At 47.8% G+C, this 204,128-nt stretch carries 220 protein-coding genes, 1 tRNA gene and 8 pseudogenes; 166 read left to right on the top strand and 63 right to left on the bottom strand.

All coding sequences use genetic code 11. From position 1 onward, the window contains the following. From DWY93_RS17460 to DWY93_RS06840, 5 genes are all read left to right on the top strand, one after another. A partial coding sequence (locus tag DWY93_RS17460; RefSeq protein WP_242990554.1) for a transposase occupies nucleotides 1-162 on the top strand: 162 nt, incomplete at its 5' end. Nucleotides 163-355: 193 nt separating this feature from the next. After that, nucleotides 356-586, top strand: coding sequence for a hypothetical protein (locus DWY93_RS16945; protein ID WP_133304029.1), 231 nt, complete (start codon nucleotides 356-358; stop codon nucleotides 584-586). A gap of 39 nt (nucleotides 587-625) precedes the next feature. Next, a complete protein-coding gene (locus tag DWY93_RS06850; RefSeq protein WP_117472059.1) occupies nucleotides 626-1,537 on the top strand; it encodes a DNA/RNA non-specific endonuclease in 912 nt (303 codons plus the stop codon). Nucleotides 1,538-1,709: 172 nt separating this feature from the next. After that, complete coding sequence (locus DWY93_RS06845; protein ID WP_015552777.1) at nucleotides 1,710-2,000, top strand: DUF4491 family protein; 291 nt, start codon at nucleotides 1,710-1,712, stop codon at nucleotides 1,998-2,000. Nucleotides 2,001-2,024: 24 nt separating this feature from the next. Next, on the top strand, nucleotides 2,025-2,297 hold the full coding sequence (locus DWY93_RS06840) for a hypothetical protein (protein ID WP_015552776.1): 273 nt from the start codon (nucleotides 2,025-2,027) through the stop codon (nucleotides 2,295-2,297). A gap of 10 nt (nucleotides 2,298-2,307) precedes the next feature. On the opposite strand, the gene DWY93_RS06835 is transcribed toward DWY93_RS06840, so the two are convergent. Then, nucleotides 2,308-4,017, bottom strand: coding sequence for an acyl-CoA dehydratase activase (locus DWY93_RS06835; protein ID WP_015552775.1), 1,710 nt, complete (start codon nucleotides 4,015-4,017; stop codon nucleotides 2,308-2,310). After that, entirely contained in the window at nucleotides 4,014-5,309 is a 1,296-nt protein-coding gene (locus tag DWY93_RS06830) for a 2-hydroxyacyl-CoA dehydratase family protein (RefSeq protein WP_242990549.1), read from the bottom strand. Before DWY93_RS06830 ends, DWY93_RS06835 begins: the two co-directional genes overlap by 4 nt. Before the next feature lie 247 nt (nucleotides 5,310-5,556). Here DWY93_RS06830 and DWY93_RS06825 point away from each other — a divergent pair, with 247 nt between their 5' ends. From DWY93_RS06825 to DWY93_RS06775, 12 genes are all read left to right on the top strand, one after another. Continuing rightward, nucleotides 5,557-5,952: a tyrosine-type recombinase/integrase gene (locus tag DWY93_RS06825; RefSeq protein WP_242990548.1), complete on the top strand. Its 396-nt coding sequence runs from the start codon at nucleotides 5,557-5,559 to the stop codon at nucleotides 5,950-5,952. A gap of 24 nt (nucleotides 5,953-5,976) precedes the next feature. Beyond that, nucleotides 5,977-6,162 carry a hypothetical protein gene (locus DWY93_RS17455; RefSeq protein ID WP_015552772.1) on the top strand — a complete coding sequence of 62 codons (186 nt, stop codon included), beginning with the start codon at nucleotides 5,977-5,979 and terminating at the stop codon, nucleotides 6,160-6,162. A gap of 312 nt (nucleotides 6,163-6,474) precedes the next feature. Further along, on the top strand, nucleotides 6,475-8,034 hold the full coding sequence (cls, locus tag DWY93_RS06820; RefSeq protein ID WP_117471132.1) for a cardiolipin synthase: 1,560 nt from the start codon (nucleotides 6,475-6,477) through the stop codon (nucleotides 8,032-8,034). 172 nt (nucleotides 8,035-8,206) lie between these two features. Further along, nucleotides 8,207-9,640, top strand: a complete 1,434-nt coding sequence (locus DWY93_RS06815) for a phospholipase D family protein (RefSeq protein ID WP_117471133.1) — start codon at nucleotides 8,207-8,209, stop codon at nucleotides 9,638-9,640. Beyond that, entirely contained in the window at nucleotides 9,619-10,329 is a 711-nt protein-coding gene (locus tag DWY93_RS06810; RefSeq protein ID WP_117471134.1) for a response regulator transcription factor, read from the top strand. Before DWY93_RS06815 ends, DWY93_RS06810 begins: the two co-directional genes overlap by 22 nt. After that, entirely contained in the window at nucleotides 10,329-11,372 is a 1,044-nt protein-coding gene (locus DWY93_RS06805; protein ID WP_117472055.1) for a HAMP domain-containing sensor histidine kinase, read from the top strand. The genes DWY93_RS06810 and DWY93_RS06805 overlap by 1 nt, the downstream gene beginning before the upstream one ends. Before the next feature lie 31 nt (nucleotides 11,373-11,403). Further along, on the top strand, nucleotides 11,404-12,468 hold the full coding sequence (locus DWY93_RS06800; protein WP_015552768.1) for an FUSC family protein: 1,065 nt from the start codon (nucleotides 11,404-11,406) through the stop codon (nucleotides 12,466-12,468). Nucleotides 12,469-12,819: 351 nt separating this feature from the next. Beyond that, nucleotides 12,820-13,200, top strand: coding sequence for a CD1107 family mobile element protein (locus tag DWY93_RS06795; RefSeq protein ID WP_242990547.1), 381 nt, complete (start codon nucleotides 12,820-12,822; stop codon nucleotides 13,198-13,200). Between the two features lie 234 nt (nucleotides 13,201-13,434). Further along, entirely contained in the window at nucleotides 13,435-14,475 is a 1,041-nt protein-coding gene (locus DWY93_RS06790; protein ID WP_117472050.1) for a Fic family protein, read from the top strand. A gap of 277 nt (nucleotides 14,476-14,752) precedes the next feature. Beyond that, the gene (locus tag DWY93_RS06785) at nucleotides 14,753-15,343 is read left to right on the top strand and encodes a hypothetical protein (protein ID WP_020989788.1); all 591 of its coding nucleotides are present in this window, start codon (nucleotides 14,753-14,755) and stop codon (nucleotides 15,341-15,343) included. Nucleotides 15,344-15,491: 148 nt separating this feature from the next. Continuing rightward, nucleotides 15,492-15,776: a hypothetical protein gene (locus DWY93_RS06780; RefSeq protein WP_015552800.1), complete on the top strand. Its 285-nt coding sequence runs from the start codon at nucleotides 15,492-15,494 to the stop codon at nucleotides 15,774-15,776. Between the two features lie 62 nt (nucleotides 15,777-15,838). Then, complete coding sequence (locus DWY93_RS06775; protein WP_015552801.1) at nucleotides 15,839-17,251, top strand: relaxase/mobilization nuclease domain-containing protein; 1,413 nt, start codon at nucleotides 15,839-15,841, stop codon at nucleotides 17,249-17,251. A gap of 297 nt (nucleotides 17,252-17,548) precedes the next feature. On the opposite strand, the gene DWY93_RS06765 is transcribed toward DWY93_RS06775, so the two are convergent. The 7 genes and pseudogenes from DWY93_RS06765 to DWY93_RS06740 form a co-directional block, all read right to left on the bottom strand. Further along, on the bottom strand, nucleotides 17,549-17,764 hold the full coding sequence (locus DWY93_RS06765; RefSeq protein WP_015552802.1) for a DUF6132 family protein: 216 nt from the start codon (nucleotides 17,762-17,764) through the stop codon (nucleotides 17,549-17,551). A 1-nt stretch (nucleotide 17,765) separates the two neighbouring features. Further along, a complete protein-coding gene (trxB, locus tag DWY93_RS06760) occupies nucleotides 17,766-18,671 on the bottom strand; it encodes a thioredoxin-disulfide reductase (RefSeq protein WP_242990553.1) in 906 nt (301 codons plus the stop codon). 63 nt (nucleotides 18,672-18,734) lie between these two features. Continuing rightward, a pseudogene (locus DWY93_RS17450) lies at nucleotides 18,735-19,031 on the bottom strand (thioredoxin family protein); the annotation flags it as partial. 98 nt (nucleotides 19,032-19,129) lie between these two features. Then, nucleotides 19,130-19,435: a hypothetical protein gene (locus tag DWY93_RS06755; RefSeq protein WP_117472046.1), complete on the bottom strand. Its 306-nt coding sequence runs from the start codon at nucleotides 19,433-19,435 to the stop codon at nucleotides 19,130-19,132. A gap of 2 nt (nucleotides 19,436-19,437) precedes the next feature. Beyond that, nucleotides 19,438-20,388 (bottom strand): hypothetical protein, encoded by a 951-nt coding sequence (locus tag DWY93_RS06750; RefSeq protein ID WP_117472044.1) that lies wholly within the window; start codon nucleotides 20,386-20,388, stop codon nucleotides 19,438-19,440. Between the two features lie 54 nt (nucleotides 20,389-20,442). Then, nucleotides 20,443-20,616 (bottom strand): desulfoferrodoxin family protein, encoded by a 174-nt coding sequence (locus tag DWY93_RS06745; RefSeq protein ID WP_117472042.1) that lies wholly within the window; start codon nucleotides 20,614-20,616, stop codon nucleotides 20,443-20,445. Next, nucleotides 20,547-20,903, bottom strand: a complete 357-nt coding sequence (locus DWY93_RS06740) for a DUF134 domain-containing protein (RefSeq protein ID WP_242990546.1) — start codon at nucleotides 20,901-20,903, stop codon at nucleotides 20,547-20,549. Before DWY93_RS06740 ends, DWY93_RS06745 begins: the two co-directional genes overlap by 70 nt. 82 nt (nucleotides 20,904-20,985) lie before the next feature. On the opposite strand from DWY93_RS06740, the gene DWY93_RS06735 reads away from it, so the two are divergent. Beyond that, complete coding sequence (locus tag DWY93_RS06735; protein ID WP_117472038.1) at nucleotides 20,986-21,645, top strand: Crp/Fnr family transcriptional regulator; 660 nt, start codon at nucleotides 20,986-20,988, stop codon at nucleotides 21,643-21,645. Nucleotides 21,646-21,750: 105 nt separating this feature from the next. Here the strand turns inward: DWY93_RS06735 and DWY93_RS06730 are convergent, their stop codons facing one another. The 5 genes from DWY93_RS06730 to DWY93_RS06710 all read right to left on the bottom strand — a co-directional run bounded on the left by DWY93_RS06730 (nucleotide 21,751) and on the right by DWY93_RS06710 (nucleotide 25,350). After that, nucleotides 21,751-23,442 carry an FAD-dependent oxidoreductase gene (locus tag DWY93_RS06730; protein WP_117472036.1) on the bottom strand — a complete coding sequence of 564 codons (1,692 nt, stop codon included), beginning with the start codon at nucleotides 23,440-23,442 and terminating at the stop codon, nucleotides 21,751-21,753. 1 nt (nucleotide 23,443) lies between these two features. Continuing rightward, on the bottom strand, nucleotides 23,444-23,764 hold the full coding sequence (locus DWY93_RS06725; protein WP_117472034.1) for a rhodanese-like domain-containing protein: 321 nt from the start codon (nucleotides 23,762-23,764) through the stop codon (nucleotides 23,444-23,446). 12 nt (nucleotides 23,765-23,776) lie between these two features. Continuing rightward, on the bottom strand, nucleotides 23,777-24,082 hold the full coding sequence (gene trxA, locus DWY93_RS06720) for a thioredoxin (RefSeq protein WP_117472032.1): 306 nt from the start codon (nucleotides 24,080-24,082) through the stop codon (nucleotides 23,777-23,779). A 71-nt stretch (nucleotides 24,083-24,153) separates the two neighbouring features. Further along, nucleotides 24,154-24,543 carry a rhodanese-like domain-containing protein gene (locus DWY93_RS06715; protein ID WP_117471148.1) on the bottom strand — a complete coding sequence of 130 codons (390 nt, stop codon included), beginning with the start codon at nucleotides 24,541-24,543 and terminating at the stop codon, nucleotides 24,154-24,156. A 60-nt stretch (nucleotides 24,544-24,603) separates the two neighbouring features. Then, nucleotides 24,604-25,350, bottom strand: coding sequence for a 3-oxoacyl-ACP reductase family protein (locus tag DWY93_RS06710; RefSeq protein ID WP_117471149.1), 747 nt, complete (start codon nucleotides 25,348-25,350; stop codon nucleotides 24,604-24,606). 523 nt (nucleotides 25,351-25,873) lie between these two features. Between DWY93_RS06710 and DWY93_RS06700 the strand changes: the two genes are divergently transcribed. The 11 genes and pseudogenes from DWY93_RS06700 to DWY93_RS06645 all read left to right on the top strand — a co-directional run bounded on the left by DWY93_RS06700 (nucleotide 25,874) and on the right by DWY93_RS06645 (nucleotide 31,745). Continuing rightward, the gene (locus DWY93_RS06700; RefSeq protein WP_015552814.1) at nucleotides 25,874-26,080 is read left to right on the top strand and encodes a hypothetical protein; all 207 of its coding nucleotides are present in this window, start codon (nucleotides 25,874-25,876) and stop codon (nucleotides 26,078-26,080) included. Nucleotides 26,081-26,268: 188 nt separating this feature from the next. Then, nucleotides 26,269-27,465, top strand: coding sequence for an ATP-binding protein (locus tag DWY93_RS06695; protein WP_117472074.1), 1,197 nt, complete (start codon nucleotides 26,269-26,271; stop codon nucleotides 27,463-27,465). Nucleotides 27,466-27,496: 31 nt separating this feature from the next. After that, nucleotides 27,497-27,640, top strand: a pseudogene (locus DWY93_RS17445) (ArsC family transcriptional regulator); the annotation flags it as partial. A gap of 11 nt (nucleotides 27,641-27,651) precedes the next feature. Further along, nucleotides 27,652-27,882, top strand: a pseudogene (locus tag DWY93_RS06685) (peptide deformylase); the annotation flags it as partial. A gap of 286 nt (nucleotides 27,883-28,168) precedes the next feature. Then, nucleotides 28,169-28,942, top strand: a complete 774-nt coding sequence (locus DWY93_RS06675) for a NifB/NifX family molybdenum-iron cluster-binding protein (protein ID WP_117472030.1) — start codon at nucleotides 28,169-28,171, stop codon at nucleotides 28,940-28,942. 265 nt (nucleotides 28,943-29,207) lie between these two features. Continuing rightward, nucleotides 29,208-29,417 (top strand): DUF6219 family protein, encoded by a 210-nt coding sequence (locus tag DWY93_RS17440; protein WP_015552817.1) that lies wholly within the window; start codon nucleotides 29,208-29,210, stop codon nucleotides 29,415-29,417. A 3-nt stretch (nucleotides 29,418-29,420) separates the two neighbouring features. After that, nucleotides 29,421-29,876, top strand: a complete 456-nt coding sequence (gene bcp / locus DWY93_RS06665) for a thioredoxin-dependent thiol peroxidase (RefSeq protein ID WP_015552818.1) — start codon at nucleotides 29,421-29,423, stop codon at nucleotides 29,874-29,876. Next, a complete protein-coding gene (gene yaaA / locus DWY93_RS06660) occupies nucleotides 29,876-30,625 on the top strand; it encodes a peroxide stress protein YaaA (protein WP_117472028.1) in 750 nt (249 codons plus the stop codon). Before bcp ends, yaaA begins: the two co-directional genes overlap by 1 nt. 280 nt (nucleotides 30,626-30,905) lie before the next feature. Further along, entirely contained in the window at nucleotides 30,906-31,094 is a 189-nt protein-coding gene (locus tag DWY93_RS17435) for a hypothetical protein (RefSeq protein WP_278286474.1), read from the top strand. Nucleotides 31,095-31,121: 27 nt separating this feature from the next. Then, nucleotides 31,122-31,496, top strand: a complete 375-nt coding sequence (locus DWY93_RS06650) for a desulfoferrodoxin family protein (protein ID WP_117472026.1) — start codon at nucleotides 31,122-31,124, stop codon at nucleotides 31,494-31,496. Nucleotides 31,497-31,586: 90 nt separating this feature from the next. Continuing rightward, nucleotides 31,587-31,745, top strand: coding sequence for a rubredoxin (locus DWY93_RS06645; RefSeq protein WP_117472024.1), 159 nt, complete (start codon nucleotides 31,587-31,589; stop codon nucleotides 31,743-31,745). 441 nt (nucleotides 31,746-32,186) lie between these two features. Here the strand turns inward: DWY93_RS06645 and DWY93_RS06635 are convergent, their stop codons facing one another. Further along, nucleotides 32,187-32,684 (bottom strand): transposase, encoded by a 498-nt coding sequence (locus tag DWY93_RS06635; RefSeq protein ID WP_278286473.1) that lies wholly within the window; start codon nucleotides 32,682-32,684, stop codon nucleotides 32,187-32,189. Between the two features lie 311 nt (nucleotides 32,685-32,995). On the opposite strand from DWY93_RS06635, the pseudogene DWY93_RS17860 reads away from it, so the two are divergent. The 3 genes and pseudogenes from DWY93_RS17860 to DWY93_RS06625 all read left to right on the top strand — a co-directional run. Further along, nucleotides 32,996-33,106 (top strand): annotated as a pseudogene (locus tag DWY93_RS17860) (FUSC family protein); the annotation flags it as partial. A 96-nt stretch (nucleotides 33,107-33,202) separates the two neighbouring features. Beyond that, nucleotides 33,203-33,793, top strand: a complete 591-nt coding sequence (locus DWY93_RS06630) for a nitroreductase family protein (RefSeq protein WP_117471021.1) — start codon at nucleotides 33,203-33,205, stop codon at nucleotides 33,791-33,793. Between the two features lie 132 nt (nucleotides 33,794-33,925). Further along, complete coding sequence (locus tag DWY93_RS06625; RefSeq protein WP_117471020.1) at nucleotides 33,926-34,297, top strand: class I SAM-dependent methyltransferase; 372 nt, start codon at nucleotides 33,926-33,928, stop codon at nucleotides 34,295-34,297. 117 nt (nucleotides 34,298-34,414) lie between these two features. Here the strand turns inward: DWY93_RS06625 and DWY93_RS06620 are convergent, their stop codons facing one another. Next, the gene (locus DWY93_RS06620; protein WP_117471019.1) at nucleotides 34,415-35,338 is read right to left on the bottom strand and encodes a LysR family transcriptional regulator; all 924 of its coding nucleotides are present in this window, start codon (nucleotides 35,336-35,338) and stop codon (nucleotides 34,415-34,417) included. Between the two features lie 173 nt (nucleotides 35,339-35,511). Here DWY93_RS06620 and DWY93_RS06615 point away from each other — a divergent pair, with 173 nt between their 5' ends. From DWY93_RS06615 to DWY93_RS06580, 8 genes are all read left to right on the top strand, one after another. Then, nucleotides 35,512-36,345 (top strand): ABC transporter permease, encoded by an 834-nt coding sequence (locus DWY93_RS06615; RefSeq protein WP_015552826.1) that lies wholly within the window; start codon nucleotides 35,512-35,514, stop codon nucleotides 36,343-36,345. Next, nucleotides 36,338-37,120, top strand: a complete 783-nt coding sequence (locus tag DWY93_RS06610) for an ABC transporter permease (protein ID WP_117471018.1) — start codon at nucleotides 36,338-36,340, stop codon at nucleotides 37,118-37,120. Before DWY93_RS06615 ends, DWY93_RS06610 begins: the two co-directional genes overlap by 8 nt. 13 nt (nucleotides 37,121-37,133) lie before the next feature. Next, nucleotides 37,134-38,174, top strand: a complete 1,041-nt coding sequence (locus tag DWY93_RS06605) for an ABC transporter ATP-binding protein (RefSeq protein WP_015552828.1) — start codon at nucleotides 37,134-37,136, stop codon at nucleotides 38,172-38,174. A gap of 91 nt (nucleotides 38,175-38,265) precedes the next feature. Next, nucleotides 38,266-39,378 (top strand): ABC transporter substrate-binding protein, encoded by a 1,113-nt coding sequence (locus DWY93_RS06600; RefSeq protein WP_117471017.1) that lies wholly within the window; start codon nucleotides 38,266-38,268, stop codon nucleotides 39,376-39,378. A gap of 17 nt (nucleotides 39,379-39,395) precedes the next feature. After that, nucleotides 39,396-41,114, top strand: coding sequence for an adenine deaminase C-terminal domain-containing protein (locus DWY93_RS06595; RefSeq protein WP_117471016.1), 1,719 nt, complete (start codon nucleotides 39,396-39,398; stop codon nucleotides 41,112-41,114). Between the two features lie 81 nt (nucleotides 41,115-41,195). Continuing rightward, nucleotides 41,196-42,551, top strand: coding sequence for an amidohydrolase (locus tag DWY93_RS06590; protein ID WP_117471024.1), 1,356 nt, complete (start codon nucleotides 41,196-41,198; stop codon nucleotides 42,549-42,551). Between the two features lie 158 nt (nucleotides 42,552-42,709). Further along, the gene (locus tag DWY93_RS17425; protein WP_242990545.1) at nucleotides 42,710-44,248 is read left to right on the top strand and encodes an SEC-C domain-containing protein; all 1,539 of its coding nucleotides are present in this window, start codon (nucleotides 42,710-42,712) and stop codon (nucleotides 44,246-44,248) included. A 5-nt stretch (nucleotides 44,249-44,253) separates the two neighbouring features. Then, nucleotides 44,254-47,589, top strand: coding sequence for an SNF2-related protein (locus DWY93_RS06580; RefSeq protein ID WP_147324192.1), 3,336 nt, complete (start codon nucleotides 44,254-44,256; stop codon nucleotides 47,587-47,589). A 440-nt stretch (nucleotides 47,590-48,029) separates the two neighbouring features. Here DWY93_RS06580 and DWY93_RS06575 read toward each other — a convergent pair. Beyond that, nucleotides 48,030-49,002 (bottom strand): annotated as a pseudogene (locus DWY93_RS06575) (guanosine polyphosphate pyrophosphohydrolase). A 245-nt stretch (nucleotides 49,003-49,247) separates the two neighbouring features. Between DWY93_RS06575 and DWY93_RS06570 the strand changes: the two are divergent. From DWY93_RS06570 to DWY93_RS06540, 7 genes are all read left to right on the top strand, one after another. Next, nucleotides 49,248-50,156 carry a LysR family transcriptional regulator gene (locus DWY93_RS06570; RefSeq protein WP_117566527.1) on the top strand — a complete coding sequence of 303 codons (909 nt, stop codon included), beginning with the start codon at nucleotides 49,248-49,250 and terminating at the stop codon, nucleotides 50,154-50,156. A gap of 379 nt (nucleotides 50,157-50,535) precedes the next feature. Further along, the gene (gene nikA, locus DWY93_RS06565) at nucleotides 50,536-52,170 is read left to right on the top strand and encodes a nickel ABC transporter substrate-binding protein (RefSeq protein ID WP_117471013.1); all 1,635 of its coding nucleotides are present in this window, start codon (nucleotides 50,536-50,538) and stop codon (nucleotides 52,168-52,170) included. 190 nt (nucleotides 52,171-52,360) lie between these two features. Beyond that, on the top strand, nucleotides 52,361-53,302 hold the full coding sequence (gene opp1B, locus DWY93_RS06560; protein WP_117471012.1) for a nickel/cobalt ABC transporter permease: 942 nt from the start codon (nucleotides 52,361-52,363) through the stop codon (nucleotides 53,300-53,302). Continuing rightward, nucleotides 53,302-54,126 (top strand): nickel/cobalt ABC transporter permease, encoded by an 825-nt coding sequence (gene opp1C / locus DWY93_RS06555; protein WP_117471011.1) that lies wholly within the window; start codon nucleotides 53,302-53,304, stop codon nucleotides 54,124-54,126. Before opp1B ends, opp1C begins: the two co-directional genes overlap by 1 nt. Next, nucleotides 54,123-54,956 carry an ABC transporter ATP-binding protein gene (locus DWY93_RS06550; protein WP_117471010.1) on the top strand — a complete coding sequence of 278 codons (834 nt, stop codon included), beginning with the start codon at nucleotides 54,123-54,125 and terminating at the stop codon, nucleotides 54,954-54,956. Before opp1C ends, DWY93_RS06550 begins: the two co-directional genes overlap by 4 nt. Beyond that, on the top strand, nucleotides 54,953-55,780 hold the full coding sequence (locus DWY93_RS06545) for a dipeptide/oligopeptide/nickel ABC transporter ATP-binding protein (protein WP_117471009.1): 828 nt from the start codon (nucleotides 54,953-54,955) through the stop codon (nucleotides 55,778-55,780). The genes DWY93_RS06550 and DWY93_RS06545 overlap by 4 nt, the downstream gene beginning before the upstream one ends. A gap of 65 nt (nucleotides 55,781-55,845) precedes the next feature. After that, a complete protein-coding gene (locus DWY93_RS06540) occupies nucleotides 55,846-56,796 on the top strand; it encodes a M14 family metallopeptidase (RefSeq protein WP_117471008.1) in 951 nt (316 codons plus the stop codon). 157 nt (nucleotides 56,797-56,953) lie between these two features. On the opposite strand, the gene DWY93_RS06535 is transcribed toward DWY93_RS06540, so the two are convergent. After that, nucleotides 56,954-57,601, bottom strand: a complete 648-nt coding sequence (locus tag DWY93_RS06535; protein ID WP_117471007.1) for a TrkA family potassium uptake protein — start codon at nucleotides 57,599-57,601, stop codon at nucleotides 56,954-56,956. 26 nt (nucleotides 57,602-57,627) lie between these two features. Further along, complete coding sequence (locus DWY93_RS06530; RefSeq protein ID WP_117471006.1) at nucleotides 57,628-58,965, bottom strand: potassium transporter TrkG; 1,338 nt, start codon at nucleotides 58,963-58,965, stop codon at nucleotides 57,628-57,630. Nucleotides 58,966-59,392: 427 nt separating this feature from the next. Here DWY93_RS06530 and hcp point away from each other — a divergent pair, with 427 nt between their 5' ends. Then, nucleotides 59,393-61,030 (top strand): hydroxylamine reductase, encoded by a 1,638-nt coding sequence (gene hcp, locus DWY93_RS06525; protein ID WP_117471005.1) that lies wholly within the window; start codon nucleotides 59,393-59,395, stop codon nucleotides 61,028-61,030. Nucleotides 61,031-61,156: 126 nt separating this feature from the next. Here hcp and DWY93_RS06520 read toward each other — a convergent pair whose 3' ends face one another. Beyond that, nucleotides 61,157-61,561, bottom strand: coding sequence for a VOC family protein (locus tag DWY93_RS06520; protein ID WP_147324191.1), 405 nt, complete (start codon nucleotides 61,559-61,561; stop codon nucleotides 61,157-61,159). 253 nt (nucleotides 61,562-61,814) lie between these two features. On the opposite strand from DWY93_RS06520, the gene DWY93_RS06515 reads away from it, so the two are divergent. Then, nucleotides 61,815-62,789: a 3'-5' exonuclease gene (locus DWY93_RS06515; RefSeq protein ID WP_117471003.1), complete on the top strand. Its 975-nt coding sequence runs from the start codon at nucleotides 61,815-61,817 to the stop codon at nucleotides 62,787-62,789. Nucleotides 62,790-62,924: 135 nt separating this feature from the next. Here DWY93_RS06515 and DWY93_RS06510 read toward each other — a convergent pair whose 3' ends face one another. The 11 genes from DWY93_RS06510 to DWY93_RS06460 form a co-directional block, all read right to left on the bottom strand. Further along, nucleotides 62,925-64,469: a D-alanyl-D-alanine carboxypeptidase family protein gene (locus tag DWY93_RS06510; RefSeq protein WP_117471002.1), complete on the bottom strand. Its 1,545-nt coding sequence runs from the start codon at nucleotides 64,467-64,469 to the stop codon at nucleotides 62,925-62,927. Nucleotides 64,470-64,672: 203 nt separating this feature from the next. Continuing rightward, nucleotides 64,673-65,392: a TIGR01906 family membrane protein gene (locus DWY93_RS06505; RefSeq protein ID WP_117471001.1), complete on the bottom strand. Its 720-nt coding sequence runs from the start codon at nucleotides 65,390-65,392 to the stop codon at nucleotides 64,673-64,675. After that, nucleotides 65,389-66,009, bottom strand: a complete 621-nt coding sequence (locus DWY93_RS06500; protein WP_117471000.1) for a V-type ATP synthase subunit D — start codon at nucleotides 66,007-66,009, stop codon at nucleotides 65,389-65,391. Before DWY93_RS06500 ends, DWY93_RS06505 begins: the two co-directional genes overlap by 4 nt. Before the next feature lie 12 nt (nucleotides 66,010-66,021). Next, on the bottom strand, nucleotides 66,022-67,419 hold the full coding sequence (locus DWY93_RS06495; protein WP_015552849.1) for a V-type ATP synthase subunit B: 1,398 nt from the start codon (nucleotides 67,417-67,419) through the stop codon (nucleotides 66,022-66,024). 14 nt (nucleotides 67,420-67,433) lie between these two features. Continuing rightward, a complete protein-coding gene (locus tag DWY93_RS06490; RefSeq protein ID WP_117470999.1) occupies nucleotides 67,434-69,200 on the bottom strand; it encodes a V-type ATP synthase subunit A in 1,767 nt (588 codons plus the stop codon). A gap of 87 nt (nucleotides 69,201-69,287) precedes the next feature. Beyond that, nucleotides 69,288-69,941, bottom strand: a complete 654-nt coding sequence (locus DWY93_RS06485; protein ID WP_021904020.1) for a V-type ATP synthase subunit E — start codon at nucleotides 69,939-69,941, stop codon at nucleotides 69,288-69,290. Between the two features lies 1 nt (nucleotide 69,942). Further along, nucleotides 69,943-70,251 carry a V-type ATP synthase subunit F gene (locus DWY93_RS06480; protein ID WP_117470998.1) on the bottom strand — a complete coding sequence of 103 codons (309 nt, stop codon included), beginning with the start codon at nucleotides 70,249-70,251 and terminating at the stop codon, nucleotides 69,943-69,945. A gap of 45 nt (nucleotides 70,252-70,296) precedes the next feature. Further along, complete coding sequence (locus DWY93_RS06475) at nucleotides 70,297-70,728, bottom strand: ATP synthase subunit C (RefSeq protein ID WP_015552854.1); 432 nt, start codon at nucleotides 70,726-70,728, stop codon at nucleotides 70,297-70,299. 180 nt (nucleotides 70,729-70,908) lie between these two features. After that, complete coding sequence (locus DWY93_RS06470) at nucleotides 70,909-72,837, bottom strand: V-type ATPase 116kDa subunit family protein (protein ID WP_117470997.1); 1,929 nt, start codon at nucleotides 72,835-72,837, stop codon at nucleotides 70,909-70,911. Between the two features lie 17 nt (nucleotides 72,838-72,854). Continuing rightward, entirely contained in the window at nucleotides 72,855-73,910 is a 1,056-nt protein-coding gene (locus tag DWY93_RS06465; RefSeq protein ID WP_117470996.1) for a V-type ATPase subunit, read from the bottom strand. Nucleotides 73,911-73,913: 3 nt separating this feature from the next. Continuing rightward, entirely contained in the window at nucleotides 73,914-74,225 is a 312-nt protein-coding gene (locus DWY93_RS06460) for a hypothetical protein (protein WP_117470995.1), read from the bottom strand. Between the two features lie 274 nt (nucleotides 74,226-74,499). Between DWY93_RS06460 and DWY93_RS06455 the strand changes: the two genes are divergently transcribed. After that, nucleotides 74,500-75,414, top strand: coding sequence for a LysR family transcriptional regulator (locus tag DWY93_RS06455; RefSeq protein ID WP_117470994.1), 915 nt, complete (start codon nucleotides 74,500-74,502; stop codon nucleotides 75,412-75,414). Between the two features lie 116 nt (nucleotides 75,415-75,530). Here DWY93_RS06455 and DWY93_RS06450 read toward each other — a convergent pair whose 3' ends face one another. After that, nucleotides 75,531-76,340, bottom strand: a complete 810-nt coding sequence (locus DWY93_RS06450; RefSeq protein WP_015552858.1) for an SH3 domain-containing protein — start codon at nucleotides 76,338-76,340, stop codon at nucleotides 75,531-75,533. 333 nt (nucleotides 76,341-76,673) lie between these two features. Between DWY93_RS06450 and trmB the strand changes: the two genes are divergently transcribed. The 5 genes from trmB (at nucleotide 76,674) to DWY93_RS06430 (ending at nucleotide 79,413) form a co-directional block, all read left to right on the top strand. Continuing rightward, entirely contained in the window at nucleotides 76,674-77,318 is a 645-nt protein-coding gene (trmB, locus tag DWY93_RS06445; protein WP_117470993.1) for a tRNA (guanosine(46)-N7)-methyltransferase TrmB, read from the top strand. Nucleotides 77,319-77,365: 47 nt separating this feature from the next. After that, nucleotides 77,366-77,503 carry a hypothetical protein gene (locus tag DWY93_RS17140; RefSeq protein WP_165859928.1) on the top strand — a complete coding sequence of 46 codons (138 nt, stop codon included), beginning with the start codon at nucleotides 77,366-77,368 and terminating at the stop codon, nucleotides 77,501-77,503. Nucleotides 77,504-77,600: 97 nt separating this feature from the next. Continuing rightward, nucleotides 77,601-77,918 (top strand): thioredoxin, encoded by a 318-nt coding sequence (gene trxA / locus DWY93_RS06440; RefSeq protein WP_117470992.1) that lies wholly within the window; start codon nucleotides 77,601-77,603, stop codon nucleotides 77,916-77,918. Nucleotides 77,919-78,111: 193 nt separating this feature from the next. After that, a tRNA-Lys gene (locus DWY93_RS06435) sits at nucleotides 78,112-78,184 on the top strand. Nucleotides 78,185-78,444: 260 nt separating this feature from the next. Next, nucleotides 78,445-79,413: a P1 family peptidase gene (locus tag DWY93_RS06430; RefSeq protein ID WP_117471182.1), complete on the top strand. Its 969-nt coding sequence runs from the start codon at nucleotides 78,445-78,447 to the stop codon at nucleotides 79,411-79,413. 67 nt (nucleotides 79,414-79,480) lie between these two features. On the opposite strand, the gene DWY93_RS06425 is transcribed toward DWY93_RS06430, so the two are convergent. Continuing rightward, nucleotides 79,481-80,656: an amidohydrolase gene (locus DWY93_RS06425; RefSeq protein ID WP_117471183.1), complete on the bottom strand. Its 1,176-nt coding sequence runs from the start codon at nucleotides 80,654-80,656 to the stop codon at nucleotides 79,481-79,483. Between the two features lie 60 nt (nucleotides 80,657-80,716). Then, a complete protein-coding gene (locus tag DWY93_RS06420; RefSeq protein ID WP_158553035.1) occupies nucleotides 80,717-81,931 on the bottom strand; it encodes a metallophosphoesterase in 1,215 nt (404 codons plus the stop codon). 121 nt (nucleotides 81,932-82,052) lie between these two features. On the opposite strand from DWY93_RS06420, the gene DWY93_RS06415 reads away from it, so the two are divergent. Further along, complete coding sequence (locus DWY93_RS06415; RefSeq protein WP_021904031.1) at nucleotides 82,053-82,307, top strand: hypothetical protein; 255 nt, start codon at nucleotides 82,053-82,055, stop codon at nucleotides 82,305-82,307. Between the two features lie 170 nt (nucleotides 82,308-82,477). On the opposite strand, the gene larE is transcribed toward DWY93_RS06415, so the two are convergent. Next, nucleotides 82,478-83,308, bottom strand: a complete 831-nt coding sequence (gene larE / locus DWY93_RS06410) for an ATP-dependent sacrificial sulfur transferase LarE (protein WP_117471185.1) — start codon at nucleotides 83,306-83,308, stop codon at nucleotides 82,478-82,480. Nucleotides 83,309-83,641: 333 nt separating this feature from the next. On the opposite strand from larE, the gene DWY93_RS06405 reads away from it, so the two are divergent. From DWY93_RS06405 to DWY93_RS06395, 3 genes are read left to right on the top strand one after another with little or no spacing between them, the layout of a single operon-like run. After that, nucleotides 83,642-84,808 (top strand): M20 family metallopeptidase, encoded by a 1,167-nt coding sequence (locus tag DWY93_RS06405; RefSeq protein WP_117471186.1) that lies wholly within the window; start codon nucleotides 83,642-83,644, stop codon nucleotides 84,806-84,808. Nucleotides 84,809-84,813: 5 nt separating this feature from the next. Then, complete coding sequence (locus DWY93_RS06400) at nucleotides 84,814-86,169, top strand: MATE family efflux transporter (RefSeq protein WP_117471200.1); 1,356 nt, start codon at nucleotides 84,814-84,816, stop codon at nucleotides 86,167-86,169. 48 nt (nucleotides 86,170-86,217) lie between these two features. Beyond that, nucleotides 86,218-87,342, top strand: a complete 1,125-nt coding sequence (locus DWY93_RS06395) for a M20 family metallopeptidase (RefSeq protein WP_117471187.1) — start codon at nucleotides 86,218-86,220, stop codon at nucleotides 87,340-87,342. 79 nt (nucleotides 87,343-87,421) lie between these two features. Here DWY93_RS06395 and DWY93_RS06390 read toward each other — a convergent pair whose 3' ends face one another. Both DWY93_RS06390 and DWY93_RS06385 read right to left on the bottom strand, forming a co-directional pair. Next, entirely contained in the window at nucleotides 87,422-89,716 is a 2,295-nt protein-coding gene (locus DWY93_RS06390) for a HAMP domain-containing sensor histidine kinase (RefSeq protein ID WP_117471188.1), read from the bottom strand. Nucleotides 89,717-89,727: 11 nt separating this feature from the next. Next, nucleotides 89,728-90,423 carry a response regulator transcription factor gene (locus DWY93_RS06385; RefSeq protein WP_015552872.1) on the bottom strand — a complete coding sequence of 232 codons (696 nt, stop codon included), beginning with the start codon at nucleotides 90,421-90,423 and terminating at the stop codon, nucleotides 89,728-89,730. Between the two features lie 613 nt (nucleotides 90,424-91,036). On the opposite strand from DWY93_RS06385, the gene DWY93_RS06380 reads away from it, so the two are divergent. The 6 genes from DWY93_RS06380 to DWY93_RS06355 all read left to right on the top strand — a co-directional run bounded on the left by DWY93_RS06380 (nucleotide 91,037) and on the right by DWY93_RS06355 (nucleotide 97,394). Next, a complete protein-coding gene (locus DWY93_RS06380; protein ID WP_117471189.1) occupies nucleotides 91,037-91,606 on the top strand; it encodes a glycerol-3-phosphate responsive antiterminator in 570 nt (189 codons plus the stop codon). 88 nt (nucleotides 91,607-91,694) lie between these two features. After that, nucleotides 91,695-93,191 carry a glycerol kinase GlpK gene (gene glpK, locus DWY93_RS06375; RefSeq protein WP_015552873.1) on the top strand — a complete coding sequence of 499 codons (1,497 nt, stop codon included), beginning with the start codon at nucleotides 91,695-91,697 and terminating at the stop codon, nucleotides 93,189-93,191. A gap of 188 nt (nucleotides 93,192-93,379) precedes the next feature. Next, complete coding sequence (locus DWY93_RS06370; protein ID WP_015552874.1) at nucleotides 93,380-94,093, top strand: MIP/aquaporin family protein; 714 nt, start codon at nucleotides 93,380-93,382, stop codon at nucleotides 94,091-94,093. 215 nt (nucleotides 94,094-94,308) lie between these two features. Further along, nucleotides 94,309-95,745: an NAD(P)/FAD-dependent oxidoreductase gene (locus DWY93_RS06365; RefSeq protein ID WP_117471190.1), complete on the top strand. Its 1,437-nt coding sequence runs from the start codon at nucleotides 94,309-94,311 to the stop codon at nucleotides 95,743-95,745. A 17-nt stretch (nucleotides 95,746-95,762) separates the two neighbouring features. Beyond that, nucleotides 95,763-97,031, top strand: a complete 1,269-nt coding sequence (locus DWY93_RS06360) for an FAD-dependent oxidoreductase (protein WP_117472020.1) — start codon at nucleotides 95,763-95,765, stop codon at nucleotides 97,029-97,031. Between the two features lie 3 nt (nucleotides 97,032-97,034). Beyond that, nucleotides 97,035-97,394, top strand: a complete 360-nt coding sequence (locus DWY93_RS06355; protein WP_117471192.1) for a DUF1667 domain-containing protein — start codon at nucleotides 97,035-97,037, stop codon at nucleotides 97,392-97,394. Nucleotides 97,395-97,639: 245 nt separating this feature from the next. On the opposite strand, the gene glgB is transcribed toward DWY93_RS06355, so the two are convergent. The 4 genes from glgB to DWY93_RS06335 all read right to left on the bottom strand — a co-directional run bounded on the left by glgB (nucleotide 97,640) and on the right by DWY93_RS06335 (nucleotide 101,669). After that, nucleotides 97,640-99,577 carry a 1,4-alpha-glucan branching protein GlgB gene (glgB, locus tag DWY93_RS06350; RefSeq protein WP_117471193.1) on the bottom strand — a complete coding sequence of 646 codons (1,938 nt, stop codon included), beginning with the start codon at nucleotides 99,575-99,577 and terminating at the stop codon, nucleotides 97,640-97,642. 3 nt (nucleotides 99,578-99,580) lie between these two features. Beyond that, nucleotides 99,581-100,918 carry an alpha-amylase family glycosyl hydrolase gene (locus DWY93_RS06345; protein WP_117471194.1) on the bottom strand — a complete coding sequence of 446 codons (1,338 nt, stop codon included), beginning with the start codon at nucleotides 100,916-100,918 and terminating at the stop codon, nucleotides 99,581-99,583. 5 nt (nucleotides 100,919-100,923) lie between these two features. Further along, complete coding sequence (locus tag DWY93_RS06340) at nucleotides 100,924-101,154, bottom strand: YaaL family protein (protein ID WP_117471201.1); 231 nt, start codon at nucleotides 101,152-101,154, stop codon at nucleotides 100,924-100,926. 179 nt (nucleotides 101,155-101,333) lie between these two features. Continuing rightward, a complete protein-coding gene (locus DWY93_RS06335) occupies nucleotides 101,334-101,669 on the bottom strand; it encodes a metalloregulator ArsR/SmtB family transcription factor (RefSeq protein WP_015552883.1) in 336 nt (111 codons plus the stop codon). Nucleotides 101,670-102,232: 563 nt separating this feature from the next. On the opposite strand from DWY93_RS06335, the gene DWY93_RS06330 reads away from it, so the two are divergent. The 90 genes and pseudogenes from DWY93_RS06330 to DWY93_RS05885 all read left to right on the top strand — a co-directional run bounded on the left by DWY93_RS06330 (nucleotide 102,233) and on the right by DWY93_RS05885 (nucleotide 176,205). After that, nucleotides 102,233-102,616: a hypothetical protein gene (locus DWY93_RS06330; protein WP_117471195.1), complete on the top strand. Its 384-nt coding sequence runs from the start codon at nucleotides 102,233-102,235 to the stop codon at nucleotides 102,614-102,616. A gap of 94 nt (nucleotides 102,617-102,710) precedes the next feature. Continuing rightward, nucleotides 102,711-103,727: a ParA family protein gene (locus DWY93_RS06325; protein ID WP_117471196.1), complete on the top strand. Its 1,017-nt coding sequence runs from the start codon at nucleotides 102,711-102,713 to the stop codon at nucleotides 103,725-103,727. Nucleotides 103,728-103,777: 50 nt separating this feature from the next. Next, nucleotides 103,778-104,953, top strand: coding sequence for a CpaF family protein (locus DWY93_RS06320; RefSeq protein WP_117471202.1), 1,176 nt, complete (start codon nucleotides 103,778-103,780; stop codon nucleotides 104,951-104,953). After that, the gene (locus tag DWY93_RS06315; protein WP_242990544.1) at nucleotides 104,934-105,680 is read left to right on the top strand and encodes a type II secretion system F family protein; all 747 of its coding nucleotides are present in this window, start codon (nucleotides 104,934-104,936) and stop codon (nucleotides 105,678-105,680) included. Before DWY93_RS06320 ends, DWY93_RS06315 begins: the two co-directional genes overlap by 20 nt. Then, the gene (locus tag DWY93_RS06310) at nucleotides 105,677-106,903 is read left to right on the top strand and encodes an immunoglobulin-like domain-containing protein (protein WP_117471197.1); all 1,227 of its coding nucleotides are present in this window, start codon (nucleotides 105,677-105,679) and stop codon (nucleotides 106,901-106,903) included. The genes DWY93_RS06315 and DWY93_RS06310 overlap by 4 nt, the downstream gene beginning before the upstream one ends. A gap of 677 nt (nucleotides 106,904-107,580) precedes the next feature. After that, on the top strand, nucleotides 107,581-108,975 hold the full coding sequence (locus DWY93_RS06300) for a metallophosphoesterase (RefSeq protein WP_117472016.1): 1,395 nt from the start codon (nucleotides 107,581-107,583) through the stop codon (nucleotides 108,973-108,975). Beyond that, nucleotides 108,975-109,223 (top strand): hypothetical protein, encoded by a 249-nt coding sequence (locus tag DWY93_RS06295; protein WP_117472014.1) that lies wholly within the window; start codon nucleotides 108,975-108,977, stop codon nucleotides 109,221-109,223. Before DWY93_RS06300 ends, DWY93_RS06295 begins: the two co-directional genes overlap by 1 nt. Nucleotide 109,224: 1 nt before the next feature. Beyond that, nucleotides 109,225-110,967, top strand: coding sequence for a DUF2326 domain-containing protein (locus tag DWY93_RS06290; RefSeq protein ID WP_117472011.1), 1,743 nt, complete (start codon nucleotides 109,225-109,227; stop codon nucleotides 110,965-110,967). 572 nt (nucleotides 110,968-111,539) lie between these two features. Further along, nucleotides 111,540-111,902, top strand: coding sequence for a hypothetical protein (locus DWY93_RS17420; RefSeq protein ID WP_242990543.1), 363 nt, complete (start codon nucleotides 111,540-111,542; stop codon nucleotides 111,900-111,902). Continuing rightward, on the top strand, nucleotides 111,871-112,434 hold the full coding sequence (locus tag DWY93_RS06280; RefSeq protein ID WP_117472007.1) for a hypothetical protein: 564 nt from the start codon (nucleotides 111,871-111,873) through the stop codon (nucleotides 112,432-112,434). The genes DWY93_RS17420 and DWY93_RS06280 overlap by 32 nt, the downstream gene beginning before the upstream one ends. Nucleotides 112,435-112,572: 138 nt before the next feature. Continuing rightward, nucleotides 112,573-113,565: a DUF5688 family protein gene (locus DWY93_RS06275; RefSeq protein ID WP_117472005.1), complete on the top strand. Its 993-nt coding sequence runs from the start codon at nucleotides 112,573-112,575 to the stop codon at nucleotides 113,563-113,565. A 50-nt stretch (nucleotides 113,566-113,615) separates the two neighbouring features. Continuing rightward, on the top strand, nucleotides 113,616-114,596 hold the full coding sequence (locus DWY93_RS06270) for a DNA adenine methylase (protein ID WP_081034906.1): 981 nt from the start codon (nucleotides 113,616-113,618) through the stop codon (nucleotides 114,594-114,596). Further along, nucleotides 114,593-114,853 carry a hypothetical protein gene (locus DWY93_RS06265; protein ID WP_008400407.1) on the top strand — a complete coding sequence of 87 codons (261 nt, stop codon included), beginning with the start codon at nucleotides 114,593-114,595 and terminating at the stop codon, nucleotides 114,851-114,853. Before DWY93_RS06270 ends, DWY93_RS06265 begins: the two co-directional genes overlap by 4 nt. Then, entirely contained in the window at nucleotides 114,850-115,128 is a 279-nt protein-coding gene (locus DWY93_RS06260; protein WP_002593826.1) for a hypothetical protein, read from the top strand. The genes DWY93_RS06265 and DWY93_RS06260 overlap by 4 nt, the downstream gene beginning before the upstream one ends. 4 nt (nucleotides 115,129-115,132) lie before the next feature. Next, complete coding sequence (locus DWY93_RS06255; protein ID WP_055650597.1) at nucleotides 115,133-115,693, top strand: hypothetical protein; 561 nt, start codon at nucleotides 115,133-115,135, stop codon at nucleotides 115,691-115,693. 16 nt (nucleotides 115,694-115,709) lie between these two features. Then, on the top strand, nucleotides 115,710-116,270 hold the full coding sequence (locus DWY93_RS06250; RefSeq protein ID WP_002593824.1) for a YodL domain-containing protein: 561 nt from the start codon (nucleotides 115,710-115,712) through the stop codon (nucleotides 116,268-116,270). 87 nt (nucleotides 116,271-116,357) lie between these two features. After that, complete coding sequence (locus DWY93_RS06245; protein WP_002593823.1) at nucleotides 116,358-116,684, top strand: SpoVG family protein; 327 nt, start codon at nucleotides 116,358-116,360, stop codon at nucleotides 116,682-116,684. A 90-nt stretch (nucleotides 116,685-116,774) separates the two neighbouring features. Then, a complete protein-coding gene (locus tag DWY93_RS06240) occupies nucleotides 116,775-116,972 on the top strand; it encodes a DUF6133 family protein (protein WP_347465781.1) in 198 nt (65 codons plus the stop codon). Then, nucleotides 116,956-117,432, top strand: a complete 477-nt coding sequence (locus DWY93_RS06235; RefSeq protein ID WP_242866159.1) for an A24 family peptidase — start codon at nucleotides 116,956-116,958, stop codon at nucleotides 117,430-117,432. Before DWY93_RS06240 ends, DWY93_RS06235 begins: the two co-directional genes overlap by 17 nt. A gap of 149 nt (nucleotides 117,433-117,581) precedes the next feature. Further along, nucleotides 117,582-118,442 carry a Flp pilus assembly protein CpaB gene (gene cpaB / locus DWY93_RS06230; RefSeq protein WP_117472002.1) on the top strand — a complete coding sequence of 287 codons (861 nt, stop codon included), beginning with the start codon at nucleotides 117,582-117,584 and terminating at the stop codon, nucleotides 118,440-118,442. Between the two features lie 3 nt (nucleotides 118,443-118,445). Continuing rightward, on the top strand, nucleotides 118,446-119,258 hold the full coding sequence (locus DWY93_RS06225; RefSeq protein WP_055650600.1) for an AAA family ATPase: 813 nt from the start codon (nucleotides 118,446-118,448) through the stop codon (nucleotides 119,256-119,258). Nucleotides 119,259-119,452: 194 nt separating this feature from the next. Next, complete coding sequence (locus DWY93_RS06220; RefSeq protein WP_347465779.1) at nucleotides 119,453-120,898, top strand: ATPase, T2SS/T4P/T4SS family; 1,446 nt, start codon at nucleotides 119,453-119,455, stop codon at nucleotides 120,896-120,898. Beyond that, a complete protein-coding gene (locus DWY93_RS06215) occupies nucleotides 120,895-121,824 on the top strand; it encodes a hypothetical protein (RefSeq protein ID WP_117471998.1) in 930 nt (309 codons plus the stop codon). The genes DWY93_RS06220 and DWY93_RS06215 overlap by 4 nt, the downstream gene beginning before the upstream one ends. A gap of 2 nt (nucleotides 121,825-121,826) precedes the next feature. After that, nucleotides 121,827-122,699 (top strand): hypothetical protein, encoded by an 873-nt coding sequence (locus DWY93_RS06210; protein WP_002593816.1) that lies wholly within the window; start codon nucleotides 121,827-121,829, stop codon nucleotides 122,697-122,699. 17 nt (nucleotides 122,700-122,716) lie between these two features. Beyond that, nucleotides 122,717-123,127 (top strand): DUF4320 family protein, encoded by a 411-nt coding sequence (locus DWY93_RS06205; protein WP_117471996.1) that lies wholly within the window; start codon nucleotides 122,717-122,719, stop codon nucleotides 123,125-123,127. 22 nt (nucleotides 123,128-123,149) lie between these two features. Beyond that, a complete protein-coding gene (locus DWY93_RS06200; protein WP_117471994.1) occupies nucleotides 123,150-123,695 on the top strand; it encodes a hypothetical protein in 546 nt (181 codons plus the stop codon). Nucleotides 123,696-123,776: 81 nt separating this feature from the next. Then, nucleotides 123,777-124,385 carry a DUF6550 family protein gene (locus DWY93_RS06195; protein ID WP_055650603.1) on the top strand — a complete coding sequence of 203 codons (609 nt, stop codon included), beginning with the start codon at nucleotides 123,777-123,779 and terminating at the stop codon, nucleotides 124,383-124,385. A 96-nt stretch (nucleotides 124,386-124,481) separates the two neighbouring features. Next, nucleotides 124,482-126,185 (top strand): hypothetical protein, encoded by a 1,704-nt coding sequence (locus DWY93_RS06190; protein ID WP_117471992.1) that lies wholly within the window; start codon nucleotides 124,482-124,484, stop codon nucleotides 126,183-126,185. Nucleotides 126,186-126,193: 8 nt separating this feature from the next. Next, nucleotides 126,194-126,664 (top strand): hypothetical protein, encoded by a 471-nt coding sequence (locus DWY93_RS06185; protein ID WP_117471990.1) that lies wholly within the window; start codon nucleotides 126,194-126,196, stop codon nucleotides 126,662-126,664. 16 nt (nucleotides 126,665-126,680) lie between these two features. Beyond that, nucleotides 126,681-127,013 carry a DUF3852 domain-containing protein gene (locus tag DWY93_RS06180; RefSeq protein WP_117471988.1) on the top strand — a complete coding sequence of 111 codons (333 nt, stop codon included), beginning with the start codon at nucleotides 126,681-126,683 and terminating at the stop codon, nucleotides 127,011-127,013. Between the two features lie 10 nt (nucleotides 127,014-127,023). Further along, a pseudogene (locus DWY93_RS17415) lies at nucleotides 127,024-127,269 on the top strand (DUF4259 domain-containing protein); the annotation flags it as partial. A 183-nt stretch (nucleotides 127,270-127,452) separates the two neighbouring features. Beyond that, a complete protein-coding gene (locus DWY93_RS17410) occupies nucleotides 127,453-128,043 on the top strand; it encodes a hypothetical protein (RefSeq protein ID WP_242990555.1) in 591 nt (196 codons plus the stop codon). Between the two features lie 17 nt (nucleotides 128,044-128,060). Further along, a complete protein-coding gene (locus DWY93_RS06170) occupies nucleotides 128,061-128,963 on the top strand; it encodes a conjugal transfer protein TrbL family protein (protein ID WP_117471984.1) in 903 nt (300 codons plus the stop codon). 15 nt (nucleotides 128,964-128,978) lie between these two features. Next, a complete protein-coding gene (locus DWY93_RS06165) occupies nucleotides 128,979-129,353 on the top strand; it encodes a DUF4406 domain-containing protein (RefSeq protein WP_117471981.1) in 375 nt (124 codons plus the stop codon). After that, on the top strand, nucleotides 129,350-131,074 hold the full coding sequence (dcm, locus tag DWY93_RS06160; RefSeq protein ID WP_181968502.1) for a DNA (cytosine-5-)-methyltransferase: 1,725 nt from the start codon (nucleotides 129,350-129,352) through the stop codon (nucleotides 131,072-131,074). The genes DWY93_RS06165 and dcm overlap by 4 nt, the downstream gene beginning before the upstream one ends. 110 nt (nucleotides 131,075-131,184) lie before the next feature. After that, entirely contained in the window at nucleotides 131,185-131,442 is a 258-nt protein-coding gene (locus DWY93_RS06155; RefSeq protein WP_117471979.1) for a 4-oxalocrotonate tautomerase, read from the top strand. Between the two features lie 161 nt (nucleotides 131,443-131,603). Continuing rightward, nucleotides 131,604-131,864 (top strand): hypothetical protein, encoded by a 261-nt coding sequence (locus DWY93_RS17405; RefSeq protein ID WP_117471977.1) that lies wholly within the window; start codon nucleotides 131,604-131,606, stop codon nucleotides 131,862-131,864. Next, a complete protein-coding gene (locus DWY93_RS06145; RefSeq protein ID WP_002593804.1) occupies nucleotides 131,861-132,460 on the top strand; it encodes a hypothetical protein in 600 nt (199 codons plus the stop codon). Before DWY93_RS17405 ends, DWY93_RS06145 begins: the two co-directional genes overlap by 4 nt. An 83-nt stretch (nucleotides 132,461-132,543) precedes the next feature. Continuing rightward, complete coding sequence (locus tag DWY93_RS06140) at nucleotides 132,544-134,307, top strand: DUF87 domain-containing protein (protein ID WP_242990552.1); 1,764 nt, start codon at nucleotides 132,544-132,546, stop codon at nucleotides 134,305-134,307. Between the two features lie 15 nt (nucleotides 134,308-134,322). Next, nucleotides 134,323-135,366, top strand: a complete 1,044-nt coding sequence (locus tag DWY93_RS06135) for an amidoligase family protein (protein WP_117471972.1) — start codon at nucleotides 134,323-134,325, stop codon at nucleotides 135,364-135,366. Between the two features lie 14 nt (nucleotides 135,367-135,380). Continuing rightward, nucleotides 135,381-135,902, top strand: coding sequence for a gamma-glutamylcyclotransferase family protein (locus DWY93_RS06130; RefSeq protein WP_117471970.1), 522 nt, complete (start codon nucleotides 135,381-135,383; stop codon nucleotides 135,900-135,902). 74 nt (nucleotides 135,903-135,976) lie between these two features. Continuing rightward, nucleotides 135,977-136,981 (top strand): C40 family peptidase, encoded by a 1,005-nt coding sequence (locus tag DWY93_RS06125; protein ID WP_333523632.1) that lies wholly within the window; start codon nucleotides 135,977-135,979, stop codon nucleotides 136,979-136,981. A 113-nt stretch (nucleotides 136,982-137,094) separates the two neighbouring features. Then, the gene (locus tag DWY93_RS06120) at nucleotides 137,095-137,373 is read left to right on the top strand and encodes a hypothetical protein (protein ID WP_002593799.1); all 279 of its coding nucleotides are present in this window, start codon (nucleotides 137,095-137,097) and stop codon (nucleotides 137,371-137,373) included. A gap of 69 nt (nucleotides 137,374-137,442) precedes the next feature. Next, nucleotides 137,443-137,706, top strand: coding sequence for a DUF6103 family protein (locus DWY93_RS06115; RefSeq protein ID WP_055650613.1), 264 nt, complete (start codon nucleotides 137,443-137,445; stop codon nucleotides 137,704-137,706). Nucleotides 137,707-138,113: 407 nt separating this feature from the next. After that, nucleotides 138,114-138,527: a hypothetical protein gene (locus tag DWY93_RS06110; protein WP_117471965.1), complete on the top strand. Its 414-nt coding sequence runs from the start codon at nucleotides 138,114-138,116 to the stop codon at nucleotides 138,525-138,527. A 155-nt stretch (nucleotides 138,528-138,682) separates the two neighbouring features. Next, nucleotides 138,683-139,102: a nuclear transport factor 2 family protein gene (locus DWY93_RS06105; protein ID WP_117471963.1), complete on the top strand. Its 420-nt coding sequence runs from the start codon at nucleotides 138,683-138,685 to the stop codon at nucleotides 139,100-139,102. 195 nt (nucleotides 139,103-139,297) lie between these two features. Next, nucleotides 139,298-139,714: a YjdF family protein gene (locus tag DWY93_RS06100; RefSeq protein WP_117471961.1), complete on the top strand. Its 417-nt coding sequence runs from the start codon at nucleotides 139,298-139,300 to the stop codon at nucleotides 139,712-139,714. 43 nt (nucleotides 139,715-139,757) lie between these two features. Continuing rightward, nucleotides 139,758-140,078 (top strand): TfoX/Sxy family protein, encoded by a 321-nt coding sequence (locus DWY93_RS06095; protein ID WP_117471959.1) that lies wholly within the window; start codon nucleotides 139,758-139,760, stop codon nucleotides 140,076-140,078. 24 nt (nucleotides 140,079-140,102) lie between these two features. Then, nucleotides 140,103-140,702, top strand: a complete 600-nt coding sequence (locus DWY93_RS06090) for an alpha/beta hydrolase (RefSeq protein ID WP_117471957.1) — start codon at nucleotides 140,103-140,105, stop codon at nucleotides 140,700-140,702. A 110-nt stretch (nucleotides 140,703-140,812) separates the two neighbouring features. Continuing rightward, on the top strand, nucleotides 140,813-143,689 hold the full coding sequence (gene mobP3, locus DWY93_RS06085; protein ID WP_117471955.1) for a MobP3 family relaxase: 2,877 nt from the start codon (nucleotides 140,813-140,815) through the stop codon (nucleotides 143,687-143,689). Nucleotides 143,690-143,754: 65 nt separating this feature from the next. Then, nucleotides 143,755-144,642 carry a DUF3991 and toprim domain-containing protein gene (locus DWY93_RS06080; RefSeq protein WP_242990542.1) on the top strand — a complete coding sequence of 296 codons (888 nt, stop codon included), beginning with the start codon at nucleotides 143,755-143,757 and terminating at the stop codon, nucleotides 144,640-144,642. A gap of 54 nt (nucleotides 144,643-144,696) precedes the next feature. Then, complete coding sequence (locus tag DWY93_RS06075; RefSeq protein WP_117471952.1) at nucleotides 144,697-146,475, top strand: VirD4-like conjugal transfer protein, CD1115 family; 1,779 nt, start codon at nucleotides 144,697-144,699, stop codon at nucleotides 146,473-146,475. Nucleotides 146,476-146,490: 15 nt separating this feature from the next. Beyond that, on the top strand, nucleotides 146,491-146,754 hold the full coding sequence (locus tag DWY93_RS06070) for a helix-turn-helix domain-containing protein (protein WP_002593789.1): 264 nt from the start codon (nucleotides 146,491-146,493) through the stop codon (nucleotides 146,752-146,754). Between the two features lie 268 nt (nucleotides 146,755-147,022). Next, nucleotides 147,023-147,193, top strand: coding sequence for a hypothetical protein (locus tag DWY93_RS17135; RefSeq protein WP_181968292.1), 171 nt, complete (start codon nucleotides 147,023-147,025; stop codon nucleotides 147,191-147,193). Between the two features lie 15 nt (nucleotides 147,194-147,208). Further along, nucleotides 147,209-148,324: a hypothetical protein gene (locus DWY93_RS06060; protein WP_117471948.1), complete on the top strand. Its 1,116-nt coding sequence runs from the start codon at nucleotides 147,209-147,211 to the stop codon at nucleotides 148,322-148,324. Between the two features lie 13 nt (nucleotides 148,325-148,337). Beyond that, nucleotides 148,338-149,180, top strand: coding sequence for a DUF2262 domain-containing protein (locus DWY93_RS06055; RefSeq protein ID WP_117471946.1), 843 nt, complete (start codon nucleotides 148,338-148,340; stop codon nucleotides 149,178-149,180). A gap of 31 nt (nucleotides 149,181-149,211) precedes the next feature. Continuing rightward, a complete protein-coding gene (locus DWY93_RS06050; protein WP_117471944.1) occupies nucleotides 149,212-149,490 on the top strand; it encodes a hypothetical protein in 279 nt (92 codons plus the stop codon). A 21-nt stretch (nucleotides 149,491-149,511) separates the two neighbouring features. Continuing rightward, complete coding sequence (locus tag DWY93_RS06045; protein WP_117471942.1) at nucleotides 149,512-150,021, top strand: hypothetical protein; 510 nt, start codon at nucleotides 149,512-149,514, stop codon at nucleotides 150,019-150,021. Further along, nucleotides 150,018-150,251 carry an immunity 17 family protein gene (locus tag DWY93_RS06040; RefSeq protein ID WP_117471940.1) on the top strand — a complete coding sequence of 78 codons (234 nt, stop codon included), beginning with the start codon at nucleotides 150,018-150,020 and terminating at the stop codon, nucleotides 150,249-150,251. Before DWY93_RS06045 ends, DWY93_RS06040 begins: the two co-directional genes overlap by 4 nt. Nucleotides 150,252-150,264: 13 nt before the next feature. Further along, a complete protein-coding gene (locus DWY93_RS06035) occupies nucleotides 150,265-150,465 on the top strand; it encodes a hypothetical protein (RefSeq protein WP_117471938.1) in 201 nt (66 codons plus the stop codon). Nucleotides 150,466-150,505: 40 nt separating this feature from the next. Beyond that, nucleotides 150,506-151,093, top strand: coding sequence for a hypothetical protein (locus tag DWY93_RS06030; protein WP_117471936.1), 588 nt, complete (start codon nucleotides 150,506-150,508; stop codon nucleotides 151,091-151,093). A 10-nt stretch (nucleotides 151,094-151,103) separates the two neighbouring features. Continuing rightward, nucleotides 151,104-152,246 (top strand): hypothetical protein, encoded by a 1,143-nt coding sequence (locus DWY93_RS06025; protein WP_117471934.1) that lies wholly within the window; start codon nucleotides 151,104-151,106, stop codon nucleotides 152,244-152,246. A 31-nt stretch (nucleotides 152,247-152,277) separates the two neighbouring features. Continuing rightward, on the top strand, nucleotides 152,278-153,357 hold the full coding sequence (locus tag DWY93_RS06020) for an ankyrin repeat domain-containing protein (RefSeq protein WP_117471932.1): 1,080 nt from the start codon (nucleotides 152,278-152,280) through the stop codon (nucleotides 153,355-153,357). Between the two features lie 84 nt (nucleotides 153,358-153,441). Beyond that, on the top strand, nucleotides 153,442-153,945 hold the full coding sequence (locus tag DWY93_RS06015) for a DUF2004 domain-containing protein (RefSeq protein WP_117471930.1): 504 nt from the start codon (nucleotides 153,442-153,444) through the stop codon (nucleotides 153,943-153,945). Further along, a complete protein-coding gene (locus tag DWY93_RS17855) occupies nucleotides 153,935-154,534 on the top strand; it encodes a hypothetical protein (RefSeq protein WP_117471928.1) in 600 nt (199 codons plus the stop codon). Before DWY93_RS06015 ends, DWY93_RS17855 begins: the two co-directional genes overlap by 11 nt. 22 nt (nucleotides 154,535-154,556) lie before the next feature. Further along, complete coding sequence (locus DWY93_RS06005; RefSeq protein ID WP_117471926.1) at nucleotides 154,557-155,111, top strand: SUKH-3 domain-containing protein; 555 nt, start codon at nucleotides 154,557-154,559, stop codon at nucleotides 155,109-155,111. Between the two features lie 23 nt (nucleotides 155,112-155,134). Then, a pseudogene (locus DWY93_RS06000) lies at nucleotides 155,135-155,983 on the top strand (YwqG family protein). Next, on the top strand, nucleotides 155,949-156,983 hold the full coding sequence (locus DWY93_RS05995) for a DKNYY domain-containing protein (protein ID WP_242990540.1): 1,035 nt from the start codon (nucleotides 155,949-155,951) through the stop codon (nucleotides 156,981-156,983). The pseudogene DWY93_RS06000 and the gene DWY93_RS05995 overlap by 35 nt, the downstream one beginning before the upstream one ends. Before the next feature lie 25 nt (nucleotides 156,984-157,008). Next, entirely contained in the window at nucleotides 157,009-157,548 is a 540-nt protein-coding gene (locus DWY93_RS05990; protein WP_117471922.1) for a hypothetical protein, read from the top strand. 16 nt (nucleotides 157,549-157,564) lie between these two features. After that, a complete protein-coding gene (locus DWY93_RS05985) occupies nucleotides 157,565-157,891 on the top strand; it encodes a DUF5713 family protein (protein ID WP_117471920.1) in 327 nt (108 codons plus the stop codon). 5 nt (nucleotides 157,892-157,896) lie between these two features. Beyond that, on the top strand, nucleotides 157,897-158,244 hold the full coding sequence (locus DWY93_RS05980; RefSeq protein ID WP_117471918.1) for a DUF6572 domain-containing protein: 348 nt from the start codon (nucleotides 157,897-157,899) through the stop codon (nucleotides 158,242-158,244). Nucleotides 158,245-158,247: 3 nt separating this feature from the next. Next, entirely contained in the window at nucleotides 158,248-159,012 is a 765-nt protein-coding gene (locus tag DWY93_RS05975; RefSeq protein WP_117471916.1) for a DUF4241 domain-containing protein, read from the top strand. Between the two features lie 11 nt (nucleotides 159,013-159,023). Further along, nucleotides 159,024-159,983 carry an NTF2 fold immunity protein gene (locus tag DWY93_RS05970; RefSeq protein ID WP_117471914.1) on the top strand — a complete coding sequence of 320 codons (960 nt, stop codon included), beginning with the start codon at nucleotides 159,024-159,026 and terminating at the stop codon, nucleotides 159,981-159,983. 8 nt (nucleotides 159,984-159,991) lie between these two features. After that, the gene (locus DWY93_RS05965) at nucleotides 159,992-160,228 is read left to right on the top strand and encodes a hypothetical protein (RefSeq protein WP_117471912.1); all 237 of its coding nucleotides are present in this window, start codon (nucleotides 159,992-159,994) and stop codon (nucleotides 160,226-160,228) included. 17 nt (nucleotides 160,229-160,245) lie between these two features. Next, a complete protein-coding gene (locus DWY93_RS05960; RefSeq protein ID WP_117471910.1) occupies nucleotides 160,246-160,836 on the top strand; it encodes a hypothetical protein in 591 nt (196 codons plus the stop codon). Between the two features lie 11 nt (nucleotides 160,837-160,847). After that, the gene (locus DWY93_RS05955; RefSeq protein WP_181968291.1) at nucleotides 160,848-161,093 is read left to right on the top strand and encodes a hypothetical protein; all 246 of its coding nucleotides are present in this window, start codon (nucleotides 160,848-160,850) and stop codon (nucleotides 161,091-161,093) included. Between the two features lie 10 nt (nucleotides 161,094-161,103). Next, a complete protein-coding gene (locus DWY93_RS05950) occupies nucleotides 161,104-161,547 on the top strand; it encodes an Imm51 family immunity protein (RefSeq protein ID WP_117471906.1) in 444 nt (147 codons plus the stop codon). Continuing rightward, on the top strand, nucleotides 161,537-161,866 hold the full coding sequence (locus DWY93_RS05945) for a hypothetical protein (RefSeq protein ID WP_117471904.1): 330 nt from the start codon (nucleotides 161,537-161,539) through the stop codon (nucleotides 161,864-161,866). The genes DWY93_RS05950 and DWY93_RS05945 overlap by 11 nt, the downstream gene beginning before the upstream one ends. 18 nt (nucleotides 161,867-161,884) lie before the next feature. Next, nucleotides 161,885-162,181 carry a hypothetical protein gene (locus DWY93_RS05940; protein ID WP_117471902.1) on the top strand — a complete coding sequence of 99 codons (297 nt, stop codon included), beginning with the start codon at nucleotides 161,885-161,887 and terminating at the stop codon, nucleotides 162,179-162,181. 16 nt (nucleotides 162,182-162,197) lie between these two features. Next, entirely contained in the window at nucleotides 162,198-162,884 is a 687-nt protein-coding gene (locus DWY93_RS05935) for a hypothetical protein (protein WP_242990539.1), read from the top strand. 14 nt (nucleotides 162,885-162,898) lie between these two features. Beyond that, the gene (locus DWY93_RS05930; RefSeq protein ID WP_117471900.1) at nucleotides 162,899-163,309 is read left to right on the top strand and encodes a hypothetical protein; all 411 of its coding nucleotides are present in this window, start codon (nucleotides 162,899-162,901) and stop codon (nucleotides 163,307-163,309) included. 8 nt (nucleotides 163,310-163,317) lie between these two features. After that, nucleotides 163,318-163,617: a hypothetical protein gene (locus DWY93_RS05925; RefSeq protein ID WP_242990538.1), complete on the top strand. Its 300-nt coding sequence runs from the start codon at nucleotides 163,318-163,320 to the stop codon at nucleotides 163,615-163,617. Between the two features lie 9 nt (nucleotides 163,618-163,626). Next, complete coding sequence (locus tag DWY93_RS17130; RefSeq protein ID WP_181968290.1) at nucleotides 163,627-165,267, top strand: hypothetical protein; 1,641 nt, start codon at nucleotides 163,627-163,629, stop codon at nucleotides 165,265-165,267. A gap of 42 nt (nucleotides 165,268-165,309) precedes the next feature. Beyond that, nucleotides 165,310-172,008, top strand: a complete 6,699-nt coding sequence (locus DWY93_RS05915) for a DUF2185 domain-containing protein (protein WP_117471899.1) — start codon at nucleotides 165,310-165,312, stop codon at nucleotides 172,006-172,008. Nucleotides 172,009-172,023: 15 nt separating this feature from the next. Then, on the top strand, nucleotides 172,024-172,887 hold the full coding sequence (locus DWY93_RS05910; RefSeq protein WP_117471898.1) for a CbrC family protein: 864 nt from the start codon (nucleotides 172,024-172,026) through the stop codon (nucleotides 172,885-172,887). Between the two features lie 28 nt (nucleotides 172,888-172,915). Further along, the gene (locus tag DWY93_RS05905) at nucleotides 172,916-173,194 is read left to right on the top strand and encodes a hypothetical protein (protein WP_117472068.1); all 279 of its coding nucleotides are present in this window, start codon (nucleotides 172,916-172,918) and stop codon (nucleotides 173,192-173,194) included. After that, nucleotides 173,191-174,351 (top strand): hypothetical protein, encoded by a 1,161-nt coding sequence (locus DWY93_RS05900; protein WP_117471897.1) that lies wholly within the window; start codon nucleotides 173,191-173,193, stop codon nucleotides 174,349-174,351. The genes DWY93_RS05905 and DWY93_RS05900 overlap by 4 nt, the downstream gene beginning before the upstream one ends. Continuing rightward, nucleotides 174,290-174,514, top strand: a pseudogene (locus tag DWY93_RS17850) (hypothetical protein); the annotation flags it as partial. The gene DWY93_RS05900 and the pseudogene DWY93_RS17850, both read left to right, overlap by 62 nt. A 20-nt stretch (nucleotides 174,515-174,534) precedes the next feature. After that, nucleotides 174,535-175,314 carry a hypothetical protein gene (locus DWY93_RS05890; protein ID WP_117471896.1) on the top strand — a complete coding sequence of 260 codons (780 nt, stop codon included), beginning with the start codon at nucleotides 174,535-174,537 and terminating at the stop codon, nucleotides 175,312-175,314. Nucleotides 175,315-175,326: 12 nt separating this feature from the next. Next, the gene (locus tag DWY93_RS05885; RefSeq protein WP_117471894.1) at nucleotides 175,327-176,205 is read left to right on the top strand and encodes a DUF4261 domain-containing protein; all 879 of its coding nucleotides are present in this window, start codon (nucleotides 175,327-175,329) and stop codon (nucleotides 176,203-176,205) included. Nucleotides 176,206-176,448: 243 nt separating this feature from the next. Here the strand turns inward: DWY93_RS05885 and DWY93_RS05875 are convergent, their stop codons facing one another. From DWY93_RS05875 to DWY93_RS05865, 3 genes are read right to left on the bottom strand one after another with little or no spacing between them, the layout of a single operon-like run. Continuing rightward, on the bottom strand, nucleotides 176,449-177,033 hold the full coding sequence (locus tag DWY93_RS05875; RefSeq protein WP_117471890.1) for a hypothetical protein: 585 nt from the start codon (nucleotides 177,031-177,033) through the stop codon (nucleotides 176,449-176,451). An 11-nt stretch (nucleotides 177,034-177,044) separates the two neighbouring features. Further along, the gene (locus DWY93_RS05870; protein WP_117471888.1) at nucleotides 177,045-177,566 is read right to left on the bottom strand and encodes an ImmA/IrrE family metallo-endopeptidase; all 522 of its coding nucleotides are present in this window, start codon (nucleotides 177,564-177,566) and stop codon (nucleotides 177,045-177,047) included. Between the two features lie 38 nt (nucleotides 177,567-177,604). Then, nucleotides 177,605-178,042 carry a helix-turn-helix transcriptional regulator gene (locus tag DWY93_RS05865; RefSeq protein WP_117471886.1) on the bottom strand — a complete coding sequence of 146 codons (438 nt, stop codon included), beginning with the start codon at nucleotides 178,040-178,042 and terminating at the stop codon, nucleotides 177,605-177,607. A gap of 198 nt (nucleotides 178,043-178,240) precedes the next feature. Here DWY93_RS05865 and dinB point away from each other — a divergent pair, with 198 nt between their 5' ends. The 10 genes from dinB to DWY93_RS05815 all read left to right on the top strand — a co-directional run bounded on the left by dinB (nucleotide 178,241) and on the right by DWY93_RS05815 (nucleotide 185,474). Further along, on the top strand, nucleotides 178,241-179,479 hold the full coding sequence (gene dinB / locus DWY93_RS05860) for a DNA polymerase IV (protein WP_117471884.1): 1,239 nt from the start codon (nucleotides 178,241-178,243) through the stop codon (nucleotides 179,477-179,479). A gap of 14 nt (nucleotides 179,480-179,493) precedes the next feature. Then, nucleotides 179,494-180,036, top strand: coding sequence for a hypothetical protein (locus tag DWY93_RS05855; protein WP_002593748.1), 543 nt, complete (start codon nucleotides 179,494-179,496; stop codon nucleotides 180,034-180,036). A 15-nt stretch (nucleotides 180,037-180,051) separates the two neighbouring features. Then, the gene (locus tag DWY93_RS05850; RefSeq protein WP_002593747.1) at nucleotides 180,052-180,255 is read left to right on the top strand and encodes a hypothetical protein; all 204 of its coding nucleotides are present in this window, start codon (nucleotides 180,052-180,054) and stop codon (nucleotides 180,253-180,255) included. Between the two features lie 318 nt (nucleotides 180,256-180,573). Continuing rightward, complete coding sequence (locus DWY93_RS05845; protein ID WP_002593746.1) at nucleotides 180,574-181,017, top strand: sigma-70 family RNA polymerase sigma factor; 444 nt, start codon at nucleotides 180,574-180,576, stop codon at nucleotides 181,015-181,017. Between the two features lie 635 nt (nucleotides 181,018-181,652). Next, nucleotides 181,653-181,907, top strand: coding sequence for a hypothetical protein (locus DWY93_RS05840; protein WP_242990537.1), 255 nt, complete (start codon nucleotides 181,653-181,655; stop codon nucleotides 181,905-181,907). A 52-nt stretch (nucleotides 181,908-181,959) separates the two neighbouring features. Continuing rightward, nucleotides 181,960-182,313: a type II toxin-antitoxin system PemK/MazF family toxin gene (locus DWY93_RS05835; RefSeq protein WP_038292372.1), complete on the top strand. Its 354-nt coding sequence runs from the start codon at nucleotides 181,960-181,962 to the stop codon at nucleotides 182,311-182,313. A 31-nt stretch (nucleotides 182,314-182,344) separates the two neighbouring features. Continuing rightward, nucleotides 182,345-182,692 carry a recombinase family protein gene (locus DWY93_RS05830; RefSeq protein ID WP_117471880.1) on the top strand — a complete coding sequence of 116 codons (348 nt, stop codon included), beginning with the start codon at nucleotides 182,345-182,347 and terminating at the stop codon, nucleotides 182,690-182,692. Between the two features lie 20 nt (nucleotides 182,693-182,712). Then, on the top strand, nucleotides 182,713-183,108 hold the full coding sequence (locus DWY93_RS05825; RefSeq protein WP_117471878.1) for a hypothetical protein: 396 nt from the start codon (nucleotides 182,713-182,715) through the stop codon (nucleotides 183,106-183,108). A gap of 240 nt (nucleotides 183,109-183,348) precedes the next feature. Continuing rightward, nucleotides 183,349-184,467, top strand: a complete 1,119-nt coding sequence (locus tag DWY93_RS05820) for a tyrosine-type recombinase/integrase (protein WP_117471876.1) — start codon at nucleotides 183,349-183,351, stop codon at nucleotides 184,465-184,467. A gap of 17 nt (nucleotides 184,468-184,484) precedes the next feature. Further along, entirely contained in the window at nucleotides 184,485-185,474 is a 990-nt protein-coding gene (locus DWY93_RS05815; protein ID WP_242990536.1) for a hypothetical protein, read from the top strand. 31 nt (nucleotides 185,475-185,505) lie between these two features. Here the strand turns inward: DWY93_RS05815 and DWY93_RS05810 are convergent, their stop codons facing one another. The 8 genes from DWY93_RS05810 to DWY93_RS05780 all read right to left on the bottom strand — a co-directional run bounded on the left by DWY93_RS05810 (nucleotide 185,506) and on the right by DWY93_RS05780 (nucleotide 194,296). Next, the gene (locus tag DWY93_RS05810) at nucleotides 185,506-187,014 is read right to left on the bottom strand and encodes a recombinase family protein (RefSeq protein ID WP_005927564.1); all 1,509 of its coding nucleotides are present in this window, start codon (nucleotides 187,012-187,014) and stop codon (nucleotides 185,506-185,508) included. A gap of 89 nt (nucleotides 187,015-187,103) precedes the next feature. Next, nucleotides 187,104-187,280 carry a hypothetical protein gene (locus tag DWY93_RS17125; RefSeq protein ID WP_181968501.1) on the bottom strand — a complete coding sequence of 59 codons (177 nt, stop codon included), beginning with the start codon at nucleotides 187,278-187,280 and terminating at the stop codon, nucleotides 187,104-187,106. Between the two features lie 133 nt (nucleotides 187,281-187,413). Further along, entirely contained in the window at nucleotides 187,414-187,617 is a 204-nt protein-coding gene (locus DWY93_RS05805; protein ID WP_238078031.1) for a hypothetical protein, read from the bottom strand. A gap of 507 nt (nucleotides 187,618-188,124) precedes the next feature. Beyond that, nucleotides 188,125-188,547, bottom strand: a complete 423-nt coding sequence (locus DWY93_RS05800) for a sigma factor-like helix-turn-helix DNA-binding protein (RefSeq protein ID WP_181968500.1) — start codon at nucleotides 188,545-188,547, stop codon at nucleotides 188,125-188,127. Nucleotides 188,548-189,217: 670 nt separating this feature from the next. Then, on the bottom strand, nucleotides 189,218-191,710 hold the full coding sequence (locus DWY93_RS05795) for an ABC transporter permease (RefSeq protein WP_117471872.1): 2,493 nt from the start codon (nucleotides 191,708-191,710) through the stop codon (nucleotides 189,218-189,220). Between the two features lie 17 nt (nucleotides 191,711-191,727). Further along, complete coding sequence (locus DWY93_RS05790; RefSeq protein WP_117471870.1) at nucleotides 191,728-192,393, bottom strand: ABC transporter ATP-binding protein; 666 nt, start codon at nucleotides 192,391-192,393, stop codon at nucleotides 191,728-191,730. 182 nt (nucleotides 192,394-192,575) lie between these two features. Beyond that, nucleotides 192,576-193,607, bottom strand: a complete 1,032-nt coding sequence (locus tag DWY93_RS05785) for a HAMP domain-containing sensor histidine kinase (protein WP_055192238.1) — start codon at nucleotides 193,605-193,607, stop codon at nucleotides 192,576-192,578. Continuing rightward, nucleotides 193,604-194,296, bottom strand: a complete 693-nt coding sequence (locus tag DWY93_RS05780; RefSeq protein WP_007890426.1) for a response regulator transcription factor — start codon at nucleotides 194,294-194,296, stop codon at nucleotides 193,604-193,606. The genes DWY93_RS05785 and DWY93_RS05780 overlap by 4 nt, the downstream gene beginning before the upstream one ends. 222 nt (nucleotides 194,297-194,518) lie before the next feature. Between DWY93_RS05780 and DWY93_RS05775 the strand changes: the two genes are divergently transcribed. After that, nucleotides 194,519-194,884, top strand: a complete 366-nt coding sequence (locus DWY93_RS05775; protein WP_005927604.1) for a helix-turn-helix transcriptional regulator — start codon at nucleotides 194,519-194,521, stop codon at nucleotides 194,882-194,884. Between the two features lie 169 nt (nucleotides 194,885-195,053). Here DWY93_RS05775 and DWY93_RS05770 read toward each other — a convergent pair whose 3' ends face one another. The 11 genes from DWY93_RS05770 to DWY93_RS05715 form a co-directional block, all read right to left on the bottom strand. Then, nucleotides 195,054-196,469, bottom strand: coding sequence for a relaxase/mobilization nuclease domain-containing protein (locus tag DWY93_RS05770; RefSeq protein WP_117471869.1), 1,416 nt, complete (start codon nucleotides 196,467-196,469; stop codon nucleotides 195,054-195,056). Between the two features lie 79 nt (nucleotides 196,470-196,548). After that, entirely contained in the window at nucleotides 196,549-196,839 is a 291-nt protein-coding gene (locus tag DWY93_RS05765; RefSeq protein ID WP_005927606.1) for a CD1845 family protein, read from the bottom strand. A 175-nt stretch (nucleotides 196,840-197,014) separates the two neighbouring features. Continuing rightward, a complete protein-coding gene (gene mobC, locus DWY93_RS05760; protein ID WP_012741672.1) occupies nucleotides 197,015-197,356 on the bottom strand; it encodes a plasmid mobilization relaxosome protein MobC in 342 nt (113 codons plus the stop codon). Then, nucleotides 197,356-197,538: a DUF4316 domain-containing protein gene (locus DWY93_RS05755; protein ID WP_117471868.1), complete on the bottom strand. Its 183-nt coding sequence runs from the start codon at nucleotides 197,536-197,538 to the stop codon at nucleotides 197,356-197,358. The genes mobC and DWY93_RS05755 overlap by 1 nt, the downstream gene beginning before the upstream one ends. 12 nt (nucleotides 197,539-197,550) lie before the next feature. Further along, nucleotides 197,551-198,141 carry a hypothetical protein gene (locus DWY93_RS05750; protein WP_199574569.1) on the bottom strand — a complete coding sequence of 197 codons (591 nt, stop codon included), beginning with the start codon at nucleotides 198,139-198,141 and terminating at the stop codon, nucleotides 197,551-197,553. Nucleotides 198,142-198,273: 132 nt separating this feature from the next. Then, nucleotides 198,274-198,675, bottom strand: coding sequence for a cysteine-rich VLP protein (locus DWY93_RS05745; protein ID WP_055650129.1), 402 nt, complete (start codon nucleotides 198,673-198,675; stop codon nucleotides 198,274-198,276). After that, the gene (locus tag DWY93_RS05740) at nucleotides 198,676-198,873 is read right to left on the bottom strand and encodes a hypothetical protein (protein ID WP_117471866.1); all 198 of its coding nucleotides are present in this window, start codon (nucleotides 198,871-198,873) and stop codon (nucleotides 198,676-198,678) included. Next, a complete protein-coding gene (locus DWY93_RS05735; RefSeq protein WP_117471865.1) occupies nucleotides 198,870-199,517 on the bottom strand; it encodes a DUF4366 domain-containing protein in 648 nt (215 codons plus the stop codon). Before DWY93_RS05735 ends, DWY93_RS05740 begins: the two co-directional genes overlap by 4 nt. Further along, the gene (locus DWY93_RS05730; RefSeq protein ID WP_005927622.1) at nucleotides 199,504-199,770 is read right to left on the bottom strand and encodes a DUF4315 family protein; all 267 of its coding nucleotides are present in this window, start codon (nucleotides 199,768-199,770) and stop codon (nucleotides 199,504-199,506) included. The genes DWY93_RS05735 and DWY93_RS05730 overlap by 14 nt, the downstream gene beginning before the upstream one ends. Nucleotides 199,771-199,792: 22 nt before the next feature. Further along, nucleotides 199,793-201,460, bottom strand: a complete 1,668-nt coding sequence (locus DWY93_RS05725; protein ID WP_117471864.1) for a CD1108 family mobile element protein — start codon at nucleotides 201,458-201,460, stop codon at nucleotides 199,793-199,795. 279 nt (nucleotides 201,461-201,739) lie between these two features. After that, the gene (locus tag DWY93_RS05715; RefSeq protein WP_117472063.1) at nucleotides 201,740-204,007 is read right to left on the bottom strand and encodes a VirB4-like conjugal transfer ATPase, CD1110 family; all 2,268 of its coding nucleotides are present in this window, start codon (nucleotides 204,005-204,007) and stop codon (nucleotides 201,740-201,742) included. Nucleotides 204,008-204,128: the final 121 nt, after the last annotated feature.

Below are 204,128 nucleotides of genomic sequence, written 5' to 3'. Positions count from 1 at the left end.
CAACGCATTGATACCGTCCGTTTAAAACTGCTGAAGATTGCTGCAAAAGTAGTTCATTCAGCAAGATATATCACATTCAAGCTGTGTAGCAGCTGCCCTTATAAAAATGAATTCTATGAGACACTTTCAAATATTGGTAAGCTGAATGTACAGCTGGAATAGTAACTATTAACGAACCTTGACAGCTTAATAACCGCTCAGAACTCTGCCACAGGGATTTTATACCCTTTTTGGAGATTGGTTGAGCGATGTTTAGGCTACATGGGTCAATTTTGGGATTCATGGTACAGTTACCAGTTCAGATACTGCTCCGTGAATAATTCAGGATAAATATAAAAAGATGGGATGAAGGATAGTGATTGATTTAATTCGTAAAAGATGTGTAGCAATAGACAGTGTAATCAAAGACTTAAATATGGAATACCATGCAATTAAAAGTAAAGTATTAAGAGAAGAATATAAAAAGTGGAAAAAAGAACTTACAAGAGAAGAAGTTAAGGAAATACGAAAATATAGGATAATGATAAGAGGAACTCTTTGCGGGGATCCTCTTTTTTCTTTCAGGAATTGGAAAACTGTAGTATAATGAAAGAAATTCGGTTTATTATCAGCGGTAGCATTAAGTATGTCTGCTTGCGGGCAGGCGGCAAAGCAGGAACCGATTGTTTCTGCATCAACAGAGTTACATCAGGTTGATCTTGTTTCGGCCGGTACATTGGTATTTGATTTGGCTTCTGTTTCGGCTTATTCTGGGCAACCGTATGCCATAGTAAATGATAACAAGCCGTATTTCACAGACGCTGATCTGACGGCAGTTTCTTTTGAAACATATAGTGACCTGGATTCACTGGGTAGATGTGGTGTAGCCTATGCATCAGTTGGAAAAGATCTGATGCCGACAGAAGAGCGCGGCTCTATTGGGCAGGTAAAGCCATCTGGTTGGCATACGATCAAATATGACAATGTGGATGGCAAATATTTATATAATCGCTGCCATTTGATCGGTTATCAGCTTACTGCAGAAAATGCAAACGAGAAGAACTTAATCACTGGGACCAGATATCTGAATGTTCAGGGAATGCTGCCGTTTGAGAATATGGCAGCGGACTATGTAAAAGAAACTGGAAATCATGTGCTGTATCGGGTGACTCCGGTTTTTGAAGGCAGTAATCTCGTAGCATCCGGCGTACTAATGGAAGCGGAATCCGTAGAAGACAAAGGCGAAGGTATTTTGTGCTGCGTTTACGTTTATAATGTTCAGCCGGGAATTAACATCAATTATGCAACGGGTGACAGCTCGGCTTCTGGAACAAACCAGACGGCAGTAACAGAGCAGGCCACACAGGCTGTTAAGCAGGCAGCTTCTCAGCAGACCAGCACGGAATCCTATATCCTCAATACCAATACAAAGAAATTTCATCGGTCGTCCTGTTCATCGGTCAAACAGATGAAGGAGAGCAATAAAAAATCCTCATCAGAGAGTAGGGATGCGCTGATTGCTGCAGGTTATGATCCGTGTAAAAAATGCAATCCGTAAAAATGTGTCAGATATTAAAAAAATATGGAAGAGGAAGGTTGTAGTTCTATATTGCAATAATTCTTCTTTGCGCATATTGGATATGCTGTTGAGGGCGACTGTTGCACGCAGAAGATAAGTTGCGCCGGTCTGCGATAATGTGCTGTTTGTATAAGGAAAAGGACAAGGAGTTATGATGAATTTTAGTGGGATATTGATTGGTGTGCTTACCTTTTTTCTGATTGGATTGTTCCATCCTATTGTTATATATGCGGAGTATTACTTTGGAAGCCGCTGTTGGCCGGTATTTTTGCTGGTGGGCATTTTGTGTATGATTCTATCCGTAAGAATGCAGGAAATACTTTGGTCGGTTTCTCTGGGTGTTTTGGGCGTCAGTTGCTTTTGGAGCATTAAGGAATTGAAAGAACAGGAAAAAAGAGTGGCAAAAGGATGGTTCCCGAAGCGGAAGGTGGATAAGCACTAAAGAAGAAAGCGGGGAGATGAGAAGATGGCGGTATGGAGATTACAGGTGAATACTGGAGGAGCGAACGTTGCGGATTGCTTGCAAAACCATGTTGCAGCACTTTGGGCTGGCAAGGTACTTGCTTACTTAATGGGAAATTACTATGACTCGAAAGCCACCTACGAAAAACTCTTTGATTGGACCGATGAACACAAGTTTAAAACCGGCAAATACTCTCATAAAGAGGCTGTGATCGACGAATTGGCCACAGCCTCTCCCAGTGAATATCTGACGAAAATATCGATACAAGTGTTTTAACCCTGCCGCTTCATCGCGTTTCCTCCGCACTGCCTTTACATTTCTCATAAGCAAATAGCGCCGCTCCCAGCGCACCGCAGAGCTGCGCCTCATCACAGATATAAAGTTTAGCACCAAGCTTCTCTTCCAATGCCTGGATGATACCCCGGTTCTTCGCCACACCGCCGGTCATCATATATTCGCCTGGATGATCCTTTCCAAGGCGGGCTGCCAACGCGCCGACTTTTGAGGCAACTGACACATTTAAACCGTGGATAATATCTGCCACATCCTTATTCTGTGCCACCAGCGACACGACCTCCGACTCTGCAAACACCGTACACATGCTGGAAATCACGATATTATGCTTCCATTCCAGCCCTTTCACACTCATTTCCTCCAGGGAAAGTCCCAGCGTTTTCGCCATCATTTCCAGAAAACGTCCCGTTCCGGCGGCACATTTGTCATTCATCAGGAAATTTTTCACGGCTCCCTGCCCGTCGATGCTGATCGCCTTGATATCCTGCCCGCCAATGTCGATGATAGTGCGGACATTCGGATTCAGATAATTTGCGCCCTTGGCATGGCAGGTAATCTCCGTGATGCTGTCATCCCCGCTGTCAATGTAGGATCGTCCATATCCGGTCGTATCGATCCGCACGATCTCCTCTTTCTTAATTCCCGCTTTCTCAATCGCCAGATCCAGACTCTTCTCGGCGCTCATCATCGCACCGCCGCCGGTCGGAATAATCATCGTCGATTTAATTTTTCCATCCTGATCCAGTATGACCACATCAGTACTTGTCGAACCGCTGTCGATTCCCGCTACATAAAAAATGCCCGACTCCATCTTCTTTCTTGCCTCCTCACTGATACCTTTTCCCGGATCCATATCCTCTGATCCCTCGATCGTCTCCTCAAATGCCTGAATGCGCGTCAAAAGCTGCCCCGCGCTCTGGCTCGTAAAATCAGTCTCAATCTTAAGGAGCGGAACCTTGATATCCCGCTTGATACTCGCATACTCAAATCCATAATAATCACAGAACTTGATCGTGTGATAAATAATTCCCTTTAAATTCGGATCCAGATACAGACGGTTTCTGCGGATCGAACGGTTCATGCGGAAACACGGCATCTGTCCCAGCAGGACGTCCGCGTAAGAAAGAAACAGCTCCTCTTCCTCCATATTCCACATTTCATCCTGTACGACCGACAGTTTCCGACCACCCGTACAGGTCAGATTTTCCACATCCATCTGGATATTGTCCCGGATCATATCCTCCAGAATGCCGCTGACCCGCACGCCCAGCACACCAATGTACGGCTCCGTGTTCATTTCCGGCGTAATAAAGGACTTGATAAAAGCGCGTTTATCAAACACTTTCCCGGAATATGCCTCATATGCCTTTTTAAGCCTCCGGATCGTGCCCGCAAATTTCACTTTTTCACATTCATTATCATCATGCGGCAGATCCAGCATATATAAAAACTTACATTTTCCCGTGCTCTCCACGATATCGTAAACGCGCCGCATCGAATCGCAGCAGTTTACCAGCACCAGCTGTTCAACCTTTCCTTCCAGCACTGCCTGAATGACCGATTTTCCAAAGCCGCACAGATTTGCATGTGCAATTTGATCCGACTGTTCGAAATTTTCCGGCATTTCCTCCAAAACAGAACATTCTTCTCCAAACCCCCGGAACAGCTCGATCGGGGTGTACTTACAGACGTAATAAATCATGCGTGTTTCTCCTCCTTGCCCTTTTCCAGCATTTCCACAAACGCCTGAAGCCGCGTCGATACCTGACCGTCGCTGGTATTGGCGGGGTTGCAGCCGTCACCGTCGAGAATCATCGTCGGAAGTCCTGTCTTTTCTAAGGACTGCTTAATCAGGCTGGATGCACCGATCGTTCCCTTACAGCCCCAGTGGGCAAATAAAACAGCACCATCCGATTCCGTGATTCTGGCAAGCCGTTCCGCTTCCTCAATTCTCTGTTTCACACTGCCATTGTAAATGCAGTAGACCATTTTCTCTGCCATCGCCTCATACGGGTCTTCCGCATGCATCTCCTGAAAACCATCTGCGATGAAATCACAAGCGCGGATGTGCATTTTCTTACTATAATTAAAAATATCCTTAACCGGCTCCTGTAAAAATGGCATGATGTGCATCCAGATTACCGAAAGACCATCTCCCCTCGGTGACATCCGCACATCGCGCAGAAGTTTTTCCGTATAGGTAACCGCCGTCTCTGAGCCAGCCATCAGATGGCACATAAAAAGCGCATACAATTCATTCGTCAGAGAGGTCACCGGGTCATGCGCACACCGCAGGGCAAGCTGTTTTTTATAATTCGCTGCCGCTTTCCGGCTGTTATCTACCGCACTCCGCACTGTTTCCTCCGAAATCCGTCTGTCCGTCGTCTCCTCCAGAAACCGTTTCAATTTCCGCAGCTGATCCGCCACATACAGAACCGATTCCCGGTTTTTCTCATACGGAACATCAATATAAAAGCCTGGACATTCAAATTTATCCTTTAAATACGGAAACGTCATCATATTTCCATCACACGCAAGGTTCGTATAAATCATGCAGTTCGGTTTTGGCAGAATCCCCGTCAGCGCCGCCCCCAGAAACACCCTGTGGTACGAACACATCGTCTCCGGAAATCCTTCTTCCTCCGTTTTCCGAAGAAACGTCTGCTCACACTTCGTTCCCGCCATAAAACAGGACATCGCCTCCACTGAGTACGGCGTCAGCCCTGCCGCCATCACCAGCTCTCCCGGCACAAATATGCTGACCATCGCCGCATTCTCCGGTTCCGACAGCGACTGAATGATATTTTTCATAACCACCCGCGCCACATACTGTCCCGACGACGGCAGCTCCCGATCCGGCAAAAACTGAAGCTTCTTTTCCTGCAGGCGGTATCCTGCAAGAAGCAGCCGACGCGCTTTTTCCGGATCCTTAAGCGCCTGGCTGCTCACTCTATTTCCAAATTTTTCAATTACATCCATTGTTCTTTCTTCCATTCTTTTAAGTTCATTTTTCTGTCATATCGCCCTGATGCAGATGGATATGGTTCCGCGCCTTTGCAGGCAAACGGACATTCTTTATTATAGTCAGTGGGATGGGAATTGTAAATGAAAAGTCTAATCCCCCAGCTATGCTGGGGAGAATGGAATAAGTGGAGACGGTGAGGACAACAAAATAAAGCCTCCTGTGATATGATGAGAATGGTGTCGCAAGCCAAACTCAAAATCAAAGGAGGCGGTCCAAATGGACAATAGAAGTTTATCACATACCCGATGGAAATGCCAGTATCACATAGTATTTATACCGAAATACAGAAAAAGATTTGTGGCACAGATCCTGGTCGATATCAAAAAGGAACAGAATGAATTAAAGGATATTCTTGGCAGTGAGTATCAGGATTATAATCTGGTCATGGCTACGACCTTTGGTCTTCCGATCGAAGACAGCTATCTGCGTGATCAGATGCAGAAGGTTATTGATGAACAGGGACTGCCGGATGTGGTTTTTCATAGTCTCCGACATACAAGTGTCACATATAAGCTGAAGCTCAGTGGAGGAGACATTAAAGCGGTTCAGGGCGATTCCGGACATGCACAGGCGGACATGGTAACAGAGGCATATGGCCATATCATTGACTAGGACAGGCAAAAGAATGCACAGAGGATGGAGGATGCGTTTTATAACAGGGAAAATCTTAATCCGCAGATGAAGGGTGCAGATGCTGGTCAGACAGCAAACACGGTGGCTGTTCCGGAAGGTGTGGATGCGGACCTTTTGATGAAGGTTCTGGGAAATCCGGAGATGGCGGCGTTGCTGACGAGTCTGGCGAAGAGCTTGAAAGCTGAATAAAAATATAATAATGGAAATAGAACAGAGTCTACTGGAATTAGGAGAAATCCAGATGTGGGTGGACTTTTTTTGATGGAAAATAATGTACATAAGATATATTTAAAGTTATAATTAAGGTAAATACCTTTTGTATGTAGTGTTAGGTCAATTTTATATTAAAAATGCTGGAATATACCCAGAAAATAATGTAGTCCTTGAAAGTATGATTATATGTGAATTTGAAACAAAACAATAGAAGGGGAACGAATCAATTATCAAAATAAATAGTATTTTGAATATAGAGCTGACGTAGAAAGAAGAGGTGGAATACATATGAAGCAAGATACCTTAGAAGGAAAAGCAAAAACAAAAAATGGAATAAAACGATTGTGCTTTTCCATAATCTGCATTCTTCTGGAAGTGATTTTTATTATTACTATCGTAACACGCTTGAATGAATATGCAGAAATCATAAATTTATTTACCAGAATTTTAAGTGGAATCTTAGTTTTGAGATTGTATGCGTCAGATAAGACATCTTCTATGAAAATGCCTTGGGTCATTTTAATTCTGATTTTCCCAATTATGGGTGTAGGCCTGTATTTATTGATTGGCTTGAATGGTGGCACGCATAAAATGCGTGAGCGATATGCAGAAATTGATAGCAAATTGTTACCAATGCTTCCAGACAATCAAGAGTGTTTAAGCAGAATAAAAGAAAAGATTCCGAAAGCAGGAAATATTGCAAGTTACATACAAAGAAATTCGCGGTATCCAATCTATCAGAATACGGATATCAAGTATTTTGATGAAGCAGTGAAGGGATTAGAGGCACAGCTTGAAGAACTTGCGAAAGCACAAAAGTTTATCTTCATGGAATATCATGCGATAGAAGATGCTGAAGCTTGGCATAAGATTCAAGATGTTCTGGAAGAGAGAGTAAAAGCCGGTGTGGAAGTCAGGGTATTCTATGATGATATGGGGTCTATAGGTTTTATTAACACAGATTTTGTAAAAAAGATGGAGAGTATAGGAATTCATTGTCGTGTATTCAATCCATTTGTGCCAGGCTTAAATCTATTTTTGAACAATCGTGATCACAGAAAAATAACAGTAATTGATGGAAAAGTTGGATTTACAGGTGGATATAATCTTGCAAATGAATACTTTAATTATACGCATCCGTATGGGCAGTGGAAAGATACCGGTATTCGTTTAGAAGGAGATGCTGTTCAGTCGCTTACAGTGACATTTTTAGAAATGTGGAATGCTGTTAGTGAAAAAGCTACGAATGATACTGATTTTAGTAAATACATTATTCATTACGATTATAAAGCACAGCAAACAGGTTTTGTTCAGCCTTATGCAGACAGTCCTATGGATAATGAGCAGGTCGGAGAAGAAGTTTATATCAGTATGATAAATAAGGCCGAAAATTACTGTTGGTTTATGACACCATATCTAATTATAACAGACGAAATGACACATGCGTTATGTCTGGCTGCTAAGCGAGGGGTAGACGTAAGAATTATCACACCAGGAATTCCTGATAAAAAATTCATTTATAATATAACTCGCTCTTTTTATCATGGATTGGTTAAACATGGAGTGCGAGTTTATGAATGGACACCAGGATTTTGCCATGCGAAAATGAGTATAGTGGATAACTGTATGGCAACCTGTGGAACAATCAATTTGGATTATAGAAGCTTATATCATCATTTTGAAAACGGCTGTTTCATGGCAGATTGTCAGGCAGTTGTGGAAATTAAAAATGATCTGATAAGAACGATGGGAGAATGTCGTGATGTAACAGATCAATATTGTACTGGGCGCAGTGCATATTTGCGACTGGGACAATTATTTATGAGATTATTTGCTGGATTGTTATAAGAATTTAGTGAAACGACCTTTCAAAAAATAGTTGATTTTGAGAGGTCGTTTTTGTTATGTCTGATTGCCGGTACAGGAAATTTACATGGATAAAATTAATTCTGTTGAGGCAAAATTGAGGTTGGCTTTGTATTGTATAGACATAAGATGAAAAAAAGTCAGGTGATGTGCGATGGGAAAACGTAAGATATGTAAAATTGTTTTTGTTATACTGTCAATTTTTTTATGTGTGGCTTTTTATGAATTATTTGGAATCTGTATTGCATATAAAAAACAGCCGGAAGTGTCTAATACCATTAAAAAAGAAACACAAAATGATTCGTGGAACGAACGCAGCGAGAATATGGAACGAGCAGTGATCATAGAAAAAAATCCAGAAGCACTTTTACAAAGAGTGCGTTTGATCCGAAATGCAAAAGAAGACATTATTCTTTCTACTTTTGCATTTCAATCAGATGAAAGTGGAAAATTGATCTTAGGAGCACTGCATGATGCGGCAGACAGAGGTGTGCATGTTCGTCTGTTAGTAGATGGAATGGAGAGCTGGGTTGATATGGAAGGCAATCCGTATTTCTATGGATTATCTTCCCATGAGAATGTTGAAATTAAACTGTATAATAAGGCCAATCCGTTGAAACCATGGAAGATGATGGGGAGAATGCATGATAAATATTTGATTGCAGATGGTAAGACATATATTCTTGGTGGAAGAAATACATACAATTATTTCCTGGGTGATTTTCTGGGACATAAGAACTATGATAGAGATATGTTAGTGGTTTGCGATGAACCTGAGAAAGAAAATTCAGTTAACCAGTTGTTAGAGTATTTTGAAACAATATGGGAACAAGAAGACAGTGGTTATTTTCATGACAATAAAAAACTGGCAAATAGAAAATCTGTAAAGAACGCAGTTTTAGAGCTGCAGAACGGCTATCAGAAATATTTTGAAGAGAATAAGGAAAGAATCTGCGATACCGATTACACGGACGAAACTTTTGAGACAGAAAAGATTGCATTAGTGTCAAATCCTATCCACACAGGTCCCAAGGAACCAGTAGTCTGGTATCAACTGGGAGAACTAATGAAAAATGCAAAAGAGCGCGTGAAAATTCATACACCATATATTATCTGCAATGATATGATGTATAATACATGGAAAGAGATTGCGGAGAGAGTTCCGGATTTTTCTATCATGACCAATTCGGTTGCCAACAATGGAAATCCGTTTGGTTCTGCTGATTATGCGAGAAACAGAAACAGAATTTTAAATACAGGAATTGATATCTGGGAGTATGAAGGCGGCTATTCTTACCACGGAAAAAGCATCCTGATTGATGATGATCTATCCGTAATCGGTTCCTTTAACATGGATATGAGAAGCACGTATCTGGATACGGAACTGATGCTTGTAATACGTAGCAAAGAGATTAATAAACAGTTGGAAGAAGGCATGATGGAATATGAAAGAGTGTCCCGACAGGTATTGGAAGATGGAACCTATCGTGATCCGTATCATGTAGAGCCAATTGAATTGACAAAGAAGCGTCAGAGAAACGTACTTTTGGTACAGCATCTGCTTGGATGGGCAAGGTATCTGTTTTAATAAGGAGGAAGGAAAACGTGTTTCAAATATTGATTGTAGAAGATGATAAAGAATTAAGCCAGCTATTCCAAAAAGTGCTTGAGAAGAATGGATATCAGGTCAAAAGTGCATCGGATGGAGCACTGGCATTAGAAATATTGGATAAAGAGTATATTGATCTGATCATTTCCGATATTATGATGCCGGTTATGGATGGTTATGAACTGGTGTCGGAACTCCGTTCAGCAGGATATCAGATGCCGGTACTTATGATCACTGCGAAAGGTTCCTTTGATGATATGCGCCAGGGATTTCTTTCGGGAAGTGACGATTATATGGTAAAACCGGTAAATGTGAATGAGATGGTTTTAAGAGTCGGAGCACTGCTTCGCCGTGCACAGATACTGAATGAACACAAAATTGTGATCGGTTCAACAGAGTTTGATTATGATGCAATGACGGTTACAACTGATAAGGAAAGTCTTGTTTTGCCTAAAAAAGAATTCCTGCTTTTATATAAGCTTGCAGCTTCGCCAGGCAGAACATTTACAAAACAACAGTTGATGGATGAAGTATGGGGATACGAGACGGAGGCAGACCCACATACGATAGAGGTACATATAGGAAGAATCAGGGAGCGTTTGAAAGATAACCCCGATTTTGAAATCGTAACAATGCGTGGAATTGGATACAAGGTGGTGAAAAAATAATGGAACAAAAGAAAGAAAAAGGATTGCGGATCCGATCCTGTCTGACTGGTGCAATCTGGCTGGCACTTGTATTTTCAACAGTCATATCTGCGTTATTATTTGCTTTTTTGAATCATTTTTTTAATCTGCCTGGTAGCATACCTGTGCTTGGCTGGCTTTTGATTTTTAATACATTGATTGCAGGGCTGATTACTTCCTTTATCAATGCAAGGTTGCTGGAACCAATTACCAGACTCAGTAAAGCAATGAAGGAAGTTTCGCAGGGAGATTTTGAACAGCACTTGGAAACGAACAGCCGTATCGCAGAAGTTGGAGAATCTTACCAGAGTTTTAATGTGATGACAAAAGAGCTTCGAGCAACAGAAGTACTGCAGATGGATTTTGTCTCCAATGTTTCTCATGAGTTTAAGACCCCGATCAATGCCATTGAAGGGTATACAATGCTTCTTCAGGGAGAAGAACTGTCTCAGGAGCAAGAGGAATATGTAGAAAAAATCCTGTTTAATACCCAGAGGCTTTCCGGATTGGTTGGAAATATTTTGCTGTTATCCAAGTTAGAGAATCAGAACATACCAATGAAAAAAACAGAATATCGTTTGGATGAACAGATCCGTCAGGCATTTCTCTCCCTGGAGACAAAATGGACAGAAAAAGAAATTGGTTTCCAGGTAGAGCTGGAGGAAGTTAAATATACTGGGAATGAAGGACTTTTTATGCATATATGGATAAATCTTTTAGATAATGCGATTAAGTTCAGTCCTGCAAAGGGGACAATTATGATGTTTCTGAAGCAGGAAAAGGATTCTGTAATGTTTATTCTGGAAGATGAAGGACCGGGAATAGAGGATGATGTGAAAACCAGAATATTTGATAAATTTTATCAGGCAGACGGTTCTCACAAAGCAGAAGGAAATGGTCTCGGCCTTGCACTTGTGAAACGGATCGTAGATAGTGCTGGCGGGACAATCAAGGCAGAAAACCGGGAATATGGTGGATGCAGATTTGTTGTAGAGCTTCCAATACAGAAAGATGAGGCCATATAAGTTTAAGAAAAACAGATAGAGGAGGAATTACATGACATTTTATCAGGAATTGCAGTTAAATCAGGCAGGTTCTAAAAATCTGTTGAAAAAGAGTGAAACAGTGAAAGAAAAATCATATCATATACTGGTATATTTGGTAAAGATAGCTGTTACAATGGCATTTTGTTTTTTATTTGTTACTATTTTCAGTATCTTATTTGGAAATGAGAATAGTATTGTGGGTGTAGTAGTTTTATTATGCCTTATGGTATTTCGGAATGCGGATCTGGGGATCCACACCGGACAATCTACGATGCTTTTGGCTTTGTTCTTTGTAATTATGACTGTATGTCCGCATTTAGCAAACCAGCTTTCACCGGTACTTGGAATGCTGTTAAACATTGCTGCAATGGCAGTGCTGATTCTGTTCGGATGTCATAACCCATTCATGTTTAACCAATCCACATTGGTTCTTGGTTATCTGTTATTGTATGGATATGATGTAACAGGAAAAAGTTATCAGATGCGATTAACCGGAATGGCATTAGGTGCAGCACTTACCTGCTTCGTATTTTATCGAAATCATAAAAACAGAACGTATAAAAGAAATTTGAATGATTTGGTACAGGAATTTGATATATCTTCTTCCAGAACAAAGTGGCAGTTATGTCAGATCATATGCGTACCGGCAGTACTCTGCATTGCGGAACTCTGCAATATGCCACGGGCAATGTGGGCTGGAATTGCGGCAATGTCAGCAATCTTACCATTTATGGAGGACATGCAATACAGAGTCCGCAAAAGGATTGTCGGAAATATTGCAGGTGTAATATGCTTTACAGTACTATATTTTCTGCTTCCGTCATCCATCTATACATACATAGGAATCCTTGGCGGAATTGGTGTAGGACTTTCTGCAAAATATGGCTGGCAGGCAGTATTTAACACATTTGGTGCTTTAGCCATTGCTACAGAGAGTTATGGACTAAAAGGAGCAGTTGGTCTTAGAGTGATTCAGAATGTTTTTGGCGTTGTATTTGCATTAATATTTTGTTCTATGTTTTATTGGCTTATGTCGAAAAAAAAGGAAACAGTGGTAACCGTGGCTGCAAAATAACGTGGGTTAGAAAGAAAAAAGGTTAATCCGGAGATGGCAGCTTTGCTGACGAGTCTGGCAAAGAGTATAAAGATGTAAGGGAAAATGTAAGATCTGTTGGCTTTGGGAAGAATCCTAAGGGTGACAGATCTTTTTTTATGTTTTATTCTGATTTGGATATACTAACCATAGTGCTAAAATTACATTGCCAGATCGTGAAAACAGGATATAGAATATAATTAACAAAAATAACCATATAGGTTATAAATATTTAGGGGAAAGGAATGAGGTTTATGTTATATGAATTTTTGAAAGACAATTATAAGGAAGCAGAGACTGTATTCTTTTCTGATATAGTGATTAAGGGAAATCGTGCATTTTCTGAATCAGGTGGATGAAGCTGACCTGCTCAAGCTGATGGACGAGGAAGAAGTTGCAGAGTTCACCAAGCCGATTGAGGAAACAAAGCCGGAAGTGGTTGAAACAGTTCCTGAAATTACAGAACCGGCGCCGGAGGAAAAGCCAAAATCCACGAATATGCTCCCAGCGATTCTTACTCTGATTGTGCTTGCCTGTGGTGGTGGATTCTTCGTATTTAAGAAAGTCCAGGAAAAGAAGAAGGAACAGGAAGCGGCAAAGCCTGCCCCGGATGCTGATTATGTGGACGATGACGAGGACTATGGGTACGATCCGGAGTTTGAGGACGATGATGCAGATAGCTCCGTCGATGAAGATGATAATGAACCTGTGTAAACAGGATAGGCTTGATGCCTGGGGCAATCTTCGGATTGCCTTTACATAGCATCTGCTTTCAAAAAATAAAATATTTTGTGTTTTTGAAAGCGACCTCTTGAATATTCTGTGTGGTAGGTGTGCATACTATTATTTCAGTCATAGTGACCGGAAAATTTATCTGCCGCATCCCATTGAAATCTCCGTCATTTTAGAGTAAAATGAGGCAGATAATTCTGAAATGAGGTAGATAACATGAGAGCTTTTGATTATATAAAAGAGCCAGAAAAGTTGCTTACTCCTGAAATTGTACAGATGATTGGAAAAATTCATGAGCACAAAGGTAAGCAAGAGCTATTTTTGGAAGCTAATATTGATGAATTGAAAACCCTTCTTGAAGTCGCTTTGATTCAAAGTACAGGTGCTTCTAACCGTATTGAGGGTATTTATACAACAGATAAGAGATTGGAAGAATTGGTCAGCCAAAAGGCAGAACCAAGAAACCGATCTGAGCAGGAAATCTCAGGTTACCGAGAGGTGCTTTCTACAATCCACGAAAGCTATGAGTATATTGTGCCCAGACCTAATATTATTTTGCAGCTTCATCGTGATTTGTATTCCTATGCCGGTTCCGGTGGAGAATATAAAAATACTGATAATGTAATTGCAGAAACAGATGCAGAAGGTCACCAGAAAGCAAGGTTTATTCCGGTTCCTGCCTTTCAGACTGCGGAAGCTATGGATGAATTGTGCAGACAGTTTTTAGAAGCATGGAATACTGATAAAATTGATAGATTACTTTTGATACCTATGTTTATTCTGGATTTCCTCTGTATCCACCCTTTCAATGACGGAAATGGACGCATGAGCCGTTTACTGTCGCTTCTTTTGTACTATAAGGCAGGATATATTGTAGGAAAATATGTCAGCATGGAAATGTTGATTGAAAAAACAAAGGAAACTTACTATGAAGCATTGCAGGCAAGTTCGACAGGATGGCATGAAAATGAGAACAGCTATGAGCCTTTTGTTAAGTATTATCTGGGTATCATGTTGAAAGCATATAATGAATTTGAAAGCCGTGTAGAACATTTAAAGAACCGCACTCTTTCTAAGCCCGAAAGAATTAAAGCGATGATTGATCAGAAAGTTGGTAAAATCACAAAGAAAGAAATTATGGATGCTCACCCTGATATAAGCAAAACCACGGTGGAACGCACTCTGGCAGATTTAGTTAAGAGTGAGTACATTGCGAAGGTCGGTTCAGGTCCGGCTACAGGATATGTAAAAATCTAAGTCATAAATTATTTATCTACCTCATTTCATATACAGATGAGGTAGATATTTTTACGATGACGGAGATTATAAAACAGAAAATTGTGTCAGGTTGCAAAAATTCTTTCCGAACTTTTTACATAGCAGTCATGCATTACGGTGTGTGGCTGTTGTTTTTATAGAGTAATCTTTAGGAACCCTTCGGGTTGCCCTTGCGTACATTGATTCTCAAAAACCGATGTGATATAATTTGTAGCATAGACAAAGTGACAAATCGGAATTTTGTGGAGGCACCTCAATGGAAACGATTTACGAAAAGTATATGGCACTTCCCATAGATAAGGGACTTTTATGTTTAGAATATGGAGATATTGCAGAGCCGTATTTTTGCTATCCCGTCAACGCAAAGCCAATCGGATTTGAAGGATGTATTCTGTATTGCTTTTTGCCGGAATATGGAGAAATGGTATTTGCCTGCAATCCAGAAAGTTGTGTAGACCAAAATGTATATCCATTAGCGGCAAATTTTGAAGATTTTATCCGTTTAATCTTGGCTTGTGGTACTGCTAACCCATTGGAGCAAATCGTTTGGATGGATAAAAATAAATTTGAAGAACACATGGCAAACGAAGAAAAAATACTGACCGATGAGCAGAGGACAGCGGCACAACAGCTACAGCGGGCATTAAGTTTGTTACCAATAGAAAATCCGTTTGAATATGTCAAATCCATTCAAAAAGATTTTGATGGTAGTAAAATACAATACAGTGATGAATACTATGAAGTTACCGGCATAGAGAACCCTAAAGGAACTAACACCCAAGATAAGCATTTAGTTGAATTTGAACCTGTCGTTTTTGAATTTAACCGCAAACAAGATAGCGACTAACAACTTCAAGTTTGACGAACAAAATCTGAAAACATTAGGGCGCAGAGGAGATAGAATCCTTTGCGTCCTTTTTTTACATAAGGGTTGACATCGTTGCCTTATTGCAAATACCCTTGTACAATGTAGTTAGAAGAAAGGGGTTGAGCCTATGAAGCTGGTATTGAAGATATTGGCACTGCCGGTGCTGTTCGTTGTAAAATTGATTTGTATTCTTGGAAATCTGCTTACAAACATTGTGTCCTATGTAATTGGTTTATTGCTTTTGGTTATTGGCGGCTCTGCGATTTACTGCGTTGTAAAAGCTTTGTGGCAGTCCCTGGCTATCCTTGTGGTTCTTGGAATTGCGACAATAGCGGCGGTGTTCCTGCTCGTCTGGGTTGTTATGAAAGTCGAGAATATAAGAGATAGTTTGGGCGCATTTATCAGGTCATAAGATAATATCAGAGAAAAGTCACCGATCAGTGGCTTTTTCTTTTTGGGAAGGAAGTGATGAGAATGGCGGCAACAAGATTGATTGCACTCCATATAAATAAGGGAAAGACGGTCGCTCAATGTCTGGCTGACCGAACAAACTACTCACAAAACGCAGCGAAAACCAACGATGGCGAATTTATCAGCTCCTATGAGTGTGATCCAAAGACAGCAGATGAAGAATTTCTGCTTTCCAAACGGCAGTATCAGCATATTACCGGCAGACAGCAGAAGAACAATATCATCGCATACCAGATACGCCAGTCCTTTAAGCTGGGAGAAATCACTCCGGAAGAAGCGAACCAGGTCGGCTATGAAACAGCGATGCGATGGACAAAGGGCAAACACGCTTTCATCGTTGCGACCCACATCGACAAATCCCATATTCACAACCATATCATTTATAATTCGACCTCGCTGGATTCCACACAGAAATTCAAAAACTTCTTCCTTTCCGGCCTGGCAGTTCAAAAACTCAGCGATATGGTTTGCCTGGAACACGGGTTGTCTATCATTACACCGAAGCCGTATCGAGAGCGCCAGAAAAGAACCGTTTATCCCAAGAAGCGTACCCAGCGTGACGAATTATGTGATGCGATTGATGCGGTGCTGAAGCAGAAACCAAAGAGCTTTGATGGCTTTGTTCAGGCTCTGGCTGATATGGGATTTGAGTTCAAGGATGGAAAGCAGCCTGCGTTCAAGGGCAAGAATCAGAAGCGTTTCATTCGGCTACGTTCTCTGGGCGAAGGATATAGCAAAGAGGAAATTCAAGCTGTTATCTCCGGTAAGAACCTGGACAAATCAAAAGGCAGTTCTGCTAAGGCTCCTGCCCCGAAGCAGTTCCAAATGCTGATTGATATTCAGGCAAAGATGGCCGAGGGTAAGACGGCCGGTTATGAAAAGTGGGCGAAGAAGTTCAACCGAAAAGAAGCTGCCCGAACCGTCATCCTTTTGAAAGAAAAAGGCTTAGGCAACTACGACGATCTGACCGATCATATTGAAAATCTGTCTGCCCGGTTCGATGCGCTTTCTGATTCTATCAAGACCGCAGAGAAACGAATGGTTGAGGTTCAGACATTGCAGCAGCACATCAAAAATTATCGCAGCACAAGGCAAATCTATATCGAGTACCGTAAGTCTGGATATAGCAAAAAGTTCTTTGAGGAACACCGTCAGGAAATCACAATTCATAAAGCGGCGAAGCAAGCCTTTGACGAATTGCAGATTACAAAGCTCCCGTCCATGCAATCATTGTATGAGGAGTTTCATCAGCTGGCAGTCCAGAAGAAGAAAGATTATGCGGAGTACCGTCAGATCAGAAAAGAGAAAGAAGAACTGCTGATTGCCAAGCGGACGGTTGAAACGATTCTGAATATCGACAGACAGAAAGAGCAGGAAAAAGAACAAGAGAAAGAGGAAAAGAAGAACTTCCGTTAAAGCAAAAAGCCACGGTCTGCACTCCTCCAAAGGGTGCGGATCGTGGCTACTTTTTTGTATTTTACTTTGATATAATATGCTGATTATCGCCTGTCGGAAATAATCATGTCAATTCCTCGCTGCAGGGTTTCTGCGCCCATTGCTACAAAAATTACGGTAAATCCACTAACAAATCCCAATGCGCCCAACAAAGTCTTTTTGTGGTGTGTTGCCCACCGCCTGCAAAATAGGAGGTATAGATGGGCAGCATAGGAAGCAGTCAGGGCGATATGAAGGTGATGATTCCCTCCAGGAAGGCTACTGCATATTGCATGAACCGCTGCACCCCTTTCCGAACACACCTGACAACAGCCAACCGATAAAGCCCATATAGGCCATCGTGATAAAAGGGTTAGAAGTTAGCGGACAAGCTCCTGTGGAGCATCCCACAAAGTAGTAATATGCAAGGCCGACCAGAGCGCCGCCTGCGGTAAATAGAATTGGCTTCAGCCATTTTTTAATATTTTCTTTCATCTCATATTCCTCCTGCTAAATATTCCTCTGCATAGTGAACAGCGGTTGCCCCATCGGCTACAGCAGTCACGACCTGCCGCAATGCCTTTGTGCGGACATCACCAACGGCGAATACACCGGGGATGTTGGTGCAGGTACTCTCATCTGCGATAATGTATCCAGCCGGATCAATCGTAATCTGATCTTTCACCAATTCGGTGGAAGGTTTTCTTCCGACGCTGACAAACACACCGTCGCAAGCAAGCGTGCTTTCCTCTCCGGTTTTCACATTCCGAGTTCGGATACCGGTCAGCTTTTCGTTATGGAGCAGTGTGACGATCTCACTGTCCCAGAAGAATTCTATATTTTCCGTTTTCATCAAAGGCTCATGGTAGATCTTTGTTGCTTTTAAGGTATCTCTCCGGTGAACGACGATGACTTTTTTGCAGATACGGGAGAGGATAAGGGCATCCGCCGCAGCGGTATTGCCACCTCCTGCGATGACAACCGTTTTGTTCCGATAGAACATTCCGTCACAGGCTGCGCAGTAGTGGACACCTTTACCGATTAACTCCTGTTCACCATCAACACCCAGCTCTCTGGGGCCAGCTCCGGTAGCGAGCACAATGGTCTTTGCGTACATAGGACCTTCGCTGGTCACCGCTTTCTTTATAAAACCGGACAGTTCCAGGGACAGCACCTCAGTCAGCTTGGTTTCCACTCCAAATCGTTCCGTTCCTCGCTTCATCTTTTCTCCCAAGGAGAAGCCGTCGATACCATCCTCGAAGCCGGGATAGTTGTCGATTTGCTCGGTCAGAGCCATCTGCCCACCAGCGGACAACTTCTCTAAAACCACGGTGTTCATACCTGCTCTGGCGGCATAAAGGGCTGCGGTATAGCCGCCGGGACCGCCTCCTACCACGATCATGTCGTAAATATGCTGCACAGTAGTTGCTTCCTGCGTCTGGTGCTGTAAAGTTTCTTCAATGAACGCCACCAACTGCGCCCTGGATTCCGGAGCGACGATAGAGCCAAGAGCCTGTCCGCTGTGATAGATCAGCAGAGTAGGGACAACTTCTATAGCTTCGGCCTCAGCCAATTCCGGCTCATCATCAATGTTAACCGCAGTGAATACCAGCGTATCCTTATATTCCTCAGCCACGCTTTCCAATGCCGGAGCCAGACGGCGGCAATATACGCACCAAGGGGCTGAAAATTCCACCAGAACAGTTTTTCCGCTATGCACCATTTCTTCAAATTGATTTCTATTAATATTGATAACTGCCATATTGCCAGCTCCTTTCCTTTGTTTGATTATAGTATAGCCAATCTAAAATAATAGTTCGGTGATAATATCACATAAAATAGTGCGACATTGCTGCCGCACTAAACTTTTTCGTTATTAAGTAACTCGAGGATATGTTCACTGGAACGGATGATTTGAGACTGTTTATCTTTTATGGATGTTTTTCTTGTCTCCTCCAGCGAGAGAGAAGCATATAAATGAACCGTGTTTGCTTCCTGCCGGAGAGAATCGTTATACTGTTCAGCAGCAAGGTCTTGCTTCTCAAGTATACTAATTTTACTCTGGAGATCACTAATCTGCTGTTGAAGTGATATCACTTTTTTCTTTTGGACATAGAGGGAATAAGCAAGAAGCAACAGGATGAGTGAAAAGATAATAATAATCATTCCTAGTTCTTATCCTCCTTTGTCAAAAGATAAGCCTTAAGTGCATTACGGAGAGTTTCCGGCAGAACAGGCAAGGGCAAGACAGTCAATTTACCCGCATTCTTTTCAATCGCTATTTCTGATTCCGGTTGATTGGACAGAAGAATCACGGGTGTTCTTTTATCTGCCCTCCATGGCTGATCTGGCTGTTTTGTCATAGGTTCTGTAACAATCCAAAGCATAGGCTTTTTCTTGCCAAGTTCTTTTCTTGCAGCTTCCGGGGTTTCAAATACAAGGATATGTTTGGATAAGTTTTGAAGTACCAGTCTCAGTCCGTTTCCATAGGCTGAATCACTGCACATAATGGCAATCGTAGCATTTGATTTCTCATCTTGTGATGCCTTTATAAAATCCAGAACAGGCGTATTATAAAGGTTGAAATCTTTCTCTGTATATACTGCTTCATAATAAGCTCTGACCGCTCGGCACATTCTTCGGCAAAACTGTTCAATATCAATACGGATGTCCGTGAGGCTGTTGGCAGAACTTATTCTATCCAGTTGGCAAACTGAGGTTCCGCAATTCACACCCAAGTGAAAACGAATCGAGGTATTGTCCTCAGTATTTGCAAAGCCTTTGTTCTGGTGCAGGTATTCGCATCGAAGCTGCCAGCATCGTTCTCCGCAGATATAGGGAGAGATATCCTGCGCAGAGACTTTAAAGAAAGGTGCTGCGTATGTATTAAACCAACGAATATATTGATTTCCTACATCACGGGTTGGTCTCTGATTTCTGTCCAGAACAGCACGTCCATCCCGATAACGCTTTACAATTTCTGGGAAAGCAATGCCGCCGCAAATATCAGGCAAAGTCAGCGCCAATGCCAAAGCAGATTGCCAGCGTCCATCCTCAATGTTCAGTTCTACTTCCTCTATGCGATGTAAAAAGGTAAAGCTGGCATTGTCTTGACTCATAGGTATCCTCCTGTAAAAAAAACGCCTGCCGGAAACCGACAGGCGGCATACTTTTTACACTTCAGTCATCCACAGGCCGTGGAGATTGCAATAGGCGTAAACCGCAACAGCTTTATCATCTCCCAAGCAGAAGGTGACATTGGGTTTGTCATCGGGTTTCAGAGCCTTGCGCTGTCCACCGTTTTCGGTCTGGACATAGACCCACTCGATGAAGTGTTTCGAAAGCATCGGATGGATTTTTTACGGGTATCTGCATAAATCTGCTGAACCGTTGTTCTGGCAATACGCATATATTCTCCGCATTGCTCCTGAGAAAAACCTTCACGGTCAATCAGGCGAATGGCTTCATACTCATCCACATTCAGGACAATGGGAGTCAGTTCCTCGCCGCCACGAACCGGAACAAAACCATCATTATCTGGCAGACAACATACTTTTCTACATTTTCTCGGTCTTGGCATTGATTCACCTCCATATTGTTTGCAGCATATGCCATTTATACGACCATTGTACATCCCCCTTTTCCTATATGTCAACGGAATTATTGACATATGCCATAAATTATTTTATACTATGTGTATTCAAGGAGGTGTACCCATGGATTTTTCATCCTATTTTCCAATTTGGAACAAACTGACACCGACCCAGCAGCAGATTTTGGAGCGAAATGCAGTTTTACGAAAAGTGGACAAAGGGACTGTGATTCACAACGGAACTATGGAGTGTACCGGTCTTCTGCTGGTAAGAAGCGGACAGCTTCGTGCCTATATTATTTCCGATGAAGGACGGGAGATTAGCCTCTATCGTTTGTTTGGTCGGGATATTTGCCTGTTTTCCGCCTCCTGTATGATGAACAGCATTCAGTTTGAGATTACCATTGAGGCGCAGAAGGATACCACGATGTGGGTTATTTCTGCTGACACATATGGACGCTTAATGAAAGAGTCTGCTGTGGTAGCTAATTTTACCAACGAAATTATGGCTACCCGTTTTTCTGAGGTTATGTGGCTCATGAAGCAGATCATGTGGAAAAGCTTTGATAAAAGGCTGGCAGGATTTCTGCTGGAAGAATGCAGATTAGAGGGAACAAACATCCTCAAGATTACCCATGAAACCATTGCGGGCCACATGGGTACCGCCCGTGAGGTAGTCACTCGAATGCTTCGCTATTTTCAGAACGAGGGTATGGTCAAGCTGACTCGTGGAACAGTGGAGGTTACAGACGAAGCTGCATTGGAGGAACTGCAAAATGCCTAAGCAACAGCTAACCCTGCTGATTATCGCCTTGGCTGTGCTTGGAATTATCATTTACTAAAGGATAACCCCTTCTCATTTCCTGTGAAATCTGAGAAGGAGTTATTGTTATTTGTCCATACCGCAGGCGGTGGCGGATTCAATGAGGCAGCGATCATTGAATACAGCATCATAGAACCGGAAGCCGCCGGAGAAGTTATAGCAGTCAAATCCGTTTCCGGTCAGGATGCGACAGGCAATGTAGCTGCGCAGGCCGCTCTGGCAGATGACGTAGACAGGCGTACGCTTGTCCAGCTCATCCAACCGCTCCCGCAGCTCGTCCACTGGGATATTTAAGAAACCGTCAATGTGTCCGTGGGTGAATTCTTCCACAGTGCGGGTGTCCAACAGAGTTACACTTCCGTCACGAGGAAGTTTATCTGTATCTTCCAGATACCACTGCTTCAGAATACCCTTTGCGATATTCTCAATCATAAAGCCAGCCATATTTACCGGGTCTTTCGCAGAGGAGTAAGGCGGTGCGTAGGCCAGATCCAGATCCTTCAGCTCTGGGGCTTTCATTCCTGCGCGAATAGCGGTAGCCAGTACATCAATGCGCTTATCCACACCTTCGTAACCTACGAGCTGAGCACCCAGCAGGCGATAAGTTTCTTTTTCAAAAACCACTTTCATGGTCATGACTTTCCCGTCGGGGTAGTAACCTGCATGGCTCATTGGCGACAGGATAACCGTATCAACATCCAGTCCTGCTTTTCTGGCGTTGGTCTCATTTACGCCGGTAGTGGCGGCAGTCATGCCAAAGACCTTGATGACAGAGCTTCCCTGGGAGCCGGTATAATGGCTGTCTCCACCACAGATGTTGTCCGCAGCGATTCGTCCCTGTTTGTTAGCAGGGCCCGCCAAAGAAATCAGAGCATCCTGCCCTGTGACAAAGTGCTTCACCTGCACCGCATCACCCACAGCATAGATGTCTGAAATGGAGGTTTCCATCCGGTCATTGACCACAATACTTCCCTTAATGCCCAGTTCTAACCCGGCATCTTTTGCAAGGGTGGTTTCGGGAGAAACACCAATGGCCAGGATTACCATATCCGCATGGAGAGGCTGTTCGTCTTTCAGTAGCACATCCACGCCGCCGCTCACTTCCGCAACCCCTTCCACGGTATGACCCAGTGCCAGCTTAACACCGTGCTTGCGCATTTCATTGTGTATAAAAGCAGCTATATCGGAATCAAAGGGATTCATAAGCTGTTTTGGACGCTGGACAATGGTGATCTCCATTCCCAGTTCACGCAGGTTTTCTGCCAGCTCCAACCCAATGAAGCCACCACCTGCCAGTACGGCAGACTTAGGATGGTTTATATTGATGTAATCTTTGATGCGGAAGGTGTCCTCCACGGTGCGCAGGGTGAACAGTTTATCAAGACCTAAGCCGGGAAGCCTGGGTTGGGTAGGCTTGGCACCGGGAGAAAGAATCAGCTTGTCATAGCTTTCCTCGAATTCCTCTCCGGTTTGCAGATTCTTGACGGAAACGGTCTTTTTGTCAGGATGGATAGCCGTGACCTCATGGCGTACCTTCATGTTCACACGGAACCGGGAGAAGAAGCTCTCCGGTGTCTGGAGGGTCAGATCTTCCGGATCGGTAATTACATCTCCGATATAGTAAGGCAGACCGCAGTTGGCATAGGAGATATACCCCGAGCGCTCAAAAACTACGATTTCTGCCTGCTCATTTAGTCTGCGAATACGGGCGGCAGCAGTAGCACCGCCTGCCACACCACCTACAATAACAACTTTCATATCAGCGTTCCACCTTTCCTGCATAAGCGGAAATTCCGCCTATGTTTTTCACATTGGTATAACCCATCTGCTGCAAAATAGCAGCTGCCTGACGGCTTCTTGCGCCGCTGAGACAATGAACAAAAATGGGGGTAGCTTTATTGTCAATCACGCCAGCCACTTTGTTAATGGACTGCAAAGGAATATTTTTACTGCCGGGGATATGCCCCTGCCGGTATTCGTCAGGGGTGCGAACATCCAGCAGGACTGCGCCATCCGTAACGCTATATTCTTTGACACCCTGATTGATGTCAGGGCCTTTCAGGAAATCGAAGAATCCCATCTTTGCACCTCCTTACAGCATGGCGAGAATCTGAGCCTTAGGTCTGGCACCGGTGGCCTGATTTACGACTTTGCCGTTCTTCATAACCACCAGAGTGGGAATGCTCATCACACCAAACTGCATAGCCAGTTCCTGTTCCTCATCCACATTAATTTTAACAACCTTGATATCGGAGCGCTCCTCGGCAATTTTCTCTACCAGAGGAACTACCATGCGGCAAGGACCACACCAGGGAGCCCAAAAATCCATCAGGACGGGCTTGTCCGAGTTCAAAACCTCTTGATTGAAATTGTTTTTATTTACATTGATAGCAGACATATTTAAGTCCTCCTGTTTTCTTTTTTATGGCTTTAGTATATCCAGTAGTCGTTGCTTTTTCCGTGATTTTGTCACTTATCGCCGGCGACGGTTTCACCGGGCCAACTATTAATACCGCCGATTTCAACGATATTGGTGTAGCCCAGTTTTACCAGCTTTTCAGAGGCCTGCTTACTCCGATTACCGCTGCGGCAGTATACCAGAATCAACTGATCTTTATCCGGCAGCTCCGGAATGTCCTCTGTGCCGATGGATTCGTTGGCAATATTAATCGCACCTGGAATATGCTTTTCACTATATTCCTCAGCAGTCCGTACATCGAGGATGATGTATTCGGTTTCCTCCTCCATCATCGTGACAGCTTCCTCCATGGAAATCTGTCGATAGGTAGTTTCAGATGACTGGGCTCCACAACCTGTTAAAAGTAGAAGCATCATTAAAATGGGAATAAATCTTTTCATGTATAGACCTCCATATTTTGAAGATAGGGCAGCCGTTTCCAGCTGCCCTGTTTCCGATTTTTATGTTCTTGCCATACCGTCTACGCTGAGTACAACACCTGTGATATAGGATGCTTCATCAGATGCCAGGAATACAAATGCATTGGCAATATCCTCCGGCTGACCCAGGCGGCGCAGGGGAATCTGATTGATGAGCGGATCAATTACCTCCTTGGGAACAGCCTTCATCATATCGGTCAAGGTAATCCCGGGAGCGACTGCATTCACTCGAATACCCTTCGGACCCAATTCCCGGGCAAGGGAAACCGTCAGGCCATTGACAGCAAATTTGGATGTGGGATATGCAAAGCCACTAGGCTGGCCGTAAATGCTAACCATTGAGGAGGTGGAGAGAATAACACCGTGACCTTTTGCAATCATGCACTCACTGGCGGCTTTTGTAGCATTGAACACGCCTTTTACATTCAGATCCATAACCTTGTCAAAGGTTTCCTCCGTATACTCGGTAAAGGGAGTGCTTTCGGATATACCGGCATTGTTCACCAGAATATCAATGCAACCGTATTTTGAGGCAGCTTCTCGGAAAGCATTGCGGACAGATTCCAAATTGGACAGGTTAGGACTGATTCCCGCAACTGTTGCATCAGGGTACTTTTCTTTCAGCTGCGCAACCGCTTTGTCAGCAGAACCTTGCGAGCTTGCGGTCAAGATTACCGTAGCCCCTTCCTTCAAAAATTTCTCTACGGTAGCGTAGCCAATGCCACGGCTGCCTCCGGTGATGATTGCAACTTTATCTTTCAGCCTCATAAGAATACCTCCTTGTATTTTGTATTTGTAGTATAACCTGTTTCGGAGGAACTCTCCGTGATAAAATCACATTTTTCCAAGAAGGAATGATAGAAAAATCATGCCCATGAATAAATAAAAAAGTCACAGTCACGCTCCGATTTGAACGCAGATAAGCATTCCCCCACTTCAAGTGTGTGGGGCACTAAGCGGTGAGTGAGTGGGATGCTTATGTCAGTGGGTGTTGAAAGCTCCCACTGACAGATCGCGAAGCGACTGCGTTCATGAGCAAGTAGCGAAGCGGATTGCGAATGTCCGCTTTACTTAAGTCAGGGGATTCGCAGCCAGATATTTTTTGCCACTTTCGTAAAAAATATCGAAACACACATAAAAACAACTGCTGTGAAAAGGCTTTAAATCAGTTGATTCATCAACAAGTCTATCATTTATAAAGTTGTAAAGTGGTGAAATGGTGGAAAGTCTTGTGTATCCAGCTGCTTCAGCAGCATATCCAAAATCAATTGGCTTCTGGCAGGCAATGTTAATGATCCAGGCTTTTTCTTCGTCTGTAATCTCAGCATTCCTGCCACGACCAGGGGAATTCCAGGAAAAGAAGAAGGAACAGGAAGCGGCAAAGCCTGATCCGGATGCTGATTATGTGGACGATGACGAGGACTATGGCCACAGTGAGGAATACGAGGACGATGATGTAGGCTTCATCGCTGATGATGAGGACAACGAACCCGTATAACAAAGAACAGGCATAATGCCTGGGGCAATCTTCGGATTGCCTTTACATAGTATCTGCTTTCAAAAATTAAAATATTTTATGTTTTTGAAAGCGATCTCTTGCATATACTATTAGCAGACGGTATAATAAGTACATCGAAGCAGTTTCAAAAAAATAAAAATCTTCGACTTTTGAAAGCGGGTGACGATATGAAAACAATTACAAGAGCAAAGTATCTCGACAGAATCATTGAACTGAATGGTACTCCTGACATCAAGATCATCACGGGCATTCGTCGATCCGGTAAGTCCAAGCTGATGCAGGCGTATATTGAGTATCTGAAAAGTAATTTTGAAAACATCAATATTATCTTTATTGACTTCATGGATTTGGCGTATGAAGAAATCAAGGAATACCATGCCTTACACGCCTATGTGGAAGAACATTATCAGGAAGGTAAAACGAACTACCTGTTTGTAGACGAGGTTCAGATGTGTCCCAAGTTTGAGTTGGCAATCAATAGCCTGTACTCTAAGGGAAAATACGACATCTATGTAACCGGCTCCAATGCTTTCCTGTTGAGTGCGGATCTGGCAACTCTATTTACCGGACGATATATTGAAATTCATGTGTTTCCTTTCAGCTTCCAGGAATATTGCCAGTATTATGATGATGTTAGTGATAAAGATAAGCTCTTTGATGATTACGCTATCAAGGGCGGTTTAGCAGGTTCTTACGCTTACAGAACCGAAAAAGACAGAACAAACTATATCAAAGAGGTCTACGAAACGATTGTTACAAGGGATTTGGTGCAGAAATATGCACTCCCGGACACGTTGGTTTTACAACGTCTGAGCGAGTTTCTTATGGATAATATCAGCAACCTGACTTCTCCTAATAAGGTCAGTCAGCTGCTGACAGCAAATGAGACTCCAACCAATCATGTAACCGTCGGCAAGTACATTAAGTATTTGTGCAATGCTTTTGTATTTTATGATATTAAGAGATACGACATCCGAGGCAAGAAATACCTTGAAAGCTCTGAAAAGTTCTATCTTTGTGACAGTGGTATTCGATATGCAATACTGGGAAGCAGAAATATGGATTACGGCAGAGTATATGAAAACATCGTTTGCATCGAGCTTCTTCGCCGTGGATACGATGTCTATGTCGGCAAGCTCTATCAAAAGGAGATCGACTTTGTTGCTCAGAGAGGCAGCGAGAAGATTTATATTCAGGTCAGCGACAACATTTCCGGACAGGAAACATTTGAGAGAGAATGCTCTCCTCTGCTTCAGATCCGAGATGCTTATCCGAAAATGATTATTGCCAGAACCAAGCATCCAAAATATAGTTATGAAGGAATCGAAATCCACGACATAGCCGATTGGTTGCTACAAGAATAAACAAGGCGAAATATATCTCTTTTATCATTCCCTTGCCCTTATAAAGTATATTGCAGCTGATGATAAGCTTGACAAGGTTCTTGAAAATCCGAAGGTGATTAAGACACCAGTGGTTAGAAATGGTAAGCAATCAACCCTGGGTTATCTGCCGGATGTTTGGAAAAACTGGAATTAGAGGATAAGAATATGGTGAAAAAAATTATGCGGGACCCATTGTTTCTCGCTCAGAAATCTACAGATGCAACGGAGGCAGACCAACAGGTAATTACAGATCTGCTTGATACATTAAGGGCAAATCTGGATCATTGTGTTGGAATGGCAGCCAATATGATTGGTGTAAAGAAAAATATCATTGTGGTGGCAGCAGGCCCATTTCAATTTGCTATGGTAAATCCAGTTATTACAAAGAAGACCGGAGCATTTATTATAAAGGTTTCCACCACCGGAATGCTGGTTCCCTTAAAAGCGGATTTGCGGTTTCCTATTTCCGGACAGTAGGGACACGGAACCCTGATTATTTAGTTAGTGCCGGAGCATCGTCCTTGCATGAAGCCATCAAACTATTCTGGACCTTCCGTGTTCCGTGGGATGGACATACACTGCAGGAACAGTAGCTGATTGTAAAAGGCATATGTCAAAAAACGTTATTGACATATGCCTTTTATAGAGCTAATATATAAGAAAAGCGAGAAAGGAGCAGTTTATGCCGAGACCAGTAAAATGCAGGAAAGTCTGCCATTTCCCGAATGTTTTAGAATTCTTTCCGGCAGATGATACTGAGAAAAAAGTACCCATTGTTCTGACGGTAGATGAGTACGAGACAATTCGTCTTTTGGACAAGAAAGGTTATAGTCAGGAGCAGTGTGCAGCATCTATGCAAGTCGCAAGAACAACGGTTCAACGGATTTACGAGATTGCCAGGAAGAAAATAGCAGATGCACTCATAGATGGACATCCGCTCAGAATCGAGGGCGGGGATTTTAGGATCTGTGATGGTCAGAGCAGCAACTGTAGCCTTGGAGGCTGTTACAAGCAGGAGATTTATCAAAAATATGCAGTGAAAAAAGGAGAAGATATCATGAGAATAGCAGTAACATATGAAGATGGACAGATTTTCCAGCACTTTGGACACACAGAGACATTTAAGATCTACGATGTAGAGGAAGGAAAAGTGGTACATTCAGAAGTAGTAGATACGAATGGAAGCGGACATGGTGCATTGGCAGGAGTTCTTAATGCATTAAATGCCGATGTTTTGATCTGCGGCGGAATCGGAGGAGGAGCCCAGACCGCGTTAGCGGCAGCAGGCATTAAGCTTTTTGGCGGAGTTTCAGGAGATGCAGATAAAGCAGTAGAAGCTTTTATCAATGATACACTTGATTATAATCCAGATGTGAAGTGTTCTCACCATGAGCACAGCCACGGAGAGGGACATACATGTGGTGAGCATGGATGTGGAAGCCATAGCTGTCATTAAGAAGAATAGAAAAAAATAATCATACGAAAGGATGCGTCAAGGTAATGGAAGAATTATCGTGATACATCCTTTTGTATTATTTGATAAGATGGCAGATTACATTTTCAATATGGCAATTAAAACCTGTGAATGCGATATCGATCTCTATATGGATTGAGTATTTAGCTTTTCTTGCTTGTAGAAAGTGATGAACGGAAGGTATAATATTGTTAATGATCCAGAGATATTTATTTTGGAAACAGCTTAATCAATTTGGAGGTATAGAATGAAAGCACATAAGTATTGGTCATTCGGAGCGTTAATTACTATGATTGGAACTTTTTATACTGGATATAAAGGATCTAAATCAAGTCATAGGTATTTTGCGTGCAGCACTCTTATATGTATGATTATGTCCATATACACTGGACATAAAATGATTTCAGGTAATAAGAGAACAAGAAAACAGGTGGAAAATACAGAAGCGGAGGAATAGTAAATGTTAGAAATAGGAACCAAAGCACCGGATTTTGAATTGCCGGATCAGAATGGGGAAATGCATAAATTAAGTGATTATGCAGGAAAAAAGGTAATTTTATATTTTTACCCAAAGGATAACACGGCAGGCTGTACAAAGCAGGCATGTGGTTTTTCCGAGCGTTATCCTCAATTCACCGAGAAAGGAGCAGTTGTTCTTGGAGTGAGCAAGGATTCTGTAGCCTCTCACAAGAAATTTGAAGAAAAATATGGATTGGCATTTACACTTTTGGCAGATCCAGAGCGTAAGGTGATCGAAGTATATGATGTATGGAAAGAAAAGAAAAATTACGGAAAGGTTTCTATGGGTGTAGTAAGAACTACGTATCTTATTGATGAGCAAGGGATTATTATCAAAGCCAATGATAAAGTAAAGGCGGCAGATGATCCTGAAAACATGCTTAAGGAATTAAATTGATGAAGATTATATTGTCACCTGCAAAAAAGATGATTGCAGATACTGATAACATAGCACCGGTTGAACTGCCTGCCTTTATTGATAAGACAGCAGAGATATTGGGCTGGATGAAAAGCAAATCAAAAGAGGAACTGAAAGCTATCTGGAAATGTAATGACAAGATTGCAGAGCAGAACTTTAACAGATTGGAAACTATGGATCTTTATAACAGACTTACTCCGGCTGTTTTGGCATATGAAGGAATTGCATTTCAATATATGGCACCAGCTGTATTTGAAATCCAGCAGTTTGAGTATCTGCAAAATCATTTAAGAATCTTGTCTGCGTTTTATGGCATTTTAAAACCAATGGATGGTGTGACTCCTTATCGTCTTGAAATGCAGGCAAAGGTTGGAATTGGAGATGCAAAAAATCTGTATGAGTACTGGGGAGAATTGTTATACCGCTCAGTAATCGATGACAGTAGGATTATCATTAATCTTGCATCAAAAGAATACTCAAAATGTATAGAAAAGTATCTGACATCACAGGACAGATATATTACGATTGTATTTTGTGAGTTATCCGGAGATAAATTGGTAACAAAAGGTACCTATGCCAAGATGGCTCGTGGTGAAACAGTCAGATTCATAGCGGAAAATAATATTGAAAATCCGGTGGAGATTCAGAAATTTGACAGACTCGGATATTCGTTTAGGTCTGATTTATCTTCAGATTCAGAATATGTATTTGAACGCAAAATAAAATAGTTATTCAGGAAAAAGATGCTCAGTTTGGCACTTTTTATAATAATGAGAATTATTACTATTTTTATTGACAACAGGATGATAGTGGTATATAATCCTTATTAAGAACTAATCCTAATAAGGAGGACGAATGACAAGTAGGAGAAATACCATTTAAAAAGATCTCGTAAGAAATACCGTATACGAAATGAGAAGACACGTTACGGCAAATGAAGTTACATATTATGGAATGGCAATGTCTGTAAAAAGAATCTGTGAAGTAATTATGAGAAATTAAAAATCAATACTTCCGGTATCGCACATAATTCATGGCGTATATGATATTGACGGAGTATCGTTAAGTATGCCAGTTATTGTAGGCGTTGATGGTATTGAGTCTAATATACCTATTAATTTAAGTGGTGAGGAAGCATTAAAGCTTAAGAAATCTGCAGATTCTTTGAAAAAGATTATAGAGACAATTGAACTATAAATTATACACATGGAAGGAGATAAAAGCATGGAAGTAAAGTATTATATATGTAAGCATTGTGGAAACATTATTGAAAAGGTAAAGGATAAAGGTGTTCCTGTAACTTGTTGCGGAGAACCTATGCAGGAATTAAAAGCCGGAGTGACAGATGCGGCTGTTGAGAAGCATGTGCCTGTATATACAGTGGAAGGCAATTATGTTCATGTCGTGGTCGGAGAAACAAAACATCCAATGCTTGAAGAACATTTCATTGAGTGGATTACATTAAATACCAATCAGGGAATATACAGAAAACAGTTAAATCCAGGGCAGGAGCCGATAGCAGATTTTTGTCTTTGCGATGGTGAACAGGTAGAAGAAGTATATGCATATTGTAACCTGCATGGATTATGGAAATGCTAAAAGCATTTATACATATTAAGATTTAAGAACAACACAAATATAACCGTAATATAGGCTGTGTATTAATGTATTTACAAGGAGGAACAACAAATGAAATATGTATGTGATGTTTGCGGATGGGAATACGATGAGGAGAAGGGATATCCAGAAGGTGGTATTGCACCTGGTACAAAGTGGGAGGATATTCCGGAAGATTTTGAATGTCCGTTATGTTCTGTAGGCAAAGACCAGTTTTCAAAGGCTGAATAAAAATGAAAGCAGGACTAATGGATGTATGAAATGAAACCAGAATATTATATTGGAATAAATATGATAGAATTGACATAATATTGGAAAATCTTCGTGATTATACAGTAAAACACTTTACTGATGAAGAGCAGTATATGGAATCTATTAATTATAAGAAGTTATTTACACAGAAAGTTCAACATCTGAAATTTATACACAAACTTGATGAATTTATAGAACATCATAATGATGAGATAGAAGATCAAGATGAACAGATTATGGTTATATGTGTAGAGTCTGCGGAGAGACTATGAGAAAATCTCTATAAATTAGATTCTTCTATGATAATGAAGGGTGAGAAGCTTACAAATCAGGCTTTTCACCCTTGTTTTATATATAACAGTTACTGCTAGGCATGTCAAGAGCAGGCGGCTGGCCGCCTGTCTTAGATTATGTTTTTACTTATTCTGGAAGTCGTCCTTCGTACATGATACTCAACTCCCCATAGACCTGGCCCCAGTCCCGGATGGTAGTTGTCCATTTCTTAGTAGCCTCGAAAGTGGCCAGATATAAGGCTTTTAACAGCGCTGTATCACTTGGAAATACGCTTCTCTGACGATTCAGTTTCCGGTATGTGGAGTTCAGTGATTCTATCGCATTTGTTGTATAAATGACCTTCCGGACAGTGGTTGAAAACTTAAAAATTGGAGAAACAGCATCCCTGTTGTCCTTCCAGCGTTTCATGGAATTCGGATATTTCGGACTCCATTTTTCTGTCACACGGTCTAAAGCAGCCTGAGCATTCTGCTCATCAGCAGCCTGATAGATGGTTTTTAAATCTGAGAAGATAGGGGAATGTGCAGCATGTTTCCGTATTACTCCCATTTTGTTACCAATTACTATCCTTTTGCTACCATTCTGCCTCTTTTTTTCAGAATTGACCTGTGCTAATATTATCATAGACAGATGCGACATGCGCTACAAACTTACATTTCATTTGTTTCTCTTTTGCAAAAGAATACGGACAAAATATAAAACGTCTGCTCATTGCCGGAATGGTGATGAGTATGGCGTTTTTTTGATGCCGAAAACCGGGTGACGACCTGAAAAGAAACACAAAATGATTCGTGGAATGAACGCAGCGAGAATACGGAACGGGCAGTGATCATAGAACAAAATCCAGAAGCGCTTTTATAAAGAGCGCGTGAAAATTCATACACCATATATTATCTGCAATGATATAATGTATAATACATGGGAGAATATTGCAGAGAGTGATTCAGAATGTTTTCGGCGTTGTATTTGCATTTGTATTTTGTGCTATGTTTTATTTGTTTACGTCGAACAAAAAGGAAACCGGGGTGACCGCAGATGCAGAGTGAGGTGGATTGGAAAGAAAGTAAGTGGTACACGATGTCTGGTGGTCAGAAATGTATTGACTGGAAAAAACATTGAAGTCAAAATTTACGGAGAAGACTATGATACGAGAAATTGAGAACAGAAGAAGTATAAGAAAATATAGATCCGATGAGATTGACAGGAAGCTGATCGAAGAGATCATATATAGTGCTACTCTTGCGCCATCAGCCAAAAACCGGCAGCCATGGAAATTTATCGTATATCAGGGAGAAGCGAAAGATAAACTGGTTGAGGTTATGCGCCATGGTATAAATTCAGAAAAAATCACACATGAACTTATGCCGGAATGGGCATTTGCAATCCCCGATGCTGAAAATACAGTCAGAATCATGCAGGAGGCGCCGTGCCTTATAGCAGTGCTTAATACAAATCAATATACACCATTTGCAAGCATCGAGAGAGAAAAACGGATCGTAGAAATTTGCGATTCGCTGTCGATTGGTGCGGCTGTTGAGAATATGATATTGACAGCGACCGGATATGGATTAGGTACATTATGGATTGCCAATACCTGCTTTGCCTATAATGAGCTGATAGAATTTATCGGAACAGACAACCAGCTGACAGGAATTGTTGCTGTTGGAACTGCAAATGAAGCTCCGCCGAAAAGGCCACGAAAAGCATTAAGAGATGTTGTCGAGTATAGATAAAGAAATCTTAGAGAGATTTTAAACTGCCAAACAACGAAGAGATAAAATTCATATTGGAGATGATCAGCTTTGAAGAAAGCATATGAGCAGGAAATAGAAATGTGAACCCGGGTTTTTGAGGAATGTATACCGGTGGATCTGAGAAATCTGGATTTAAAGATGGAACCCATGTCGTTTGATGGAGTGATCCTGTCCAATGTTCTGGATGTAATGCCGAAGGACATATCAACAACCGTGATCGATGATCTGGAACGGGTGCTGAAGCCCGGCGGATATTGGTTTATTAAGATGAATCCGTACTATTCAAAAGAAGAGCTTGAAAGCTTTGAATATAAAAATGCGGGTAATAATATTTATGAAAAAGATCATATTATGAGATTAAGACAGGCAACTACAAACTATTGGAAAGAAAAATTTGCACGTTTTGGGAAAGAGATCATATATTTGGAATTCGAATACCCGTGGCAGGAGGGAATGAACCGTCTGTTTGTTTACCAGAGCTAAAGGTGCCAGAAGATTCGCAGCAAGAAGCCGGATACTGAAAGAGATTGTCCGGCTTCTTTTACGAGGTGCGCCAGACGGCGCACTTTGCAGATGGATATAAATTTCTGGGAGAACGTTTTATTTCTCACGGCAATATTCCCGGATCATTTCCAGAAAATCCCTCGCATGCTGCGGCAGATACCGGTTTTTCCGATAGGCGGCGATGGTAGTTGTGAGAGCCGGTTTATGGCCGACGGAAAAGCAGAGGGCGCGGTTTCCAGTGTACTGGTTTTCATGGTGGAAATAGCTCTCCGGAGCGAAGGCAGCGCCGACGCCGTCCATGGCCAGATGGATCGACATAGAGGAGTTTCTCGTGTGGAGAGAGACCGGTGGATTGATGTTATACTCTTGAAAGAGATCCAGAGCGATGCCGCCGGTGTTCTGGTCCGGGTAGAGGAGAATGAAGTTTTCCTCTTTTAATAGGGAAAGATCTAACCACGGGTAGCGGAAGCCGGGGCGTGTGATGGCTTTTGCGGCGAGAGGATGGTTTTCATGCAGGACCAGAACAATCTCCTCAGAGCGCAGGATCTGGTAGTCCATGGTCTCGGGAAATTCATGGATATTGTAAAGAGTCAGGTCGATGGATGAGGTCTCCAGACTATTCTCCGCAATGAAATTTACTGCTTCCATGATATTTAAGGTCACATAGGGGTATCGTTTATGAAACGGCGCTAACATTGGTTCGATCAGCGTGCTGCCCATCATGATCGGCACGGCGATGTTTAAGCGGCCGCGCTGGCGGTGAGCGATATCGTCGTATTCCTGCATCCACTCATCACCGCAGGCAACGATCTGTTCGGCGTAGTGAAGGTAGCGTTCACCCATGTAGGTCGGGTAGTAGCGGTTTTCGTGGCGGCTGAACAGCGGAGCGCCGAGACGTTCTTCCAGGTTCTTTAAGTACTTGCTCAGGGACGGCTGGGAGATATAAAGGGATTCGGCGGCTTTTCCGATACTCTGGTGGCGGGCGATCGCCAGGATATAGCGTGCTTCTTTTAATTCCATACAGGCCTCCTCATAGCTTTACTGCATAAAAATTATAGATAATATGTATTTGACGTATAGTATATCACTTTTTATAATGAATGTAAAATATAAGTGTAATTGATGAAAAAACAAATATTTATAAGGAATACTAATTGAAATTCATTACGCACAGTTAAGAAAGGGGCAAACCAATGAAAAAGAGCAGTGCATGGTGCATGCTGGTTCCGGGACTGGTGATCTTATTTCTGTTCCTGATGATCCCGCTGCTTCGCGTTCTGGTTCCAAGCGTGTTTACGGGAGATTACCCGTTCAGCGCATACGTGGACTTTTTTAAGGACGAGTATTACAGAAAGATCTTTTTGAGAACCGTGAAGATCGCGGTCATCACCACCTTTGTCTGTATGGTGGGCGGTATCCCGACGGCGTATTTCATCAGCCGCTGTGATAAGAAATGGAGAGGACTTCTCCTCTCTGCATCGATCTTCCCGATGATGACGAACTCCGTTATCCGAAGCTTTGCATGGATCAATATTCTCGGCAGCAATGGGATCATCAACAAGGCCATGATCGCTATGGGACTGATCGAGAAACCGATGAAGCTTTTATACACCGACTTTTCTATCATCATTGGTTCTGTCTACCTGTTCCTTCCGTTAATGATCGTGACAGTTGCCGGTGTTATGGAAAATATTGACGATGACATGATGGAGGCGGCACAGAGCCTCGGAGCTTCAAGGACGGAAGCGTTCATGAAAGTCATTTTCCCGATGAGTCTTCCTGGAATCATCGTCGGCGGTATTCTGGTATTTACCGGAACCCTGACAGCTTACACGACGCCGCAGTTATTAGGAGGCAACAGCAACATGGTTATGGCGACATTGATCTACCAGAGAGCGATGTCCGTCAGTGACTGGACCGGCGCGTCCGTGATCGCCCTCATCATGATCGTTGTAACCCTGGTTGTGATCAAAGGATTTAACGCTCTGGCCGCACGGCTGGACCGCAGAGGTGAAGATTATGCGTAAAAATAAACTGCTGACCATCTGGGCAGCGATCGTATTTGCATTTTTAATGATCCCGTTACTGATCATCACCGTAACGGCATTCGGCGGCGGAAGCGCCATCACATTCCCAATCGAGTCCTTCTCGACGAAATGGTTCGCGAACGTGTTCGCGTTAAAGTCTTTCCGCAAATCATTCCTGACCAGCCTTGAGGTCGCGCTCCTCGCGACATGCATCTCTCTTCTGGTCGGAATCCCGGCAGCTTACGCACTTGCGAGAGCCGGATTAAAGGGAAAACAGCTGTTAAAGTCCATTTTCCTTTCCCCGACGATCGTTCCGGGAATCGTAATCGGCTTTATCATGTACCAGTGCCTGATCCTGACACTCCGGATCCCGGTATTTGCAGGACTTTTAGCAGGACATTTCATGGTCACACTGCCGTATGTGATCCGCGTAGTCGGCTCCGCAATGGAACAGTTCGACTTTTCCATCGAGGAGGCGGCATGGAGCCTCGGATGTCCGAAGGGAGCGGCGTTTTTCAAAGTCGTTCTCCCGAACGTGACTTCCGGAATCTCTTCCGCGTTCATGTTGGCGTTCATCAATTCCTTCAACAACATTCCGGTGTCCATGTTCTTATCCGGACCGGGCGTTTCGACATTCCCGTCGACACTGATGAACTATATTGAATACAACTATGATCCGACCGTATCGGCGGTTTCCGTACTTTTAATGGCAGCTACCGTGATCATCATGGTGATCGTAGACCGCACACTGGGTATCGCAGCCCTGGCGAAATAAGGAGAATATGACCATGGCTTTTATGAGTTTAAATGGAATCGATGTTAGTTACGATAAAAAGAAACAGATCTTAAAGGGATTAAATCTTGAGGTCGAGGAAGGTGAGCTCGTTTCCCTTCTCGGACCGAGCGGATGCGGTAAATCCACAACGCTGCGCGTGGTTGCCGGCTTTATCGACCCGCAGGGCGGCACCTTCACACTGGACGGTGAGGACATGACAAAGGTTCCGGTCCACAAGCGCCAGTTCGGTCTGGTATTCCAGAGCTACGCTCTGTTCCCGCATCTGAGTGTTTACGACAACGTGGCATTCGGACTCAGAACGAGAAAGATGGACAAGGACGTGATCGATAAGAAGGTCAAAGAGATCCTTGAGGTCTGCGGTCTGACCGAGCTTGCAGACCGTTTCCCGAAGCAGATGTCCGGCGGACAGCGCCAGAGAGTTGCTCTCGCGCGAGCGCTTGTCATTGAGCCGAAGTTACTGCTCTTAGATGAGCCGTTATCCAACCTTGACGCGAAATTAAGACTTTCCATGCGTGTTGAGATCAAACGTCTTCAGAAACGCCTTGGAATCACGACATTATTTGTCACCCATGACCAGGAGGAATGTTTCTCCATCTCCGATAAAGTTGCCGTTATGAACGGCGGCGTGATCGAGCAGTTCGACACACCGGAGAACATCTACAAGAGACCGGCGACCGAGTTCGTCGCAAGATTCATCGGTTTCGAGAACTTCCTGGAGCTTGCGAAAAAGCAGGACGGCGTCTACACAGCGCCGGACGGAAGTGAGTTCTTAACTTCCATGGATCTTGACTGTGAAAACTTTGCAGGAACGATCCGGCCGGACGATATCTGCCTGGCGGATGAGATCCAGACAGAGAATGTTTTAAGCGGAACGATCGGCGTCCGCACCTTCCTCGGAAAGAGCTACCAGTACGAGGTCGAGACTTCAGCCGGAGTCTTAAAGGTCAATATGGGTACCGACCATGTTTACAAAGAGGGCGAAAAGATCCGCCTGTATCTCCCGAAGGACAAGCTGATCCTGGTGAGAAAATAAAAATTTAACTTAGTGAACCATCGCGCGGGCAGAGATCCTGTCAACGCGAAGAAATATTATCTCAAAAAGAGAGAAAGAGGAAAAAAAAATCATGAAGAAAACAGCAGCAGTTGTACTTTGCGCAGCAATGATGCTTACCGCTTGCGGCGGCGCATCCACAACAGAGACCACAGCAGCAGGAAGCCAGGCAGCAGGTTCTGAGACCACAGCTTCCGCAGAAGAGACAAAGACAGCTTCCGGAGACGCACAGAAGCTCGTATTATCCACATACGGCCTCAGCGAAGACATTTCCGAAGAGGAAGTTTACACACCGTTTGAGAACGAGTTCAACTGTGAGATCGTTACTGAGACAGGCGGCACAAACGACCGTTATACAAAATTATCCGCTGACCCGAACTCCACGATCGATGTGATCGAGCTCTCCCAGGCTATGACAGCAAAGGGCGCTGACGAGGGACTTTTCGATACGATCGATTTAAGCAAGATCCCGAACGCTGAGAAGTTAATTCCGGCTGCAAAGGAGATTGCAGAGGCAGGACAGGGTGTTCCGTACACTATCAACAGCATCGGTATCATCTACAACCCGGAGCTTACAGGATTTGAGCTCACAAGCTTTGACGACCTTTGGGACGAGCGCCTTGCAGGCATGGTTTCCATCCCGGAGATCACAACAACATTCGGACCGGCTATGGTTTACGTTGCAAGCGACCACGCAGGCGTTGACGTAACAACAGACAACGGCGAGGCTGCTTTCAAGGCACTTGCTGACTTAAAGCCGAACCTTGTTAAGACTTACACAAAGTCTTCCGACCTGATCAACATGTTCACATCCGGTGAGGTTGCAGCAGCAGTTGTCGGTGACTTCGGCGTTCCGACGATCGTAGCCGCTAACCCGACACTTGTTTACGTTACACCGGACGGAGCTTACGCAAACTTCAACACCATCAACGTGACAAAGAACTGTGCGAACAAGGAGCTTGCTTACGAGTACATCAACTACCGCATCAGCGAAGAGCTCCAGACAAAGACAGGTAAGGCATTAAACGAAGCTCCGACCAACATGGATGTTACATTCACTGAGGAAGAGTCCCAGAACATGACTTACGGCGATGCAGCTGAGAAGGTTAAAGTTGTTGACTACGCTTTCGTAAACCCGATCTTAAATAACTGGATCGATCAGTGGAACAGAACCATCAATAACTAATCAACGAGGAATTTTATATGAAACCCGATTTCATTCTGAAAAATGTCATGGTCTATCAGACCTTCAGACAGTGTTTTGAAAAGCGGGATGTGGCAGTTGCAGGGGAAAAGTTTTATTGCGTTTCCCCTGCAATTTCATATCCGGGAGTGCGGGAGATCGATGGCAAAGGCAGATACATGCTGCCTGGTCTTGTGGATATCCATATGCACATCGAGAGCTCGATGACATATCCGGGCGAGTTTTCAAGGATCACGCTTCCATATGGAGTAACAACGGTGGTTGCCGATGCCCACGAGATGGCGAACGTGTTCGGCATGGACGGCATCCGGGCTTTTATGGCACAGAAGACGAAGCAGGATATCTTCTGGGCGATCCCGTCCAGTGTACCGGCGACAAATGAGAAGTTAGAGACAGCCGGGGCGTCACTTGGTGTAAAGGAAATTTCTGAGATGGCATCCTTAGATGGAGTTCTCTGCCTTGGGGAGATCATGAACTATAAGGATCTCTCAGCAGAAGGCGCGAGCCGGACGAGGGACCTTATCGATGTGTGCCGGAACGCGGGAAAGAATCTCCGAATCGAGGGGCACTGCCCGGGACTTACGGGGGCGGATCTTAACCGCTTTATCTATGAAGGTGTTGACGCGGACCACACCCAGCAGACTCCACAGTCAGTGATGGAGAAGTCGGAGCTTGGGATGTTTCTGGAGCTGCAGTTCAAATCCCTGACGCCGGAGGTCGTGAAGACCGTCTGCGACAATGAACTCTATGAGAATGTGGCACTGGTGACGGATGACACGATGGCAGATAAGCTTTTGACCGGACATCTCAATAAGATTATCGAGACGGCTGTGAGGGCGGGGATGCCGATGGAGAAAGCGATCTACTGCGCGACCTGGACACCGTCGCGGCGGATGCATCTGGATGACAGAGGGATGATCGCGCCGGGAAAGATCGCAGACTTTATGCTGCTTGACAGTCTGGACGGGATCGAGCCGGTGGTGGTTTATAAGAAGGGCGAGTGTGTGTACTGCAAGGACGAGGAGGCGTGCGGTGCGGCAGAAGCTGCGGCATGCAGTTTCCCTGATCCGTTCTACCACACGATCAACTGCCGTCCGGCGGAGATCTCCGACTTTGTGTTAAAGGCGGAAGATCCAGACGCGAAATGGGCGGAAGTCAATGTCATGAAGATCGGCACCTTCGGAACGGCTACCACGCCGGTGAAGCGCAGAGTCGAGGTGAAGGACGGTGTGCTTGACTGGAAGTCGGCGGGACTTTCCCTTGCAGTCGTTTTCGAGCGGTACGGCAAGAATGGAAATGTCGGATATGGTCTTGTGGAAGGAGCGCTGACGAAACCGGGTGCTGTGGCCACCACGTGGTCCCACGACAGCCATAACCTGTTTGTCCTGGGAACAGATGAGAACGATATGAAACTGGCCCAGAAGCGCGTCCTGGAGCTCCAGGGGGCATATGTGGTATTCGCCGGAGGAAAGTCCCTGGCGGAGGCGAGACTTACAATCGGCGGCATCGTTTCGGATCAGCCGATCGAGGTCCTCGGGCAGGAACTGAAAGAAGTCCGGGCGGCGATGGAAGGTCTCGGATATGTGAACAACAACGTGATCATGTCCATGTCCACGCTTTGTCTGCCGGTTTCACCGAAGTTAAAGCTCACGGATCACGGGCTTTTGACGGTGCCGGGGCAGGAACATGTGCCGTTGGTTGAGAAGTACGGGAAGTAGTTTTACGGCCGCCGCCGGTTTTCTCCCCGGATAGTGGAAGAGCCGGATCAGATCGAAATTATGAAGGATGAAATTAGAACGATGAAGAAGATTATCAAAAACGGCATTGTTGTGACGATGAACGCGGCAGGTGATGTCTGGGATCATGGTTATGTAATGTTTGAGGATACGAAGATCCTGGCAGCAGGTCCGGAAGATGAGCTTGAAAAAACGCTTCAGGAGCTTACTGCGCAGGGGATCTTAAAAGCTGGCGAGACCTTCGAGGAGATCGACGCGAAGCGCGCTATCGTGATCCCAGGCCTCGTAAACACCCATTGCCACCTCGGCATGATCCCGTTCCGCGGTCTCGGGGACGACTGCAAGGACCGCCTGCGGGTGTTCCTGCTCCCGATGGAGAACCAGGCTATGGACGCGGAGATGGCCAGGCTTTCCACGAGATACGCCATCGGCGAGCTGCTGCTTTCCGGCGTGACGACAGTGCTTGACATGTACTATTTCGAGGAAGTCGTGGCGAAGGTCATGGACGAGATGGGGATCCGCGGAATCGCCGGGGAGACGGTGATGGAAAAGGATTCCTGTGACAGTAAGAACGCGGATGAGGCCATCAGGCGGGGAATCGCCCTGATCGAAGCATACAAAGATCACCCGCGCGTTTCCGGAGCGATCACGCCCCACGGAACGACGACCTGCAGCCCGGAGACCTTAAAGAGGGCCTATGAGGAGGATGTAAAGGCGGGAACTGTATTTACGCTCCATGTGGCGGAGATGGACTACGAGATGACCCAGTTAAGGGAACAGTATAACATGACGCCCATCGAGTTTATGGAGCATATCGGAGTCCTCGGACCGAATACGCTGGCGGCCCACAGCATCCGCACGACGGAACATGATGTGGAGATCCTAGCGAAGCATGGCGCGTCCGTGGCCCACTGCATCGCCTCCAACACGAAGGCCGCAAAGGGCGTAGCCCCGGTGTCACTGATGCATAAGCACGGCATGTCCGTCGGCTTCGGCACCGACGGTCCGGCGAGCGGAAATACGTTAGACCTGTTCATCCAGATGCGGATGTGTGAGAACTTCCACAAAAATGAGCTCCGTGACCGCAGCGCATTTCCGGCAAAGGAGGTGGTCTCCATGGCGACCATCGAGGGAGCAAGAGCGTTAGGACTCGGTGACATCACCGGTTCCATCGAGCCCGGAAAACAGGCGGATCTCGTCCTCGTAGAGACCGACTCCCCGAATATGTTTCCGGTATACGACCCGTATTCGGCACTTGTGTACAGCGCGATTGCATCGAATGTGAGAGATGTTTATGTTGCGGGTGAGTGCCTCGTAAAAGAAAAGAAGCTTGTCCGTGAGGACTTCGCGAAGATCAGGAATGACCTTCGGGAGAAGATGGAGCGGACGGCGTTTAAGGATATGAAGAATCTGGTGTAGAAGACAAATATCTTGACGGAAACTGTAAAAGTACATATAATTCTGAATATAGGACAAGGAGATAGCTTGAGGAAGAGTTATCTCCTTTTTTTAAAATTTAGAGAGAAAAATACACAGACAGAGGTGCCTGTCAGGCAGCTGGGAGAAAAATAATGAGGATGTTCAGGATAAAAATGACGGCGGCGAGGACAAACCCACAGCAGATCCGTGAGGTGCGGATCGATTCGGAAAAAACGGTGGGAGAACTTCTGGAACTTGTCCGTATTGTATATGAATATGGGGATGTAAGAGGAAGTCTGTTAAATGAGGCGGGAGCCAGCCAGTCCCCGGAGACAAAGCTTAAGGACCGGATCCACGTCAGAGATCTCCTGACCGTAAATTATACGGACAAATCGATCACACCGATTTATCTGGAAGTCCTTGAGGAGTTTGATGGATCCGGGGAGACAGCCCCGATTCTCGAAAGATACAGGACAATTCCAAGGCGGACAAGAAAGACGGCATTTGGTTATCCTGCGTTTGCGCCTGAAGAGGCGGAGCACTTTCAAAAATATCTGAATAAGGAGATCAGTAAGGTATTCGCCCCGGAACTTGTGGTGCCGGACTTTGCCTGGGAAATTGCGACACCGTGGCAATCATTGCTGGATTCCGGCACGGCTGCGGATCTGAAAATATTAATAAAAGAAAACAAGCTTCCTGTCAATGTCTACCTGAGAAAAGCTGAGCTGGAAAAGGGAATCATAAAAGAAGCCGGAAAATCAGATTTCTGGGAAAATATCATGCAGACAATGGGAATCACTGAGTATTTTCGGGTCAAAGAGCTCTGCATTCAGGGCAGTAAATTTGTAAATGGAGACGCGGTGGATACAACATTCCCGGTTTTAAGCAGGAACCGTCTTGTTGATGAGAATTACTGGTATCGCACGATACTGGCAAAAGAATTCATGGAATTTTTTGAAAACTGGCTGGGGAGCGGAAAAGAAAGAGAATACATAAAGGACCATGCGGAGCAGACCTGCTTTTTGGCAGCATGCAGGCTTTACGGCTTTGCGGACCGGGAGCTGGTGACTGAATTTTATAAGATCATGTGTCCGGAGCAAAATGCGGCAGAGCGGGTAGGAACTTTCTGGAAACAGGCGATGCAGTGCGCACTCCAGTATAATATCAAAAAGATAGTGGGGATGGAAGTCTACTATGATTCGCAGAGTGTTTCCTCCAATTCTGTAAAGCTGTTATATCGGTCATTTCTTACGTCAGACCGGTTCCATTATGTTCCGACAAAGGCGGAGATCGAGGATATCGCAATTTCCGGCATCGGTTTTTCAGAAAAAGACAGGGAAGCGCTGATAGACATGATGGAGAGAAAATACCGCTGTGAGAGAACGAACGGAAGATTTATAGTTGGGGAACTTGAAAAAGCGATACATACAGGAATTCCGGTGGGAGAGCTTACCGGATATCTTCAGAAGGTATTATTATCGGGCAGAAGATCCTCATACCTTGGCGATATCATGGAGATTCTTGAACGTGCGCAGCGGACGGTGAGGAAAATACCACTGGGAGGATATACGGAGACGGAGATCAACCGTGCGGTGACAAAGAAAAAAGTAGTACGGGTCGAAAAGAAGATATATCCGAATGACCCGTGTCCGTGCGGTTCCGGAAAGAAATACAAGAATTGCTGTGGAAGAAGGTGAGAGGCGTGGGGACAAAGAATGAGATAGTTTACGATCTCAGACATTTTGAGAGAGATTTCAATGGGACAGAGCAGGTCAATGGTCTGGAGCTGGCTCTGGCGGAGCCTAAAAAAGATATCAGGATTAAGATGCTGGCAAACGAGCAGAGGGAGGCTGGGATTCCTTATGTGTCAGGGGATAAGATCTTTTCACTGAGGGCAGTCTGGAAGAATGATTCCAATACGCAGAGCGCGTTATGCAACGTGTACGTGGACGAAACACACGGGGAATGGATCTCGGCAAACTGCAGCTGCTCAGAATTTAATAGGAACAGATATTGCTGCCATCATGTCACCGCGCTTCTCTCCCAATATCTGATGGATCATTGGGGAACGGAAATTTTCCGGGGAACAAAAATCGAAAAGAAGCTGGCGGAGCAGGCCGGAGTACCGGATCCATTTGTTCCGGGAGTTCTGAGAAAAACGGATCAGGATCTTCTTGAAATGTTGAACATGCCCCAGGTCGGGAATATGGATCCGCTGGCGGAACTTGCGACAAACACGGAACTTCATATGGAATGCCATCTGGCGAAAGAAAAGGGTGGTGTCTCCCTGGAGCTGAAGATCGGAAGTAAGAGAAGGTATGTGGTAAAAAGCATGCTGGAATTGTTTAGATCCTGCGATGAGGGAAGAGTGTACCAGATCGGAAAGACAGACTGTCTTTCATCGCTTGACCAGTTTGACATGGATGGGCGGAGAGCGATGGAGCTTCTGCTGGGACAGTACCGTCATAAAAAGAGCACACCATATTTCTCAACTATGTTTCTGCGCACGAGTGGCAGTTACAATGAGAGATATGTTTATCTGGAAGGACGCGATCTTGACGCATGGATGGAAAATGTGGGAGAGATTCCATGCTATGTCGGAGATGATCAGGTAAGAATCAGACTTGATGGTGCGGGACCGGAGATTTCCATGGAGAGGCAGCCATATGGAATGCTTTTAAAGACGAAAAGCTTTTTTATCCTTGCTAAGACGGAAGACTGGATCTATTTTCAGACAGGAGACCGGGTCAGCCGTACCAGGAATCAGCAGGGTGGACGTCTGGGAGAAATTTTGGAGTTATTGTCTGGAAAGTCGGAATTTTATATCAGAAATAAAGAACTCCCCCTGTTTTTTGGGCAGGTGCTTCCGGCAATCGAGGATCAGACAGAGATCCAGACAACGGGATTTGCGCTGGATGAGTATCGTCCGGAGATCCCGAAAGTATCGATCTATCTTGATATCTCTCAGGATGAGATCATCTCCTGCCAGGTAAAATGCAGGTATGACAGAAGCGGGAAAGAATATCTTCTTTATGATGAGACAGACCGTTCCGTGAGAAACAACGGATTTGAGGAAGAGTTGCGGAGAGTGACCGGAAAATATTTCAATGCCTATGATGAGACCAACAAGTCAATGTGCCTCTCCGGCGGTCCGGAGGAGCTGTATCATTTTCTGACAGAGAGTGTGACGGAGTTAGGAAAATCCGGGGAAGTATTTATTTCGGACGCGCTTCAGAAACTGAAGGTGCGGAAGCTGCCATCGGTGGATATCGGAATCCGCATGGATACAGGTCTTCTTTATATGTCGATTCAGGCGCCGGATATGACAAAGGATGAGCTTGCGGAGATCCTGTCGTTATATTCAAATAAAAAGAAATTTTTCCGCCTGAAAAATGGCAGCTTTATGACAACAGATCCGGAAAAACAGAAGGAGTGGGCGGTTCTTGCTGAGACCTTTTTACAGTATGGAAAGAAAGATCCGGCGAGTATGGAGATTCCGGCGTTCCGGGCACTTTATCTGGACGAGATGCTGAAGAACCGGGATGGGATTATCCTTGAGGAGAATCGGAAGTACAAAGAGCTGCTCTTTAATATGGATACAGCAAAAGAGGCAAATGATGAGGTCCCGGAATCCTTGAGGGGAATCCTGCGCCCGTATCAGGCGGATGGATTCCGGTGGATGAAGACGTTAAAACGATGCGGCTTCTGCGGAATCCTTGCGGATGACATGGGACTTGGAAAGACTCTTCAGATGCTGACGTTCCTGCTATCTGAGAAAGAGGAAGGAAAGACAGGAGATGAACTGCGGACGTTGATCGTTACTCCGGCTTCTCTTGTATACAACTGGAAAAAAGAGATCGGCCAGTTTGTGCCGGAGCTTTCCTGCAAGGTGATTACAGGAAATGCGGCAGAGCGGCAGGAAATGATCCAGAATGAGGAAGATAGGGATATATGGATCACATCCTATGACCTTCTGAAACGCGATATTGCATGCTACGAGAATATCCGGTTCGCAAATCAGGTGATCGATGAAGCGCAGTACATCAAAAACCATGGTACCCAGGCGGCAAAGAGTGTGCGTCTGATCCAGAGTGGATTCCGGATGGCGCTGACGGGAACTCCGATGGAAAACCGTCTCAGTGAGCTTTGGAGTATTTTCGATTTCCTGATGCCAGGCTTCCTTTATGGATACCAAGGCTTCCGGGAGAAATTTGAAGAAGCGATCATGAATGACAGAGATGAAGAAGTGAGTGCGAGATTGCGCAGCATGGTACATCCGTTTATTCTTCGCCGACTGAAAAAGGATGTGCTCACGGAGCTTCCGGACAAGATTGAAAAGACGGTAACGATTGAGCTTGAAGGAGAGCAGAGAAAGCTGTATGACGCATACGCAAAGCGGCTGAAACTGTATCTGGAAAAGCAGAGCAAAGAGGAATTTAAACAGAGCAAGCTGGAAGTATTGAAGGAACTCACAAGACTGCGCCAGCTTTGCTGCGGTCCGGAGTTATTTCTGGAAAACTATCACGGTGAAAACGCGAAGATGGATGCCTGTGTGGAACTTGTGAGACAGGCAGTCGACGGTGGACATAAGGTGCTTCTGTTCTCCCAGTTTACGAGTGTGTTGGATGAAATTGAAAAGGCGCTTGCGAAAGAGAAAATCGAGGATCACCGAATTGATGGAAGCGTGTCGAAGGAGCAGAGGATCCGGCTTGTGGATTCCTTTGAGACGGACGATGTTCCTGTGTTCTGTATTTCCTTGAAAGCTGGTGGTACAGGACTGAACCTGACGGCGGCAGATATCGTGATCCACTACGATCCATGGTGGAATGTTGCTGCGCAGAATCAGGCAACAGACCGTGCGCACCGGATCGGTCAGAGGAACACGGTGACGGTCTATGACCTGATCGCGGAGAACACGATCGAGGAGCAGATTAAAAAGCTTCAGGAGAGCAAGAGTGCTCTTGCGGAGGAGATCTTGTCTGGAGAAGGAATCCAGAGTATTGTACTGGATCGGGATGAGATTTTGAAGATGCTGTAAAAGTGTATTGCCGCTTCAGATAAGCTGGGGTAGTGCATTCAGAAGAAGTAAAGGTCACTTGGCCCCCTTTGATCGGTGGGAGTCATGTGACCTTTGTCTTATTCACGGAATTTTCTACGATAAACTTGATTGAGTAATGTGGTGAGAAAATTCCTTTTCGATATCTTTTTGGTAGACGGGATGAAGCGCGGATTCCACCAGAATAAAGTTTAAGATCCATTGGATCATGTAGCAGAAGCAGTTCCTCTGCGAAAAAAAGCAAATCCAAATATTACTTCGGAACCTAAATATATGGCAGAACCGGAGAAATATCAATGATAGTTCAGAAAGTGAAATAACGTGAGGATAGAAATAAAAAGATCCTGCCCCATAGTAAGACAGGATCTTCGGCGATACTCCTGCAGGAGTACAAAATTGTTTATATGATCAGTGATTGAGGGTTAATCCACCAGCTCATTCTGATGTCTCGACAAATGCTCATAGGGCAGGATCAGGCGTCCGCGGTAGAGGCCGCAGCCATCGTTTACGAGGTCATTATTGATGGCGGAGAACATGTTTACGTCGAGGTCGGCGAGGTTTAAGGTTACGAGGCGGCGGCAGCGCTCGTAGGCTTCATCAAAGTAGACGCATTCGCCCACAGGGATCTCGTCGCGGCGGGCGCTTCTCGTAGCTTAAGTGGTTGGCGACACCGATCTCCGCAATATCGTCCATGTGCTTGGTGCGGAGCTGGACTTCCATATAGCTGCGGGAGCTGTTGTCGTAGAAGGTGATGTGGAGTGACTGGTAGTCCTCAGAAGTATTTCCACAGATATAGTCGCGGTAGTAAGGCTTCACATCATCGTTTAATAACGGCGAGGTGCTTTTCTTCACACCGTAGGCCAGTTCCGCGGTAAATCCCCGCTCTTCGAGAAAGCCCGGAAGTTCGTTGGCGATCTGGTAGAGGTATCGGAGGTCAGCTTCTTCCTGAGATTCATCAGGTTTCAGGTAGCATTTCGGCAGAGAAGTCACGATCCGGTATGCGATCAGATCCCGAAAACAGCTGAGGCGCTGCTTGAGTTCGGAAATCGACGGGTAGGCCTTATTTTCCATATAGTAATCATAGATATATTCGACGATGTAGCCGTTGAACTTTGCCTCCGCGCGGATCAGGGATTTGATGCGCCCTTTGAAGTTAAAGGCCAAAAGCGGATATTCCTTTGCCATATGGATATAAAATTCCCGGATCTTCTGGGACTGGGCAGTAAGGAAATCATTGTGCTCGAGCAGCTCCCGGATCTGGAGCAGAAAGTTCGCATGCATCAGGTCGATCTCATTGCCGGTGCATTTTGCCTCTTTCTTCAGGTCCTGGCTGTAGTTTTTTAAAATTTTGAACATGGTATCGCCGGAATAAAGATAATCATTTAATGTAACCATGGCTGTCACTCCTCTGTCGTAGATAATTATATTTTATCAAAATCAGCGGCATTATCAAGAAAAATGTAACGATGTTTTCCGATGGTCGAGACATGGATCGGCAAAACAGAAATGGAAAAAGAGCTTGCCGCACGAGTTAGTTTATGCTAACATATCACACAGACAACTGTGCTGCAGCATGTACTTGTGAATGGAAAGGAAAAGGTAACCGTGAAGGTACTGAATGGTTACAGGAAAATAATAAAATGGAGATCAAACAACTGGAATATTTTGCGGCGGCGGTGGAGTATGGGAGCCTGAACCGCGCGGCAGAGAAATTATATACAACACAGCCGAATGTGAGCCGCGTGTTAAACAGTCTGGAAAAAGAGCTGCATGTGACGCTTCTGGAGAGAAGCAACAAGGGAATCAAGATGACACCACAGGGGGAAGAACTCTATGGTCATGCGATGAGCATCTTAAAACACTCCAATGTCATCCGTTCGATGTCGGAGCGGCCGAACGGGAGAAGATTTTCGGTGTCCGGTTACAGGAGTGGCCTGCTCACAAAACTGATGGTGCAGCTGTATCAGGGCGGTAGAGAGCAGATAAAATATGAATACCGGGAAGGAACTGTGGAGGAGATCACAGATAACGTGGCGGCAAGGATCTCAGAGATCGGGATCGTCTATTTCGCGGAGGCGCAGATGCCGTGCTTTCAGCATATCATGTGGCATAAAAAACTGGAATTCTATAAGCTGGCGCTTAGGGGGATTTGTGTCTATGTTGGGGAAAATCATCCGCTATATGAACGGGAATCCATTCGCTTTCCTGAACTGAAGGGGATGAAATTTGTGACGGAGACGGAAGATTTCTTTGCCATGGAACATCATATCGAGAGGATCAGCGTCGGTGCGTTCATCTCGGAACAGCATATGAATGACAGGTTTTATACAAACAGCGATTACATGATCAATAACCTGCTTTTGCATTCTGACGTGTGCTGCCTGGGGATCGATATTGTCCCGGCAGGTTACCGGAAATACGGAATCAAAGCACTTAAAATCGAGGACTGTGAGCCATTCCTGGCATTCGGGTTTGTGGCGGCGGAGAATGCCTCGCTGTCTGCGGAGGCAGAGCAGTATCTGGGGAAATTGAAGACATATTTACAGTGATGATGTTAGTCAGTAACGGTTCAGCAGGCCTGCGTATTTGAACTCTAAAATCCTGTTGACGGAACCGATCTGGAATGGATATCCGCAAGGATGCGCAGTGATTCTGTGAAGAATAAATCAGTTTACGCTGACCAGAATCACGCGCCAGACCTCATGGACGTTCGACTTGAAATGAAAAGCGTATAGCAGATGGTATTTATATGAGTGATATCATATAAAAAATCCTCATTGCTATACGCTTTTGTTATAACTAATCCCCCATGAAATGGCATTGGTAAGTTTGGACTAACCATGGTATAGTAATTCCTGCGAAAAACAGACACAAGCGGGGATTGCAAAAATGTAAAGATCCCCCACACATACTCAAGAGGAGGACAACATGAAAAAAAGAGTACTTAGCCTGTGCCTGGCAGGTCTTATGGCGGCATCTTTGACAGGATGCGGCGGAGCAGGAAACGCAGCAGAGACAACGGCAGCAGCAGGAGCAGAGAACAGTGCCGCAGCATCGGAAGCCGGTTCTTCTGAAGCAAAAGAAGAACTTGTATTTGTAAACTATCGCGACATCCGCGACTTAAATCCGCATCTCTATGCAGGAGAAATGTATGCCCAGGAGATGCTTTATGAGACACTTGTAAACATTACGGCAGATGGATATGAGGGATGCCTGGCGGAGTCCTGGGACATCAGTGATGATGGAAAGACCTATACATTCCACATTCGTGACGGCGTGAAATTCTCCGACGGGGAAGTTTGCGACGCAAACGCGATCAAGGCAAACTTTGACGCGATCATTGAGAACAAGGACCGTCATACATGGCTGGAGATGATGAATCTTCTCGTGGGCGTATCGGCACCGGATGATAAGACCTTCGTGATCGAACTCTCCGAGCCTTACTACCCGCTTTTAACAGAGCTTGGTGTTACGAGACCGTTTGCCATGATCTCTCCGAAGGCGATGAAGGATGGAAGCACAAAGGACGGAGTCAACGCGTATATCGGAACAGGTCCGTATGTCCTGACTGATTTTGTGACAGACGAATATGCCGTTTTTGAGGCAAATGAAAATTACTGGGGTGAACAGCCGAAGATCAAAAAGATCACAGTTAAGGTGATCCCGGATAACCAGACGAGAATCCTTGCGCTGGAGAAAGGCGAGATCGACATGATTTTCGGTAAAAACATGATCGACGCGGACGCTATCAACCAGTACACAGGAAACGATAAATTTACAGTATCCCTTTCTGACCCGACATCTACCCGTCAGATCGTATTAAACACGACAAGAGATGTCCTTGCGGATAAGGAAGTCCGCCAGGCGCTTCAGCACGCGACCAACAAGCAGGCAATTTCCGACGGCATCTTCTATGGACTTGAGCAGCCGGCAGACACTCTGTTTGCGAAGACAGTTCCGTACTGCGATATCGACCTTGAGCCGTACGCATACGATGTGGAGCTTGCCCAGAGTATGTTAGACGAAGCCGGATGGGTCGTTGGAGCGGACAAGATCCGTGAAAGAGACGGTCAGAAGTTAAACATCGATCTTCTTTACAACAGTGACAGCGTAACAGAGAAAGCGATCGCTGAGTATCTGCAGAGTGAATACCAGAAGATCGGAATTTCCTTAAATATCCACGGAGAGGAAGAACAGTCCTATCGCGACAATATGAAAGCCGGTAACTTCGACATGGTATTCAATATCTGCTGGGGTACGCCGTATGATCCACAGTCTTCCCTGGCAGCGATGCGCGCACCGGTTTACGGTGACTATGCAGCGCAGCTCGGACTTGAAGATAAGGCGGATATCGACCAGGCGATCACGGATATTCTTGTATCCACCGACGAGACAAAACGCCAGGGACTCTACACATTTGTCCTGACAAGACTCCATGAGGACGCGGTATACATTCCGCTCACATATGAGTGCAATAAGGCGATCTACCGTTCGGATCTTCAGGGCTTCCATTTCACACAGACCCAGTACGAAGTTCCGTTTGCGGATTTCTATTTTGAGTAAAAATTCAAGTCGAACGTCCGTGAGACTTGGCGCGTGATTCCGGTCAGCGCAAGCTGACATATTCTTTACAGAATCACTGCGCATCCTCGCGGAGCGTTTATCTCAGTCGGAGACTGAGATAAAGCCCGATCTGACAGGCCGTCCATCCGGGCGGCTTGTTGTTGTGCGTATGTACGGAAAGGAGAATTTCATGAAACAGTACGTCATTAAGCGGATCCTGTCAGCGATCCCTCTTCTGATCGTGATTTCATTTGTTTGCTTTGTATTTATTAACCTGATCCCGTCGGATCCGGCGGAGGTAGCGCTGCGTGTCCGCCAGGTGCCCATCATAACAGAAGAGGCCATCGCGGAAGTCCGTGCAGAGCTGGGACTTGATAAGCCATATCTTGTGCGGTACTTTTCCTGGCTTGCGGATTGCCTGCAGGGAGATTTTGGGATCAGTTATGTAAATCCGAAAAGAACTGTGGCGGGTGAACTGGCAAGATGTATGCCTGCGACACTCCAGTTGGCGGGCGTTTCTTTCGTGATGGTGATCCTTTTAAGTCTGCCGATCGGCTTTCTCTGCGCTGTCTATAAAGATGGATGGTTCGATAAGATCATGAGAGCCATCGTCTTTATGACAACGGCGATGCCGGCATACTGGGTGGGACTACTTCTCATGTGGCTTGTATCCATCAGGCTGGATCTTCTTCCGACAAGCGGAAACGGAACATGGAAACATCTGATCCTCCCGGCATTCACGGTGTCACTCAGCTATATTTCTACCTATATCCGTCTGATCCGCAACAACATGCTGGAAAATATGAAGCAGGATTATGTCCTTTACGCGAATGTCAGGGGGCTGCCCCAGAAGCTGATCCTTGTAAAACATATCCTGAAAAACTCCATGCACACCTGTATCGTTGCAGTCGGAATGAGCATTCCGCAGCTGATCTCAGGAACGATCGTGGTGGAAAATGTGTTTGCATGGCCTGGACTCGGGACGCTCTGCATCAGTTCTATTTTTAACCGGGATTATCCGGTGATCCAGACATACGTGCTTCTGATCGGAGTCCTGTTTGTCGTTTTCAATCTGTTATTCGATATTTTACAGACGGTATCAGACCCGCGTATGAGAAGGGAGGAACATTAATGCTTCAGCGCTTTTTACATAACAGGACTGCAATGTTCACTGTGGCGATCGTTCTCCTCACAGCGCTCGTGGGGATCTTCGCCCCGTTTATTGCGCCGAACGATCCGTATGAAACGGACATCCTCAACAAATTTGCCGGATTTTCGGCTGAATATCCGCTTGGAACGGACAATCTTGGCCGCTGTATTCTTTCGAGAATGATCTATGGGATCCGCCCGACACTGGGGCTGGCAGTCCTGACGATGCTTGGAACCATCGGTCTTGGAGCTCTTATGGGACTTTTGGCGGGATATTTCCGCGGAATCCCGGAGGAGATCATCATGCGGACGGTCGACGTTATGCTCTCCTTCCCAAGTCAGATTATGGTATTTGCGGTGGTTGCGCTTCTCGGCATCAATGTCCAGAACGTGATCCTGGCGAATGTGTTCATCAAGTGGGCTTGGTATGCACGAATGATCCGGACCGGAGTCATGCAGCACAGAGACCGCAATTTCGTCCAGTTTTCCAGATGCGTGGGAACTCCGGAGAGATTTATCCTGTTCCGCCATCTGGTGCCGTCCATCGCGGCGGACCTCGCGGTTCTCGCGTCACTCGATGTGGGCTGGGCGATCATCAATATCTCCACGCTTTCATTCCTGGGACTCGGTGTTCAGGCACCGACACCGGAGTGGGGAGCAATGTTAAATGAGGCAAAAAATGTCCTCACCAGCAATCCGACCCAGATGATCGTGCCGGGTGTCGCGATCGTGATCCTGGTATCTGCCTTCAACTTGATGGGAGACGCGCTGAGGGATGTTCTTGATCCGAAGGAGGTGAATGTATGAGCACAGTGATACGGGCGGAAGACTTGTGCGTAACGTTAAAAATTCCGCGCAGACCGGAAAAAGAGCTTGTCCGCCATGTAAACTTTGAGGTTCAGCGAGGGGAATGCCTTGGAATCCTGGGAGAATCGGGAAGCGGAAAAAGCATGAGCATCAAGGCGATGCTGGGACTTCTCGATAAGAATTTCTCCGTCTCCGGTCATGCCTGGTTTGGGGAAAAGGATCTCTTAAAGGAAAGTGGGGAGTCCATGAGAAAGATCCGTGGGAGTGAGATCGCTGTCGTCCTACAGAACCCGATGACGTGTTTTGACCCACTCTACCGAATCGGAAGCCAGATCGGGGAGACATTTGCGACACACACGGACTGGAATGCGAACGAGATCCGAGAGAAGTCACTGGAGACACTGGAACGCATGCGGATCCGCAATCCGGAGGAGACGCTTCAGAAATACCCGCATCAGCTCTCCGGCGGCATGCTGCAGAGGATCATGATCGGGATCGCGATGGCATTAAAACCGGCACTTCTGATCGCGGATGAACCGACAACGGCCATCGATTCGATCACCCAGTATGAGATCCTGGAAGAATTTGTCCGGATCAAGAAAGAGCATGATACGGCAATGATCTTTATCACCCACGATCTCGGTGCGATCTCTAAGGTTGCGGACGACCTTGTGGTCATGAACAGCGGAACGATCGCGGACCGGGGAAGCTTTTCCCATATCCTGCATCATGCGTCAGATCCATATACGAGACTTCTGGTGGAAAAACGGTCGGCGGTCATGAAAAAATACAGGGAAAGCATTGGGCATGAGAATGGAGGTGCGGCATGATCCGGATGAGAGATATCTGCGTCAGCTTTCGCAGTGAGCGGCAGGAAAAGATCTTTGGTGTCAGCAGGACACAGGTACTGTTTAATGTGTCACTCTCGATCCCCAAAGGAAGCTGCCTTGGAATCTTAGGTGAATCCGGAAGTGGAAAATCGACGCTTGGACGGGTGATCTGCGGTCTGTTAAAGCCGGACAGCGGGGAATACCTGCTGGAAGGGAAAAATGTGTATGCGTCACGAGATGGAAAGAAGAATCTTCAGAACATGCTCAGCGTTGTATTCCAGGATTATACGACATCTGCAAATCCGCGGTTCAGGATCCGGGATATTCTGGCGGAAGGAATTCGGGTGAAGGAACGGAAGAACGGAAAAAAAACGGACCGGAGCGCGGAATACTGCAGACTTTTGGAGTTAGTCGGCCTGGATGAGACGTTTCTCGACCGTTTTCCGCATGAGCTTTCGGGTGGACAGCTTCAGCGTGTCTGCATCGCCCGTGCCGTGGCGTGTGAGCCGGAGTTTATCCTGTTTGATGAGGCGATCTCTTCCCTCGACGCGCACACGCAGGTGCAGGTGATGGATCTCTTAAAGGAGCTGAAGGAGAAGCTGGGGCTGACGTATGTGTTTATCACCCACGACCTTACATCAGTCACATATCTCTGCGACGAAGTCATGTTCTTATATAAAGGACGGATCACGGAACATATCCCGGTATCCCGGATCGCGCAGACTACGGATGTGTATGCGCGAAAGCTGCTGGATTCCATTATTGAGTTTGATGAAGAGTACGATGATGAAATGGACGTAAAAGAAAGTGAAGAAAGTGCATAGTAGCTGTGAGTGCATTGAACAGTTACAGTGCACGACAGAAAATATGCTCAGGAGGTGGCAGAAATATGCTGGAGATCGGAATGATCTGTGCAGAAGCAGGAGAAAAGAAGACTGGGTGGCTGGAAATAGAAGGCGGCGGACAGAAACTTCCGCTAACACTTATCTGCGGGGCAAAGGAAGGACCTACGATGATGATATCAGCGGGAGTCCATGGAGCGGAATATATCGGCGTGCAGGCGCTTTCCGAGCTTTCCAGAGAGCTTGATCCCAAGGATACTGCGGGGAATGTGATCTGCCTTCATGTGGCAAATCCTTCAGCATTCCGGGATTATGTGCGCTTTTTCGTGCCTGAAGATGGAAAAAATCTGAACCGGGTATTTCCGGGGAAAAAGGATGGAACATTGTCGGAGCGGATCGCGTGGACGATCACGGAAAAACTCCAGTCAAAGGCGGACTACTATATCGATCTTCATGCGGGGGATACCAGTGAAGAGGTTATGCCGTTTGTCTATTATAATGTGGCAGCAGGAGAAAAGATCGCCAGGGTGTCTGCGAACATGGCAATGGCAGCGGATATGGAAGTGCGTGCCAGCTCCACAGCGACCACCGGCGCGTATAGCAGCGCTTGCCAAAGAGGTCTTCCTGCGATCCTCATGGAGCGCGGAGGCGGCGGAAAATTTACGGACAGCGAAGTTCAGGCATATAAGCGGGATGTGAAGAATATTATGATCCGCATGGGACTTCTTTCCGGTGAAGAGGTTCATACAGTGCAGCAGAAAAATGTGACCAGAGCAGAGTATCTGGAGGCAGAGACAGATGGATTGTGGTATCCGGTATTTTCCGCAGGAGATACGTTCGCGGGAGGTGCGGTTCTGGGAACGGTGAGAGATATCTGGGGAAACCTTTTACGGGAGTATCGGGCAGACTATCCGGGAATCGTTCTGTACCAGACGGTAGGTCTTGGCGTGAAGACAGGGGATCCGCTGATCGCTTATGGGGAATATGTGGATAGATAAATAACAGATGTGAAATAAAAATGTCAATAAAAAGCCATTTTATGGGAAAGTCCTGGAATTCAGGAGATATCCATAAAATGGCTTTTTATGCTGCCATGCATACAAAAGAAGCTGCAGGCGGCAGGTTTCGCAGGCGCGCACTGGAGCAAACAGGATATTAAATCTTAAAGCATTTCTGCAGATCGCGATACTGTCCGAGAACCAGAATCGTATCGCCTTCTTCAAAGCTGGTTTCCGGCTTGACGGAGAAATCCAGGGTGCCGTTTCGACGGACGGCAATGATGTTGATGCCGTATTTTTTCCGGATATCGATCTCACCTACGCTCATGCCAACCCATCGTTCCGGAAGATCAACCTCATAGATATCGTAGTCGCCTTCCAGATTGACGAAATCAAGAATGTGGTCGGAGCTGAAGCGGATCGCTGTCCATTTCGCAAGCTGCTGTTCCGGGTAGACGACCTGATCGGCACCGTTTCGCAGAAGAAATTTCTGGTGAACGTCACTGGAAGCGCGGGAGACAACGAGCTTTGCTCCGAGCTCCTTTAAGAGAGAGGTCGTTTCAAGGGAACTCTGGAAATTATCGCCGATCGCGACGATGCAGGCATCAAAATTGCGGATTCCCAGAGAGGAAAGGAAGGACTCATTTGTACTGTCACCGATCTGTGCTTCCGTCACGTAGGGAAGGACTGCGTTGACACGTTCTTCCGTACTGTCAATGGCCATAACCTGGTGTCCGAGGTTGTGAAGATGCATGGCAACATGTTTTCCAAAACGGCCGAGACCGATCAAAAGAATTGATTTCATAATTTTCTCCTTAAATATATTATCTATTATCCGACGGAAATTTTTTCCTGCGGGAATTTTCCGCACCGGATCCTGTAACCGGACATGGTCGCGTAGATGATCGTGAGCCCGCCAACACGGCCGATGAACATAAATGTGATCAGGATCAGCTTCGATGGAACGGAAAGTGTCGGGGTGATCCCGAAGCTCAAGCCTACCGTAGCGAGGGCGGAAATCGCCTCAAACAGACACGGTATAAGAGGCAGGCTTTCCAGAATGCTGAGCGTCATGGCACACAGGATACCGAGGCTTGTATACATGAAAAGGATCGCGATCGCTGTGGCGACAATATCGGGGATAATGCGCCGTTTAAACATTTCCGGGCTGTCCTTTCTGGCAAAGACAGCAGTCGCACAGGAGATCAGAACGGCCAGAGTGGTCGTCTTGATTCCGCCGGCGGTGGATCCCGGGCTTCCTCCGACCAGCATGAGAAGAATCATAAGAAACTGGCCGGATTCCCGCATGGAGGAAAGATCCGCTGTATTAAAACCGGCAGTTCGCGTTGTCACCGACTGGAATAAGGATACAAGGATCCGTTTTCCGGCCGGGATATCCTGAAATTCCAGAAAAAAGAAGAGGATAGCCGGGATAAAGATCAGTGCCAGCGAGTAGGAGAGGATGACCTTACTCTGCATCCGGTATCGGGAAATATGGTGCCGGTTTCTGTAAATATCATCCCAGGTCAGGAAACCGATTCCGCCGATCACGATAAGCAGGATGATCACGAGATTGATCAGCGGGTCATATGCGTAGGATGTCAGGGAGGAATATGCTCCCCGGACACCAAGCAGATCGATTCCGGCATTGCAGAATGCGGATACGGAGTGGAATAAAGACATCCAGAGTCCCCGGAAAAGACCAAAATCGCGGCAGAATACAGGTGCCATCAGGAGAGCGCCGATCAGTTCGATACCGAGAGTGACTCTTACAATAAAACCGGTCAGGCGGACAACTCCTCTGAGCTGAGGGGCAGCGACCGATTCTGCCATGATACTCCGCTGGGAAAGACCGATCTTCTTTCCGGAGAGGATCGTAAAGGAAGCGGAGATCGTCACAACGCCGAGACCGCCGGTCTGGATCAGAAGCAGAATTACGGCATGTCCAAAGGAAGACCAGTAGGTTCCGGTGTCACAGACCACAAGACCGGTCACGCAGACGGAGGTGACGGAGGTAAACAGGGCGTTTACAAATGGAGTCCAGCTTCCGTCCGCGGAGGATACCGGCAGCATCAGGATGCCGGCGCCGAGCAAGATCACGAAGGCAAAGCCTAAAACAATGATCTGAAATGAATTTAACCGCCTGAAAGCGGAAAGAATACGAAACATAATCTGAATCCTTTCATAAAGCATTTGTTCCATTATAAACGTTTATGGATGTAAAGAAAAGCGAAATTTATGGATTTTAAAGTCCTGAAAATTCCTGATTCGCACAGGAAATTATAAAGAGCGGCTGGATCCGTTCTGGTCTGCGAAAAGTGTGAGAGGTGGACATGTGGAAATTATTTCCAGGTGGTCTGTTTAAAAATGTTGTAATTACAACATACGAAAGCTGATTTCGCGGATATAATGTGTACATGGTTCGGCGGTGCCGGACAGGGAAACATGATGACTTATCGGTTATGGCTGCCGCAGGGACGGCAGGCGTGTCAGGATAATTTGAGATCGGCAAAACTGCGAAGACAGTGTTGGCTGCTTGTATGGGCTGCCTGGAGTCACGCGGGAAGAGTCGGGGAAATATATGGAGGTATATGAAATGGATCAAAAAATGTTCTGTTATCAGTGTGAGCAGACCGCAGGCTGCGCGGGATGTACCGGGAGCACGGGTGTCTGCGGAAAGACGGCGGAGACAGCAAGGCTGCAGGACCAGCTTGTAGGTGCGATGATCGGGCTTGCGAGAGCGGCAGAAGGCGTGGAATGTCCGGGAGATCGAGTGTACCGCACGGTGATCGAGGGGCTTTTTACGACACTTACGAATGTAAGCTTTGATGATGACGCGATCCGGGCGCAGATTGAGAAGACGCACAGGGAGAAGGAGCGGCTGCTCGCAGCGCCGGTGAAGAAAAGTGCAGGACCGCGCGAAAAGGCAGCGGGAGAGTCGGGTGCGGCAGCAAGTGTGCAAGATACGGATGATTATAATCTCGGTCTGCTGTGGGACATGGACCCTGATATCCGCTCCCTGAAATCCCTGATCCTGTTCGGATTAAAGGGTATGGCGGCGTACGCGTACCATGCGCTGATGCTGGGGGCATCTGATGAGACGGTAAACCAGTTCTTCTTAACGGGGCTCCGGGAGATCGCAAAAGACGGTACCGTCGAAAGCCTGCTCCCGACGGTCCTGAAGGTCGGCGAGGTGAACCTCACCTGCATGGCGATGCTGGACGCAGCAAACACGGGAACTTACGGGACTCCGATCCCGGTCAGCGTACCGCTTGTAGTAGAAAGAGGACCGTTTATCGTTGTGACGGGACATGACCTCAAGGACCTGGAGCTTCTCTTAAAGCAGACAGAGGGAAAAGGCGTTAACATCTACACCCACGGCGAGATGTTGCCGGCCCACGCTTACCCGGAGCTCAGAAAGTATCCGCAGTTAAAGGGCAATTTCGGAACTGCATGGCAGAATCAGCAGAAGGAATTTGCGGATATCCCGGCTCCGATCCTCTTTACCACAAACTGTCTGATGCCGCCGAAGAAATCCTACGCGGACCGCGTGTTCACGACGGAGGTCGTAGCATATCCGGGAATGGTTCATATTGATGATGAGAAAGACTTTACCCCGGTGATCGAGAAGGCGCTGGAACTCGGCGGATATCAGGAAGACCGCCAGTTTACGGGAATCAACGGCGGAACTCAGGTCATGACAGGATTCGGACATGGAACGATCCTTTCCATGGCTGATCAGGTCATCGACGCGGTAAAATCCGGCGCGATCAGACATTTCTTCCTCGTTGCGGGCTGCGATGGCGCGAAGCCGGGAAGAAACTACTATACGGATTTTGTAAAGCAGACTCCGGCGGACAGCCTTGTCCTGACGTTAGCATGCGGAAAGTTCCGCTTTAACGATCTGGACCTTGGAAATATCGGCGGTCTCCCACGGATCATGGACATGGGCCAGTGCAACGATGCCTATGGTGCCATCAAGGTGGCTATGGCGCTGGCTGAGGCGTTTGGGTGCGGGGTGAACGAGCTTCCGCTGTCCTTCGTGCTCTCCTGGTATGAGCAGAAGGCAGTGTGTATTCTCCTGACACTCCTGCATCTTGGGATCAGGAATATCCGCCTCGGCCCGTCCTTACCGGCGTTCCTCTCCCCGAATATCCTGAATTTCCTTGTGGAGAACTACGGAATCGGTCCGGTGACGACACCGGAGGAGGATTTGAAGGCGTTATTGGGATAAGATAAAAAGCCCCCGGATAGGGAATGTGCCAGCGGTCAGTTGACCAGCTGCGGTAGTTCCTTATCCGGGGACTTTACTTATGTACTTAAATTACAGTGATCCGCATGATCTGCGGTCAACCGAATTTTACAGATGCTGTAAAAGCTCCAGCTGTTCTCCGTTCGGTCCGATAAAAAATGCGTTGCGGATGCCGCCGAAGATCGGGAGGTCAGCTGCCTTGTCGACACCGCCCCGGAAGTTTGTGATCCCGGCTGCCTTTAAGTCTGCGATGGCAGCGTCGATGTCATTGACTTCGATTGCGATGTGCGGGAAGAGACCGCCCAGGGCGGTCACATCAGTGCCGTCATGTGGCTCGATGATCTCGAGGTCAAAGCCCGGCATGCTGACGATCTTGATGTGGTTAGTTCCAAGCGGCTTCTGGACATCAGCCTGTCCAGTGACCTTTCCACCGAGACATTCGTAGAATTTTATGGATGTTTCAAGATCCTTTGTGAAAAGCGCGATATGCGCAAGTCCTGTGATGTGTTTCATGATAAGAATCCTTTCCGCGTTCCAGCGCAGCAAATCTCCAGATAAAAGCACCAGATCAGAAGCAGATGGTCTTACCTGAGTGATCCTACAGAGGCGGAAACGCTGTTGCTGTAGTTTTTCTATCTCAAACTATGCTTATTATAGGATTATTTGAAACAGAGTGCAAGAAAAAAGTAAGCGACTGATCCCTGCCCGTGTACAGCAACAATTTTCTCAGTGACGGGCAGAAAAAACTGTGCTATACTCTTGTATTATGAAAAATTTTATTGTATTTGATTTGGAATGGAACCAGAACCCGGGCGGTAAAGAAGCGTCTGTGGAGCGGCTTCCTTTTGAGATCTTTGAGATCGGAGCAGTAAAACTGAATGAAGAGCGTGAGAAGGTCGCGGAGTTTCACCGGATCATCCGTCCCTGCGTGTACCGCCAGATGCACCGGATCATCTCTGAGGTGACCCATGTTTCCATCGAAGAGTTAGAGCGGGATGGAGAGCCGTTTGCGGCGGTAATGGAGGATTTCCTTAAATGGTGTGGAGAGGACTGCATATTCTGCACCTGGGGAAGTATGGACCTTACGGAACTGCAGAGGAACATGGTCTATCATGGGATGACGATCCCGTTCCCGAAACCGTTCCTTTTTTATGATGTCCAGAAACTGTACAGCCTGTGTTATCAGGACGGAAAGGCGAGAATTTCGTTGGATGAGGCGGTGGAGTCCTTTGCACTTGACGTGGACGCGCCGTTCCATAGGGCGCTTGGCGACGCAGAGTATACGGGACGTGTGATGCGGGCCATGGATTTTGAGTCTGTGAAGGACTATGTGTCCGTGGACTACTATATGCCGCCGGAGAGAGAGGATGAGGAGTTCACGCTGCGTTTCCCGGAGTACACGAAGTTTGTGTCCCGGATGTTTGAGACAAAGGAAGAGGCGATGGAGGAGAAGCGGGTGACAGATGTTGTCTGCACGAAGTGCCGCCGGATGTTGAGGAAAAAGATCCGCTGGTTTTCCTCGGGGCAGCGCTATTACCTCTGCCTTGCGACATGCCCGGAACACGGTATGATGAAAGGAAAAATCCGGATGAAAAAGTCGGAGGACGGCAGAGTTTTTGCCGTAAAGACGGTAAAACCGGTGGATGAGGAAGGTGCAGAAGCTGTTTTCCTGAAAAAAGAGGAGGCCCGGATCCGCCGTGCGGAGAAAAGCAGGCAGAAGAAACTCCATGGAGTGGAATAGAGGCGGCAGCCCGGAAGATACGGCAGCAATTGAGCACTTTGCTCCTGAAAAAACGGATGTGAAAAGATAGAAAAAGAGCAGAGGTATTGCTTCAAAAAGCATACATCTGCTCTTTTAGTTTACATAAAATAAAACTTATCGTCTCCGAAAATGATCTCTGAGCCGCTCCCGGAATCCCGGCTGCTTAATCCCGGACTTGGATCTTAAGTGCTTTTCCATGATCATATCAAATTCTGTGGAAGAATATCCCCATTCCTTTAAACGTTTTTCGCGCCGCTGATGACGGAGAAAACGCTCGTTCTGGGCTTTGTTTTCCTGATAGATCATGATTCCGGAGACGGCGCCGCCGATGGCTCCGATGACAGCGGCAGCGATCAGGACTTTCTTAACAATGCCGAAAGCAGGAGAGGAGGTCCAGGATGTCTTATTGCTGCCCGTTTTTTTAGAGGAAGGTTCGGTTTCCTTGTCAGGTGCCTTAGAAGGAATGGTTTCAGCCACAGTCTCAGTCTCCGCGGTATCCGTGCTCTGATTCACTGCTCCGGGCACATATCCCTGTGTCACAGTCGCCTCCAGATAAGCCTGTCCCACAAGCTTATCCCCATAGCGGTAATCGATCCGTGCAATCGCCCCATCCGGTGCATCGTCAGTCAGGTCGTAGTCCAGTGTGGAAGTCACATCGGAGAAGCTCCCATCCGCAGGTAAAGTCACCGCGCTGTTTTTATTTACCGTGAGTCTTGTAGCACTCCCGGAAAAGATCCCGGAGATCGTCAGATCATCAGCCACCTTGCTGTAAGTGCTGTCCTGATCCGCAACCGGAACGGACTTGAAATTTTTAAATCCATAGTCAAACAGTGCTTTTGTGTCGGAATAATGGGTCTGGTGACCATTGAGAACGACAGCTATGAGCTTCATTCCATCGCGCTCCGCGCATGTCACCAATGTATTTCCCGCGAGCAGGGTGTAACCGGTCTTTCCGCCGATGGCACCGTCGTAATAAAGGGAATCATTCCGCCGCAGCATTCTGTGGTGGGCGTAGTAGCGCCAGCCATCCGGGTACTGCTTTAATTTCCCCGCAGGAACGTCATAGTATGTTGTGGAATCAACCTCTACAAATGTCGGATTATTAAATGCCGCCTTCGCGATCAGAGCCATGTCATAAGCGGATACATAGTGATTCGGATTATTCAGACCGCTCGGGTTTGCGAAATGGGAGTCCGTACATCCAAGCTCCGCCGCCTTCTCATTCATCTTCTCCGCAAAAGCATCAATACTGCCTGCGCAGTGTTCGGCCAGAGCGTTTGCAACCTCATTCGCGGACTGTAAAAGCAGGGCATAAAGACAGTCCCGGACACTTAACGTATCTCCGGCGCGGGCCCCCAGAATGGAGGAGTTCGGCTCAAGAGAGTTCACCGCTGTATTGGAGAACGTCACGGTCTCATCAAGCCCACAGTTTTCAATCACGATCAGTGCCGTCAGGATCTTTGTGATACTTGCCGGATAATACGGTTCATGGCTGTTCTTCTCGAACAAAACCGCTCCCGAATTGATGTCCATTAGGATCCCGCCGTCCGCCGAGATCGAGATCTCCGACGGCCACTCAGCCGCCGCATATGCCGTCTGTCCCGGACAAAAACCGAGGATCAGCGTCAGACAGAGAAAAATACTTAAAATTCGTTTCATGGAACTCCTTGAAAAAATTGCCGCTATGTTTACCCGACGTGGCGGCTGTTTTGATGTCTCAAATCCCATCGGCACAGCCGATCAGGAATGGATTTTTGCCTGTAATTGTGAAGGATTGAACGATCACAGTACTCGTACTATGGATTATAGCAGTTTGAAGACAGGGCTGCAACCGATAAATGATATAAAAAGAGCCGACAGATCTATCTGCCGGCTCTTTTATATAATACCAGATTTCCAACAAAAAACATCCCAACGATCACCGCAAACACCAGCGCGATCCGCGCGGCGGTATCGAAGAAGAAACCTTCCGGAACGATGTTGATGAGCATGTCGGTGCGTGGATCGAGGACCCACAGATCATTGTTGAAAAAGATTTTGTGGAAAACAATGAAATATTTTGAGAAGTCTGTGGATATAATGCCGATCAGGGCCAGTGCTACGGCAAAGACCGCGCCGGTGCCGATACAGAGGGATTTCGGGATCAGGCGCTTTAACGCCTCTGTCCGCTCCGCACTCTTACGTCCCCAGAAATAAGCCAGGGCCGCGAAGCATAGGGTGATCAGGATCCCGATCCGGCGAAGCCACAGGCCGCCGATGAAGAGTCCCCGCACGTCCTCCATGTGGGCAATCTCCCGGTCATTAAAAAATTCCCGGTATTCCCCGCCCATGGTGGTGTATACGTGAAGATCCTCGCGCTTTCCGCGAAGAAACGCCATCATCTGGTCGGTGACGTCAAGAAGATCGTCCATGGTCATCTCAGGAAGATCATTCAGAACCTGATATTTCGTGTATTCCTTCTCATAATATCCCGGCGTCCAGTAGGCGACCGCCTCAACGGACGTGATAAGGAACGCGATGATCAGCCAGAACGCGGTGAAGATCCCGGCGGCGTAGGTAATGGTCTTTGCTGTTTTTGTCATTTCGTGGTACTCCGTTTGATTACTTTTAGTCTTGTGAACTCTTCGCGGTCCTTTTCCTCCAGGGCGTTGGTGATGTCCTTCACAAGTGCCTGGTATGACGGGATCGTGATGTTTTTCAATGCATTGGCCCGCTTCTGGGTCTTCTTAATGCTCTCGGCAAGACGGTAGGCGGATGTCTCCACGGTTGCGAGGTCTGCGGTCAGTTCCTTCACGCGCTCGAAGGCGATTCGTGCCTCGTCCAGCGAATCGCTGGTGCTGTAAAACGAATAAGGCGGTTTTTCATCTTTTGACGGTGTATACTCGACAAGCGGGATCTCCGTTCCCATGATGCTGCGCGCCTTGATCCGGATATCATCCGTGACGGGAAGTGAACCTGCGATCTCCTCCACATAGTGGATTCCCATCTCGATATTGGCCTTCTGGAGTGCCTTGTAGGCGGCGGTAAAAGTGGAATCGATCTCGGACTGGATCGCTTTTGCCTGATCGATCAGGCCCATAAGTTCCCGCAGCAAGATGTTCCTCTTTTTATCCATCAGTCCGTACCCCTGAGTCGCAAGGGCGAGGGAGTTTTTCGCAAGGATCAGATTTCCCTTGGTGGGGAATGTGTTCGGATTCATGAGATCCCCTCCTTATGAAGCGTCTGAAGCGGCGTCTGCAGGTTTATAATACTTGTCTAAGATCTTCGTGTCAATACGGTCGAGCTCTTCTCTCGGAAGAAGTCCTAAAAGCTCCCAGCCGATGTTTAAGGTGTCGATGATGGTACGGTTGTCATGGATATCCTGTCCGATGAACCGTTTTTCAAATTCCCGGCCGAATTCCAGATATTTTTTATCGATCGGGGAGAGCTCATCTTCACCGATAACAGATGCGAGGGCTCTCGCGTCGCCCACCTTTGCGTAGCAGGAAAACAGCTGGTTTGCCACATCCTGATGATCTTCACGGGTAAATCCCTCACCGATGCCGTCCTTCATAAGACGGGACAGGGACGGAAGCACGCTGATCGGCGGGTAGATGGACTGACCGTTTAAGCTGCGGTCCAGAACGATCTGACCTTCTGTGATGTAACCGGTAAGGTCCGGGATCGGGTGGGTGATATCATCGTTCGGCATGGTAAGGATCGGGATCTGTGTGACAGATCCGTTGACTCCGGCGACGATTCCGGCGCGCTCATAGAGAGATGCCAGATCACTGTATAAGTATCCCGGATATCCCTTACGGGACGGGATCTCGCCCTTTGAGGAGGAGACCTCACGCAGCGCCTCAGCGTAGGAGGTCATATCCGTCAGGATGACCAGGATATGCATGCCCTTTTCAAATGCGAGGTATTCGGCAACTGTGAGGGCAACCTTCGGTGTGATCAGACGCTCGACGACCGGATCGTTTGCCAGATTGATAAACATGGCAACATGGTCCAGAACGCCGCTCTCGCGGAAGGTACGTTCAAAGTATTCGGCAACATCGTACTTGACGCCCATAGCTGCGAATACGACGGCGAATTTTTCATCGGAATTGTCTCCCAGAGAGGACTGCATGACGATCTGCGCTGCCAGCTGGTCGTGGGGAAGTCCGTTTCCGGAGAAGATCGGGAGCTTCTGTCCGCGGATCAGGGTCATCAGGCCATCGATGGCGGAGATACCGGTACGGATATAGTTTCGCGGATATTCACGGGCTACCGGGTTTAACGGCTTTCCGTTTACATCCAGTTTTTTATCAGCTAAGATCGGTCCCAGACCGTCGATGGGATTTCCAAGACCGTCAAAGGTACGGCCTAACATATCGGCGGAGACGCCGATCTCCATTGGATGTCCGGTGAGACGGGTATGAGTGTTTTTCAATGCCATGTTTCCGGTGCTCTCAAACACCTGGATCACGGCTTTATCCTCGTACGCCTCGATAATGCGTCCGAGCTTCTTTTCTTTTCCGTCGACGGTCATTTCCACGATTTCATCATAAGATGCCCCGGAAACGCCTTCGAGGACGGCAAGAGGGCCATTTAAGGAACTAAGGCCAAGATATTCGACTGCCATTGTGATCTGCCTCCTTATGCGTTGCGCTCGATGACGGAATTGTAGAAGTCATCGATCTGCTTCTTATAGTCGTCAAACATGTCGAGACGGTCATTCGGGACGTCATATTTGATGGCAATGATCTTCTCAAAGATCTTTTCTTCTTTGAGGACGGATACCGGCATGCCCATGGCAACGAGGGCACGGGATTTTTTATAGAGATAAAGGATGATCTCCATCATCTTAAACTGCTTTTTCAGCGGAACGCAGGTATCTTCCTTATGGAAAGCGTTCTGCTGAAGGAAACCGAGACGGATAACCTTGGCGATCTCGAGGACGAGCTTCTGGTCATCAGGGAGAACATCGGATCCGATCAGTTTTACGATCTCCATCAGGCTGCTTTCCTGATTCAGGATCGTGACGAGCTGGTTACGGTAATTGACAAAGTTTTTATCCACATGCTCAGAGTACCAGGAAGAAAGATCCGTGAGGTATTCCGAGTAGCTGGTCAGCCACTGGATCGCCGGGAAGTGTCTCGCGTAGGCGAGGTTCTTATCAAGTCCCCAGAAGCAGCGGACGAAACGCTTGGTGTTCTGTGTGACTGGCTCGGAGAAATCGCCGCCCTGAGGGGATACGGCTCCGATGATGGATACGGAACCTTCCGTTCCGTTTAAGTTCTGGACCATTCCGGCACGCTCATAGAACTGGGACAGCCGGGATGCCAGATAAGCCGGGAAACCTTCCTCGGCCGGCATTTCCTCCAGACGGCCGGAGAGCTCGCGGAGCGCCTCAGCCCAACGGGAGGTGGAGTCTGCCATGATCGCTACGTTGTATCCCATGTCGCGGTAGTATTCTGCAAGTGTCAGGCCGGAGTAAAGACTCGCCTCACGGGCGGCAACCGGCATGTTGGAGGTATTGGCGATCAACGTAGTCCGCTCCATCAGTGGGTTTCCACTCTTCGGGTCGATCAGCTCGCTGAATTCCTCCAGAACCTGTGTCATTTCATTTCCACGCTCGCCGCAGCCGATGTAGATGATGATATCGGCATCGGACCACTTGGCGATCTGGTGCTGGGTCATGGTCTTTCCGGTACCGAATCCGCCCGGGATCGCCGCCGTGCCGCCCTTTGCGAGCGGGAACAGGGTGTCAAGGATACGCTGTCCTGTGATCAGCGGTTTGGATGCCGGATAGCGCTTTACGGTCGGACGCGGGATGCGGATCGGCCATTTCTGTGTCATAGTGATCGCTTTTTCCGTTCCGTCCTTTGTCATGATCGTGAGCAGTGTATCATTGATCGTATATTCACCGTCGGAGACAACGGAGAGGACATCGCCCTCCAGATCCGGCGGGATCATGACTTTATGGGTAATGGCTCTCGTCTCCGGGACCTCCGCGATGATGGTGCCGCCGTAGACATGATCACCGCGCTTTACGGTCATGTGGGTCTGCCATTTCTTTTCTGTATCAAGGGATGTTACATGAACACCGCGGTCAATATAATAGCCGCTTGATTTTTTGATAGCGGCTAACGGACGTTCGATTCCATCAAAAATATTTGTGATAATGCCGGGGGCAAGTGTGACGGAGACAGGAGCTCCTGTTCCTGTGACCGGCTCTCCGGGCTTCAGACCTGTGGTCTCCTCATAGACCTCGATCGTTGTGCGTTCGGAGGTCAGTCCGATGACCTCGCCGACGAGGTTTGCCTCTCCGACGTAGACCATCTCATTCATCTGAAAACCGGAATCACCGGCAATATAGACGATCGGGCCGTTGATTCCGTAAATTGTGCCTTTTGCAGCCATGTTGATTTCCTCCAAAAATGTTATAAAAAGTAACTGTCCGGCAGGTCTGCGCGTGTACCGCGCTGCCCGCGGAAACGTATCGCACAGTTACAGTGAGAACTGGAAGTCCTGTTCAGCTTCTTTGAGCTTCGTCTCAAAGGAGTTATCGATCAGGATATTTTTCGAGGCGATGACGGCCCGCGTGCCGCCGAGAAACGGGTACTGGCTGACGCGGATGTCGCAGTCGGTCCTTAAGGATAAAAGATTCTGCTTTTCCTTGTCGGACGGGTCGATATAGATATGGATCTCACTGGATCCTGCAAATGCTTTTTCTTTTTTGATCTGCGCCTCTAAGAGTGCGTCATATTTCGGGGTCTCCATGAACCGCGCCAGTTTGTCGCGAAGCTCAGAGAAGACTTTTCCGCGGAGTTCCTCATCTTTTCTGCTGTAGGAACGGCGGATCTCGATCTGGCCTAAGGACAGGTTTTTGTTGGTCTCCCGTGCGATCCTCTCTTTTTCGGCAGCGATCTGCAATGCTGCCTGCTTTCTGGCGTTTTCTTTATGCTCATTCAGGATCTTTTCCTCATAAGCGGTATAATCAGAGACTGCCTGCTCGTATTTCTTTAATGCGTCGCCTGTGCAGATGTCTTCAAAATGCTGTAATTTTTCTTCGGTTGTCAAAGCAGCCACCTCCTTGATTCCAATATCGATCTGCAGCGGTTCCGGATCGCTGTCGCCTGCGGACGGAACCGCTGTGTGCATACTATAACTTTAGTCCGATCGCGTCATTTACATATGCCGTGATGAAATCGGGCCGCCGTCCTGTTCCGTGGCGGTCCGGGATTTCGATGAGAAGCGGCTTTTTATGTTCTGTGCGTACCGTCTTAACCAGCTCCGGATACTTCTTTCCGAGGGCTTCGGTGAGCAGGATGATCCCGATATTTTTGTCTTTTAACACTTCGTTCAACGCCTTTTCCAGCGTTCCTTTTTCATTTGCGATCACACCGTCCACGCCCGCCAGCCGCATGCCGGTCAGCGTGTCGGTATTATCGCTGATCAAATACATTCTCATAGCCGGTCTCCATTCCTGGTAATAGTTCAGCCATGTTGTCAGGCATTAAAGTTTACCGATGATCATGAAGGAGATGATAAGTCCGTACAGGCAGACACCTTCGGCAAGACCTACGAAGATAAGAGATTTACCAAGAATGGAGGAATCCTCACTGATAGCGCCAAGTGCTGCGGATGCTGCCGCGGAAACGGCAACGCCGCCGCCGATACAGGAAAGTCCGGTGGAAAGAGCAGCTGCGATGTAGCCCATACCGGTGGAGATGCCGCCAGCTGCAGCTGTGGACTCGGCTGCGAATGCAGTGCCGCCAAAGAGTACGCAGACGGCGAAGAGCATGGTTCCGAAGAACATTACGGTGTTGGCTGCGAGGGCTGTTTTATAGCGTCCTTTTGTCTTTTCACCTGCGGCGAAAGCTCCGAAGGGGACAGCAATGCTGAAGATAAGTGCAACGGTTAAAAGAAGTTTTACTGCGATTGTCATGACGATGACCTCCTAAAATCTGTATTTTACCATTTATTGTAACGATTCAGTGCCTTCATAGTTACACGCAAAAATCCATTCCAGATCAGCTTCGCTGATGGGATTTTTGCCTTCCAGCCTATGTTTTATTACGGTCAGCGCAGCAAGCGCGCAGACCTACTGAACAGTTACCATTTATTCTTATTTCTCGTAGAACGGTTTAAATTCCCGGCCGCTTCCTTTATAGAACCGGCTGAACAGCTCGTAGTACTCGAGACGGAGTACCTGGATCCCGACGATCAGGCCCTCCATGCCGCACACGAACAGGTTTCCGAGAACAATGACCGGTATGGACGGTGCTCCGGTTTCTGCGCCTGCGAGCATTAAAACAACCTGCATCATGGCTGCATGGCTGACGGCGAAGGCGCCCACACGGACGAAGGAAAGCGTGTTGGAGAAGTAGCTTAAGAGTACTTCAAACAGCTCGAAAAATCCCTGTGTGATGAACATTCCCACGCCACCGGAGATCTTCTCAGATTTCTTTTCCAGAACTGCTGTGAGCGGTTCCTTAAAGAACATCACGAGAAGCGGCAGGACGAACATGATGATCAGGACCGCTGCAGCCGGAAGCGTATGTCCGCTCATGAACATTACGATGGTGGCTGCAAGACTGAAATAAAAGACGAAGCCTGCGAGACCGTTTGTATCGAACCAGGTCTTTTCGGTGTCATGGTTCTTAAAGCTCGTAATCATGTTTAAGATCATCGTAAAGAGGATGACTCCCATGCCGAGAGCAATGGCAACGACGAACACGGTGTTCAGACGACCCACAAACGGAAGATCCGTCATGGCTTCGGTCGGCTTTAACCACAGCGCCGGAATCACATCTTCAAATCCGAAGACGCTTCCGAAGAGGCATCCGAAGATCGTTGAGAAGAATCCGCAGCAGGAGATAATGGCTGCCAGATCGATCTTTTTGAACTTATAGAGCAGGAAACCGCCGATCAGAAGGACAAGGCCCTGTCCGGCATCTCCGAACATGAAGCCGAAGAAGATGGAGTAGGTGATGGCGATCAGAAGCGTCGGATCAAACTCGTCGTAGGACGGAAGTCCGTACATCTTTACGAACATCTCAAACGGCCGCAGCAGCGGAATGTTTTTTAACTTGGTGGGCGGAATGCTGGTCACGTGCTCTTTGCTGTCCTCTAAGACGAAGAATGTGTCCGCGTCCTTTGCGAGGTCCCTGTGGAGAGCTTCCGCGTCCTCTTTTGTCATCCAGCCGCAGAGAATGTAGAACGGATGATCCTTATCATGAGTGCATGCCGCATACTTTCTCACATTGAAGTTTGCTTCATAGGATTTCAGCACCTGGCTGGCATCCCGGAGACTGGTCTGTCTCGTCAGCAGGTACCCGGAATCTTTTGCGTCCAGGGCCTGTTCCTTTGCTTTCAGATTTGCAAGCTCGTTTTCCAGACGTTCGACCTCGGTCTTCGGGGTTCCGGCGTACTCATCCGGGAGATAGATCCTCTCGAACTGCAGGGACGAGAAGACGGTGTCGATCCGGTCGGAGGTGATATCCGGTGTGAAGTAGAGCAAAGAAATATAGTGGTCTGATTCGTGGCATTTGAACAGGATCGTCTCATCCGAGCGGTCGGCGAATGCCTGAAGCTGCGGGAAGCTTTCTTTTCTGATACGTCCGAACCGGTACTTGATGTGCTTCAGCTTCAGAATTGCCGGAATATCGAAGTCCAGTTCCACATACAGGCGTACCTGCTCCAACAGGGAAGAGACTTCTTTTTCTTTTGCCTTTAAGGACTCCCGCTCCTCATCGGAGGCGGCGAGCTCCGTATCCATGTCATTTACAAGTGTGATGGCGTTCTCCACAGGCATTGTTCCGGTGGAAATCTCCTGCTGTTTTGCGCCGGGACAGGAAGCGAGAAGTTTCTGCGCTTTCTGAAGCGGTTCCCGGTATGGATTGGTTCCGGGATATGGTTCTAATTTTGATGCGGATCTTAATTCGGTCAGCGCGTTTTCCAGCTGGATCTCATAGTGGGAGAGATACTGGTTGACCATTCGGTCCAGATCGTTCTTTGGCCCGGAGATGCTGACGAATTTCATTTTTTCGATCACAGAGCATACCCCCTTTTCTAACTTTCTGCCAGGCAGGTGAGAATTTCTGAACTGCCAAGGCTGTAACGGATCCCCTCAACGGTGGTGATGATTTTTCTGATCTCTTCTTCCTTAAAATAGAAGTAGCTGTTTAACGCAGCCGCGGAATACGGATCATTCCGTCCGGATTTGCTGTACACAGCATCCAGAAGCGCCCGGAACAGGGAATGCAGTTCCGGATTCTCCTGCTGTTCGCCGGATGCCCGAAAGATCCGGTTTCCGTAGCGGGTCCCCTTTAGGATCCGGTCGAATTCCTCTATAGACGGCGCTTCGGCAAGCTCTCTTGCCTGAGACTTTTTTAAACGGTGCCATACGGGGATCAGAAGCTCCATAATGGCATCGGCAGATAATTTGTAGTGGCGTTTCGCTCTTGCAAGCCATTCAATATTTAAAAGATCGATCTTTTCACCGGCACAGTCGGCGATGGCCTCCCGGTCGTCTTTTGAAAGCTGGTCTTTTAAACTTTTCCAGAAACGGATGAAGTACAGGATGTCCAGAGCAGATTCGAACTCAGACAGGGAAGTGATGCCCTGATCCCTTAAGTCCTTTAACGGACCATAATAAGGGGTGTTCTGAATGCTGTCCAGATATTCGTCCAGATCTTTTGAATCAGTCAGGGCGGTGAAATCCAGGTGGGAGTGCTTTCGGAAGAAGGGCTCAAAGCTCTTAAAGTTCAAATCTGAGCGTTTTCCGGAAACCGCGTCCCTCAGACACCGTTTCATGACATCGATCTCGAAATGGAGAAAGTAGAGATCCAGAAATTTTCTCTGGGTTCCGTTTGCGAATCGGAACAGCCTTGAGAAATCACCGTAGAGGGAGTGCCACAAAAGCTCTTCGATCTTACTTCTGTGGAGTTCCTCATTTTCGACACCGGAAAAAACATCCCTGTAGGCGGGAGAACTTTTCAGGTATTCGACGGCAGCCGGTACATTCTCCATGCCCGCGAGGACCGAGAACTCATCATCCGTGAGGAAATGCCCGCGCATCGCGGCAAGCTTGGCAGCGATCGCACTGTAAGTGATGAGACTTCCCATAGATCACACCTCGGTCATAGAACGGAAGAGGGAGTCCACATACCAGGAATGCTTTTCTTCGTAATGCTGTTCCAGGCGGGCGATCTGGTCACCGGCGGCGGTTTTCTGCCTGTTAAGCTCCGCGGCGGCTTCTGCCTCCATTTTCTGGCGCATGGACTGGATCTCCAGTTCGGTTTCATGATTCAGCTCCTCGTCAAACTGTTTCGTCTTTGCCTCATATTCTGCTGCAAGAGTTTTTTTCTTGTCAGCAGCGCCGTCTAAGATCGCAACAGTCTTTTCTTCAATCTGGGAGAGCTGATTGATGATATTGTTCATTGATTTGTCTCCTTTCTGAGAAGGATTTTCCCTCATCCGGGGGGATGGGGCCAGAAACCTCGGAGTTTTATGCGGTAAAATTCAAGTCAGGTTTTCCTGGGTGTCTGACCCCGGTAACATTATAATATAGCTTGAAAATCAGGAATTTCAAATATATAATAATTATGCTGTTATAACATGAATGTTATAATAATCGGAAAATGCTATAAATGAACGAAAAATTAGCACAAAATTAACATGATCGTTAAGGCGCGAAAGAAAAAGGGGGAATGATATGGAAATCCAGCAGTTTCGGTATTTTTTGGCGGCAGCGCGGTATGAAAATCTGACAAAAGCGGCAGAAGATCTGCATATCGCCCAGCCGGCATTGTCCCAGTCCATCAAGCGTCTGGAGACGGAGCTCGGCGTAAGCCTTTTTGACCGGAAAAATCACCGGATCGAGCTCAACGAACAGGGGAAACTCCTGAAAAAACGCCTGATCCCGATTCTGGAATCCATCGATAATCTAAAGGATGAGCTCTGGGAGTCGGTTTATTCATCGGAGCGCACGATCTATTTAAATTTCCTGTCCGCGTCGAACCTCATTACGAACAGTATTATTTCCTATCGGGCCCTGAAACCGGATGTCCAGTTTCAGGTATCCCAGCTTGAGATGACGGAGAGCTGTGATATCCATATCGAATCAAGGATCGCTATATCTGTGACGCCTCCGCATCCGCAGGAACTTCCAGATGGCGTGGTAAGACGGGAATATCTGAGGGAGGAGATTTTTCTGGCAGTACCGCCGGATTCAAAGTTTGCGAAACATAAGACCGTCGATCTGCGGGAAGTGAAGGAAGAAAATTTCATCCGTCTCGGAAACGGCTGGCAGCTCCGCGGGATCTGCGATGATTTCTGCCGGAGAGCGGGGATCCGCCCTCAGGCGGTGTTTGAGAGCAACAGTCCGGAGTCGGTGCGCAACCTGATCGCGGCAGGGCTTGGAATCGGCTTCTGGCCGGAAAAAGCCTGGGGTGGAAAGCCGGGGCATGGTGTTGTCCTGATCCCGATCCGTTACCCGAACTGCAGGCGTGACCTGGTGGTCACGGTGTTTGAGCAGGCAGGAAATAAGCCGGTGGTGGATGAGTTTGTGAATTATTTCTGTAAGTATTTTGAGAAAGACCCGTCGGGGATGGGAGATGTGACGGTGTAAGAATGTAGTATAAATGAAAAAAGAACTCTGAAGTCAGCAATAGGGCGGGATCCATCGGAATCCCGCCCTAAATATTGGCTTTAGAGCTTTTTTGAATTTGATATTCCAATAAGTTATTACTCCGCTGTTAGAAATTCCTTCGCGACATAGGCTTCCTGTCCGTTGTACTTGATGACGGCCCAGGTATCGTCGTGGTCGCGGAGATATTCAACGGATGCGCCCGGGTCCAGTTTTCCGATGCGGTCCGCGTCGGTGGACGGTTCTTTGCGGACGTTCAAGGTCGTTGTTGTCTTGTAGGAGGAGCCGGAAGCTGTGCTCTCCGGTTCAGTCTCCGGGGCTGTGGTCTCTGCTGTTTCCGTTGTGATCACTGGTGCGGAGGTCTCCTCTGTAGCCGGTTTCTTCGGCGTGAGGACACGGATCAGGACGATCAGGATGATCACGAGGACGATCGGAACCACAAATTTTAAAAGATCAGCCGGCTGCATGCCGCTTCCGGACTGCCGGGAACCGGCGCTGCGGTTTCTGGACTGCTGGGGACGGCTACCGGCCGGGCGTCTTCCGCGGGGGGCTTTCCCGTTGTCTGCAAAGGAGTAGATCTCCTGGGACAGCACGTGGTAGGCCTGGTTTGCATTGTAGGCACCGTTATCGCCGTTTTTTGCGGCTTTTGTGCCGATGTCGTAGATCTGTAAGTAGTGCTCGGCGGTGGATTTTGAGATCCAGCCGTTGTTGTAGAGCTCGTGGATCATAGAGTCCATGGAGCCTTCCATGATCCCCGCCTGTTCACATTGGAGCTTAACCATGTATTCCACGGTCTGTTTTGCTTTGATCATGGACTGGTTGTATTGTTTTTGTCCCATGAGACGCTCGGTCTCCTGAACATTCTGACGGATCTTATCCCATCCGTTAGGAATGTCGTTTCTTGCCATATAAATCCCTCCGTTTTATGTATTTTAACGGCGCGTGAAGGTGAAAATCCGGTGCCGGTGAAGGTGCCGGATACTCACAGATGCCGTTTTCTTCTATGTAATGCTGTGCGCCTGATGAAACGATCACAGACACGAAAAGAGCGATTTTGTCAGCCATTATCTTTATTATACTGGAACAGTGGGAAAATTGCACGAAAAATTTTTGGACAATTTAAGAATTTTCTGTTTCCAAAAGATATATTGAAAGAAAAATTCTGCGCGTCACTGTTACCTTGCAAAATAAGGCTTTCAATGATAAAATGAGACACAAGCAATATCAGGAGGAAATACATTATGAGATTACGCCATATCAAAGGCGCGGAAGAAGAGATTGCTGAGAGCCCATATGTGGTCCAGGATCCGCAGTCACTGAAGGGAAGGTGGCATGAATTTTTTGGAAACGATAATCCGATCCGCATTGAGGTCGGAATGGGAAAAGGAAAATTCATCATGGAGCTTGCCCAGATGAACCCGGATATCAATTACGTGGGAATCGAGCGTTACTCCAGCGTTCTGCTTCGCGGACTTCAGAAGCGCGCGGAGCTGGAGCTTTCTAATATTTATTTTATGAGGATCGATGCCTTAGAGCTTACGGAGGTGTTCGCGGATAATGAGGTGGAGCGGATCTACTTAAATTTCTCGGATCCGTGGCCGAAGGACCGCCATGCGAAGCGCCGCCTGACATCAGACCGTTTCCTTGCCGTGTATGATAAGATTTTACAGCCGGACGGAATTATCGAGTTTAAGACCGACAATCAGGACCTGTTCCGCTATTCTTTAGAATCCATTCCGGAGGCAGGCTGGCAGGTGACATCCCATACATTTGATCTTCACCACAGCGATATGGCCGAGGGAAATGTTATGACAGAGTACGAGACGAAGTTCTCCGCGGAGGGCAAGCCGATCTGTAAGCTGACCGCCCGCCGTGATAAGTCATAAATATCTGCATATAATAGACGTGAAATGACGGAAAGGCCGTGTGCCGGATGAGTATGTGGGCATGCGTAAAGCGGTGGCTCTCACAGGCAACCTGCGACAAGATGGAACTGAATCGGAAAATTATCCGGATCAGGAAATGTTTTGACGAGGCAAATGATGTTGTCTGCGGCAGAAAGAAAAAATAAGCGCGGCAGAGAGGTTTTCTGTGACCGCCGGAGCGGTAAGCGAATGCGGTGGAAAAGCTTTGAATGCAGCAGGATATTAATGGAAGGAGAAAATAATATGGAAACAGTATTTACAAGCGCAAATTTTGATGCTGATGTTCTGGGCTCAGAGATCCCGGTAGTTGTGGATTTCTTTGCGACATGGTGCGGCCCGTGCCGTATGATGGCTCCGGTGATCGAAGAGCTCGCTGAGGAGTACGACGGAAAAGTAAAGATCGGCAAACTCGATGTAGACGAGAACAGTGATATTGCTGCCCGCTACGGAGTTATGTCTATCCCGACGATCATTCTTTTCAAGGATGGAGAAATTTTTTCCAAGAGCGTTGGACTTCAGGATAAAGAAGTTCTGGAAAATGCGATCAAAGAGATGTTGTAAGAAACAGGGACAAAAAAGCCGGCAAACCCGCATGTTTGCTGGCTTTTTTAATCGTTTCATTTGTACCTGTTTTTTGAAAAACAAAAAAATTAAAAAAATTTCAAAAAAGGTGTTGACTTTTTTCTTGGTTTATCCTATAATACAAAACGTGCCACGGATGAGGCAAACAAAACAAAGAAAAACAACAAACCAAGCACCTTTAGCTCAGCTGGTAGAGCAGTAGACTCTTAATCTATTTGTCCAGGGTTCGAATCCCTGAAGGTGCACGAAGAAAAGCACTGTTTTAGCGGATGATAAGCCGCCGGGACGGTGTTTTTTGTTACACTGATATCGAATCATTCAATAATCATATCATTCGTTCAAATACTTGTTACCCGTTATATATTCCCGATTTTATGATTTTAATTTAATTTAAAAATGTGATATACTATATAAATAGAAGAAGTGTATGAAAAATTTACCAACAGGATCCTCATTTAGGGGATCCTGTTTCGGAATCACAGGTAATTAAAGGGAGATTAAAAGGATGAAAGAAATCAAGATCACAGAGATCGAAAACATCAGGATCGGCAGCGCAGAGAATAAAGAAGCGGGGACCGGGTGTACGGTTATTATCTGCGAGCGGGGCGCGGCAGCTGGGCTGGATGTCCGCGGGGGCGGCCCGGCCTCCAGGGAATCGGAGCTTTTAAAGCCCATGGCGGCAGCTGACGTGATCCAGGCAGTTTTACTCAGCGGCGGCAGCGCGTTCGGTCTGGACGCGGCTGGGGGCGTTATGGAGTATCTGGAAGAGCGCGGGATCGGCTTTGATGTGGGAATCACGAAGGTGCCGCTTGTATGCGAGTCCTGCCTGTTTGACCTGATGGTCGGGGATTTTAAGACGAGACCGGATAAGGCCATGGGATACGCGGCGTGTGAGGGCGCGGAGAAGAATAATTATCAGGATGGAAACTTCGGCGCTGGAACAGGCGCGTCCGTCGGAAAGCTGGGGGACAAGTCTCTCTGCATGAAGGGCGGAATCGGAAGCTATGCGGTGCAGATTGGGGATCTGAAGGTCGGCGCAATCGTTGCGGTGAATGCGAGAGGCGATATCTATGACTGGAAGGACGGAAAGAAGGTCGCCGGTCTTTTAAATGCGGACAGGAAGACATTTGCGGACACAGAAGAAGCCGTTTATAAGAGCTATGAAGTGATCAAGAACAAGTTCACCGGCGCGACAGAGAATACGACCATCGGTGCGGTAATTACGAACGCGGCATTCCCGAAGAGCAGCCTCTGCAAGATCGCCGGGATGGCTCACGATGGCTATGCGCGGGCGATCCGTCCTGTTCATACCTCTTCCGACGGAGACAGCATCTACGCGCTGTCTGTGGGCGATGTGAAGGCAGATCAGGATATGGTCGGAACCCTCGGTGCCCAGGTTATGGCGGAGGCGATCCTGAGGGCTGTGAGGAGCGCGGAGTCGGCCTACGGACTTGTTGGAGCGAAGGATTTGTAAAAAAGAGTGAAAAAGAGCGGCTGCCCGGCAAAGCTTTGCCGATATGACAGCCGCTTTTTCTATACGGTTACATCTGTCCTGTCACGCGCAGGTACAGACCAAGCTCCATCTCAAGCGCCTCTGAAATTCCGCGCTCATCTAATTGGAAATGGCAGTTATGGTGCGGGGAAGAGGTAATCGGGCGTTCGGGATCAGCCATTCCGATCTGAAAGTAGGCACCCGGCTTCTCAAGAAGATAGTAGGCAAAATCCTCACCGCCAAGGGCATCCGGGCGCTCGTAGACGGTATATCCGAGGTCTCTTGTGACACTGCGGACCGTTTCGATCTCCTCCGGCACGTTGATGGCTGCCGGATAGCCCAGAGTCGTGGTCACATCGCAGGTGAGGCCGAATCCGGCGCAGATCCCCCTGCTGATGGAGTGAATGGAGTCAAAGACTTTGTCGATCAGGTCATTGTTTAAAGTGCGGACATTGCCGCCGAGAGTCACAGTGTCCGTGATGATATTCGGATACTGGCCGCCATTTATATAGGAAACCGTAAGAACACCGCCTTCCAGCGGATTCTTTTTCTCAGCCAGGATCTGGTTTAAAGCAGATCCGACCATGCAGGCCACGGGGACCGGGTTCAAGGCATTCTGCGGATAACCGCCATGACCGCCCTTTCCATGGATCTTCACTTCATAAATACCGATCGCTGCGGAATACGCCCGGGGAGTCACGGCGATGGTGCCGAGCGGAAACGCGGAAGCACAGTGGAAACCATAGATGAGATCGACATCCTTCATGACACCTTCCTCGCAGAGCGCCTTAGCGCCTCCCGGGAGCTTTTCCTCGGCTGCCTGAAAGATTAGCTTCACAGTTCCACGGACAAGCTCCGGATGGGCTGTGAGGACCTTTGCGAAGGTTAAAAGGACTGCGGTATGGATATCGTGTCCACAGGCATGCATAACGCCGGGAACCTCGGACTTAAATGGGAGATCATTTTCTTCCTCCACCGGGAGTGCGTCGATGTCCGCGCGGAACGCGATGCATGGACCGGTTTTTTCGCCTTTTATGACAGCGACCGTGCTGGTTCCGGAGATCCCTTCCATCAGCGGGACGCCCAGGGCATTCAGGGTGCTGCGGATGTAAGCGGCAGTGTCTGTCTCCTGAAAGGAGAGCTCCGGGTGTCGGTGCAGGTAACGGCGTGTTTCGATCAGTTCTTTTTCATAAGGGCTTGTGATGGACTTGACAAATTCTTTCATATAAAACCTCCGTTTTTCTCGTTTATACTATTTATAGGAACAACTTATTGGAACAACAGCTTATTGGTCTGTGGCTGGATCAAACGACACATTTGCGATCACGACTTCATTGTTAGTCCCGACCCGCATCGCCGGTCCCCAGACACCGGCACCGGAGGTGACAATAGACGTCATAGCCCCCTTTTTCAGGACTCCGCAGGCGTTTTCCCAGAGAAAATGGACCACAAGGTTTGCCGGAAACATCTGACCGTCATGGGTGTGGCCGGAGAGGTCCAGATCGACACCGGCATCGGAGGCTTCTGACAATTCTCCCGGCTGGTGATCCATGACGATGATGGGAAGTGAGGGATCGAGAGGTTCGGTGATCTCAGCAAAGGTTTTCCGCGGGAGCTGTTCTTTTTTTGCCATATCCTTATCCCGGCGGCCGACAAGATAGAATGCATTATTGATGCAGACGGTCTCGTCCTCCAGCATCGTGATACCGGCGTGGTGCAGAAATTCCGTAAACCGCCCGTCCCGGACGATCGTTTCCTTCTGTGGAAATGTGAATCCGGCGAGGATCTTCTCGCTTACGTCATGGTTGCCCCAGCAGGCGTATGTGCCGTACCGGCTCTTGATATCGGATAGAATGTCAGCCACCTCATCCGGGTCCTTGATCGCGTTGTAATCATTGTCGAAGAGATCTCCGGCAATGCAGACGAGATCGACATTTTGGGAGTTAATGGTGTCTACGATCTTTCTTACATGGGACTTCGTGGAGTTGTATCCAAGGTGAAGATCCGCGATCAGGGCGATCTTAAGTCCCGGAAGAGAAGAACTCTTTTCGATGACGACCGGATCCTGCCGCACATAGACCCGTCTTGCATGCAGGACACCGTAAATGCTGACCATAAGGATCAGGCCAATGGCAAAGCCGCCAAAGATCACTAGATTTTTCGGCATGGTATGCAGCATGGCCGGGTACCGGTATTTCATAAAGAAGGAATGGCCGGTGACACGGCGGATCACGTCGAAGGTGATGATAAAAAGCAGGATATATTCCAGAGTGCCGAGCCAGTAGTTGCTGATCACCCGGAGAAAATGGTGAAGTGGTTCTTTTGTGATCAGAAATCCGGTCAGCGGGCTGACGGCAAAAAATAGATAGAGGACTGTGACAGGGATCCTGAAAAACAGTGAATGAAGCGCCGGGGAGCAGGAATCCGCCCAGGCGTAGAGCCATAAAAGAATGTATGCCTGAAATAACAGGTAGACCGGAGATAAAAATACAGCTAACATGAGATACTCCTGATGCTTCGTGGACAGGAATGGTGTATAATGATTCCTGTACGGTGGTTTATGGTGTAAGTATAGCGAACACTTTAACAATTTGCAATGGAAAAGAAGAAAAGAGGTTGTTATGATCGATCTGACAGGAATGATCTCCATTCCATATTTAAAGAAGACAACATTTACCGGAAGTGAAAAGGGAACGAATTTTATGATCCGGAAGATCAGCGGAGAGGAAGGCGAGCCGGATAAGATCCAGGCGATCACCTGGCCGGGGCCGTTTATTTTTTCTGTGACGGAAGATGAAAAAAAGACGTATCAGGAATTTGAGTTCAGCGAGGACGGGATCAAAGCGGCAGTAGCCTGGCTGAATGAGGTGACATAGAGAGGAATCCTGTATACAAAAAGGCCCGGAAGTTTTCGGGGTGAAAATATTTTAAGAACGAGTATGACCGGTGAAGTTAAGCCGGTTATACTCGTTCCCTGTTTTATAGACTTTAGCCGATCTGCGTATACAGAGCATTAGATCTGATGTACAGATGTGGGAGACGTTCCCTACATCGACGGTGTTCTCGCCACAAGATCCAGTGTCACATCCGTAAATCTCTGCTTTAAGAGCGCGCAGATCTCCTTCCGCTGCTCCATAAGCTTCGGGATCATGTCCTCGGTGAGCTGGAGTTTTGCGCACCACGGCGCATCGGCCTTTGGGTCTGCGGCAGCGGGATCCGGGTACACGCGGACGCGGAAATCGCGGAATCCAAGGTCGGAGAGGGATTTCTCCGCCCATTCCACATCCCTTAATACAGAAGCTTCGATGGAAATTCCCGACGGAACTCTCGTCGCAAGACAGGCGTAGGCGGGCTTGTTCCATGTAAATAATCCGGCATTTCGGGAATATTCCCGGAGTGCCGTTTTTGTTATTCCGGAAAGGCGCAGCGGGGACAGTACCTTCATTTCTTTTAAAGCGCGCATGCCCGGGCGGTCACCGGCGTCATCGGAGGCGTTCGTTCCGTCCATGATCTCGGTAAAGCCGTCCTCCTTTGCGGCTTTCAGGATTCCGCCGAATACCTGATTCTTGCAGTAGTAGCAGCGGTCTTTCGGATTGCTCTTTACGACTTTATCCGTCAGCACATCAAAGGGCAGGACCGTCATGTCCGCGTGTAATGATTCAGCGAGAAGCTTCGCGTCATCTAACTCAAATTGCGGCTGGAACGGAGTGGAGACATAGTAAGCATGTACATTTGCTCCGCAGGCCTTTGCGGCATAGAGAAGATAAGAGGAATCCGTTCCGCCGGAAAAAGCAAGAGCGATGGTAGAATGCTCCGCAAAAAATTCCCGGAGTGCGGCCGGAACGCAGTCTATGGAAACGTTGATCGTGTTGTTCATAAGGAATTCTCCGTCCTTTCATATTCTCAAGTTGAACGTCCGTGAGACTTGCCGCGTGATTCTGGTCAGAGAAGCTGACATATTTCTATCAAAATCACTGCGCATCCTCGCGGAGCGTTTATCTTAGCAGTCTCGTACGGGCGGCCATATCTTCATAGTAAAATGGTAGGTTTAATTTACTCATTATAATTCGCAGAGACGTAGAAGTCAAGCTTGTAACCGGGAAGGTGTTACCGTCAGGCGGAATTCCCGATTTTTATAGATTTTCAGTATTTTCATTTCAGTATGTTTGTTATATCATAGATGAATAAAATGGCAAGGAGGATGCAGGCTATGGAAGACAGAGGACTAATCGTGAAGACATCCGCGTATATAGACCGTCACAGGGACGAGATGCTGTCGCTATGGGAAAAGATCGTTTCTATCGAAAGCGGAACCCCGGATAAAGAGGGCGTTGACCGGGTAGGTGCGGTCTTAAAGGATGAACTGGAAAGTGCCGGAGTGGAGACAGCTGTGATCCCGATGGAACGTTTCGGAAACCTCCTGGCAGGTGTATGGAATAAAGAGGCAGCAGGCCAGCCCATCGTCCTGATCGGACACATGGACACGGTATTTGCGAAAGGCACGTTAGAGAAAAATCCGTTCCGCATCGATGAGAACGGAAATGCCCACGGACCGGGAGTTCTGGATATGAAGGCGGGACTTGTGATCGTTGTCTACGTTTTAAAGGCGCTCCATGAGTACGGATATGGGAAACGCCCGATCCGCGTTGTCTTTGCGGGAGATGAGGAGAACGGACACCGTCAGACAAATGCGGAGTCAGAGATCCGGAAACTCTGCGCGGGATGCGCGGCGGCATTCAACTTTGAGACGGGATTTATCGATGACGGACTCGTTGTTGGAAGAAAAGGTTCCTGCCGTGTGACACTCACCGTTCACGGAGTCGCGGCCCACGCTGGAAATGATCCGCAGCGCGGAAGAAACGCGATTTTGGAGATGGCGCATAAGATCATCGAGATCCAGAAGCTTCATGACTTTGAACATGGACTTTTTGTGAATGTAGGTGTGATTCAGGGCGGAACGGTTGCAAACGCAGTGGCTGCGTCCTGTGAGGTTGGAATCGACATCCGCTACGACAGCTTTGAACGCCTTGAGGAAACACTTCAGGCGATCAAAAAGATTGCGGAGACGAGAACTGTCCCGGATACGACGGCAGATGTGACCTGGACGAAGCCGAGCACGGTAATGCCGGTATCGGAGAAAAATCTGGAACTTTTCCGCCATGTCCAGAAGACGGCAGACATGATCGGTTACGGAAAGCTGCAGACAAAGAAAGTTGGCGGCTGGTCCGATTCCTGCCTGGCTGCGGCGGAAGGCGTTCCGGTAGTTTGCGCCATGGGCGTCAAGGGCGCGAACAATCATTCAATGGAGGAGTATGCGGTAGCTGAGACACTGTTTTCCAGAGCGAAACTGGCGTTGGCTTCCATCATTACGTTTTGACAGACATGAAAGAGACAAGAAAAAAATATGACATGCTGACGGACAATCCGGGAAAATCCCTGCTTTTCTTCGTGCTTCCGATGATACTCGGAAATCTTTTTCAGCAGTTTTACAACATCACGGACTCAGTAGTGGTAGGAAAATTCGTCGGGGAACAGGCGTTAGCGGCGGTTGGCGCATCCTATGCGATCACGAACGTCTTTATTGCCATCGCCATCGGCGGCGGAATCGGAAGCTCCGTGGTGATCTCCCAGTTTCTGGGAGCGGGAAAACTCGCGAAGATGAAGACGGCAGTCTACACAACGATGTTCAATTTCCTTGGGATTGCGGCGTTTCTGGCAGCAGTGGGGCTCCTGTTCAACAATCGGATCCTGAATCTCGTCAACGTACCGGAGGATATTTTCTCGGATGCGGCGCTGTATCTGGCGATCTACTTTCTCGGACTGCCGTTCCTGTTCATGTATAACGTTCAGGCATCGATCTTCAACGCACTGGGAGATTCAAAGAAGCCGCTGTACCTTTTGATCTTTTCTTCCCTGTTAAACATCGTGCTGGACATGATCCTCGTGATCATTTTCAAGCAGGGTGTCCGTGGCGTTGCGTTGGCGACATTGATCGCACAGGGAATCTCGGCGGTGATCTCGTTCCTGCTTCTGATGCGCAAGCTAAAGGGGTATCCTGCCGAGGAACCGGTGCGTCTCTACAGCGGAGAGATGGCGGTCTCCATGGTGAAGATCGCCGTTCCGTCCACACTGCAGCAGTCCATCGTCCATATCGGAATCCTGCTGGTCCAGTCTGTGATCAACAGCTTCGGCTCCACGGCGATCGCCGGATACTCCGCGGGAATGCGGATCGAGTCCTTAAGCATCGTGCCAATGCTCGCCATGGGAAATGCCATGTCAACCTTCACAGCCCAGAATATGGGGGCCGGAAAGATCGACCGGGTGAAGGAAGGTTACCGGATGTGCTATGTGATCGTCCTGACGGCGGGTGCGGTGCTCTGCGTGATGTACCAGCTGGCAGGAGGCGCATTCGTGTCCCTGTTCCTTGACAGCGGCAGCAGTGAAGCATATTCGGTGGGACTCAGTTATGTGAAGTTCTTATCGTTTTTCTACTCGTTTATCGGCCTCAAGGCGTCCACGGACGGTCTGCTGCGCGGCGCAGGTGATGTGACGGCATTTACGGTGGCAAACCTCGTGAATCTCGCGATCCGTGTCAGCGTGACGAACCTGTTTGCACCGATTTATGGAATCCAGGTAGCATGGATGGCGGTTCCCCTTGGCTGGGCTGCGAATTATGTGATCTCGTTTGGATGGTATCTGACAGGAAAATGGAAGAAGGTCCGCGTGATAAAGAAGTAAGATATAGATAGGTATACAGTATCAATTACAGAAGAAAGGACAGAAATCATGGAACAGAAAATACTTGCTTACTTAAAAGAACATGAGACGGAGATCTTTGAGGACTTAAAATCTCTGGTCCTGACAGAGGCCAGCACTTCAGATATTGAGGCTCTGGCAAAGGTGCGGGAAAAGCTGGTCATGCTGATCAAGGAGCGCACAGGAGAGGACTGCTTTGTCTACGAGGCGGAGAACGGACACTGTCCGGTGCGGTTCCAGTATGGAAAGGGTACGGAGAAGATCCTGTTTATCGGTCATTATGACACCGTACATCTCATCGGTGCGCTGAAGTATTATACAGAAGGAAATGGGCTCCACGGGCCGGGTGTTTATGACATGAAAGGCGGACTTATTTCCGCGATCTGGACTGTAAAGGCATATAAGGATCTTGGGATCGATCCGGGAAAGAGGCTGGAATTCATCTTTAACGGTGACGAGGAGACCGGAAGTGCTGAGTCTACCGATATCATTTGTGAGCTTGCGAAGGACGCGAAGGCGGCGCTTGTCTGCGAGCCGTGTACAGCGAACGGAGATTTAAAGACAGGAAGAAAAGGTCTTGTCCGCTTTACCGTAAGGATCCACGGAAAGGCATCCCATGCGGGAAATGCCCATAAAGAGGGGATCAACGCCATCGAGGAGCTGGCGCATGAGATCCTTGCGATCCAGAAACTGACAGATTACGAGGCTGGAACTACCGTCAATGTGGGCGTTTGCAGTGGCGGTACAAAACCGAACGTTGTCCCGGCCGAGGCAGAGATCGAGATCGACTGCCGCGTAAAGACAGCCGCCGAGGGAGACAGGGTCCGCAAGGCGATCAACGAGATCAGGACGACGGTTCCGGGAACCACAAGGGAAGTCATCGAACGTGACAGCAAGATGCCGATGGAGGAGACGGAGGCGAACATGGCGCTCTTCGAGAAGGCGAAGATCTGCGGCGAGAAGGTCGGGCTTAAGTTTTCCCATCAGTTTGTGGGCGGCGGCAGCGATGGAAACGAGGTATCTGCTATGGGTATCCCGACCCTTGACGGTCTCGGCGCAGCCGGTGACGGGGCCCACTCCGCAAACGAGTACATCCTGATCGACCAGTATATTCCGAGGATCGCGATGCTGGCTTCGTTTGTGCTGACGATCTGAGAGATTTCAATATATAAGATATAAACAGAGAGCGTATTGCCTAAAAAAGGTGGTACGCTCTCTGTTTATAAGAAGCTATTTAGTTTTTGATCGGAAACGTGATCTGCGCCTTAAACAGGTCGCCATCGATGATCAGCTCGAACTTTCCGCCCTGAAGAGTTGTCAGGTCTTTCGCGATGGAAAGTCCAAGTCCGCTTCCCTCCGTGGTTCGGGAAACGTCACCGCGGACGAATCGCTCGGTGAGCTCATCCGGGCTGATGTTTAACGGGTTTGCGGACACATTCTTGATCGTGAACACAACGTCGGCGCCATGGTCTTCGATCGTGACGTAGACGCGGGTTCCCTCTAACGCGTACTTGAAAGCGTTATTATAGAGGTTTTCAAGGACACGCCATAGCCTTCGTCCGTCTGCCTCGATCATGATGACCTCGTTCGGAAGTGTGTTGACGATCTCCAGATGGCGGATCGCGTATTTTTCCTCAAATTCTCCGGTCGTCTGCTGGACAAGTTCCACGAAATCGATATTTGTGATCTCCAGCTTGATATTTCCGGAGCTTGCGCGGGAAGCTTCCACAAGATCCTCGGTCAGTGTCTTTAACCTCTGGGATTTCTGATCCAGAACCTCCAGATATTTCTGAACCGTCGGGTCTTCAATGTGCTGGCGCTTGATGAGATCCACATAGTTGATGATGGAGGTCAACGGTGTCTTGATATCGTGGGACACGTTCGTGATCAGGTCGGCCTTCAGGCGTTCGCTCTTTACCTGTTCGGCAAGAGCTGTCTCCAGACCGTCACTGATACGGTTCAGTCCTTCGGCGAGTTCCGCCTCCAGACTCGAGAAATCATTGACATCCACCTTGTAGCTCGTCTCCCCGGAGGCGAGTTTTTCGATGGCGGCATGGATCTTGTCAGTCTGGTCCGCATTCCGGTAGATAAAGTAGAATACCAGAAGGTTTCCGGCGATCCAGGCGATCATCACGAAGATGAACGGCATGAACTGGAAAACGGAATTTTCATGATGGAAGATCATGAATGCCCCCACGGTGATCATGAATACGTTGTATGCAAGATACAGCACAAAGCCTATTGTGATCCGGTAGCGGAACGTGCTCTCGGAGAGTGTTTCTGTAAGATCATGTAGAAAGCTGTTCTTCCAGAGTGTCTCCGCCTTGTATCTGCGGATCAGGCTGAAGAAGGTCAGGATGACGCAGAAATACAGGTATCCGAAGGCCACCAGCAGGTTCGCGCGGTCCCAGTAATCTGATGTCACTACCAGGTGCAGGAGCTTTGATGTCACCGGCGCCATGATGTGGATGCAGAGGTAGGACACGAATGCCATCAGGAGCAGCATGAAATCCGTTTTTGTCCGGTCAAACGGGTAAAGCGTGATGGTCCGGTCAGAGATCGACGCATGTCCGGACAGGAACAGAAGGAACGCGAAGGTCACGAGGGAACCGGCAAGTCCCGCGATCGTAATATAAAGTCCGTTGGAGAAATTCACGCGGGACTTATTATAGGCGGTATATGCCTGAGCATAGTCATCGTTCGCCTTATAGGATGTGTCGAGACCGATGACCACATAGTAGCTGTTGCCGTTGTACGGGTTATTTTTCGACATCAGCGCCGGGATACTCGGAAAGTTGGATTCGAAGTTCGTCCGGACCGCAAGGTCGTTGGAGTCTCCGGAATAGTAGATATATCTTCCCATGGCCATAATGTCATCGTTGGACATCTCCGGCGCGTTGGTATGGATCTCATAGATCGCATTATTTTTTGAGTAGTACGCCACGCGGAAATAGAGATTCGTAAAGTCGCTCATGAGTCTCGAATAGATCGAGTAGTAGGAAGAGAAACGCCTTAAGATCTCATATATCAGATCCGGCATCGTCGAGAAAGACTGATCCGGGCTCGTTAAGTCTTCCTCAGACTGGTAGCAGCGGTAGCGGACATAGACCTGTTCCTGATCTTCCTCGGAGAGCGTCTCCGGACCGCCCTTTAACGCGTAATTGTCGGACTCGTCCATGTAGTAGCCCAGGGATTTTCCGTACTGGATAATATCGTCCAGAGTATAGGATTTCTCACCGCCAGGTCCCGTGGTGACTTCCAGAACGATCTTGGAGTAGTCGACCTCGCCGTTGGATTCAAAAATATCCTGATACTGGACATAATCAAAGATATTTGTGATATCCGCCTGAACCTTTTTGCTGAAATCCGGGGACTGTTCGAAGGTCTCCGTTTTGATCCAGTCCAGACCGCGCCCGTAGTTGCTGTTTAAATACATGAACCCGATCCCCACGAGTGTCACGCAGGCAAAGAGAAAGTGAAGGAAGCCGACGAGACGCTTGAAGAATGAGTTTGTCTTTTTTTCTGCCATCTGGACTCTCCTTACTGTTTCTCGATCTTATAGCCGACGCCCCAGACTACCTTTAAGTAGCGGGGTTCTTTCGGGTTGATCTCGATCTTCTCGCGGATGTGGCGGATGTGGACCGCAACGGTATTATCCGCGCCAATTGCGTCTTCATTCCAGATTTTTTCATAAATTTGATCAATAGAGAAAACTTTCCCCGCGTTCTTTACGAGAAGAAGCAGGATGTTGTATTCGATCGGTGTCAGCTTGATCGGCTCTCCGTCGACGGTAACTTCCTTGTTCTCATCGTTGATCATCAGTCCACCGCACTTGTAGACCTGGGAGCTGCCCTGCTGGTTCAAATTGCCGAGCTGGGTGTAGCGGCGGAGCTGGGATTTCACGCGGGCTACGAGTTCTAATGGGTTAAACGGCTTTGTAATGTAGTCGTCAGCGCCGATGTTTAACCCTAAGATCTTATCGGTATCCTCGGATTTCGCGGAGAGGATGATGATCGGGATACTGCTGGTTTCGCGGACCTTAAGTGTGGTGCGGATCCCGTCGAGACCCGGCATCATGACATCCACGATCATTAAGTTTACTTCATTCTTCTCCAGAAGCTCCAGCGCTTCGTAGCCGTCGTAGGCCTTAATTACATTGAAACCTTCGCCGGTCAGATAAATATTGATCGCTTCTACGATCTGTTTGTCGTCATCGCAGACGAGAATGGTTGGCATAATCGATTCCTCCTCATATCAAACATAATAAAAGATGAAAAATCGTAACTGACCATGTTTCCAGTTACGAAAAAATCAAATCAAAGAAAAAATACATCATAATCCAGTATAGCATAAAAATGACGCAAAAACATAAGGAACGTTCTTAAATTTTTATGTAGAGATGTAAAGGAGTGTTACAGTACACGGATACTCCATGCCCGCGCACTGTAACAGGATTTTGCCGATGCTTCGCATTCCGAATCGGCAAAATCCGCGGCCATAACGGTATCATACGGAATTTTCAGTTCAGAAAAGCTTTTGATACAACGCGGCGATTTGATGCAGTGACATAGGTAAAAAAATACGAACGTAAAAATTTGTGTATAATGTTGTGAAATAGAAGAATAAATAATTGCACAAGAGGTTAAAACAATAAAAAAATATATAAAACTTTGTGAGAATTGTACAAAATATATATTTTAATGTGAAATGGTTGATAATAATTGTGCAATGTGCTATGATTGAATTAACTTAAAAAAGAAGCCGTGATAGGAGAGCAAAATGTAATCAGCTAACGATTAGCTGTTGCTTGGTGCGCTCCTTTTCTTTTTGAGAAATGGAGAAAAGTTTAGTGAAACATTATTTTTATCAGGCACTGGAAGAAAACCCGATCATCGCAGCGATCAAAAACATGGATGATCTGGAGCTTTGCTGTTCGCTGGAAGAGATCCGCGTGGTATTTGTCCTGTTCGGCGATATCTGTACGATCCGGACGATCGTAAAACGTTTAAAGGACGCCGGGAAGATCGTGATCGTGCATGTAGACCTGATCGTGGGTTTAAGCAGCAAGGAGATCGTGGTGGACTTCATTAAAATGTCGACAGAGGCAGATGGGATCATTAGTACAAAGGTCCCACTGATCAGAAGGGGAAATGAACTGAATTTCATAACGGTCCAGAGGTGCTTTTTACTGGATTCCATGGCGTATGAAAATTTAAGACAGCAGCAGCATCAGGTGAAGCCGGATTATATCGAGGTTCTTCCGGGAATCATGCCGCAGGTCATCTCAAAGATGTGTAAGGTGTCGAAAGCGCCGATCATCGCGGGTGGACTGATCTCCGAGAAAGAATCCGTTATGAGCGCCCTCTCAGCGGGAGCGATGGCAGTTTCATCTACGAATCATGAAGTCTGGAAGCTGTGAATAGAATGATAACACAAGCTGTTTCAATGCCGGGAAAAGGGCAGTTGAGATAAAGCATGGGAAAAACTATATTGAAGGAGGAATTGGTATGGCAAAGTATGTAATGGCACTCGACGCGGGGACAACCAGCAACAGGTGTATCCTGTTCAACGAAAAAGGTGAGATGTGCAGTGTAGCGCAGAGAGAGTTTACCCAGTACTTCCCGAAGCCGGGCTGGGTAGAGCACGATGCAGACGAGATCTGGGCAAGTATGCTGGGGGTTGCTGTAGAGGCAATGAATATGATCGGTGCCACCGCGTCGGATATCGCGGCCATCGGTATCACGAACCAGCGTGAAACAACGATCGTCTGGGATAAGAATACCGGAGAGCCGATCCATCACGCGATCGTCTGGCAGTGCCGCAGAACATCGGAATACTGCGACACCTTAAAGGAAAAAGGCCTGACTGACAAGTTCAGGGAGAAAACGGGTCTCGTGATTGATGCGTACTTCTCAGGAACAAAGGTAAAATGGCTGCTTGACAATGTGCCGGGCGCAAGGGAAAGAGCAGAGAAGGGCGAGCTGTTATTCGGTACAGTCGAGACATGGCTGATCTGGAAACTCACAAAGGGAGCGGTCCATGTTACAGACTACTCCAACGCGTCCCGTACAATGCTCTTCAATATCAATACTTTGCAGTGGGACGATGAGATCTTAGCGGAACTCGATATCCCGAAGTGCATTCTCCCGGAGCCGAAGCCGTCAAGCTGCATTTACGGTGAGACAGACCCGTCTTACCTCGGCGGACCGATCCCGATCGCAGGTGCTGCCGGCGACCAGCAGTCCGCACTGTTCGGACAGACCTGCTTTACTCCTGGTGAGGCAAAGAATACATACGGAACAGGCTGCTTCATGCTGATGAACACAGGTGAAAAGCCGATCTTCTCGAAGAATGGCCTTGTCACAACGATCGCATGGGGATTAGACGGCAAAGTCAATTACGCTCTCGAAGGTTCCATCTTCGTTGCAGGCGCTGCGATTCAGTGGCTCCGAGATGAACTGAGGATCATCGACTCCGCACCGGATTCCGAGTACATGGCAAAGAAAGTAAAAGATACGAACGGCTGCTATGTTGTACCGGCATTCACAGGTCTCGGAGCTCCGCACTGGGATCAGTACGCGCGCGGAACGATCGTAGGAATCACCCGTGGTGTCAATAAGTACCACATTATCCGTGCGACTCTGGAATCTCTCGCATACCAGGTAAATGACGTTCTGGAAGCGATGAAGGCAGATTCCGGTATCGAGCTTGCGGCTCTTAAGGTTGACGGCGGCGCAAGTGCCAACGACTTCTTAATGCAGACACAGGCCGATATCATCAACGCACCGGTGAACCGTCCGCAGTGTGTAGAGACAACCGCTATGGGTGCCGCTTATCTTGCAGGTCTCGCAGTTGGTTACTGGAGCAGCAAGGAAGACGTTATCAAGAACTGGGCGATCGATAAGACCTTTGAGCCGAAGATCGAGGCTGCTGAGAGAGAGAAAAGGATCAAGGGATGGAATAAGGCTGTGAAATACGCTTACGGCTGGGCAAAAGAAGATTAAACCAGATATTAAATGAGGAAAAGGTTTTGGGTAAGACGTGCGGCTTGTAAAAAATGGACTTGAATGGGAATCATTACCCGAAGTTGCGGGAACAAATCAGAAAGTTTTGAAAAAGCAGAAAACTGTCTCCGGCTTTTGAGGGGAACGAAAGCCGGAGATGCCTAAAACAACAAAAAGGGGGATTTTCTATGCTGCCTTATATTGCAGAGTTTCTTGGAACCATGATGCTTATCATCCTCGGTGATGGTGTTGTTGCAAACGTAAACCTCAACAAGTCCGGAATGAAAGGTGCAGGAGCTGTCCAGATCACACTGGCATGGGGCCTTGCGGTTCTGGTACCGGCATTTATCTTCGGAGAAGCTTCCGGCGCGTCCTTCAACCCGGCGCTCACGATCGCACTGGCAGTAGAGGGAAGCTTCGCATGGTCTATGGTGCCCGGATATGTGATCGCACAGCTGGCAGGTGCATTTGTCGGCGCATCGATCGTTTACCTGCTCTTCAAGGGACAGTTTGACGCTACAGAAGATCCGGGAACAAAGCTTGGCGTATTCTGTACAGGTCCATCGATCCCGAACACTGGATTAAACATTTTAAGCGAAGCAGTCGGTACATTTATCCTCGTTTTCGCGATCAAAGGTATCGGCAATGTAACAGGACTTTCCACAGGTGTTGATAAACTCTTCGTATTCGGAATCATCGTTTCCGTAGGTATGTCCCTCGGCGGACTTACCGGTTATGCGATCAACCCGGCAAGAGACTTAGGACCTCGTCTTGCACATGCAGTCCTTCCGATCAAGGACAAAGGCGATTCCAACTTCTCTTACGGTCTCGTAGTTCCGATCGTTGGACCGATCATCGGCGCAATCGTGGCGGTTCTCCTTTATGGAGCGATCCCGTGGTAGGATAAAATAACAGAGGGCTGTGCCCGGTGCAGTACAGCTTGACAATCAGATAATTATGGCATGAGATGAGAGAGCCTGACAGGATAACCGCATAAGGGTATGCGTTTACTTGGCGGGCTCTTTTTTCTCAAGGACGGATGCCGCCGGCTCCCCAAGGTTGTGGGATATGGCGGAAAACTTCTAAAAGAGACAGGATGTAAAGGAGTGAACGGTAAATGTATGATGTGATCATAATCGGAGCAGGCGTAGCCGGATCGGCATCTGCGAGGGAATTGTCGCGGTATCAGGCAAAGATCTGTGTGCTGGAGAAAGAAGAGGACGTGTGCTGTGGCACTTCCAAGGCAAACAGCGCCATCGTCCATGCGGGCTATGACGCGGCGGAAGGTTCCCTGATGGCGAAACTCAATGTGCGCGGAAACGAGATGATGGAACAGATGTCGAAAGACCTGGATTTCCCATTCAAAAGAAATGGTTCGCTGGTAGTATGTCTGCATAAGGACGAGATGTCAGGTCTCGAAACTCTCTATAAAAGGGGAATTGCAAATGGAGTACCGGATCTTCGGATCTTAAACAGGGAAGAACTCCGGGCGATGGAGCCGAATATTTCCGATGAGGCATGTGCAGCTCTCTACGCACCCACGGGCGGAATCGTATGTCCGTTTAACTTAAATATAGCCATGGCGGAGAATGCCAACGCGAACGGCGTGGAATTCTATTTTGATACGGAGGTCACCGACTTAAGACCGGTGGAAGACGGCTGGGAGATCCGGACAAGCAAGGGCACGTATAAGACGCGGTATGTCGTGAACGCGGCGGGTGTCTACGCAGACAAATTCCACAACATGGTAAGCAAAAAGAAGATCCATATCACCCCAAGACGTGGAGATTACTGTCTGCTCGATAAAACTGCCGGAAATCATGTGAGCCATACGGTGTTTGCTCTTCCCGGAAAATACGGAAAAGGCGTTCTTGTGACTCCGACGGTCCACGGAAATCTGTTGGTGGGACCGACAGCAATCGATATTGAGAATAAAGAGGGAACCAATACTACGAGAGAGGGCTTAAATGAAGTTATCACAAAGGCAGAGATGAATGTGAAGAACATTCCGATGCGTCAGGTGATCACTTCCTTCGCCGGACTCCGTGCCCATGAGGACGGACATGAATTCCTGATCGGTGAGCTGGAGGACGCGAAAGGCTTTATCGACTGTGCAGGAATCGAGTCTCCGGGCCTGACAAGCTCCCCTGCGATCGGCGAGATGGTGGCGGATATCCTGAAAGAGAAGATGGATCTCAAGAAAAAAGAGAACTTCATCGCGACGAGAAAAGGTGTTCTGAATCCGAATACTTTAAGTAAGGAAGAACGAATCCAGTTAATTAAGGAAAAACCAGAGTACGGAAATATTATCTGCCGATGCGAGATGATCACGGAAGGCGAGATCATCGATGCGATCCGAAGACCTTTAGGTGCAAAATCCTTAGACGGAGTAAAACGCAGAACGAGAGCCGGAATGGGGCGTTGCCAGGCAGGATTCTGTTCCCCGAGAACTATGGAGATCCTTGCGAGAGAATGCCATAAGAGCATGTTTGAGATCACAAAATCCGGCGGAAACTCGCAGATCGTCAAGGGAATCAATAAGGATTCGTTATAAAAGGGAGGCGTCAGAGCATGAAATCGTATGATATTGTGATCATCGGAGGCGGACCGGCGGGTCTTGCCGCTGCAGTTTCCGCGAAAAAAAACGGAATCGAGAGTATTCTGATCCTGGAACGTGACAGGGAGTTAGGCGGAATTTTAAACCAGTGCATTCATAACGGCTTTGGACTCCACACCTTCAAGGAAGAACTCACGGGTCCGGAGTACGCGGGACGGTTTATTAAACAGGCAGAAGAATTAAATATCGAGTATAAACTGAACACTATGGTTATGGATATCAGTGAGGAGAAGATCGTGACGGCCATGAACCGGGAGGAAGGTCTCTTTGAGATCCGGGCGAAGGCAGTGATCCTCGCAATGGGATGCAGAGAGCGGTCGAGAGGCGCTTTAAATATTCCCGGATATCGACCGGCGGGAATCTTCTCTGCAGGTACGGCCCAGAGACTTGTAAACATTGAGGGATATATGCCGGGACGCGAAGTCGTGATCTTAGGTTCCGGAGATATTGGACTCATCATGGCGAGACGTATGACACTTGAAGGCGCGGAAGTCAAGGTCGTTGCGGAATTGATGCCTTATTCCGGCGGATTAAAGAGAAATATCGTCCAGTGTCTCGATGATTATGGAATCCCGTTAAAGTTGAGCCACACCGTTGTGGACATCAAGGGAAAAGAGAGACTGGAAGGAATTACACTGGCCCAGGTAGACGGAAAAGGAAAGCCGATTCCCGGAACGGAAGAGGAATACAGCTGTGATACGCTGCTTCTCTCCGTCGGACTGATCCCGGAGAATGAGATATCCAGAGGAATGGGCGTGGACATGAACCCGGTGACATCCGGACCGAAGGTCAATGAGAGTCTTGAAACAAATATTGAAGGTGTTTTCGCCTGCGGAAATGTACTTCATGTCCACGATCTCGTGGATTTTGTATCTGAGGAAGCTGCGATCGCCGGAAAGAACGCGGCGGCCTACGTGAAACAGGGCGAGAACCGTCCGTCCGGCGGACATGAGATCGTCCTAAATCCGATCGAAGGCGTGCGATACACAGTTCCGGGAACCATCGATCCGGCGAGAATGGATGAGGAGCTGACCGTCCGTTTCCGCGTGGGCGGTGTTTATAAGAACTGCTATGTGAGCGCGTATTTCGGTGACGAGCGTGTGATCCACAGAAAACGTCCGGTCGTGGCACCGGGGGAGATGGAGGAACTGAAACTCAAAAAGGCAGACCTTTTGAAATATCCGGATCTTGAGATGATCACGGTCAAAATCGAGGAGGCATAGACGATGGAGGAAAGAAGATTAACATGTATCGGCTGTCCGATGGGCTGTCCTCTTGTCGTAACGATGGACGGCGGTGATGTCGTAAGCGTGACGGGAAATACCTGCAAGCGCGGCGAGATCTATGGACGGAAAGAAGTGACAAACCCGACAAGGATCGTGACTTCCACAGTGCGGGTATCCGGCGGAAGTATCGACATGGTGTCGGTGAAGACGAAGGAAGATATTCCGAAGGGAAAGATCTTTGACTGTGTGAAAGCGTTAAAGACAGTCGAGGTTGCTGCCCCGGTGCATATCGGGGATGTGATCATGAAGGACGTTGCCGGAACGGGAGTTGATGTTGTGGCGACGAAGAATGTGGTGTAAGAGAAAATAAAGGTCAGTAAATGCAAGAAATATAGGTGATGATTAGGGTGCTGTCCGCTTACCGTTTCTGAGTAGAATGGGAGGCGGGCAGTGCCTTTTTATTTGGGAAATTGCAACAAAGCTGCATGCGTCAAAATTTCCTGAAATATGTATCTGGGTGTGCTGCTTGTGAAAATCAGAACATCCGTCCTGAATCTGTTTTTAGTGGATCCAGGACGGATATGTTACTTGCAAAACATATATTTTTAGTTGAATTTAAAGATCGCAGCCCCGTATGCCGGCAGCGGATACGCAAAGGAGTATGGCTGGCCATCGCACTCGCGCTTCTTGGAGCGGGCGGAGAACGCATGCTCGCCGCGCTTGTAGAGCCCATGCCCGGAATCCAGAATCAGGGAGTAGGTTCCGGATTTCGGAACGCCTACCCGGTAATCATCACGGGCAACAGGCGTGAAGTTGATGACAAATAAGAGGTTCTTTTTGCCCGTCTCGTCACGGCGGATAAAGCTGAAGATGCTGCGGTCACCGTCGTTGGCGTTGATCCACTGGAAACCGTTCCAGTCGGAATCCAGCTGCCACAGTGCCGGATATTTCTGGTATACATGCAGCAGGTCGCTGTAATATTTCTGCAGGTCTTTGTGAAGAGGCTCGTCGGCGAGATACCAGTCGAGGGAAACTTTCTCATCCCACTCATGATACTGACCGAAATCCTGGCCCATAAACAGGAGCTTCTTTCCCGGATGCCCCATCATGAAGGTGTATCCGGCTTTCAGGTTCGCAAACTTGTCGCCATTTAAGCCCGGCATTTTGTTGATCATAGAACACTTCAGGTGAACGACCTCGTCGTGGGACAGCGTCAGGATATAATTCTCACTGGTGGCGTAGGTGATGCCGAATGTCATCTTATTGTGGTTGAATTTTCTGAAATATGGATCCAGTTTCATGTACTCCAGGAAATCATGCATCCAGCCCATGTTCCACTTGAAGGTGAAGCCGAGACCTCCCTCTTCCGGCGGTTTTGTGACACCCGGCCATGCGGTGGACTCCTCGGCGATCATCATGGCACCGGTGAGATGCCCGGTGAGTACGCTGTTTAAGTGGCGGAAGAACTCGATAGCCTCGAGGTTCTTGTTTTCACCGTACTTATTCGGAACCCAGTTTCCGTCGCTGCGGCCGTAATCCAGATACAGCATGGACGCAACGGCATCTACGCGGAGACCGTCAACGTGGAAGTTCTCTACCCAGTAGAGGGCGTTAGCGATCAAGAAGTTTTTGACCTCATTTTTGCTGTAATCGAAGACCTTTGTGCCCCAGTCCGGGTGCTCGCCCTTTCGCGGATCTGCGTATTCATAGAGCGGCTGACCGTCGAAGTCGGCAAGTCCGTGGGCATCCTTCGGGAAGTGGGCCGGAACCCAGTCAAGGATGATACCGATCCCTTTTTTGTGGAGGTAGTTCACAAAGTACATGAACTCTTTTGGAGTGCCGTAACGGGAAGTCGGCGCGTAGTAGCCGGTAACCTGATAGCCCCAGGAACCGTCGTATGGATGTTCCGCAATTCCCATGAGTTCTACGTGGGTGTAGCCCATCTTCTTTACATAATCAGCCAGCTCGTGGGCAGCTTCCATATATGTATAGTAACCTTCCTTCTGTGGACGGTCTTTCTTGCGCCAGGAACCGAGATGGACCTCGTAGATTGCCATCGGGGATTTCACAGGATCAGCTTTTTTTCTTGTCTCCATCCAGGCTGCGTCATCCCATTTGAAGCCGTTAATGTCTTCTGTGATAGAAGCGGTTCCCGGACGGAATTCCGCATGGACCGCATACGGGTCAGCCTTGAACAGGATCATTCCCTCCTGTGTGGTGATCGCGAATTTATAGAGTTCTCCGAGACCGACGCCGGGAATAAACGCCTCGTAGATTCCGGAGTCAGCTAACGGGGACATCGGTGCGGCGTCCGGATCCCAGCCGTTGAAATCGCCCACAACACCGACGGCCTTTGCGTGGGGAGCCCAGACGGCAAAATACATTCCGGCTTTCCCCTTATAAGTCTTTGGATGTGCACCAAGTTTTTCGAAGATTTTATAATGGGTCCCCTGTCCGAAGAGATACCGGTCCAGTTCGGTGATGAAACCGAGACCGATCTCCTTTGTTTTGGCAGGAGCTGTGGTTTTCTTTGTTCTTGTCATCACTTAAACCTCCTGAAGTTTAAAGATCGCGCCGCCGTTTGCCGGGAGCGTGACGGAAAGTCTGCCGTTTTCGAGGGAGAATGGGATCTCTCCGGGCAGCAGGGATACAACATCTGAGGCTGCGCATGGCAGCGGGATCGAGATGGATGCCGGCTGTTCATCATTATTGACAGCGGAGATCACGGTTCCATGTTCCCCGGACCGGCTGAAAGCATACTGGCGGTTCGTGAGGAGAAGTTCCTTGTAGGAGCCGTTGTGAAACGCGTCATTTTCTGTGTGGATTTTTCCGAGTGCCGCGATGTGGGACGCGAGCTCCGGAGCTTTTCCAAGCATGTCAGACAGGTTGAGTGCCGGGCGAAGGACCTCATCGGATGTTCTGGAACGCTTTCCTTCAATTCCCCACTCGCTTCCATAATAGACAGAAGGAATTCCGGGGAGAGTGAAGAGAAGCTGGTACACCGGAAACAGGTTTGCCAGGTTGTTTAATTTACTTGCGATCCGGTCCTCGTCGTGGTTGTCCACAAAGGTGTAAAGCGATCTTCCCACCGCCTCCAGACGTCGCACATTGTGGGCAATCTCAAAGTAGTTGTGGTCATTGTGACCGGAGTAGAGCGCCTTGTGAAGCTCATAGTTTGTCACGGAATGCAACATTTCCGGGTTCACCCAGCGGTTATATTCGCCGTGGATCACCTCGCCCATGAGCCAGAAATCAGGTTTCATGGCGGAGGTCTTTTCCCGGAGCTCTTTCATGAACCCGAAATCCAGGACGTTCGCGCAGTCCAGGCGGATCCCGTCGATATTGAAGTTGTCGACCCAGAACTGGATCGAGTCAAACAGATACTGGCGGACCTCCGGGTTCCAGAGATTTAAGCAGGGGAGCTCGAAATGTCCCTGCCAGGCCTCGTAGCCGAATGGGTCACCCAAAGGGCTTCCCCAGCCGAAGTTTACGCCGCGGTACCAGTCCTTATACGGGGAAGCTTCCCGCTTTTCGCGGATATCCTGGAAAGCGAAAAACTCACGTCCGGTATGGTTGAAGACGCCGTCCACCACAACGCGGATTCCGTTTTCATGGCAGAGGCGCACAAAACGGGCAAAATCTTCGTTGGAACCAAGTCTGCGGTCCACGAGACGGAAATCTTTTGTATCGTAGCCGTGGGTGCAGGACTCAAAGAGCGGTCCGATGTAGATCGCGGAGCCATTTAAGTCGCTGATATGCGGGATCCAGGACTCAAGCTCCGTGAGCCGGTGGGCGGTCTCTGTGAGCGTGTTTGTTTTTTCTGCCCCCAAAAGTCCAAGGGGATAAATATGGTAAAAGACAGCCTGTTCGTACCAGGTATGCATGGTTATCAGACCTCCTGAAGCTCCCGTTTTTTCAGGCGGCGGAGAAGAAACTGATACCGGAGCTGCGCGGCGTTCAGCTCATAGATATAGCAGTCGACTAAGGTCGGGTCAACGACCTGTTCGAACTGGTTCTGGGCGGATAAGATCGCCGTTTTGCTGAGCTCGATCTGGCGCTTCAGTTCATTTGTTTCCCGGCGGTAAGCCTGTTTGGAAGCATTTTTTTTCGAAAAAAACATAAATATCATACCCCAATTCCTTTACGGATAGTGCCAACAGCAGTCTGTTTCAGGCGGCCGAAGGCTGTTTTGCCGAATTTTGTTCACAGATAGGCTTTGCCGGATCGCGGCGCGTCTGTCTGTGGAGAAAACCAGAAGTTTCTGTAATTGGTAGTATGAGGATCATTCACCCGGAATATTCAGGATTCCGGATATTTTTCAAGCTCTTCTTTCAGACGACCGAGCTTGTCGATGGCGCTTTTGTTTGTGAGATAATAATAATTGCACACGCCTTTTCTTAAAACATCGATCAGGCCGGTATCTTTTAAAATCTTTAAATGGTGAGAAACAGCTGGACGGGAGAGACTTGTCCGGTCCGTGATCTCGTTGACATTTAAGCCGGGGATCCGTCCTTCACCAGTGGTCTGTGTCTCAAAGAGACACTGCAGGATCGTCAGTCTTGTTCGGTCACCGAGCGCAATAAATAAAGGAATGCACTCTTCAAAGATATCGCCCAGAAGATTTTCTGAGATCATGAATTCTCTCCTTTCCGGAATGTTTTGGTTTAAAAATTTAAACTTAATTGCATTTTACCATTTTTCCTGAATTGCGTCAATGAATTGTTCAACATTTCTGGAAAATGATGGGTGACATAATATTTTTTGGTAAAATTTGACGAAAAATGGCACCTTGATTTTACGAAACTGAAATTGACTTTCGGCCAAAATTCAGAGATAATAGGGGCACATTCAGAAATGAGTTCTTCATTTCTAGATAGCAGATGTATGACCGGCAGCTTCGCCGGATGCCCGGATTCAGGGCATGAAATCCGTTTAACGTATTGATTTTTGAATTGCAGTAACTGGGAAAAGGCTCTTTTTTGATCCTTTCGGGAGAATTCTGTTCTCCGGGGAAGGTGATTGGAAAAGATGGCTGTGCGGGAGGTGATCTTATCGTGGTATTGTTTGCAGTTTTGCTGTCCGCAGCGGTGACAGACTGAAAGAAAGGAAAGATCTTTCACATTCAGATCATAGCAGGGATCGCGGCTGGAATAGTCCTTGCTTTTGTAGAAAGCAACAAGTCGTCGGGGGCGCAGCCTTTGGTGACTCTGGCGTTTATCGAGGTTGGATCATTTATCCTGCGGTTTGTGGGGACATGCGCGGTCTTTTACCCGTTTTTCCTGTGCCGGACCATCGGCGCGGGGGATATCAAGCTTATGGGAGTAGTCACTGGATTTCTGGGAGTCTGGGATGGCGTGCTTGTAATTGGTCTTGGAATGGTCTTTGCTGCTGTAGCGGCGTCTTACCGGATGATCAAACAGGGAACTTTCTGGTATCGCATGGAGCGGGCCGCCAGATTTGCGGTGGAGACGGGAATGAAAGGGCGGCTCACGGAATATCCGGGGTATTTTGAGAAAGAAGGTCTTTTACGGCTGGGGCCGTATCTGTTTGCGGGATACTGTCTGTTTATGCTGATCCAGTAAAGAGACGGGAACGCATATCTTACAGGACTGCGTAGCGGTCTGATCAAATGTATGCCGGAGTCTGATTCCGGCGGGGGAAAGGAAATGAGAAGACATGAAAAAGATGATGGCGGTTTATGACGCGGATACCAGGTATGCGGAACGGTTGTCTGATTATGTAAACCGAAAGGAAAAGGGAGTTTTTATTGCCCAGGTGTTTACTTCAAAGGAAAAGCTGGCAGAGTACGCAAAAAAGCATGAGATCGATGTCCTGCTCTCGGGGGAACGGACGGATTCCGGGGATATTTCCGGAATCCCGTCGGCCCAGAAGATCTATATGTCTGAGGAGACAGAGAAGCAGATGGATTCTGGAAAAGAGATCTATAAGTTCCAATCCGGGGACGATATTATCCGGGAGGTGATGGCTGTCTACAGTGAGATTCCGGGAATCCGGCCCAATACTGCCGGAGCTACTGACCAGTCCAGGCGGATCATCGGTGTCTACTCGCCCATCGGAAGATGCGGGAAGACATGTCTGGCGTTAGCAATCGGACAGATCCTTGCTAAGGAGGAGAAGGTCCTGTTTGTGACACTGGATACCTTTACAGGATTTACAGGACTCTTAAATGAGCGGTGGAAACGGGATCTTTCAGACCTCATCTACTACTATAAACAGGACCGTTTTCATGTGGTCCGGCTGAATTCCATCGTCTATTATCTGGGGGACATGGCGTGGATCCCGCCGATCCGCATTCCACAGGACTATACGCAGCTGTCGGTGCAGGAGATGGCGGATCTTTTGGAACGGATCCTGCAGGAAGGAAATTATACGACGCTGGTTCTCGATGTGGGGGATTACGGGCGGGATGCGCTGCCGTTACTGGAAAAATGCCAGGTGATCTACACGCCGATCCGGGAGGACCCGTTTTCTGCAGAAAAAATGCGGGAGTTTGAGGAATACCTGGAGGCAGTGGGAAACGGCGCGGTCATGGAAAAGATCCAGAAGATCCATGTGCCGATGGTGACCGGCGGGAGAAGAATGGAGCATTTTCCCCAGGAACTTCTGTGGGGGGATATGGGTGATTTTGTGAGGAGTCTGCTGAAAGGACAGAGGAACTTATGGGACAGCTGAAACAGATGCTGCGGGCGCAGATCCTGGCAGAGATGACATATGACCGGCAGATGTCGGACGAGGAGATCGCGGAGCTTATCGATCGGAGGATGGATGTCTGTATGGAGGAACAGCCGGAGGAATTCCCGCAGACACTTGGGGAGCGCCTAAAGCTTCACCGGGAACTCTTTGATTCGTTCAGACGTCTGGATATCCTGCAGGAGCTGGTGGACGATCCGAGGGTGACGGAGATCATGGTGAACGGGCCGGACCAGGTATTCGTAGAGACAGGGGGAAAGATCGGGCGGTGGGAAAAGTCTTTCGAATCCAGGGAGCAGTTGGAAGATCTGATCCAGCAGATCGTCAGCAGTGTGAACCGTATCGTCAACACGTCGATGCCGCTGGCGGACGCCAGGCTTTCAGACGGATCCCGAGTTCATGTGGTGTTGGAGCCGATAGCGTTAAACGGTCCGATTTTGACGATCCGGAAATTTCCGGAGCCAATGACGATGGAACGCCTTTTGGATTATGGAAGTATTTCCCCGGAAGCCGCGGACCTCTTAAAAACACTTGTAGCTGCGCGGTACAACATTTTCGTCAGCGGCGGAACCGGAGCGGGAAAAACGACCTTTTTGAATGCACTCTCAGAGTTTATCCCGCCCGGTGAGCGCGTGATCACGATCGAGGACGCAGCGGAGCTGCAGTTAAACCACATCGAAAACCTGGTGCGGATGGAGACGAGGGAAGCCAATGCGGAAGGTGCCGGGGCTATTGGGATCGGGGAGCTGATCCGGGCGGCCCTTCGTATGCGGCCGGACAGGTTGATTATCGGTGAAGTACGTGGAAAAGAGGCGCTGGACCTTTTACAGAGCCTCAACACAGGACATGACGGCGGCTTTTCCAGCGGACATGCCAACAGTGTGAAGGATATGCTGTCCAGGCTTGAGACTATGGTGCTGATGGCAGCTGATCTGCCGCTGGCGGCGATCCGGAGCCAGATCGCGTCGGCGGTGGACATTATGGTCCATGTGTCAAGAATGCGGGACAAGACGAGAAAAGTAACGGCGATCGAGGAGGTGGACAGATTTGAAAACGGCGAGATCATCCTCAATCCCCTGTTTACCTTCCGTGAAGCGGAAAAAGCAGGAGACGGTTTCGGAAATACAGGGAAAGTGGAAGGAAGTCTTGAGCAGATCGGAACGCTTAAGCACCGGGAAAAACTCAGACTTGCAGGGTATCGAGTATGAGACGTATACGCTGAGCCGAAGGGAGTGGGTGCTTTACGGGGCAGAAGGAATTCTTTTGGCAGCGGCGCTGGACTATGTGTTTTACCGGAGTTTTCTTTTGATTTTGCTTATTTTTCCGGCGGGGATCCTGTTTCCGCTGGCCTTAAAGAAAAAGCTGAAGCAGAGGCGGATGGAAAAACTGCGGGGAGAGTTTAAGGACGCGATCCTCGCAGTGGCATCAGGGCTGAATGCGGGGTATTCGGTGGAGAATGCGTTTGCGGTGAGCTTAAAGGAGATGGAGGAGATTCACGGGAGCGATTCCATGATCGCGAAGGAGATCCGGCTGATCCTGCGAAAGGTCCGGATGAATCTGACATTTGAGGATGCTTTGGGGGACTTTGCGGCGAGAAGCGGCCTGGACGATGTGAAAAATTTTGCGGACGTGTTTCTTGCGGCGAGAAAAAGCGGCGGAGAACTGATGCGGATCATCACCAGGACCGCAGAGATCATCGGGGAAAAGATCCGGATCCAGGAGGAGATCCTGACGGCAACGGCATCAAAACGCATGGAGCAAAGGATCATGAGTGGGATTCCCGTCTTGATCGTAATCTACATTGAGCTGACGTCACCGGGGTTCTTTGGGATTCTGTATACAACGCTGATCGGACGGATGCTGATGACGGTCTGCCTTGCAGTCTATCTCGCTTCATGCTGGCTGGCTGATTATTTCCTGGAGATCGAAGTATGAGAGAAAAAACGCGAAGAGGCAGGTTGAACGAGTACGGAAACGAGTATGGAAAGTATGCGGCATGTGTGCTCTCTGGTTTTGTGCTTTACGGGTTATCGGAGGCGGTAGGAGAAATAGGGGATCCTGTCCGTGACGGGGTTCTCGCCCGAAATGAGTATGGCGGCGGGGATCGGCAGTATGAGCTTCTGGTGGAAGGTCTGGAAAACGGGGAGGAACAGGTGAAAGTCACGGTTCCTGAGAGGAAAATGTCAGACGCGGAGGTTCAGAAAGAACTTCCGGGGATCATGGAGTACCTGAAGGGGGAGATATTAGGGGGAAATTCGTCTCTTTCGAAGGTACAGAGTGACCTGAACCTTACCAGGACCCTCGTAAAGTATGGACTTTCTGTTGAATGGGAGTCCGGGGACCCCGAGACCGTGAGCAATATGGGACTGATCGGATCTGAGATGCCTGAGAGCGGGAAAACGGTGACTCTGCGGGCAGGACTTATGAACGGATCTTCGGTTACCTGGGTGGAGATTCCTGTGACGGTGTTTCCAGAGACCGAGACGTTGAGAGAAACATTTTCCGCGTTTTTGGGGAAGCTTGCGGAGAAAGATCTGGAGACAGGACAGGTGGTGCTTCCAGAAACTTTTGACGGGAGAACTCTCCATTATCGGTCGGCAGATGGATGCGGAAACGGCGGACTGATCTTTCTGGGGATCGCTGCGGCGCTATGTCTATTCCTGAAGGAAAAGAGTGACGCAAAGGAAGCGAAAAAGCAGTGGGAAGACCGGATGATCCTGGACTATCCGGAGCTGCTGTCGGACTTTGTGGTCCTGACCGGGGCCGGTTATCCGGTCCGCCAGGCATGGAAAAAGCAGGTCGTGGATGCAGAGAGCAAAAATACAGTGCTTATCCATCCGGTATATCGGGAGATGAGAACTGCCTTGAACCAGATGGAGACCGGGACACCTGAGATCCGGGCATACGGGGAGTTTGGACGGCGGATCGGTCTGGGATGCTATATAAAATTTGCGTCCCTGCTCGGAAACAGTGTGAGTACGGGAGGAAAAGATCTGAGGCGGCTTCTCGAGGAGGAGATGGAGACGGCATTCCGTCAGAGAAAAGAACTTGCGCTCCGAAAAGGCGAGGAGGCGTCCACAAAGCTTCTGATCCCGATGTTTCTCATGCTGGGAGTTGTGATGGTCATGGTGGTGGCACCGGCATTTTTGTCACTGTAGAGACTGAAAAAAAGATCCTTTCTGTTTTAGCTGCATGGTGGAAAATGCCTGCGGCAGGAATGGGAAGATCCAGAAGGAATATGGGAGGTGTATGTATGCAGTTGAAGAAATTTCTTATGGAAGAAGATGGCGTTGGAGTTATTGAGGTCGTTCTGATCCTCGTAGGAATATTAACCCCTTATCATTGAGTGGGTATAAGGTGTATAGAGTTAAAATATGTAGATAAACAGAACTGAATATACAGCGAGAGGTGAAAGTGTGTATGAGGTCAAAGGGAAAAACAGCAGATGGGATTGTAGTGCTCAGATATTATAATGTACTGTTTTACTTATTTTTTAGAGCTGAAGTAGATGATTTTAAGAGACAATGCTTAGTAAACAGAATCGATGCGGGGGAATCCATACGGATGAAGCAAATACAGGATTGGTGCGACTGTCACCAGATTCCATTTACAACTAGATTTATATATAGAAAGGATTTCCCAGTAAAAGCAAACCTGTGGAATCTATATTCATATTGTAGATTTAGGGCTGAACTGTTAATGTTACATTTGACAGGGTCTTAAATTAGTAATACTTTTTAATATGAAAAACATCTGAAAATAATTTGTTGAAAAATGTATTCAAAGCAGTAAAAGAATATTATAATGTGATTTAGAAATATTTTTGGAGGGCGGTATGGATACATTGAGATGGTTACATTTATCAGATGTACATTTTTCTGATGGTGAAAGTTATGAAATTAAGAGAATGAGAGACAGCATCATTGATAAAATGAAAGAAGTGTTCGAAAAAAATAAAGTGGATTTTGTTGTGCTTTCGGGAGATTTGGCGTATCAAGGTGGTGGATACGATGCAAATTTGAAAAAATTTATTGAATCTTTAGTAGATGTTTCTGGTGTAAGTATTGATGAATTGTTTATAGTGCCAGGAAATCATGATTTAAAAAGAACCCAGATGAGAAGTGTTTTGTTAAATGGGATGAGAACAGAGCAGTTTAAATTCGAAAAAGAAACAATAGAACAGTTACAAAAAGATTTCAAAAAATATATGACGTTTTATAATAAAGTAAAGGGTGAAAACAGTAACTACATATATCGTCTCGTAAAAAAGGAAAAGTATAATATCTTTTTAATGAATACTGCATTTACAGCAGGAACAGATGAAGATGATGGAAAACTAATTTTGGAAATAGATTCATTTTATAATGAAATAAAGCAGCTTAAAGATCAAGAGAATTGTATTAACATAGCGATTGGCCATCATCCTATTTCGTGTTTTATGAATGGTATTCAGAAAAAGATATGGAATAATTTTAATGATTTTAATATTGATTTTTATTTGTGTGGTCATTTGCACAAGGGAGCATATGATTATGACTTAAGTGGAGGTAGGACAATTCCAACATATCAGTGTGGAAGCGGTAGAGTAGATAATTATGCAACAGTTACATTTATAATAGGCGAATTAGATATGGATACTAAAAAAGGAAAGTTAATATCCTATAAATGGCTCAAAGATGAAGAATGCTGGGCGATTGGAGGAATAGATGGTCGGAGAGCGGTTCCTGGTGAAATGGAAATTAATCTTGATAGGTTTAAACAGGATTCAAATGTATATGTAGAGGATGAAGATTTAGATGAAGATGAGTTTCGAAGATTTATGATGAAATTTCATGAGAAATTGAAGCATAGCGGAATGGAAGATATTAATATAGACCCGAAAGATGTATTTGAAAAATTTTCAAATATGAAATGTAATAAAAGTGTTGAGAAACAATATCATTCCTTATGCAGATATTTTCCTGTAATTGATGAGATTATGGAAAGTACACTTTTGACACAAATAGAACGTGAAAGTATTCCTAATATAGTCATTTCTGAATATAACAAAGTGTGGAAAAAGGCTATAGATGGAAATGAAATAATAGAACTAATTGTAGAAAATATATTTCAGATCTATAAAGATGAATTAAATTATTCTAATACAAAATTAAAGACATATTTTAAAATATTAGTATACTGGTCAATTTATGAATGTGATATTTTTAATGATTCAATTCAGGAGGAATAATGGACTATTTTAAAATTAATAAATATTCATCAATAGAAGAAAATATTTTGTATATTTCTAAGAATATTATTGAGCTGCTAAAGGGTAGCGAAAAAGAGTTTGGTAAGATAGTAGAGTTATATGAAAAAAAGTTCTTTACAGAAATGAGTGTAAATATTGAAACAAGTATTTACTTAGCGATACTTTTTCTTTTTGGGATAGGTAAAATTGACATTGAAAATAAAAAAATCAAATTGGTGGTGGAATGATATGATTTTGAAAGAACTTTATGTTATTTCATTAAAAGAAAAAGAGATTATTAGAAAATACGTATTTAATACGTCCGGATTGAATGTAATATTAGGTGTCGCAAAAAAAGATTCTAATGGTGTAGGAAAAACGGCAATGGTTGATGCTATTCGAATGCTGTTAGGAGCGAAAATGCCAGAGGATTTTCAACACAAAGAAGAACTGGCCCAAAGAGATATTTTATTAGTGCTAAAAATTGAAGTTAATGGTAAGGTACTATATTTGGCAAGGCAAATAATCGATGACGAGAATGGGTACATTTCCGAAAATGTAGCATTGGATTTAAAGGGATGGAATATGTATGATCTGGAAAGTTATCGTATAAAAGTACAAGATTATGTTTTTGGCAATTTAAATTACGAAGAGGCTCCCTCACTTCAGACAATACGAGAATATCTGATTCGAGATGAAAAGCAAGGGTTTAGTGATATTACCTTAAGTAAACGTAAGGCTATTAAGAACAGTCAATGTTTAGATTTTTTATCACTATTACCAATCTATTATGAGACGGAAATAAATAAGCTGAAAAATGAACAGGCTTCATTACAAACAGAAATTAAAATTATAAAAACATTAGCCAAAGACATTACTAAGTTAAAAAGTGACAAAATTAAATTAGAATCAGAAATAAATAGAATGAAAAATATGTTAGATTCTGTCAATGTAAGTGATAAGATTGATTATGATGAAGAAAAATATATTTTAGCAAAAAAAGAATTAAAAAAAGTAGAATCACAAATTTTTAAGAAAGAATACAGTAAAAAACAGTTCGAGCAAAATGTTGAGGGTTTGGAACAGCGACACCAAAAAATGTGTGAATTAGTAAATTTGCAGATATATTATGAGCAGATATTGAAATATTTTCCGGAAGAGTTGAAGAAAAACTATGAAGAGATGGAAATGTTTTTTTCTTATATGCTTGAAAATAGAGGGGATTATTTTAAAAATCGGATAGAAAAGCTTGAAGGAGAACTTGAAAAATTACAAAATGAAAAAAAAGGTTTGCAAAAAATAATTTCGGAGAGCACCAAAATATTTCAGAACACACAGCTAGTGGATGATATACATAATATTAATGAACAATTAAATGTAGAATACCAAAAACTAGCAGATATTAAAATGAAAATTGATAAGTATAATGAGATCAATAAATTGACAAAAGAATTAAATGCAAAAGGAAAGGAGATATTAGAAAAAACATTTGAATATGAGAAGGATTATAATCAGTACGAAGATAATATAATAAATATTGAAACCCATTTTAAAACATTGACTGAAACGGCTTATGATGAATCTGGTGATTTAACTTATAATTATGAGAATGATGTTAAAAAAAGCTCTGCTACGGGTAGAGTGAAAATTACATGTCAGATTGCAGATGAAAACTCACATGGACGTTTGTATATGAAAATTAATATGTTCGATTTAGCTCTTTTCTTGAATAGAATAGATTTAAATGCGGGATGTCAATTTCTTATACATGATGGTTCTTATTGTAAACCAAATCCAGACGCTAAAGCAAAAGTAATAAAATATGTAGATGAGTATTTAAAAAGAAAGGGTACAGGTCAATATTTTATTACAATAAACAAATCAGAACTAGATGAAAAGGATTTAGAATTTTTGAAGAGCCAAGGAACGGTTGTTGCTGAATTCGACAGGGAGTATAAAGATACACATAGATTCTTTGGTTTTAAATATTAAATATTATATCAAGGAAGTCAGTGCTTACAATTATGTAATCACTGACTTTAAAGTTTTTGTAGAGATTTTGGAGGAGCTTATATACTTGAAAGTAGAATAAAGTGGACAGTTAACATATGGCTGATGGGGAAGGAGGGGTATTTTTAAGAGAATGCCATAGATTTGTGATTTTGTAGCTGAAATTATAGTAGGAACTTAAAAGGCAATCATGCTTTATTTAGCAAAGTGTGATTGTCTTTTTGGTGTTTAAAAACAGGTGAAAATAAAGGAGGAATACAATGATTCGATTTATGAGTGATACAACTTATGCTGGAGTGGAGCAGGAAATGCAGCACATACCGGGATTTCGTCCAAGAAGAAGCGGAATGGTTATCAGTCACCTTTCTGGTTGTCTAGAAAATCAGCGCAGCCTGTGTGAAAGCCATGTGACCGATTGTGTCCCGTTTTATGAGCTTCTGGAGGTGTTGGCAGAGGAAGTGGCTGTCAGCACCTTTGTAAACCGCGTGTGTCGTCTGACAGGGAGAAGAAATCCGTGCTTTTTTCAAAACGGTCATAGAGAACGGTTTCTGGCTATGGGAGAGAAGTGCAGCAGAGCCATTGAAGAAGCAGCGACCTGTTCTGCGGTTTATCTTCTTTCCGCAGATCGATTTTTGTGGAGCAGAGCATTAGAGGTGATTGACCAGGAGGGAATTCATTTTGCCAGAATCCATATCCATGGTGTTGATTTGGATGGCTATGTCTTGTTTCATATGGCAAGGGACCTATATCAGGGAAGCAGGCATATCCGTTTATCAGAACTTATAGATCCAGATCTGGTCAGCGACCGGGCATTTGAATGGATTATGACGGCCTGTGTGATTCGTAGGCATGGAAGCAGATTTTTACGAGAGGAGGAAAGAAGGATTGACAGGAGCAGAATTGGACAGCAGCAGTGAAAAAACAACAGAGCGTTCTGTGCTTCGGCTTTTTAGCCCTTTGACAGCTATCATATATGCAAAGGATGACTGGATAGAGTTGGAGGAATGCAGTGAGGAGGTATTTCCAGCTGAGTTGTGCAGCTATGAGACGGAAATTCTGGAACAGATTGCAAAGGAGTGCCTTCCGGAAGAAGGAGACAGAGGACTGGCGGTTTATTTGGATATTCCAGAATTAGAAGAAAAGATTTATAGCATGAAGCCTACTGTGGAAGTCTGGCAGGGGGAATTGTGGGGAGTGCTGGAAGTAGAAAGCTATAACCAGCTTTCTGAAAGAGAGATTGAAGCAGTGAAGGAGTACTGGGAAGGGCAGGAAAGCGATGGATGGGGAGAGGGGTTTGAACAGAGGGAAATCAAAATTTCAGAGGGAGAACTGTATGTCAGTTTTTGGAACAGTGGAGATGAATTCTTTCTGGTTACAGAAGAAGGTTTGAAAGGAGAAGAGCAGGAACCTGACATTCAGAAAGGAGGGATTGTTTTTGGAGCATTATGATAGAGAATTTTATATCTTTCGATAGTTTAATACCATGGAAGGAGAGCTGTATTTTTTGAATAGTATGCAAGGAAGGTACTCGTCTGACGGCTTATGAGATGGAAAACGATATGAATAAGGTGTAGAGGAGAATAGAAAATGACTTATGAAGAGTTTTTGAGATTAACGAAAGAGAATTTAAAACGATTTTTTCCGGACTCTTTTCAGGAGAGAAAAGTGGAAATCAAGGAGGTGTTAAAGAATAACAATATCAAATTACAGGGAGTATATCTGTCAGGTAGTCCAAGCTACACCTCCATCCCGCTTTTATATCTGGAATCCTATTATCAGGAGCTTGAGAACGGAAAGAAGCTTGAAGATGTGTGGCGGACCATCGCTCGGGATTATCAGAAGTGTCAGGAAACGGCAATAACCATAGATGGCATTTCCAGTAAAGAATGGGATTATGAAACCATAAAGAAGGGGCTGACCGTCTATGTCCGAAATGCACAGGAAAATGTTGATTTTCTTGCAGATTGTCCTCATGAAATATGTGAGGATCTGGCACTGGTTTATGGATTTCATGTTTTGGTGGACGGAGAAAAGGACGGAAGTGCCATTATCAATTATGACAGGCTGAAGTGGCTGGGAGTCAGCGAGGAGCAATTAAAGCAGGATGCCTGGGAAAACATGAAGCAGAGCAATCCTCCTTGTTTTTTGGATTTACAGGATATGTTGGCAAAAATGTGTTTTGACGAATCGGGAGATGTAAAGGCCGGTAGTTTGGAACATTTAGAGGATGTGGATCCCAATGCAATGATGTATGTTTTGACGAATTCAAATCAGGTCAATGGGGCGGTTTATATGTGTGATGAAGAAGTAATGTCTCTTATTGCAGAAAAGCTGGGATCAGATTTAATCGTGATTCCGTCATCGATTCATGAAACGATTATTCTAAAAGAAACAGAGAATATGAGCGTAAGAGAACTGAATGCGATGGTAGAGGCAGTAAATGCGGAAGCCGTGGATCCACAGGAAAGGCTGGGGAATTTTGTTTACCGATTTGATAGGGAGGCCCAAAGACTGGAAAAAGCAGTAGAACAGGCAGAGGAGCTGGATTTTGAACCTGGGATGTCACCGGTATTTGCGTAGGACTCAGTTATATGTTTCATGAGTATTGTGGATGTTAGGAGGGATGCAGAATCAACAGTTTTATTTCATGGGTTGGCGGAAAGAAAGCACTCCGCAGCCTGATTTACACAATGTTTCCGGCAAACTTTGATCGTTACATTGAAGTGTTTGGCGGAGGTGGTTGGGTACTGTTTGGAAAACCACCAGATGACCGGTGTATGGAGGTTTATAATGACTATAACTCAAATCTGGCAAACCTGTTTTATTGTGTTAAGAACCGCACGGGGGCATTCCTTAAGGAACTCGGATTTCTTCCGTTAAACAGTAGGGATGAATTTACAGTAATCCGTAAATTTATTGAAAAGCAGGAACCGGATACCCGATTTTTAATTGAGGAGTTGGAACTTGCAGAGAAGTATTTGCTGCCGCCGGATTATGAGGAAGTGAAAAAAATCCTGCTGGAAAATGCAGAGGTAACTGATGTAAAACGGGCGGCTGCATTTTTTAAATTGATCCGGTACAGCTATGGAAGTGGTTGTACATCCTATAGTTGCCGTCCGTTTGATGTGCGGAACTGCTTTGACACCATTTGGCAGGCATCTCGCAGGCTGGCAGATACCGTAATAGAAAATAAAGACTTTGAGGCACTGATTCGGCAGTATGACCGGGATAGTGCCTTTTTTTATTGCGATCCGCCCTATTATGAGACGGAAGGTCATTATGCAGTGGTATTCCGAAAAGAGGATCACAAACGGCTCCGAGACACTCTGACAGGGAGCAGGGGGAAGTGGATGGTCAGCTACAATGACTGCGATTTCATCCGGGAACTGTATGCAGGATATTTTATTACAGCCGTTACGCGCATCAATAACCTGGCTCAGAGGTATGAGGAAGGTTGTGAGTTTCCAGAGGTCATTATTACCAATTATGATCCTGGTGAGAGGGAGCGGTTAAAACCAAGACAGCTGGATCTATTTGGAATGTGGGGAGATGGAGAAACGGATCATTACGAAATCCGGGAAGAAATCTGTCCGGAAAGAGAGGTGCTATGAGAACAGAAAACAAGAGAAAAACAATGGTGCAAAAAAAGGAAAACGGTGTCCTTTCTGTGCCTAGTGAACTGTTACTGACGGCTGGGATTCCGCTTGATTGTGATTTGATGATAGAAACAGTCCCCGGAGTGATTCTGATTGGTATTGAGGCTCCGGTACAGACGGTTTGCAAACCCTATCTGAAGGTGTTCGATGAGCTGGGGATTGAACCCAATGAAGTGGAGGCATTGATGGGAAAGGAGAAAAGGACCAGATGAGTAAACCGATGTATCGTTTAGTGGATGGAAAGGGACGTGTCTTGATTCCAAAATCTATGAGGGAAGCGGCAAAGCTGGAGTATGGGGATATTGTTTGTCTGGGAATGGCGGGTGGAAAAATTACAGTCCGGAAGGTAGAGGTTATCGAGGTGGGAGATCAGTCTCCGGAGGCAGTGGAGGCATATGTCCGTACTGCATTTCAGTTTATGCCAGATAGTCTCCGACTGGATCTGATCGGAGAACTGAGTAGACTGCTGCAGAAAAAGGAGGGGTAAGATCATGCAGGAATTCACAGAAAAGGATTGTATGCAGACAGAAAAGGAGATATCTATCCAGAACCGGGTGGTGGTTCTTCCCTCAAAGGTATTACCAGAGCATTACACGGGGCAGCTTTTTTTCTGTACGAATATCCAGAAAACAGAAAATCCCAGACATTCCATTGCCCATTTGGTTTCTTTATCTACTGGGGAGGCATGGCACTGCTGGAACAGGGATGTGGTTGGTGTGCTGCTACCAGAACTGTTGGGGGAAAAGGAACGGCTCCAGCTCTCCCAGATCCGTCCATTTGGGGCGCTGGATTTACATGGACATTCCCCAGAATATTCTGGATACAGTTTTCTGCCGGATGGACGCTATGCGTCAGGGGTATGGCTGGCAAATCCAGAGGAAGTATGGAGCTATGTAATGATGCAGAAGGACTACCAGTATCGGATTTTGATCTGCGACAGGGATGATTTTGCCGTACTGGAAATGTTAGAGGGAAGGATGATCTTTCCTGATGTGCAGAGTCTGGAACAGTTTCAACAGGCACAGAAGGACGGGGGGATGGAGATGATTTAGAAATGAGGGAAGGGAAATGAAGCAGATTCAGATTGAAAATGGAGTGATCCGGTATTATGGGAACCGGGTAGGTCGTGTGACGGAAGGATGTGCAGTAGTGGATCCCATGTTTCAGAATGAAGCATTAGAAAGCTTCCTGCGTAAGCAGAGGAATATCCAAAAAATTCAGTGGCAGGACGGGATCTACGACCGGTTGGCAAATAGTCAGGAAGATATGGAATCGGCAAAGGGGTTAAAAGATGTACGCATCTGGCAACTGAGAGGAGATGTGGATGTGCATATGAAGTTCCTTGCACTTTCCCAGATGGAGCAGCAATATGGCTCCCCCAAGCCGGATTTTTATATCAAAGTCTATGAAGGGGCATCTGACACCAATGACCTGGAAGAACTCTATGATAAATTCCGGTATCATCCGCCGTCCGGTTATACAGGTCATGGGCTATCCATTAGTGATGTGCTGGAACTCTATGATGAAACAGGGAGTTCCTTTTTTTATGTGGATCGCTATGACTTTAAGAGAATTGATTTTACAGAGTCGCAACCGGCGGAGGAATTCATACACACCATGCAGTTTTAGCAGGCAGTTTTGGCTGCCTGTTTGACTGAAATAGATCCAGAAAGGAACGGTTTATGAGCAGAAAAAAACAAAGGAGGAAGAATCAGTATGCCAGATTTAGACGTTCGGATTACATCTATGTATCCACCAGGAGTACAGGGCGGGATCAGAGCCTATGCATCCGCCACAATCGCCGGGTGTTTTGCCGTCCGGGGAATCAAAATCGTCGAGGGAGGTAAGGATGGGCTTTTTATGTCTATGCCCAGTCGGAAAACACAGGATGGATACAAGGATATCTGTTTTCCTGTGACGGAGGAATTCCGCAACGAGCTGAAACAAGCGGTATTGGGAGCGTATGGAGAGGCACTGTCCATGGCACAGGCATCTACCTTACAGACAGCACCCCCTCAAAATCCAGGGCAGAACATGGTCTGATTTAAGGGGTACAGAGAACAAAAACAGAAAATCAATGGAGGAGATCAAATGAAGAATATTAAAAGACAGCTGGTAAATTATCGAAATGCAATGGTTATGCATATGTGGAACGTAAAAAACAAGCTTCAGGATACATCTGGTGAGGGATATGTGGACACAGTCATTAAGATCCTGATCGCAGTTGTGCTGGGAGCACTGCTTCTGGCAGGTCTTTATGCACTGTTTAATGATACCGTACTTCCTACACTGGTACGCAGGGTGCAGGAAATGTTTGATTATAGCGGTTGATATGGAGATCAGGATATCGCTGCTTCAGGCAGTACAGGCAGTGTTTTTTTTCTCGCTGCTTATTGCGGTTTCTGCCTGGGATCTTCGGTACCGGATTATTCCGGACCGATTCCAGGCAGGGATTGCCCTGCTTTCCTTTCTGAACTTTGCACCCAGACAGCTGTTTGGAGCTTTAGGGGCAGTGCCATACCTCATAGTTGCATTATTTTGCAAGAGGGAAGGTGGAATTGGCGGCGGTGATATCAAGCTGGCAGGAGCAACCGGCTTGGTACTGGGACTTCCTGCAAGCCTGACTGCTTCCTGTTTAGGACTGACAGGATTTGTGATGTATGGTTGTATGGTCTGCCTGTGGAATCGGTTCAAGGGAAAACGAGATAAAGAAGCATTTCCTGTGGGACCGTTTCTGGCAGGAGGAGCGGCAGCCGTTTATTGTATGAGATTAGGAGGATGGATGATATGAAGAAGAAATTATGGATCATGGTTTGTGTTGCAGTGCCGCTTACAATGATTGCGGCCATCATATACCACAACAGAAAATAGGTAGACAGCAGTCAGTGGAACACTGGTTAAAAAGGAACCAAAATAAGGAAAAGAGTTGGAGGAGATGAAATGCGATTTTTGAAAAACAGGACTGTACTTGGTGTGCTTTGCATCGTGCTGTCTTTAATCATCTGCTTTGCAGTTACACCATTGTTTAATAAGGCTATGAGTGAAAAGACGGAAATTGTACGTGTAGTAAAACCAATTTCAGTGGGAGAAGAAATTACTTCTGACATGGTAAAGACCATAGAGGTTGGCAGTTATAACCTGCCAGATGATGTAGTAAAACATTCGGATACTGTGGTTGGGGCATTTGCATCTGCAGATTTGGCGCCAGGAGATTACATCCTGACATCCAAGATTGCAGAAGAGCCGGCGGCAGAAAATGCCTATCTCTATCATCTGACAGGAGAAAAGCAGGCAATCTCTGTTACGGTTAAGGCATTTGCCAATGGATTGTCCGGAAAGCTAAAGAGCGGCGATATTGTGTCAGTTATAGCTCCAGATTATAGAAAGCAGGGAAAAACGGTAATTCCTGCGGAGCTTCAGTATGTGGAGGTCATTGCTGTGACTGCAAACAGCGGATATGATGCAAATACGGGAGAAGAACTGGAAGATGGAGCGGATCGTGAGCTGCCTGGAACCGTTACCTTGCTGGTAACGCCAGAGCAGTCAATGGTTCTGGCAGAGCTGGAGGCAGATGGAAAACTGCATTTGTCTCTGGTGTATCGTGGGGATGAAAAGAGTGCAGGGCAGTTTTTGGAAGCGCAAAACCAGATATTAACGGAACTGTATCCTCCAGAAGATATGGAAGGAGAAGCGGAAGAAAACGAGGCGCCGGATCATTCTGATAAGGAGCCAGAGGAAACCAAAGCAGAGGAGCAGGAGGAGTCCGAACAGGGCGAAACAGAGGAAAGCGAGGTGGAGTAAGCCTTGAATTTTCTGAAAAACAGTATTTTCAGCAGGGGAGCCGGGGACAGCTCTCCTGACTGGGAACCGGAAAATGAGAATCAAATGCTGGCAGTCTGGGGAAGTCCTGGATCTGGTAAAACCACGACAGCAGTGAAGCTGGCGGCGCGCCTTGCCATGCAGAAGAAGGATGTGGCTCTCCTTCTGTGTGATATGAATACACCGATGCTTCCCTGTATCTGTCCTCCTGGAGACCTGGAAGAGGAGCATTCTCTGGGGAGTGTTCTGGCAGCAACCCATGTGTCGGAATCGTTGGTACGCCATAACTGTATTACTCATAAAAAAATACGCCATCTAACAATCCTTGGAATGAGGAAGGGGGAAAATGAATACACATATCCACCTTACGAGCGGACACAGGCAGAGGAATTACTGCAGTGTTTAAGAAAGATCGCTCCCTATATCATCGTTGATTGTGGAAGCTGTATTGCCAATGACATTCTTTCGGCCATTGCCTTGATGGAGGCGGATGCAGTGCTGCGGCTGGTAAACTGTGATCTGAAATCCATCAGTTATCTTTCCAGTCAGCTTCCGCTTCTTAAGGACAGTCAGTGGGATGCAGAAAAGCAGTATAAAGTGGCGAGCAATGTATATCCCAATGAGGCCAGCGAACACATTGAACGGGTGCTCGGCAATGTGGCATTCCAGATCCCTCATTCCGAGGAAGTAAAGGCACAGGTTCTGGAAGGGAACCTTCTGAAAGAACTGGTACTAAAGGACAGTAAGGGGTTTAGAAAAAACATGGAAGCAATCACAAAGGAGGTGTTCGGATGTTAGGGGAAAGACGCAGCAAAGCCGCGTTTTCTGCGGGTTTTCCCGAAGCTGTTCGGGAAGAAACACGACAGGATTCTGGACATCTTCCGGAGGAGATCATGGAAACGGAGGCTTCTTTGGATGGCTTGGATGGAGGGGAGGGGACAGAAGAAAACTTTCAAAATGATAGCCTGTCGGAACAGGCTTGTGAAGGACAGATGCATGGAAAGGAGGATATCTGGTCAGAAGAGGAGGATATAGAGGCTCCTTTGTGTACTCAAAAAACGGGAGGTCGTTCTCTCCGTACCCATGACCTGTTTTTTGCATCAGAGGATGAAGGGCGTGACTTTCAGTCCGTGCTGCAGGAGATACAGGCGTATCTTTCCAAAGAATACAGTAATCTGGTAACCGGAGATGGAAACGAAGAAATAAAAGCACAGATCCGCCGATTTGCCGGGAAGTATATTCAGGATAACCGTATACAAGTACCGGGAAAAACCACGGATGAGCTGATTGATGCGATTTATTCAGAAATGGCAGAGTTCGGTTTTCTCACAAAGTACATCTACGGGGAAGAAATCGAGGAGATCGATGTAAATGCCTGGGATGATGTGGAGGTCCAGTATTCTGGTGGAGTGACAGAAAAATTGAAAGAGCATTTTGAAAGCCCCGAACATGCCATCAATGTCATTCGGCGTATGTTGCATGTGTCTGGGATGGTGCTGGATGATGCGAGTCCAAGCGTTCTGGGACATTTAAGTAAAAATATCCGTATTGCTGTACTGAAGACACCTCTTGTTGATGAGGATGTCGGGGTGGCAGCCTCGATCCGAATTGTGAATCCCCAGAGCATGAAGAAACAGGACTTTATAAAGGGAGGAACGGCAACCAGTCAGATGCTGGATTTTTTATCGGAGTGCATCCGGTATGGAATCTCTGTGTGTGTGGCGGGAGCCACAAGCTCCGGAAAAACCACACTGTTAGGCTGGCTTCTGACCACAATTCCGGACGGTAAGCGTATTTACAGTATTGAGAATGGTTCAAGGGAGCTGGCGCTGGTACGCAGAAAGGATGGGAGGGTAGTCAATTCCGTGATTCATACCTTGACCCGTGACAGCGAGAATGAGAGGCAGAGAGTAGATCAGATTGCACTCCTTGATATGGCGCTACGCTTTAATCCGGACATTATTGTGGTAGGAGAAATGCGTGGACCAGAAGCGAATGCGGCACAGGAGGCTGCCAGAACCGGTGTTGCGGTTGTGACAACCATCCATTCCATGAGTTGTGAGGCAACTTACCGCCGCATGGTTTCCCTGTGTAAACGTGCTGTGGATATGAGTGATGAGACTTTGATGGGATTTGTAACGGAAGCCTATCCGATCATCGCTTTCTGCAAACAGCTGGAAAACAAGGAACGCCGTTTAATGGAAATCATGGAGTGTGAGATTCTGGCAGATGGAACCAGACGATACCGTCCACTGTTTCAATATCAGATTACGGAAAACAGGGTGGAGGATGGAAAGTTTGTAATTGTGGGGCACCATAGACAAATTAACCCAATCTCGGACAGTCTGGCAAGACGGCTGATGGAGAATGGAATGCCGCAGGAAACGCTGGCAGGACTTTTGAATGTAAAAAAGGATAGAGAGGAGGAGAATGAATGACGGCGATTCAGCTATTGGCGTGTGTGGGAATGATCGTGGGTGTATTTTTACTGCTGGGAATGAAGCCAGTGGAGTTTACGGACAGCCTGTTTGGATTTCTATTGAATCCAAAACGAAGTCTGCGGGAAGACATCAGGGAATCATCAGGAAGAAAAAAATCAGGGATTTTGCGCAGGGAACTGGAGGAAGCACAGAACATCCTTCAAATGACGGGCAGGGGGAACCGGTTTTCCATCATCTGCGCAGTTGCTCTGGCACTGTTTTGCGCTGGGGGATCCATTGCTATTTTGTTGGGGAATTTTTTCCTGGCTCCGGTGATGGCAGTGGGTTTTTTATTTCTACCATTCTGGTATGTGAAACTGACTGCCAATCATTATAAAAGGGATGTGTCTGCAGAACTGGAAACGGCGCTTTCGGTCATTACCACAGCATATCTGAGGACAGAAGATATTGTGACGGCGGTGGAGGAGAATATAGCATATTTAAATCCTCCAGTGTCCAGAGTATTTCAGGATTTTCTCATCCAGATTAAAATGGTAAATCCGGATGTTCAGGCCTCCCTTCGGATTTTGCGGGGAAGGATTGATAATGAGGTGTTTCGGGAGTGGTGCGATGCAGTTAGTGACTGCCAGCATGACCGGAGCTTAAAGACTACACTGCCGCCCATCGTATCAAAGCTGTCAGATATGCGGAATGTGAACGCAGAACTGGAATACATGATCGCAGAACCAAGAAAAGAGTTTATGATCATGGTTGTGTTTGTAGTAGGCAATATTCCTCTTATGTATCTACTGAATCAGGACTGGTATGATGTACTGATGCATACGGTACTGGGACAGTGTATTCTGGCTGCCACTGCGGCGGCTATTTTTATATCCGCTGGCTTTGTAGTGAAACTGACCCGTCCCATTGAATACAGGAGGTAGCTATGGAAGGCTTGTTATTTTTATTCGGGCTGTTTTTAGCTCTGGGACTTTTCTTTTTAACTGCGTCTGTTCTAAAGTTACCTACCATGGGTGCGGCGAAGGCCATGCTGGGTACGGTAAAACAGGAGCGGAAAGCGGCAAAGACATTGGAGACTTATTTTATGATCCTAGCAGTGCGACTGTCTGGTTTCATCCGGATGGATGCATATAAGAGAAGCAGGATGCAGAATGTGTTAAAAGCCAGTGGAATGAATATGACCCCGGAAGTGTATCAGGCGTATGCTCTGGTAAAATCAGGCGCAGTACTTTTGGGGGCGATTCCCTGCATGTTCCTTTTTCCGCTACTGGTTCCTGTCGTGGTTGTGCTGGCATTACTTCTTTACTTTAAGGAAAATCAGAAAGCGGATGAAACCTTAAAGGCAAAGCGGGAAGAGATAGAGGGGGAGCTTCCGAGAATGGTGGCGACTATGGAACAGGAACTGAAAGCAAGCCGTAATGTGATCGGTATGTTGGAGCGGTTCAAGGGGAATGCGGGACCAGCGCTGACTGGAGAGTTAGATATTCTTCTGGCGGATATGCGTTCCTCCAATTATGAAGCGGCGCTGACACGATTTGAGGCAAGACTGAACTCGCCCATGCTGTCCGATGTGGTACGTGGATTGATTGGTGTCCTTCGAGGGGATGACAGCACAGTGTATTTTCAGATGCTGGCTCATGATTTTAAGCAGATCGAACTGCAGAGATTAAAAGCACAGGCACAGAAAATCCCTCCCAAGATCCGTGTTTTTTCCTTTGTCATGCTGGTATGTTTTCTGCTGACTTATTTGGCGATTATCTGCTATGTGGCATTGGAGAGCCTTGGAGGAATGTTTTAGACAGGAAGGAGGAGAGGATGAGGAGTCATCGTTTATGGAGAGCGCTGTCAGAAAGACGGGGCGAAGGATATGTGGATGTGATTGTGCTGGTTTTGTGTGCGGTCATGGTGCTTGCCCTTGCCATGCGTGTGCTTCCGGTTTTTATTCAGAAACAGCAGCTGGATACCTTCGCTACAGAACTGGTGCGTGAAGCAGAGGTAAGCGGGCGCGTAGGTGCAGAGACAAGCCGCCGTGCCGCTGTGCTGTCGGAAAAAACAGGGCTTCATCCGGACATTTTATGGTCCAGTCATGGAAGAATCCAGTTAAATGAAGAGGTTACCGTTATCCTGACGATGGATACAAATATCGGTCTGTTTGGCGAGTTTGCTTCTTTTCCGGTTACGCTTCGCGCACAGGCAGCTGGAAAATCAGAAGTTTACTGGAAATGAGGTGGAGGGATTGCGGAAACGGATGAAAGAGATACTGAGAGACAGGCGAGCCTCCTCATTTCCCATGACCATTGGGATTGTTCTTTCGCTGATTATTCTGATGTGTGGGATTAGTGAGTATTTCCGGCTTCAAGTCATTGCGGCAGGTGTGCGGGAAGCCGTGGAGGATGCTGTCATTTCCACAGTCAATGATAATTATGCAGGTGTGTATCATGGAGTCAGGGAGGGATATTCTGGCAGCTATGTTCCCTTTGGAGAGGGAAGCTGGGAAGAAGATCTGAATGAAGGGGACATTTATAATTATCTGGATGAAACCATAGGGACCCAATTGTCTGGCGGCAGACATGTAAAGTATGCGGATACTGGAACTGCAATGGAGTTTGCCATAGATAGCCTGCAAGTGACGCTTCGGAATGCACCTCTGGCCCCATCGGATCCAGCCCATGCGCAGCGGTTTGAGGCAGATGCCATTGTTAGACTGGAGGTTCCAGTTCGGTTTGGCGGCCGGATTCTTCCATCCATGTGGATCACATTGAAGGTACAGGCTGGATATACAGAGGTGTTCTAGGGAATGACCTGGACTTTGAGAGGATTGTATAGTATGTTGTGCATAACAAAACAGAAAACAGGATAAAGGAGGAGCAGAATCATGAAACTGACAGAGAAGATGAAAAAGAATCTGGCAATTTTGGGCGGCGTGCTCATAGGAATCGGCCTGATCGCTGCCATTGGAATGCAGTTTGGTCCGAAACCGTCCGGTGAAGATGTTCTGCCAGGAACAGGGGAGACGGAAACAGAATTGATTGTAGATCCTGGAGATTTTGAAAAGAAGGAAGAGGAAAGTAAAGTAGTATCCAGAGAAGAAGAGAGCCTTGTGATTCATCCAGGAATCGGAGAAAATCAGGAAACAGACACTCAGGCGGTGGACAGCCGGTCGCCACAGACTGATCAGACAACGCAGAGTATCCAACCAAAACCAACTAAACCAGAACCGCCAAGCAAGGAGATCCTGACAGATCCAACACAAAAACCAGATGGTACAAAGCAGGATACCCCTCCGGTTCCCGTGGATCATGAAGCGGTAGAAAAACCGTCCGAACCGGTAGCAGATCCGGAACAGCCGCAGGCAGGAGATACTTCCGGGAACCAGATCTATGTTCCAGGATTCGGCTGGGTAGAAAACCATGGAGGAGGAGGCTCTGGAACTGCAGCAGAAGATATGTATGAAAACGGGAATAAGATTGGCATTATGGATTAAGACAGAAAGAAGAAGCACCACATCAATGTGGTGTTTTTTCTTTTCCCAGATACCAGGGAAGGAAACAAGGCTTCCTGTGGTTGGAAAGGAGGATACTTGAAACAGAAGAAATGTGTGTTTTTCATAGTCTCAATCGTACTGTCTTTGATACTCTCCATCCAGGTTTATGCAGTAGGGGACGGAAATCTTGATGGGGGCGGCGGAAGTATGGGACAGGGGACCAGTCAGAATTCCTGGTCACCGGGAAATGAAGGGGTGCGGGTTACTGTCATTCGGGCAGAGAGCCATGATCCGGTAACAAGACCGATTGACTTAACAAACAAGCATCCGAATATTGCCTACTCCTTTGGGAAAGTCAGTAAAATGTCTTATACCAGAGGAAGTGCTTTGATGATTGATACCAATCCATATGAGTATGTAAATCCGGCACAGTCTCTACCCAGAATCATCAGCTCGAAAAGCTTGGGGCAAGCCAATATTGAGCAGATCAAAAGCTATTTTACAGATGAACAGGTGGTGCGCAGCATTGCCGGACTAACCGGAATGGACTTTGATACACTGGTGGGAGGAGAGTACCGGCTTTTATTGGAGCCAATCAGTTTTCTAAAATTTCAGGGAACTCTGATTGCGGTCACGGCAACAGAGGCAGCACTCTATGATGAGATGTTAAGCGGAGGGCTTCGAGCTGTTCTTCCAACCGTGGCATTTCAGAACCTGCCGCTGTCCATGTTTTTGGAAACACCGGATCTGGGATATCCGGCCTGGGGAGGTCCGACATCGGGAGTCCGTTCCAACAGTGAAATAAAGAGTTCCTTGGGTCTTGGTATTGTACGGTTCCGGGATGTGCCTCCAGAAGAACCGGAAATCACGACCTATGATTATGAATATCGGACGAATACGGAAGTGATTACGGCAGTAGAGGTAAGCGGCGGGCAGAGTGATCCGGATCATCCGGTATCCGTAACATTTTCTGTAGGAGGAAGAAGCTATGAGGTAGGGGAGGTATATTATCCATCCGGCGACAGCCAGTTGGCTTGGATCCGTTGGACAACACCGGAAGAACCCCAGGCCATGACGATGACCGTCCGTGTGCGAGGTGGAGGAGGAACCAGTAAAGGGACTCTTCATATCAATGTCGTGGATCTGGATGAAAATCCACCGCCAGATCCCAATGCGGATGACCGGAATGACGGATTTACAAGGCCTGTGATTCCTTCTAATGCAGAAGTAACCTCCGCATCCTGGAGCGTGTGGAGACCATGGTGGCAGGAACATTGGGTATGGCACAGCGGAGATGAGGATGATGACGGGTACTGGTGTGACCATGGCTGGTGGGAGTTTGACCTGGATCGATACTCCGCAAGCCTGACTGCAGATATGAGAATTACAACCGATGAAAAGTCTCCTACCGCTACGGGAAGGACGATGAAATCCGGTTATGGATTCCAAGAGAAGGTAACGACACATGTCAGCACCAATCAGAGTTCTGCAGTGACATCTGCGCAGAATGCGGTGACTTATTTTCCGGAATTTCAGTATGAGAGGTTTTGGAGGCTTTTGGAACGGATGAATGGCGGCTATGATATGACCCATGAGTTTAAGAAAAATGGTTACAGTACCTATGAGAGGAGAACGCATTTTACACCAATTTGGTATCCGGATGGAAGTTATACGCCATATACTTGGCTGCTGGATTGCTGGACACCGGCTGGAATGCTCTCCATGAATCTGAATGATTCTATTATCATTGATGGGAACTTGTGGAGTGACTGGCATATCGCACCACAGAAACCAGAGTAGGAGGAAGTATGTCATATCAACAGACGGAGAAACCAAGGGGATTTTTGTATCATTACACAACCCGTGACCATTTGGAAGATATTCTGAGGGATGGCAGGATACGAAGGATGGGTGATAAGGAATGCTGGTTTTGTACATCTTTAGAGGATACACTGGAATTAATGCAAAAGACGGTGATGATGGAAGGGAAGCCTTACTATGGAGTTGGAGGAGTATTAAGGTATTATCCTGTATTTGTTCCGGAATCCTATGTGATTTTGAGATTGCAGCCACGTTTTCAAAATGGGGAATGGGTTCGGTGGAATCAGGAACTTCCACTAGATGCACCTACTTCTTTGCAGGAGGAGGCAAAGCGGTTTAGCAGTTTAAAAGTTGGCTTTCGGGGAGATCTAAAGTTTCAGGAACATCCGGATATTATCGAATTGGCTCCTCTTCTTGAAAGACAGCAAAGAATGGGGCTGAAACTCACACAATCTTAGTAGAAAGGAAAAATAAATGAGAACAAAGAAAATTTCAGCAGTTATGTGCATGGTATTCGTACTGGTAGTTTTGTTCTGCGTTCCGGTATATGCATCGGGCGATGTAGCCGGTGCGATTGGGGGAACTTGGCAGACGGCATCCCAACAGATTAAAACAGTTGTCGATCATGTTGTATTTCCCGCTATAGATTTGATCCTTGCCGTGTTCTTTTTTGGAAAACTGGGAACGGCATACTTTGATTATCGGAAGCACGGACAGTTTGAATGGGCAGCACCTGCAATTCTGTTTGCCTGTCTGGTATTTACCCTAACTGCACCGCTTTATATCTGGCAGATTCTTGGAATTTAGGAGGTATATCATGGGATGTTGGGGAATTACTGCGTTTGAGTCCGATGCTGGACTGGATGCCATCAGTCTCATACGGAAACATCTTCCGGAACAAGGGGATGTAGAACTCCGGCAGATGCTTGCCTGGCTGAAGGCAGATTCTTGGAATGCCCCTCCGGAAGTGTCAGAAGGGGTGTCTCATACAAGCCCAATGGCAGTGGCAGAACTAATTGTAAAATTCCAGGAGAAGGATTTTTCTGCACTGGATGGAATCAGGGGGGATAAGAAGTTTTCCTCCCTGTCTTCTTTTACAGCATCGAAAGAATCCCTTCAGTGGGTAAGGGAATATCTGTCGGAAACTCTTTTTTACAGCCGTAAATGTGCAAAAGAGCAGGAGAAGTCGGGAGTTTTGTGGTGCGGCTGGTTTCAGGAACGGGATTGGAAGCACTGGCAGGCGCATATGGAAAAACTGATTGGAAGGATGGATGAACTGCTTACAAGAGAGGGAGAAACAGTTGCATTATGGACAGGAAGCGTTTGCCAGAAGGTGGAACCGGGAAAAATGGCAGGAAAGAAAGAAGGGGAAGAACGTGAGAACCCACATAGGTCGGAGGAGGAAAGCATGACATTTTTTGAAAGGGAACTAAAAAAAATGTTTGGAACGGGAGCGAGCTTTTCAGAACCAAGGTTTGTTGGGAATTGTTGTTATGGAAGGCTGACGGATCAGATCCGTGTCAAAATCAACTTTCAGACAGGCATGGTTGCGGATCATTATGACCGATTGAAAGTGACCCTTTTGAATCGGAATGAAGGAATGATCGACAGCATGGTTGTGAAATTTAGAGATGTGTGGGGCCTGAAAAACACGACGAACCCTAATTTTCGTGATGGGGTAAATCCCCACATTTGGTCCTATGGAAAAGAGACCAGCTGGTATGTATATCAGCCCGGGAAAGAAGATTATAAAGTACTCAGCGAGGCGATAAAGACTTATTTGGAAGTGTTTCAAGAACCGGAGGAAGCTATGCAAATGGGACAGAAGATGTGTTAAGGGGAGGTGGTTAAAACTTGTTTATCTGGGATTTTGTTGCAGATACGGTTCTGGGACAGATCATTGACTGGCTGTATGGTCAGATTGTTGGATTTCTGGGAGATTTTTTCATGCAGATGGGAAGCATGGGGGCTGAACTGTTTGAAATGAGCTGGGTGCAGTCTGTCGTGCTTCTTTTTTCTTATCTGGCATGGGCACTTTATGTGACGGGAATCGTAGTGGCAGCCTTTGAATGTGGAATTGAATATCAGAATGGCAGGGGCAGCATACGCGACACGGCACTGAACGTAATCAAGGGATTCCTGGCAGCCAGCCTGTTTACTACTGTTCCAGTGGAACTGTATAAACTCAGTGTTTCCCTTCAGGGAAGTTTTACAGCTGGTATTACAGGATTGGGAGAAGATATTGGGACAGTTGCGGCAGGGATTGTGCAGTCTCTTCAGGATGCCGCCACCTGGCAGGAGGCTGCCGCATCAGGTGTTTTTGGTGGAATCGGAATGATTAGTAGCCCGATTTTTATGATTTTTCTCCTGATTCTCATGGGTTATGCGGTAATCAAAGTGTTCTTTGCGAACTTAAAACGGGGCGGGATCCTGCTGATTCAGATTGCAGTAGGGAGCCTTTATTTATTCAGTGTGCCAAGGGGATATATTGATGGATTTGTTGGCTGGTGCAAGCAGGTAATCGGTCTGTGCCTGACCGCATTTTTACAGGCGACGGTCCTGATCGCAGGTCTGATGGTCGTTAAGGATCAGGCACTGCTTGGTCTGGGGCTTATGTTATCGGCAGGTGAGATTCCGCGGATTGCGGGGCAGTTTGGGTTGGAAACAGGAACCAAAGCAAATGTGATGGGAGCAGTCTATGCAGCGCAGGGAGCTATGAACCTAACAAGGACGGTTGTGCAAGTGGTTTCCAAGTAGAGAGGACGGTGAAGGATGGAACACAACAAACTGGTGTATATTGCATCTCCGTATTCTGGAGATGTTGAGCGGAATGTAGCATTTGCAAAGGCAGCCTGTCGTTATGCCATGAACCAGGGGGTTACGCCAATTGCCTCTCATCTGCTATATCCGCAGATGCTGGATGATGGAGTCCCAGAAGAGAGAAAGCTGGGAACAGATATGGGGCTTCGGATTTTGAAGGTTTGTGAGGAAATCTGGGCGTGTGGAAGTGAACTGTCTTCAGGAATGGAGCAGGAAATCCGTGCAGCAAGGCAGCTCCGGATTCCGCTTAGACGGGTCAGCGAACAGGAAATTGGATGGGAACTGTGTGAAGTACCGATACAAAAGGGAATGGAGATGGGCGGATGATGACACTGGGGAGCCTATTTGATGGGATTGGAGGATTCCCTCTGGCGGCAGTTCACTGTGGAGGTGTGCCGGTATGGGCCAGTGAGATAGAACCGTTTCCCATGAGGGTAACCAAACTCCGGTTTCCAGATATGATCCATGTAGGGGACATTACAAAACTGGATGGAGCAAAATTGCCGCCTGTGGATGTAATCTGTGGAGGCAGCCCCTGTCAGGATTTGTCAGTAGCCGGATTACGGAAAGGATTGGCAGGGGAGCGCTCCGGCCTGTTTATGGACCAGGTACGCATAGTAAAGGAGATGAGAGCAGAGGATGAAAGACGAGGGGTATCAGATGACTTTATTCGACCTCGATACCTCGTTTGGGAAAATGTCCCTGGAGCATTCAGCTCCGCAAATGGAGAAGATTTCCGGGCGGTCATCGAGGAGATTGTCCATATCAAGGACAGTACCTGTCATGTGCCTCGACCTGACACCGGGCGCTGGGAATCTGCTGGGGCTGCCATTTTGGGAGATCAATTCAGCTTGGCTTGGAGAGTCTTGGATGCTCAATACTGGGGAGTCGCCCAGCGCCGCCGTAGAATCTTCCTTGTCGCAGATTTTGGAGGACTCACCGCACCAAAGATATTATTTGAGCAGGAACGCCTGCTTAGGGATCCTGCGGAGGGCCAAGGTCAGGGGAAAGGAGTTACCACCGCAGCTGGAAACAGCTCTGCGGATTCAGGCGGGAGTAGAGTAGCAGAGGAAAAACAGGTGGATATTTTTGCGTTCCATATTAATCAGAGGGAAGAAACGATCAACCTCAACGGAATATCCGGAGCTTTGATGGCAACGACCAATATGCAGATGCAGACCTTTGTGGCAGAGGGGATGAGGAAGTTTGAAAGTGCAGAAAAAAAAGAAGAGTGTCTGTGCCTCAATGACCAAGGAGGAGAGCGTATGGATGTTTCGGTCGATATAACAGCAACCCTGCGGGCAGGGATGAGTGGTCATCCGCCTCTGGTGATGGGCATCCAGCAGGGGAGTGCTGGGACAGAGGAAATTCCGGATCCAGCTCTTACAGAGGAGGCAGAAACCGGCGGGAACAATCAGCAGATTCTGTTTGAGAATCACGGGATTGATGCCAGATATACAGGTCCGCATGAGGTGGCCCCTACCATGTCAGCCCGGTATGGAACAGGAGGAAACAATGTCCCACTGGTCTCAGATATGCCGGAGAGTTATTGTATTGCCGGAAATATCATTGATCGGGAAGTACAAAATGGAGGAAATGGTCTGGGATGCCAGCCGGATATTTCCTATACTCTTACTAGTGCAGACCGTCATGCAGTGTTCAGCCGCCAAAGAAGTGATGAATTTCTGCAAAATCGGGTAACAGCGACTCAGAGTGCCAGACAGCATAAGGATGCTACGGATTTGGTGTGTGAGCCGTATCAGAATACGGTAGGAACCATTGGATATACAGATCATAAGGGGATCAATAATCAATATGTCAGCGAAGATAAATGTATTGTTGAGAACCGGAAATTGATCCGGAGGCTGACGCCTTTGGAGTGTGAACGGTTGCAGGGTTTTCCGGATCACTGGACAGATATCCCTGGTGCCTCGGACAGTGCCCGTTACAAAGCTCTTGGAAATAGCGTAGCGATACCGTGTGTGGATTTTGTTCTCCGTGGTATCGCTTATTTTTTGCGGAAGATGAAGGAGGAGAAAGAACCATAAGATTGGTAGTTCTGCTTCCGTTTTCAGGCAATCTTTGTTGGGTATCGTCATAGCTATCTCATCTCTTTATGGATATACTTGGCTTGTAAAAACGAGGAAAGGAGAGTCAAATGGAAGAGCGTAAGAAAAATTTATGCGCCATGATTCCAGAATCCCTGCATAAGAAAGTGAGGGAAGAACAGGAAGAATGGGGAATCAAGCTGAACGAGTATATGGAACGGATTCTAAAAGACCACTTTGAGAAGGGAGAAAGAGAGATGGCAAACGGAATCAGGACACTGGCATTTCAGGTATCAGAGGAGTTTTTTCAGAGGTTAAAAAAATACCTCAAAAAGACAGGACAGAGCCAGAAAGAATTTGTGATCTGACTGATTGAAGATGTACTTTCGCAGGAAGAACATGTAGTATCTGGAGAGATGCAGGAGACAGAGGGAAAGGCAGAACTTGAGGAAACTGAATAAGAGGAAGGATCGAACATACCGCCGGCAGAGCTTCATCATGCCGGCGGTTATTATTTGGAGGTGATCGGTTGTATATTTATCCGGACCATTTGAAATCAAAAGCAACACTTTGGTTATGGCAGCTTCGGGACATTGGGATTCTTGGTATTTGCGGATTGGTCTCCATTTTAGTAGCTACGCAGGCGGGATTTATGTTCCCTTGTGTTCTGACAGGGGTATATGGATTTCTGACGATCCGATTTGAAGATACCAGCATTCTGGATTTTGTCCGGTATGCCTGTGCGTATTTTTTTATGCGTCAGCAATTTTTTGAGTGGAGGTATGAATGAGCAGGGAGAAAAGAAAAGCGAAAAAAGAGGCAGAGAAGCGCCTCTCCACACGGCAGTTCATTGGTGCAAAGGAGATTACAGACTACAGTCTGGTGACCTACGGACAGGGGGAGCTGGTGTATTTTATTGTAAAACCAACGAATATTTCTGTTTTGTCCGAATCTAGTGTCGGGGCAAGAATCTATGCTCTTATGACTGTGCTAAAAGGAGTGGCAGAGATTGAGATGCTGTGTCTAAACAGCAGGGAAAGCTTTGAAGACAACAAGCGGTTTCTGAAAAGTCAGATGGAGCAGGAAGAGAATCCAGTCATACGCCGTCTTTTGGAACAGGATCAGACCCATCTGGACCGGATTCAGGTGCAGATGGCGACAGCCCGTGAATTTCTGATTATGCTGCGGTTAAAAGATGAAAAGGAATCGGATATTTTTCCGTACCTTTCCAGGATTGAAAAATCCCTGAAGGAACAGAGTTTTTCTGTTAAACGGGCAGATAAAGAGGATATCAAACGTATCCTGGCTGTTTACTATGAGCAGAACGTGACCACAGAGAAGTTTGAAGACTTTGACGGGGAGCGGTGGATCATACCAGAGATTTAGAGTGAGGAGGAGATGACTTGAAAAAAGGAAGAACAGCAGTTGATGACAGGGAAGATAATGTGCGTATCCAGGAATTTCTGGATATGATCGCCCCGTCTGTCATTAAATTTGAAACAGATCATTTTATTTGTGGTAACACCTATCGTTGTGTCTGGGCACTGCGGGAGTACCCGACTGCTACGGAAGAGCAGGCAATTCTCTCCCATTTAGGGGAGAAAGACGGTGTAACCTTGCGGATCTATACTCGTCATGTGACACCCGTTGAGGAGCGGAAGATCATCAGCAATGCAGCCAACAAAAACCGGATGGATCGGAGCAATACCAGTGATTTACAGCAGACCGTTCTGGCTGAAAGTAATTTACAAGATGTAACTACCATCGTAGCCCAGATGCACCGCAACCGAGAACCCCTCCTCCATACGGCAGTATATCTGGAGTTGTGTGCCCATGATCTGGAGCATTTGAAGCTTCTTCAGACAGAAGTACTAACGGAACTGATCCGGTCAAAATTGAATGTAGACCGACTGATCCTCCGTCAGCAGCAGGGGTTCCGGTGTGTAATGCCAAGCGGTTATAACCTGTTTAAGGATCAGTTTGAGAGAGTGCTTCCGGCCAGCAGTGTGGCGAATCTGTATCCCTTTAACTATTCAGGAAAGACGGATCCTCACGGGTTCTATATTGGGAGAGATAAATTTGGGAGTAATGTACTGGTGGATTTTAACCGGAGAGCAGATGATAAGACGAATGCCAATATCCTGATTCTGGGAAACAGCGGACAGGGAAAAAGCTATCTGCTTAAATTGCTGCTGACGAATTTAAGGGAGTCCGGAATGCATATCTGCGCTCTGGATCCGGAAATGGAGTATGAAGATCTGACCAATAATCTGGGAGGGTGTTTTATCGACTTAATGAGCGGGGAGTTCATTATCAACCCTCTGGAACCGAAAACCTGGGACGAAGCGGGAAGCCCGGAGGATCTGGATGCACCTCAGACCTTTCGCATCCGATCCAGATTATCCCAGCATATCAGTTTCTTAAAGGACTTTTTCCGAAGCTACAAGGATTTTTCCGACAGGGAAATTGATGTGATTGAGATCATGCTGCAGAAGTTATATACCAGATGGGGGATTACAGACGAAAGTGATTTTGAATGCCTGGTTGCGGAGGATTACCCGGTTCTCTCCGATCTTTATGCGTTCATTGAGGAAGAATATCAGGGATTTGACGAAAACAGAAGACAGCTTTATACAGCAGAAATGCTTCAGAGTATTCTTCTTGGGCTGAATTCTATGTGTGTGGGAGCTGAGAGCAAGTTCTTTAATGGACATACCAATATCACCGATGATGGCTTCATTACTTTTGGGGTAAAAGGACTGTTACAGGCCAGCAGGAGCCTTAAAAATGCATTGCTTTTTAATGTGCTTTCGTTTATGAGCGATGTTCTTTTGACACAAGGCAATACGGCAGCCAGCCTGGATGAGTTTTATCTGTTCCTTTCCAACCTGACTGCAGTAGAGTATGTTAGAAATTTTATGAAGCGTGTGCGAAAAAAAGATTCTGCAGTTATCATAGCAAGCCAGAACCTAGAGGATTTTAATCTGGATGGCGTGAGAGAGTATACCAAGCCGCTGTTTTCCATCCCGACGCATCAGTTTCTGTTCAATGCGGGGAGCATTGATGCCAAGTTTTATACGGATACCCTGCAGCTGGAGGATAGTGAGTATAACCTGATCCGGTATCCACAAAGGGGAGTTTGCCTGTATAAATGTGGAAATGAGCGGTATAACTTAATGGTAAATGCCCCGGAACACAAAGCCAGACTGTTCGGAAAGGCAGGAGGACGTTAAAAGGGGAGACTATGAATGGAGTTAAAGGAGCAGAAATTTGGCATTGAGATTGAGATGACCGGCATTACCCGTGCGAAAGCGGCTGAGGTAACGGCAGAGTATTTTGGAACTAGAGTCAAATATCTGGGAACCTATTACGATACCTATGCAGCCATTGACACGGAGGGGCGGCAGTGGAAATTTATGAGCGATAGCAGTATTCACGCAGAACGGAAGGTAAATGGAAGCAGGGTAAATGCTGATGTGGAATACCGGACAGAGATGGTAAGTCCAATCTGCCGCTATGAAGACATTGTTACCATTCAGGAAATTATTCGGAAACTGAAAGAGCATGGTGCCCTGACAAACAAGAGCTGCGGAATCCATGTGCATATCAATGCAGAGCCGTTTGATGCCAGAACTCTCCGTAATATCACCAATATCATGGCATCCAAGGAAGACTTGATCTATAAAGCGCTTGGAGTGTCTGTGGAAAGGCAGCATCGTTGGTGTCAGCCGGTGGATACACGATTTTTGGATGAGTTAAACCGGAGAAAACCTAGAAGTATGGAAGCTGTAGAGCGGATCTGGTACAACGGAGAGAGCCGGAGGGATGCGCATTATGATGATAGCCGCTATCATTGTCTGAACCTTCATTCTGTTTTTCAGAAAGGAACTGTGGAATTTCGTCTGTTCAATGGGACGCTTCATGCAGGCAAGATTAAGGCCTATATCCAGTTTTGTCTGGCGATTGGCGCCCAAGCGCTGAATCAGTCCTGTGCCAGCAGAAGAAAAACTCAGACCAGCAATGAGAAGTATACATTCCGCACTTGGCTTTTACGGCTAGGATTAAATGGAGAAGAATTCGCCACAGCTCGTCAGCATCTGCTGGCAAATCTGCCGGGCTGTATTGCCTGGAAGGATCCGGCTCAGGCGGAAGCACAAAAGGAAAGAATGCGACAGAAGCGGGAGAAGGAATTGGCAGAACGGATCCAGAGACAGGAAATCATTCATCCAATTGAGGAATTAGAATCAGCTGGGGAAGCACAGGAATCCTCGGCTTTTTGTATGCGAATGTGACAGGAGGAAGCAAATTGAAAGGAAAACAAAGACTTTATATTGCCTATGGGAGCAATCTGAATCTGGAGCAGATGGCATTTCGTTGTCCGACTGCGAAGGTAGTAGGAAAGAGTGAGTTAAAAGATTATGAACTGTTATTTCGGGGAGGCCGCAGGGGAGCTGTGGCAACCGTAGAACCTAAAGCAGGGAGTACTGTGCCGGTGCTGATCTGGGAGATCCAAAACAGAGATGAGGCATCGCTGGATCTTTATGAAGGGTATCCCAATTTGTATGGGAAGCAGATGCTGGAGGTTGAACTGGATGGAAAAACTGTTCCGGCCATGGTTTATGTGATGACACCAGGGCATTCATTTGGAATTCCCTCTGACCATTATGCCAATGTAATCTGGCAAGGGTACGAAACGGCAGGGTTTGAAACCCAGTTTCTGGAGGACGCAATCGAACATGCTTATCAGCTTGTACAGAAACAGGAAAGAGAGGGATGCTTCTATCAGCAGAGCCTGTTTCATATGGGGGGCTATGATGGAATGAAATAAATCCTGATGCGTCAGATGAATATCTCGATAAAAAGTGTGGAAGGAGTGATTTTATGGCCGTCTCAGCTGCCGCTGTGACAGCAAAACTGGTAGCGCTTACCCTCTCTGACCGGAATGGGCGGACTGTGTTTTTTTCTGTTATTGCAGCATTAGTAACCCCTGTTATTTTAATTGTCACCATGATCCTGTGCACGCTTTCTGGGACTGCAGACCATAACATTTCTGCTGTCCAGAAGTCCTTTCATGGGGGGTATTTGTCCTCAAAGGTGCCAGCAGAGTATCGGATGTACATCGAAAATATGCAGGACAGTTTTGAAAAACTGGATGGGGTGTTAAATGAAATCAATGGTATGGCAGAAGCCGAAGAAGTAGATCCCTACCAGGTAAAAGCGATTTTTTATGCCCTGTTTTTTGGTAAGGAGCACCCTCGGATGGATGAGGGGGACTACCGGGCATTCGCAGATTGTTTTGTAGAGTATGAGGAGAGAGAGGATGAAGAGGGAGAAACCTATACGGTTGCAATTCCAATCCAAAGCCTGAATATGGTCTATGGAAATCTTGCTGCAGAATTAAACCAGGAGGTTTCTCTGGAAGATAAAACGAATGTACAGCGCATCTATATGCTGGCAAAATACGGTGTGAGTGTACCGGGTGGAAATGGTCTTCCTCCCGGACAGGCTATGGGAGATGGGAGTTTTTCCGCGCTGATGGCAGAGGCAACCCGTTATATTGGTTATCCCTATGTATGGGGCGGTAGTTCTCCAGATACCAGTTTCGACTGCAGTGGATATATCTGTTGGGTCTACACGAGATCCGGGGTGTATCATCTTTCTAGAACAACAGCTCAGGGGATTTATGACCAGTGTGCGATTGTGTCAAGAGAGGAAGCTAGACCCGGAGATCTGGTGTTTTTTACGGGAACTTATGCATCTGCAGGGGCGGTCAGCCATGTGGGGATTTATGTTGGAGGCTCTAGGATGCTGCATTGTGGTTCGCCTATTGGCTATGCGGACCTTACTTCTCCTTACTGGAACAGCCATCTGTATGCTTTTGGAAGGCTGGCAACTATTCCGGAATGAGACAGCTAAAAATGAAATTTGTGCAGATTTGCCTGGACAGTTTATGGATATGTGATATCGACTTTTAGAAAAAAGTTCGGTATTGTGTGTGGCTGAAAGGAGGGAAGTAACCGATGGATGAGATTATGGATCAGTTAAATCAGGTAATCGAAGAACGAGTTCTGGAGTTGAAGAGGAAAAGTGAAGAGGACAAGGTTCCCGCTTATTGCACAGAGACCAAGGAGCATGTCCTCCGCATGGATCGAATTCTCAATAGCCTTTCAGAGGATGACCGACAATGGTTGGACGACCAACTTATGGCTAAAATGGATATACCGGAACAGGAGCGTCTGAGGTATTATAAGGCAGGTCTTGCAGATGCCATTGAACTAATCCATTATTTAAGAACCTGATGAAACGAGATCGGGCGGCTGTGTGAGCAGCCGCCTGATTTGCTTTCTGAAAGAAAAAGGAGATTTGAAATGAGAAATACTACGATCAATGTCAGTTTTAACACAGAAAAATTGGATGCGTTAAAGTTCCATATGGAAAAAAGGGATACCGATCTTCAGGGGGAATTAAATGATACAGTACAGAAACTGTATGAAAAATATGTCCCACAGGCTACCCGTGAATATATTGATGACAAGGTGGCAAGAGAAATATCCGCCAGAGAACGTACCCGGAGAGCTGATCGGACTGCGAGACGGGAGGAGTCCCAGCTGGAAGAATCAGAAATCGTATGATAACCAGAAAAAAGGAAACGGAATCCCCAGTCATCCATGACATCCCCGTGTAGCCCCCTGTGTGCCCCTGTGTCGGGCTTTGGACAGCTAGGTGGCATCGTGGTACCCATACGAGGATTTTAAGCGGTGTTGGGCAAATGTGAGAGAAGGTTATGGAAACAGCAAGAACACGGGGGAATACGGGATTCTTGAGTGGTTGGCTGGGTCGAAACGTGTGCAGGTTAAAGGGGGTATGCTGCTTTTGGCAGCCCACCCCTGGAAAACACCGACCGGCAAAGCCGTTCGGAAAATCTGGTTTGAATACTTTTGGGGAAGGCGGTCGTAAGAATGGTGCTGGATTTTTGAAAGTGGCAGAATTTTGGAGGAAATGAGAGAGATTTTGTGAATACCAGGGTTAGGAGGAAACGATGGGAAGCGAACATACGAAAGTACGTGCGGGAATTTATGTCGAAAAGGAAATCTTAAACCAGGCAGATGGTCTGTTAGAGACAGCCAATGTGCGTTCCCGGAATGAATTTGTAGCAGAAGCGCTTAAATTCTATATAGGGTATCTTCTTGCAGGAAAAGCAGAAAATTATTTTTTGCAGTCGTTGGCTTCTGTGCTTACGGGAACCATTCAGGATAGTGAGAACCGTCTGGCCAGAATGGACTTTAAGATAGCAGTGGAATTGTCCAAGCTCTCACAGGTAATTGCCTACACTCATGATGTGGATGAAGAATCTTTAAACAGGCTGCACGCAAAATGTGTTGATGAAGTGAGGCGGATCAATGGAACTGTGAAGTTTGAAGATGCGTATCATTATCAAAAGCGGGATGTGTAGATATTGTTGGAAAAGAAAAGATGGAAAGAAAATTTATATGTACTTCCCTCTGGTTGTGTGATGAATTTTCAGAAGAGATAAAATATAGATTTGTCCTTTACGATGCAACAGCTCATCGATTATAATATATAAGAAACGAATCGAGGTGTAGAATTTTGAATGAGAGAGAACAAATCATTCAACTATGGTTCAAAATGTGGCTTACACAACAGGATCTTGGTATGGATGACATTTTTGCGGAAGACGTGATTTATACTGAAAGCTGGAGTCCAAAATATAATAACCGTCAAGTTGTAAAACATTGGTTTAATGAATGGAATACACGTGGCAAGGTGATGGAGTGGAAGATCAAGCAGTTCTTTCATAAAGATAACCAGACGGTTGTAGAGTGGTATTTTAAAAATGAAATGAATAATGGGAATATAGAGGAATTTGACGGAATGTCCTTGATTGTATGGACAGCAGATAATAAAATAAAATCATTAAAGGAGTTTGGATGTAACTTAAACAGTTATAATCCTTATGAGGATAGTGATACGCCTAAATTTAGAGATGAAAAGGCGAGTTGGTTTTAATTAGAAACAGAAAAATTATATGTGTTAATCTGGCCGAGGAGGCTTGATTATAAAAGTAAAGATAAAAACGCAACGTATGCAGTGATGCATACCAGAGCCGGTAGGTAGCCCGGCCGTCCTGCATATCAGGGTAAGTAACCTGCCCCTCCGGGTTGTCCATTCTTTGCTCATTTCAATCATTAAGGAGGGATTGCCATGAGTATAAGGACAGGCAAGCTGACAGTGTTTTTTGAGGAACCATTTTGGGTAGGTATTTTTGAGAGAGTTGAAAATGGGAAACTTTCCGTTTCCAAAGTAACATTTGGAACTGAACCAAAGGACTATGAGATTTGGGAGTTTGTGCTAAAGGAATATGATCGTTTGCGATTTAGTCCATCTGTGGAGGTTACTGAAAAGGAACTAACAAAAAACCCAAAGAAGCTCCAGCGTGAAATTCATAAACAAATGTTGGATAGGGGCGTTGGAACAAAATCTCAGCAAGCACTAAAGCTGCAGCAGGAACAAAGGAAACAGCAGCGTAAGTCTAAAAGCCGGGAAGACAAATTGGCAGAAGAGAAAAAAATGTTTGATTTAAAACAAAAAAAGAAAAAAGAGAAACATCGAGGACATTAAGAATGTAATGTATTCTTACACAAAATTTGGTTTGAGGTAAACGATGGCATCAAGCAAAAATTATTTACAATTTATTTTAGAGCAGCTGTCCGAGTTGGATGAAATTACATACCGTGCTATGATGGGAGAATTTATTATTTATTATCGTGGCAAGATTATAGGAGGTATTTATGATGACAGACTGCTTGTAAAACCTACAAAGTCAGCAATTGCCTATATGACAGATTCGGTATATGAAGTACCTTATGAGGGAGCAAAAGAGATGCTGCTGGTAGAGGAGGTTGATCAGAAAGAATTTTTGACAGGACTGTTCCACGCGATGTATGATGAACTGCCGCTGCCCAAATCCAAAAAGAAAAAATAGGTATTGTGAAGGGAAAACAAATAAATGGACAAGGCAATTTTGTATATACATGGTAAAGGTGGAAATCCGAAAGAGGCAGAGTATTATAAAGCGCTCTTTGAAGAATATGATGTAATTGGTTTTGACTATTCCTCACAGTCACCTTGGGAAGCGAAAAAAGAGTTTCCCGGATTGTTTGACAACCTATGCGGAACATATGAAACGGTAACAGTGATTGCGAACAGCATTGGTGCTTTCTTTGCTATGAGTGCTTTGGCAGACAGCAAAATAGAGAAGGCATACTTTATTTCTCCGGTTGTAGACATGGAAAGATTGATTCGGAATATGATGCAGTGGGCGAATGTGACCGAAGATGACTTGCAGAAACAGAAAGAAATCCCGACATCCTTTGGAGAAACACTTTCCTGGGCTTATCTTTGTTATGTGAGGGAGCATCCTGTTACCTGGACTGTTCCAACGCACATTCTGTATGGAGAAAAGGATAACCTGACATCGTATGAAACAATAGCTGAGTTTGCAGATAGAATCGGAGCAACACTTACAGTTATGGAAAACGGGGAGCACTGGTTTCATACGAAAGAGCAGATGGACTTTCTTTCTGACTGGATCAAGCAATGTACATGATATGTTCAAATGTTGAAACTATGTAACGGAAGAAGATGTGATAAAAAGTAAAAGGAGCCATGGTGTGTGATAAGCCATAGGTTCCTTTTTGCTTTCTAAAAAGGAGTAACATGGCAAAACTTATTTTTACTTCCCGATATTTAAAAGATGCAAAACCATCTCAGAAAGAAAATTATGTCCATTACATTGGAACGCGGAAAGGGGTAGAGAAAATTGATACAAGTAAAAAGCACCTCCCAGCAACGGTGAGTCAAAAGAAGTTAGTGCATCAGCTCCTGCAGGATTTTCCGGCGACAAAAGAAATGCTGGAGTATGAAGATTATCAAAGAAAACCAACAATCGAAAATGCCTCGGAATTTATTTCCTGTGCATTGGAACAAAATCTTGATATAGCAGCGACGCGAAAAAATTATGTGGATTATCTGGCGCATCGTCCCCGTGTAGAAAAGATTGGGGAGCATGGCCTGTTTACAGATGAGGGAGAACCGGTGGTTCTTGGACAGGTGCAGAATCAGGTGGCAGATCACAAGGGAATTGTGTGGACACATGTGATTTCCCTTCGGCGCGAGGACGCAGCCCGGTTAGGGTACGACAGTGCTGTTCAGTGGATGGCATTGCTGCGTTCCAAACGGGCAATGCTGTGTAAGCATATGAAAATTGACAGCGCCAATCTGAAATGGTACGCTGCATTTCATAATGAAAGCCATCATCCTCATGTTCATCTATTGGTGTACTCAGTAAAAGATGGAGAAGGGTATCTGACAAAGCAGTCGATTGAGGCCATGCGTTCTGAGCTGGCACATGATATTTTCCGTCAAGATTTTGCAAATATTTATGAGGAGCAGGCACAGTCTCGTATGGATTTAAAGGAACGGTCGGAAGTTGTAATGAAAACATGGATAGATGAAATACGGGCGGGGACGCTTAAGAGTTCGGAAATTGAAACCAGTATGATGCAGCTTTCTAAACGGCTGCAGAATACAGGCGGGAAAAAGGTTTATGGCTACCTGAAGAGAGATGTGAAGGATCTGGTTGATCATATCGTAGATGAGTTGGAGAAAGATGACCGGGTGTCTGCCCTGTACCGGGAATGGGGGCTATGGCAGGATGAGATTGTGAAGACCTACCGAAAACAGACGGAAGAATTACCGCCTTTATCAAAACAGCCTAAATTAAAAAGTATCAAAAATATGGTGATTGCAGAAGCATTGAGGCTTGGCAGTCATCATTTTTTGTTTGAAGAGAATGAAGATGGATACTCAGAACCAAAGGACGATTTTTTTATACAAGAACCAGATCCGGTAGCAGAGCTGACAGGGGAACTAGATTCGGACTATGCGGAGGAGGAACTCAAGCAAGAGCTTTTTCCTAATGGCAGAAAAGAAAAATCCAGTTCCAACTGGTGGACAGATGGATATATACAGGCTAGGAATTATTTGTATGGCAGCGATTCTACATTACAGGATTTTGAAAAGGCATATCAGAAGTTCCTTCAGGAAGCAGAGCAGGGGAATGGGTTTGCCATGCACGACCTTGGCCGGATGTTTGCGGATGGCTTGGGACGGGATGCGGATGTGGGGCTGGCACAGAAATGGTATGAGAAAGCATTGGAAGCATTTCTTGTAAGAGAAGAATCCGTAAAGAAAAAGGAGAAACCATATCTGCAATATCGTATTGGGAAAATGTATGCTTCTGGTTTGGGAGCAGAACAAAATTATGAAAAGGCGGCACACTGGTTTTCTCAGGCGGCTGCAATGGACCATAAGTATGCCCAGTATTCTCTGGCTGGGCTTTACCGACGGGGACGGGGGGTGGAGCAAAATGATATGCGGGCATTCTCTTTATACAGGAGTTCGGCAGAACAGGGAAATCCTTATGCCAGTCTGGAACTGGCAAAGATGTATCGGGATGGTCTTGGTACAGAGCCGGATCCCAAACTAGCAGAGAGAGGATTTCAGGATGCGTATTCCGGTTTCGTGATATTGGAAGAAAAAAGTCATGATGATAAACTGCAGTACCGAATTGGTCAGATGCTCCACACAGGAACGGGAACCGAAGCGGATGATAAGAGAGCAGCTGAATATTGGGAAAAGTCTGCCAAGCTTGGAAATACCAATGCTCAGTATGCACTCGGAAAACTCTGGCTGGAAACGGGAAGTGGAGACAGCGGCCAGGCAGTGGAATGGCTTACAAAAGCAGCAAATGCAGAGCACTCAGCTGCCCAGTATGTGTTGGGGAAATTATACCAGGATGGTGTGTATTTTAATAAAGATATGGATCAGGCCATGAAATGGTTCCGCTCTGCAGCAGAACTTGGAAATGAATATGCTGCATATCGGATGGGATGTTTGTTGCTTTTGGGGGAGGAAATACCGAAGGATGTGGAAGCGGCTGTGAAGTGGCTCAGTCTGTCAGCGGAAAAAGGAAATCCGTATGCGCAGTATCGGCTTGGAATGCTATATCTCAAGGGGGAAGAGTTTTCTCCCCAAGTGGAAGTGGCAATGAAATGGCTTCAACAGGCAGCGGAGCAGAAAAATGAATGGGCCTTTTATCAGTTAGGGAAGTTATATCTTTCAGGAGAACATGTAACGAAAAATGTGGAAACAGCAGTACATTACCTGGGACTATGTGCGGAAAAAGGAAACCAGTATGCTCAGTATGCGTTGGGAAAGTTATATCTCTGTGGCAGAGATGTTTCCCGTGATCGGGAAAAGGCAGTGGAATATCTGACAGCATCGGCAGAACAAGGAAATCTGTATGCCAGTTTTTTACTGGAACATCTGGATGCATATCAGGATCCGTCCTTGTTTCTGGCAGCAACCAGACTGCTTCATCATCTGGAAAAGCTGTTTTGCGAAGAAGTACAGAGACCAATGGAAATGAAGCGGTATCAGATTGACCGGAAACGACGCAGGAAACTGTCAGAGAAAAAGCAGGCTCAAGGACATCATAGGGATGATCAGGAGCCGGCACAAGGTATTTATTGACGAAGGAGGATGGCATGGGAGAATTTGTTTATTTTACGGAAGAACAGAAACAGAGGGCCAATGCGGTGGATCTGGAAGATTTTCTTTCCAGGCAGGGGGAAAAGCTGCTTCGTTCTGGAAGAGAAAAGCGCCTGGCCAGTGATCACAGTATTACAGTGAGGGGAAATCGATGGTATGATCACGCGACAGAAAAGGGAGGCTGTGCCATTGACTTTGTGCGGATGTTTTATAACCAGAGCTTTCCGGACGCAGTTACAATGCTGCTTAGCGGAGAACAGGGAGTTGCATACCAGGAAAGCGTGAATCAGCAACCAGAACCGAAAAAGCCATTCGTACTTCCAGAAGCGAACCAGACCATGCACCGTGCTTTTGCGTATCTGATAAAGACAAGGTGTGTGGATCCTAAAGTAGTATCTGTATTTGCAGGAAAACACATGATTTATGAAGATGTCAAATATCATAATGTTGTGTTTGTGGGTTTTGATTCAGATGGAATTCCACGCCATGCACATAAAAGGGGAACCTGTCAGAAGGGACAACCATTTAAGGGGAATGTAGAAGGATGCGATCCAAGGTACAGTTTTCGTTGGGTTGGGAAGAGCAATACCGTGTATGTATTTGAGGCACCGATTGATATGCTGTCTTTTATTTCCATGTATCAAAAGGGGTGGATGGATCATAGTTATGTGGCACTCTGTGGGGTGGCAGAACATGCGTTGATGCAGCTTTTGAATGATGCACCGCACATCTCCCAAATTGCTTTATGTCTGGATCATGATAAGGCGGGAATCCAGGCAAGGGAACGGATAAAGAAAAACCTGTCTGAGCGGGGATACCATATGATATTCTCGCTTTTTTCAAATCTTAAGGATTGGAATGAGGATCTTCAAGAACTGAAGAAGCCACCGCCGGAATATATGAACAGACAGCAGACAGTTATACAGATGATGTGAGAGGAGGGGAGTAGGATACAGGGAGTCATTATATTTATTTGTATAGGTTTGGGGATGTTCGCTGTAATCGGCAGTCTGGTAATGATATCAAATCATTATACCTTAAACGGAATTAAATCGAGAACGGTAGGAGACGGGCAGTATGGAACTGCACGGTTTGCAACGGAAAAGGAAATACGGGAAACGTATGCTCATGTACCATATGAACCGGAGCAATGGAGAGCAGGAAAGCGTCTACCAAAAGAGCAGGGGCTGGTAGTTGGATACAAAAAGAAAGGAAATTCCATCACAGCACTGGTAGACAGTGGAGATATTCACTGTCTCATGATCGGGGCAGCAGGAGTGGGTAAGACCGCAAACTTCTTATACCCCAATATCGAATATGCCTGTGCTTCTGGAATGAGTTTTCTCACCACAGACACGAAGGGCGATCTGTTTCGTAATTATGCAGGTATAGCCAAGGAATATTATGGCTATCGGATTTCCATTCTGGATTTACGAAATCCCACCCGTTCTGATGGCAACAATATCCTGACGCTGGTTAATAAATACATGGATGAGTATTTAAAGAATCCTGAAAATCTGGCAGCAAAGGCAAGAGCAGAGAAGTATGCAAAAATTACAGCTAAAACAATCATCTGCTCTGAAGGGGCTTCTGCCAGCAGTTATGGACAAAATGCTTTTTTCTATGATGCAGCAGAAGGTTTGCTGACTTCTGTGATTCTGTTGATTGCAGAGTATTGCCCGCCAGAGAAACGCCATATCATTTCTGTGTTCAAGCTGATTCAGGATCTTCTGGCGCCATCCCCCGTGAAGAACCGGAGCCTGTTCCAGTTACTTATGGATAAGCTACCACCTACTCACAAGGCGAAGTGGTTTGCAGGAGCAGCTTTAAATTCTGCGGATCAGGCAATGGCCTCTGTGCTATCCACAACCATGTCCAGATTGAATGCGTTTCTGGATTCTGAAATGGAACAGATCCTGTGCTTTGAGAGTACCTTGGACACGGAAACATTCTGTAGGGAAAAGTCAGCAATTTTTATTGTGCTGCCGGAAGAAGATAACACGAAGTATTTTATGGTATCCCTGTTTTTACAGCAGCTTTACCGGGAAATGTTGACGATTGCAGATGAACATGGAGGAAAGCTGCCCAACAGAGTCATGATGTTTGCGGATGAAATCGGAACCATACCGAAAATTGAATCCATGGAGATGATGTTTTCTGCAGGCCGTTCCAGACGGATCAGCATGGTTCCTATCATTCAGAGCTTTGCGCAGTTGGAAAAGAATTATGGAAAAGAAGGTTCCAGTATTATCATCGATAACTGCCAGGATATTTTGTTTGGAGGTTTTGCACCAAACTCAGAGAGCGCAGAAATCTTATCCAAAGCATTGGGAAACAGAACGGTGTTGTCTGGTTCTATATCCAAAGGAAAAAATGACCCCAGCCAGAGCCTGCAGATGATGAGCAGACCATTAATGGCGCCGGAGGAGTTAAAGACATTGCCAAAAGGGAATTTCATTCTTGCTAAGACGGGGGTATGCCCTATGAAAACAAGACTTCCTTTGTTTTTAAAATGGGGTATCCGGTTTGAGGAGGTTTATGAAGTCCCGGAACAGGCAGCAAGAGAAGTTGTATATGCTGACCGATTGGAATTGGAGGAGGAAATAGTAAGGCGGTCTGATTTTGATGAGGAAGATTTATGGAGGGGATCTGTTGAAAGCGGAAAGTTGGAGGAGGCTTCTTTTTTAGGAGGAAAGGCTCATGGAGAGACAGCGAAGGAAAAACAGCATAAGGCAGCTACTCGAAGACCACCTCTTAGAACCGATTAGCAGAGAGGAGAACAGATGGCTTATTTTTCTAAAATTTATTCTTCAGATCTGCCCCATCGGGCTAAAGCTGTGTATATGTATTTGAAAGACCGGAGTAATACAGACGGACAATGCTATCCTGCGATTGGTACTATCGCAAAGGAATTAAACCTATCACGGAGAACTGTAGAGCGGGCGATTCAGGATCTGGTAAAGGCTGGGCTTATAAAAAAGGAACAGAGGTGGCGTGAAAACGGAGGAAAAAGCAGTCTTTTATATACGCTGATAGACAGCAGCTAGAAGATACGCCACCAAGGGATCAGTTTGTTTTCTTGGTGGCATATGGGATATGGCAATATGACATATGAAGAGAAGGTATCACTTGAAGAAATATAATAATCAGAGAAAAAATTAGACAGTTATCTATAAAAAAGGAAGGTGGGTGTGAGGTTAATGCGTATCAATTTTTGGTGAATATAAAACAACTTAGGGTAAGAAAAATATTCCCGAATAAAACAATATGTGGTATAATAAAAAACAATGCTATGTGAACAAAAAGGGTGCTGCGATGAAACAATATATTGGACAGCAATTTGCTGCTTTAAGATACGAAAAAAATATTTTGGTTGTTGAAGAAACTACATCTGCTGGTGGATGCGGCTCCTTCAACGCGGCTTCTTCATGTCCTGCGTCAGCCTGTCTTTATGACAGTGCGGCGTGGGGCTTTTTTATTGCCTGAAAGGAGTATGAGAACATGAGTCTGAAATATACCTGCCCCAGCTGTGGAACCCCCTTGGGTTATGAGGGATTGTGTTGGAAATGTAAGTGCGAGCAAGAACGGCAAGCTGCTCTTGCCTGGACGCCGGAACAAATCACGCAGAAACAGAAAAACCTGATCCAGAACATCCAGAAGCTGGCTGATATGAAGGACCCGGAGTTCACCGACTTTTGGCAGCTGCTTGGCTACCATGATGCCATCACCCCGGAGATTCAGCAGGTGGCACTGGCCGCAGAGGTGTTTTGGCCCTGTGAGCTCTACTACCACGCGCCAGAGGATGTGCGGGACGCTTTAGTTGCTGCCCTGCTAAAAGCAGAATACTCTCGGAATGCCGCCGACCTGATGAGTTGCCTTGCTATGCAAGGAGATGACAAGGCAATGGAGACTCTGCTGGAGCTGGAGCGAAATCCCCGGCCCTGGCGCAAGGGTCTCTATGTAGACTCATCCAGCTATGCGCAGATCGGAGGCTGGACCTTCGACAAGGAGGGCCAGAGAATCCAACTCAACTTCGACACCTGCTATCCTATGGTCAAGGGAACCACTGGCGAGAAATCTCCCATCCGCATTGGCCGAGCACGGGAGGACACCTGTCCCCACTGCGGCGGACACATGGTGGATATTTTGGTGCTGGATGGCCGGGATGAGCGGCTGAAATTCCTGGGGCTGGACGGCATCCTGACCGCCACCTGCTGCCCCAACTGTGTGGGATTTTTGAAAGGCCCCGCCTTCAACCGCTTTACTCTGGACGGCGGCGTGGAGGTCTTTCCCTCCGAACTCTTTGATGGTGCGGAGAAGACGAAGTGCTATGTTCGGCCCGAGGACTACAAGGCCCTCACTGAAAATCCCTTTGTGCTGGGCAAGACGCCGGTACCCTTGTTTTACGGCGCGGCCTGTCAGGATGTGAACACCATCGGCGGCTTTGCCAACTGGGTGCAGGACGCGGAATATACGACCTGTCCTCACTGCGGCAAGCCCATGAAGTATCTGGCCCAAATCCAGTGGGATACGGTGTTTGACTGTGCGGAGGGCACGCTCTATGTGGAGTTCTGCCCGGACTGCCATATCGTGTCCATGCAGCACCAGCAGACCTGAAAGGGAGAACGCCATGAAAAAGAGAACGGTTAAGGACTTTATTGCTCTGTACGCCCCGGAAGATGAGGAAAAGCTGGTACTGATTCAGGACGGTATCAGCGCGGATAAAACTTTTCTGGATACCTTCTGGGCGGCGCATACCCATGTCCTCGCAATGGCAGATGTCCAGACTGGACAGGTGATCTCCAGTCGATGCTACCTGAGCTGGCCGCTGACGGACAAGGAACGGGATGCCGGTGACTATTCCAAGCGGTTCGCCAAGGGCCAGATATACCGGATCAAAGCCCGCGGCTGGAAAGGTGATGCCCTCAGTGAACCCCAGTGGTATGTCACGGAAGTGTTGGAGGAAGGTGTGTCCTGTCCGGCACTGGAGGAAATCTGGGCGGAATATACAAAACCCATTCTTCTGAAAGATGAAGTGCTGGGAACCCTCACGCTGGATCGTGAGATGAGCACATTCGATGGGACCTGTAAGTGGATGGGAAAAGAAGTCCAGATCTCGTTGGATGTGGAGATTGAAAAGAAAGCGTCCTGGACCCGCGTCACCAATGTGATGAAAAAACTGCTGGCAGATCAGGAAGTCTGGGATAAATCTCTGCGAACTATGGCTGCCCAGAAACTCACTGCTCAGGCCAACGAATGGCTGGCCGACAATGACCAGACTGACCGAAACCCGGAGAAAGACCCCATCACCGAGGATGAGTTCGCCCGGCGCATCCTGCTCACCGAGTTTACAGTATCTCCTGGTGGGCGTTTTACCGTCTGGTATGAGGACGACGATATGTTCTGGGGCCATGTGGTCACTGTGGATGGGACACTGAAAAAAGGCCCTGTTGACGCTGATATACAGGGCTGACTACAACCGTTTATGGAAGGAGGTGCCCATTATGTGCGAGCACTGCCGAAACATTCAAATATGGAGAAAATTTGATGCCCCCAAGGACTACCTGGCCTGTATTGCTTATATTCAGCAGTTGGTGGGACAAGGCGAATTTGAACTGATAGCAGAGGACTCCACCTGCTCGCTGGAGAAGGTAAAGACTGAGGATGGATGGGCAGACGAAATTATGGCTCACATGATTAGGTGCAAGCACTGTGGCCAGATCTTCACCTGTGTGGTCAACACCTGGCGAGGCAGTGGACACTTCAAAAAAGGCAAGGGATAACACAGAAAAGGCGGTGAAACGATGAATCGGACAGAAGAAATAAAGCTGCTGGAGCAACTCGAACAGTGGAATAGCAAGGACGAGTATTCCCAGTGCATCCAGGCCATCGAAGCTATCCCGGAACAGGAGCGGGGCTATTTGCTGACCGTCAAGCTGAGTCGGGCTTACAGCAATCTGGCGGTTCTGGGAGATCATGGAGTGCATGGGACCGACGGTGAAGTGGACGAGGATCTCATCCGACACGCCATTGATCTGCTGGAGTCCGTCCGCACCCAGGGAGAGAACGACCCTTACTGGAACTCCCGGATGGGCTATTCCTGCCTGATGGCATACCGCTCCGCAGCCACCGCCTATGAATACGCAAAATGCTGGCTGGCCCTGGCCCCGGATGACCCAGCCGCCCAAAAGCTGGTTCGGGACTGCGAGGAATATCTGGAGGAGGAAAAAGCTCTGGAGCTGGATTTAAAAGAGCGGGAGGAAATCATCCGAAAGGAAACTCCCGATGATGTAAAGGGGGGTATCTGTAAATGAACAGTGGACAGATCACAGCATTTTTGCAAGAGCATTGGTACATTGCCTGGGTGCTCATCGGGGCCGTGATTTTAATTGGGGCGATCCGCAACTGGAACTGGCTCTGCGACCCCACTGGTACGCGGGATGCTCATCGACACAGCAGAGGATACCGGCGTGTGGTTTTCTTTCTGCTGGGTGTCCTCCTGATTGTGGTGAGTATCTGGGGATTTGTGCTGAAATTGAAATAGGAGGAGCAATCCCATGACCCAAGAAGAACAGATCCGACTCTATCGGCTGATGGAAAAACTCAACTGGTTTTTCCACCAAGAGATGCACTACCTGAATAGAGATATTGCGGAAAAGACCGCACGGGAGTGTTACCCGGAGATTCGGGATTTTACATACGATATTTTGTGGAATGACCTGCCCAAAGAGGTGCAAGAACAACTTGAAGCAGATTAACCCCCAATGACTTTGTACTGGCTCAGGAGGTGGAACTACAATGTCGATCACTGCTTATAAAATAGAAGCCGTCGGCCATGACCGAACCGGCGAAGACTATGGCTATGTAAATATCATGTACCGCTACGGCAACAAACAGCCCTGCCCCCGACCGGATCAGTGCGAAAAGATGGAAGTCATGTGGGCGAATGAGAGCGTCTATGGACCTCCTGCCCCCGGCAGCAAGGTGGGGGATTCTATACAGACATGGCTGATGGGCTCCTGGAACTGCGGCGTGTTTACCCACTGGGAGATCGCCCAGCGGCTGATGGATGCCTTCACTGGCCTGAAACTCAAGGAGCTGGAATGGTTCGAGAACCCCAGAGAAAAGACACTGAAAAACGGCAAACCCCGTGCGCGCCGGGCCAAGTGGCTGCCGGAGCGGGAGGCGGATTTGGTCTATCTCTACGCCGACCACTACATTGACGCCAGAAATCCGACTCCCGCAGAAACCGACTTTTTCACCGTCACAAGGATGGACGCCTGGGGCGTGAGCACCTGGTTTATGTGTACCCCACAGGCCGCTGAGAAGCTGATTGCCATGGATTACGACAATCTGGCCGTCAAGGAAACCACCATTGTGGGATAGGAGAAAACGAATGATGACTTTGGAACAACTGCCTCCCAAGGGCGTAAAGCGAGAACAGGCCATTTTGGAGCTGGGCAAGGATGAAGCAAACGGCGAACTGCTGTTCCAGCTTGTGAATACAGAAAAGGGCAAGTGCAAAACGGCTGCTCAGAAGGCCTTGGCGCAGCTGGAGTATGCCCCTGCTGCCCCACTGTGGGCCAAACTGGTCAAGGGCAAATGGATGGGCAGCAATATCATGTCAGATGCCTGCTCCGACTGTGTATCGGAGCAGATCGCCCCGGTTATTCTGAAGACTCTCTCCCAGCTGCTGGACGAGGGGGACACAAAGCCACTGGATATAGAACAACTGAACTTCTGTTTCCATTTGATGTTGGGGAAAGCCTCGCCTAAAATGCTGGAGGTCTACCGCTTCCTGGCGGAAAACACCCAGCGGATCGCCCAGCTGAAACGCACGCCTGTTTATTCTCGTGATGATTGTATCTCCTGGTGGATTACGGACGGGCTTCGCATTTGGGATGCCACACCCAAGGAAAAAGAGAAAATTCCCGCTGTAGTGCTGACCGCCGCCCTGATCCGCAACCCGGATGAGCGACTGCAAGCATTGGCTGATGAGCTGAATGAACGCTACGGCGGCAGCTGGCTGATGCCGGTCTTTATGAAGGCAATCATCACCCAGCCCAAGGAGCAGGTGTATGAGACCTATTCGCCCCTTCTGGATACGCCGCAAAAAGGCTATTTGTTCCATGCGCTGGGAATGCTCCATTACCGCTGTTATCCGGAAGGCTGGACCTATGAACGCCTGGGCCCGGATGGAATGATCGCTCTGATTTTTTGGGGTTATTATAGCTATGGAACCTATGACACAAGGTTTATGATTGAACGCTATGTGGATCTGGATGAGCGGTGGTTCTTTGATCTGGCTAAAGACCCAGAAGGACGCAAACCTACGGTGACATGGCAGACTTACAACCGGGGCGGTGTTCTGTATGGAAGCTACGACGAAATGTTCATCAGTCTGCTGCCCCGCAAGGTGGAAAACCCGGAACTGAAGCGCATTCTACGGGACTACTTCCGTATTCGCAGCGAAAAAGTGAGAGTGGAAGAAAGTATTACTGTTTACAAAGACGCTGCTGAGCGGTTCGGAGATGAATAATAATTGAAACAACAACGAAAGCAGGTGTCTTATGTACCAAATTGCATATATTGGCCGCTGGGAGACTCTCCCGGAAACGGCTGCCGCCATCTGTGATCATGACACTCCCAAGCTGGAGGCGCTGCTCCAAGACGGTCTGGATTTAGATGTTCCCATCCAACTCAGCGAATACATCAAGCTAATGCCATTGGAAATCGCGGTTTTTCGGAATGATGTGCCCATGATTCACTTCCTACTGGAGCATGGAGCTGATTCCGGTCTGGCAGAGGAACAGCCCTTGCTGCTCACCGCTGTCCGCTGTTGTGGGTCAGAGGTGGTGGCGCTCTTTGCTGGACAGGCCGCAAAACTCAGCCCGAAGCAGAAAGAGCGGGCCTTCCAGGAAGTGCGCTGGGGCAAGCGCCCGGAGAATATCCAGGTGCTGGAGCAAGCCGGGATCACAGTGGACAAGTTTGGCGGCGAGGCATTCCGGGCCGCTGTGTCCGAAGGCAATACCAAACTTGCCCGACTGCTTCTGGAAAAAGGGGCAGACATCAATTACCACAAGCCGGACATGGTGTTTCCGAACGCCTCCACCGCTGTCACTGAAGCTGTCCGACACAAAAATCTCCCCATGGTGCGTTGGCTCATTGAGCAAGGAGCCGACATCACCATTGCTGACAAATACGGCGACCGGCCTTACACCGTGGCGGTGCAGAACAAAAATCAGGAGCTGGCCGACTACTTAAAAGCCTTGGAACCGGAGGAATGGCACAACGAACAGGAAAAGGTCCGGCAGCTCATGCCCTATAAGCTGCCCGCCAAGCTGGTGGAATATCTAAAAACCGGCCCCCTGCGGCTGGAGTTCCAGGAGCAGGAATGGGTGAAATGGGCGGAGCTGTACGCCTACATGGATGTGCAGGAGATGACCTGGAAACGAAAAAAGCTGCTCTCCCTCATGGCGGCCATGGATAATTACAGCGACTACCTGCTGCTGTGGAGCCCCAGGGACAAAAAGCTGTGGTATCTGGACATCGAGCATGAGGAATTCCACCCTCTGGCCAAATGGGACGACTTCATCGCAGACCCAGGCCGGTATCTGAACGGGATGATCGAGGGTGAGTTTGAGGAATAAGGAGCAAACCGATGACAGAAGAAAACAGAACTTACATCACCCATCTCAAAGCTGCCTGCATTGAGGGGTAAGGAGGATACCATGATGAAACTGAATTGTAAACGCATTGATTTACCATATACGCCCGGCGAGGAGATCTTCACCTTTCCCGAGGAATCGGGACTTCCCTTTCTTTTCGATGTAGAGGAAGAACTGACTGCTGATCCTGCCGCTATGGATGCGGTGGGAGAAATGCTGGATGAGGCGGAGAAACTGGCGGAAAAGGCCAAAGCCGCTATCAAAGGGGCGCTGGCGGACGAGGACAGCTGCTACCATAGCGTTGTGACATTTTTCATGGAGTTCCACCGGGACGAGGTAGGCCCTGATATTGCGGCGGATCTTTTTCCAGGAACCGACCTGGCCAAGCTGTCCTTTACTGAGATGGTGGACTTTTTGCGGCTCAAACGGTTTGGCAGCCTGGTGGATAGCGAGATGAACCAGCAAGTTTTCATTCTGGATCTGTCCTTCAATCCGGAAATCACCGACGAACTGATGGTGGTCTACTTTGATTTGAAGAAGGAGATTTTCTGTATCACACATGAGAGCTGAGGAACGAAAAAGAGAAAAATATCTGCCCACACTTCTGATCCAGCAGATCCGCCTGCAATGGTATAAAGACTGTCGGGGCGGAAACGCCGCCGCACAACGAAACCAGTATCCCAGAGCGATGCGGCTGCCTAAAGACTTCTTCTCTTACTATTCCTTTGGCCTGCCTACACACTTTGTATCTATCTTACAGAGGCCCGATGGATTTCAGATCGATAAGGACTGTCGCAGGCTAATGGAATGGAAGCCTAATAGCACAATGCGGCTTCACCCTTTTGAACTGATTCAGCTGGAGTCCGGAATCCAGGTGCGTTACCGCTATGATTGGCATATTGGTGCGATGCCGGAGCGATATACCTATGATAAGACCGGGCAAAAACAGCCTCTCAATGAGCTGGCACTGGATTTGATTCCTGGTGATTATGGTCGGGCTGTCTGCAATGGGCGGTTCCGAGACTGGGACACCGGGATCTGGTATTATGTGCTGGACATTTTGAATGTGATGCCGCTTGCAGAACCCACCGACTCATTGACCAGTTTTATGGACAGAGAACCGAATAAGATATATACCCAGATCGACCGGCTGTGGTGACGAAAGACAGGAGGATACTACCATGACGAAAGAACGCATCCCTATCTCTGGCGATCTGGGCAGCAAGGTTAAGCAGCTGATGGAGTACGCCGGATGGTACGAAGGCCGCAGTGTGGATATTTCCATTGCGGAGAAGTATTACGCCGATCATGGCGTCCCGATGATGAAGACCACCCAACGATTTTACCGCAAGTATTTCGGCCTGTGCTGCGAGTGGTACTTGGCGCAGAAAAAGCTGAAATGGGCGGCTGACTTTGAGTTTGCTTTGTTCCCTTACCTGGTCAACGAGATCAAAAACCATTTGGAAGAAGCCTATTTCCGGGATATGTCCGGCTGTGAGCTGGCGGAAATCGAACAGGCTGCCGGTCAGAAGTGCCAGCCCATCGGTCACATCGGCTACTACTACCCGGCAGAGGTTTGGATCTCGGAGTACGGGAAACTGTATGCGAAATATGAGTATCAGGACGAGATTGAGTGCTTTCCTGATGTGTTTGCCCTGATCGAACGGGAACTGCGGCAGTGCAACTTTGATTCCGCTGCCATGAAAACAGTTGAGGCACTGGATGGAAAGGTATGACGAAACAATAAGGAGAAAATGTTATGAACATGAAAGAAAAACTGGAGTCGTTGGGCAAAAACAGCATTGTGTTGAAAATTGCTAAGAAAGAAAAATATAAGCTGGGCGCCACCCGCTTCGGTGGGAAGCCGGATGTGCCCCCGGACTTCGTTTGGCCTACTTATGAGGGCGAGAGCTATGACCATGTGGTGAAGGATCGTCCCCTCACTTTCCTGGCACAGTTCAACTGTGAGGAGCTGGCCCAGTTTGACAAAGAGCATCTTCTGCCCGATCACGGCCTGCTCTCCTTCTTCTATGAAACGGATACCCAGTGCTGGGGCTATGACCCCAAGGACAAGGGCTGCGCCCGCGTCTATTGGTTTGAGGATCTTTCGGCACTGTCCGCTGCAAACTTTCCTGTTGATATGGAGGAAGATTTCAAATTTCCTATGGTCAAGATCAAGATGGACGCAAAATACTCCTATCCTTCCTGGCAGGACTTCCATGAGGTGTTCCCGGATGAGAAGGATGACGAGGCTTTCAACGATGCATGGGAGGAACTGACCGGCGAGGACCCAGAGGACCCGGATGACCGCTCCCAGCTGCTGGGCTGGCCCTATGTGATCTAGAACAGCATGTTTGCCGAATGTGATTTGGTTAACCAAGGATACTATCTGGGCAATGGCTGGGTTAAGATTCCAAAGGAGGTTCGTCAGCGGGCGGAAGAAACGGCCCGTGACCGCTGGATGCTGCTGTTCCAGCTGGATATCGTGGAGTATGGCGACTTCGAGCTGATGTTCGGAAACTGCGGGCACATCTATTTCTACATCACCAAAGAGGACCTGGCAGCCCGCCGCTTTGATCGGATATGGCTGGTCCTCCAGTGCTACTAAAAACATGAAACAGGACTTTACTATTTGGCGCAATCAAATATTACAGAATCCGCGGGACATTTTACCGCTGAAATTCGGAATATCGCAGGATGAGGTCATAGAAATCTTCGGGAATCCTGATGCCGTTTCCACCATGAAAAGCGATGGGAAACCTTTGATCCTCAAATACCATGACATTGAACTGCATTTCGATAGAAAGGCTCCTCATGGGCTCTACTTGATTTACAGCGACGATGAGATTGAACTGAGCATCACAGCCGAGCACGAAGAAACGCTGCAACCAATCACCAACACAGAGCCGGTGGACAACGAATTTTTCCTTCGGGATGGAGCCGTCTATTTCTCTGGCCTATATGAAAACGGCTTGTTGAAGGGTGTTGCGCCCAAAGACTTCTGCTGCTGGCGTTACTGGGGCAAATCCTCTACGGCCTGCTTTCTCGGCGGGATTCGCCTGCGTGGAGCAGTCCCGGCATCGTTTCGGGTGTTAAACTATGCCTACGCGATTGACAAAGCAGCCGTCTACACCACCAGCGGGAGAATTCCAGATGTAGATCTGGCAGCCTTCCAGGTATTAGACAATGGCCAGAACGATTCAGGTGCGCCCCAGGGATATGCAAAGGACAGCCGGCAGGTCTACTTTCATAACGGGGACGGCAGGGTGAAAATCATCAAGGGCGCGGAAGTTTCCTCTTTCCGCTCGTTGGGCGATACCTATTTTGCCAGGGATGAGAAACGGATCTATGCCTACGGCAAACAGCTTCCAAAGGCAGAGCTGACTTCCTGGGAACTACTTGGGCACTGGTATTCCCGCGATGCCAAGCGGGTGTATTACCTCAACCGGGAGATCAAGGGGGCGGATCGGGACAGTTTCACAGTCTGCACTCCTATGGATGCGGCTCCGCTTGCCGATCATCTGGCCCGCGACAAAGACCATTTTTACCAGAACGATGAGATGATAGACGAAACACTGTGGCTGGAAAGGCTGCACGAGATAACCTAAAAACCGTAAACGGAGGAAAACGACAATGGACTATTTGAAAATACTGCATGAAAACCCTGATTTGGCAGAGGAATTTGATTCGCTGTTCGACTTCTTCCTGCTGGATGAGTTATCCCCGCGGGATGACGCGGAAGGCCGATGCACCTTTTCAATGCCCGGCATGGCGTTTGCCAGAGATGGCTCCGGCGGAGAATACCACCTGTTGGAAGATGGCTCCATTGGATATTACAGCAGCGAAGGTGAGGCAGGCCGTCTGGCCGAGAGCATGGACGCTCTCTTTTCCCTGATTGTGAGCTGTATCTGCTGGCACGACTGCTGTGACGCAAAGCAGTATGTAGATTCCAAAACACTGGAGGAATATGGGCAGAGACAGCGTAACACAAACTTGGAAGATATGGATAGCTTGCGGCGGGTGTCTGATGCGCTCGGTATCCTTACCGGTGAGCCGCTGGCTCCGGTTCTGGAGCGGTTCCGCAAAGCAACCCAGCGTGAGCCCGTGTATCAGTGTATATTCCACGAGGACGACGGAAGCTTGACCGAATCATACGGTTTGATGTTTGAATGAGAAAGGAGGAATCACGATGAAAACATTTGATCCGAATTATAAACTGCTGGACGAGATGTATCAGGACGATTACTATCCTGCTTTTCTGGTAGACAAGGTAAAGGACGAGCTTCAGAAGGTCATCGACCTGTTGGAAGGCGGCGAAACCGATACCGAAGTGGTGCAGGAAACGCTGGACGAGGCGGTCTGCGGCATCAATGATCTCCAGGAGGAGTTTGACGAGAACGACAGCGAGATCGAAACGGTGGCACGGGAATGTATCGCGGCAACCGTGGCCTACATTCTGGAGTGGTTTGGCATCCCCATTGACACCGAGGAGGCCATCCGGGAAAGGGATTGGTGAAAACGATGTCCATTGAAAAAATGTTTGGCGAACTGGATAAGATCGACATTCTGGCAGAAACCAAAACCGGAGAAGTTCTAATGGTTTTGGTCTGCAATGGCTTTATTGACGGCTCCCCGGAAACGCAGAAGGCCCTGCTGGACAAGATGGAGGGCTATCTGAACCACACCCAGAGCGAGGAATTTCAAAAGGAATATGGGGATCGGCCCGTAATTCTGCGTGTGACCCTTGGCCGGGAGCCGGATGAGCACATCCTGGCCCTGCTCAGCAAGTGCCCTGCTTGGGCAGAGGACTATGGCGTAGAGCTGGAAATAGAAATTGGAGGAAAACAGGTTCGCATTGTAGAGAGCTGACCGATGCTTAAACCGAATCAACAGGAGGAAACCACTATGCCGACTACCGAATGGCTAAATAAATACGAATCAATCAAGGATAAACTGGTCTGCAAAACGGACCTGGACGCTCATTTCACAGAAAAAGTGATTGGGAACATGGGCGTGAATGTGCTGGACATTGGTGCCGTCCACTTCCCTACCGGGACGATCTTCGCCTGCGATCCTCTGGTGGAGCTGGAGGATACACCGCCCTTAATCCAGACGATCCCCGCCGGGACTTATCCCGTAAAGATCTGCGTGGTGCCCAGTGAAAAATACGGCGACCGCTACGCCTGTGTCAAGGTGGAGGTCAGTCGGGAGAAGCCTGTCCGCTATGAGTTGGGTATGACGGGCAAAGAAGATCTGGACGAGGGACTGGATGAGGACGATTATTTTGGCTTTGGCGTAGACGCCGGGATGGGCTGCGTTGCGGACATCCAGACCCAGGCGGCTTTCAAGACATACTGGGCTAAGCGGCTGGAGGAAGCCCCGGACATTGACCCCTACAACGACCTGTTCTGCGACTTACTGGAGGAAAACGCCCAAGCCTACCCCAAATATCAGGGGGACTGCGGCGACTGGCTCAACTGGACAGTGCCGGACACGGACTGCAACCTGCCCATCTTCTCCTCCGGCTGGGGTGATGGTTACTATCCCGTCTACTTCGGCTACGACGCCAAGGGCGAAGTCTGCGCCGTGTATGTGCGCTTCATCGACATTGAAGCCAGCTACAAGGAGCAGGAATAAGGAGGCGCACTATGGAATTACCGAAACGGGCGCGGACAGTGAACTGGGAGAGCGGTGTCCTGACCTTAGATGGGGAAAAGCAATTTGAAGTCCCGGAGCTGACCGCAGAGATCATGGAGCAGCTGGCCGGTTACACCCTGGTGGGCTTTCATGTGAAAGGCTATCCGGTGACCGATGAACTGCTTGCCCCCTTTGCCGGGCATAAAAGCATGGCCAACTTCGGCGTGGAGGACGGTGCGCTCACCGACGCCTGCTTTCCCGTTTTTTCTGCTATGCCCAAGCTGCGCTATCTGCTGTTGGACGGCAACGCCGCCATTCACGGCAGCGGCCTGTCCTCCTTGCAAGGCTGCAAGCTGGACCTTTTGACCCTTAACCGGACCGGGCTGGATGATGCCGGTCTGCTCCAGGCGGCTTCCATCCCCAAGCTCTCCCACATCCAGATCGACCATACCGCCGTTACCTATGAGGGCCTGTTGGCCAGCGCCGGCAACAACCGCATTGAGCCGGTATCCCATGTGCAATTCACCAAGAAGCAGATGGAACACTTCTCCCAGCTCCAACGGGAAAAGGCCAAAAAGCCCGTCCAACTGGATGGGCAGGCGGCGGAAGAATGTCGCAGAATCTTGTCCGCTTTCTTTGCCGAGATGACAGAATGGGAGAAATACATGGAGCAGGCTGGGTTTGAAGATGCTGATGCTGTGCCCCGCGTGCTGGCAATTTGGGAGAAGTATGTGAGCGAAAAGCCCCGTCCGGGCTATCGACCTCTGGGCCTCTCATACAGCGCCCAGGGCACCTACAACGGGGAAGAATTCCTTGACGCAGAGCAGATTACCAAAAACAAGCTCTACATTTACACCAGAGAGAAAAACACCGGCTTTGACCGTCGTTTCCTCATGAAGCGCGTGGGCGAGGGCTGGATGATCGATGCGGTGCAGGAGCGGCTGGACGGCTGGCAGCGAACAGGATTGTGAGGCATCACATGGCTTGGGAATATGAAACCTTTGGCTCGGACGGTCAATGCAAATTGTTCGGTGTGAACATCTTTGACTACGACTGGCAACCCACTGGGAAGCGAGTAAAAGTCCAAGACCCGATCTATCACCAAAACCATACCTTCGAGGTCTGGCAGGTAGAGATTGACGGGCAGATCCACCGCTTTGCTGCTGGAGAGTTCTCCAACTGCGTATGGGGATTTTATTTAGAGAAAGACGGATGAAAGGAGTGTGTGGGCGCATGAGCCGAATTGTTGATGAACCCTACTTTACATATAGTGCCTACAGCGCCCTCGCCACCGGCATCCAGGTGAAATGCCCCAAGTGCCACGGCGCAGGTGTGGTGACAGCGGATGATGACAACGCCTATTTCCGATGCCTGAGCTGCGGTCATCAGGAAATCTGTGACTGGACGATTTACCGCTATGATGTTCATAACCAATGCAAAAACTGCGGCAGGTACTACCGAGTGGATATTGAAGATACAGCAAAACAGCACTTTTCCGTTCTCCATGTGGCCTGTCCCTATTGCGGGGCAATCATGTCGGGAGAAGTCCATAAAACAGCGGAGGCTTTCTCCTACATTGCTGATATTCAGAACGGACGAGAACCCTATTTTGGCCTGGAACTTTGGTTTTTGACCTCCTTCCAGGGTAAGCCAGTCTGGGCCCTCAACCGGGAGCACCTTGCCTATCTGATCGACTATCTCAGTGCCGATTTGCGGGAAAAGCCGCCGGGAAGAGCGAAAAAGACCCAGGCCGATCATCTTCCAACCTTTATGAAAACCGCAAAGAATCGGGAGCGGATCGTGAAGCTGCTGAAGAAAATGTAGGAGAAATGAGAATGGAACAGAAAGTAATTTACAACGGCCAAATTCTTACTCTGACTCACTTTTGGGCAACGGGAGAGCCTTGCCTGTGGATCACCGACCCACAGCAGATCGGGATGCCTAAAATGGAGTTTGTGGGAGGCCACCCGGACGAATACTGCATTTTCCTGAAAAATCTGACAGAAACAGAACTGTCACAGATCACATCTCTGGACGGTGCTCCACTGGATTTGAAAGAAGAACTAAGCGACATCGAATGAGGAGAACACTATGAAAGACCTTTGCCAATACGGAAACCGGCCAGAGGACGAATGGGAAATCTTGCCCTGGATACCTGATCTGCGCCCGCCCTTCAAAATTTGGGTGAAACCAGAGCAGATCGCGCCATTCTTTCTCATTCCCCACCACCCCTATGCGATCTCCCTTCTGCTAAAGATCAGCGACGGATTCCGGACAGAGGAATTCCGACGACTGGGACTGATCGGCAGCAGCAAGGACTGGGAACAGCTTGTCCGGGGCGTGATCCAGGAGTTCGAGGAAAGTAACAGCGGCGTGGATCTGTTTCACTTCGACTCCGACGAGGATGTGTTCTGCGTGTACTCCCAGTACATCGACGATTTGATGCTGCTGTCCAAAATGATCCGGGCGGCCTGTGATGATGTAAAAGCGATGCGGACTTATCTGGGTATAGGTGAGGTGGAACATGAGAAATAAGGAGCAGGAGTTTGCATGGCGAAAAGTAATAGAAGCCTGCATGGAGGATGTGAAAAATCACTTCGCTGACATCCAGCAGGCCATTGAGTTTGGTTGGTACATCCAGCCGGACAACTACTTTGTGTCCTACATCTTTGCCACCGACTCGCAATTAGAGACGGCGCGGCGGAGCGGCCTGACGGAACAGATCAATTCCTATCACAGAGAGCAGCTGATAAAGCGTCATTACCCCATTGAGGGAATCAAGGACTGCACCTTTGCCTCCCAGGAGGAATGTGACCGGGAATTTGGCGGGAATTGGTATTACTATTTCAAATGATACGATGAGGGTATCGAGATGATTGAATATATCAAGCTCTTTTGGGAGGACGCACCGGAGGGAGAACCATTGGTGATCCTCTATGAAGTGGATACAGGAAATGAGCGGCTGGCTCTCCGCTCCATTGACATCTTTGCGGATGGCCGCACCCGCAATATCCCTGCTCTTTACGAAGGCGCTATCGAGATCACGCCGATCCCCACCGTGGATGAACTGAACGCCCATGTCTGGGGCGAGGAATTCCACGCCTGCGTCATAGAGAAAGCGGAATTTGAGGCTATCTGGGAAAGCCGATTTTATAGCGGAGCGTTTTGAAAAGCGAGGAATGACAATGGTTGAGATCAATCGCGTCTGGATCAATGTGGATACAGACACCAACAAAATCATACTATTCGGCCGCCCCCGTGTATCCATCCGTGTGGATGAGTACATTTGGAGTTTGATCGAAGAACATATCGTGAAGCCCCATAAGCTCATGCGCAGCGAAAAGCATAGGTATCTGCTGAAAATTTCGTTTCACCGATTTGATCCGGTGCGGCACCGATATTATCCGCTTTCCCCGTACAACGGGCCGCTTCGGGAAGGCGTCAAGCCGGACAGCGCAAACGGATGGTATCCCCGTGAGGACTTTGCAGACGCTGAGGAACGCGCCACCTGGTTCTCTCCTGATAAAATCTGGACAAACTGCGGAAACAAGGTTCTGGATGTCAATATTGATGCCGCCAATGTGAGCGCGAGCATCACCACCAGAGAATATGCTGACCTGCTGTTCGATGGAATCGGGTCAGCATTGGTGTTTAATTTCAAAAGGCTCAAGCGCGAGGAGTTTGATGCGTTGAAATCCGAGATCGACTGGAGCGTGGTAGAGAGTTTTCCCTTTCCCGCACCCTTTGAAGATCAGCAATACATTGGAGATGAAGGCAAAATTCATGTGTATTCCTGGGATGGCAGACAGGAAACGACTCTTGTAGGCCCCTATTCCGTGCGGGAATTGTATCTGGAACATTTCGGAGAATAGTTAGGAGGAATCTGATGAAACAGACAGATATTTATACCGAGGCTCTGTCTTGCCTGCGCCTAATTTTGTTGGCTGATCACCCTGAATTTGAAAACTGGATCGACTGGCTGGAGCGGGATATTGAGGACTGGACCCAGCGGCGGGAGGTCGCCCACCACCTTCGGGCATACGGAGGCATGGGTTCCTTCAACGACCTACCCAGTATGCGTGGAAATCATGACTATATTTTCGGCTTTCTCAAGTCAGTGTGCTATGCCTTCGGCCACCTTTATGGCAAACGAGAAGGAGTTTCTCCGGAGGCGTTGATGGAGGAATGCGTTCGCGGCATGGAGCAGGAAGATTATTATTGCCGCAAGGAACTGAACCAAGCCATTGCCCAGCACTTGATGCAGGGCGATTTGCAGGAAAATTGGGATAAGCTGTAGGAGGATAAATGATGGTTCAAGCGTGGCGCAAGGTGGATTTTGGCACCGGAACGGTCACCTTTCTGGATGACACACAAAAAGAAGATATACTGCAAGTGGAATATCCAAACGGATTTTTGTTGGATATGGGCTGGTATCAGGACAGATATATCATTCTTGTCATTCGGGATTTTGATTGGGTGCATCCGGTCAAGCAGTATGAAACGGCAGATAGGGATCAACTTCCTGCGCTGTTGACAGAGGCGGTTCGCAGTGTAGAACGGGCATCTCAGAATGACAAAGTGGAGAAATGGTGCAAAGAATCGTGAGGTAAGCGTATGGCAAAGGACATCAGGGAGTGCCTGCTGGAGCAGGCAAGAAAATTTCATCAGTGGCAGGAAATCACTTATCCCGGAAAAACCACCGAGGAGATTGGCGGTGTGTGGGAGGTTGATTACCCTGCGTGGAATGATATATTTGATGCCTTTTGCCATGTGTTGACCCAAATGAATGTAGAAATGGCAGACAGCGTCCTGATGGATGAGATGGTCTATTTAATTGCCAGGGACAACGAAGCGGAGGGATTTATACAGGAAACCACTTCCCATCCCCAATGGTTTGAGTGCCTCTGCCGCAGGGCCTCAGCCTCCAATGAGAGTGAGGCCAAGTGGCAGTTTGCCGCCTATCTGCCGGAATGCTCATGTAGTCAGAAAGTCAGGGACATAATTCTGGATTTCGCAAAGGACCCCAATGAATATGTGAGCCGTCGGGCGCTTTTGGCGATGCCCGCTCTGCGTCCTGACTGTGTGGAACAGTTCGCTCCGCTGTTTTGGGAGCGCAACTGTTACTCTCCTGAGCTTCAGGAATACCAGCGGATCGCCGTTCTGGTCTCACTGGATGCCATCCATTCCGACCTGCTTCCACAATACTTGGAACGGGCCAAGCAGGATGGTCGGAGCTATCTGCTGGAACACGCAAAAAGGATTGAAGGAGGACTTTCCATGAACGAAAAACTATTTCGCACCCAATTCAATCAAATGGAAAACACCGAGAAGCAGGCGCTGATGGAAAGCCTGGCTGCTCGTTATGATATGACCTTTCTCGGTCTACATACCTTTGACCGTTGGGGCCAGAGCTGCACCACCGGCATCTTCGAGAAAGATGGCCGGGAGTTCGTCTTTGTCCCCGGAGATACCGTCACCCTGGGCTGGGAGCAGTTTGCCGTGGGACTGAATCAGGAGAGCCGGGAGGAATTGGACTATCTGTTCCAGGAGTGGGAGATGGAACCGCAGAACCCGGAGGAGATGATCCGGGAAAGCATGGCTCCCGTTCGGCAGGCGGCCATTGGCCCCATGCTGGTGGGCCGGGAGTTGGAGGAACTCTGCTGGGAGCCAGTCAAGATAGATGATTCCAGACTGACCGCCCATCCTGACTGGCTGAAGGAGTTCCGGGATTTTGCCTGGAGTGACAGCAGCAGTCTTACCTTGCATCAGTCGGCTCGCATAGAACGGACAGAAGATGGATTTCAGACCTGGATTTATAACCGCACAGACTACAATGCGCTTCTTGCCAGGCTGGAAAAGCAGGGGCTTTCGCTGCCCACGGTGGACGAGTGGGCCTACCTGTGTGGCGGCGGATGTCGGACCCTGTTCCCATGGGGAGATGGGTTAGACTACTCCATGCATCTGCACTGGTTTGAGGACATGGATGAGGATGAGAACCGGCCCTATGACATGGAGGAACCCAACTTCTTCGGCCTGTCCATCGCCTACGATCCCTATATGCGGGAAGTGGTGCAGGCTGATAGGCTTACCACCTGCGGCGGCGATGGCGGATGTAATATCTGCGGTGGGCTGGGCCCATTTCTCGGTTTCCTGCCCTGTTCGCCCCACTGTAAGCCGGAAGTGCAGGAGGACAATGAACTAAACGGAGATTATGACTTTTATCGGCCTATCATTCGGCTGGAGAACTATGATTGACAATAGAAGCTTGATACAAAATAAAGAAAGAGAGGTGCCGACATGGGAGCATGGGGCATAAAAGCATTAGAGCGTGACGAAGGGCTGGATGTACTGGACATCCTTAAAAATGAATATGTACCGGAGCATCCGGTAATGGATCTGGGCGAGATGATCGAACTGATGAAAGAGGAGGTCATGCTGGGATCTGACTTCTCACAAATCGACTTCCTCTTTGACAATACTGCGATGGCTCTGGCGGAGCTGTATTTCCAATGGAAGGATAACGGCAAGCTGGACTACGATCATGAAGAAGCTATATGGGATAAAGTTACCGGTTTCACAGCATCCAAAGAAGCCCTTGCCTTCCTGCTGTGTCAGCTCACCGACATCAAAAACGAAGTGCCGGACGAGGACGGCATCCGTGAGATTGTGGATCTTTGGAAGAACGAGGACAGCGGTGAGATCGCTCCTGCATGGTTGGAACACTTGAATCAGCTCATTGAGCGACTGGCTTCAGAACAGGAGGCACGACAAATGTATATCAAAAAATACTGGGGCAACTTTATTGGCGGTTCCGATGACAGTCTGAACCTTGTGGCATTTTTAGAGGATCAGAAAAAGGAGGAGATCCCCCTCAGCGAGATTTTCGCCAAGATCGGTCTGGACAAGCAGAACTGGGACTTCCGCCAGACTGTGGAGTATCTGGAGTTCACCCACTCCAATGGCGTGGAGATGGACTTCCACTTCGCCATTGATGTGGTCACCGACCTGGCCGCCATCCTGCTGGAGTGCAGCGTCAGCGGCAGTGTGAACCTCCACGATCTGGACGAGTGCAACACCCCCGCCCGCCGTATCCGCATCACCGCCACGTTGGAGGAACACGAGGCCATGGACAAGGTCCTGGCGGACTTTGTCCAAGATCCTCTGTCCTATGACATCAGTGAGATGATGGGCGAGGATGAGATCACGGATATGGCTTATCAGGTGGAGATGCTGCGGAAAGAGCTGTACGAAGTCTCCGGCCGTAACCGGAACTACCATGTAAAGGCGGAAGATGTGAAACGTCTGCTTCCCGACTGGGAAGGTGCCGATGGCTGCATCGCCACCAACCGCATCACGGTGGAGGGCTGCAAGGTTGGCTACTGCTACCGGGAGGAGCCGGACGGCGGCTGGGACAGCGGCTGGCGCTTCACCGCTGGTGACGAGAGCGAGGCGTACATGGACGACCCCAACAACGCAGGGACCTACAAGCTGAATACGATCTGCAACGACGATTCCGACATCATTCCGCTGCTGCATATGCCCGCTCCCTGCGCCTTTGAGCGGGATGAGAATGGCGTGTTCCAGCAGATCAAAGACTGGAAACCGGATGAGGACGAGGAGGAGCCTGATATGGATATTTTGAAGCAGTGCCAGAAGTGGCATGAGGAGAGCAAACACCAGAAGATCATTGACGCGCTGGAGGCCATCCCCGCCGAGGAGCGTACCCCGGAAATCGATATGGAGCTGGCGCGAGCCTACAACAACCTGGCGGACCCCAGCGAGCCGGAGGGAAGAAAGCTGCTTCACAGGGCACTGGAATTGATGAAGTCCCACGAGGAGGAACTGGGAGACACTAATTCCTGGAATTTCCGCATGGGGTATGCCTATTATTATCTGGATCAGGAGGGCCGCGCTCTGCGGTATTTTGAAAAAGCTCTGGAACTGCATCCCGGTGATGATCCTAAGCTCAACACCAGACAGGACATTGAGGAACTGATCGACTGGTGCGGGAAGGGCATTTCCCTGCCGCAGTTCTCGGAGTGCTTCCGAGAGCGGACAGAGAACTGGTGGGAAACCTTTGCCGAAATGGAAGCAGAATTGCGCCAGATGATGGACGAGGACAAGGATCACACCCGTGGTGCGGAGATCGTGGCCCAAATGCAGGAAACCCTGAATCTGGTTTTTGATGAAATTTCCTTCGAAATGGGCTTCAATGGCGAAAAGCATGAGCTGATTCTCACCCCGGAGGGGGACAAGGTCAAGCTGTTTGAGCTGGTCTACTTCCAGAAGCACGCCCCCAAAGAGGTGCTGGAGCACTGGAACATCCTGGTGGGCCGCCAGCCCATCCGAAACATCGGCCTGCGTACCGAGGATGGCTGGGACATCTCCGGGGAGGATGTGCAGATCTGGCTGGAGGAGCAGGGTGAAAACAGCTTCGCCATCTCCGCCTACTGCGAAAAGCTGCTGCCCATGCTCCGGGAGGAGGAAGGCCGGGCCTGGTGGATGCTCACCACCCTCACCGATCAGGTGCTGGGCGAGATCCCACACATGAGATACATAGACAACTTTGATGTGTTGGTGGAACCCAAGGCGGAGCCGTCCATTCTTATGTCCCAGCTTCCCGACGCTCTGAAGGAGCGGGGGCTGGAACTCTCCACCGATCCGGAAGCCTATCTGGAGAGCTACCTTGGCTACAAAATGGAACCCAACCAGGACCCGGACGCCGACTGGCGGCTGGATGTGATGGCCGGTTCCACCAACTGTGTGCCACTCATCAACGGCTATCTGAATGTCGACAATGACTTCATGGACGATCTCCACGCCGATGGCGCGGTGGCGGGCTTCTTCTGCTATCCCTTGGATACCCTGCGGGAGGAGGAAGGCAGTCAGAAGATCTTCGACTTCCGGGACAAGCTGGAGGAATTGTTCACCACCGGTGACGGACCGGAGGTTCTCACCCTTACCGGTGGGGCCACCGGCCTCTACTGCGGCTATGTGGACTTCATCGCCTGGGACATCCGAGAGGCACTGAACATGGCGAAAGAGTTCTTTGAAGGCACGGACATCCCATGGGCCATCTTCCACACCTTCCGCCGTGAAGCAGGTTCTGTGCCCCTAAAGCAACAAGATGATGGGCCAGAAACTGAGAATCAGGATGACGAGTTGGACGAGACGCTGACGGGCATGGACTATATTCCTTATACCCAACAAAACGCCGAAGCATTCTTCGCTCAGTTGGAGCAGTGGAACGATGAGGACGAGTACACCCGCTGTATTCAGGCATTGAATGCCATCCCGGAGGACTGGCGGAACTACCGCACCGCCTACGCCCTGGCGCGGGCACTGGAGAACTACGCCATCATCGGGAACCATGACGAGGGTACTTTGAAATCCAAGGGAGACAAAGCCCTCCTGAGGGCCATTGAGGTGCTGGAGTCTGTCCGGGAGGAAGGCCAGGACAAGTCAGAGTGGAATATGCGGATGGCCTACGGCTATCAGTATCTCTATGGGCAGGAGGAAAAGGCCATTCCCTACGCCCAGCGGTGGGCAGAGCTGGACCCGGAGGACGCAGATGCCCCGGCGGTGATTCAGGAGTGTAAGGAGGAGATCCGGAAACGCCAGCGCAGCCGGAACAAGAAGGCCAAATTCGTGCCCGGTGATACCCCCTTTGAGGATTTCGACCTCACCAACTTCTGGGATGATAATTGGTATGCACTGAAAGAATATATCAGTGAGCCGCCTTCCGATGAGCTGATCGCCAGTGTGGAGGAGGAGCTGGGCTACAAGCTGCCCGCCGCCTACATCTGGCTGATGAAGCAACACAACGGCGGCATTCCGGTGAATACCTGCTATCCCTGCGATGAGCCTACCTGTTGGGCAGAAGACCATGTGGCCATCACCGGCATTTTCGGCATCGGACGGGAAAAAAGCTACTCCCTCTGCGGGGAATTGGGCAGCCAGTTTATGATTGATGAGTGGGAGTATCCTGCCATCGGAGTGGCCATCTGCGACTGTCCCAGCGCCGGACACGATATGATCTTCCTGGACTACCGGGCTTGCGGCCCCCAGGGAGAGCCTGCGGTAGTCCATGTGGATCAGGAAAACGACTACAAGATTACCCATCTGGCAGACAGCTTTGAGGAATTTATCCGCGGACTGGAGCATGAATCCTTATATGATCTGGATGAAGATGTAGAGGATCTTAACGAAGATGATGACGCTGACGAGGAGGAAACTGACTGTAAAGGCTCCTTTGCCGGGTCTGTGCTCCTCTCCAAAGCAGAGTGGGACAAGGAGCAGTTGATCCGGGATCTGCGGGAAGAATGGGGCATCGTAGATGAGGAGCCGGATGATGGCGACGAAGATGATGAGAACAGTGATGACGCTGTGGTAATGCGGATCGGCAACATGATGCTGATTGCGACACTCTTCCACGGCCATATCCCCGACAATGAAGCGGAAATTAACGCTGAAAACAACTATATGTGGCCAGAAGCTATAGAAGCGGCCAAAGCGCACAAGGCCCATATCATGGTGGCTGTGTTGGGCGAGGAGGAAAAACTGCTGGAACGGGGTAAGCTGTTCACCAAGGCGCTGGCAGTGTGCTGCAAGCAGAAATACGCCACCGGCATATATACCAGCGGTGTGGTATTTGAGCCTCGTTTCTATGAGGGCCTTGCCGATATGATGAAAGAGGACGAACTACCCATCTTCAACTGGGTCTGGTTTGGCCTGTACCGGAGAGAGGGGGGCTTGAACGGCTACACCTACGGCATGGATGTGTTTGGCAAGGAAGAGATGGAGGTGCTAAACACCGACGCCGAGCCGGAGGAACTGCGGGACTTTTTGGCAAGCCTTGCCTCCTATGTGTTGGCGTGTGATGTGACGCTACAAGACGGCGAGACTATCGGTTTTTCTGCGGACGATAAGCACACCATCACCCGCAGCCCCGGTGTCTCTCTGCCAGAGGAACAGATGACCCTGAAGATTGGTTACGAGCCTATAAAGGGAGATCCGGAGGATGACAGCTGCGACCACTCAGACAATGATGACACGCAGGATGAGGAAGAATTCAGTAATCCCGAAGTCTACACTGAGGAGGAGATGGAGGCCGTCGAGGGGCACATCCAGCAGTATTTCGGTGAGATCAAGAATGTGTTCCACGAGCTGGTTTCTCCCGACATCCATGTGGACATCTGCATGGTGCCGCCCACTGAGGAGCGGGACTATTACACCCTGGTCACCATGGGTATGGGCGCTCACCGGATGAATGTGCCGGAGAAGCTGGCGGAATACAAGCTGGAGCGGGCGGAGTTGGCTATCGCCCTGCCTGCGGACTGGAAGCTGGATCAGGAGTCCATGAAAGACGAAAAGTGGTACTGGCCCATCCGCCTGCTGAAAGTGCTGGCTCGCCTGCCCATTGCCAGTGATACCTGGCTGGGCTTCGGCCATACCATGGACAATGAGGATGACTTTGCAAAAGATACAAAGCTGTGCGCCGCCATTCTGACCGGTCCCCAGGACACTGAAGATGGCAGCGAGGTCTGCATCCTGCCGAGCGGCGAGGAGGTCAACTTCTATCAGGTGCTTCCCCTCTACCGGGATGAATTGGAATATAAGATGGCCCATGACGCGGATGCCTTGCTGGACAAAATGGACGGCATCAGCTTTATGGTGGAGCCGGATCGCCAGGATGCCATCACCAGAGGCACCCTTTCTAACGATGATTTTGACGGCGAGATGGACGATGCCTCCTATCACCTTGAGAGCATTGAGGAGAAGGAACTGCCTATTGCCCCCATCAATGCCTACAACCACATGGCCATCTACTTGCGCTGGTGCATGGAGCACGACCTGATGGGCGAGGACTTCCTTAAAGAATACAGCGAAGTGGCCAAACAGGTCAAAGCCGACCCTGTCAGCGTGGATCTGCGGGAGTTTATCCGGGATGAGCTGGACGGCTGTCTGTTCTCTGTGCTATTCAATCAGCAAGGCCGTGCCTTTGCAGGCTACTACTACGGAGAGGGCGACAGTCCCTACTATCCTGCCGATGTTGACGACAACGCCCTCCGCTTCTTCGGCCCAGAGCGGTATCACTCCGATGAGTTCCAAGATGAAGCCTACCTGTTCATCTCCTTTGACGAGGACTACTATGAGGCTATGGCTCAAGTGATTGAGGAACGCTTCGCCAACTGGCAGGGACAGGACTTCGACGAGGATACGCTGGAGCCTTCCGAGGTGGCTCAGGCCATCATGGAGTATCTGGACTGCGAGTGTACCTATTTCCCATCCATGGCAGATGATGACCCCATCATGTCGGCATACAGCTACGCCCAGCGGCTGGGGGTACGGGAGGGCTTTGTTCCCGTGCTTATCCAGGCGGATGATGAAACGCTGTTGGAATGCCTGGTAATGAACGCCGACCCGGAGCATGATGCGGACTGCTATGAATTTGACCTCAAAACCGTGGAGGAGTACCGGAAGAAGATACTGACTGCCCCTGTAAAAGACGGCAAGGCGGTTCTGGAGGAATTGACCGGCCAGCGCAAGGAAGAAGCCGAGGATGACGATATGGACTGGGATGAGGAAGTCCTGGGCGAGATGGAGGGCGGAGAACCCAACGACCGCTTCGCAAACTATTGGAACGATGATACCGGAATGACATATCCGCTCATTCTGGCTAAAATTCCGGTAAAGAACCCCTGGGAGATATTCGCCTATCTGCCCTTTGGAAATTGGAATGAGTGTCCCGACACACCGGACCTGATGGCAGTGGCAAAATACTGGTTCGAGCAGCATGGTGCCATCCCTGCCGCCATGAGCCACGATGAATTGGAGTTTGAACTTTCAACTCCGATCTCCAAGGAAAGAGCTATGGAGGTGGCTGTGGAGCAATATGGCTTCTGCCCAGATCTGGATCAGAATGAGGATGGAAGCATTGGCTCCTTGGCAGATGTCTTGTGGCAATCCACCGTCTGGTATTTCTGGTGGGATTGATGGGAGGTTGTGACCATGAACGAATACCTAAAGCAATATATTGAACTACAAAAGCAGTTTCGGGAGACAGAAGGAAATCCAGACAGTGTCCGCGCTCTCTATACTTTTAAGGAGGAACTGGAGCAGAGTGAGGAGCAGCAGGCCAAGGAAGTGCTGGTGGATGTGTATGACCTCCTGGACTTTAAGAAGGACGCCTACGAACTGCTCTGCCAAATTGGAAATCGTTCCGACAAGAAGACCCTCAAGCGGCTGGGAGTCTTGAAGGACTATGCGGAAAACTGGGGCAATCATTACGCCATCCCCAAGCCCAAAACACCAGAGGAAAAGCAGAACGAGAAGGAGCGGCAGACCCGGCTGGGCCTACCCACCTTCCGGTATCATCCGAATCCGTTGGCAACCGGCGCTTTTGAGGAATCCGCAGACGGCGTTGTCTGTGACTGCTGCGGCAAGATGACCCATATTTTCTATACAAATCCGTTCTTTTCTGTGGAGGATATTGCATATCTGTGCCCAGAGTGCATCGCCAACGGCGAAGCGGCCCGGAAATATGATGGTAGTTTTCAAGATGATTTCTCTCTGGATGATGGTGTAGACGATCCGGAGAAGCTGGACGAGCTGATCCACCGCACTCCCGGCTATTCCGGCTGGCAGCAGGAATACTGGCGCGCTCACTGCGGCGACTATTGTGCCTTTTTGGGCTATGTGGGTGCCAGAGAACTGCGGGCGCTGGGCGTGCTGGAGGAGGTGCTGGACGACCCCATGTGGGACGATGAGCAGAAAGAAATGATTCGGGAATCCGTCAATGGCGGGCATCTGCAATGCTATCTGTTCCAGTGCCTCCACTGTGGAAAGCACCTGCTTTGGATGGATTTTGATTGAGGAGTTTTCAAAAGGTGGGATACAAGTGATGAACCCCAAAACACTGACCATTCAATTCAATGATGAACAACTGCCCATCCTTCCAGTGGAGCCGGAAGCCCACCTCTCCTTTGCCACTCATGCCGATGGAAATGAATTGGAATTAACGGGAAACCGGGCTGGGCTGCTCCTATTGGCGAAAGCCGCTCTGGGTATGGCAGAAACCATTCGTGAGGATGGATTTCACATCCATCTGGATGACCTGTATGGCATCAACGCCGAGGGAAAAAGCATCCTGATCCGAAAGGAGGAACAATCAAAACCATGATTGAAAAAACATTCCTCAACCCCGCCACAAATAAGCAGTGGCGGATTGAAATTGACGGACATACCATCCGAACCTGCTTGAATAGCGGGAAGGTCAAGGAGATTCTGTGCGACTCCGCCTTCCAGGTCAAGAGCAAGGCGGCCAGCGCCATGATGGGCCAGATGCGGAAAGGATTTGTCTATCAGAATCCGGACGCCGCCGTTGAAGAAGCGCGATGCCATCGGTTTGTCGGAAAGGATAGCAACGGTTTTATGCCCTTAGCTACCGCTCTCACACGGGATGACTTCTTCCTGACGAGGATGGCCGGAGATTTTGAGGACGAGATCCTTTATCACTTCGATGGCAACGGGGAGATTCTTGAAACGGTCTCTTTGGGTGCCAAGCGGATGACCTATGAGCAGGTTCTCTGCCCCAATGATACCCTGCTGCTGAACAACAGCTATCTTCTCCAGCAGTTCTCACTCCGCACCCATGAGGTCACGCCTTTTGCCAACAAGAAAAACAGAATGAAGACCATGCTGGATGCCAGCGGCGACCTGGCCCTGTGGTACACGGGCGAGGAGATCATCGTCTTTGACTTTGGCAGCAACACAGAGGTGTGGCGGGAAACGGTAAAATGCAAGAAGTCTAAGAATCCGAATTTTGCCTATTACTGCTTTGGGATGCTCTCTCCCCGGCAAAGCAAAGCGGCCTACCGTGTCACCGAGGGTGAGTATGTGCTGGTCGATCTGAAATCTGCCCAAAAAGTAGTGATTCCCAATGAGGGCTGGCATCCCTTCTTCTCCCCGGATGACCAGTGTTTCTCGGTGGGCGGTAAGTTCTATCTGACCCAGACCGGAGAGGAGATAGACAATCCTTTCCCGTTTTCTGTCCGGCAGGGGCTGAGTTTTTCAGACACCTGTATGGTGCGGACAAGGGGCAGCCTGATGGCTGTTCAGCAGGATCGTGGCAGTTCCCCCATAGAGCTGTGGGATATCGGCAGCGGCCAGCTGCTGGCCACTATTGATGACCCCTTTGTGGTGCGGCAGGTGAATTTTGCCTTTACTGGGAGCGGACTTGTTCTGCACACCGATTACGGGGCCATGAGCATCTATTCCTGCTCCCCAGACGGAGGATACCCCGGATTGCGCTCTGCTGGCGGGAGAGCTGGCGTCTAAACTGCTGGCAGCTCAGCGGGAGCAGAATCTCCAGGAACTGGCCGCCGAAATTGCCCCAGACTGGAACCTCCCCACCGAGGCGGTACAAAGCGGACTGGAAACGCTGCGTTCCCATCTGGAGCTGGTGCAGGGCGACGCTGCCCTGCTGTATGAAATGATATAGACAAAAAAGGAGAAAAACTTATGGGACTTGACATCTACGCCGGAACACTGACACGGTACTATTCTCACAACTGGAAAACCATCGTCCAACAGTGGGCGGAGGAAAACGGATATACTTTCAACCGCATCACCCCGGATGGAGAACCTGCTGACAACGAGGAGGAGCTGTCCCCGGCTGAGGTTCAGGAAACGGTGGAGAACTGGCGGGATCAGATTCTGGCAGCTATTTCCCAGCCGGACCAACCGCCCTACACCCCCTGGCCGGAGGACAATGAGAAGCCATATTACACCGACAAGCCGGATTGGGATGCGTTCGGCGCCATGCTGCTGGTGGCTGCCTGCCATACATATGAGGAACCGGTGCCACCTACTGTGGAGAAAGACTGGGACTTTGGGGAGCATCCCCTGATTGCCCGCCTTGCATCGGACGAGGAGCGGGTGTGGTCCCTGTTCAGTGGGGCTACCTGGTGGCTGCCTCTGGCGGATTCCTTCTTATTTCAGGCGCTTCTGCTCACCGATGATCAGGCGGTGATCGCCACTCTGGGCGGACTGCGGAAGGAACTGGAGAAGCTGAACCAGCTGGCGTGGCAGGCCGATGAGGATACCATCCTTGGCTGGGCCGACACTGAGGGATACCCGGTAGATGGAACCATAGACGCAGATGGACGGTACAGCAAGGCGGACATCCCGGAACACACCCCGTATGACACCCAATCCCTTGCCAAGTTTGCCTTCTCCATGTTCTGGCGAGCCATGCGGTTTGCCGAGGAACAGCAGGTGCCCATCCTGCTGGATTATTAAGGAGGAAACCAAATGAGCAATAAAGTTTTCCAGCAAAACCTGGACGACAAAAAAGGTCCCCAGCCCGGAGGCCCCTATCTCATTCAGATGCTGTTCAAAGAGCCGGTAGAAATGCCGGATAAAGAAAAAATGACTGCCGTAATGGAGAAGCACATCGGATCAACCGAGTGTTTCTGTTATGATAAGAAAATGGCCGGCTTTGCCGCACAGGAGCATATTGCAGAGTTCAAGGACGGAAAATGCCCGGTGCAGCTGATGGTGATGAAATGCGACAAGTTCAAGGGCAAAGGCTTTGATGCCTTCCTGATGAGCCAGATGTGGGATTGCCAGGAGGACCGGGAGCGGATCTTCCGGGAGTGCAAATATCAGGTGGTAGCCACCGATATGCTGGCTGCGGCGCTTCCGGCGCTGGAGCGTGCCAATCTGGATGCCGACTTTTTGGAGGCTCTGGCGGAGCTATACCCCACCTGTGAGGCATTCTATTTCCAGAACTGCGGCAAACTGTTCCTGGCGGAGGATGTGCGTTCTCACCAGATTGAAGGCTCGGATCGGTTCATCCGCTTTGGCGTCAATGTCCGCTTCTTTAACATTGAGGGCACCGAAGATATGCTCATCGACACGGTGGGCATGAGCACCCTGTTCCTGCCCGACCTCCAGTACCACTTCCACGACATGGACCCCAACTGGGTGGTAAACCACGCCTACAATGTGGCATCGTACATATTGGAGCATGATAACCCCATTCAGGATGGGGAAACCATAGACGGCGTGGCGAATGGCCAGATGTGCCGGGAGATTCAGTGGAAGTGCCAGTATGAGGACGCCCTGATCCAGCCGCCCAGAGGGGTGCTGGACATTAATATGGGAGAGTGTGCGTCTGGAATGCGTTAATATAAAATGATGCCATATAAAAAAGATAGTTGACATTATATCGTAAAATGACAGCTATCTTTTTTATATAAGGGTTTTGGTTAAGATTTTCGTTCTACAAACCACCGGCCTATATAAGCTCCCGTTAAATTTGTACTGCGTTCAAAAAAGAGATGGCTTTGCTTTCCGTTTACCAAAATTGTATAACAGTCGCCCTGACCTCCAGCTTTCCTTGCGACAGAGGGTTTCACATTCAAAATGCGGTCAATTGTATAAGGTGTTCCGTCTTCCCAGGTAAGTTCTTCTGGAAGCATCTTTCCGTCTGGAAGGAAGGCTGCTCTTACGTTTACATAAACTTTGCAGTCTGTCTGAACACCGATCATATAGTTCTACCTCCTTAAAAAGTTTTTTAACTTCTTCCAGTTCTTCCTCAAGTGTAGATGCATCGGAATGGAAAATGAGATGCGCTTCATCCTTTGTCCATCCGCATAGCAGATAATCACCGGTATGTGCTAGCTCAGAGGTATAGTAAAAATATTGCTGCTTATCTAATTGACAGCAGAAATAGACACACCGGGTAAGAGGGGAGAGGACAGGAGATGGAGTAATAAGCTGATAGATGATAGTTGTCCCATTGTTGCAAAGTTCTTTTCTAAGGGAAAAATCGTTTTCCGTATATGGACAAATATAATCAGACTCTTCCTGATACATGGCATGGAACAAGTCAAGGTATAGATCGGGGCCATTTTTTTCAAGATCCTGGCAAAATGATTTTGGGGAAAGATAGAAAAAATGGGGGTTCCATTTATGTTCTACATAGTATATATCGCGGATAGTATCTTCGTTCATCAGTAGTCCTCCTATTCAATTGTTTTCAGAAAATTCCCATGTGATACGATGGGAGACTCCAGTTTATAACCTTTACGTTTCATGACACGAAATTTAAAGTCCAGTAATTCTGCTGGTACATAAAGAGCTTTGGCTGCCTGAAAGAAAAACTGGTCTTCGTTTAATGCATTTAATACGCAGTCATCAGATAACAGCAGTTCGGCAGCAAAGAGATTTGCTTCATATTCCTGCCGATCTGTATCGTCAAATAGTGTAAATTCATGAAATGCAGCTGTTATGTTTGCATGAAGCACGGAATGAGCAATTTCATGAGCCAGTATGACCCGTTGAATCACTTCCGGCAAATCGCTGTTGATTGTGATATGTTTGATTCTGCGGTGCTGAACATAAAATCCTTTGCAGCACCCCTTATATCTTCCCATCGGTTTTAATACCACGATAATTTTCATTGCCTGTGCCAGACGGAATGGATCCGATTCACCATATTTTTTCTGGATCCGTCTGACTTCTTCAGATATGGATTGAATAGTCAAAACAGCTCCCTCCTTTCGGACTATATTACGGGAGAAGATTATTGTGGATTTTTCTTTTTGCCAAAGGTTTTTCTGGCTGCTTTTTTACAGTCATAGTATGCTTCGGCAACTGCCTGAAAATAAGCATCTTTTGCTTCTTCGCTTAGAGTGCCTCCTGCAAAAAGAGCTGTGTTCTCAGCCAGCATTTTTTGTAGATCCAATGCCTCTCTGGTTCCGCTTTTTTTTCTCATATCTTCTACATATTCCATGCGGTCTAAACCATAAGATGGATCCTCTATGTTATCGTTTTGCAGATACTCGGTTGATACCTCCAGTGCCTTTGCCAGCTTATAAAGCTGTGCCTGGTATGGTTTTCTTTCTCCTAATTCATAAGAAGTAATTGTTCGGATACCCATTCCGGCTTTTTCTGCTAATTGTTTCTGACTTAATCCAAGATTTCCACGTTGTTCTTTAACTTTAGCACCAAAAGATTTCATGTCAGACCTCCATTCGTTTTAGTGTGCGTAAACTTGCTAACTGTGCTATTGACAAGTGTGCATGTAGTTGCTAATATTTGAATTAGCAAGAATTAGCAAGTATCAGTGACTATATGCACATTATAATAGTGAGTGTGCAAGCTGTCAAGAATAAGTGTGCTAATAATTGCTAGAAAAAATTGGAAGAGGGTACAGAATATGAATCGGACAATCCTTCATAGTGATATGAACTGTTTTTATGCTTCTGTAGAAATGATGCTGAACCCAGAGCTACAGGGAAAAGCAGTAGCAGTGTGCGGGTCCACAGAAAACCGTCATGGAATTGTTCTTGCAAAATCAGAGAAAGCGAAACAAGCAGGAATAAAAACAGGGATGGTTAACTGGGAGGCAAAACGACTTTGTCCGGATTTGATTTTGGTTCCACCCCAGTATGAACAGTATTTAAAATATTCCAACATGGCAAGAGAGATTTATCAGGAATATACAGACCTGGTAGAGCCTTACGGAATGGACGAGTGCTTTTTGGATGTGACAGCAAGTCAGGTTCTTTATGGTTCTGGAAAAGAAATTGCAGACCAGATTCGCTGCAGGATGAAGAATGAACTGGGATTGACTGTTAGTATAGGAATTTCATTCAATAAAATATTTGCAAAACTGGGAAGTGATATGAAGAAGCCGGATGCCATAACTAGCATTGAAGAATCAGAATGGAAACAAAAGGTTTGGCCGCTTCGGGTATCGGAATTATTATTCTGTGGCCGCTCAACTACAAAGAAGCTGGAGCAAGTTGGAATTTATACGATAGGAGATCTGGCAGAAATGGATCATGATTATGTGAACCAGCTTCTTGGTAAAAATGGGCTGATGCTGTGGTCATATGCAAATGGTCTGGATGATAGTCCGGTAATGGAGAAGGACTTTGTGTCTCCGATGAAAAGTGTGGGGCATGGAATTACTTGTACAGCAGATCTTAAAACAGAAGAGGAGGTCTGGAAGGTTATTCTGGAATTATGCCAGGACATAGGACATCGATTAAGGATTCATGGATTGAAAGCACAGGGGGTTCAGATAGCGATTCGCAATCAGGAATTATTTACAAGGCAGTATCAAGGTCAACTTTCCCTTCCGACGATAGTGCCTTTGGAAATTGCAAAACTGGCGAGGGAACTATTTCAGAGAAATTATGATTGGAAGGAACCTGTGCGTTCGGTAACTGTTCGTGCAATCAACTTGGTATCAGCAAAAGAACCGGAGCAAATCTGTTTGTTTTCGGATCCAATCCGGCTTGAGAAAGAAGAAAAATTATTTCTGGCGATTGAGGAAACTCGGCGGCGATTTGGAAAAAGGGCTATCTATCCAGCGGCCTTGATGAAGGATCTGAAGATGCCGGAATATCGAGATCATGGTTTGATTATGCCGGGAGTTATGAACCGGTAAGATAGGAGGGGCTTATGGGACGGAAAAACTCATTGGCAAAAAACAGTATTCAGATGCTGTGTGTGATGCAGCATCTGGATGAACAAAATTTATATGAAAGGTCAAAATTGTTATTATCTATTTATCGAAATGTATGCTGGACGGCCTGTGACCGTGCTGCAATGCTTCGTGAAGAAGCAGAATATTGTTATGGTAGAGAACTGGAGGAGGGGCTTCTATATCTGAATGATTTTGCTCCTACTGTAGAGAGGGAAAAGTTTGAAGAAACAGTAAAAAGCCTGTTCCAGACCAAGTGGCTTGTGGAACTGGTAGACTCGGCCATGGTTAAAATGCGTGATTTTCCATATTCACCACAGCTTTATTTTGACATTGTGTTTAAGTGTTATTTAAGCCGGTTCCGATATACAGAGCCTGAATTACTGGAAACGCTTCGGATGGAAAGAAGCACATATTATGATAGAAAAAAGGAAGCAATTAAAATATTCGGTCTATCTCTTTGGGGGAGTGCTCTTCCTCAAATCAAACAGGCTTTGGAAGAACCGTTACTTTATGAATAGAGGAGAGGTGGTTTTATGAGCAACAAAAAGAAAATGGAAGTTTTGTATTTTGTTGAGCAATACATAAAAAGGTATGGATATCCGCCTACTGTACGGGATATCGGAAAAGGTTTAGGGTATCGTTCCCCATCAACTGTGCATGGTTATCTTCGGCAATTGAAGGAAGAACATCTGATTGAAAGTGACGGAAGCAAACCGAGAACGCTTCATATCAATTAAATAGTCCGACTAAAGTCCGACAAGAGTCCTACTGAAAGTCCGACTTCTCTCATGTTATAGTCAGTACACTGGATGGTCAGTGTGCTGAGCGAGAAGATCTCATACAGAAATGTATGGGGTCTTTTTTATAGTGTTTTGTGCGCTGCATCCAATTTCTAATTTGTTAAAAGCCAGCGGGATCCTCCCGTTGGCTTCTTTTTTTCTAAGGAGCAGCGTATGGAGAAAAGCTCTTGCTTGAGGATTGCCAGAAACCTATGTCGTAGTCCGCCACTTGTCCTTCGTTTTCACCACCCAACGAAAACTAAGGAGGACAGGAACATGGCAAAACCGTATAAGATACCGGATTTTAGAAAAATGTATCCGGAAGCCAGCGAGGAAGTAATCGCTGTATTGAGAACAAGTGAAAGAAAAATGCAGTATCAGGAATATGACTTAAAAAGAGCAAGAAATATCGTAGATCCTAAAACAGGAGAGAAAATGACCATTCCTAGCAGAGAGGATTCCTATGAACGCCTGCAGGAAATGGCTGTGCAATTTCCAGAAGAAAACAGAAGTGTGGAGGATCAGATTCTGAAAAAAATAGAGTGTGAACAGTTACATAAATTCCTTTTAGAACTCTCGAAAGAAGAACAGTGGTTGATTCAGGAACTCTATTTTGAGGAACGGACGGAACGGGAGGTAGCTTCGGTACTTGGATTGTCACAGAAGGCGATAAACAAACGGAGACAGAAGATTTTAGAGAAACTGAGAAAATTATTTTAATTATTTTTCTGTTTTTGGTTCTCAAACTTCTCTGCCAGCGTGGAAGGAAGTGAAGGGGACTGATTTCTCTTTCTGTTCTTTGGCAAAAACTGTGTGAAACAGTCATATCCGGCAATACAGATACCTTAGTTGTTCAGCCCAAAAGGAAAAGCACAAAGGAAAATCCGCCACGACCACCTGCAGATAGTCAGAGTGTCTGTCAATAAGATGACATCAAAGGTGCAGAGCGAAAAAAATTTGTCCTTAAAGCAGTTTTGGCAGACTGCCTGCAATGACCTGAACAGCCTATAATGATACTTCCGTCCAGTCACAGCCCCGCAAAACGGGAACACGCAATGAGGGCGGCTCGGAGAGACCCTCGGAGGGGAACAATCCCATGACAGCCTTAAGCCATGGCTGGTCAGTGTTGCCGCCCAAAGATATCGGTTGTAACAGGAATATCAGTATTTCCGATATCTGGTTCCGGGAAGTTGTGTCGAATAGGAACTTTTGAAAATGAAGAACAAGTGATTTTTAACAGAAACTATGGCGGCAGCTTTATATTTATCCAGCGGAAAAGGAAAGATAGATCAACTGGATAAGGCTGCCGCTATCCTTGTGTTCTAAATCACAAAATGATAAGGAGGAAGATGTATATGCGTGTCAAAGAATTTATGGAATTATATCCTGACAGCAATTTTCATTTTATGACATCGAAAGGATATTTATTTCTGAATTCTGACCAGGTAAAATCCATACTTTTGCAAGGGCAGAAAGAAGCAGCCAAGAAGGAGCTGGGAAAGGGAATCCGAGCGGATGAACTTTTGGCAGGCGAGGTCATCAGCGTAAGATGGAAAAAAGGCATTTGCCATATGATGGCAGAATTACATAGAGATAGAGACTTTTCATAAAGAGTAGGAACATTCGTAGTCCAGAGTAGATGGAAGGAGGGGAAGTGTTACGATAAAAAAAGGAGATATATATTATGCAGACCTGATGCCGGTAATAGGCTCTGAACAGGGGGGAATCCGGCCGGTTTTGATTATTCAGAATGATGTTGGTAATTGTTACAGTCCAACCGTCATTGTGGCAGCAATTACAAGTCGGCCTAATAAGCACTGGATACCTACACATATCGAATTGGGAAATCATGTAAGAGGACTCCATAATGATTCTGTTATTTTATTGGAGCAGGTAAGGACGATTGACCGGATAAGATTAAGAGGGTATGTAGGAAGTCTGAGTGGAGCCATGATGCGTAAAGTAGATGAGGCAATTCTCGTGAGTTTTGGTGTAACAGTACAGAGAAGAACATAAAGGGTGTTTGGAAAAGGAGCAGGAGGCAGGAATGGGTCAGGGAAAACGTGCGTGGATCTATTGTGCGATTGATGCACCGGAAGATAGAAATGGTGCATTAAAAAGTCAGTTTAAACAGCTGATTGATTATGGAGAGCAGATGGGATTTGAACTGGTTGGAAGTTCCAGTGATGTGGGGACAACTCCGCTTTGGAATCGAAATGGATTTCGTCATTTTATAGAAGCGGTCCAGAAAGAACAGGTAGATGTTCTTTTGATTGTAAACCGGGGCAGGCTGTCCAGATCATCCATGCAGCTCGCAAGATTTCAGATCCTTCAGGAAAGCTATGGTGTCGATGCATATTCGCCATTGGAAGGGAAAATTGAGTTTGGCAGTTAAAAAATAGGAGAGAAGATTTTATGAGAGCAGAAGAAAAGAATATGGTAGAACGGATCATGAACACAGAAACGATGGGATATGCCTATGAGTATCCATATGGTGGGGGAGCCAGAAAAGAATATATGTTGGCACTGACCCCGGAGAACTTGGCAAATTTTATCGGTGCGAGAGGATATGATGCTAAAAAAATAGTGATTACCGATGTGTTGGATCGCCTTATTGTGAATACCTGTATGGGGATGCTGGATATTTGTCCGGACCAGAAATTATGTGGGAGAATTATTAAGTATTTGGCGCCGATCCAGCTGGGAGAGAAGGAGGCTGGAGAGATTTTGGCGGTGGAACGCAATGTGGCAGATGAATATTTTGCTATGGAAGATGAAGCGGTTACGATGGCAGAATGCCAGATGTTATAGAGATTGTTGAGGAGGTAGAACGATCATGATTGGGATATTGATTGTTGCGGCAGTTGGAATTATTGGATTTTTGTTAACTGCAGGTATTGCATTTGGAATAGCAGGGAGTTATCAAATCGATTGACGTTGTTTATTGATAATGCTTCGTTTGAAAAGGAAAGATTGTTACATTGTGTGATAGCTATGAGAAGAGTAACACGGTATACTGTGTATAGCGTTAGAGGAAAGGAGTAAAGTAATATGGCAAGGTATATTGTGGATTCCCAGATAGATAATCACGAAAAATATTATTTCATTCGTGAGCAGGAGAGCCAGGATATAGTGTTACTGCCCTCCAAGTATCTAATGCATAAAAAAAGATCAAAATTGTCACCTAATACTATCAGAAGAAGTGCAGGAGCCATTTCATACTATCTGAATTATATAGATGAGACTGGCATCCAGTTAGATGATGTATGGGAGATGCCATATGATAAGCAGCAGGAACACTTTACAGACTATTTGATATGGTTACAGGCAGGATTGCATAGTGGAGATAGTTACAAAAAGAAACCATATAATGAGACCTGTAATGCGTATTTAAAAGAGGTGTTCCGATTTTATAGATTTTCTGGACAGCAGGATGAATCTATAAAGCAATTAAAAGTCCTCTCTGATATGAGAATTATTGTACATAATTCAGTGGGAGTAAAAAGGACATTATACCGGAATACATTTCATGGATATCTACAGGAAAAAGGACATATAGGGAAGACCATAGAGCAGGATAAGATCGTGATTTTATTAAAGGCATGTGCCAATTGTCGCGATCAAATCCTGCTTTTATTATTAGCAGAAACGGGATTTCGCATCGGGGAGCTTTTGGGAGTCCGGTATGCGACAGATATTGATTATGAGAGACACTTACTGTATGTCAATTTTAGAGAAGATAATGAAAATGGAGCCAGGGCTAAGAATGCAGAATACCGGAAGGCAAAAATCAGCGATGCCACCTTTGAAATTCTGCAGTTTTATATAGAGGAATATAAAGACCTTATTTTCCAGCAGGAGTACTTGATTATTAACATTTCGGGAGATTATGCTGGAAAACCGATGCAGGACTCAGGCGTCTATGCATTGATGGAACGGCTGCAGAAGAAGACTGGGATTAAAGTAACACCACATATGCTGCGGCATTATTTTGCAAATGCTCGCCGGAAGGCTGGATGGAAGTTGGAACTTATTAGTCAGGCACTTGGGCATCGAAATATAGAAACAACGATGAGATATTTAAATATATCGGATCAGGAGTTGATTGATGTCAGCGATGAATTTTATAGAAAACATCAGTCCATTTATGAAATCGACAAATTACTTTAGGGAAGGAGGAGAAGCATGTGCCTGCATTAAGATTATTGAATACGGAATCACAGGATAAAGCGGATTATCTTCATAACCAGTTGACAACGGATATAAATGTACCGAGTACATACTGGGAGTGTGCAGAGTCTTATCTAAAAGGTGTAGGAATATATGATGTTTTTCTTATAGAAGAACAGGATTTCCGTAATTATAAAATCTTTTTGCATGAAACGGGGAGCTTTACAAAGAAACAGGTGTTTGAGCGAACTGGATTCTTGAGAAATTTGCAGAAGGCACTTATCCGGAATGAGTATAAAGAATTGCTGGATGAAATTGAGCGGTGCAATACAGTGCAAGAACGCTTGAAAGGAAATGTTAGGAATTTTTTGATACGGCAGGGAATTCATCATGTAAGGGAAATTGATTATAGAACCAGAGAACTGTATGAAAGTGAGTTACGTAGGACAAAAACTTTCTCTAAAAGCCTTGAATATTTGAAGACATTGGATCGGATCAAACAGTTTGACATCCGAAAAGAAATGGAAACACTTTCTGGAAGAAACAAAGAACAGCTCAAGTATGAAGGGCAAGTGATTTTTCTTCCCTACATACCAGATCAGGACATAGGGTCAGATTTTGATTATATCCAGGATAAAAGCGAACTGGTATGGGATTTTAGCCAAAAGGCGTCAGAAAATTTAAAAAGGCAAATTTTTCAGATTTTATGCTATGCCTTGAGGAATATAAAAGACAGCAAGGATCGCAGAGTGCGTTATCTACTTCCTTTAAGGTGGATGTATGAGTTTTGCATAGAGGAAGGAATTGATGATATCGAGCGTCTTGAACTGGAGCAAATAAAGAAATTGGAAACAATTGTAGCCAGGAAAGTTGTAAATGTGAAGAACAGTATGCAGATTGTGGATAACAGTCGCAAAATACTATTTATGAGTGGAAAAGAAATTCACTGGTATGCAAATGTCTGGTATATGGAAAACATCGGTGTACAAGGGGTACAAACGAGATAAAATAGAAATGAGGGGCGATAGAGCGGAAATATCAGATTTTCCACTCTATCTGAACACGGTCGCTGGTGGCCTTGATTGTAGAGATCAAACCATCGGCGGCTTTTCTTTTGTCGTCAAAATCTATGCTGTCCCAGTTGTCGAGATAATAGGATAACTTCTTTATCTGCTGGGGAGATATGGTTTCAACGCTCAATTCAGCGATTGCCTTTGAAATGGTCTGGCGTCGGGTGTCCAGTTCTTCAATTTTTTTGTTAGCGTAGGCAAGCAAGGTCGCATTGGCTCCGGTTAGCGTATCCAGCAGCTTTTCAATTTCTGCCTCCACCTGTGCCAGCTCCACTTGATAGGCGGTCAGTTTCGGATTGACTTTTTCCTCTCTGCCGTGGAGTATCTGAAAGTCTTTGAACTTTTCCTGCATGGCCGAGAAAATGAATTGCTCAAATTCTTCTTTGCGGATTTTCCCACAGCCCGGACAGCCTTTGTTTTCCGTCCGTTTGGTACAGCGGAAATATCCGGTGCTGTTTGGTACATGGGTGGCTTTCAGAGCATACCCACAATGCCCGCATTTGATTTTTCCAGCCAGCCAAGTGTTCTTCGGTTTCCGTCCCTGCTGGAAGGTGGTATTTGCCATAAGTTTTTTCCGGCATTTCAGCCATGTGTCAGAGGAAATGAGTGCTTCATGGGGAGCGATAACAAGTATCTGGTCTTTTAAGCACCTGTCCTTGTCCTCCTTCACATCCCGCCCCTGATAGAGATAGCAGCCGTTTGTTCCGGCAAAGTCAGAAGCGTCATTGACAATCGCTGCACCCTGACTCTTGAAAAATTCGTACAGCTCCAAATCGGCCTGTGCGTAAACGGGGTTTCTTAAAAGCTGGGAAAGAAATGTACGGAACATGGATTTGCCATAAATTTTTATGTCATGTTCCTCGAAGTATCGGGTAATATCTCCGAAGGAGGTTTCCGGTTCAGCGTACATTTCAAACATCAGCCGAACATGGTCGGCGGCTACGGGGTCGGCAACCATTTTCTTTGTGCGGATACCCTCTACCACAGTAGGCTCTAACTGATAACCGTATGGTGCCTGTCCGCTCATGTGAAAGCCTTTCAGGCACCGTGAATAGTAGGCGTCTGTGACACGCTTCTGAATTGTCTCACGTTCAAGCTGGGCGAATACAATGCAGATATTCAGCATGGCCCGGCCCATCGGGGTCGAAGTATCAAACTTTTCTGTGGATGATACAAACTCCACATCATACTCTTGAAACAGCTCCATCATCGTTGCAAAGTCCAGAATAGAGCGGCTTATACGGTCCAGCTTGTACACGATGACCCGCCGGACCTTTCCTTTGCGGATCTCGCCCAGCAGCTTTTGAAACTCCGGTCTGTCCGTATTCTTACCGGAATAACCTTTGTCCTTAAATACCCGGCAGCTCCCGCCTTTCAATTCATACTTGCAAAAGTCGATCTGACTTTCAATGCTGATACTGTCCTTGCGGTCTACTGACTGTCTTGCGTAAATACAATCTTCTCTGATAAATTCCATATTGGGCTCCTTTCCTTGCTGGAATGGAGCTACCAACCTTACAATTATATTATACCATCAGCAGCCCCGGACAACAATGTTGCGAATGATTAGGGAAACCTGTCCCCATATTTGCTGAACACCTCAAAAAGGCAGCGCTCAATTTCTTTTTTGCGCTGTTCTTTCTCCTTCGGTGGAAGCACCGGCGTGAGGCTTTCCAGCACAATGATCTTCCCTTGAAATACGACAGACTTTGTTTCTCGTTCATAAGTGACAGCTTGCGTCATTGAAAACCTCCTTTGCGAAAGTGCGTGTATATGCCAGCCTTTCCCGCTTGTCCTGTGGGGAAATGTCAAAAGACGGCACCCAGCAGGTGCCGCCCTTTGAGCTTTCTCCACTTCGGGTCAATGTGGCCCGAGGTCAGCAAGGACTGGAAAGGTACTTTTCTTTGGCGTCCTCCACGCTGTTGAGGTCAAATATTTCATAAAGTTGCCCCACAACTCGCCGTATATCCTTCTTTGAAAATCCGCAGTTCTCCATTGCCATAATGACATAACCACGGCAGGCGTCATTGCTCCATTCGTCCGGTTCCAAGCCGGGGATCATTCCAAACGCATTTCCCATAAAGTGCTCCTCTTTTGAAAAGATGGGGAGCCACGCCGGATCGGTTGGCCTATCATCAGACAGCATTGCCGGGGGCTCCCCATGGGTTTTCATTTCATTTCAGACACACCGGACGGACATAGGCTTCATGCCCCATAGTATTTCAACTCTCCCCATTCTGATGGCAAGGCGTTCTCATTGCCTGCGACGGCTCACGGCTTGCAAGACCGCTTCAACGCTCGGACTGTGACTAAACGCAAGTATCCGGGTTCTGCGCCTGTTCCGGTGGAGCCAGCCTTGCCCCACCTATGGCATGGACCTGTTCGCTCGCTCAGTTTTACAAAGACTGTATTCTCTGAAATCTGAGGTCATGGCGGGTCTGTCACACAGCGCGTTCCCCTTCGTATCCGGGTGTCTTTTTATTCAATTTTCAATCTGCATGAGGCTTGTCTGAACCTCGGGCCATTGTGACCCGAAGTGTTTTACCTCTCATAAGCCATTTCATTTTCCGGCCTAAATCGGTACGCCTTACAAAGAATTTTTCAAAATTTTTTCTAAGCGACGCAGACCTCGCTCGATTGCGACACGAATCACTTTTTCATGGACGCCCTCTGCCCGGGCAATGTCCTGTTTGGTCATGCCGAGAATGAAATGGGCGTAAATCCGTTTTGCCTGTTTGTCTGGCAGACTGGTAATCGCTGCGTGAAGTTCCTGCATGGTCACTTTCCGCTCATACAGTTCATGGGGAGATAAAGCGACAAAGACAGCCTCATGCTCCAGCCCGTCATCCCGATCAAGGGAATAGTAGGCTTTGTGGCGGTATGTACGCAGCCGATAAGCAGCCTCTTTACGATCAAACTCTTTGAACATTTCTGCAACTTCTTCCGATACTTCCATGAAGCAATCCGATGTATAGAATGGGTAATAGTCCCGCAAATTGATAATAGCCATATTGACCTCCGTTTCGGTTGTTGGTTGACGAGTGACCGAAACGAAGGCGGCGGGGAGCGGCACCGGGGAATGACTTCGGGCCAACATGACCCGAAGCAGCCCCATAAGAACGCAAAAGCGCCCGGGCGGCATGAAGCCACACGGACGCATGAAATGACATAATAGTTGAGGTTCCAACAAATTTCGCATACATAGCCGGAATAACCCGGAGGCGGGGCTATGCTTTTTTTAACTGATGTAGGTCATGGGCACTGTGAAAAAAGGCAAAGATAGACACGGCGGCAATCCTCCTATATGCCGCCGTGGATTTACACGGTGTTAGGTCGTCGTTGGTTTAGGGGGGCGAAAAGAAACGGCGGCTCTGATTTCTCAAAACCGCCGTATCGTCAGTGATATAGGAAAGCACACGAAATCCTCTGCCCGTCAGCGGTTTTTTTCTTTTCCCCGCTGTGGGGGCAGATGTTTCTTAATTGATTTACCACAAGCATAAACTACAAATGTTACACAAATGTCCGAGGCGTCTTTGATTTCGACAGAAAAACAGGCTGAATTGTTACAAAGCTCGGACATTTCAAAAGAATTTTTTGAAAAATACTAAAGAAGCGGAGCAGCTAAAATCTGCTCCGCTTCGATATGATTGATCTAAGGATGTTTTGCTATTTGATTAAACTCACTCTGTCAACCGCAATCGCTCCACAACTGGAAGGTTAACGTCAGTTTTGTAGACCCATATAGGCACAATAAGGCAGATTAGCAACACCAGTCCAGACACCAGCACCAGTGGGATAAATGGATAGGAGAAAACAGCATAATAGGCCACTTTACTAAAAATCATATATAGCAAGATGAAGATTGCTGTTCCAATGGTGACTGCAAGGGAAAGGGAAACACCCCAATAATAGAAACCTTCCATAAATAGCATTCGTTTGATTTGTCGCTTTGTCATTCCAATGCTTTCAAGAACAGCTAATTCATAGCGCCGAGTATTTACATTGACAACCATTGTATTGACAAAGTTCATGACACCAACAAGCAGCAGGATCACGGACAACCCTGTTCCTAAAACCTTTGCTGTAATGAGATATTCCTGCATTTCTTCTCGCCGTTCATATCGGGATATAATATCAATGTTAGCTTGTGATGCGGTGATTTGCTTTAATTCTTGCAGTATACTTTCGTCATGTTGACCATCCGTATCAAAGGCCACGCGGAACACTCTATATTGCGGAAAGAGTTCTTTCAAAGCTGTTTGACTAATATACAAATCAGGAGCCGTCCCTCTCTCATTGCCTCCTCCTGCTCGAAACCCTTCATTCAAATAACCGTTCGCTACAATAAAGGAATGCTGTCCGTTCTGCGTCTGGATTGTTATTTCCTGCCCTGGCTGAATAAGGCCTTCTACTGTTTTGGACAGCAGCACAACCTTTCCTTGTTCAAAGGCAGACGTGTCAATAGGCAAGTTTAAGGTTTTATTGATTTCTTCCAAATATGCACTGTCAATTCCAAAAACCCCGCTAAAAAAGTTTTGCTGATAATTTTCTAATTTTGCCGGATCAGAAAAATCAATGCCGTTTACTCCGTCTAATGACGCAAGAAACTCGTGAAATACAGCATCGTCATATACAACATCTGCTGCTACTTGAGGATAAGGTGCATAGGTCAACCTCAAATTCTCAATGCCGTCAAGCTGACCAATCTCTGAAACCATTTCGCTGGAAATTAAATCTTCTCTTTCGTGGATACTATATGTGAGTGCAAAATCGCTTACTCCCCATTGGCTCACATAATTCTCCGGGCTTAAACCATGTAATAGCCCTGTGACGACAAGGAACAAGGAAAGGCCGAAAAAAAGCGATGCAAAAACAAGGGTTGTACTCTTAGCATTACGAAAGACATTGTTCCATGCCATTCTGGACAACTTCATTTTGCTACAATTTCTGGCGCTGCTCTTTGTGCTGGCTGCTGTATATTGGAGTGCTGCTATTGGTGAAACACTTCCGGCAATTTTGGCGGGCTTCATGCTTGCAATCATAACGGTAATGAACGTAAATATGGCCGCTCCTATGAAAATAAACGGCGAAAAAGATACTTTTGTTCCCACATCAGAATTTGTTGAATACATCATATTCAGGAAGTGAGGAACAATGCCAAAGGAAACAACCGCACCAAGTAACAGACCAATCGGAATACCAATACAAGAGATTCTGATTGCCTGCTTATAGATAATTCTCTCTATCTGCCTTTGGGTCGTTCCAATCGTTTTAAGACGGCCATAGAATTGCACATCTTTTACGACAGAGACATAAAGAATATTATAAATCAGCAGATAGCCGCTAAAGGATATAAAAACTGCTAAAATTATTACAGCTAAAATAATAGTTCCACCATTTGCCTGTTCTAATGGTACAATTTCAAATGTTTGCCCTTCTGTAAAGTCAATCTCACGCCGCAATCTTTCACAGTTTTTGTCAGCATTATCATTGCCTTGAAAACGGATCATTGCCGTAACACTATTATCCAGTGATACATTTAAGCTATCCTTAAAAGCGGATGAAACATAAACATAACCACGATTATTTGTGCGCATTGGAATGTAGTCCGTATAGTAGCCCGACAGCAAAAAGGTGTCCGTGACATAATCATAGCTATCGCCAATTTGGTATGACAACACAATTTCCATCCCTATTTGTGGATCAGAAATACCCATCTGTTCAAGCACCCATGTAGGCAACATGATTTCGCTTTTACTTAACGGATAATTTCCTACAACACCTGATATAGTAGGAAGACGGTGGTGTTCCCACTCTGTATCATTTATCCATACTACACCTAATCTTGCGTTTCTCAGTTGTTCTGTATCAACACTGCCTAAACGCTGCTGTATGCCTACGTCAAGTACAAGACTTGATTTTGAAATCTCAACCAACTGTTCTTCCGTTACATTTGTGATTCCGGCATCTGCGGTAGTTCCCATTAAGCGGATTTGTTGCATTTGGTAGGTTTCAAAGTAACTAAAGCCAATACTGAATGTCGCAGTTATCATAAATGCAGTTAGCGCCAGAGCAATGATTGCAAATAAATTACGCTGCCGTTCATGGTGCAAACTGCGCTTTGCCAGTTTCTTTTCAATGTTACTGGTATCATTTTCAAAAGGCCATGTCATAGTCTGCCACCCCCTACTTATTCCACAATTTTGCCGTCCTCAATGCGGACAATCCGATCTGCAAGACGGGCAATATCGTTGTTGTGGGTAATCATCACAACGGTTTGCCGGAACTCCGCACTGGTGCGCTTGATAAGCCCCAGCACCTCGGCGCTGGTCTTGCTGTCAAGGTTACCGGTCGGCTCGTCGGCCAGCACGATAGCCGGTTTGGTAATCAGGGCGCGTGCAATCGCCACACGCTGCTGCTGTCCGCCGGAAAGATTATTCGGCATATTTTTCAGTTTATCTTCCAGCCCCAGCAGGTGAATGATCTCGTCCAAAAACTTCTGATCCACCGTGTCCCCGTCCAGCTCCACCGGCAGGACGATGTTCTCATACACATTCAGAATAGGAACAAGGTTATAGTTCTGGAAGATAAAGCCGATGTTGCGGCGGCGAAAGATGGTAAGCTGTTCATCGTTCTTCTTTGCCAGTTCTTCGCCCCGGACGATCACGGTTCCGCTGGTGGGAGTGTCCAGCCCGCCCATCATGTGAAGCAGGGTGGACTTGCCGCTACCAGAGGTTCCCACAACAGCCACAAACTCGCCGTCCTCCACGGAGAAATTTACGCCGTCAAGGGCGCGGGTAATGTTCGGTTCTGTACCGTAATACTTTTTCAGGTCAATCGTCTGTAAAACGCTCATATTCAAAACTCCTTTCAAGGCTTCCTACCTGTTGATAAGTGTATTGTAAAACCCAAATGTCCGCGAAATGTTACAGCGGCTAAAAAAATTCATTGAAGATTGAGGTGAAATGTTACAACGCTCGGACATTTCATTTTATCTCTGCACCTCGGGCCAACTTGACCCGAAGCAGAAAGTTTCTCTCAACGCAAGGGAAGCATAATGGAAAATTCCGAACCCTTGCCCGGCTCCGAAACCACTTTGATATAGCCGCCCTGCCGCGTTACGATCTCGCGGGCCAGATACAGGCCAATGCCCACACCCTGCTGTTCGTGTACTTCTTCCTCACGATAGAAGCGCTGGAAGATAGCGGCCTGATTGCTTTCGGAAATGCCCTTGCCAGTGTCGGTCACTTTGATTTCCACATACATTTCCCACAGCACCACAGACACAGCGATTTTCCCGCCTGCCGGGGTGTACTTCACCGCATTGTCCAGCAGGTTAAAGAGGGCTTCCGATGTCCACTTGCTGTCATGGGAAACGGTCAAATCCTCCGGGCAGTCCACGGACACGGCGATTTCCTTTTTCTCCGCTGCATACACGATCCCACTCATGGCCTGTGCCACGGTATCAAAGAGGCGGCCCGGTTTCTTGTCCAACTGGATCACGCCTGTTTCCAGACGGGAGGTTTTCACAAGGGCCTGAAAGAGAAAGTCCAGCTTATCCGTCTGGCTGCGGATTCCCCGGATAAAGTCGGTGCGCTCTGCCTCGGCCATAGGCTTTTCCAGCAGGGTGTCCGTCGCCATTTTCAGATTGCTTACCGGCGTTTTCACCTGATGGGAAATATCCGATACAAGGGTCTGTAACTCCTGCCGTTCCTCGTCCACCCGGCGGCGGTTCTCCTGCATGATCTGGTAAAGCCTTGCCAGCCGGTGTCCGATTCTGGCAAGCTGGGTTTCGCTGTCCTCTGGCCGCTGGGGCGCTTCATTTCCGGCAATCATGTGGTCTAAGGTCTGGCACAGGTCAGCGGTAAACTGTGATAACCGTTTTCCAAACGCCTGCGTCAGTACAAAAATCCCTACAAGGGCGCACAACAGCAGCGCCCCGCCCGTCAGCAGCACCGCTGTCTGTTTTGTCACAAGAAAAAGGGCTATGGTGATCCCGGACATGGAGAGGGCAAACCCTATTGCCACCCGGCCAAACAGCCGCTTTACCGAGAGGTTTTGAAACTTCATTTTGCCTCGCCTCCCGTCCATTGATAGCCCATGCCGTAAACGGTCTTGATGTAGGGCGCGCCGCCGTCGGATTCAATCTTGCTGCGAATCCGGCTGATAGAAGTTGTCAGGGTGTGTTCGTCTACAAACCTTTCGTCTATATCCCACAGCTTTTCCAAAAGCTGCCCACGGGTCAGCACTTGCCGGGGATTTTTGCGGAACAGGTTCAGCATTTTGTACTCCATCGGGGATAGGGTCAGGGGCTTGCCATTTAAGGAAGCCGTCTGTTCCGAGAAGTCCAGAAACAGCCGCCCGTCGTCGTAAATGTCCTTGGCCGGTTTGTGGTGTTCCAGCATGGCGAACATGGCTTTGATTTTCCGCTGCAAGGCCCCGATCACAAAGGGCTTTGTGATGTAGTCCACCGCGCCCACCTCATAGCCCCGTATCTGGTCGCTCTCCTGATCGTTGGCGGTCAGGAAAATCACGATGGTATCCGGGTGCTGGGGCTTTATCAGCTTGCACAGTTCAAAACCGTTCCCGTCCGGCAGGTTGATGTCCAGCAGCACTAAATTAAATTCCCGCTGGCGGATGGCTTCGGCTGCGGTTCTGGCATTTAGGGCAGAAGTCACGCCGTAGCCGTCTGCGGTCAGGTTATAGGCCAACATCTTATTCAAAAAACTGTCGTCCTCGACAATTAAAATCTGCTTCATATCCTCACTTCCTTTGCTTTTTGCAGATAGTATAACAGGCAAATGTCCGTGAAATGTTACAGCGGACGAATTTTTGAAAAAATTATTTCTTCATAAATTATATAGCCTGTTGGCTTTTACATCAAGATTTTACAAGTGAATAGTGAAATGAAATACTACCTTACATAAAGTTTCATTACATTCTCATAATCCAACCAGAAATGTACAATGATATAGGGTGATATGAGAATGAACCAAGATGAAAGAAGGTTTGACTTTCACGGCCTCGGGCTGGCACTCAAACGAGCCAGAGAAGAAAAGGGCTGGACACAAGCCTATGTTGCGGAATTAGTAGACCGTGACTCCCGTACCATTATGAATATTGAGAACAAGGGGCAGTATCCCAGCTTCGACCTTTTTGTTAAACTCATTACTATGTTTGACGTCTCAGTTGACCAGTTTATTCATGCGGATGGAGGGGCAAGGTCAAGCTCTTGCAGAAAGCACATTGATGTACTTCTAAACTCCATGAATGAAAAAGAGCTTGTCGTGATAGAAGCCACAGCCGAGGGCATTAAGAAAGCCAGAGAAACGGAGGTTCCAGAATAAGGGCCTCTGTTTTTTTGCGCCATTTTAGGGGCTGCCGCTAAGTGGCAAGCAATGCCTCTGTGGCCACAAGTGGCACAAAGGCGGCTTGTTGGGGCTCGCCCCAAACCCGTATCTTCGGGCCAACATGGCCCGAAGTGTCAGCGTCGCTTTGCTCCTTATTTTCATAACCTTAACGCTCCTTTTCCTGCGTTCGTCCCGGCCCGGTGTAGCCCATCAGAGTGTCAATGTTCGCCTTGATCGTGACGATCTCCTGCATATCCCGTCGTGCCTTCTGGTATTCTCCATAGAGCTGTTTTTTCTTTGCTGTGAGCTTGCGGCCTTCCTCCTTCAGCACATCCATTTTAGGGAGCTTCGCCCCGCCCAGCAGAGAGCGCATTTCCGCTTGTGCAGCCCGGTACAGTTCAAGGTCGGCCTCATGCTCCGCAAGGAATTTCCGGCTGTACTTCGTCGCCTTATACTGCTCAAAGACTGGGCGGGTTTTGGCATACTGAACCGTTGCGGCCTTTAGCCCGGCATTGGTTTTCATGGCCTGTTCCGTCTGCTTGACCTGTTCGGAAATAACATGGAAACGGTCTGCCGCCTCGGTGGCTTTCTTCGCCAACTGCTCATAATCGGTCAGGTTATTGTCCTGTATATAGGCAAGAGCGGCGGCCATCTGCTTAATGTTAAATACCTTCGCCCAGCGTTCATATCCCGGTCCCTTACCGGCAGCCAGTTTTGCTTGAATATCCACCGCCAGACTGATTTTCCGCTCCGAGCGCCCGGGGCGTTTTTCTTTGCCCTCAATGGCGGACAGAACATCTTGCAAGTCGTAGCCGTCCCCCAGCGTGGAGGCACGCAGACGGGTGAAGCGTTCCTGTCCCTGCCCGGTCAGCCGGAAGCTGATACCGCCGCCCCGAACCGTCTTGACCTCATACCCGGCCCGCTTCATCAAATTGAGAAATTCGTCCAAATCAGCGGGGCGTTCCGCCAACGCAGTATCAATGGCAAGGCGCAGCCTGTCCTGATAGGAAAGCGGCCCTTTCCGGTCTTTCTGCCACTCTCCATAGTTCCGATACTTGCCCTTGCTCCGGGGCTTCGGGTTCTCCACGATGGATAGCCCGTTTTCAAGGCACAGCCTGTCAGAGAGCCGCCGAAGGGCGAAGCTGGAGCCCCAAAAATTTCGGAATTTCCGGGTGCAGTCAAGGATGGTGGAGTTGTAATAAATGTGACAATGGATGTGCTGCTTATCGATGTGCGTGGTAACGATAAAAGCGTGCCGCCCCTTTGTCCAGCGCATAGCCAGCTCATAGCCGATACGGTTCGCCTCCTTCGGGGTGATCTCGCCCGGATAGAAGGATTGTCGTATCTGATAGCACAGCACATTATTTTCTCTCTTCTGTTCCCGGCCCGTCATAGCGGCATAGCTGGCCTTTGCCAAAAGGAACTCGTCCGCCACGGTGGCCGGATCACATTCATAAGCGGAGATATACTTTCCGCTTTCTGTTTTCTCCGGGTCCTTGCCATAGTCCAGACAATCCCGGATAGCCTCAGCAATCGTTTCGCCTTCGCCCGCATGGCGCTGTAACAAAGTTGTGGTAGCCAAAAATCATTCCTCCTTTCCATGAGAAAGGGGCGGCCCATTCAGACCGCCCCGACTTCGGGCCAGTATGGCCCGAGGCTGCTTAACTTGCCAGAAACCGGTACAGAGCGGATTTGCCTCCGTCCAGCGCCCAAAGAAGGGAGCCCGCCGCCGCTTGCAGTCCATACGGCGAAAGAAGGAAGGCAAGAAACAGAAATACAATCCCGCCTATGGGCGTCGGCGTGAAAAAGAGAGCGACACCCAGCACCGTCAGGATCACAGAGGCAATCGTCAGCAGGACGGCACAAATATCAAATAGGAACACCAGCAGAGCCGCCAGAAGGGACAACGCTAAAGCAAAGGGAGCAACCAATATTTTCAGCAGTATCTTCATCTTCAAAACCTCCTTTATCTATCCTTCCTACCTCTATTTTATCATGCCTGCCCGGGGACATAAATGTTGCGAAAGATTAGTAAATCCTGTCCCAAACTTTCGGGTCATACTGGCCCGAAGTGGTAAAAAAAGAGCAGGGCGGCAAGCCCCGCAACGGAAGCCTGCCGCCCTCGTCTTACTTTGCCACCAGCTCGGAGAGCTCCCGCAGCACCTTTGACACCTCGCCCCACAGCTTTTCATAGTCCCGCTTCAATCCGTCGATTTCCTCCGGGTACACGCCATAGGTATGTGCGTGTATGGCAACCTGATTGAGATTGTTAGAACAGCGCCGTTGCAGAGAGATCAGCTCTTTTACGGGCGCAAGGTCGATGTGCAGGATATACCCATTCAGAGCCATTTTCCGTACATAAGCCCCGGCGTTGGAAATGCCCGCCTCAGCCATCCGTTCATGGATGGCTGCCAGCTCGTCCGGCGTTACCATGACGTGCAGATGGACATTCCGCTTGCGGTTCTCCATCAGCGTTCCAGCTCCCGGCCTTTCCGGCGCTCTTTGGGTTCCTTTACCTTATCAAGCGGTTTTGCGTCCAGCTCCAGGGGCGTGGGCGGGATGGGCGTGTTGTTGGGTACGCCGTCGATCATGTTGCAGTTCTGCTCTGTGGAGAGCTCGGCGGTTTTCAGATAGTTGTCTTTTTCGTGCATGGCGATCCTCCTTTATCGTTCCTCATGGTTTTTATGGCTCCGCTTCTGGCCGGGCTCCTTCGGGGGTTCCTGCCCTCTGGTTTCATCTTTGAGCCGGGCAGTAATGGATGGGCGCACCCGGTCAGGATTGCCCGGTGCTGGTTTCAGCTCATAATCCTCCATCTGCTTTTCGGTCAGCGGCTTTGCGTAGGTCAGTTCGCCCCATGCCATCAGCCTGCCGTCTGCCACAGGACGCCGCCTGTCATCATCGTAGTTGACGATGGAAAGAGGCTGGTTATCCGGCGGCTTCGGGTAAGTTCCTATGTCCACGGGCCGCTGGGTGGAATAATAGCGGTAAACGCCCTCCGGTCCCAGCTCGGTATGCTTGACCGCCGCATGGTAAAACTGCTGATAGTCGTCCACCCGGCGGTCAAAGTCCCTCTGCGCCCATGCCTGACTGGTTCCATAGCGACCCCAGTAGTAATCCCGATGGCCGTTTTCCCCCTCGGTAAACTGCCAGGTCACAAAGGGGCTCGGCGCTCCCGGATTATGCCCCAGCGCAAAGCCGTGTCCGGTTTCAAAGGTGGCAGCTTTCAAAATTACATATCCTTGTACTGTCTCCAAGAGATTCCTCCTTTCTGTGCCTCGGGCCAACATGACCCGAAGTGCTGGATGTTACGAAATAAGAGGGCAGACCGGGGAGGAATGTAATAAGATATTCCCACCCCGGAAACACCCTCAAAAAAGCCCGGAATGTCAAGCCTTTGGAGGCGGCAAATCGTAACAGCCGCCCGGCCTTTTCTCCCGCATCTTCCTCATGCGTTCCCGGCTTTTCCGTCGGTTCCCTTCGGCCTTGCAGGCGTCGGAGCAGTAGGCTTGACGCCCCTCGGGCAAAAATGCCTTTCCGCAGACCGCACAGGCCCGCAACTCCGGGGAGATGCCTTCCGTTGTCAGCGCCGCTTGAAGCTCCGGGTTAAGGGGCAGGACAGCCTCACGGAAGTAACGGCAGTACGCCCCTGTCCAGCACTTGTGTAGCATATAGCAGGCACAGTCAAGAGGAAGGCACAGGCCGCTTTCCCGGTCATAGTTGGCGCACATCCCCGTGACCAGAGTGCGGATTTTCTTCTTCTCGTCACGGGTCAGCTCCCGGGCGTCCATTTATGACTTCGGGCCACGATGGCCCGAAGGGCGGGACTCCACGATCAGCGCCCGGAACTTCTTGCGGCACTGTTTTTTCTTTCCTTTGCACTCCTTGTAGTAACGGCATCCCTTACAAGGGTCGTCATTGTTCCAGCCGGGGTGCGGTACTTCCTTCATCATTCGTTCAAAAGGGCTGCTTGTAAAATTCATTCTCATTCCTCCGTATCTTCCTCCCACGGCGGGGTATCTTCGTCATCGGGTTCCTCTGCGATCTCCTCCAGCTCCCCGTCCTCATATTCGCAGTAATCATCTTCCAAATCCGGGGCCTCATGCTTCGGCTTGTAAATCTTGAAATAGTAACCAATCCCACCGCCGGCCAGCACCACCGCACCGATCAGGAGCAGAGAGAGAAGGGGGCTGTCCTTTTTCTCCGGCTCGGGTTCCGGTACTTCCTCCACAGGTTCGATGGGCTTTGGCTCTGGCTCCGGGGTCACTTCTTTGGGCGGTTCCTTACCCTGTTCGGCAAGAGGCAGAAGGTCGTCTGTGGTAACGGTATTGAGGAAATAGACGTTCTCGCTGGTTTTCTGTTTGTCGATCACCAGATAAAACACGCTCTCGTCTGCTGTGGTAATGGTGTAAAACTCTTTACCGTCCTCGTCGGTGGCGTTGTCCACCACGGTTCCCGTCCCGTCCGGGGTAAAGGGGTTCTGTGTTTCCGGCTCCGCTTCGGTTTCCGCCGGGGCGGGAGCTGTCTCCGGCTGCGGCTCGCTGCTCTGGGCGTAGGCCGGGACCGTAAAGATCAGGCAACACAAAAGGCTGGCAGCCATCGCCGCCAGCCTGCGGTATTTAGTTTTCTTCATGGGCTGTGTCCTCCTTTTCGGGTGCCTCCGGCTTCGGGTCAGTATGGCCCGAAGCGGTAAGGCTGTTTTTGGGGTCATTCAGAAAAGCCATAAGCTGGGCGGGCGTCAGTTTGAGGGAGCGCACCGCCTGCACGATCTGGCTGTTTTCTTCCTCCTGTTTCTGCTTTTCCAGCTCCCGGATTTTGGCCTGCCACTCGGCAGCCTTCTCCCGGGCTTTTTCCAGTTCCTTATCGAGCTTGTCGATCTTGTTCATGCAAGGACTCCTTTCCTCTGGCTCACAAACGCCCGAAGGCATAGAAATGTGTCTGCCAGTAGCTTGAATTGATGTTTGCGTATTGGATGGGCGAACCACAATGGAGCATCATCCCGTCGCCCACATAAATCCCCACATGGGACACAGGGCCGGGGCTGTCATAGGTTCCCGTGAAAAAGATAATGTCGCCGGGCTTTGCCTCGGAGGGGGAAATGATAGCGCACTGGTTATAAATGCCCTGCGCCGTGGTACGGGGCAGGTTGTGGACGCCGCTGGCCGTGTACACCCAGCAGACAAAGCCCGAACAGTCAAAGGAGGTGGACGGGCTGGAGCCGCCCCACACATAGGGCCAGCCGATGTACTTTGTGGCTTCTTCCATGAGCGCCGCAAAAGCCGGGTCATCCAGCGCCTCGCCGGGTATCTCATAGCTGGGGCCAGTATCTTCGCCGCCGTTGTAAATCCCTTCCCACAGATAGGGTTTGTTGCCTTTGAGCTGCTGCATAACGATGTAGATTTCCCGCTGCTGTTCGTTAAGCCTCGGTAGGATCACGGCAGGCAGCGTCTTGTTTGTGAGGGTCACATTGAGAATGTAATACTCATAGGGGACTTCCTCGGTGGTGGTTTCCCCGGTCTCCGGGTCGGTGTTGGTTTCGGTGCGGTAGCGTATCTCGACTTCCTCCGTCAAGGTCAGTTCATACTGTGCCTCGAAAATCTCCCGCAGCTCGTCCTGCACTTGTTCTCGGAAATAGACATGGTACTTTGCAGAGAAATAGGACACCAGCTCATAGGGGTTATGGCCGATCTCGTCCACGGAATAGCGGTACTCGTCATAGCCGGGATGGGTGCTTTCGATGTTCGCTACCGTCTGCGCCAGCTCGTTTTCCAGCGCCGTGTAGTCCTCGTCCACGCCCAGCAGGTCCGTATCCTCCGAGGCGTAGGAAGTGCCGGATAACGCATTGGCAAGGCCGCTGCCAAGCGTGGGAAAGATAGAGCTTACCGCCGACACAAGAAAACAGAGCAGCAACAGCAGGAGCAGGACCAGCACCGCCACGGGATGACGGGTCACAAACTGCGCCGCCCGACGGGTCGCAGTTCCCGAAGCGGCAGCGGTTTTCTTTGCGGCCTTTGCGCCCTGTTTTGCAGCCGCCTTTGCTTCTTTGGAATACCGGCGTTTCAGTTTCCATTTCTGCTGCACACGGGAAAGCGGATTGCTGGCAAGTTCCGGGTGCTCGGAGGCCATCTTTTGAAAATCCACATTGGCCCGGGCTTTTATGTCCTTCCGTTCCCACTTTGCCACCTTCCGGGCTGGGTGTTCCCGCCAGCGGCGTTTGGCATAGCGGGTCAGTTTCCGGGCTCCGGCCTCTGCGGCCAGCTCGGATTTATGGGCTCCTTCCACACCCACATTTTCATGCTCAACCTCGTGTATCTTGTTGTGGACATAGAACCACGCTTCTGTACGGGCTCCCCGGACTGCCTTTTTTGCAAGCCCCGGCGGCTTCTTCGCTGCCCGTTTTGCCTCGGTCTTGTCCAGTTTCTCCCAGGCCTTTCCCAGCTTTTCCCCGGCGTGTTCCGCTTTTGCCTGTGCTTTCTGGTACTTGTCCTTTTTGCTCCCGGCCTTCTCGGCGGAGCCCTCCGGCTCCTGTGCCTTGCCGGTATCCTGCGGCCCGCCCGCTTCATCTTCCTGCCTCATGCGGTCAGAGGGACGGCTTTTCCGGCTGTCCTCTTGAAACTTACCGCTTTTGGACTTCGGGTCATTGTGGCCCGAAGGACTGTCCTGCCCGGTATCCTCGTCCTTAAACCGCAGGCGTCGGGATGGTGCGGGGGAAGGCCCTTCCCGTTCAGCCGGCCCGGGGCGATTGCTCCCGGTATCCTCCGTCGGCCCCGGCCTTTGAAAATTCCGTTTATCCGGTTTCTTTCCGATGATATATCCCTCCTTTCCAAACCTCGGGCCAGCATGGCCCGAAGTGCGTTATGCCCGGTCCATTTCCTGTTTTTTGTCCTCCGGGCGGGTGGTCATAATGGCGTACAGCTCGGTATTCTGCGGGAAGCGGTCAACAAACGGGATGGTGGTATTCCCGAAGAACAGCAGCCCTTCGCCGGAATTGGTATGGGTCACATAGGAAAGCTGGTGGGGGCTGATCCCAAGCTGTTTGGCTAAAATCTGCCGGTCCCCCTGTGCCTGCGAGAGCAGCACAAGGAAGTCCGAGTTTTCAAAGATGTTCTCAATCTCCGGGCTTGCCAGAAAATCCTTTACGTTCTGCGTTAAAGCACTGGGAACGCACCCTTTTTTTCGCAGCATTTTCCAGATCGCCACACAATAGCTTGCCGTCAGACGGTCACGGAGCAGCACATGAAATTCGTCGAAGTAGCACCATGTAGCGATACCGCGCAGGAAATTCATGGACACCTGCGAGTTTACCAAGTCCTGCATAATGAGCATGGCAATCGTCCGAAGCCCGGCACCCAGCTTTTTTAAGTCAAGGCATACCAGACGGCGGTTCAGGTCCACATTGGTTTCATGGTTGAACACGTTAAGGGAACCCGACACATAGATTTCAAGGGCAGTTGCCAGCCGTACCGCCTCGCCCTCCGGCTGGGAACAGAGCAGGTCATACAGGGTTTGGAGGGTCGGCATTTTGCTTGTTTCCGGGTCCTGCAAGTGTTCCCGGTACATCTGGCGCACACAGCGGTCAATGACGGTACGCTCCACCGGCTGCAAGCCGTCCTTGCCGCCGACGATCAGCTCCATCAGCGACAGGATAAAGTCGGCTTTCAGCGCCATCGGGTTTTCCTCGTCGAAGCTCAAATCAATGTCCATCGGATTGATGTGGTGGGGGCTGTCCGGGGCGATCTCGATGACCTGACCGCCCAGCCGCTTGATAAGGGGCGAGTATTCGCCCATCGGGTCCACCACAATGATCCGGTCACGGGTGGCAAGGAACACGTTCACAAGCTCCCGCTTTGCGGCAAAGGATTTGCCGGAGCCCGGCACGCCGAGGAACAGGCCGTTGGGGTTTTTGAGCTTTTTCCGGTTTGCCATGATGACGTTATGGGAAAGTGCGTTGAGCCCGTAATAGACGGCTTCGCCATCCATACGGAGCTCCTGCGTCATAAAGGGAACGAAAATGGCCGTGGAGCTGGTCGTCATGCCGCGCTTGATCTCAATGCCGTTATGGCCCAGCGGAAGGCTGGAAAGAAAACCATCCTCCTGCTGGAAGTCCAGCCGCTTCAAGGTGCAGTTGTATTTCTGGACGATACCCGACACCGTGAACAGGTCATTGTCCAGCTCCCGGCGGGTCGGGGCCATGTTTACCACAAGGAAGGTCAGAAGGAACATTCGCTCATTCCGGCTCTGTAAATCTTCCAAGAGGGTCTTTGCGTCGTTGCTGTACGTTACAAGGTCGGGTGGAAGTATGTCCATGTCGTACCCTGACCGGGCTGCCTTCTTTTGTTCCTCCACCTTCATCTTGTCAATGTCAGAGACTTTGGCCTTGATGGATTTTACGGCGGCGGCCTGATCGACGGTTTGGATATGGAGAGTGATGGTCATTTCCGCATCCATTTCCAAAAGCTCCGCCAGCAGCTTGTCCGAGAGCTCCGAGGCCAAAATCTGCAAGTAGGAGGCGGCACCCCAAGTCGTCCCCACCCGGAACAGACGGCTGAAACGGAAGTCGAAGCTGTCCGGGGCGATAAAGTCTTTGGTGGAAAGCCCGGTTTTGGGGATCATATCCCATGAAAACCGGAAGGGGGAGCCGCTGCCGGGGTGGAGCTGCCCGTGAAGAAGCTCCAGCCGTTCCAGCCCCGAAAGGGAGCGGCACTTGACGCCCAGCTTTTTGAAGTTCCCGCAAATGTCCGCCTCTACACGTTCCAGCCTTGCCCTGGCGGTGGGAAGGTCGTCCACATTCACGCCGAAGGTCAGGAGCTTTGTGCGGACAATGCCGTTGTTGCTTTTGGCGATCTGGTTTTCCAGCATTTCCACATACTCACACCGGACGCTGTTGTAATCGTCATCCTGCATGGGGATGTTCACGCTGTACCGGCTGCCCGGGCGGCTTCGGTGGTTGAGGAAGGAAAGCTGGAACGGAAGGCTGCTGTCAAAGTAGTTGAGGCAGGCGCTCCACCCGTCAAAGATGGCCGCCTGATCTTCGGACTGTGCGAGCTGGTAGTTGATGTCCTCGTATTCAATGGTTTTGGTGTAATAGCGGTCCGTTACCCGGCACACCCCATCCCGGTACATTTCCCGGTAAGGGAGGGTCTGCTGGGCGGTGGTGGGAATGTTCTTTCCTTTTGTGAACAGGCCGGTAAGGCCCTGCTTTTCAGGCTTTCTGCCTGCGGGCTTTCCGGCCCTTCTGCTGTTT

This window comes from Clostridium sp. AF28-12, from assembly GCF_003435225.1.
Taxonomy (GTDB): Bacteria; Bacillota; Clostridia; order Lachnospirales; family Lachnospiraceae; genus Pilosibacter; species Pilosibacter fragilis.
Note: the sequence above shows the minus strand (reverse complement) of the source record. Positions and strands in the feature narration are given on the sequence as shown.

Coding starts and splice junctions, on each gene's coding strand:
- DWY93_RS06510 (WP_117471002.1), bottom strand. CDS start 64,469: ATGAAACGAATTTTAAGTATTTTTCTCTGTCTGACGCTGATCCTCGGT.
- DWY93_RS06260 (WP_002593826.1), top strand. CDS start 114,850: ATGAGTAAACCGATGTATCGTTTAGTGGATGGAAAGGGACGTGTCTTG.
- cpaB (WP_117472002.1), top strand. CDS start 117,582: ATGCGATTTTTGAAAAACAGGACTGTACTTGGTGTGCTTTGCATCGTG.
- DWY93_RS06725 (WP_117472034.1), bottom strand. CDS start 23,764: ATGGGATTCTTCGATTTCCTGAAAGGCCCTGACATCAATCAGGGTGTC.
- DWY93_RS05865 (WP_117471886.1), bottom strand. CDS start 178,042: ATGAAATCTTTTGGTGCTAAAGTTAAAGAACAACGTGGAAATCTTGGA.
- mobP3 (WP_117471955.1), top strand. CDS start 140,813: ATGGCAAAACTTATTTTTACTTCCCGATATTTAAAAGATGCAAAACCA.
- DWY93_RS06750 (WP_117472044.1), bottom strand. CDS start 20,388: ATGAGTCAAGACAATGCCAGCTTTACCTTTTTACATCGCATAGAGGAA.
- DWY93_RS05960 (WP_117471910.1), top strand. CDS start 160,246: ATGAGCCGAATTGTTGATGAACCCTACTTTACATATAGTGCCTACAGC.
- DWY93_RS05985 (WP_117471920.1), top strand. CDS start 157,565: ATGAAAACATTTGATCCGAATTATAAACTGCTGGACGAGATGTATCAG.
- DWY93_RS06675 (WP_117472030.1), top strand. CDS start 28,169: ATGCCGAGACCAGTAAAATGCAGGAAAGTCTGCCATTTCCCGAATGTT.
- DWY93_RS06370 (WP_015552874.1), top strand. CDS start 93,380: ATGCTGCCTTATATTGCAGAGTTTCTTGGAACCATGATGCTTATCATC.
- DWY93_RS06205 (WP_117471996.1), top strand. CDS start 122,717: ATGAGGAGTCATCGTTTATGGAGAGCGCTGTCAGAAAGACGGGGCGAA.
- DWY93_RS17425 (WP_242990545.1), top strand. CDS start 42,710: ATGTTCAGGATAAAAATGACGGCGGCGAGGACAAACCCACAGCAGATC.
- DWY93_RS06340 (WP_117471201.1), bottom strand. CDS start 101,154: ATGTTTTTTTCGAAAAAAAATGCTTCCAAACAGGCTTACCGCCGGGAA.
- DWY93_RS06785 (WP_020989788.1), top strand. CDS start 14,753: ATGGAAACGATTTACGAAAAGTATATGGCACTTCCCATAGATAAGGGA.
- DWY93_RS06040 (WP_117471940.1), top strand. CDS start 150,018: ATGAACAGTGGACAGATCACAGCATTTTTGCAAGAGCATTGGTACATT.
- DWY93_RS06765 (WP_015552802.1), bottom strand. CDS start 17,764: ATGAAAGAAAATATTAAAAAATGGCTGAAGCCAATTCTATTTACCGCA.
- DWY93_RS06850 (WP_117472059.1), top strand. CDS start 626: ATGTCTGCTTGCGGGCAGGCGGCAAAGCAGGAACCGATTGTTTCTGCA.
- dinB (WP_117471884.1), top strand. CDS start 178,241: ATGAATCGGACAATCCTTCATAGTGATATGAACTGTTTTTATGCTTCT.
- DWY93_RS06335 (WP_015552883.1), bottom strand. CDS start 101,669: ATGATCTCAGAAAATCTTCTGGGCGATATCTTTGAAGAGTGCATTCCT.
- DWY93_RS06740 (WP_242990546.1), bottom strand. CDS start 20,903: ATGTACAATGGTCGTATAAATGGCATATGCTGCAAACAATATGGAGGT.
- DWY93_RS06165 (WP_117471981.1), top strand. CDS start 128,979: ATGGAACACAACAAACTGGTGTATATTGCATCTCCGTATTCTGGAGAT.
- DWY93_RS06245 (WP_002593823.1), top strand. CDS start 116,358: ATGCCAGATTTAGACGTTCGGATTACATCTATGTATCCACCAGGAGTA.
- DWY93_RS05930 (WP_117471900.1), top strand. CDS start 162,899: ATGAAACAGACAGATATTTATACCGAGGCTCTGTCTTGCCTGCGCCTA.
- DWY93_RS06710 (WP_117471149.1), bottom strand. CDS start 25,350: ATGAGGCTGAAAGATAAAGTTGCAATCATCACCGGAGGCAGCCGTGGC.
- DWY93_RS06700 (WP_015552814.1), top strand. CDS start 25,874: ATGATCCAGGCTTTTTCTTCGTCTGTAATCTCAGCATTCCTGCCACGA.
- DWY93_RS06520 (WP_147324191.1), bottom strand. CDS start 61,561: ATGAAACACATCACAGGACTTGCGCATATCGCGCTTTTCACAAAGGAT.
- DWY93_RS06815 (WP_117471133.1), top strand. CDS start 8,207: ATGGGAAAACGTAAGATATGTAAAATTGTTTTTGTTATACTGTCAATT.
- DWY93_RS05875 (WP_117471890.1), bottom strand. CDS start 177,033: ATGAACGAAGATACTATCCGCGATATATACTATGTAGAACATAAATGG.
- DWY93_RS06400 (WP_117471200.1), top strand. CDS start 84,814: ATGAAAGAGACAAGAAAAAAATATGACATGCTGACGGACAATCCGGGA.
- DWY93_RS06405 (WP_117471186.1), top strand. CDS start 83,642: ATGGAAGACAGAGGACTAATCGTGAAGACATCCGCGTATATAGACCGT.
- DWY93_RS06095 (WP_117471959.1), top strand. CDS start 139,758: ATGGCATCAAGCAAAAATTATTTACAATTTATTTTAGAGCAGCTGTCC.
- trmB (WP_117470993.1), top strand. CDS start 76,674: ATGAGATTACGCCATATCAAAGGCGCGGAAGAAGAGATTGCTGAGAGC.
- DWY93_RS06495 (WP_015552849.1), bottom strand. CDS start 67,419: ATGGCAGTCGAATATCTTGGCCTTAGTTCCTTAAATGGCCCTCTTGCC.
- DWY93_RS05725 (WP_117471864.1), bottom strand. CDS start 201,460: ATGAGGCAGGAAGATGAAGCGGGCGGGCCGCAGGATACCGGCAAGGCA.
- DWY93_RS06345 (WP_117471194.1), bottom strand. CDS start 100,918: ATGCATACCTGGTACGAACAGGCTGTCTTTTACCATATTTATCCCCTT.
- glpK (WP_015552873.1), top strand. CDS start 91,695: ATGGCAAAGTATGTAATGGCACTCGACGCGGGGACAACCAGCAACAGG.
- DWY93_RS06800 (WP_015552768.1), top strand. CDS start 11,404: ATGACATTTTATCAGGAATTGCAGTTAAATCAGGCAGGTTCTAAAAAT.
- DWY93_RS06535 (WP_117471007.1), bottom strand. CDS start 57,601: ATGAAATCAATTCTTTTGATCGGTCTCGGCCGTTTTGGAAAACATGTT.
- DWY93_RS06730 (WP_117472036.1), bottom strand. CDS start 23,442: ATGAAAGTTGTTATTGTAGGTGGTGTGGCAGGCGGTGCTACTGCTGCC.
- DWY93_RS06595 (WP_117471016.1), top strand. CDS start 39,396: ATGAAACCCGATTTCATTCTGAAAAATGTCATGGTCTATCAGACCTTC.
- DWY93_RS06070 (WP_002593789.1), top strand. CDS start 146,491: ATGGCTTATTTTTCTAAAATTTATTCTTCAGATCTGCCCCATCGGGCT.
- DWY93_RS06195 (WP_055650603.1), top strand. CDS start 123,777: ATGAAACTGACAGAGAAGATGAAAAAGAATCTGGCAATTTTGGGCGGC.
- DWY93_RS05965 (WP_117471912.1), top strand. CDS start 159,992: ATGGCTTGGGAATATGAAACCTTTGGCTCGGACGGTCAATGCAAATTG.
- DWY93_RS05890 (WP_117471896.1), top strand. CDS start 174,535: ATGGGACTTGACATCTACGCCGGAACACTGACACGGTACTATTCTCAC.
- DWY93_RS05825 (WP_117471878.1), top strand. CDS start 182,713: ATGAGAGCAGAAGAAAAGAATATGGTAGAACGGATCATGAACACAGAA.
- DWY93_RS06415 (WP_021904031.1), top strand. CDS start 82,053: ATGATCGATCTGACAGGAATGATCTCCATTCCATATTTAAAGAAGACA.
- DWY93_RS05885 (WP_117471894.1), top strand. CDS start 175,327: ATGAGCAATAAAGTTTTCCAGCAAAACCTGGACGACAAAAAAGGTCCC.
- DWY93_RS06360 (WP_117472020.1), top strand. CDS start 95,763: ATGAAATCGTATGATATTGTGATCATCGGAGGCGGACCGGCGGGTCTT.
- DWY93_RS05915 (WP_117471899.1), top strand. CDS start 165,310: ATGGGAGCATGGGGCATAAAAGCATTAGAGCGTGACGAAGGGCTGGAT.
- DWY93_RS17130 (WP_181968290.1), top strand. CDS start 163,627: ATGGCAAAGGACATCAGGGAGTGCCTGCTGGAGCAGGCAAGAAAATTT.
- DWY93_RS06790 (WP_117472050.1), top strand. CDS start 13,435: ATGAGAGCTTTTGATTATATAAAAGAGCCAGAAAAGTTGCTTACTCCT.
- DWY93_RS05780 (WP_007890426.1), bottom strand. CDS start 194,296: ATGAAGCAGATTTTAATTGTCGAGGACGACAGTTTTTTGAATAAGATG.
- DWY93_RS06775 (WP_015552801.1), top strand. CDS start 15,839: ATGGCGGCAACAAGATTGATTGCACTCCATATAAATAAGGGAAAGACG.
- DWY93_RS06600 (WP_117471017.1), top strand. CDS start 38,266: ATGAAGAAAACAGCAGCAGTTGTACTTTGCGCAGCAATGATGCTTACC.
- DWY93_RS06630 (WP_117471021.1), top strand. CDS start 33,203: ATGATACGAGAAATTGAGAACAGAAGAAGTATAAGAAAATATAGATCC.
- DWY93_RS06180 (WP_117471988.1), top strand. CDS start 126,681: ATGAGAACAAAGAAAATTTCAGCAGTTATGTGCATGGTATTCGTACTG.
- opp1C (WP_117471011.1), top strand. CDS start 53,302: ATGCTTCAGCGCTTTTTACATAACAGGACTGCAATGTTCACTGTGGCG.
- DWY93_RS06110 (WP_117471965.1), top strand. CDS start 138,114: ATGGGAAGCGAACATACGAAAGTACGTGCGGGAATTTATGTCGAAAAG.
- DWY93_RS06210 (WP_002593816.1), top strand. CDS start 121,827: ATGGAAGGCTTGTTATTTTTATTCGGGCTGTTTTTAGCTCTGGGACTT.
- DWY93_RS06090 (WP_117471957.1), top strand. CDS start 140,103: ATGGACAAGGCAATTTTGTATATACATGGTAAAGGTGGAAATCCGAAA.
- DWY93_RS05755 (WP_117471868.1), bottom strand. CDS start 197,538: ATGCACGAAAAAGACAACTATCTGAAAACCGCCGAGCTCTCCACAGAG.
- DWY93_RS06365 (WP_117471190.1), top strand. CDS start 94,309: ATGTATGATGTGATCATAATCGGAGCAGGCGTAGCCGGATCGGCATCT.
- DWY93_RS06115 (WP_055650613.1), top strand. CDS start 137,443: ATGAGAAATACTACGATCAATGTCAGTTTTAACACAGAAAAATTGGAT.
- DWY93_RS05745 (WP_055650129.1), bottom strand. CDS start 198,675: ATGGACGCCCGGGAGCTGACCCGTGACGAGAAGAAGAAAATCCGCACT.
- DWY93_RS05950 (WP_117471906.1), top strand. CDS start 161,104: ATGAAAGACCTTTGCCAATACGGAAACCGGCCAGAGGACGAATGGGAA.
- DWY93_RS06075 (WP_117471952.1), top strand. CDS start 144,697: ATGTTCGCTGTAATCGGCAGTCTGGTAATGATATCAAATCATTATACC.
- hcp (WP_117471005.1), top strand. CDS start 59,393: ATGGATCAAAAAATGTTCTGTTATCAGTGTGAGCAGACCGCAGGCTGC.
- DWY93_RS06055 (WP_117471946.1), top strand. CDS start 148,338: ATGAAAAAGAGAACGGTTAAGGACTTTATTGCTCTGTACGCCCCGGAA.
- DWY93_RS06540 (WP_117471008.1), top strand. CDS start 55,846: ATGCTGGAGATCGGAATGATCTGTGCAGAAGCAGGAGAAAAGAAGACT.
- DWY93_RS06490 (WP_117470999.1), bottom strand. CDS start 69,200: ATGGCTGCAAAAGGCACAATTTACGGAATCAACGGCCCGATCGTCTAT.
- DWY93_RS06320 (WP_117471202.1), top strand. CDS start 103,778: ATGTCGGACGAGGAGATCGCGGAGCTTATCGATCGGAGGATGGATGTC.
- DWY93_RS06145 (WP_002593804.1), top strand. CDS start 131,861: ATGAGCAGGGAGAAAAGAAAAGCGAAAAAAGAGGCAGAGAAGCGCCTC.
- DWY93_RS06505 (WP_117471001.1), bottom strand. CDS start 65,392: ATGACAAAAACAGCAAAGACCATTACCTACGCCGCCGGGATCTTCACC.
- DWY93_RS06265 (WP_008400407.1), top strand. CDS start 114,593: ATGAGAACAGAAAACAAGAGAAAAACAATGGTGCAAAAAAAGGAAAAC.
- DWY93_RS06695 (WP_117472074.1), top strand. CDS start 26,269: ATGAAAACAATTACAAGAGCAAAGTATCTCGACAGAATCATTGAACTG.
- DWY93_RS05820 (WP_117471876.1), top strand. CDS start 183,349: ATGGCAAGGTATATTGTGGATTCCCAGATAGATAATCACGAAAAATAT.
- DWY93_RS06290 (WP_117472011.1), top strand. CDS start 109,225: ATGATTTTGAAAGAACTTTATGTTATTTCATTAAAAGAAAAAGAGATT.
- nikA (WP_117471013.1), top strand. CDS start 50,536: ATGAAAAAAAGAGTACTTAGCCTGTGCCTGGCAGGTCTTATGGCGGCA.
- DWY93_RS06015 (WP_117471930.1), top strand. CDS start 153,442: ATGAAACTGAATTGTAAACGCATTGATTTACCATATACGCCCGGCGAG.
- DWY93_RS06825 (WP_242990548.1), top strand. CDS start 5,557: ATGGACAATAGAAGTTTATCACATACCCGATGGAAATGCCAGTATCAC.
- cls (WP_117471132.1), top strand. CDS start 6,475: ATGAAGCAAGATACCTTAGAAGGAAAAGCAAAAACAAAAAATGGAATA.
- DWY93_RS06050 (WP_117471944.1), top strand. CDS start 149,212: ATGTGCGAGCACTGCCGAAACATTCAAATATGGAGAAAATTTGATGCC.
- DWY93_RS05945 (WP_117471904.1), top strand. CDS start 161,537: ATGAGAAATAAGGAGCAGGAGTTTGCATGGCGAAAAGTAATAGAAGCC.
- DWY93_RS05990 (WP_117471922.1), top strand. CDS start 157,009: ATGGACTATTTGAAAATACTGCATGAAAACCCTGATTTGGCAGAGGAA.
- DWY93_RS06430 (WP_117471182.1), top strand. CDS start 78,445: ATGAAAGAAATCAAGATCACAGAGATCGAAAACATCAGGATCGGCAGC.
- DWY93_RS06135 (WP_117471972.1), top strand. CDS start 134,323: ATGGAGTTAAAGGAGCAGAAATTTGGCATTGAGATTGAGATGACCGGC.
- DWY93_RS06250 (WP_002593824.1), top strand. CDS start 115,710: ATGAAGCAGATTCAGATTGAAAATGGAGTGATCCGGTATTATGGGAAC.
- DWY93_RS05975 (WP_117471916.1), top strand. CDS start 158,248: ATGCTTAAACCGAATCAACAGGAGGAAACCACTATGCCGACTACCGAA.
- DWY93_RS06530 (WP_117471006.1), bottom strand. CDS start 58,965: ATGTTTCGTATTCTTTCCGCTTTCAGGCGGTTAAATTCATTTCAGATC.
- DWY93_RS05845 (WP_002593746.1), top strand. CDS start 180,574: ATGGCAAAACCGTATAAGATACCGGATTTTAGAAAAATGTATCCGGAA.
- DWY93_RS06395 (WP_117471187.1), top strand. CDS start 86,218: ATGGAACAGAAAATACTTGCTTACTTAAAAGAACATGAGACGGAGATC.
- DWY93_RS06030 (WP_117471936.1), top strand. CDS start 150,506: ATGTCGATCACTGCTTATAAAATAGAAGCCGTCGGCCATGACCGAACC.
- DWY93_RS06515 (WP_117471003.1), top strand. CDS start 61,815: ATGAAAAATTTTATTGTATTTGATTTGGAATGGAACCAGAACCCGGGC.
- DWY93_RS06060 (WP_117471948.1), top strand. CDS start 147,209: ATGAGTCTGAAATATACCTGCCCCAGCTGTGGAACCCCCTTGGGTTAT.
- DWY93_RS05980 (WP_117471918.1), top strand. CDS start 157,897: ATGTCCATTGAAAAAATGTTTGGCGAACTGGATAAGATCGACATTCTG.
- DWY93_RS06475 (WP_015552854.1), bottom strand. CDS start 70,728: ATGACAATCGCAGTAAAACTTCTTTTAACCGTTGCACTTATCTTCAGC.
- DWY93_RS05730 (WP_005927622.1), bottom strand. CDS start 199,770: ATGAACAAGATCGACAAGCTCGATAAGGAACTGGAAAAAGCCCGGGAG.
- DWY93_RS05795 (WP_117471872.1), bottom strand. CDS start 191,710: ATGACATGGCCTTTTGAAAATGATACCAGTAACATTGAAAAGAAACTG.
- DWY93_RS06835 (WP_015552775.1), bottom strand. CDS start 4,017: ATGATTTATTACGTCTGTAAGTACACCCCGATCGAGCTGTTCCGGGGG.
- DWY93_RS06325 (WP_117471196.1), top strand. CDS start 102,711: ATGAAAAAGATGATGGCGGTTTATGACGCGGATACCAGGTATGCGGAA.
- DWY93_RS05765 (WP_005927606.1), bottom strand. CDS start 196,839: ATGAAGATACTGCTGAAAATATTGGTTGCTCCCTTTGCTTTAGCGTTG.
- DWY93_RS06735 (WP_117472038.1), top strand. CDS start 20,986: ATGGATTTTTCATCCTATTTTCCAATTTGGAACAAACTGACACCGACC.
- glgB (WP_117471193.1), bottom strand. CDS start 99,577: ATGACAAGAACAAAGAAAACCACAGCTCCTGCCAAAACAAAGGAGATC.
- DWY93_RS06805 (WP_117472055.1), top strand. CDS start 10,329: ATGGAACAAAAGAAAGAAAAAGGATTGCGGATCCGATCCTGTCTGACT.
- DWY93_RS06300 (WP_117472016.1), top strand. CDS start 107,581: ATGGATACATTGAGATGGTTACATTTATCAGATGTACATTTTTCTGAT.
- larE (WP_117471185.1), bottom strand. CDS start 83,308: ATGAACAACACGATCAACGTTTCCATAGACTGCGTTCCGGCCGCACTC.
- DWY93_RS06140 (WP_242990552.1), top strand. CDS start 132,544: ATGATCGCCCCGTCTGTCATTAAATTTGAAACAGATCATTTTATTTGT.
- DWY93_RS05805 (WP_238078031.1), bottom strand. CDS start 187,617: ATGGGAAATGCGTTTGGAATGATCCCCGGCTTGGAACCGGACGAATGG.
- DWY93_RS05740 (WP_117471866.1), bottom strand. CDS start 198,873: ATGAGAATGAATTTTACAAGCAGCCCTTTTGAACGAATGATGAAGGAA.
- DWY93_RS06385 (WP_015552872.1), bottom strand. CDS start 90,423: ATGCCAACCATTCTCGTCTGCGATGACGACAAACAGATCGTAGAAGCG.
- DWY93_RS06500 (WP_117471000.1), bottom strand. CDS start 66,009: ATGAATCCGAACACATTCCCCACCAAGGGAAATCTGATCCTTGCGAAA.
- DWY93_RS06025 (WP_117471934.1), top strand. CDS start 151,104: ATGATGACTTTGGAACAACTGCCTCCCAAGGGCGTAAAGCGAGAACAG.
- DWY93_RS06810 (WP_117471134.1), top strand. CDS start 9,619: ATGGGCAAGGTATCTGTTTTAATAAGGAGGAAGGAAAACGTGTTTCAA.
- DWY93_RS17125 (WP_181968501.1), bottom strand. CDS start 187,280: ATGACGCAAGCTGTCACTTATGAACGAGAAACAAAGTCTGTCGTATTT.
- DWY93_RS06005 (WP_117471926.1), top strand. CDS start 154,557: ATGACGAAAGAACGCATCCCTATCTCTGGCGATCTGGGCAGCAAGGTT.
- DWY93_RS05800 (WP_181968500.1), bottom strand. CDS start 188,547: ATGGCTATTATCAATTTGCGGGACTATTACCCATTCTATACATCGGAT.
- bcp (WP_015552818.1), top strand. CDS start 29,421: ATGTTAGAAATAGGAACCAAAGCACCGGATTTTGAATTGCCGGATCAG.
- DWY93_RS06650 (WP_117472026.1), top strand. CDS start 31,122: ATGGAAGTAAAGTATTATATATGTAAGCATTGTGGAAACATTATTGAA.
- DWY93_RS05955 (WP_181968291.1), top strand. CDS start 160,848: ATGGAACAGAAAGTAATTTACAACGGCCAAATTCTTACTCTGACTCAC.
- DWY93_RS05785 (WP_055192238.1), bottom strand. CDS start 193,607: ATGAAGTTTCAAAACCTCTCGGTAAAGCGGCTGTTTGGCCGGGTGGCA.
- DWY93_RS05830 (WP_117471880.1), top strand. CDS start 182,345: ATGGGTCAGGGAAAACGTGCGTGGATCTATTGTGCGATTGATGCACCG.
- DWY93_RS05935 (WP_242990539.1), top strand. CDS start 162,198: ATGGTTGAGATCAATCGCGTCTGGATCAATGTGGATACAGACACCAAC.
- DWY93_RS06425 (WP_117471183.1), bottom strand. CDS start 80,656: ATGAAAGAATTTGTCAAGTCCATCACAAGCCCTTATGAAAAAGAACTG.
- DWY93_RS17855 (WP_117471928.1), top strand. CDS start 153,935: ATGAGAGCTGAGGAACGAAAAAGAGAAAAATATCTGCCCACACTTCTG.
- DWY93_RS05810 (WP_005927564.1), bottom strand. CDS start 187,014: ATGGAATTTATCAGAGAAGATTGTATTTACGCAAGACAGTCAGTAGAC.
- DWY93_RS06545 (WP_117471009.1), top strand. CDS start 54,953: ATGATCCGGATGAGAGATATCTGCGTCAGCTTTCGCAGTGAGCGGCAG.
- DWY93_RS06185 (WP_117471990.1), top strand. CDS start 126,194: ATGTCATATCAACAGACGGAGAAACCAAGGGGATTTTTGTATCATTAC.
- DWY93_RS06570 (WP_117566527.1), top strand. CDS start 49,248: ATGGAGATCAAACAACTGGAATATTTTGCGGCGGCGGTGGAGTATGGG.
- DWY93_RS05715 (WP_117472063.1), bottom strand. CDS start 204,007: ATGTACCGGGATGGGGTGTGCCGGGTAACGGACCGCTATTACACCAAA.
- DWY93_RS06755 (WP_117472046.1), bottom strand. CDS start 19,435: ATGATTATTATTATCTTTTCACTCATCCTGTTGCTTCTTGCTTATTCC.
- DWY93_RS06200 (WP_117471994.1), top strand. CDS start 123,150: ATGAAAGAGATACTGAGAGACAGGCGAGCCTCCTCATTTCCCATGACC.
- DWY93_RS06310 (WP_117471197.1), top strand. CDS start 105,677: ATGAGAGAAAAAACGCGAAGAGGCAGGTTGAACGAGTACGGAAACGAG.
- DWY93_RS05900 (WP_117471897.1), top strand. CDS start 173,191: ATGATTGAAAAAACATTCCTCAACCCCGCCACAAATAAGCAGTGGCGG.
- DWY93_RS05855 (WP_002593748.1), top strand. CDS start 179,494: ATGGGACGGAAAAACTCATTGGCAAAAAACAGTATTCAGATGCTGTGT.
- DWY93_RS05775 (WP_005927604.1), top strand. CDS start 194,519: ATGAGAATGAACCAAGATGAAAGAAGGTTTGACTTTCACGGCCTCGGG.
- DWY93_RS06215 (WP_117471998.1), top strand. CDS start 120,895: ATGACGGCGATTCAGCTATTGGCGTGTGTGGGAATGATCGTGGGTGTA.
- trxA (WP_117472032.1), bottom strand. CDS start 24,082: ATGTCTGCTATCAATGTAAATAAAAACAATTTCAATCAAGAGGTTTTG.
- DWY93_RS05790 (WP_117471870.1), bottom strand. CDS start 192,393: ATGAGCGTTTTACAGACGATTGACCTGAAAAAGTATTACGGTACAGAA.
- DWY93_RS06020 (WP_117471932.1), top strand. CDS start 152,278: ATGTACCAAATTGCATATATTGGCCGCTGGGAGACTCTCCCGGAAACG.
- DWY93_RS06240 (WP_347465781.1), top strand. CDS start 116,775: ATGGTTATGCATATGTGGAACGTAAAAAACAAGCTTCAGGATACATCT.
- DWY93_RS06275 (WP_117472005.1), top strand. CDS start 112,573: ATGACTTATGAAGAGTTTTTGAGATTAACGAAAGAGAATTTAAAACGA.
- yaaA (WP_117472028.1), top strand. CDS start 29,876: ATGAAGATTATATTGTCACCTGCAAAAAAGATGATTGCAGATACTGAT.
- DWY93_RS06465 (WP_117470996.1), bottom strand. CDS start 73,910: ATGGGAAGTCTCATCACTTACAGTGCGATCGCTGCCAAGCTTGCCGCG.
- DWY93_RS05970 (WP_117471914.1), top strand. CDS start 159,024: ATGGAATTACCGAAACGGGCGCGGACAGTGAACTGGGAGAGCGGTGTC.
- DWY93_RS06830 (WP_242990549.1), bottom strand. CDS start 5,309: ATGGAAGAAAGAACAATGGATGTAATTGAAAAATTTGGAAATAGAGTG.
- DWY93_RS06635 (WP_278286473.1), bottom strand. CDS start 32,684: ATGATAATATTAGCACAGGTCAATTCTGAAAAAAAGAGGCAGAATGGT.
- DWY93_RS17440 (WP_015552817.1), top strand. CDS start 29,208: ATGAAAGCACATAAGTATTGGTCATTCGGAGCGTTAATTACTATGATT.
- DWY93_RS06460 (WP_117470995.1), bottom strand. CDS start 74,225: ATGAACAATATCATCAATCAGCTCTCCCAGATTGAAGAAAAGACTGTT.
- trxA (WP_117470992.1), top strand. CDS start 77,601: ATGGAAACAGTATTTACAAGCGCAAATTTTGATGCTGATGTTCTGGGC.
- DWY93_RS06615 (WP_015552826.1), top strand. CDS start 35,512: ATGAAAAAGAGCAGTGCATGGTGCATGCTGGTTCCGGGACTGGTGATC.
- dcm (WP_181968502.1), top strand. CDS start 129,350: ATGATGACACTGGGGAGCCTATTTGATGGGATTGGAGGATTCCCTCTG.
- DWY93_RS06390 (WP_117471188.1), bottom strand. CDS start 89,716: ATGGCAGAAAAAAAGACAAACTCATTCTTCAAGCGTCTCGTCGGCTTC.
- DWY93_RS17135 (WP_181968292.1), top strand. CDS start 147,023: ATGAAACAATATATTGGACAGCAATTTGCTGCTTTAAGATACGAAAAA.
- DWY93_RS06605 (WP_015552828.1), top strand. CDS start 37,134: ATGGCTTTTATGAGTTTAAATGGAATCGATGTTAGTTACGATAAAAAG.
- DWY93_RS06420 (WP_158553035.1), bottom strand. CDS start 81,931: ATGTTAGCTGTATTTTTATCTCCGGTCTACCTGTTATTTCAGGCATAC.
- mobC (WP_012741672.1), bottom strand. CDS start 197,356: ATGGAGAACCGCAAGCGGAATGTCCATCTGCACGTCATGGTAACGCCG.
- DWY93_RS06220 (WP_347465779.1), top strand. CDS start 119,453: ATGCATGGAAAGGAGGATATCTGGTCAGAAGAGGAGGATATAGAGGCT.
- DWY93_RS06155 (WP_117471979.1), top strand. CDS start 131,185: ATGGAAGAGCGTAAGAAAAATTTATGCGCCATGATTCCAGAATCCCTG.
- trxB (WP_242990553.1), bottom strand. CDS start 18,671: ATGATCGTGGTAGGAGGCGGTCCCGGCGGCTATACCGCAGCCCTTTAT.
- DWY93_RS06255 (WP_055650597.1), top strand. CDS start 115,133: ATGCAGGAATTCACAGAAAAGGATTGTATGCAGACAGAAAAGGAGATA.
- DWY93_RS17455 (WP_015552772.1), top strand. CDS start 5,977: ATGGAGGATGCGTTTTATAACAGGGAAAATCTTAATCCGCAGATGAAG.
- DWY93_RS06780 (WP_015552800.1), top strand. CDS start 15,492: ATGAAGCTGGTATTGAAGATATTGGCACTGCCGGTGCTGTTCGTTGTA.
- DWY93_RS05735 (WP_117471865.1), bottom strand. CDS start 199,517: ATGAAGAAAACTAAATACCGCAGGCTGGCGGCGATGGCTGCCAGCCTT.
- DWY93_RS06840 (WP_015552776.1), top strand. CDS start 2,025: ATGGCGGTATGGAGATTACAGGTGAATACTGGAGGAGCGAACGTTGCG.
- DWY93_RS05840 (WP_242990537.1), top strand. CDS start 181,653: ATGCGTGTCAAAGAATTTATGGAATTATATCCTGACAGCAATTTTCAT.
- DWY93_RS05850 (WP_002593747.1), top strand. CDS start 180,052: ATGAGCAACAAAAAGAAAATGGAAGTTTTGTATTTTGTTGAGCAATAC.
- DWY93_RS05910 (WP_117471898.1), top strand. CDS start 172,024: ATGAACGAATACCTAAAGCAATATATTGAACTACAAAAGCAGTTTCGG.
- DWY93_RS06045 (WP_117471942.1), top strand. CDS start 149,512: ATGAATCGGACAGAAGAAATAAAGCTGCTGGAGCAACTCGAACAGTGG.
- DWY93_RS06035 (WP_117471938.1), top strand. CDS start 150,265: ATGACCCAAGAAGAACAGATCCGACTCTATCGGCTGATGGAAAAACTC.
- DWY93_RS06485 (WP_021904020.1), bottom strand. CDS start 69,941: ATGCACACAGCGGTTCCGTCCGCAGGCGACAGCGATCCGGAACCGCTG.
- DWY93_RS06845 (WP_015552777.1), top strand. CDS start 1,710: ATGATGAATTTTAGTGGGATATTGATTGGTGTGCTTACCTTTTTTCTG.
- DWY93_RS06120 (WP_002593799.1), top strand. CDS start 137,095: ATGGATGAGATTATGGATCAGTTAAATCAGGTAATCGAAGAACGAGTT.
- DWY93_RS06100 (WP_117471961.1), top strand. CDS start 139,298: ATGAGTATAAGGACAGGCAAGCTGACAGTGTTTTTTGAGGAACCATTT.
- DWY93_RS05925 (WP_242990538.1), top strand. CDS start 163,318: ATGATGGTTCAAGCGTGGCGCAAGGTGGATTTTGGCACCGGAACGGTC.
- opp1B (WP_117471012.1), top strand. CDS start 52,361: ATGAAACAGTACGTCATTAAGCGGATCCTGTCAGCGATCCCTCTTCTG.
- DWY93_RS06610 (WP_117471018.1), top strand. CDS start 36,338: ATGCGTAAAAATAAACTGCTGACCATCTGGGCAGCGATCGTATTTGCA.
- DWY93_RS06620 (WP_117471019.1), bottom strand. CDS start 35,338: ATGGAATTAAAAGAAGCACGCTATATCCTGGCGATCGCCCGCCACCAG.
- DWY93_RS06590 (WP_117471024.1), top strand. CDS start 41,196: ATGAAGAAGATTATCAAAAACGGCATTGTTGTGACGATGAACGCGGCA.
- DWY93_RS06450 (WP_015552858.1), bottom strand. CDS start 76,340: ATGGCAAGAAACGACATTCCTAACGGATGGGATAAGATCCGTCAGAAT.
- DWY93_RS06745 (WP_117472042.1), bottom strand. CDS start 20,616: ATGCTTTCGAAACACTTCATCGAGTGGGTCTATGTCCAGACCGAAAAC.
- DWY93_RS06355 (WP_117471192.1), top strand. CDS start 97,035: ATGGAGGAAAGAAGATTAACATGTATCGGCTGTCCGATGGGCTGTCCT.
- DWY93_RS06480 (WP_117470998.1), bottom strand. CDS start 70,251: ATGAGAATGTATTTGATCAGCGATAATACCGACACGCTGACCGGCATG.
- DWY93_RS06645 (WP_117472024.1), top strand. CDS start 31,587: ATGAAATATGTATGTGATGTTTGCGGATGGGAATACGATGAGGAGAAG.
- DWY93_RS17140 (WP_165859928.1), top strand. CDS start 77,366: ATGAGTATGTGGGCATGCGTAAAGCGGTGGCTCTCACAGGCAACCTGC.
- DWY93_RS06295 (WP_117472014.1), top strand. CDS start 108,975: ATGGACTATTTTAAAATTAATAAATATTCATCAATAGAAGAAAATATT.
- DWY93_RS06550 (WP_117471010.1), top strand. CDS start 54,123: ATGAGCACAGTGATACGGGCGGAAGACTTGTGCGTAACGTTAAAAATT.
- DWY93_RS06715 (WP_117471148.1), bottom strand. CDS start 24,543: ATGAAAAGATTTATTCCCATTTTAATGATGCTTCTACTTTTAACAGGT.
- DWY93_RS17420 (WP_242990543.1), top strand. CDS start 111,540: ATGGGAGAGAAGTGCAGCAGAGCCATTGAAGAAGCAGCGACCTGTTCT.
- DWY93_RS05905 (WP_117472068.1), top strand. CDS start 172,916: ATGAACCCCAAAACACTGACCATTCAATTCAATGATGAACAACTGCCC.
- DWY93_RS05940 (WP_117471902.1), top strand. CDS start 161,885: ATGATTGAATATATCAAGCTCTTTTGGGAGGACGCACCGGAGGGAGAA.
- DWY93_RS06455 (WP_117470994.1), top strand. CDS start 74,500: ATGGAAATCCAGCAGTTTCGGTATTTTTTGGCGGCAGCGCGGTATGAA.
- DWY93_RS17410 (WP_242990555.1), top strand. CDS start 127,453: ATGGAAAAACTGATTGGAAGGATGGATGAACTGCTTACAAGAGAGGGA.